Genomic DNA, 230,686 nt, shown 5'->3' with positions numbered 1-230,686 from the left:
CGTCGACCTACATCCCGCTCAAGGTCAACCAGGCCGGCATCATCCCGGTCATCTTCGCCTCCTCGCTGCTCTACCTTCCGCAGCTGATCACCACGCTCTTCTCGAACACCCAGGAAGAGCCGCACCCGATCATCCAGTGGATCTCGCAGGAGTTCGGCGGTGGCGGGACCACCCCGACGTACATGATCACCTTCTTCCTGCTTATCGTCTTCTTCACGTACTTCTACGTGTCGATTACCTTCAACCCCGTTGAAGTCGCCGACAACATGAAGAAGTACGGTGGGTTCATCCCGGGCATCCGCCCGGGTCGCCCGACGGCTGAGTACTTGAACTACGTGCTCACGCGACTCACCGCTCCAGGCGCGCTGTATCTGGGCCTGATCTCCATGGTGCCGATCGTCGCGCTGGCGCTCGTCGGTGCGAGTCAGAACTTCCCGTTCGGAGGAACGAGCATTCTGATCATGGTTGGTGTCGGCCTCGACACCGTGAAGCAGATCGAGAGCCAGTTGCAGCAGCGTAATTATGAAGGCTTCCTGAAGTAGTGCGCCTCGTCCTGGTCGGGCCCCCCGGAGCGGGTAAGGGGACACAGGCCCAGTTCGTCGCATCGAACCTGTCGATCCCGAAGATTTCGACAGGTGACATTTTCCGCGCCAACGTCTCGGGCGGCACGGAGCTCGGCAAGCTTGCCAAGGAATACATGGACCGCGGTGACCTCGTGCCCGACGAGGTCACCATCGCGATGGTCCGCGACCGCCTCGCCGAGAACGACGCGCAGGACGGTTTCCTGCTCGACGGCTTCCCCAGGAACGTGCCCCAGGCCGAGATCCTGAAGAAGATCCTCGCCGAGTTCCAGGCCGGTCTGGACATCGTCCTGGAGCTCGTGGTCGACGACGAGGAGGTCGTCCGCAGGCTCGCGGGCCGCCGGACCTGCAGCCAGTGCGGCCGCATCTGGCACGTCGACTTCGATGACAAGAAGGACGACATCTGCGACGCCTGTGAAGGCCGGCTGTACCAGCGGGACGACGACAAGGAGGAGACCGTCAGGCACCGCCTGGAGGTCTACCAGGAGCAGACGGCGCCCCTGGTCTCCTTCTACGCCGACGAGGGCATCCTGGTCGGAGTCGACGCCACGGGGCCGGTGGAAGAGATCACCCAGCGTGCGATGGAGGCCCTGAGGCCCTTCATCGGCTAGCGACCCCTTCGCTGGCCGGCCAGACGACGACACGGTGCACACCACCCATGGGTTTCCCATGGGTGGTGTGCTGTCATTTAGGGCAGAATCGGGGGAATTGGGGTCCCGGACCGCCCGTTGAACCGCCCCAGGGGGTGCGCAGGTGTTCAAGAAGAACAAGCACGGAATCCAGATGAAGACGCCCGAGCAGGTGGACAAGATGCGGGCGGCAGGCCTCGTGGTCGGCCGTACCCTGCAGTTGCTCAGGGAGAGCGTCCGACCGGGTATGACACCCCTGGACCTCGACGCGATCGCGGAGAAGGCGATCAGGGACGAGGGGGCGATCCCCTCCTTCAAGGGCTACCAGGGATTTCCCGCGACGATCTGCGCCTCGGTCAACCACGAGGTCGTCCACGGCATCCCGAGTGACCGCCGTCCGCTGCAGGAGGGCGACATCATCTCGATCGACTGCGGAGCCATCCTGGACGGCTGGCACGGCGACTCGGCCATCACGGTCCCGGTCGGCGAGGTCGATCCCAAGCTGACCGAGCTGATGAGGGTCACCGAGGAGGCCATGTGGCGGGGGATCGCCGCGCTCACCGTGGGCCGTCACCTGTCCGACATCGGGCACGAGGTGGAGAAGTACATCCGCTCCCAGGGGCGCTACGGCATCCCGCAGGAGTACGGCGGTCACGGCATCGGCACCGAGATGCACATGGACCCGTGGGTGGCCAACCACGGCAAGCCGGGCCGGGGCCCGAAGTTCGAGCCCGGCATGTGCTTCGCCGTCGAGCCGATGGTGAACCTCGGGACGGACCGGACCAAGGTGCTGGCCGACGACTGGACCGTGGTCACGATCGACGGGAAGGTCTCCGCGCACTTCGAACACAGCGTCGCCGTGACACATAATGGTCCTTGGGTATTGACCGCCCTTGACGGGGGGAAAGAGCGGCTTGCCGACCTGTTGGGAAATGCGGGCTAGTTTTGGCCCGTCGGCGAGCGGATGGGGTGGAGATGGCGGCTGGTCCGGAGATGCGAGCCTCCGACGGAGATCGTGACAAGGTCGCATCGGTCCTGAGGGAGCACTACGCGCAGGGCCGCCTGACCACGGAGGAGTTCGACGAGCGTCTTGAGCAGCTCTACACGAGCAAGACGTACGGCGAACTCGCCGTCCTCACCTCCGACCTTCCCGACGTCGATCTGCGTCGGCTCCCCGAGGTCCCCTCACGCGCCCCTGAGCGCACCAAGGCGACCGAGGGGAAGGACAAGCAGGGCAAGGGCATGGCGGAGGCCTGGGCCGTCTGGGCGACGGCGAGCGGTATCAACTGGGTGATCTGGCTCATCATCGGGACGACCGGAGACTTCCCCTACCCGTGGCCCCTGTGGGTGATGGGCCCGTGGGGTGTGGTGTTGCTGGTGGCGACGATCGCCGGTGGCCTGGGGCAGGACAGGAAGCGGTAATAGTGCACTCTGGGCGTTGAGTGTGCATTCCTCCACAGAAGGTGGCGTTGAATCTTCCTAACGTGAGCGGTGTCCGAACGACAGGACCCCGGTTCGCAGGAGGAAGATCCAATGAGCAAGATCCGTACAGCCCTGGTCGGAGCGGCGCTGGCAGGTTCGCTGGCCGCGGGTGTGGTCGCCGCCCCGTCTGCGACGGCCGCCACGCAGGCCTCCGCGGGGTCCGCCGTCGCGGCCCAGGAGACCCAGGCGTCGAGCAAGCACTTCTTCGGTCCGTACTACTCGGGTTTCGGCGGTGGCGAGAGCTTCGGCAGGCGCTCCTACTTCAAGGGCTACTGGACCAGCAGCGGCGGCCGCTACTGGTTCTACGGCGACCTGTTCGACCGTGACCGTGACCGTGAGCGCAGCTACGTGTGGTTCAAGTGGCACGACAGGTTCGGCTCGCACACCAAGGTGTTCAGCACCTTCGGCCGCTCCGGTTTCACCAAGTTCGGTGGGTTCAAGAAGAGCAGCGGCTTCGACGATTTCAAGATCAGGGTCTGCGAGGGCGGCAACAAGTTCGACGACTGCGGCCGCTGGGGTGACGCCTTCTGAGGCGTCTTGCGGCGCCTTTCGCGGAAGCGGTCCTCGGGGGCCTTCCGCGGAGGCGGTCCTCGGGGGCGCCCGGTGAGGGCGGGGGGCCTTTCAGCGGGACGTGACCGAGGAGCGTCGACCGAGAAGCCTCGATCAAGGAAGACCGGTCGAGGAACGTTGATCGACAAGGTTGGCCGAACGGGCCCCCGGCGCGGCGTCGCCGGGGGCCTTCCCGTGTCGCCCGCACGGTCCGGCCACCGGGATGCCGACCGGGTCTACACGGCTCGGCCGCCGGGATGTTGGGCCGCTCGGCTCGGTCCGGCCGCCGGGATGCTGGCCTGACCTGGTCGGACGTGCCACAATGAGGGCGCGAGTGTTCGCGTGTCGAGTCGTGCCGTCCAGCCCGCTCAGGATCTGCGGTATCCTTCGTAGCAGTTGTGTCAAGGCACCGGCCGTGTGTTTCGCATTTCCTCGCTCGGTGCCGTACACTCCTTTTTCGGTTCACTATGACCATTGCGCATCGGCGGTGTCGCAACCGCCGCTCTCATCGAAGCGCTGGGTCGCGGCTGCTTAGTGTTCCGAAGCCTCAGACGACCGATCAGTGAAACGCGAGGGACATGGCCAAGAAAGACGGCGCCATCGAGATCGAGGGCACTGTGGTTGAGTCGCTCCCGAACGCGATGTTCCGGGTGCAGCTCGATAACGGCCATAAGGTCCTGGCCCACATCAGCGGGCGGATGCGGATGCACTACATCCGAATCCTTCCTGACGACAGGGTTGTCGTCGAACTGAGCCCCTACGACCTCAGTCGTGGGCGGATCGTCTACCGATACAAGTAAGCGCGTCTGAGGGACGAATAGGACTATGAAGGTCAAGCCGAGCGTCAAGAAGATCTGTGACAAGTGCAAGGTGATTCGCCGGCACGGTCGCGTCATGGTGATCTGCGACAACCTGCGCCACAAGCAGCGTCAGGGATAGTCGCTCCAAACAAGGCCCCGTGAGAGTCCGCTCCAAGAGGCGGGCTCGATTCATGTGGGGTTTTCACGTAATCGCGTCTCACACCTGCGCAGGCGGCTCACGCCGTACCCCGCAGGAGACCCCCGGTCGGAGGCCGGGGCCCTCACCCCGGGCATGGGGAGGGGAAGTGAGGCGCAGGACCTCCGCCATAACGAAGGAGAATGCCCGACCATGGCTCGCCTGGTTGGTGTAGACCTCCCCCGCGACAAGCGGCTGGAGATCGCTCTCACCTACATTTTCGGAATCGGCCGCACTCGTGCGCTCGAAACCCTCAAGGCCACCGGCGTCAACGGCGACCTGCGGGTTCACCAGCTGACCGACGAAGAGCTGGTGCCGCTGCGCGACTACATCGAGGCCAACTTCAAGATCGAGGGTGACCTCCGTCGCGAAGTTCAGGCCGACATCCGTCGCAAGATCGAGATTCAGTGCTACCAGGGCATTCGGCACCGCCGTGGCCTTCCCGTGCACGGTCAGCGTACGCAGACCAACGCGCGCACCCGTAAGGGCAAGAAGAAGACCGTGGCCGGCAAGAAGAAGCCCGGTAAGAAGTAGTCCGCGTAGCCGCAGGACCGAAGACCTCAGGAGTGAAGGCAAAGAATGCCTCCTAAGAGCCGCCAGGGTGCACCCAAGAAGGTGCGCCGCAAGGAAAAGAAGAACGTCGCTCACGGGCACGCCCACATCAAGAGCACGTTCAACAACACGATCGTTTCGATCACCGACCCGAGTGGGAACGTGATCTCCTGGGCCAGTGCCGGCCACGTCGGGTTCAAGGGCTCCCGTAAGTCCACCCCGTTCGCGGCGCAGATGGCCGCGGAGAACGCCGCCCGCCGCGCCATGGAGCACGGCATGCGCAAGGTCGACGTCTTCGTCAAGGGCCCCGGCTCCGGCCGTGAGACCGCGATCCGCTCGCTTCAGGCGACCGGGCTCGAGGTCGGGTCCATCCAGGACGTCACCCCCGTGCCGCACAACGGCTGCCGTCCGCCCAAGCGCCGCCGCGTCTGACGCCCAGGAGAAGATAGAAAATGGCTCGTTACACGGGTGCGGACTGCAAGCTCTGCCGCAGGGAGAAGACCAAGCTCTTCCTCAAGGGCAAGAAGTGCGAGTCCGCGAAGTGCCCCATCGAGATCCGTCCTTACCCGCCGGGTGAGCACGGCCGCGGCCGTCCCAAGGAGTCTGAGTACCAGCTCCAGCTTCGTGAGAAGCAGAAGACCCGCCGCATTTACGGCGTCCTCGAGAAGCAGTTCCACAACTACTACGAGGAAGCCAACCGCAAGACCGGCAAGACCGGCGAGAACCTCCTCCAGATCCTGGAGAGCCGTCTCGACAACGTGGTCTACCGCGCCGGTTTCGCGGAGTCGCGCGACGCCGCCCGCCAGCAGGTCCGTCACGGACACATCCTGGTGAACGGCAAGAAGGTCGACATCCCGTCGTACCGGGTGCGCGAGCACGACATCGTCGAGGTCCGCGAGAAGTCGCGCAACCTCCTGCCCTACGAGGTGGCCCGCGCCACCGCCGGTGACAAGACGTACCCGGCGTGGCTCGGCGTCATCCCGGACGCGCTGCGCGTCCTGGTCCACCAGCTCCCGGTCCGTCAGCAGATCGACACCCAGGTCCAGGAGCAGTTGATCGTCGAGCTCTACTCCAAGTAGCGGCTCCTGCCGGTGCCGTGCGGCGAATCGCCGCACGGCACCTATGCTGTTGTTCGAGCGGCGTCAAATAGCGGGCGCCGCCATGCAAGGGAGATTTCACATGCTGATCGCTCAGCGTCCCTCCCTCCTTGAGGAATCCCTTGAGGAGACCCGGTCCAAGTTCATCATCGAGCCGCTGGAGCCGGGTTTCGGTTACACCATCGGCAACTCGCTGCGTCGCACGCTGCTGTCGTCCATCCCGGGCGCGGCCGTGACCAGCATCCGCATCGAGGGCGTGCTGCACGAGTTCACCACCGTGCCGGGCGTCAAGGAGGATGTCACCGACATCATCCTGAACCTCAAGGACCTGGTCGTCTCCTCCGAGCACGACGAGCCCGTGGTGATGTACCTGCGCAAGCAGGGCCCCGGTGACGTCACCGCCGCCGACATCGCGCCCCCGGCCGGTGTCGAGGTGCACAACCCCGAGCTGCGCATCGCCACCCTGAACGGCAAGGCGAAGCTGGAGATGGAGCTGACCGTCGAGCGCGGTCGCGGCTACGTCTCCGCCGCGCAGAACAAGCAGCCGGGCCAGGAGATCGGTCGCATCCCGATCGACTCCATCTACTCCCCGGTGCTCAAGGTCACCTACAAGGTCGAGGCGACCCGAGTCGAGCAGCGCACCGACTTCGACCGTCTGATCCTGGACGTCGAGACCAAGCCGTGCATGAAGCCCCGCGACGCGGTGGCCTCCGCCGGTAAGACCCTCGTCGAGCTGTTCGGTCTCGCCCGCGAGCTGAACGTCGAGGCCGAGGGCATCGACATCGGCCCGTCGCCGACGGACGCGGCCCTCGCCGCCGACCTCGCGCTGCCGATCGAGGAGCTGAACCTCACGGTTCGCTCCTACAACTGCCTCAAGCGCGAGGGCATCCACACCGTGGGTGAGCTCGTGGCCCGCAGCGAGCAGGACCTTCTCGATATAAGGAATTTCGGCGCCAAGTCCATCGAAGAGGTCAAGCAGAAGCTGCACGAGATGACGCTGGCGCTCAAGGACTCCCCGCCCGGGTTCGACCCGAGTGCGGTGGCCGGCGGCGGCTACGACGACGACGACAGCGCCTACGTCGAGACCGAGCAGTACTGAGTTCAGGGGCGCCTCACGGCGTTCCTCGACACCGGGTGGCCCCGCGTCACCCCGGGTGTCGCCGCGTTTCACGATGACGAGGGCCTTGCGGCCCTCGGCCCGACCCCGGTACCTCGTACGGCCGGGGCGGGTTTACTCCCAAGGAGAACGTTATGCCTAGGCCCACCAAGGGTGCCCGTCTCGGCGGCAGCCCGGCCCACGAGCGGCTGATCCTGGCGAACCTCGCCACCCAGCTGTTCCAGCACGGCCGGATCAAGACCACCGAGGCCAAGGCGAAGCGTCTGCGTCCGGTGGCGGAGAAGCTGATCACCAAGGCGAAGAAGGGCGACATGCACAACCGTCGCCAGGTGCTGACGATCGTCAGGGACAAGGGTGTCGTCCACCACCTCTTCACCGAGATCGCCCCGACCTTCGCCGAGCGTCCCGGTGGCTACACCCGGATCACCAAGATCGGCCTCCGCAAGGGCGACGCCGCCCCCATGGCCGTGATCGAGCTGGTGTCCGAGCCGCTGAACAAGGTCACGACCAGCCGGACCCCGGCCGCCGCCAAGGCCGCCGAGCCCAAGGCGGAAGAGGCCAAGGAGGCCGAGGTCGAGGAGACCAAGGCCGACGAGCCCAAGGCGGAGACCACCGAGGAGACGAAGGCCTCCGAGGAGACGACCGAGGCTCCCGCCGAGGAGACCGAGGCCAAGAAGGACAACGCCTGATCTCTCAGGCCCCGTGAAAGGGCCCGGCACTCCCTCCACAGGGAGCGCCGGGCCCTTTTCCGTCTGTCGCGAGCGCCGGCGCCGCGAAGGGTCGCGGCGCCGGTGAGCGCCGGGTCTTTCCCGTCCGTCGCGGCGGTGGCGAGGGCGGGGGCGGAACGCTCGGCATTCACGACTCCGCCCCCGTTTCGGCTTCGATTCCCGCGACCTGATGGTCCGATGCCGGATAACCGGCGACCCGCGGCGATCGGGTAACGAAGTCGTTCACGCCGAAGAGCACGTCAACACTCCCGAGCCCGCCGGATGGCGGCTCGCCAAGTCTCATGGGGAACCATCGTGGTACGGCTGAGGCTGGATCTCGCCTACGAGGGCACCGACTTCTCCGGCTGGGCCAAGCAGCCCGGGCGGCGTACGGTCCAGGGGGAGATCGAGGGGGCGCTCGGCAGGATCCTGCGGCTTCCCGAGCCTCCGGCGCTGACCGTGGCCGGGCGGACCGACGCCGGCGTGCACGCCCGCGGTCAGGTGGCCCATGTCGACCTGGATCCCGGCGTGCTCGGCGCGCTGGACGGCCGTGGGCGCCGAGGGGTAGCCGCGGGCGGGGGCCTCGAGCCGGGATCCGAGGGGGAGCTCGGCGAGAGGCTCTCTGCCATGCGCAGGAGACTCGCCGGAGTCCTGCCCTCCGATGTCCGTGTTCATCACGTCACGGTGGCTCCTGAGGGCTTCGACGCGCGGTTCTCGGCGCTGTCGAGGCGCTACGCCTACCGGGTCTCCGACGCCCCGGGAGGTGTCGACCCGCTCCGCCGCCGCGAGGTCGTCTGGTACAACAGGCCCCTCGACGTGGACAGGTTGAACGCGGCCGCCGCCGCTCTCCTGGGCGAGCACGACTTCGCCGCGTTCTGCAGGAGACGCGAGGGGGCGACCACGATCCGGGAGCTCAAGCGGCTCGACTGGGTTCGTGAGGACGGCCTCGTCGTGGCGACGGTGATGGCCGACGCGTTCTGCCACTCCATGGTCCGGGCACTCGTCGGATCGCTGCTGCCCGTCGGTGAGGGCCGGCTCCCGGTCGACTGGCCGGGGGAGGTGCTGTCGCGGGCCGTACGGGACTCGGGGGTGCACGTCGCACCCGCGCACGGGCTCTGCCTGGAGGAGGTACGCTACCCCGCCGCGGGCGAGCTCGCCCGGCGGGCCGCGGAGACCCGCCGGGTGCGGACGATCAGTTCGTGACGCGGCGCTCCACGACCTTCGCGGTCTGGTCGCGGAAGGCGCCGCTCACCTTGCCCAGGGACTTCTCCTTGGCGGTCGGCGTGTGGCCGTCGCTGAAGGTGGCGTAGCTGAACACGATGTAGCGGCCCCACACCATCCCTGCCGCGTAGCCGCCCGCGATGTGCACCCGCTCGCCTCCCGTGCCGGCGGCGGAGGGAAGGCCGCGGAACCAGAGGTTGCTGTCCAGATCCTTGGCCTTGTCGGCCGCCACCGCGGACTCGCGGGTGGGAAGCACGGCGATACCCGTGGTCACGGCGTACTTCCGTTTGCTGTCCACGTACGTCGCCCGTAGCACGCGGCGGCAGTCCTGGTTGCGCAGGGTGCCGGCGAACCTGCCGGACGCGGCCTTCTGGCACTGCTCGGTGACGTCGGTCTTGACCCGCTTGAACGTCGTCCCTGCCACGGACACCTTCTGGCCGAAGGCGTCGGCCACGGTCATCGTGCCGGGGTCGGTCTTCTCGGAGTTGAGCATCGTGGTGTTGATCGGTTCCGGCTCGCCGGTGATGTCCAGGTCGTCGGTGGGGTCGAGGGTCCCCGACCTGGGAATCGGATCCGTCGCGTTCGCCGACTGCTTGGCGCTGAACGACTGGTAGGCGAAGAAGGCCCCGGTGCCGATGCCGACCACCACGACCGCGACGACGGCGGCGAGCAGGGTCGTACTGGCCCTGCTGCGGGTCGGCTCGGGGGGAGAGGGCGGTGGTTCGGGGGTGAACTCCGAGAGAGGGGTGAACGCCCCACGCATCGTCGCCGGTCCGCCCTCGGGGAGCGTCGCGGTCTCGCCCGCCGGTGAGGAGGTCACCGGCGGGGGCGGGAGAACGGGGAACGAGGGGGCGATGCCGGTCACGACGGGGATGCCGCCCGGTGGGGTGTGGTCCGACAGGGGGAAGAGCTGCGCGGCCTCGGACGGTGTCCGGTCGCGGGTGTCCTGTCCGAAGGGAGGCGCGGGCACCTGTGAGATCGGCTCCGGTTCCTGGCGTGTGAAGGGCTGGGTCATGGACGCGGAGGTGGGCGCGGCCATGGGGGATGGAGCCCCCGGAGCGGGACCGGACGGAGCGGGACCGGACAGGGTGAGACCTGACGAAACAGAACCGGACGGGGCGGGAGGGTTCTCGTCTCGTGGACCGGCGGCCGGTGCGGGCGCGGAGGCCTGGTGGGAGGCCTGTCCGGGAGAGGGCTGCGCGAGGGCCTGCTGGGCAGGCTCCTGGTGGGGCGGACTCTGCTGAGGATTCTGCCGAGCCGGGGGGAGAGGGCCGGAGGCGAGGAGGTCTCCCTCCTCGGGGTGTCCAGGCACGCCGGCCACGGCGGCGCGGACGTCCGCCGTGGTGTCGTCGCTCTCGTCCGACTCCTGTGGGGGAGTGGCGTCCGGCGGCCAGACGGCGATGTCACCGGGCTCTCCCGGGCGAGCGGTGCTCTCCTCGGGGTCGGTCCACACCGGCTCGCCGGTCGCGGCGGGCCAGGGGGCCTCTTGACCTGAGGAGGGCCAGACCTGCATGCCCGCGGCCGCTGCCGTGAAGGCGGGCGGCGGCTGCCAGGGCGGTGCCCCCGGCACGATGGGCGGGGTGGACAGCGGCTGGTCGCCCCGTGGCGAGGACCCCCCGTGCTCGTGGCGCTCGCCCTCGTGCGTCCCACCGGGCCGCGGTGAGACGTTCGGGTTCTCCGGGGTGGGCCAGGCGGGAGGTGAGGGTTCCGGCGGGGTGGGGGAGTTGATCCACGCCGGAGGGGCCGGTTCCGGCCGGGAGAACTCGGACCAGGTTGGGCCCGAGGAGCCGGGGGGGAACTCCGGCCGGGGACCCGAGGAACCGGCGGGGAACTCGGGGCGCGGACCCGAAGGATCGTGGGAGAACTCGGGCCGGGGGGCCTGCGAGGGGCCGGAGGGCGATCCCAGCGGTCCGGAGGGATCGCGGGGAAGAGATTCCGATGCCTGTGGGTGCCCCGGGAGGAACCCGGGCTGCGGGCCCGAGGGGTCGCGGGAGAACTTCGGCCGGGGGTCCTGCGAGGGATCCCGGAGGAACCCGGGCGGCGGGCCGGAGGGGAAGCCGGGCGGCGGGCCAGGGAGATCCGGCCGGGGGTCCCGCGGGGGGCCGGCTGGGAACTCGGGCCTGGTGGGGCCCGCGGAGTCGGAGGAGAACTCGGGCCGCGGGGGGCCGGAAGGTTCCGGGTAGGAGAGCGGTCCCGGCTGGGGCGCGGGGTGCGAGGGGCCGGACCAGGGGGCGGGCGGATCGTCCTCCGGCTGGGCGTACCAGTCGTAGGGGGCGCCGTCGCCGGGGACCGTCCACGGCTGAGCCGCACCCGGGGCCGTCTCCGGCCACGCGGAAGGGCCGGGGGGTTGCTCGTCGTCTGTGAGATCGGTCCGCAGCACGTGGGGCGAGGGCTGGCCGAAACTCGGCGGCGGCGTCGCCGGTGTCGCCGAACCCTCGGCTTCACGTTGGTGCTCGGACCCGGATTCCTGCCCACGCATACGACGCAGCCTAGCGACAGCCGGAGATCGTCATGCGAGTATGGCCGTATCGTCTGTCGGACTCATACCTCGAAGTGGGGATATGACCCCATGGTCAGGGACGTTTTCCGGTCAGTGTCCGTGACTCCAGGGCGGGAGTGACGGTCGCGTCCGCCGCGCCGAAGGCCGCCTGGTTCAGCTTCTTGACCTCGGTTTTCTTTGGCATATGGCCGTCTTTGTACTGGAACCAGACCATTACCACGTAGTGCCCGTGGCGCCATTCGCCGACGAATGCCTCGCCGGTGCCGAGAAGTTTGGTGACCTTATCCTTACCTGGCAGCGGTTTGATGTATTCCTCCCGCTCCTTGCCGGTGCTCGCCGAGACGACCTTGGACGCTCCCGCCGACGTCTTGAGGTTGGCGACTCCCACGGTGCCGATGATCTTCCCCGAGGCGTCGCGGAAGCTGGCGCGCAGGAGCTGGTTGCACCGCGCCGAGGTGAGGGCCTTCTGGAGCTTCTCCCCGACCACAGCCTTGTCGCACTTCTTGTCGGTCCTGCGCGTGGTCATCAGGTAGGTCTGCCCGCCGATCCGTATCTTCTTGTTCTTGAACACCTCGTTCAGGGTGAGAGGGTGCGGGTCGCTGGCGCGGGAGGAGGCGAAGCCGAACTTGCCCTTCGCGGTGTTCGCGGGCGGGATGAGGGGGGCCGCGGCGGTGGGCTCCGTCGCGCCGGGCACCGGGTCGGGGTCGGAGTTGGCCAGCACGGCGAGGCCGATGCCCGCGGCGACCAGCGCCGCGAACGCCCCGGCCGCGATGTAGATCGGGCGGCGTGAGCGGGGCCCCTCGTCGTACGGGCTCCACATCTCCTTGCGAGGCCGCTCATTGGGCGCCTCGGTGGGCAGTCCCTGCGGTCGGGGGACCTGTGGGGCCGGGGAAGGAGGGTCGGGGGGGCGGTTGTTCGGCGAGGCGTCGAACCAGTGCTGGCCCTGTGCGGGCGGCGACGCGTCAGGCCGGTTGTAAGGCTGGCGGCGCGGCGGCTCCACGGGAAAACCCATGCGCCGAGCGTAGCCCGCCGTCGGGGCCGCTTGGCTCAGGAGTATCCGAAGTCCTGGGTCCACCAGGGGCCGTCGGACCCTCGCACGGCTCCGACCCCGGTGGCCCTGAGCTCGCAGTTGAGGATGTTGCGCCGATGGCCGCTCGTCCCCATCCAACTGCGCACCGCGTCGTCGGGGGAGGTGTAGCCGCGTCCGATGTTCTCCGCGCCGCCGTCGCGGTAGCCGGTCGCCTCCATCCGTTCCCAGGGGGAGGTGCCGTCGGCGGAGTTGTGGGAGAGGCTGCCCGCTGCCGCCATCCCGGCCGAGTGCCTCCTCGCCGACACGGTGAGCCTCCTGTCGATCCGCAGCGGTACGCACCCGGCCCGCCTGCGCTCGATGTTGATGAGCCGGACGACCTCGCGCTCCATCGCGCCGAGGGCGGAGGTGGCGCCGCCGTCGCCGTTGAGGAGGAGACGGGAGGGGCCGTCCTCGCCGGAGCCGCCGGAATCGCCGAGTGACGTGCCGGGGCTCGGGGTGGGGCGCGGGCGCCGGTCCTCGGGGGCGGGGGTGGAGCGGGCGACCCGGGAGAGCGGGGCTCGCTCGACCTGGCCGGCGAGTGCGCCGCTGGGTGTGGGGCGTACGGGTCCGGTGTCGTTCAGGTAGATCTGGTCGGCGGCCTTCTCGTCGCGGCTGCCCCGGCCGATGATGAAACCGACGAGCAGAACCGCGAGCAGGCACACGAACACCCCCATGCGGCGCAGGCGCGCTCGCTGGGTATGCCCGGGGTGAGGAAGCTGCCACATACCGCTATCAAAGATAGAGATGTTTGCGGTGAGGAAGAAGGGAATGCTGAGAACATGTTGGAACCGTTCTGTGAAGGTTCCGGCGTGATCGTCCCCGACTCGTCGTTCGGCGCCTCTCTCGGAGAACGCCGCGCCACCCGGTTCCAGGCCCGCTCCTGAAGGGTTTCCGACGCGGTGACCGCCCTCTTTCCGTGGCCGTCCGGGTCTACGTCCCGCTCGTAGCGGCCTCGGATATTCGGCATATAACGCTGTATGTCGGGATAAATCATCTCGGCGCCCGGCGTGTGACGGTTTCCCGGCACCGTCCGGTGGCGGGTACACTGCCAGGGGAACCGCCGGAGAGTCATGCCGTTTTGCATGCGCTCCTCCGCGCCGGTATCCTGCTAGTTCGTTGTGTGCGAATTGGTCTCCTCTCACAGACCGATACGCGGCGCGTCCGGCGTCATCTCCTCTTTATCTGGAGACGGAAGGTCCGGGCTGTCGTGTGCCCGCACCTACCGACCATGTTGCTGTCCTTTCCGACAGCGCCGAAGACGCGACCAAAGAAGGCATACGACCGTGCGCACGTACACACCCAAGCCTGCCGAAGTCGAGCGTCAGTGGCACATCATCGACGCCACCGACATCGTGCTTGGCCGGCTGGCCAGCCACGTCGCGATCCTGCTTCGCGGTAAGCACAAGCCGACCTTCGCCAACCACGTCGACACCGGTGACTTCGTCATCGTCATCAACGCCGACAAGGTCGCGCTGACCGGTAACAAGCTTGAGCAGAAGAAGGCCTACCGCCACTCGGGCTACCCGGGCGGTCTGCGCTCCATGACCTACGGCGAGCTCATGGACAAGCGTCCCGACCGCGCCGTCGAGAAGGCCGTGAAGGGCATGCTTCCCAAGAACGCCCTCGGCCGGAAGATGATCAAGAAGCTCAAGGTCTACGCCGGTTCCGAGCACCCGCACCAGGCGCAGCAGCCGGTGTCTTTCGAGCTCACCCAGATCGCCCAGTAGTCACTAGCTGCTTGTCGCCAGCAGCGTTGGCCGACGGCCGACGCCGAGTAGGAAAGTTAAGAGGAGAACCGTGGCTGAGCCCACCGGTGTCGAGACGCCCGTCGAGGGCGCTCAGGAAGCGTACTCCGCGGAGGAGTTCCCCTCCGAGTACACCTCCGAGTCCACTGCCAGCGGCGACGCCGCCGTCCGCAAGCCCATCACCACCGGCAACTCGTACGGCACCGGCCGTCGCAAGGAGTCCGTGGCCCGCGTGCGCATCGTTCCGGGCACCGGCAAGTGGACGATCAACGGCCGTACGCTTGAGAACTACTTCCCGAACAAGGTCCACCAGCAGATCGTGAACGAGCCCTTCGTGGTGCTCGGCGCCGAGGACCAGTTCGACGTCATCGCCCGCATCAACGGCGGTGGCGTCACCGGCCAGGCCGGTGCCCTGCGCATGGGTCTCTCCCGCGCGCTCACCGCCCTGGACGTCGAGGTCAACCGCCCGCCGCTGAAGAAGGCCGGCTTCCTGACCCGTGACGCCCGCGCCACCGAGCGCAAGAAGTACGGTCTCAAGAAGGCCCGCAAGGCTCCGCAGTACAGCAAGCGTTAAGCGTTGGGGCGCCTCTTTGGCACCGACGGGGTACGTGGGGTCGCCGGACGCGACCTCACGGCCGAGCTCGCCATGGACCTGTCCGTGGCCGCGGCTCATGTCCTCGGCGATGCCGGGGCGTTCAACGCCAGCGTCGGGCGGCGAGGCCGTCCCGTCGCCGTCGTGGGCCGGGACCCCCGGGCTTCAGGAGAATTCCTGGAGGCCGCGGTGGTCGCCGGCCTCGCGTCGTCTGGCGTGGACGTTCTCCGGCTCGGCGTGCTGCCCACCCCGGCGGTCGCTTATCTGACGACGGCTCTCAGAGCCGACATGGGCGTGATGATCTCCGCCTCCCATAATCCCGCGCCCGACAACGGGATCAAGTTCCTCACCCGGGGCGGCTACAAGCTGCCCGACACGGTGGAGAACGAGATCGAGCAGCGGCTCGGCGAGAAGTGGGAGCGTCCTGTCGGTGCCTCGGTCGGCCGCGTACGCGAGGCGTACGGCGAGGCCGACCGCTACGTGTCCCATGTGCTGTCCACCGTGGAGGGTCGTCTCGACGGCCTGAACGTGGTCCTCGACTGCGCCCACGGCGCCGCCCACATGGTGGCTCCCGAGGCGTTGCTGCGGGCCGGGGCCACCGTGGAGACGATCGGGGCGCGCCCCGACGGTCTCAACATCAACGCGGGGGTCGGCTCCACCCACCTGGATCGGCTCCAGCAGATCGTGGTCTCCCGCAACGCGGACGTGGGCATCGCCTACGACGGCGACGCGGACCGCTGCCTCGCCGTCTCGCATACCGGCGAGGTCGTCGACGGTGATCAGATCATGGCGGTGCTGGCCATGGCGATGCACGCCGAGGGCAAGCTGGTCGGTGACACCGTGGTGGCCACGGTCATGTCCAACCTGGGCTTCAAGCTCGCGCTCAAGAGCGCGGGGATCGACGTCGTGGAGACCGCCGTGGGCGACCGCTACGTCCTGGAGGCCATGCGGGCGGGCGGCTACAACCTCGGCGGCGAGCAGTCAGGCCACGTCCTGATGCTCGACCACGCCACCACCGGGGACGGCCTGCTCACCTCGCTGCACCTGCTCGCGGTGATGGCGCGGGAGAAGAAGTCGCTCGCCGAGCTGGCCTCGGTGATGACCCGCCTGCCGCAGGTCCTGGTCAACGTGAAGGACGTCGACCGGTCCAAGGCCTCGGCTCCGGAGCTGGCCGCCGCGGTCGGCGCCGCGGAGTCGGAGCTGGGCGAGACCGGCCGGGTGCTGATCCGGCCGAGTGGCACCGAGCCGATGATCCGGGTCATGGTCGAGGCCGCCTCGGCGGAACAGGCCGAGCAGCTGGCCGGCAGGCTGGCCGAGGTCGTCCGTACGGCCTGCGTCTGAACGATCGAAGCACGGCCCGCGCTCCGGTGCGGGCCGTGCTTTTTGGGTGCCTGCCGCCGTGTGTCCTTCGCCGTGTGCCCGGCCTTCCCGGGAGGTCCCGGATGAGCGCCGGTATCCGAACACCTTGCGCACCCTTTTTGGCACTCTTTATTAAACTTGCACCTTTTGTTGATATTCGACATTAATGTCCGGCAACGCGCCACACTTCGCGTTGATTGACACTCTGTGTTGTTGATCAGACACTTTCAGTGGTTGAGGGAAGGTTTTCTCCCGAAGACATCGCTCGCTGGGCAGATGCCGCGTGTGAGGTCATCGGGTACCTCGCTCCCAGAAGTGTCCGGACGGCGCCGCGTCGCCTGAATCATGATCAATCGGAGGGTGACATGCCGACCTTCGACGATGCCTCCGGGGTTATCCGCTGCCAGGTGAGTGAGACGGGCTCGTTCGCGCGCGGTGACGGCGATGACTGACGCCAGACGTACGCGCGCCACGCCGCGTCATGTCCGCCCGGCCACAGGCCGGCTGTCACGGGCCGGGCGGGCTCTCGCCGGGCTCCTCGTTCTGAGCATGACCGGCGCGTCGGTCGTGTCGGCCCCGGCGGACGCTCTGGCGGCGGGCACCCTCGTGTTCAACGAGCCCTTCCACGGCAACACGGCCGACGGCCTCGGCGCCGTGGTGCTGCCGGCGATGCCGGCCGGCTCGGCCACGACGAACTCGGCCTGCCTGAGCGCCTCGGGCAACACCACTACCGGGCCCCTGCTCAGCTGCACCGACAGCCCGGACAGCCCGGGGGCCGGCAAGCTGCGCCTGACGAACGCGACGACGAACAAGGCGGGTGGCGTCTTCGGCGCCGTCAGCGGGCCCACCTCGCAGGGGCTCGACGTGACGTTCAACACCTACCAGTACGGTGGGGGCAGCGCCGACGGCATAGCCTTCGTGCTGGCGGCGGTCAGCCCGACCAACCCCCAGTCACCGGCCAACCTCGGTCAGTTGGGCGGGGGCCTGGGCTACTCCGGCACCAACGCACTCCCCGGCCTGGCGTACGGCTACATGGGCATCGGGTTCGACGTCTTCGGCAATTACAGCACCACCACCTATCAGGGCACCGGCTGCTCGAACCCGTCCTACATCAGCAGCACCAAGATCGCCGGGCAGGTGGTCATCCGCGGGCCGGGCAACAACACCGTCGGATACTGCGCGATCAACAGCACGGCCACCTCGACGTCCTCCCCGGCCCTTCCCCTGCGGGCGAACACCCGCACGGCCGTTCCCGTCCAGGTGGGCATCAACCCCACCTCCGTCGTCCTGACCACCGCCGCCGGCATGTCCATCCCGGCCAACAGCTACAAGGTGCTGGTCACCCTGGTGGGGGGCGCGACCAGGACGCTGACGGGCACACTCCCCGCGGTCCCCGCGGGCCTCTACCCGACAGGGTGGCTGAACGCCAACAACGTCCCCCAGCAGCTCGCGTTCGGCTGGGTGGGTTCCACCGGAAGCGTGACCGACTTTCACGAGATCGACAACGCTACGGTGTACACGATCAGCCCCGTTCCCCAGCTGACCGTCGCCCAGACCAGCTACAGCGCCACGACGTCGCAGCCGGGCGACCCGGTGACCTACAGCGTCGTCGCGGGCGTCACCTCGAACCTGCAGGAGACCGGCGCGATCACCATCACCCAGACCCTGCCCGCCGGGACGGTGCCCGTGGGGGCGTACGGCACGGGGTGGGTCTGCTCGGCGCCGTCGTCGCGCTCCATCACCTGTACGAACTTCGCCACCCCGTTCGCGGCCGGGGCGACGTTACCGCCGCTCACCGTGGTGGGCATCGTCACCGGGACCGGCGTCACGTCGGCGCAGATCCAGAGCGGGACCGTGGTCACCGCGTCGTCGAACGACGGCAACCCCGCCTACCTGGCGACGGCGACCGCCGGCACGCTGCCGGCGACGCCCGGCGGCATAACCCTCAGCTCGAACGCGGGCACCATCGCCGGTGGCGGAGCGGTGACCGTGAGCGGGACGAACATCTCCAACGCCACCGCGATCGAGATCGGCACCACCGCCCAGCAGCAGGCGGGCACTCCGGTGGTCCTGCTGCCGTGTCCTTCGGGGGTCACCACCGGCTGCTTCGTCAACAACGGCAACGGCACCCTGACCATCCCCTCCATGCCCGCCAGGTCCTCGGCCGCCGCGGTGAACGTCACCGTCGTCACCCAGGGGCTCGCCGCGTCCGCCGCCTACACCTACACCTCCGCCCCCGCGGCACCCACCGCGCCCACCGCGACGGCCGGGACGACCAGCGCGACGGTGAGCTGGACGGCGCCGGCCAGTAACGGCAGAGCCATCACCGGCTACGTCGTGACCCCGACCCGCAACGGTGTGGCCCAGACCCCGGTGTCCTTCGACGCGTCGGCGACCACCAGGACGCTGACCGGGCTCACCGCCGGGGCGACCTACACCTTCACCGTCACCGCGGTGAACGCCGTCGGCACCGGCCCGGCCAGTCCGGCGTCGAACGCGGTCGTCCCCTACGACGTCCCCGGCCGGCCCACCATCACCGCGGCCACCGCGGGCACCTCCTCGGCGAACCTCACCTGGACCGCGCCGGCGGCCAACGGCAGCACCATCTCCAGCTACGTCGTCACGCCCTACGTCGCCGGTGTCGCGCAGCCCACCCAGACCTTCCCCGGCACCGCGACCACCCAGAGCGTCACCGGCCTGACGCCGGGGACCTCGTACACGTTCACCGTCACCGCCGTGAACGCGGCGGGTCCCGGTACGCCGTCCCTGCCCTCCTCGGCCGTCGTCCCCAACGTCGCGCCCGCCTTCACCTTCGCCGCACCACCGGCCGGAGAGGTGAACGTCGCCTACAGCGTCCCGCTGACCGTTACCGGCGGCACCACGCCGTACGTGTGGTCGGTGAGCGCGGGCACCCTGCCGCCGGGCCTGACCTTGAACGCCTCCACCGGCGTGCTGTCGGGCACCCCCACTCTCGGGGGCACCTACTCCTTCACCGCGATGGTGACGGACGCGAGCAACGTGAGCACCACCCGGGCGGTCACCCTAATCATCGCGGCGGCGCCCGTCCTGACGTTCCCGGCGCCGCCCAACGGCGAGGTGAGCATCCCCTACAGCATCCCGCTGACCGTCACCGGAGGCACCGCGCCGTACGTGTGGTCGATCACGGCGGGCAGCCTGCCGCCGGGCCTGACGCTGAACACCTCCACCGGCGTGCTGTCGGGCACCCCGACGCTGGGAGGCGTGTTCTCCTTCTCCGTCAAGGTGGTCGACGCCCTCAACCAGAGCAGCACCAGGACGGTGAGCGTGACGATCGCGGCGCTGCCGACGTTCACGTTCGCCGCTCCGCCACCCGGACAGGTCGGGGTCGCCTACAGCGTCCCGCTCACCGTCAGCGGAGGGGTCACGCCCTACACGTGGTCGGTGAGCGCGGGCAGCCTGCCGCCGGGGCTGACGCTGAACGCCTCCACCGGCGTGCTGTCGGGCACCCCGACAGCTACGGGCAGCTCCACGGTCACCTTCCGGGTGGTCGACGCGAACGGCCTGGCCGACACCAGATCCGCGACGCTGGTGATCGTGGCCGGACCCCTGGTCATCGTGAAGACGGCCAGCGCCTCCTCGGCGGTCCCGGGCGCCACGCTCAACTACACGATCACTGTGAACAACACCGGCACCACCGCCTTCACCGGCGCGACGCTGAACGACCCGCTGGCGGATGTCCTCGACGACGCGACCTACAACGGTGACGCGACCGCGAGCGGCGGCTCGGTCTCCGTGGCGGGCCAGACCCTGACCTGGACGGGCAACGTGGCGGCCGGTGCGACCGTGACCATCGGTTACTCGGTCACGGTGAAAAACCCCGACACCGGCAACAAGGTGATGGCCAACGCGGTGACCTCGTCGACGGTCGGCAGCACCTGCCCGGCGGGCGGCGTCGACACCCGATGCTCGGTCACCGTGACCGTGTCCGGGCTGTCCATCGTCAAGGTCGCCAACGTCTCGACGGCGACTCCCGGGGGGAGCATCGGCTACACGGTCACGGTGACGAACAACGGCCGGACCCCGTACACCGGCGCGACGTTCACCGACGCGATGGCCGGGATGCTCGACGACGCCGTCTACAACGCCGACGCGACCGCGACGACCGGCACCCTGTCCTACACCGCCCCCAACCTGGTCTGGACCGGAAACCTCGCGCCCGGCGCGAGCGCGAGCGTCACCTACTCGGCCACGGTGCGTAACCCCGACACCGGGGACCGGACCGCCTCCAACACGATCTCCTCGGCCACCCCGGGCAGCACCTGCCCACCGGGAAACCCCGCCCCGCAGTGCGTCGCCACCGTTACGGTCCTGATCCCGGGACTGACGATCAGCAGCAGCGCGGACGTGGCCAGCACCACACCCGGCTCGGTCGTGCACTACACGTTCACCGCTTCCAACACGGGCCAGACCCCTTATGCCGGGACGAGTATCACCGTCTCACTGGTGGACCTCCTGGACGACGCGACGCCCAACGGCGACATCTCAGCGACGACGGGAACCGTCGTCACCAACCCGGACGGCACCGCCACCTGGACCGGCGACCTGGCAGTCGGCGCCACCGTCACCGTCACCGGCTCGGTCACCGTGAACGACCCCGACACCGGCGACAGGGTCCTGAGGACCTCCGCCGTCTCCACCGCGCCGGGCAGCAACTGCCAGGTGGGCAACCAGGGCCCCGGGTGCTTCAGCGTCATCACGGTCCTGATCCCCGGCCTGACGATCGCCAAGACGGCTGACACGGCGACCACGACCCCCGGCTCGGTCGTGAACTACACGGTGCTGGTCACCAACTCGGGGCAGACCGCCTACACCGGTGCGACGTTCGCCGACGCGCTGGGCGGGGTGCTGGACGACGCGACCTATAACGCGGACGCCGCCGCGACCAGCGGCTCGGTCGGCTTCGCGGGCTCCACGCTGACCTGGACCGGCAACCTCGCGGTCGAGGCGAGCGCCACGATCACCTACTCGGTCACCGTCAACGACCCCGACACCGGGAACAAGACGCTGACCAATACCCTCACCTCGACCACCGTCGGTAACAACTGCCCCACGGGCGGCGGCGACGCCCGGTGCGCCGGCAGCGTGACGGTTCTCGTCCCGCAGCTGACGTTGGCCAGCACGACCCCGTCGAGCACCACGGTCCCGGGCGGCGTCGTGTCGTACACGTTCACGCTGGCCAACACCGGGCAGACCCCCTACGTGGGCATCAGCGCCACGCTGGGCGTCGAGGGCCTGTTCGGCGACGTGACCTACAACGGCAACCTGATCGCCAGTTCGGGCAGCCTCGACGTGCTCCCGGACGGCTCACTCCTGTGGACGGGGGACATCGCGGTCGGCGCGACGGCCACCATCACCGGTTCGGTCACCGTGAACGACCCCGACACCGGCGACAAGGTCCTCCAAACCTCCTTCACCTCCGCCGCGCCCGGCAGCACCTGCCCGAGTATCGGGGCGACAGCGCCCAGCTGCTTCACCCTGGTCACCGTCCTGGTCCCGGCGCTGACGATCACGAACACCGCCGACACCCAGACGGTCGCGCCGGGGGGCACGGTCACCTACACGACGACGGTGACCAACACCGGACAGACCCCCTACAGCGGCGCCCAGGTCACCAACCAGCTGGCCCAGGTGCTCAACGACTCTGTCTACAACGATGACGCGGCCGCGACGACCGGAACGGTCGCCTTCGCCGGATCCAACCTGACCTGGACAGGTGATCTGGCGACCGGGGGGAGTGCCACGATCACCTACTCGGTCACTGTCGACAACCCCGACCTCGGCGACCGGCAGATGACCAATGTCGCGGTGTCGTCCACTCCGGGCAGCACCTGCCCGGCGGGAGGCACCAACACGGCGTGCACCTCGACGGTGGCTGTCCTGGTTCCGGCGCTGACCGTGGTCAAGACCGCGAACGCCGCGACGACGACCCCCGGGGCCACCGTCGGCTACACGGTCACCGTCACCAACTCCGGGCAGACGCCCTACACGGGGGCCACCGTCACCGACGCGCTGGGCGGGGTGCTGGACGACGCGGTCTACAACGCCGACGCGACGGCGTCGAGCGGCAGCGTGTCGTACACCAGCCCCACCCTGACCTGGACAGGGGATCTGGCGGTCGGTGTAACCGCCACGATCACCTACTCGGTCACCGTGAACAGCCCCGACACGGGGGACGCCCTGCTCGTGAACACCACCGTCTCCGCCGCGCCGGGTAGCAACTGCCCGACGGGGAGCGCCGACACCCGATGCGCCGTCTCGGTACCGGTGGCGCGGCTGGTCATCTCTCAGAGTTTCGTCGGGAGCAGCACGACCCCCGGTTCGACGATCCGCCTCAACGCCACGTTCACCAACACCGGGAATGTCCCCTACACGGGGATCAGCATCGCCAGTCTCACCGCGGACGTCGTCGACGACGCCACTCCCAACGGCGACCAGACCGCGAGTTCGGGAACGCTGATTCTCAGCTCCACCGCGATCACCTGGACCGGCAACATCCCCGTCGGGGGCGTCGTCACGGTCACCGGCACCCTGACCGTGAAGAATCCCGACACGGGCAACAAGATCATAACTGGCACTCTGGTCTCGGCCGCTCCCGGCAACAACTGCCCGTCCGGCGGCTCCGATCCCCGCTGCACCTCTTTGATGGACGTGCTCGTCCCCGGCCTGACGATCACCAATGTCGCCGACACCAGCGCCACGGTCCAGGGGGGCGCCGTCGGCTACACGGTCACCGTCACCAACTCCGGGCAGACGGCCTACACCGGTGCGACGTTCACCGAGTCGCTGGCAGGAATACTGGACGACGCGGTCTACAACGGCGACGCGAGCGCGACGAGCGGCACCGCCGCCGTCGCCGGATCCACCCTGAGCTGGACCGGTGACCTGGCGGCCGGGGCGAGTGCGACGGTCACCTACTCGGTCACCGTGCGAAACCCCGACCCCGGTGACAGGAACCTGGCCGGCACGATCTCCTCGCCCACCACCGGCAGCAACTGCGCCCCGGCGAGCGGTAACGCGCAGTGCACCAGCAACGTGATCGTGCTCATCCCGGCGCTGACCATCGTCCAGACCGCCACTCCGACGACGGCGGTTCCGGGAAGCACGGTCACCTACACGGTCGTTGCCACCAACACCGGGCAGCTCCCCTACACGGGGGCGACGTTCACCGACTCACTGGCGGGTGTGCTGGACGACGCGGCCTACAACACCGACGCGAGCGCGACGAGCGGCACCGTGGGGTTCGCGGACCAGGCCGTGACCTGGACCGGGGATCTCGCGCCCGGTGCGAGCGCGACGATCACCTATACGGTCACCGTCGACAACCCGGATACCGGTGACGCGAGCCTCGTGAACACGATCACCTCCACCACCTCAGGGAACAACTGCCCGTCCGGCGGGACCGACCCCCGCTGTGGCACCACCGTCGCGGTCACCGCGATCACCACGCTGACCTTCGACAAGGCCGCGAACACCCTCTCGGCCGCGCAGGGCGAGACGGTCACCTACACCGTCACGATCAGCAACAGCGGGCTGACCCCCTACGTCGGCGCGACGTTCACCGACGACCTGACCGACGTCCTGGACGACGGGACCTACAACAACGACGCCGTGGCAGGCGCGGGCACCGTCGGCTACACCGCGCCTAACCTGACGTGGACCGGCACCGTCCCGGCCGGCGGGTCGACCACCGTCGTCTACTCGGTGACGGTGCGGGCCTCGTCCGACGGGACCCTCGTCAACACACTGGTCTCGACCTCACCGGGCGGCAACTGCGCCTCGGGGAGCACCGACCCGCGCTGCACGGCCACGGTGACCGTGGCCAAGCTGACCATCGTGACCACGTCCAACGCGGCGACCTATCTGCCGGGCGAGGTGGTGCACTACACGTCGGTGATGACCAATGCCGGGCAGACGCCGTACAACGGGATCAGTGTCCTGTTCAACGGGATAGAGGGCGTCGACGACAGCGTGCCCAACGGGGACCAGAGCGCTACCTCCGGGTCGCTGACCCTGGGGCTCGACGGGCTGACCTGGACCGGGAGCATTCCGGTGGGCGGCAGCGTCACGGTGACCGGCAGTATCACGATCAACAATCCTGACACCGGCAACAAGCTGATCACCCTCACCTCGGTCTCCTCGGCGCAGGGCAGCAGCTGCCCCGTGACGACCGCACCCGGCTGTACCAACTCGGTCACCGTGCTCACCCCCGGGCTGACGATCACCAAGGTCGCGGACCGGAGCGCGGTGCTCCCGGGCGGCTCGGTGGCCTACACGATCACGATCGCCAACAGCGGGAACAGCGCGTACACCGGTGCCGTCGTCACCGACACGCTGACCGGGGTGCTGGACGCGGCGACGTACAACGACGACGCGGCGGCGACGACCGGCACGGTCGGCCTCACGGGCGGGGTGTTGACCTGGACCGGTGATCTGGCGGTCGGCACGACCGCGACCGTCACCTACTCCGTCACCGCCAACAGCCCTCCCATCGGTGACAAGCTTCTGAGCAACAACGTCGCCTCCACCGAGATGGGCAGCACCTGCCCGCCCGGCAGCGGAAGCCCGGCCTGCAACGTGGGGGTCGTCGTCCTCACACCGATCCTGACGATCGTGAAGACGCCCGGCGTCACCTCGACCACCCCCGGGGGGACGGTCACCTACACGGTCACCGCCACCAACACCGGGCAGGTCCCCTTCGCCTCGGCGACGTTCACCGACGCGCTGGCCGGGGTGCTGGACGACGCGACCTACAACGCCGACGCGAGCGCCACGAGGGGAGCCGTCGCCTTCACCAGTCCCAACCTGACCTGGACCGGAGCCCTCGCCCCCGGGCAGGGGGTCACCCTCACCTACAGCGTCACGGTCGACACCCCGGGCACCGGTGACCAGATACTGGCCAATGCCGTCACCTCTGCCACCTCGGGCAGCACCTGCCCGACCGGAGGCACCGATTCGCGGTGCTTCAGCGAGGTGCCGGTCTCCAGGATCGCGATCACGAACGTGGCGAACGTCACCACGGCGATCCCGACCCAGGTGGTCAGCTACACGATCACGGTCACGAACACCGGGCAGACGCCTTACAGCAGCGTCGTGCTGAACGACCTGCTGGCCGGGGTGCTGGACGACGCGACCTACAACGGCGACGGGGCGGTCTCGGCGGGCGGCTTCAGCTTCCCCGGCGGCGACGAGGGAACCTGGACGTTCCCCCTGGCGGTCGGTGCCAGTGCCGTCGGGACCTTCTCGGTGACGGTGCTGAACCCGGATCCCGGGAACAAGATCCTCACCGCCGTGATCACCTCGGCGACCTCTGGCACCAACTGCCCGGTAGGGAGCGCCGACCCGGCCTGCACCTCGACGGTCAACGTGCTGACTCCCGTCCTGACCGTCTCCAAGAGCGCGGACCGGACGACGGTCACCCCCGGTGGGACCGTCACCTACATGATGACGGTCGCCAACACCGGCCAGACGCCGTACACCGGGGCGACGGCGACCGACGACCTCACCAAGGTGCTCCCCGACTCCGTCTACAACGCGGACGCGAGCGCCACGAGTGGCGCCGTCACCTTCACCAGCCCCAACCTGACCTGGACCGGTGACCTCGCGGTCGGCGCGACCGCGACGATCACCTACTCGGTCACCGTGCTGAACCCCGATCCCGGTGACAAGCTGATGGTCAACCGTGCCTTCTCCGACACGCTGGGCAGCACCTGCCCGTCCACCGGATCCAACCCGGCCTGCACGACCCTCGTCATCGTGCTCGTACCGGCGCTGACCCTCGTCAAGACGGCCAACACGGTGACCACGACCCCTGGGAGCACGGTCGGCTACACGATCACCGCCACCAACAGCGGGCAGACGGACTACACCGGCGTGACCGTCACCGATCCGCTGGCGGAGGTGCTGGACGACGCCGCCTACAACAACGACGCGAGTGCCACGACCGGCACGGTGGGCTTCGCCGGGCAGACCCTGACCTGGACCGGCGACCTGGCGGTCGGGATGACGGTGACCATCGGCTACTCGGTCACCGTCGGAGACCCGGACACCGGTGACCTGCTGCTCGCCAACGCCGTCACCTCGTCCGCACCGGGCAGCACCTGCCCGGTGGGTGGCACCGCCCCGGACTGCGCCTCGTCGGTGGCCGTCCTCATCCCCGGACTGGCCATATCCATCGTCGCCGACCGGGCGACCACGATTCCCGGCGGCGTCACCCGGTTCACCGTCACGATCGCCAACACCGGTCAGACCCCGTACGTCGGCACGAGCGTCGCCAACTCCCTCGCCGAGGTGCTGGACGAAGCGACCTACGACGACGACGCGGTCGCCACCGTCGGCACGGTCGGCCTCACCGGGCAGACCCTGACCTGGACCGGCGATCTGCCGGTCGGGGCGACCTCGACCGTCACCTATACGGTGAAGGCGAACGACCCCAACACCGGTGACACGAGCATGACCAGCGTCGTCTTCTCGTCCGCGACCGGCAGCACCTGCCCGGTGGGCGGCACGGACCCGGCCTGCAGCGTGACCGTCACCATCCTGATCCCCGCGCTGAGCATCGCGATGACCGCCGACACGGCGACCACGACCCCCGGGAGCACGGTCGGCTACACGATCACGCTCACCAACACCGGGCAGACGGACTACGCCGCCGCCTCCGTGGTCGCCGCGCTCAACGGGGTTTTCCCCGACTCGGTCTACAACAACGACGCGAGCGCCTCCACCGGCGTCTTCGACTACACCGCGCCGAACCTGACCTGGGTCGGATCCCTCGCGACCGGCGCGAGCACCACGATCACCTATTCCATCACGGTGAAGGATCCCGACCCCGGCGACAAGGCCTTGACCAGCGGCGTGAGCTCCACCACGCAGGGCAGCACCTGCCCGGTGGGCGGCAGCGCCCCGGCGTGCACGACGCTCGTGCGCGTCCTGGTACCGCAGCTCACGATCACACAGACCGCCGACACCGCTACCGTCGTCGCCGGGGACGTCGTCAACTACACGGTGACCCTGGTCAACACCGGCGAGACCGACTACTCCGGCGCCGCGTTCACCGAGCCGCTGGCCGGGGTGCTCGACGACGCCGTCTACGCGGGCGACGCGACCGCGACCGTCGGCACCGTCACCTACGCCGACGGCACCCTCAGCTGGGGAGGCGCCCTCGACATCGGCGACACCGCGACGGTCACCTACTCGGTCACCACCATCTATCCTCCGCCGGGCGACAAGACCCTGACCGGCACCGTCAGCTCCGTCACGGCCGGGTCGACCTGCCCCGAGGGGGGAGACGACCCACGCTGCACCACGACCGTCGCCGTCCTGACTCCCGGCCTCACCATCGTCAAGACCGCGAACGACAGCGGTGCCGTGGTGGCGGACGCCACGGTCCAGTACACGATCACGGCCACGAACACCGGTGAGGCTCCGTACGCCGAGGCCGCGTTCACCGACACGCTGGCCGGGGTTCTCGACGACGCCACCTACAACAACGACGCGACGGCCACCGTCGGCACCGTCACCTACACCGACGGTGTCCTCGGCTGGACCGGCGGCCTGCCGGTGGCGGCGAGCGCGGTCGTCACCTTCAGCGTGCTCGTCACCCAGGAGGGCACCGGCAACGCGATCCTCGACAACCGGGTCACCTCGGCGACGGTCGGCAGCACCTGCCCCGTCGGAGGCACAGACCCCGGCTGTTCCGTCCAGACCACCGTGACCCCCACCAGCATCACTCTCGTCGACCTGACCAGCGACTTCACCCTGGCCGGCAAACCGGATTCGACGGTTCGCCGCAACGAGGCCGTGACCATGACGGTCATCACGAACAGCTTCGACGGCTACACCGTCACCGTTCAGGCGGCGTCCACCGAGCTCACCTCCGACCAGCCGGGCAACGACGCCACCATCCCGATCGGGAACCTGCGCGTGCGCGAGAGCGGTACGTCGTCGGCCTTCCAGCCCCTTTCGACCACCAACCCGGTACTCGTCCACAGCCAGCCGGGTCCGTCCGCTCCCAACGGAGACGCCATCGGCAATGATTTCGAGGGGGACATCCCCTTCGTGCCGATCGGTAGCTATTCGGGGACGCTCACCTACGTCGCGACGGCCCAATGACACCGTGCCGTCACCGAGGCATCGCACACCACTCACCTCGTACACGAGCAATGTGAAGGAGAAAGCCATGGCATCGATCGTGATGACCCGTCCTTCCAGCGGCCCACGGCGCGCCGCGGCCATCTGCGGGCTCGGCGTGGCCATGGTCGTCGCCCTCGCCGCACCGTCATCGGCCGCGTCCGTACTCAAACCGCACCCCGAGGGTCCCGAGAGCAGGGGCGGGAAGGCGGCCGGAGGCGTACCCAGCCTGAGCATCAGCATCGACAACGGCCGGACCACCGCCGAGGAGGGGGACCGGCTCACCTATACCGTCAAGGTCCGTAACACCGGCGCGGCCCGGGTACGCGAGCTCGACCTCACCCAGACCCTGCCGACCGGCCTCAGGTTCGTCTCGGCGGACGGCCAGGGCTCGGCCTCGAAGGGGCAGGTCCGCTGGAGCGTCGACGTGCCGCCCGGCAAGGAGGCCACCTTCCACACCGTCGCGGAGGTGGGGGCCACGCCGGAGGACCTCCTGCGCCTGGCCAGCATCGCCTGTGCGAGCACCGAGGGAAGCGACAAGCCGATCGTCTGCGCCACCCACTCCGACCGGTTGCCGGCCGGCGCGGCGGCGGCCGAGGCCGCACACGTGGCGGCTCACCCCGTGTCGAGTCGCCTGGGGTACGTGGGCATGGGCGCCGCTGCCGCGCTGTCGGTCCTGGTACTGGCCGGGCTACTGCTCCTCCGCCGCTCCAGGCGCGGCCGCCACCTGCGGGAGCCGTCCTCGTAACGATCAGAGCAACGGAGTACGGGGGGCCGTGCTCCGTTGCTCAGGAGTGTGACCGAAGCTGCGCGTCCAGGCTCCAGATGCCGACCTCCACATTGACGACCCTCGTGCGGTAGAGCTCCCGCTCGGTCAGGATGCAGAGGTCTCCCAGTCCGAGTTTGGACATTACATGATCGGAGAATGGTGTCCCGGTTCCCGCTCCCGCGAGAAGCGATCGCAGGAAGTCCTCTCCCCACTCGACGGTGTGTAGCACCCATGGTGCCCGGCCGCTGATGACGAGTTTGAGAAGATCGCTCAGCTTGTCGGCATGCTGCCTGCGGAGCCGGCCGTCGGCGAGTTGCGCGATGTGGTTGCCGGTCTCGATGACCGCTGTGATGGGCAGGATGAGATCGCACTCCTGCCTTTTCTTCTTCAACTGGTCAATGACCGGCTGGTGATCCTGGTTTTTTCCGGGGATGTCGAGAAGGTTGCAGAGTACAGAGGTATCGACGAACTCCACTCTCCGTGCCATCGTTAGCCGATTCCCATCAGCCGGTCGAACTCGGTGAAGTCGCGATCCGGGACGGGGGCATGCTCCAGCAGGCCGGAGGTGACGACCGTACCGAGGTCGCCCTGGGCCATCAGGCCGGGATATCCCTCCATCTCCGGGAGTTTTCTGAGGTGGGAGAGTCCCGTGGCAGGGTCACGAGAGCAGACGACGACATGTTGGTGCTCTTCCGCCCGCAGTGCCGAGAGCAGGGCGGGGCTGTGGGTCGTGAAGATCACCTGGGACGCTTGGTCTTCGGTGGCCTGCCTGACGAGATCGAGGATCTGAGTGGCCTGGGAGGGATGTAGGCCGTTCTCCAACTCCTCGATGACCAGGGTGGGAGACCTGTTGTCGTCCGCCGCCCCGCGTCCGTCGAGGTCAAGGTCTTGCCCCTGTCGGAGCAGGCTGGTGGCGATGGCCGCGAATCTCAGCAGGCCGTCGCTCATCTCTCTGGCCGGTGTGATGGCCTCCTCCTCCCTGAGGGCCAGCATCACGTCATTGAGCTGCGAACGAATGATCTCAATCCCGGTTATCTCGTACTCGACGAGGCTTTGCACACGGGTGACAAGCTGTCGGAAACGCTGGGGGTCGTATTCCCTCATATGGTTGATCACCGCAGGGAGATTCTCCGCGGTTCGGCGCAGCCGGATGTCACGACTGGGAACGTACTGCCGCATGAGGTGGGGAACGGGATCAAGATGGAAGACCCCGCGAAGCGTCTCCAGTATGTCCTCAGCAGCGGTGATGACACGCTGCTCGGCCTCCGTCTCGCCCGCGAGCCGGAAGGGAAGCTGGCTCGTGAGGAGTCGGGTGGAGCGGAACGGCGCCTTGGGGTCTCGCCCCCGGCGGCCGTTGTACCAGGTGGCCTCGATGCTGCCGGTTCCCGGATTCGGGTCCGTTGTTCTGAGGAGGTCGTGCTCTACTCGGCCCAATGGGTTCCGCGTCGAACGGTTTTTACCTGAGAAGCCGGTGAGAGTCTCACCGATGATCTCCGGTTCCGGATGGAGTTGGATTCCAACATCAAGGTTGACGTAGAAATACCCTTTGCCGAGCCGGTCAGGAGCCAGGATGCTGCACCCCAGCTGAAATCGGTCCGCCCCATGGGGAGGGCACCCTTCTATGCCCCCGCGAAGGGGGCCCTCGTCGCCTCGCCTGCTGTCCAGCGCGTCGACGAGATCCGCTCCCGAGGCCAGCCGGGAGAGGACTTCAAGCCCGTCCAGGGCATTGGACTTCCCGCTGCTGTTGCGGCCGATGAGCGTGGTCGTCTCGCCAAGAGGAAGTAACGCGTCACGGAAGGTCTTGAACTCGGTGAGGCGTAGTGCCACCAGGCGGGACTTCATAGGGAAACCGTACACGCGCCCTCCACGACAGAGGGCGCGCACGCGGTCACTCGTCGCCGGTGAGGGAGAAGCTCCGCAGGCGGATGCCCGCCCAGACGACCGCGCCGATGGTGACGACGATCAGGGCCGGTACGGCGAAGCCGAGGGTGATCTCGGTGGAGAAGAACGCGGAGGAGGAGATCTGGTCGGCGATCGTCTGGGCCCACTGCTGGATGGAGAACCTGCGGGCGCCGGGGACGAAGTTGCCGACCACGCCCTCCCAGACGAGCGCGTAGACGATGCCGATCGTGACCGCGTGCCTGGTCAGCACGCCCAGCAGCATGAACACCGCCGCGTACGCGATCCCGCCGACGAGAGAGCCGAGCGCGAAGCCGTACGCGATGCCGGATTCGAGGTTGACGAGGATGTAGGCCGCGACGAAGGTCGGTACGGCGGCGAACAGCGCGAGCATCGAGGCGGCGACCACGAACTTGGTCTGGGCGATCACCGAGCGGGAGATCGGCTTGGACAGCAGGTGGATGATCGTGCCGTCGTCGATCTCGGGAGCGATCACCCCGGTTCCCGCGATGAGGCCGAGCAGCGGCAGCATGGTGCCGATGGCGAAGGTCTGCATGAGCGCGACGGCGGTCCGCTCGTCGGCGGCGCCGATGAACCTCATCAGCGCGGCCATGGAGATCAGCACGACGGGCAGCATGATCAGCAGCCAGATCCGGCGGCGGCCGAGGAGCGCCCGGTAGGAGATTCCGGCGATGACACCGTTCATGGTCAGCTGCTCCTGTTGATCAGGTAGGAGAAGACGCTCTCCAGGTCTTCGTCGGCGGGGGAGACCTGCATGATCCGGACGTTCGCGTCCCTGGCGACCCTGGGCAGCAGCCAGGTGAAGCGCCGGAAGTCGACGGCGTGCACCTCCAGGCCCGTCTCGGTCAGCGAGACGGAGCCCGAGGAGGCGTCGGCGATCAGTGCGGACGCGAGGCGGCGGTCGTCGCTGGAGCGGACCTTGAACAGGTGGGGGCGGTCGGTCATCCGGCGGCGGATCTCGCGGAAGTCCCCTGAGGCGGCGTGGCGTCCGGCGACGAGGACCTCGATGTGCTGGGCGACCCGCTCCACCTCCTCCAGGATGTGCGAGCTGAACAGGATGGTCTTGCCCGCGGTGCCCATGGAGCGGACCAGGTCCATCAGGTGCAGGCGCTGGCGCGGGTCCATGCCGTTGAACGGCTCGTCGAGCAGCAGGACCTGCGGGTCGTGGACGAGGGCCGCGGCCACCTTGACGCGCTGGCGCATGCCCTTGGAGTACGTCTCGATCCTGCGGTCCTTGGCGCTCTCCATCTCCACCAGGGCGAGGGCCTTGCGCGCCGCGTCGTCCGGATTGGGCAGACGGTGCAGCCTGGCGCTGGACAGCACGAACTGCCAGCCGGTGAGGAAGCCGTAGACGGCCTCGCGCTCGGGGACCAGGCCGATGGAGCGGTAGATCTGGTGGTTGCGCCAGATGCGGTCGCCGTCGAGGGTGACGGTGCCGCCCGAGGGGGGCAGGAAACCGGCCATCATGTGGAGCAGCGTGGACTTGCCCGCGCCGTTCGGGCCGAGCAGTCCGGTGACGCCGGGGCCGACGGTCATGGTGATGTCGTTGACGGCGACCACGTTGCCGTACCACCGGGACACCTGGGCCAGTTCGATCTTCATCGGGAGGCCGCCTTACGGTAGCGCGCGATCAGGGCCGTGAGGGACAGGGCGATGAGTGCGATCATGATCGCTCCCGCGACCAGGGTTCCACCGCTCTCGGGGTAGATGACGCCCGCGCTGGGCTCCGCCCCGAAGATTCCGACGTGGATGGCGGCGTCCACCAGGAAGAAGGGGTTGATCAGCCAGGCCCACGCGGCGGCCCCGTCGTTGCCCATCGACTCCAGCGTCGCGAACAGCACGGTCGACACGGCGGAGGCGAGCAGGTAGAAGGCGATGACGGAGGCCACGCCCAGGCCGCGCCTGGGGGTGAACGAGGCGATGGCCACGCCGAGGCAGGCGAGCAGCAGCGCGTAGCCGAGCGCGCCGACCATGGCGGTGAGGTATTCGAAGGTGTGCGTGTCGCCGGGCAGGTCGATGACCACCTCGCCGATGTAGAGCACGGTGAGCGGCACCGCGAGCAGCAGGAACATCGCGGCCGTCATCGCCGCGAGCTTCGCGCCGACGTAGTCCCAGATCGTCACCGGGCGCGACAGATAGAGCGGCAGCACCCGGAAGCGCAGGTCGGGCGCGACGGTGTACGGCGACTGCGAGGCGAGGAAGATCGCGAGCACGGCCTGCATGACGATGGCGTACTCGCTGTAGCGCATCCCCTCCTGCTTGATCAGCGCCATGGCCGCGATGGAGACGACCGCGGGCAGGAGCATCACGCCCAGGAGCACGAATGGGATGATCTTCGAGCGGGCGGTGCGCCCGAGCCCGAAGATCCCGCGCAGGCTGTGCACGGTGAGCGCGACGGCGGCCTGGCCGCGGCCGAGCCGAGCCCCCTCGTAGTGGCGGTATCCGATGTCGTGGATGACACCCGTGGGTTCGGAGACGGACTCAGACATTGACGGGCTCCCTGAAGACGTCCTCGATGCGCTGGCGGCCCTGCTCCACGCGTACGAGGCAGAGGTCGAGGTCGCAGACGGCGTCGCGGAGCGCGTCGAAGGTCTCCGGCGCGCGGACGTGGACGAGCAGCATCCTGCCGTGCGGGGTGACGGTCTCGCCCAGTTCGGTGAGGCGGGCCGCCAGCGCGTCCTGGCCCTCCTCGACCTCGACGGTCACCGTCTGGGTGATCTGGGTGAAGTCCCCGATGGAGGAGGAGCGCAGCAGCTTGCCGCCGTCGATCACGATGACGTGGTCGCAGACCCGCTCCAGTTCGCCCAGCAGGTGGGAGGTGACGAGCACGCTGATGCCGAACTCCGAGCCGATCCTGCGGATGAGCGCGAGCATCTCGTCGCGGCCCCGGGGGTCGAGGCCGTTGGTGGGCTCGTCGAGCAGGACCAGGCGCGGGTCGTGCACCAGGGCCTGGGCGAGCTTGACGCGCTGCTTCATGCCGGTGGAGTAGCCGCCCATCGCCCGGTAGCGCTCCTCGTACAGCCCGACGTGGCGCAGGACGTCGGCGGCGCGCTCGCGGGCCGCGGTGCGCGGCAGGCCGGACATCTGGGCCATGTGCACGGTGAACTCGGTGGCGGACAGGTCGGGTGGCAGGCAGTCGTGCTCGGGCATGTAGCCCACGATCCGGCGGATCTCCGCGCCCTTGGTCGTCACGTCCATGCCCAGCACCTGGGCACTGCCCGCGCTGGGTTCGAGGAGGCCGAGGAGGATCTTGATCAGCGTGGACTTGCCCGCGCCGTTGGCGCCGACCAGGCCGGTCACACCGGAGCCGACGGTGACGGTGAGCTGGTCGAGCGCCGTCACCCGGGGGAAACGTCTGGTTAGTCCCTCGGTGGCGAGGATAGTCATGCTCGGACACTATCCGTCGCCGCAGGTGCGCACCTCCGTCATGCGAAGGAGTCTCCCCTCGTCCGAAAGGCCAATTCTCAGCTGTTATCTCCCACCCGGGCGCGCCGGCAGCCGCATGCCGAACCGGGACCAGTAGGCCCTCTGGACGAGCAGCGTCACCACACCGGAGATGACCATACCCGCGACGTTCACCCCGAGCTGGACGGCGGAGGCGGCCATGTCGCCCCAGCGGGCGAGCGCGGCGGCGACCGCGAAGTATCCGGCGGCGGGGACCGTGGTGACCGAGATGAAGACGCCGACCAGGGCCGAGGACTTGCCCGCGGTGACCGAGAGCACCCCGGCGGCCCCCGCGAGCAGCGCGACGATGAACGACCACCTGTCGGGCTTCACGATGAACTCGATCTCCTCGTGCCCGGTCGCGAGGGTGCCCACGCCGATCCAGCCGAGCCCTCGCGCGGCCAGCGCACAGACGAAGGTGATCGTGATGGCGACGGCGAACCCCAGGACGAGGGTCCTGGCCGCGCGGCCGATGAGGTTCCCGTCGGTACGGAGCAGGCCGAAGCAGATGGCCGCGATCGCGCCGAACTCGGGTCCCAGCACCATCGCGCCGATGATGAGGATCGGTGAGTTGACGATCACGCCGATCGCCGCGAGCAGCGTGGCGATCGTGAGGAACGCGAGGAAGGCCCAGGTGAGCCGGGTGTCCTCGTCGACCCGCTGGGCGAACTCCGCCCAGACCACGGCGTCGTCGCTGTCGCCGGGTGCCTCCTCCTGGGCGCGCTCGGCCGCCTGTGAGATCGACAGGTCGATCTGCTCGGCCGCGATCGAACCCTTCGTGTGGAGGCCGAGCTCCTGGAGCCGCTCGATCACCTGGTTGGCGGCCTCACGGGCGATGTCGAACTGGACGAGGTCCCCGGCGGGGGAGCGCGCGACACCGGGGAACAGGACGATGTTGAGGACGCCGACGCACTCGTCGAGCACCTTCAGCACCTTGTCCGTCAGCTCCGCGGGAGTGATCACACGTAGATGCAGCACGGGCCAACCCTAGGACCTGGATCCCGGCACGCTGAAGCCAGAAGCCGTACGGTCGTTGTCCGCCTCTTTCCAGGTTTCCGACTGCCCGGGCCGGTGTGGGCGCGGAGCCCGTCAGGGAACCTTGAGGGCGGGGTCGGCGCTCAGGCGCCGGAGCAGGTCGGCAGTGCGGGAGGCCCGCTCGGCGTCCTGGCCGGTCCGGTGGTCCGACTCGATGGCGTCCGCGAGGGCCTTCAGTTGGTACGGCGGCAGGAGGGCGTGCGCCGCGCGCAGCCGCAGCAGGATTTTGCGGCCGCCCTGCTCCTGGGCGTACAGGTACAGGTAGGGGAGCCGGTGGCCGGTCAGGTCACGGGCCCTTGAGCACTCGGGGAAGGAGTCCAGCCAGACGCGGGCCCGCGCGAGATCCACCCTGCGCGTCGTGAACGCGCCGTGGACCTCCACGACGCCTCCTTCCATCTCCGCACGAAAGCGGAGGATGCCGAGGAGGACGATGAGGAAAACCACCATGACCACGGCGAAGGGCAGCATCAGGATCAGAGAGGGGTCGTCGAGGGAGAATCCGACGGCCCGCTCGATATTCGAGATCGCGAACAGTGGGAAGCCGACGAAGGGGACGGTGAGAAGTATGGCACCGATCTTCATGCCGGTGCTCGCGCCGACGCTCAGCTTCAGCGGACCATGAGATGAGATACTCACATATTAGATACTAATCTACTCTTCTGGCCGGGGCTTGGTGCTGTTACGGCATGCATAACCGCAGGCGGGGAAGTTTTTTGCCTTCGATGGGTGAGTGGCCGAAATGAGGGCCGGAAAGGTAACGGGGTGTCACGCCGAAGGTCCGCTGTGTCATGATCATGGCTCTGACGTGCGAATCTGTATTCGGGCGGTTACTGATCGCATCTCGTCTTCCGGTTTCGGGGAAGGGGTGGACGTGCGTTCTCGCCGTGCCTGAGCGGGAACGGACGACCTATTCGGAGGATACCTCCGCGACGTTTATTCAACCAATTCTGTCAATAAAACACTGATATTTCCCATCGTTCACTCAATGACCATTGAGAATGACTCGCAGGTATAGGCTTCCGCTGTTCCTGGTGTGGTGTCGCCCTTTTCGTCGTCGCCGCCTACCGGCGGGCCCCAAGGCCCGGTCGCCCGCCCGGCGAAGGTGACGGGCGGCGCCTGTCCCGGCGGGGCGCGTGGACGGCACCACCCGCGCGTGCACCCGAGGTCACGGACGGCATGGGGGTGGGATGGCGACGGCCGGCGAATCGGATCGGACCGCTTCCGGCGGCGCGGCGCGCCGGTACCGCCGCGACCCGCTGGGGTTCGTCGAGTGGGCGGCCCGCGAGCACGGCCCGGTGTTCCGACTGCCCGACGACGGGTCACTGTGCGTGGCCGACCCGGTCGAGGCCCTGCGGGTGCTGCACAACGAGGAAGGCCACTACGACGAGGTGTCCGACTTCTTCCATGTCCGCGGCGGACGGCTGGGGCCGCGGGAGACGCAGGTCGCCATCGGGCGCGCGGCGCGGGCGACGGTGCGCGCCCACCTGGCCGCCCACCGCGAGCGGCTGCCCGCCGTCGTGGCGGGGCTGGGGGAGGTCAGCGAGTGGCCGTCGGCCGGGCGCACCGCCGCGCACCGGTTCCTGGCCGAGGCGCTGCTGCGCCCGGACAGCCCGCCGGCGCTGCGGGAGCTGATGACGCGAGTGGTGGAGCGCGACGTCCTGATCCGTCCCGGCGGCCGGCTGGCACGCGCGGCGCGGACGGCGCTGTGGGCGCGCGTGGTGCGGGCGGTCGCCGGCGAGGTACGCGCCCGCCGGGCCGGTCGGGCCGGTCTGGGTCCCGGTCGCCCCGGCGACCTGCTGGACGCCGTGCTCGGATCCACCCCGCCTGACACGCCCGCCGCGCAGGTCGCCCAGGTGTACCTCCTGCTGTTCCGGACCTCGGTGGCGCCGGTGGGCCACGTGGTCGGCTGGGCGCTGCTGGCGGCCGCCACCCACGGCGTCGACCTGGCGGACGTGCCCGCGGAGGCGGCCGTACGGGAGTCGCTGCGGCTGTGGCCGGTGGCATGGCTGCTGGGCCGCCCGGTACACCGAGCCCACCGGATCGGCGGCGTGCGGCTGGAGCCGGGGGAGAGCGTGTCGGTCTGCGTCTACCTGCTGCACCGCGACGAGCGGCACTGGCCGCAGGCCACCCGGTTCCGGCCCGGCCGGTGGGACGGCCCCGGCCCCCGCGGGGCCTACCTGCCCTTCGGCGGCGGCCCGTTCACCTGCGCAGGGGCCGCTGTCGCGCAGACCCTGGCCACCGGCCTGCTCACCGCCGTGAGCGACGGCGCCCGCCTGGAGGTGCGCGGCGGCCACGGGCGCCCCCACGTCGCGGGCATCATCACCCCGCCCCCGTTCCAGCTGCGCCGGACCCCCATCAGGCCCTGACCGCCAGCGACCACCAGGAAAGGAGGTGAACTCCATGAGGAAGTTGCTGCGCCGTGTTACCGGCCGCCGGGTCAACCGGCAGGCATGGTTCATCTGGTAAGACTCTCTCCCCCGGCCGCGCCCGGCCCCCGACGGCCCGGCGCGGCCCCCGACGGGACGTCCGCGCTCAGGGAGGCGCTCATGACGCATGTGGACGAGACGCTGGCGGCGTACGAGAGCGTCGCGGCACGGTACGACGAGCTGAACGCGCGGATGGACACCGCCACCCTGGTGGACCGCTACGTGGAGATGGCGGACCTGTACGGTACGGGCGGGCGGCGGCTGCTGGACGCCGGGTGCGGGACCGGCCGCAGCAGCGTGGCCTTCCGCGAGCGGGGGTTCGAGGTGACCGGCTACGACCTGTCCCCGGCGATGGTGGCGATGGCCGGGAGCAGACCCGGAGCCGAGGAGATCCGGTTCCTGGTGGGACGGCTGCAGGAGCCCCCGCCGGGGCTGACCGGCTTCGACGTGGTCGCCTGCGTGGACCTGCCGATGGCGTACCTGACCGGCACGGACGAGCTGCGGCGGGCGCTGGCGTCGGCGCGCGACCAGCTCGCGGGGGACGGGGTGCTGATCTTCGACCTGAGCACCATCGGCTACTACCGGCGTACGTTCGGCGTCCCGACGGTCGCCGACCGCGGGGACCGGTACGTGGCGTGGTTCGCGGCGTCACCGCGGATCGAGGCCGACGCGGTCGTGGTCACCCAGTTCGACCTGTTCGAGCGGGCCGGCGCGGGCTGGGAGCGGGTGTCGATGCGGCACGTGCAGCGGCACCGCTCCGACCGGACGGTGCGCCGGGTGGCCGAGCGGGCCGGGCTGCGCGTCGTGGCCACCCGCGGGCTGGTGGGGACGTCGGCGCGGGAGCCGGCCGACGAGGACGGCCATGACCGGATCCTGTACGTCGCCCGCCGGGCCGGCTGAGTCTCCTCCGGACACCGAACCGGTGCTACGTCCGAGCCGCGCGGCCGTCGTTTCCGATCAGATGCGGCGGAGGCGGACGCGCTGGATGGAGTGGTTGGCGTCCTTGTGGAGGACGAGGTCGGCCCGGCCTCTGGTGGGGGCGATGTTCTCGACGAGGTTGCGCTCGTTGATGTCGCGCCAGATGTTCCTGGCGAAGTCGGTCGCCTCCTCCTCCGACAGGTCCGCGAGATGTTTGAAGTAGGACTTCGGGTCCTCGAAGGCCGTACGGCGGAGCTTGTGGAAGCGGTCCACGTACCAGTCGCGGATGTGCTCGACCTTGGCGTCCACATAGATGGAGAAGTCGAAGTAGTCGTTGATCGCGAGGGCGGTGGGCGGGGCGGGCTGCAGGACGTTGAGGCCCTCGACGATGAGGATGTCGGGGCGGCGCACGGTCTGGGTCGCGCCGGGCACGATGTCGTACTCCAGGTGGCTGTAGACCGGGGCCGTCACCTCCGGAAGGCCCGCCTTGACGTCGGCGACGAACCTGACCAGGGCCCGCCGGTCGTAGCTCTCGGGAAAGCCCTTCCTGTGCATGATGTCCCTCGCGGTGAGGACCTCGTTGGGGAAGAGGAAGCTGTCGGTGGTGATCAGGTCCACCCGGGGGTGCTCGGGCCAGCGGGCCAGCAGGGTGTGCAGCAGCCGGGCCGTGGTCGACTTGCCGACCGCGACGCTCCCCGCGATGCCCAGGACGTACGGGGCCGCCCTGCGCCCTCCGCCGAGGAAGGTGTTGAGCGCCGCGCTGCGCTGCCTGGCCCCGGTGAAGTGGAGGTTGAGCAGCCGGGTGAGCGGCAGGTAGATGTCGGTGACCTCGGCCAGGTCGATCGGGTCGTCGACGCCGCGCAGTTCCTCCAGCTCGTCCTCGGTGAGCGTGAGGGGCGTGTTCTTGCGGAGTTCGCTCCACTGAGCCCGGCTGAGCTGCACGTACGGTGTCGCGGTGTCCAAACCGTTGGCCATGTTCAGAGAGCCTACTGATCCGTCGGGAGCGGGTTCTTGGCGGGTGTTGGTCCGTCGGGAATCGGATCCCGGTGGGGCACCGGACGGGATTCTTGGCCTGTCCAGGGGGTTCTCCATAGACGCGCCGGACGATCTCTCAGGGAGGGGGTATGACAATGTGCGGAATAGTGGGATATACGGGACAGCGCCAGGCGATCGAGGTCGCGGTCGAGGGGCTGGGCCGGCTGGAGTACCGGGGATACGACTCGGCGGGGATCGCTCTGGTCGGAGCGGACGGCCTGGTCGTGGAGAAGCGGGCGGGGAAACTGGCCAACCTGCGCTCGGCGCTGATCTCACGTCCCACACCGCCGGCCGCGGCGACGACGGGGATCGGGCACACCCGATGGGCCACCCACGGGGCCCCCACCGACCGCAACGCCCATCCGCACACCGACTGCGAAGGGCGGATCGCGGTCATCCACAACGGGATCATCGAGAACTTCGCCGCGCTCAGGGCCGAACTGGAGAACGCGGGGCACCGGATCGTCTCCGAGACCGACACCGAGGTGGTGGCGCACCTGCTGGAGCGGTTCGCCGCCGGAGGGCTCATGGAGGCGATGCGCCGGGTCTGCCTGCGGCTGGAGGGGGCGTTCACCCTGCTCGCGGTCTCGGCCGACGAGCCCGACGTGGTGGTGGGGGCGCGGCGCAACTCGCCGCTGGTCATCGGCAGGGGCGACGGGGAGAACTTCCTCGGCTCGGACGTGGCGGCGTTCATCGCGTACACGCGCGAGGCGGTGGAGCTGGGCCAGGACCAGGTGGTCGAGCTGCGCCCCTCGAAGATCACGGTCGCCGACTTCCAGGGCCTCCCGGCCGTGACGTGTGACTACCACGTCGACTGGGACGCCTCGGCCGCCGAGAAGGACGGCCACGACCACTTCATGCTCAAGGAGATCGCCGAGCAGCCCCGGGCCATCGCCGACACGCTGCTCGGCAGGGTCGGCGAGGACGGTCGGCTGGTGCTGGACGAGATGCGACTGTCCGACCAGGAGCTACGTGACATCAACAAGATCATTCTGGTCGCCTGCGGGACCTCCTACCACGCCGGGCTCATCGCGAAGTACGCCATCGAGCACTGGGCTCGGCTGCCCTGCGAGGTCGAGGTGGCGAGCGAGTTCCGCTACCGCGACCCGATCCTCACCCGGGACACGCTGGTGATCGTGATCAGCCAGTCGGGCGAGACCATGGACACCCTCATGGCGGTACGGCACGCGCGCGGGCAGCGGTCGCGGGTGCTGGCGGTCTGCAACGTGAACGGTTCCACGATCTCCCGCGAGTCCGACGCCGTCCTCTACACGCACGCGGGCCCGGAGGTCGCGGTGGCCTCCACCAAGGCGTTCCTCACCCAGCTGGTGGCGTGCTATCTGGTGGCGCTCTATCTCGCCCAGGTCAGGGGGACGAAGTACGGCGACGAGATCACCCAGATCGTCGACCGGCTGGCGGAGGCGCCGTCGAAGGTGAGCGAGGTCCTCTCGACCGTCGAGCCGGTCCGCGCGCTGGCCAGGTCGCTCGCCGACGAGCGGTGCGTGCTCTTCCTGGGGCGGCACGTGGGCTTTCCCGTCGCGCTGGAGGGGGCGTTGAAGCTCAAGGAACTGGCGTACATGCACGCGGAGGGCTTCGCGGCGGGTGAGCTGAAGCACGGGCCGATCGCGCTGATCGACAAAGGGCTCCCCGTCGTGGTGGTCGTCCCCTCGCCGTCCGGCCAGCGGGTGATCCATGACAAGATCGTGTCCAACATCCAGGAGATCCGGGCGAGGGGGGCGAGGACCCTCGTCGTCGCCGAGGAGGGGGATGTCGCGGTCGGGCGCTACGCCGACACGCTGATCCACATCCCGGTCGTGCCGACCCTGCTCCAGCCGCTGGTCGCCGCGGTGCCACTCCAGGTCTTCGCCTGCGAGCTGGCCACGGCCAAGGGGCACGACGTCGACCAGCCCCGCAACCTCGCCAAGTCGGTCACGGTGGAGTAAGCCCTCCCCGTGCGTTGTCCACAGCCTGTGGATAAGTCTATGGATTACCCACAGCCGTAAGTGGGTATAGGGTCTGCCCTTCTTCTTGTCCCATTAAGTGTCGATATATGCCATATAACGGTTTACTGAGGCGCATCAACGTGGCGTGAATCCACCGGATCCAAGGGAGCCGCAAGATGGACCGTCGTCGTTTCCTCGCCCGAGGTGGCGCGCTGGCCGCGCTGGGGGTGGCCGGGCCGTTCGCGGGGGTCGCGCGGGCGGGGGCGAACGGGGAGATTCTCCCGGGGGCCGGGTACGGCCCGCTGAAGCCGGTCAAGGACGAGCGGGACGGCGTGGTGCGCCTCCACCTGCCCGACGGCTTCCACTACCGGTCCTTCAGCTCGGCCGGTGACAAGTACAGCGACGGGTCCGCCGTCCCCTCCAGGCACGACGGCATGGCCGCGTTCCGCGGGCCGGGCGGCAGCGCGATCCTCATCCGCAACCACGAGGTCAACGGCCCGGTCGGCGCGTTCGGAAACCCGGCCAAGGCCTACGATCCGGCGGCCGGCGGCGGCACCTCGACGCTCAGGGTCACCCGCTACGGCAAGGTGCTCACCTCCGCCCCCAGCCTGACCGGCACCCAGATGAACTGCTCGGGCGGCCCGATGCCCTGGGGCGCCTGGGTGAGTTGCGAGGAGACCGTGAACGGGCCGGACGTGGGCGACGACTTCACCGGCCAGGACAACGGCAGGCTCACGCGCAAACACGGCTACATCTTCGAGGTCCCGCTCGACGACGAGGCCGGAGGGCCGATCAGGAACGCCGGGCGGTTCGCCCACGAGTCGGTCGCGTTCGACGGGTTCACCGGCGCGCTCTACCTCACCGAGGACAACTTCGGTTTCGCCTCCGGCTTCTACCGTTACCTGCCCCCGAAGAACCCGCTGACGGCCCGCCGCATCCTTGACGGCGGCCGGCTCCAGATGCTGGCCGTGCGGGGCGCCCCCGGCAAGAACCTCTCCCTCGGCCAGCCCAGGGGAGCCTCGTACGCGACCACCTGGGTGGACATCGACGACCCCGATCCCACCTTCATCGGCACCCCCGCCAACAGCCTCGCCCTCCAGGCCGTCGGCAACCAGGGCAGGGCGAAGGGCGCGGCGCTCTTCTCCCGGCTGGAGGGGGCGATCAACCACCACGGCACGATCTACTTCGTCTCCACCCAGGGCGGCGCGACCGCGCCCGGCGACACCCCGCCGGGCGGCTTCGGCAAGGGGCGCGGCCAGGTGTGGGCGTACGAGACGTGGAGCGGGCGACTCAAACTCGTCTACGAGTCGCCGGGCGCGGTCACCCTCGACCTGCCGGACAACGTCACCGCCAGCCCCAGGGGCACCCTGGTCCTCTGCGAGGACGGCGCGGGCGGCAACTACCTGCGCGGCCTCACCCGTCAGGGCGAGATCTTCGACTTCTCCCGCCTCGCCCCCGTCCGCGGCGACTCCGGCGCCGAGTTCGCCGGCTCGACCTTCGGCCCCGGCGGTCACACCCTCTACGTCAACGTTCAGTCCGCCAAGGGGACGAGCTTCGCCATCTGGGGCCCCTGGCAGCGCGGCGGCTTCTGACCTCCAGGTCGTGGAGGGTTCTGAGGCGGAGAAACCCGGCAATCAGGAGGGCTCGGTCACCAGGGGAGAGGGCCGTCCTCCGAGCTGAACGTGCCGGTCGGGCCGTCGCCGTCGAGGGTCGCCATCCGCACGGCCACCGCCGCGCCCTGGGCCGCCGTGCGGGCTCCGGTGTGACCGGTCAGGTCGGTGGCGCAATGGCCGGGGTCGACGCCGTTGACCAGGATCCCGGATCCGTCCAGCTCGTTGGCGTAGAGCACGGTGATCGCGTTGAGCGCGCTCTTGGCGGAGTTGTAGGCCAGCATCGCCCAGTCGGGGTTGATGCCGTCCCTGGCCGAGGTGAGGGTCAGCGAGCCCAGCCGGGTCGTCATGTTCACGATCCTGGCCTCACCGGAGGCCCGTAGCAGCGGGATCATCGCGTGGGTCACCGTGACGACCCCGAACACGCCGACCTCGTAGGTGGTCCGCATGTGCCCGGCCGTCACGTCCACCGGGGCCACGCCGTAGTCACCGCAGAGTGCGGCGTTGTTGACCAGGACATCGAGCTTCCCGAACTCCTCACCGATGGTCTTGGCGGCGTTCAGGGCCGCGGCCTCGTCGGTGACGTCGAGCGGCAGCGGACGGGTGCCCTCGGGCGCCTGGCTCTCGTCGCGGACCCCGGCGAACACGGTCATCCCGCGCTCGGCGAGTTGCCGGGCGATCTCCCGGCCGATGCCCCGTCCCGCGCCGGTGACCAGTGCGATCTTCATGGGTTGTTCCCCCTGTGGTGGAGTCTCCGTTGAGGTCGCACAGTCTGGGCAGGGCTTCTTGGAAGTGACCTGCGGATCACTGGTGAAGCCCGGGGTATGGCGATTCGTGCTCCATCGGGGACCGGGTCCGATCGGGACAGGGCGGTGTCACGGCACCGGTCCTCTCTTCTAGCCTGGGAGGGTGATCGTTGGTATCGGTGTCGACGTCGTGGACGTGGCGAGGTTCGAGGCGACGCTGGTGCGGACGCCCGCGCTGCGGGGACGCCTGTTCACCGAGGGGGAGAGCGGGCTGGCCACGGAGTCCTTGGCAGCCAGGTTCGCGGCGAAGGAGGCCGTCGCGAAGGCCCTGGGTGCACCTCCCGGACTGCGTCACCTGGACGCCGAGGTGCTCAGCGGGGAGCACGGGCGGCCCGAGCTGCGGGTGACCGGCCGGGTGGCCGACGTCGCCGAGGCCCTGGGCGTGGCCCGGTGGCACGTCTCCCTCACCCACGACGGGGGCGTCGCGATCGCCTACGTGATCGCCGAGGGATAGATTCGGTGGAATGCGGACCGCGTACACCTCCGACCAGATCAGGGCGGCCGAGGCGGCACTGATGGCGACGCTGCCCGAGGGCGCCCTGATGGAGAGGGCGGCCACCGGGCTCGCGGTGATCTGCGCCAGGATGCTCGGCGGCGTATACGGCTCCCGCGTTGTGCTGCTCGTCGGCGGTGGCGACAACGGCGGTGACGCCCTCCACGCCGGGGCCCGTCTCGCGGCCAGGGGGGCGAGGGTCGACGCGCTCCTCGCCGGTACGCGCGTCCACGCGGCGGGCCTGGAGGCCCTGCGCCGCGCGGGCGGTCGCGTGACCCGCCTGAACCCCGATCCCGGCCACAACCACGATCCCGGTTCCGGTTCCGGCCCCGGTCCCGGCCACGGCGCGGGAAACGGGCCCGGTCTCGCGGTGGCCACGGCGGATCCCGCGGGTGCGCGCGTTCGCGGCCTGTTCGACGCGGCGGACCTGATCGTGGACGGCATGCTCGGGATCGGCGGGGCAGGGGCGCTCAGGGAGCCGTACGCGACCCTCGCCCGGCTCGCGAACGACGCGCCCGGCGAGGTCGTCGCAGTGGACGTGCCCAGCGGCGTGGACGCGAGCAGCGGCCGGGTGGAGGGGCCTGCGGTCGTCGCGGACGCCACCGTCACGTTCGGGGCGTGGAAGATCGGGTTGCTCGTCGATCCCGGCTCCCGGCACGCGGGCCGGACGGAACTCGTGGACATCGGCCTCGGCCCCTACCTGCCCGCCCCCGAGGCGGTCGCGCCGACGGACACCGACGTTGCCGCGATGCTGCCCAGGCCCGACGCCTCCTCCGACAAGTACCGCCGGGGCGTCGTCGGGATCGCGGCGGGCAGCGAGCTCTACACCGGCGCCGCGGTGCTGGCCGTGGGCGGGGCGCTGCGGGCCGGGGTGGGGATGGTCCGCTACGCGGGGGGCGCGGAACCGGTGGCCCAGGTGCGGGCCCGCTGGCCGGAGGCCGTGATCACCACGCTCGCCCCCGGAGAGGGGGTCGAGAGGGTGGGCCGCGTGCAGGCGTGGGTGCTCGGCCCCGGCCTCGGCACCGGCGACGAGGCCCGTGCCGTCGCCCGTTCCGTGCTGTCGAGCGAGGTCCCCGTGCTCGTCGACGCCGACGCGCTCACCCTGGTGGCCCAGGACAGGGCGCTGCTCCGCAGGGACGCGCCGGTCCTGATCACCCCGCACGCGGGCGAGCTCTCCCGCCTGATCGGCGTGCCGAGGGAGCGGATCGAGGCGCGGCGCCTGGAGAGCGTACGGCGGGCGGCGGCGGAACTGGGCGTGACCGTGCTGCTCAAGGGCTCGACCACGCTGGTCGCCGAGGAGGACCGGCCGGTCGGGATCAACCTCACCGGCAGCCCCTGGCTCGCGACCGGCGGCACCGGCGACGTGCTGGCGGGTCTGGCGGGCGCGCTGCTGGCCGCGGGACTGAGCGGGTACGACGCGGCCTCCTGCGCCGCGCACCTGCACGGAATCGCCGGTCGAGGCGGCCCTCTCACCGCCTGGGACGTCGCCGAGGCCCTGCCGGAGGTGGCGCGCTCCCTGCTCGGCGGGCCTCGGCATCGCCTCTCACCTGCCAAACTGGGGTCATGAGTTTCCCGATGACTCCCGCCGAGGCACGGGTGGATCTCTCGGCGATTCGTGAGAACGTGAGGCAGCTCGCGAGCCACGCTCCCGGCGCCGAGATGATGGTCGCGGTCAAGGCCGACGCCTACGGGCACGGGCTGGTTCCCGTGGCCCGCGCCTGTCTGGAGGCCGGCGCGGGCCGGCTGGGCACCGCCTACATCCGCGAGGCCCTGGAACTGAGGGCCGCCGGGATCACCGCGCCGATCCTGGCGTGGATCATCCCGCCGGGAGAGCCGCTTGAGCAGGCCGTCGGGCACGACATCGAGCTGTCGGCGAGCTCCGTCTCGATGATCGACGCGATCGCCGACGCCGCCGCGGAGGCCGGTGGGACGGCGAGGGTGCACCTGAAGGTCGACACCGGCATGTCACGCGGCGGCGCGACGGCGGCGGAATGGGCAGCCCTGGTCCAGCGGGCGTTGCGGCATCAGGCCGAGGGCGTGATCGAGATCGTCGGGCTCTGGTCCCACTTCGCCTGCGCCGACATACCGGGAGACCCGTCCATCGCGGCCCAGCTGGCGGCCTTCGACGAGGCGCTGCACATCGCGGAGAAGGCCGGGGCCGGAGGCTCCCACGTCATCAGGCACATCGCCAACTCGGCGGCGATCCTGACGCTGCCGCAGGCACGCTACGACCTGGTCCGTCCGGGCATCGCGACCTTCGGCCTGAGCCCCGTGCCCCGGCTCGGAGGTTTCGGGCTGCGTCCGGCGATGACGCTCGTCGCGCGGATCGCGCTGGTCAAACGGGTGCCTGCCAGGTCGGGCGTCTCCTACGGGCACCTGTACGTCACGGATCGGGAAACGACGCTTGGCCTCGTCCCCCTCGGGTATGCGGACGGGGTCCTACGGCACGCCACCAACGTGGCGGAGGTGCTGGCCGGTGGCCGCAGGCGGCGGATCGCGGGCAGGGTCTGCATGGACCAGTTCATGATCGACGTAGGGGACGACCCGTTGACGGAGGGTGACGAGGTGATCCTGTTCGGCGACGGTTCTCGTGGCGAACCCACCGCTCAGGAGTGGGCGGATTCCCTCGACACGATCACGCATGAGATCGTGACCAGGATCGGTTCGCGGGTCCCGCGCGTTTACCGATGAAAGGAAGCTTAGGGGGGCGCATGAGTAGTACCAGACGGCGCAAGGTCGGCATCGCGGGCGCGGTCGTCGGCGTCGCGTCGGCCGGAGTGGCCGCCGGGGCCCTCGCCAAGCGGTACGCCGTCGGACGCATCAGGCTCCGCCCCGACCTGGAGGCGAGCGAGCCGCTCGGAGAGCTGCGCGGCCATCCCACCACGGTCACCACCTCCGACGGCGTTCCCCTGCACGTCGAGGTCGACGGGAAGGAGGAGGCTCCGCTGACCGTGGTGTTCTGCCACGGCTACACGCTCAACCTCGACTCCTGGCACTATCAGCGGCGCGACCTGGGCGGCGAGCACCGTCTGGTCCTGTGGGACCAGCGCTCCCACGGTCGCTCGCCGCGCATCCCGATGAAGGACTGCTCGATCGACCGGCTCGGCGACGACCTGGCCGAGGTGATCGAGGCGCTGGTGCCCGGCCCGTGCGTGCTCGTCGGCCACTCCATGGGCGGTATGACGATCATGGCGCTCGCCGACCGGCACCCGGAGCTGTTCGGCGACAGGATCAGGGGTGTGGCGCTGATCTCCACCTCCACCGGCAAACTCGGCGAGATCTCCCTGGGCCTGCCCGCGCTGCTGTCGAAGGCGGTGCACAAGGTCACGCCGGGCACGGTGTCGATCCTGAGGCGCGGCGGCTCGCTGGTCGACAAGAGCCGCCAGGTCGGCAACGACGTGGCCTTCCTCGCCCTGCGTTACCTGGGTTTCGGCGATTCCAAGAACGTCAGCCCCACGGTCGTCGACTTCGTCGAGTCGATGATCCGCTCCACCCCGTTCGAGGTGATCGCCGAGTTCTACCCGGCGCTGATGTCGCACGACAAGCTGAGCGCGCTGCGCGTGCTGGACGGGGTCCCGACCTGCATCATGGTCGGCGACAAGGACTGGCTCACGCCCGTCGAGCACAGCAGGGCGATGGCGGCGGCGCTGCCGAGCGCCCGGTTCACCGAGGTTCCGGAAAGTTCGCACCTGGTCCAGCTGGAGCGGCCTACCGTGGTCAACGACGCTCTGCACGATCTGCTCAAGCGGGTGGACACGGGCGACACCGATGACGGGGACCGGTGAGCCGGAGGCGCACGTACGGCGCACGGTGAGCCCCCGGACGGGGCGCCCGGGCCGTGAGACGGCGCGGAGTCCTGGAAGACCGCGTGAGGCCCAGGAAGGTATGGAACAGGAGTGACGAAGCGGTGAGAATCGTGGCGACCGCCGAGGAGATGCGGGAGCTGGGCGAGGAGTTGGCGGCGCTGTTGCGCCCGGGGGACCTCGCGGTGCTCTCGGGCCCGCTCGGCGCGGGCAAGACGACCCTGGTGCAGGGGATCGCCGAGGGGCTCAAGGTGCGCGGCCCGATCACCTCGCCGACCTTCGTCATCGCCCGGGTGCACCCCTCGCTCTCCAGCGGACCGGCCCTGGTCCACGTCGACGCCTACCGCCTCGGGGGGGATCTGGAGGTCGACGACCTGGACCTGGACGCCTCGATCGAGGAGTCGGTGACGGTCGTGGAGTGGGGCGAGGGCCTGGTGGAGGGGCTCGCCGACGATCGGCTGGAGATCCTCATCGGCAGGGGCGCGTCCGGCGAGCCGGGGGAGGAGCGGACCGTCACCCTCAGGGGAATCGGGCCGCGCTGGAACGGCGTCATCTGATCTGCCTACAAAGACAGAGAAATCCTGGCACGCTCGGACTACGCACCATTGGTCTAGATCGTCAGGCGTGATGATCGACTCTTGCGGGTTTGCCCATGTTTAATGGGGAACAGGTGGGAAATCGTGCCGGGCGAGGGTCGTCGGCCGGAGGGCGAAATGGAGTTCGACGGTGCCAAGCGTCAAGCGTGTCGCGGTTGTGGGAGCCATCCTCCTTTTCGGACTGGTCGGGTGCTCTGCGGGCGCCGAATCGGCAGACCCGTCGGGCACACCCACCCCGGCCCCACCTGATTCCGGCATCAGTCGGCAGGACATCGAGGTCCAGCTCCAGCCGGCCCGCGCCAAGGCCGGGCAGAAGGTATGGATCCTGGCCAACTGCCCGATCCCGCAGGGCGGTCCCGAGCATCGCGGTACCGCGTCCTCCAAGATCTTCCGCACCCCGGTGACCCTCGACCCGATCCTCGCCACGCCCACGCCCGACCCCGCCTCGACCGCGACCCCGACGCCGCGTCCGTGGGTCCGTGGCCAGGCCACCGTCGCCGAGGGCACCGCCCCCGGGATTCACGAGGTCAACGCGAGGTGCGAGGGGACCAACGACACCGGCAAGGCCAACCTCAGGATCGTGGCCGACACCGAGCCGAGCTCCACCCCCACCTCCGACCCCACCTCCAAGCCGACCAGGACGATCATCAGCACCGAGGCGCCGGGGACGGGTGGCGGCGGCACCGCCGCCGGAGGCCCCAACGACTCGGGCGCCCCGATCGGTACGACCGGCGTCCTGCTCGCTCTCGCCCTGGCCGGCGGCATCGGCATCGCGGTCGTGCGTCGCCGCCGTTCGTAGTCCCCGATGGCCGATTCAACCCGCTGGTCCAGGATCGTCCTGGCCGGGGTCATCACCGGCGTCGTCATGGTCGCGTTCGGCAACAGGGGTGGTGAGGTCGAGAAGGAGAAGGCGCCCGCCCGCGCGTCGGTCTCGCCCAGCCGCATCGACATCCCCTCACTGGGGATCAAGGCGCCGCTGATGAAGCTCGGTGTGACGGACGGCCGGGTCGACCTGCCGCCGTACGAGAAGCCGAACGTCGCGGGCTGGGTGAAGGACAGCGCGGTCCCCGGCGACCAGGGGTCCGCGGTGATCCTCGGGCACGTGGACACCAAGACCGCGCCCGCGGTCTTCTACAAGCTCAAGGAGATGCGGGAGGGGCAGGTCATCAAGGTCGTACGCAGCGACGGCAAGGTCGCCCAGTACCGGGTGGACGCGGTCGAGCAGATCAGCAAGAACCGGTTCCCCGCCGACAAGGTCTATCTTGAGGACGGCCTGCGACTGATCACCTGCGGCGGGACCTTCGACTGGGACAGCCACGAGTATCGCGACAACCTCATCGTCTACGCCACCCTGGTCAAGACCTGAGCCCTCGCGGGACGGGCTAGGCTAAGTGTTCGTGCTGGTCCTGGCCTTTGACACCGCGACCCCCGCCGTCACCGCAGCTCTGCACGACGGTGAGAGGGTCCTCGCCGAGTCGACGACGATCGACGCGCGCCGTCACGGCGAGCTGCTCGTCCCCACGATCGAGACGGTCCTGAGCGAGGCCGGGGCCTCGCTCCGCGACGTCACCGCCATCGTCGCGGGCTCGGGACCCGGCCCCTACACCGGCCTGCGGGTCGGCCTGGTGACCGCCCAGGCCCTCGCGACGTCGCTGGGCGTCCCGGCGTACGGCGTGTGCACCCTCGACGCGCTCGCGTACGGCAGCGGACCGGACGAGCCGTTCCTGGTGGCCACCGACGCCCGGCGCAAGGAGGTGTTCTGGGGCCACTACCGGGACCCGTGCACCCGGCTGTCGGGCCCCGCGGTGGACCGGCCCCAGGATCTGCCGGGAGAGCTCCCGCTGGTCGGCGCGGGCGCGCGGATGTACGCCGAGATCGTCGGCGCCTCCCGGATCCTGGACGTGCCGGAGTATCCCGGCGCGGGCGCGATGGCGGCGCTCGCCGCCGGGCGACTCGGCGAGCCGGGTGTCCGCGAGGCCGCGGAGAGCGGCACCCACCCCGTGCTCGGCCCGCCCCGGCCGATCTACCTGCGCCGGCCCGACGCCAAGGTGCCCTCGGCGCCCAAGAAGGTCTCCACGTGACGGCCGTCCTGCGCCAGATGATCGCGGACGACCTGCCCGCGGTGATGGAGGTCGAGCGGAAGACCTTTCCCGCCGACGCCTGGAGCGAGGGCATGCTCCGGGGGGAGCTCGACGACCAGCCGAGGACGAGGCACTACGTGGTGGCCCTGGTCGACGGCGTGATCGTCGGCTACGCGGGCCTCGCCGCGGCGGGAGACCAGGCCGACGTGCAGACCATCGCCGTCCTGGCCGAGTGGCGCGGGACCGGCGTCGGCGGCGCGATGCTGACCGAGCTTCTGGCCGAGGCCGCACGCAGGGGCGCCGTGTCGGTCTTCCTGGAGGTGCGCGCCGACAACCTGGGCGCGCAGGCCGTCTACGACAGGTTCGGGTTCGAGCGGATCGGCCTGCGCCGCCGCTACTACGAGGACGGCACTGACGCGATCATGATGAGGAAGGATCTCCATGCGTGACGAACCGGTGGTCCTGGGCATCGAGACCTCCTGCGACGAGACGGGAATCGGCCTCGTCAGAGGGCACACGATGCTGGCCAACGCCATCGCCTCCAGTGTCGAGCAGCACGCCCGCTTCGGCGGGGTGGTGCCCGAGGTCGCCTCCAGGGCGCACCTGGAGGCGATGACCCCGACCGTGGAGCGGGCACTGGAGCGGGCGGGCCTGCGGTTCGCCGACGTCGACGCGATCGCGGTCACCGCCGGGCCCGGCCTGTCCGGCGCGCTGCTCGTCGGCGTCGCCGCGGCCAAGGCGTACTCGCTGGGCCTGGGCGTGCCGCTGTACGGCGTCAACCACCTCGCCGCCCACGTCGCGGTGGACCAGCTGGAGCACGGAGCCCTGCCCAAGCCCTGCATCGCGATGCTGGTCTCCGGCGGGCACTCGTCACTGCTGCTGGTGCCCGACGTCGCCAGGGACGTCATCTCGCTGGGTTCCACGGTGGACGACGCCGCGGGCGAGGCGTTCGACAAGGTGGCGAGGGTGCTCGGGCTGCCGTTCCCCGGCGGGCCGCACATCGACAGGGTGGCCCGTGACGGTTCCGGCGCGGCGATCGCGTTCCCTCGCGGCAAGTACGACGACGGGACGCTCGACTTCTCCTTCTCCGGCCTGAAGACCGCCGTGGCCCGGTGGGTGGAGGCGAGGGAGAAGGCGGGTGAGCCGGTTCACGTGCCCGACGTGGCGGCGTCGTTCCAGGAGGCCGTCGTCGACGTGCTGACCCGCAAGGCGCTGCAGGCGTGCGCCAAGTACGACGTTCACGACCTGCTGATCGGCGGCGGGGTGGCGGCCAACTCCCGGCTGAGGGCGATGGCCCAGGAGCGTTGTGACGCGGCCGGTGTCCGGTTGCGGGTCCCCAGCCCCGGGTTGTGCACGGACAACGGAGCCATGGTGGCGGCCCTGGGCTCGGACCTGGTCGCGGCCGGCATCACGCCGTCGCGGCTGGACATCCCGGCCGACTCCTCGATGCCCGTCACCACCGTCCACGTCTGACGGGCCCCGCCCTCGTACGGGGATGACGTCCGGCTGAGGGCGTCCGCGCGCCCGTCGGATCCCCGCCGGGGTGTCCGCGCGCGCCCGTCGGCCGTCGCGCCCCCGCTGGGGTGTCCGCTGGGGGTGTTCGTGCGTGCGTCGGATCCCCGCCGGGGTGTCCGTGTGCGCCCGTCGGCCGTCGCGCCCCCGCTGGGCGGCGGCCGCACGGGCTCTTCCTTTTTGCGGGTTCTTCCTCCCGGAGCTCGCCCTGAGGGTTTCTCCTTCGAGGGCTCCTGCCTCCCGGAGGTTCTTCACTACGGGTGCCTCTAGACGGAGTGCAGGGTGAGCACCGGGTAGTCGGTGTAACCGCGGTGGTCGCCGCCGAAGGCCGAGCCGAAGTCGGCCTGGTTGAGCTCGGCGCCGAGGCGGAGGCGGAGCGGCAGGTCGGGGTTGGCCAGGAACGACTGGCCCAGCGAGACCAGGTCGGCGCCGCGCTCCAGCCACCGCGTGGCCCTGTCGGCCGGGTCGCCGATCGAGGGGTCGTTGACGATGAGGGTGTTCGGCCACAGCGTCTGGATCTCCTGGTTGAGCTCCTCGGAGGAACTCGCCACCAGGTGGAGATAGGCGAGGTCGAGCGCGGCGAGCTCGGAGACGAGCGCCGGGTAGACCTCGTGCATGTCGTCTTCGACCAGGTCTCCCGCGCCGTTGCCCGGCGAGAGGCGGATGCCGACCTTGGAGGCGCCGATCCGGTCCACGACCGCCCGCGCGGTCTCCACGGCGAAGCGGATCCTGTTCTCCTGCGAGCCGCCGAAGTGGTCGTCGCGCAGGTTGGCGTTCTGCGACAGGAACTGCTGGATGAGGTAGCCGTTGGCGCCGTGCAACTCGACCCCGTCGAAGCCCGCCTCCACGGCGCGCGCGGCGGCGTCGGCGAAGTCCTGGACGGTGGACTCGACCTGGGCGGTTGTCAGTTCGAGCGGGGTTTGGTAGTCCTGCAGGCCGGTGGGCGTGAAGATCTGCCCCGCCGGTCGTACGGCGGACGGCCCGAGGGGGAGCGCGCCGGTGTTGTCGGGGTGGCCGATCCGGCCGGCGTGCATGATCTGGGCGAAGATCCTGCCGCCCGCCGCGTGGACGGCGTCGGTGACCTCACGCCACCCGGCCACCTGTTCGTCGGTGTGCAACCCCGGGGTGTCCATATAGCCCTTGCCGGCCTGGCTGGGTTGGACCCCCTCTGTGATGATCAGGCCCGCCGAGGCTCGCTGGGCGTAGTAGAGGGCGGTGAGCGACGAGGGGATTCCGTCGACGTAGGCCCGGGAGCGTGTCATGGGCGCCATCACCAGGCGGTTGGGCAGCTGGAGGCCGGCGAGCGTGAACGGTGAGAACGGCATGGTGAACTCCTTTTGTTGGTTGGCCAACTTGGCTAGCCAATAAGTAGTTCTACAACTTGGTCGGCCAACATGCAAGCGGGTAGTCTCGGGGGGAGCGGAAGGACCCGACCATGGCGGAGTTGTCGATCGACGAAGAGCGCGACGTGACCGAAGAGCGAGGCACGGCACCCGAGGCCCTCTCCGGAGGAGGTGACGAGGTCGAGGCGTGCTCCTCGTCCGCCGGTGACTGCGGCGACTACGACAACGACCTCAACTGCCTGATGGCCTACGCCACTCGCGGCCACCGCGTGCTGCTCGCCGACCTCCTCGGGGAGATCGACCTCTACCCGGGCCAGGAGCGTGTGATGGGCGCGCTGTGGGACAACGGCCCACAGTCGCAGAACGCCCTGGCGAGAATCGTCGGCATCGACGTGTCCACCATGACCAAGACCCTGCAGCGCCTGGAGCGCAGCGGTTTCGTCAGTCGCAGGCCCGACCCCGCCAACCGGCGGATCAGCATCGTCGACATCACGCCCAAGGGACACGCGCTCCGCCCGGAGGTGGACCGGGTCCTCGCCGAGGTGCACCGGCGGATGACCGACGGGCTGACGGCCGAGCAGATCGACGAGCTGTCGTCCCTGCTCTCCGTGGTCAGGAACAACCTGTGCCGCGAGGCGAAGGTCGTCGAAGGCGAGGGGAGGCGCCCGGCGGCCGATGCCACGCGCTCCGGCTGACGGCGTCCGTACTTTCCGCGAGGTTCGCCCTCTCCCCGCGAGGCTCGGGTCTCCCTACGGTTTGGGCGGCGAGGGCCGGGTGGGATTTCCGGCGAGGGCCGGGCGGGATTTTTCGCGAAGGTCGAGTGGGACCGGTGAGGGCTGAGCGGGGCCGGTGAGGGCCCGGAGCGGCCCTCGGCGGAGAACCGAGATCAGTCCTTGTCGCCCCTGGTGGGGCGGAGCAACGCCTCGGCCAGGGCGAGCATGGTCTCCTCCAGGGTGCCCAGGCGGCGGGTGAGGTCGGCGTGCGCGGGCTCCACGGTCTCGCTCAGGGCCTCGGAGAGCTCGTCGCGGTCGGGCAGGGCGCGGAGCGTCTCGGCGAGAGGAGAGAGCGCCGCCTCCGCCCTGATGACGCGCTCGTCCAGGGAGTCGAAGCGCTCGCGCTGCTCGGCGGTCTGAACGCCGATGAGCGCGCCGACGCCGAGCACGGCCGGCAGGTCCTCCAGGCGCTCGTCCAGGCTCTCCAGGCGCTCTGCGGACTTCTCCGCACGCCCGTCCAGCGTGGACAGCCGGGAGTCGATGACGTCCATCCGGCAGGTGAGGCGCCCTTCGATGTCGTCGAGGCGCTCGTCGAGGGTGTCGAAGCGGCCACCGGCCGTCATGCGATGGCCGTCCAGCCTGTCGATGCGGCTCTCGACGGCGGCGGCGCGCTCGTCGATCCTCGGCGCGACCAGGTCGACCCTGGCGCCCACCTGCTCGACCCTTCCGCTCACCAGGTCGACCTTGCCGTTCACCTGCTCGACGGCGGCGAGCATCCGGTCGGTGGCCGTGCCGACGGCCTGCTGGACGCTCGCCACCAGGTCGAGCATCCCCGCCTCGACGCGCCCGGTGCGCTGGGAGAGGTCGGCCACGGCCCTGTCGAGGCGGCTGAACCGGTGCGCCGCGATGCCCATGTCGGCCTGGAGCCTGCCCAGGTGCTCGGCCAGTTGCCCCACCTGCTCGTCGAGGCCCTGGGTGCCGTCCGAGATCGCCCGCAGGCGGGTGAGCGCCTCGTCCATGCCCTCGCCCACGGAACCGAGGTCGGTCCACAGGCTCGGCAGCTCGCCCAGGGGGCTGACCCGGTCGCGGACGGTGTCGACGCGGCGGCCGAGGGAGTCGACCCGCTCGCCGACGGCGTCGACGTGGTCGCGTATCGCCTCGACGTGCTGGGCCAGGCCCTCGGCCCAGGAGGGCGGGCGGGCGGCGATGTCGTCCAGCCGGCCGTGGACGGACTCCAGCGTGCCGTTCAGCCCGCCGATCTCGCGCTCCCTGACCTCGCGCAGCACCCACTCCATGCCCTCCAGGCGCCGCCGGATCTCGTCGAGCACGGCCCCCTGGGTGCGCTGCTCGTAGACGTGGTCCTGTGCCGCGCGGGCGAGAAGCTCGCGCATCCGGTCGGAGATGGCGGTCTGGCCGCCTGCCTGGAGCAGGGTGTGGTCGGAGTGATCCACCGAGAGCTCCTTCGCTCGCCGACGCTCAGCCGCGCGGTTGGATTTGATGGGATTTGCTGATGAACGAGAGGGAAACGCAGGCGAGAGAGAACTCCCGCCCGGCAACCTTAGCCCCTGGATCAGGGTTTTCTGGCAGCGAGAATAAAAGAAAGGAATTGCCGGTTGGCTGGAAGAATTGACTATTTTGGCTGGTCAGATGGTGATGATCCGTCGGTCAGTCGGGGGTGCACAGGAAGGCGAACGGCCGGTCACCGATTCGGGTGAGAATGACCACCGCGGATTCCCCGCCGGAAAGTCGGAGGTCTTTCCTGAGGCGGTCGACGTCCACCGCGGAGCCACGCTTCTTGATCGTCACATTGCCGGCGCCGCGCTCGCGGAGAGCCGCCCGCAGCCGCTTGAGCGAGAACGGCAGCGTCTCGTGGACCTCGTACCGCGACGCCCACGGCGTCGGCGTCGCGGTGTCACCGGTGATGTAGGCGATCTGCGGGTCGAGCAGATGCCCGCCGACCGACGCGGCGATCTCCGCGACCAGGTGGGCGCGGATCGCCGCGCCGTCGGGCTCGTAGATGTAGCGCCCGGCGGGGCCGGTGGCGGGATCACCGAGGGCGGGGTCGGGTGTCATCGTGGCCCCCGACGGCAGGATCGTGGCCCTGCGCGCCGTCTCGCCCGCCAGCGCACCGCACCAGATCACGGCCTCCTTGACGTCGCCCCTGTACGAGACCCACTCGGCCTCCGCGCCCTCGGGGACGAACTCGTACGGGATCCCGGGGGCGACCTTCAGGCAGGCCGCCTCGGCTCCGGCCACCATCTCCAGCACGGCGGGCCAGGGCGGTGAGTACCCCATCGGGTCGAAGGTCCGACCCCGCGCGCCGCGGCGCGCGGGGTCGGCGAACAGGACGTCGAAGGCGGCCGGGTCCAGGGTGGAGGCGTCGGCGGCGCGGACCGAGACCCGGTCGCCGAAGCCCAGGGCATCGGCGTTGGCCTGGGCGATCGCGGCGGTGAGCGGGTCGGCGTCGACGGCCTCGACGGAGCACCCGGCCCTGGCCAGGGCGAGGAGGTCGCCGCCGATGCCGCAGCAGACGTCGGCGACCCGCGAGCCGGCGGGGAGGCGCCGCGCCCTGTGGTCGGCGACCTCGCGGCGGGTGGCCTGCTCCAGGCCGGTCCGGGTGAAGTACATGAGATCGGCGTCGGCGCCGAACTTCTCCCGCGCGCGCAGCCTGAGCGTCGCCTGGGTGAGCGCCGCGGAGGTCAGGTCCGCGTCGTAGATCTTCCTTAACCTCGTCACCGCCGTCATCGGGTCGTCGGCGGCGGTCTCGGCCGCGGCGCCCAGGGCCTCCTGGCCGCGCTGGGTGAGGAGTTCCCGGAATGCGTCGAGATTCACATCAGCCGACGCTACCGCCTTGACCGTAGGGCTTCGCCGAAGGGCTTCCACCTGGTTTGACGTTCGCGTGAAGCGGAGAAGGGGTGCTTCGTGTTGACTGTCAAGGCCACCTTGCATACTGTTCCGTATTGGCACTCTCCCGGTGAGAGTGCCAAATACATGCGACGAGGCAGGTCTGACACCCGCGACGGCAGACCGCTGGTCGCCTCTTCTAGATCATTCATATCTGAAGGGGAGGTCCGACGTGACGACCGCCACCAAGGTTCCCGTTAAGCCGCTCGGCGACCGCATTGTGGTCCAGCCGCTTGAGGCCGAGCAGACCACCGCTTCCGGTCTGGTCATCCCGGACACCGCCAAGGAGAAGCCGCAGGAGGGCAAGGTCCTCGCGGTGGGTCCCGGCAACTGGGACGACGAGGGCGAGAAGCGGATTCCGCTCGACGTCAAGGAGGGCGACGTGGTCCTCTACAGCAAGTACGGCGGCACCGAGGTGAAGTACAACGGCGAGGAGTATCTCGTGCTCTCCGCCCGTGACGTGCTCGCCATCATCGAGAAGTAGTTCTCGCTTCACAAAGATGACGTATCGAGCCCCGGGTCGCATGAGCGCCCGGGGCTTTGATGCGCCGACGTACTTATAGAGAGGATTGTCATGCCGAAGACCCTGTCGTTCGAGGAGGACGCGCGCCGAGCTCTCGAGCGCGGCGTGAACGCTCTCGCGGACGCGGTCAAGGTGACGCTGGGCCCGCGCGGCCGCAACGTCGTCATCGACAAGAAGTTCGGTGCGCCCACCATCACCAACGACGGTGTCACCATCGCCCGCGAGGTCGAGCTGGAGACGCCGTACGAGAACCTGGGCGCCCAGCTGGCCAAGGAAGTGGCGACCAAGACCAACGACGTCGCCGGTGACGGCACCACCACCGCGACGGTCCTGGCCCAGGCCATGGTCCGCGAGGGTCTGCGCAACGTGGCCGCCGGAGCGCAGCCGCTCTCCCTCAAGCGCGGCATCGACATCGCGGCCAGGACCGTGAGCGACCGGCTGATCGAGTCGGCCCGCCCGGTCGAGGACAAGAAGGAGATCGCGAATGTGGCGACGATCTCCGCGCAGGACGCCAAGATCGGTGAGCTGATCGCCGAGGCGTTCGACAAGGTGGGCAAGGACGGTGTCATCACCGTCGAAGAGTCCAACAGCATGGGCCTGGAGCTCGAGTTCACCGAGGGTCTCCAGTTCGACAAGGGTTACCTGTCGCCCTACATGGTGACCGACCAGGAGCGCATGGAGGCGATCCTGGAGGACCCCTACATCCTGATCACCCAGGGCAAGATCGCCTCTGTCGCGGACTTCCTGCCGCTGCTCGAGAAGATCGCGCAGACGAAGAAGGCCCTGCTGGTCATCGCCGAGGACGTCGAGGGCGAGGCCCTCGCGGTTCTCGTCACGAACAAGATCCGTGGCACCTTCACCTCCGTCGCCGTCAAGGCGCCGGGCTTCGGCGACCGCCGCAAGGCCATGCTGCAGGACATCGCCATCCTCACCGGTGGTCAGGTCGTCAGCGAGGAGATCGGCCTCAAGCTGGAGCACGTCGGCCTGGAGGTGCTGGGCACCGCCCGGCGCGTCGTCATCACCAAGGACTCCACCACCGTCGTCGACGGTGCCGGTGAGGCCGCGGCGATCGCCGACCGCGTCAAGGAGATCAAGCTCGCCATCGAGCAGTCTGACTCCGACTGGGACCGCGAGAAGCTCCAGGAGCGCCTCGCCAAGCTCTCCGGCGGCGTCTGCGTGCTCAAGGTCGGCGCGGCCACCGAGGTGGAGCTGAAGGAGAAGAAGCACCGCCTGGAGGACGCCATCTCGGCGACGCGTGCGGCGATCGAGGAGGGCATCGTCTCCGGCGGTGGCTCCGCGCTCATCCACGTCTCCAAGGTCCTCGACGACCTGGGCCTGACCGGTGACGAGGCGACCGGTGTCTCCATCGTCCGCAAGGCTCTCGTCGAGCCGGCCCGCTGGATCGCGGAGAACGCCGGCCTTGAGGGCTACGTCGTGACGGCGAAGGTCACCGAGCTGTCCGTCGGCCAGGGCTTCAACGCCGCCACCGGCGAGTACGGCGACCTGATCGCCCAGGGCGTCATCGACCCGGTCAAGGTCACCCGCTCGGCCGTCCAGAACGCCGCCTCCATCGCCGGCATGCTGCTGACGACCGAGGCCCTCGTGGTGGACAAGCCCGAGGAGGAGGCTCCGGCCGCCGGCCAGGGGCACGGCCACGGTCACGGTCACTGATTCCTCAGCGGTTCCGCACGGCTCGCGTCTCGAAGGAGGCGCGAGCCGTTCGCGTTTCGCGGTAAACCGAAAACGATCTCAAGCGTCATGTCGGGCGGAAGACCAAACGCGGTTCTAGCGAATAGACGACATATTTGGCAATCGAATGAAATATTTGCACATTCTGTAGTCGTTGCCGTCACCGTTTGATTACGCCCCGTTACTCCGCCTCAATGTGACCAATCCGTAGCCGTTTGCGATGACGATAGTCACTATCAGGGCGGGCATCATGCCTAACGTGACCGAGGGATGCGTCGCCGACGCCAAAAATGGGGTGAGGCTTGCGACGAGGTCTGATGGGGTCGCCCACAGGGATGATCTCAAGGATCTGACAAGCCTCGCCGTTCAGGGGGATCGCACCGCGATCGAATCTCTGATCGCGCAACTGCGGCCGATGGTCGTCCGATATTGCCGTGGTCGTCTGGGCCGGGTTTCCGGCCAGTATCACATCGCGGACGACGTGGCCCAGGAAGTATGCATAGCGGTGCTGTCCGCGCTGCCCCGATACCGTGACATGGGACGCCCGTTCGCGTCCTTCGTCTTCGGTATCGCGTCTCACAAGGTGGCCGACGCGCTGCGCAGCTCCGTGCGATCCGCCGTGCCCACCCAGGACCTTCCGGACGGGCCCGACGAGGGGCCGGGGCCCGAGGAGACGGTGGTGCGTTACATCGAGGCCGAACACGCCCGCCGTCTGCTGTCCAGGCTGCCCGACAACCAACGCGAGCTGCTCATGCTTCGAGTGGTGTCGGGTCTTTCCGCCGAGGAGACCGGTAATGTACTCGGCATGTCACCAGGTGCGGTTCGTGTGGCCCAGCACAGGGCGCTCGCCCGGTTGCGAGCGATGGCGGAGCTGGAGTCGATAGCTTGACCGCGGAGCCGTCGAAGAGGGGGCGCGAGCGGAAGCCCGAGCCGCGGGACGGGGATCGCGACGACCCGGAGCGAGAACGATCATGACAACGGTTCACCCGCGCCGTCCGGTTCGTAGATACGGGCCGGACGAGGACCCGGCGGTAGCCGAGACCGACGAGCTCGTGGAAGCGCTCTCGGGCAGGACGTCCGTCTCCACCTCGGACGTCGCGGTCGCGCTGCTGGCGGCCCTGATCGACGACGTGGATCAGCGGTGTTCTTCGGTGTCGATCACGCCGTCCACGTAACCACGGGCGTATTCCCAGCTCACGTAGTCGGTGGGGTTGGGCTGGTAGGCGGGCTCGTGCACCTGGGGCTGGCCGTTCTCGATCATCTGGCGCAGGTTGCCGCGCAGCAGCTCCCAGTCGAAGTAGTGCTGCTCTCCGCATTCGGGACAATCGAGCACCAGGCCGAGCACGCCCTGAGGCTCCAGCAGCGAACGGAAGACCTCCACGTCGGCGAGGTCGGTCATGGCCTCGTCGCGCTCGTCCGTCGTCAGGGGCTCGGGATCGTCGACATCGCCCAGCGCCGCCGCCGGGTCGTCGGGGTCATCCGCGAATGGGTCGCGAGGGACATCGTCGAGCACGATCCCACCTTATGGCCTGGATGTGACAGACGGGTTCCGAACTGTATGAGTAGGACGCTTCAGGACAGTGCGGGCAACTTGGAGACGCCGAAGGCCCCGGCGGTAGGGGCGAAGGTCCAGGCGGCAGGGGGGACCCCGGGGGAGCCCGAGTGCGGCAGCCGTGCCGGAAGGCCCAGGTGAGCTCGGGTGAGCCTAGGTGAGCCAGCCGCGCCGGGAGGCCTCCACCCCCGCCTGGAACCGCGACTGCGCCCCCAGTTCGGCCATGGCGTCGGCGAACCTGGCACGCACCGTGCGGACCGAGACGCCCAGCTGCCGGGCGATCATCTCGTCGGTGACGCCCTGGCCGGCCAGTCGCAGCACCCGGACCACCCCGTCGTCGCGGTGGGTCCAGGGCAGGCGGGCGGCACGGGCCCACAGCTCCTCGAAGAGCGAGCGCAGCGCGGCCACCACGACGGGAGCCCTCACCAGGTGGAAGTTGTAGGCGTTCTCGGGCAGCGTGCCACCCCACTGGGCGGGCATGCCCGCGGCGTCGTCCCCCGCGATGAGAAACCAGCTCGGCACCGTGTCGAGGGTGCGCACCTCGGCTCCCGCCTGCTCGAACTGGTCCAGCTTGTCGCGCAGGCCGGGGATCTCCAGGGTGTGGACCGGGATGGTGACCCGGCAGGAGAGCAGGCCGTCGCGCTGGGCCGCGATCCACTGGTCGGCGTAGCGGTGTGCGAAGTCGCTCATCGTCCGCCTGTCGGGGATGCCCGACATCAGCTTCAGCGGCGGAGCCTGGACCGCCATGCCGATCACGCTCTCGTAGAGCTCGTCCGCCCCTCCGACCAGGTCCACGGAGAACTGGCCGGTCTGGTAGTCGCGCCCGGCGTCGTACTGGTGGATGAAGCCGCGGATCGAGCCGAGCACGGTGTCGATCCTGCGGCTCTCGGCGGCGAGCCGGTCCAGCCTCTCCGCGACCAGGTGGCCGAGGGCCGCGGCCGGGTGGCGGGCGAGGTACTCACCCCCCTGCTCGTCGACGACTCCCAGCCGTACCAGGGTGGCCAGCTCACGGCCGATCGGCTCGGGCGAGCCGTTGGTGGCCTGGGCGAGTTCGGCGCAGGTGGCGCGGTGCAGGCGCAGGACCGCGTTGTAGAGGGTCGTCTGGGCCGGGGTGAGCCCCAGGGTTTCCAGCGGATCGGGCAGTGCGGGGGTGTCTGTGCGCATCGGTGAGGGACTCCTGCAGGTACACGAGGTCTGGCGAGGATAACCCGGCGAATCATCCCTGTCCGGGCGTTGCTTCTACTCGCATGCCCTCGTGTGCAGCTTCGTGCAATTGCACGTTTGGACATTGCGAGACGAACGCATCGTGACTCACCCTTGACGCAGCGTCGACAAAGGCGCGGATCACATCACCATCCGGATATGGAGGGGGGCCGGTGGTGTCAAGGCGTCCCCGCGCCGACGCCGGTGATCCGAGGGACCGAGCGGATCACCGACCGCTCGGTCCCTCGCTTTCCCTTTCCTTCCCGTTTTGCCCGGGGGGCCCGTCTTTCCCCCGGGCCCCCCGGCCCCCTCTTCTCTCCGCGGTTCACCTGTCTCGCCTTTTTCCCCCGGGTCCACCGGGTTTGGCGCCAGACTCTAAACTGTGACCCGGGGGTCGGCGCCTTTCCCCGTCATGAGAGCGCCGCGGCAGGAGGATTGCAGATGGCCAAGTTCACCGAGCCGGGGTTCACGTTCGACGACGTGCTCCTCGTTCCCGCGTATTCGGACCTGCAGCCGGGGCAGGCCGATACCACCACGCGGCTGTCTCGGGGCATCACCCTGCGGATCCCACTGGTCTCGGCGGCGATGGACACGGTGACCGAGGCCCGCATGGCGGTGGCGATGGCACGCCAGGGCGGCATCGGCGTCCTGCACCGCAACCTGTCGATCGAGGACCAGGCCCAGCAGGCCGACCTCGTCAAGCGCTCGGAGGCCGGGATGGTCACCAACCCGGTCACCTGCTCCCCGGACGAGACGCTGGCCGACGTCGAACGCCTGTGCGCGACGTACCGGATCTCCGGCGTCCCGGTGACCGACGAGAGCGGTGTGCTCGTCGGCATCGTCACCAACCGTGACATGCGCTTCGAGACCGACGAGAACCGTCCGGTGCGCGAGGTCATGACCCCGATGCCGCTGGTCACCGCGCCGGTCGGGGTCTCCACCGACGACGCGTTCGACCTGCTCAGGCAGAACAAGATCGAGAAGCTCCCGCTGGTCGACGCCGGAGGGCGGCTGCGCGGGCTCATCACCGTCAAGGACTTCACCAAGAGCGAGCAGTATCCCCTCGCCACCAAGGACGCCGACGGCCGGCTCGTCGTGGGGGCGGCCGTCGGCGTCGGGGGCGACGCCGAGAAGCGGGCGATGGCGCTGATCGAGGCCGGGGTCGACGTGATCGTGGTGGACGTCGCGCACGGTCACTCCAAGGGCCTCGCCGACATGATCGCCAAGATCAAGTCCAACAGCCGGGTCGACGTGATCGGTGGCAACATCGCCACCCGCGCGGGCGCCCAGATGCTCGTCGACGCCGGGGTCGACGCGGTCAAGGTCGGCGTCGGGCCGGGCTCCATCTGCACCACCCGAGTGGTCGCCGGTGTCGGCGCCCCACAGGTGACGGCGATCCACGAGGCCTCGCTGGCCGCGGGCCCCGCCGGGGTCCCGGTGATCGGCGACGGCGGCCTGCAGTACTCGGGCGACATCGTCAAGGCCATCGCGGCCGGGGCCGACACGGTCATGCTCGGCTCCCTCCTGGCGGGCTGTGAGGAGTCCCCGGGTGAGCTGATCTTCATCAACGGCAAGCAGTTCAAGTCGTACCGGGGGATGGGGTCGCTCGGCGCGGTCCGCAACCGCGAGCGCGGCGGCGCCTCCTTCAGCAAGGACCGCTACGCCCAGGGCGACGTCGGCCACGAGGACAAGTTCATCCCCGAGGGGATCGAGGGGCAGGTCCCCTATCGCGGCCCGGTCGCCGCGGTGGCCCACCAGCTCATCGGGGGCCTGCGCCAGGGCATGTGGTACTCCGGGTGCCGTACGGTCGCCGAGATGCACGAGCGGTGCGAGCTGATGCCGATCACGGCGGCGGGCCTCAAGGAGAGCCACCCGCACGACATCCAGATGACGGTCGAGGCTCCCAACTACCACGGTCGCTAGGGCGGCGCGCGCCGCTCACGCGGGAGAACGTGGCGTGCGCCCCGCACGCACGAGACGCCGCGCGTACGGCCGTACCGCAGGGAACCGGCGTGCGGGGCGCACGCATGGAACACGGCGTGCGCTGTGCGCGCACGAAACGGGAAAGATAGGCATATGACTCAGGTAGAGATCGGCCGCGGCAAGAACGGCCGTCGTGCCTACGCGCTCGACGAGATCGGCATCGTTCCCTCCCGTCGCACCCGCGACCCGGAGGAGGTCTCGATCGCCTGGCAGATCGACGCCTACCGCTTCGAGCTGCCCGTCGTGGTGAGCCCGATGGACAGCGTGGTCTCACCGAAGACCGCCATCGAGGTCGGCAGGCTCGGCGGTCTCGCCGTGCTCGACCTCGAAGGGCTGTGGACCAGGTACGACGACCCGATGCCCCTGCTGGAAGAGGTGGCAGAGCTCAAGGGTGCGCCCGCCACGAAGCGGCTGCAGGAGATCTACGACGCGCCGATCAAGGAGGAGCTGATCGGCCGCCGCATCGAGGAGATCCGCGCCGCCGGGGTGGCGACGGCCGTCCGGCTGTCCCCGCAGCGCACGGTCCAGTACCACAAGGCCGTCATCGACGCGGGCGTGGACATCTTCGTGATCCGCGGCACCACGGTCTCGGCCGAGCACGTCTCCGGCAGGGCCGAGCCGCTCAACCTCAAGCAGTTCATCTACGAACTCGACGTGCCCGTCGTCGTCGGAGGGTGCGCCACCTACACCGCGGCGCTGCACCTGATGCGGACCGGCGCGGCCGGGGTGCTCGTCGGCTTCGGCGGCGGCGCCTCGCACACCACCCGCACGGTGCTGGGCGTGGTGGTGCCGATGGCCACCGCGATCTCCGACGTCGCCGCCGCCCGCCGCGACTACATGGACGAGTCCGGTGGCCGTTACGTCCACGTCATCGCAGACGGCGGCATGGGCACCTCCGGCGACATCGCCAAGGCGATCGCCGTGGGCGCGGACGCGGTCATGGTCGGCTCGCCGCTGGCGAGGGCCGTCGAGGCTCCCGGCCGGGGCTTCCACTGGGGGTCCGAGGCGCAGCACCCCGAGCTGCCCAGGGGCAAGCGGGTCGAGTTCGGCACGGTCGGCACGCTGGAGCAGATCCTGCACGGCCCCTCCTCGGTCGCCGACGGCTCGATGAACCTGATGGGCGCGCTCAGGCGCACGATGGCCACCGCCGGATACTCCGACCTCAAGGAGTTCCAGCGGGTCGAGGTCGTCGTCGCTCCGCAGGGCTGACCTTCTCGCGAGGGCGGGGCCGGACCGCACGCCGGCTCCCGTGAGGTCGATCCTCGTGGCGGCACCGCAGGTCGGATGGCTCTCGTGGCCGCACCGCGGGCCGGTCGAGGTCTCGTGCGCCGACACCCGGTCCGGTGGGCCGGGTGTCCGCCGCCCTCGCGCCGGTGATGACCGAAGTGACGTGCGGACAGAAGTCTGTGAGCATCCATACGTGCCAAATGATCAAGAACTCCGGGTCGCCCTCAAGGAGGGGCCTTTCCACGTCGCTCTGCGCGCCGCGGTGGAGGCTCGGGGGATGCCCCTGAGCGGGCTCCGCCGGCATCTCGTGGAACGCGGTCTCCGGGTCGGGATGACGAGCCTGAGTTACTGGCAGCAGGGCCTGCGCCGTCCCGAGCGTCCCGAGTCGCTGCGCGCGGTGCGCGCCCTGGAGGAGATCCTCGTCCTGCCGCCGCGTTCTCTCATGGCCCTTCTCGGCCCGCCCCGGCCGCGCGGGCGGGACGCGGGGAAGCTGCCGGTGGGAGCTCTGTCCTACTCCGCGATCATGGAATCCTCCCGCACGCTGTCGGCGATGATCCACGACCTGGACGGGGTGGCCGACGACCGGCGCCTGCACATCGCCGGAATGTACGAGACGCTGTGGATCGGCGCCGACCGCAGCATCGTGCGGCGCGAGACGCTCCAGGTGGTGCGGGCACAGGAGGAGGCCGACCGCTACATCATGGTCTACCGGGGCGACCTGGGATGCGACGTGGAGCGTGTGCGCGTACGGGCGCTGGAGGACTGCCGGGTCGGCCGGGTACGCCGTGACGGGCCGAGCGCCCTGGTCGTGGCGGAACTGCTGTTCGACCAGGTGTTGCGGACCGGCGAGACACAGGTCATCCGCTACGAGCTGGCCGACCCGAGCGGGGTGGAGACCGTCGAGTACGAGCGGGGCTTCCGGTATCCGGCCGGGCATTACGTGCTCCGGGTGGGTTTCGCGCGGCAAGCCCTCCCGGTGCGGGTCCGGCGGTTCGCCCGGCACGGCGCCGGCGCCGTGGAGCGTGATCTCGGTGAGCTCTCCCTCAACGCCCACAACGCCGTGCACCTGGTGGCCGGGTCGCTGGAACCCGGCCTGCTCGGCATTCGCTGGGACTGGTCCTGATCGGGTCGCGGGTGCCGGACGCCTGCCCGCGGACGGTGATCCGGTGGGTCAGCGGGGCTCGGTGATCCAGGTGCCCCCGCGCATGACGCCGGAGACCTCCAGGTCGTCGGTGAGCACCACCAGGTCGGCCCGCTTGCCGACCGAGATGGATCCCAGATGGTCGGCGAGTCCCAGAACCCTCGCGGGGGTGAGGGAGGCGATCTCGGACGCCTCGGCCGGCGACAGGCCAACCTCGCGCACGGCGCGGCGGAACGCGACGTCCATGGTGAGGGTGCTGCCCGCGATGGTGCCGCTCTCGGCGAGCCTGGCCTCACCGTTCACCACGTTCACCGTCATCGGGCCGAGCTCGTAGACGCCGTCGCCCATGCCCGCCGCCGCCATGGCATCGGTGATCAGCGCGGTCCTGCCGGGCCCCGCGACCTCGAAGGCGAGGCGCGTCATGGCCGGGTGCAGGTGCACGCCGTCGTTGATCAGCTCCACCGTGACGCGCTCGTCCTGGAGCAGCGCGGCGATCGGCCCGGGATCGCGGTGGTGCAGCGGCGGCATCGCGTTGTAGAGGTGGGTCGCGACGCTGCCGCCCGCCTCGATGCCCGAGATCGTCTGCTCGTAGGTGGCGTCGCTGTGGCCGAGGGCCGCGATCACCCCGTTGGCCACCGCCTCCCGTACGGTCTCCAGCGCGCCGGGCAGTTCGGCGGCGATGGTGATCATCCGCACGTGGCCGCGTCCGGCCTTGAGCAATCCGGTGAGCTCCCCCGGTGAGGGGTCGCGCAGCAGGGCCGGGTTGTGCGCACCGCAGCGGGCGGTGGAGATGTAGGGGCCCTCGAAGTGGATACCGGCGAGCAGGCCGTCCTCGCACAGGTCGGCGAGGGAGGCGGCGGCCCTGGCCAGATCGTCCGTGGAGGCGGTGACCAGGCTGGCCATGAGCGTGGTGGTGCCGTGACGGGCGTGCAGGTCGACGGCGAGGCTCGCCTGGTCAGGGTCCCCGGTGGGGAAGGAGCCGCCCGCCCCGCCGTGGTTGTGGATGTCGACGAAACCGGGCACGACGTACCGGCCGCCGAGACCGAGCCCGGCGCCGGGGGCCGAGCCCTGGCCCACGTGGGTGATGCGGCCGTCTTCGATGGTGAGCCAGCCTTCGTGGACACCTTCGGGGGTCACGACGCGGGCGTCGGCGAGTGTGATGCTCATGCTGCCCATCCTTGCGGGTCCCCGGGAGAACCGGCTCCCGGCGCGACCGTCGGGACCACAGGGACAGGGATCTTCTCTCTTCGAAGCGACTTCGTGCTCGCGCTCGACTTCGGATGGCCGGCGTGCCGTCTCCCACGTGACCGCCGGCACATTGGGCGCGTCGGCTTTCCGGTGAGAGGTTGGTGAAATATTGCCGAGAACTTGGTTTCTCGATGCTCATGGGGTACGGGCTGAATGCTGCTCGCCTTCCCTACCGGTCAGTAGTAATGCCTAGGGTAGATGGGTAGATACCTCACGTAAGGCGACAAGACGCACCCCAGGGGGTCGCACAATGACGGCGCGAATGGGCACCGGACGACTTGGTCCTGCCGAGCGGTCCGCCGCACTGGCGCAGATGGGCGCTGAAGAACTCGACGTGGTGGTGATCGGAGGCGGGGTCGTCGGAGCGGGGGTCGCCCTGGACGCGGTGACCCGGGGGTTGTCCGTCGGGCTGCTGGAGGCGCGCGACTTCGCCTCCGGCACCTCCTCCAGGTCGTCCAAGCTGATCCACGGGGGTCTGCGCTATCTGGAACAGCTCAATTTCGAGTTGGTGAGGGAGGCGCTCCAGGAACGGGCCCTGCTGTTGCAGCGGATCGCCCCTCACCTGGTCAGGCCGGTGCCGTTCTTGTTCCCGCTGACGCATTACGGCTGGGAGCGGCCCTATGTCGGCGCGGGTCTGGTGCTGTACGACACGATGGGCTTCTCCACCGGGCTCGCGAGGGGCGTACCGGGCCACAGGCACCTGTCGCGCACGAGGGCGTTGCGGCTCGCGCCCGCGCTGCGCAAGACGGCGTTCTCCGGCGCGGTGCAGTACTGGGACGCCCAGGTCGACGACGCCCGCCATGTGATGACCACGCTGCGGACGGCGGCGATGTACGGGGCGAACGTCGCCTCGCGGGCGCAGGTGGTGGGTTTCCTGCGCGAGGGGGAGCGGGTCACCGGGGTACGGGGGCGTGACCTGGAGGGCGGCAGGGACTTCGAGGTGCGGGCCCGCCAGGTGGTGAACGCCACCGGAGTGTGGACCGACGACATCCAGGAGATGGTCGGCGGGCGCGGGCAGATCCACGTGAGGGCCTCCAAGGGCATCCACCTGGTGGTGCCGCGCGACCGGATCCACTCCCTCACCGGGATCATCCTGCGCACCGAGAAGTCGGTGCTGTTCGTCATTCCCTGGGGCCGGCACTGGATCATCGGCACCACCGACACCCGGTGGGAGCTGGACCGGGCCCACCCGGCGGCGTCGCGCTCCGACATCGACTACGTTCTCGACCACGTGAACGAGATGCTCTCGGTCCCGCTCACCCGCGAGGACGTCGAGGGTGTCTACGCGGGGCTGCGCCCGCTGCTGTCGGGGGAGTCGGAGGAGACGTCCCAGCTCTCCCGCGAGCACGTGGTGGCCCACCCCGTGCCGGGGCTGGTGATGGTGGCCGGCGGAAAATACACGACATATCGTGTTATGGCGAAGGATGCGGTCGACGCCGTGGCGCACGGCCTGGACCAGCGGGTCCCGCCCTCCTGCACCGATCGCGTCCCGCTGGCCGGGGCCGAGGGCTACCAGGCGCTGTGGAACTCCCGGCAGCGGCTCGCCCAGTCCTCCGGGCTGCACGTGGCCAGGATCGAGCACCTGCTCCAGCGGTACGGGTCGATGATCGACGAGGTTCTGGCGCTGGTCGAGCAGGACCCGTCGCTGGGCAAGCCGCTCACGGGGGCCGACGACTACCTGCGGGCGGAGGTGGTCTACGCGGCGACCCACGAGGGTGCCCGGCACGTGAACGACGTGCTGACCCGGCGTACGCACATCTCGATCGAGACCTTCCACCGAGGAGTGGGCGTGGTCCAGGAGACGGCCCAGTTGCTCGCCGGGCCACTGGGCTGGGACGCCGAGCAGATCAAGCGCGAGGTGGAGTACTACACCAAGCGCGTCGAGTCGGAACGCCTGTCCCAGGAGCAGGACACCGACCATGAGGCCGACGCCATCCGCCTCGGCGCCCCGGAGATCGTGCCGGTCGCCGTTCCCGAGACGGACCCCGTCTAGCCTCGGGAAACCGGGAACCGCCCCCGCGACGGAGGTCCTCGAACCGGGAGGTCCAGGAACCGGCCTCCGTGACGGAGAACTCCGGGCCGGGAGGTCCAGGAACCGACCCCGCGACGAAGGACCTCGAACCGGGGAATCCCGGAACCGGCATCGCCCGAGCCGGGAGGTCGCGGAACCGGCACCCGGGAACCGGGAGGTCCCCGGTGCCCGAGAAGCTCGGGCCCCGGGGACTCCGGGAGAGGGACTAGCGGGTGAAGGCCTGGAACTCGGCCGCGCGCAGGTGGTCCCTGGCGGGGCTCGCCGTGGCGCAGTCGGTGGCGGAGTTGGGGTCGGCGTCCTGTTCACCGGCGTAGACGGGGTTGCCGGTGCACTGGGTGGAGACGGTCCGCAGGGTGAGGTGGGTCGCGGTGGTCGTGGGGATCTTGAAGGACTCGATGAGCAGGTCGGCGCCGCGAGGACGCGGCCTGCGCGTCTCGAAGGCGTTGGACGGGCTGGTGTAGACGACCGAGAAGGACGCGGGTGACGAGCAGTCCTTCTTGGTGGCGTCGCAGGCCAGGACCTCGAAGGCGCGCAGGGCGCTGAAGCGGTTCTGGCTGCCGGGGTCGGCCGGGTCGCTCGGAGCGGGCGGCCTGAGCATGGCGCTGACCTGCACGCGGCGGATCTTCTCCGGCTTGGTGCCGGCCAGGTCCACGGTGACGGACCTGCCCTTGACCGGAGCGGTGAGCGAGGCCCAGTTCGTCGCCTCCGTCTCGTCGATCAGCTTGGCCTGGTTGACGCCGTCACCGGTCGCGGTCGCACCCAGCGCCGCCGAGGCGAGGTTCTTCGGCAGCGCGAGCGGCAGCGGCAGCTTCACGCCGGGCAGCACCGCGAACTTCACCCGGGTGTGCCCGAACCCGTTGCCCACGACCACGAAGTCGTAGATCCCCGGGGTCATCTCGACGGTGTCGCCGAGTTCGGTCGCCGGGTCGGTGTCGGCCACCGGCACGACGCGGCCCTCGTAGTCGCCGACGTACAGCCGGAGCGCCGCGTCCTTCGCCTCAAGCAGCGGCTTGAGCTGGATCCTGCCGTTCTTGCCGACCGGGTCGACGAAGCTCGGCGTCGGGTCGGGGTCGTTGCTCCCCGCGCTCGCCGCGCCCTGGCCGAGGCCGTGCTCGGCGAACGCGCGCCACATGATGGCCTGGTTCGCGCCGCCGAAACGGATCGCGTCGGCCGCGAGCATCGCGTCGCGGTGATCGACGTAGCTGACCGCGCCGGAGGCCATCAGCAGCAGCGCGTCGAAGGAGACCTGCGCCCAGCGACGGTTGCCCGGGCACTCCCCGAGCGGGGTCTTGCCCTCGGCGCACGCCTTCTGCTTGGCGGGGGTGCCCTGGCCGTACTTCTGGACGAAGGCCTTGCGCACGCCGTACTGGGTCGCCGACCAGATCTCACCGTCGGCGTGCACCTGCTGGCCGACGATGTCGTACGCGATGTCGCTGTAGTTCAGCGGGGACTTGGACATGTCGTAGTTGCGGATGCCCGCCTTCTTGTCGCCGGTGACGTAGCCGCCGGTGACGTAGGGGGTGTCGCCCGCGGGACGGTAACCGTACTCGGAGAGGTACTCCATCGCGAACAGGTCGGAGGTGCTCTCGTTCATCGCCCCGGCCTGGGCGCCGCTCCACCCGGCGTTCGGGCCGGCGATCATACGGCCGGAGATCGCGTGGGTGTACTCGTGCCCGATCACCGACATGTCGTAGTCGCCGTCCACGCAGGGCGAGTAGAACGAGCCCGCGATCGGCTGCCACATGTACATGTTGGTGATGGGGGCGACACCGTCGGGGCCGGTGATCTGGTTGGCGTTGTCGCGCACGCTGAGCACCCGGGCGCCCGCCTGGGCGTTGCCCTGCTCGGGGTCGCCGCCGAGGCCGCCGCGCTCGCCGTTGTCGTTCTGCATGTTCCAGGCGGTCTCGGTGAAGCCGAGCCGGTAGGACCAGTCGTGCATGCGGTTGTGCATGACGTGCAGGTTGGACATCGCGGCTTCGAGGTCGGCCTCGCCCGGCTGGTCCAGGACGGCCGGGTCGCACTTGGCGGTGTACCACCTGTTGGTCCACGGGTAGACGTAGTCGCGGCTCGGGGTGGCCACGTTGCCGCGGGTGCCCACGGAGAACGCGTCGCCGCTGGCCCGGTTCTCCACGGTCTTGGCGGCGTTGCCGACGCTCGTGTTCGTCGGGGTGTTCGTGGCGTGGTCGACGTCCCACGCCTTGCCGGTGGCCGGGTCGGCACCGATCACGTCGCAGCCGGGGCCCGCCTTGGCGCACCACGTCGCGCGGGTGTCGGTGGAGGAGTAGTCGGCGGGGGGATTGGCGGGGAACGCCTTCCACCTGGGGTCGTCCGGCGCGCTGTGGTGGTCCACCAGGTTCTCGCGGGTGAGGATCTCGCCGCTGACCGCGTCCACGTGCGTCGTGTACGCGGCGGGCTCGCCCTCGCCGCCGCCGATCAGGACGACCTGGAACGCGTTGTGCGTACCGTCGGGCGCGGGCACCGCCGTGGCGGTGACCTTCTTCACGGTGGCCGTGGCCAGGTCGATCCCGCCGTCCCTGGCCGCGATCTCCAGCGCCTGCTGCTCGGTGAGCCTGGCGGCGGGAGGCGCCTCGGAGGAACGCGAGAGCGTCGAGGTGACGTGGAGGACCTTGCCGCCCTTCACCCCGATCACGACCTGCCCGTCCACACCCGCGGGCAGGTCGCCGAACCTCTGCCGCAGCAGTACGGCGTACCCGCCGCCGATGGGGTTGGCGGCGATCTTCTCCAGTGCGTCCACGGCCTCGCCGGAGAGCCCGAAGAGGTTCTCGTTCGCCTTGAGGTAGGCCCGCGCCGCCCGCTCTGGGTCGGCGTCCAGGCCCTCGGCGAGGGGGGCGGAGTCGGTGATGACGGCCGGGGTGCCGAGGGCGTTCCACCGGATCGTCGCGGTGCTCGCGGTCGCGGATCTGGAGAGCGAGGCCGGGGGTGCGACGCTGCCGCGCCGGTTGTCCAGGTCGGGCTTGGCACTGTGTTCCGACTGGAAGTCGTGGGCCTTGGGAGGCCCACCGGGTTCGCTCTGGGCGATCCCCGGCAGGGGAATGAAGAGCGCCGCTGTGGCGGCGGCGATGACGGTAACGCGTGACCAGGGTTTGGTCGACACCGATCCTCCTGCGAAAGCTGGCCGTTGTCGGCCATGGCACACGCGGATCACGTGTGGTGGGCAAGAGGTAACACCGATTCAAGTGTCCTGACAAGATCTTGTAAAGGTGTGTATATCGGTGTTATAGGGACTTGTAAGGCAGATAAAAGGACGCGCCCCCGGCGGTGGGCCGGGGGCGCGATTCCGAGGCTTCGGGAGCCGGGCTCAGGAGAAGGGGATCCAGGCCTGGTCGGCGAGGTCCTTCATGTCGCTGACCTTGAGGCCCATGTCGGAGACCGTCCACAGGCTCTCGCCGATCACGACCGAGCGGCGGATGCCGGGATCATACGCGGCGAAGCGGGTGTTCTCCACCGGCTTGGGCCTGGGGTGGCTGATCGTGCCGGTCCTGGTGACCGCGGAGTCGTCGATCCTGAGGACCAGTGCGGTCCCGTTGGTCGGCTCGGGGCCTCCCCACGAGCTCAGCGGGAGGACCGCCATGCCCGTCCTGGCCCAGTACAGGAAGGCGTGCGGGTCCCACTCGGCTTCGGAGCCCGAGTCCTTCTGGAACATCTGCGACAGGCGGCGCGGGTTGGCCGGGTCGCTCACGTCGAACAGGGAGACCTGGGTACCGAGCGTACGGCCCTGCTCGCTCGCCTCCTGGCCCACGCCGATCAGCCGCCCGTCACCCGCCGGGTGCAGGTACGCCGAGTAGCCGGTGATCTTCAGTTCGCCCGTCTTCCTCGGTGCCGCGGGATCGCGCAGGTCGAGCGTGTAGAGCGGATCCACCTGCTTGAACGTCACCACGTAGCCCACCGGGCCGATGAAGCGGACCGAGTAGATCCGCTCGCCCCGCCCGAGCCCGCCGACCTCGCCGGTCTTGGCCAGGGTGCCGGCGTCGAGCACGTAGACGGCGCTTGAACTGTCCTGCCCGCTCGTCGAGGTGGTGGCGACCCGCAGGTGTCCCTCGTGCTCCGACAGGGAGTACTGGTTGAGCAGCCTGCCGGAGACCTTGCCCGAGGCGACGTAGCGGGGTGCCCCGGCCGCGGTGATGTCGAACCGGTGGACCTCGGTCTCCTCGGGAGGCTGCCGCGGGGTCGGCTCCGCCGTCGTGGTCGTCGTGGTCGTGGTCGTCGCGGGCACCGGGGTGGGCGAGGCGACGGTCGGTGCGGCGGGGTCACTCGGTGGGACCGTGCCGGTCACCGAGGGGTCGGGGACCGGTGAGGCGGGCGGCTCGGGGAGCAGGCTCGGGGCCGGCTCGGCGTTCGAGACGGACGCCGGGGTGACGGCGGGGGCAGGCGACGAGTTCGGGGTCAGGGTCGGCGTGGTGGTCGGTGCCGAGTTCGGGGTCAGGGTCGGCGCGGTGGTCGACGTCTCCGGGGCGGCGGTGACGGTCGCGGAGTCGGACGGCTCGGACGGTGCGGAGGTCGCGGGAGCGTCGTCGACGATCGGCAGGTCGACCGGTCGTGGCCACCACCAGCGCGGATTGCTCGCCACGTACAGGCTGGAGCCCGTCCCGTAGACGGTGTCGCCGTCGGCCGCGACGCTGATCGGGGACGTCTCGGCGAGCGCCCGCGACAGGTCGAGGCTGTGCACGGTCAGCATCGACGTCCCCGTGTACTCCGCGGGGTGGCTGACCTGGCCGCAGTCGACCGTACGGTCCGAGGTCACACCGTCGGCGGTCGTCAGCTCGTACTTCGGCAGCCACGCCTCGATCGGCGCCTTCGCGACGATCTCCGTGTTGCGCCGGGTGCGCTCGTTCTCCGACAGGTCGGGGCCGGGATCGGGGAACTCGATCCGCGGCTGGCTGCGGACCACGACGCGCACGGTCGAGCCGACCATCCTCGCGTCCACATGGGCGCCGTCGGGGGTGAGCGAACCGATCACCTTCGGCTTCTCCGACAGGTCGACGAGGACGTAGCGCGGTCCGGGGCTCGCCGCGCGCTTGGCCGTCGCGCCGTACGGGATGATCCCGCCGCCGGAGAACAGCACCAGCGCCCGGTCGCCGCTGACCAGCAGGTCGGCCGGGACCCACGCCTGCTCGGCGTCGACGAGCCTGAGCGTGCCGGTGACCTTCCTGGTCGCGGCGTCCACCACCCGCAGCACGCCGCGGTTCACGACGACGACCCGCTCGCCGTCGGTCTTCACCAGGTCGGGTTCGTCGACCCCGGCCTCGTGCGTGTTCGTGGTGGAGTGCTCGGGCGCGCCGGACGCGCTCTTGGCCGCGGCGTCGGAGGCGAGCGACCGCGCCTCCGCGTACATGATCGCGGGACCGCCGAGCCCCCAGGGGCCGACGTTCTCGGCCGTCGCCGCGCGCAGACCGGCCAGCATGTCGTCGCAGCCGCTGTAGGAGACCAGCTTGACGTTCCCCAGCTCGACCGGCGTCGTCGTACGACCCGCGGCGGTCTTCGGCTCCGTCGAGCTGCACGCCGTGGCGAGCAGGGCCGCGGCGAGGGTGACCGCGCCGGCCGTACGAATCGATGTCCTCATGCCCCTACGACGGATCGGGAGAGCACGCGGTTCAACACCGTGCTACTCGCCGGTAGTCACGACACGCCTCCCACGATTACGCTGCGAACATGGCCGTTCCCCCTGAAATGACACGGGCAGAGATGACACGGGTCCTCGACCCCCGCATGATCGAGCGCGTCCTACGGCACGTGACCTCCGGCGGCAGGACGCGGGAGATCACGGCGCCGTTCACCGGCGAGGTCCTCGCCGAGATGCCCGTCTCCACCGCCGACGACGTCCACGCCGCCCACGCCTCGGCGCGACAGGCACAGCGGGAGTGGGCGGCCAGGTCCGCGCGGGAGCGTGCCGAGCCGTTCCTGCGCCTGCACGACGCCATCCTCGACCGGCGCGAGGAGATCCTCGACGTGGTCCAGTGGGAGACCGGCAAGGCCCGCAGGCACGCCTTCGAGGAGGTCCTCGACGTCGCGGGCTGCACCCTGTACTACGCGCGGCGGGCCCCCGGCCTGCTGGAGCCGAAGAGACGGGCGGGAATCCTGCCCGTCGCCACCAGGACGGTCGAGACGCACCGGCCCCGGGGAACGGTGGCCCTGGTCTCGCCGTGGAACTACCCGCTCTCGCTCGGCGTCACCGACGCCGTCCCCGCGCTGCTCGCGGGCAACGCCGTGGTCCACAAGCCCGACACCCAGACCGCGCTGTCCACGCTGTGGACGATCGACCTGCTCGTCTCCCTCGGCATGCCCCGCGACATCTGGCAGGTCGTCCTCGGCGACCCCGCGGAGGTGGGCGAGGCACTGCTCGACGACGCCGACTACCTGGCGTTCACCGGCTCGACCCGGGCCGGCAGGAAGATCGCCGAGGAGGCGGCGAAGCGGCTGATCGGCTGCTCGCTGGAACTCGGCGGCAAGAACCCGATGCTCGTGCTCGACGACGCCGACCTGGACGCGGCCACCCAGGGCGCGCTGCGCGCCTGCTTCACCAACGCCGGGCAGCTGTGCCTCTCGGTCGAGCGGCTCTACGTCCACGACTCCGCGTACGACGCGTTCGTGGAGCGGTTCGTCCGGCAGGTCGGCAACATGCGGCTCGGCGCGGGACTCGACTGGAACGTGCAGATGGGCTCGCTCTCCTCCGCGAGGCAGCTGGAGGCGGTCGGCGCCCACGTGGACGACGCCGTCGCCAAGGGCGCCACGCTCCTCGCGGGAGGCAAGGCCCGCCCCGACCTCGGCCCGCTGTTCTACGAGCCCACCGTCCTGTCCGGCGTCGACGAGAGCATGGAGATGTGCCGCGCCGAGACCTTCGGCCCCGTCGTCGCGATCTACCGCTTCGGTGACGACGACGAGGCGGTCGAGCGGGCCAACGACACCGCGTACGGGCTCAACGCCTCCGTCTGGACCCGCGACGTGCCGCGCGGGCGGGCGCTCGCCTCCCGGATCAGGGCGGGCACGGTCAACATCAACGAGGGGTACGCCTCGGCCTACGCCTCCTACGACGCGCCCATGGGCGGCATGAAGTCCTCGGGCCTCGGCCGCCGTCACGGAACCGAGGGGCTGCTGAGATACACCGAGGGACAGACCGTCTCCAGCCAGGCGCCCTGGCTGGGCTTCGAACCGGTCCTCGGCATGGCGTACGAGAAGTACGCCGACACCCTCGCGACCGCCTTCAAGCTGATGAAGACGCTCCGCCTGAAGTGAGCGTCACCGGGCCGGTCGGGGCCGACGGAGGTCGTCGTTCGAAGGGAGCCGCCGTGTTCGACCACGACGTGCTGGTGATCGGATCGGGGTTCGGCGGGAGCGTCTCGGCGCTGCGCCTGACGGAGAAGGGCTACCGGGTCGCCGTGCTTGAGGCGGGCCGGCGCTTCGACGAGACCACGCTCCCCAGGACCTCCTGGCGGATCCGCGACTTCCTGTGGGCTCCGGCGCTGGGCCTGAAGGGCATCCAGCGCATCCACGTGCTGCGGGGCCAGAAGGGCACCGGCGTCATGGTCCTGGCGGGCGCCGGGGTCGGCGGAGGCTCCCTGGTCTACGCCAACACCCTCTACGAGCCGCCGGACGCGTTCTTCCAGGACGCCCAGTGGTCGTCCATCACCGACTGGAAGGCCGAGCTCGCCCCGTACTACGACCAGGCCTCGCGCATGCTGGGCGTGACGCTCAACCCGACCGTCACCCCGGCCGACGAGGTGGTGCGCGCGGTCGCCGAACGGATGGGCGTGGGCGACACCTTCCACCTGGCGCCGGTCGGGGTCTTCTTCGGCACCCCCGGCGTCGAGGTGGACGACCCCTACTTCGGCGGTGCGGGGCCGCGTCGCAAGGGGTGCACCGAGTGCGGCGAGTGCATGACGGGCTGCCGCCACGGCGCCAAGAACACGCTGGTCAAGAACTACCTCCACCTCGCGGAGCGGGCCGGGGCGAGGGTCTTCGCCGAGACCACGGTCACCTCGGTCGCCCCGATCGAGGGCGGCTACCGGGTCGAGGTGCGCAGGACGGGAGCGCCCTGGCGCCGCCGCGTCCTCACCGCCGAGCACGTGATCTTCGCCGCGGGGACGTACGGCACCCAGAGCCTGCTGCACCGGCTCAAGTCCTCGGGCGCGCTGCCCGGCCTCTCCGACCGCCTGGGCGCCCTCACCAGGACCAACTCCGAGGCGCTGCTCGGGTTCGAGCGCCTCTCGGTCACGGGGGAGAAGCTCAACCGGGGGGTGGCGATCACCTCCTCGATCCATCCCGACGCCCACACGCACATCGAGCCGGTCCGCTACGGCGACGGTTCCAACGCGATGGGCATGCTCCGCACCCTGCTCGTCGACGGAGGCGGCGCCCCGCGCTGGCTCAAGTTCCTCGGCGAGGCCCTGCGCGCGCCGCGTCGGGCCGCGAGGATGCTCAACCACCGCCGGTGGTCGGAGCGCGGCATCATCGCGCTGGTCATGCAGGCCAAGGACAACTCGATCACCCTGTCCTCGCGCAGGGGGGTGTTCGGCCGCGGGCTGCGCTCGGAGCGGGGCCACGGCGACCCCAACCCCACCTGGCTGCCGGCCGGTCACGAGTTCGTCCGGCACGCGGCCGAGGAGGTCGGCGGCGTGCCCGCGGGCTCCTGGCTCGACCTGTTCGACATCCCGGCCACCGCCCACTTCCTGGGCGGCTGCGCCATCGGCGCCGGACCCGACACCGGGGTGATCGACCCCTACCACCGCGTCCACGGCTACGAAGGGCTGCACGTCGTCGACGGCTCCGCGGTCTCCGCCAACCCTGGCGTCAACCCCTCCCTCACCATCACCGCACAGGCCGAGCGCGCGATGGCGCTGTGGCCCAACCGGGGAGAGCCCGACACCCGCCCCGCCCAGGGCTCCCCGTACGCCCGCCTCACGCCCGTCGCCCCGGCGAACCCCGCCGTCCCCGCCGCCGCCCCCGGCGCCCTCCGCCTTCCCATCGTCGACATCACCTGACGGGAGGCGCGGGGTCCCGCCCTGAGCACGGGAGCCGGACACGCATCAGTCGGCGGGTCGCTGGATGGGCTGGGTCTCGGTCCGGTAGATGAGGGTCGTCTCGACGTGCACGATCTCGGGCCGGATCAGGAACTTCTCCAGGAGCAGGCGGTGCAGGCGGTCGGCGTCGGCGACCGCCACGTGGACCAGGAAGTCCTGGGGGCCGGCCACATGGAACAGGGCGACGGTTTCCGGCAGGCCCAGGACGAAGGCCCGCAGCGGGTCGACGAGCTGGCTGGTGTGCGGCCGGACCCGCAGGGCGAGCAGCGCCTGCAGGGGGCGGCCGAGCGTCGCCGGATCGACCTCGGCACGGAAGGCGCCGATCACCCCGCGCCTCCGCAGGGAGCGCACCCGCTCCAGCGCCGTGGAGGGGGCGACGCCCACGCGTTCGGCCAGATCCTTGTTCGGGAGTCGCGCATCCTTCTGCAGCTCTGCCAGGATTCGCCGGTCCACCGAATCCAGTTCGACGTTCACCGGATTGACCTCCGTTGAATTTGGCTTGCGTGGCGAGTCATTGTGAATTCCACCAGTATCCCCGTGTGACCTGGAATGTTGAAAAATTCGTGAACGCGGCGACCGTGACCGTCGACGAGCTGGCCGCCTACGTCGACGAGAGCCAGCGGGGCGTGCCACCCGTGGTCGGCCGCAGACCCCCCGGTGAGCTGGCCGAGCGGCTCGGGCTCACCCGGTGGATCCGCGAGGGCGGGATGACCGTCGACGACCACGCGGAGTTCCTGCGCACCTACCTCGCCGAGGGCACGCGGCTGCACCATCCCGCCTACCTCGGGCACCAGGTCGCCGCTCCCGACTTCCCGGCGGCCCTCGCCGACCTCGTCCACGGCGTGAGCAACAACCCGATGGCGATCTACGAGATGGGTGCTTCGGCGGCGACGGTCGAGTTGGAGGTGCTTCGCTGGATGCTCGGCAAGATCGGTTTCGGCGAGGCGGGCGGCGGGGTGCTGACCCACGGGGGATCGCTGGCCAACCTCACGGCGCTGCTGGCCGCGCGGGCCTCGGTGGTCCCGGAGGCGTGGACCGAGGGCGTCCCCGGCGACCTCGCGCTGCTCGCTCCGGCGTCGTCGCACTACTCGCTCACCCGCGCCGCCGCGATCCTCGGCCTGGGGGAACGGGCCGTGGCGCCGTTGGACGTGGACGAGCTCGGCAGGATCGACGTCGCCCGCCTGCCCGACGCCCTGGAGCGGGTACGCAGGGCGGGGCGGCGGCCGATGGCCCTGGTGGCGAACGCCTGCGCGACCGGGACCGGCCTCTACGACGACCTGCGCGGGATCGGAGAGTTCTGTGCCGCCAACGGCGTCTGGTTCCACGTGGACGGCGCCCACGGCGCCTCCGCACTGCTCTCCGACGCATATCGCCACCTGCTCGACGGGATCGAGCTGGCCGACTCGCTGATCTGGGACGCGCACAAGATGCTGCGTACCTCCAGCCTGGCCGCGGCGGTGCTGACCCGGCGAGAGAGCGACCTGGACGCGGCCTTTCGGCAGCGGGCCAGCTACCTGTTCTACGGGGAGCAGGGCTTCGACCTCATCGGCAGGACCGTGGAGTGCAGCAAGGCCGAGCTGGGCCTGAAGGTCTTCCTCAACCTGGCCTGGCGGGGCGAGCGCGGCCTGGGCGAGTACGTCGCGCGTCAATACGCCGCCGCGCACCGCTTCTGGGAACTGGCCCGCGAGCGGCCGGGCTTCGAGTGCCCGTACGAGCCGGAGAGCAACATCGTCTGCTTCAGGTACGGCATCGGCGACCAGGCGGACATTCGTGAGCGCCTGATGGACGACGGCGCCTTCCACCTCACTTCGGCGGAGGTCGGCGGGGTCCGTCATCTGAGGGTCACCGTGATGGCCCCCGCCACGGACGACAAGACGTTTGACGCGCTGCTCGACCGGATTGCCGAATCGGAGGAGGCGACGGCCGGTCCCTGGTGAACTCCCGCGCGGAGAGCCGGGCAGGGCCTCACACGTTGACACGTGCACATGGTCCAACGGGCCGTTGGCGGGGTGAACCCGTCTCTGGAGAGCCGGGGCTCGCTGTGGCCGACTCCTCGGATCGGTTGTGACCGGTGCGTGAGGCCGCTCTCCGGGGAGTCCGAGGCGGGTCCGGCGGGTCTCAGCGGATGCCGGAGTCGGGGTGGGCGGCGTCCCAGCGGCGGCGCGACTCGGCGATGCCGTCGCGGTGCTCGGCCGACCAGTCGGCGAGGGCCCGCACCAGGTGGGTGAGGCTGTGCCCGGTCGGGGTCAGCTCGTAGTCGACCTGTGGCGGGACGACGGCGTGGACGGTCCTGGAGATCAGGCCGTCGCGCTCCAGGCGGCGTACGGTCAGGGTGAGCATCCGCTGCGAGATGCCGGGGATGGCCCGCTGGAGTTCGCGGAACCTGCGCACCCCCTGGGCCAGCTCCACGATCACCAGCACCGACCACTTGTCGCCGATCCGGTCGAGGACCTCACGGATGCCGCAGTCCTCGTCTCCGCAGGAGACGACCGGCTCCGTGGTTACCGCGGTGTGCCCCACTGACATCGAAGTGCCTCCTTATGCCACGCGTCCTGGTTATCGATGATGGACCCAGTTACCGAAGAGAACCACTCACACGGGGGAGATTCCATGATTCTCATGACAGGGGCGACGGGCGCACTGGGGCGGCTCGTCGCCGCGCGGCTGGCGGGGCGGGACGACGTGGTGATCGGCAGCCGCGCCCCCGAGGCGGTCCCCGCGGGGGCACCGAGCCGCCTGATCGACTTCGAGGATCCAGCCTCGCTGGAGGAGGGTTTCGCCGGAGTGGACACGCTGCTGCTGATCTCCGCGGGCTACGGTGAGGACGACGTGGTGATCGCCAGGCACGGCGCGGCGATCGAGGCGGCGGAGAAGGCCGGGGTCTCGCACATCGTCTACACCAGTCTCAGTGCCGCCGGTGACCACCTGGCCTACGCGCTCGCCCACCGCTGGACCGAACGCAGGCTCCGTGAGGGTGCCGCGAACTGGACGATCCTGCGCAACGGGCTCTACGCCGAGTTGCTGGCGACGCTCGCACCCGTCGTGGACGGCAGGATCACCGCGCCGCTGGGCTCCGGACGACTCGCCGCGGTGGCCCGCGAGGACCTGGCGGACGTGGCCGCCCTGGTCGCGACCGACGCCTCCGCGCACGCGGGCCGGACCCACGAGCTGGTCGGGGAGGAGGCGGTCGGCGGCGCGGAGCTGGCCGCCACCCTCACCGAGGCCACCGGAAGCACCGTCTCGTACGAGCCGAGCACCCTCGCCGAGGCCCGCGAGGCGTTCACCGGCCTTGGCCTGGCGTCCTTCCAGGTCCCGATGCTGGTGGGCACCTACTCCTCGATCGCGAACGGTTTCATGGACGGCACGGACAGCGACCTGCGAAGCCTGCTCGGTACGGCACCCCGCTCCGCCCTGGAGATCATCGCCGGAAAGTCGTCCTGATAGTGCCCACTCCCGGACTCGTCCGACCAGCTGGACACACCACCCTGAGTCCGAGGGGTGAGCGGTAGACGGGCACGGCGGCCGCATCAGGCTGGTCGTATGCCGTGAACTCGCCCAATGCCTTCCCACCTTCGGCGTCACCTGGAAGCACTGTGTCTGACGCGGCACGCGAAGGTGGGTGGCGGGGCGACGATCACTGGGCGGCGTCAGGCCATCGCGTGGCGGAGACGCTCGCGGTCCTTTTCCGGGAGCCGCTGCTGGAGGCGGGGGAATGCGCGGTCAAGTCGTTGGACGTGGACGGGCTCGGCAGGATCGATGTCGCCTGTCTGCCCAAGGCGCTGAAGCGCTGGGAGAGGCGTCCGGATAGTGCTTACTCTCGGGTTCGGGAGGGTTCGCTGAGATAGCGTCGCGTTCATGAGCGAACTCGACGGCCGCCTGCGCGCGGTGTGCGACCTGACCGTCTCCGGCGTCAGGGAAATGGCCGGGCGGCACGAGTACGACGGACTCATTCAGGACCTCTCGCCCGAGGGGGTGCGCACCGGGCTGGCCGCGCTGGGCAGGGGGCCGCTGCCCGCCGATCCGTACGACGCGGCGCATCTGCAGATCTTCGAGGAGGCCGTGCGGGTGCAGTTCGGCGAGCTGGAACTGCACCGCCGCAACCCTCTGGAGCATCTGGGCAACCTCGACCTGGCCACCTACGACCGCGAGTACGCCCCCGAGGCCGAGCGGAACGCCGCCAAGCTCGCGCACCTGGCCCGCTGGCCGGAGGCGGTGGACGGCGCGATCGCCTCGCTCGACCTGCTCAGCGCCCCCGTCGCGACCGCCCTGCTCGGAGTGGTGCGCGGTCTGGCCTCCGGGGTGCCGGGGGACGCCGAGGAGAGTGTGCGTGAGGCGGCGTTCAGGGCGCATGCCAGGTTGGTGCAGCACGTCGAGAAGGCCGCGCACGACGGCGACCCGGACGCCTCCCTCGGTGCCGAGGGGCTCGCCAGGCTCATGGGCGGCGGTGAGGGCCTTCCGGTCGACCTGGGACGGCTCGCCGAGCGCGCCGACGCCGAGCGCGACCGCCTGATGGCCCGGTTGGCGGAGTCGTGCGCCGCGCTGGGATTCGCGGGACGGTCGCCGCTTGAGGTCGCGCGCGAGCTCGTCAGGCAACACCCCGACCCCGACGGTGTGATCGAGGCGGCCAGGATCGGCACCGAGAGGGCGATCGCCTTCACCAGGGAGAAGGACCTGGTGCCCTATCACGACGGGGAGTGCCTGGTCGGCATCGCGCCCGAGTCACGCCGGTGGGGCATGGCGATGATGAGCTGGGCGGCGCCGGGCGAGCCTGACGGTCCCTCGTGGTATCACGTCACCCCGCCCGACCCCTCGTGGCCCGAGCGCGACATCGAGGAGTGGCTGGAGGTCTTCAGCGACACCACGCTTCCCGCGATCAACGTGCACGAGGTCGCCCCCGGCCACTTCTCCCACGGTCGCGCCCTGCGCCACGCCCGTTCCGACGTGCGGCGGACGCTGATGTCGCTCTCCTTCGCGGAGGGCTGGGCGCACTACGCGGAGGAGCTCTGCGTCGAGGAGGACTTCGCTCCCGGCGACCCGCGCTTCGAGATCGGGGTGTGGCTGGAGGCGCTCATCAGGGTGACCCGGCTGGCCTGCGCGATCGGCGTGCACTCCGGTGCGATGACCGTCGAGGAGGGGGCCCGCCGGTTCGCCGCCGACACCCACCTCGCCGGTCCCGCGGCCCTGTCGGAGGCGGCGCGGGCCACCTTCGACCCCACCTACGGCCGCTACACCTGGGGCAAGCTGGAGATCCTCGACCTGCGTGACCGCGCCAGGGCCGAGTGGGGTCCTGGCTTCGGCCTCAACCGCTTCCACACCGCGATGCTCGACCTCGGCTCCCCGCCCCTCGGCCTCCTCGGCCACGCCCTTCAAGCCCGCCCTAACGCCCGATAGCTCCATCCGGCGTCACCCCACAGGTCAGGGTCGAGGGCCGCTCGACCATCAACGACGATCGGAACGGCGGCCGATTCCACCAGTTTGGTGGGGTCGGCATCAATGAACTCCGGCCAGGCCGTCAGGTGTAGAAGCACCTCCGAGTCCTCTACGGCCTCAGCGGAGGTGGGTGCGTAGTGCAGTTGCGGGTGCAGGTCCCGGGCGAAAGCCATCGCTGCGGGGTCGTAGGCGGTGACGATGCCGCCTTCATGGTGGATCGCCAGGGCCACGGCCAGTGCCGGTGAGTCGCGCAGGTCGTCGACACCGGGTTTGAAAGACAGCCCCCATACTCCGACGCGGCGATTGTTCAGGTCACCGCCACAGGCATGTCGGGCCAAGTCCACGGCACGGTGCTGTCGGCGCTGGTTGACTCTGTCGACCTGAATCAGCAGTTCCAGATCCGCGCCGACACCATGTTCGTGTCCTTGGGCGATGAGGCTTCGCACGTCCTTGGGCAGGCAACTGCCACCGTAGCCGACGCCGGGGTCGAGGTATGCGTCGCCGATGCGGGGGTCCAGCGCCAACGTGTGGGCAAGGGAGGAAGCATCGGTTCCCGTCGCTTCGCACAGTGAGGCGATGGCGTTGATGAAGGAGATCTTCGTGGCGAGGAAGGCATTCGCCGCGGTCTTGCACATTTCCGCTGTTGTCAGATCGGTCACGACCATCAGTGCACCGGCATCGAGTTGAGCTTTCCAAGCTTGCCGTAGCAACTGTTCGGCATGTTCGTCGCCGGCGGCGAGGCCGAGCACAATTCGTGAGGGGCGAGCCACATCGGCCAGGGAGGTGGACTCCCGAAGGAAGTCCGGAGAGCAGACGACCGTCACCCGCACATATGCCGGGGCCACGGAGCGCGCGAGTTCGGCCAGGTGCTTCGTGGTGCCAACGGGCACCGAGGACTTCACCACGATCACTGCGTCACGGCGCAGTCGTGACGACAGCTCGATCACGGCCCTCTCAAGATCGCCCAGGTCGGCGGCGAGTGCTCCGATTTGCTGTGGCGTACCGACGCACAAGATGTGTAGGTCCGTGAACGCCGTGGCGGTGTCGTAGGAGTCGGTGAAGCGAAGGTTTCCTGGGCTGCCGTGCGAGGCTATAGCCTCGGCCAGACCTGGTTCGTCGAAGGGCGTACGGCCTGCACTGAGTAGGCGCACGGTCTTCGGGTCGGTGTCCAGACCGAGAACATGGTGACCCATGCGGGCCAGCCCGGCCGCGTATGGGGCGCCGAGACGTCCACAGCCGATGATGTTGATCTTCATGCTGCACTTCCTTAAAGAAAGGGACGATGAACACGTGCGAATGACCGTGATCGGGTGTGGCCATCTGGGTGTGACCCACGCGGCCTCGATGGCTGAGATCGGCCATGAAGTGGTCGGCGTCGACATTGACGCGGCCAAAATCGAAACGCTGAGTTCAGGCAGGGCCTGGTTCTATGAGCCGGATTTGGATGTGATGCTCACCCGCCACATCGCCTCCGGACGGCTACGGTTCACCACCGACTTCGCCGAGGCAGGTGAGTTCGGTGAGATGCACTTCCTCGGAGTCGCGACTCCCGGCATGGCCGATCGCGACGATTACGATCTGTCGCAGGTTTTCGCGGCCGTGCGCTCGCTCGCACCGCACCTGCGCCAGGCCTGCGTCATCGTGGGTAAGTCCACGGTGTCCGTCGGCACGACGGCGGCGACCCAGGAACTGATACGAGGACTTGCTCCAGCAGGGGAAGACGTGGCCGTTGCCTGGAACCCCGAATTTTTGCGGGAAGGTCATGCTGTGCAGGACACGCTGCGACCGGACCGCATCGTTATCGGCGTGACCTCTGCAAAGGCTGAGGAGAAGATCCGGGAGGCGTACAAACCGATCACCGATGCCGGGGTGCCGCTTGTCGTTACCGACCCAGCCACCTGTGAGCTGGTGAAAGGCGCAGCGAACGCCTTCCTGTCGACGAAGATCTCCTTTATCAACGCGATGGCTGACATCTGTGAGGCATCCGGCGCCGATGTCAACCAGCTCGCCGATGCCATCGGCTTGGACCCGCGCATCGGTAGGGCGTTTCTGGACGCAGGGGTCGGCTATGGCGGTGGTTGCCTGCCCAAGGACACCCGTGCGTTCGCCGCCCGAGCCCGCGAACTCGGCGTGGAAAGCGCTGCGGAGTTGCTGAACTCGGTGGATCGGATCAATACCGGTCGTCGCGAGCGCGTGGTTGAGATGACAAGGAAAGCCTGCGGCGGTGACATGGTCGGCCGACGTGTCGGCGTGTGGGGGGCGGCGTTCAAGTTCGGTACCGACGATGTGAGAGATTCCCCCGCTTTGGATGTTGCGGCACGTCTCCACTCGCTCGGAGCGGTGGTCACGATCTACGATCCGATGGCTGTGGAAAATGCTCGCCTTGTTCACCCAGAACTTGACTACGCCGAAGATGCCCTGGCAGCCGCTACGGGAGCTGACGTCCTGGTCACCATGACCGCGTGGCCGGAGTTTCGTGACCTCGATCCGGAAAGCGTTGCCAAGGTCGTGGATCGGCAGGTCATGATTGACGCTCGAAGCGTCCTCGACATATCCCGGTGGCAGGATGCCGAATGGACACTGCACCGGCTTGGTCGGAGCTGATGCCAGGCCTTTCACGGACGCTCGCCGATGATCACGGCGGTCTGCAGGGTCGCCGCGAATCCTCCAGATGGTTCCACGGCGGTTAGCGCATTCCGTAGTGCCTGTTCGTACTCCTCTTGGAGCTCGCCGAGCACCGCCCTTGAGGAGAAGGCATAGGTGTACTGCAAACCGATCAATTCCTCAGTGGTGAGGTCCAGGCGGTAATCGGTGCGCAGGGCTCGTACGCGAGGGAAATCTGACCGGCGCAGTACCGTCTCGTGGTCTTCGGTGAGGTATTGGAAAGGGGCATCTGGTCCTGCGGCGCGGTGGGTGCCGAGGAATCGGTCGCGGATGCGGTCCAGGATCGGTTCCCACCACGCCTTCGGTGTGCCGAGCGCGTGGCTGACGACTATGGCGACGAACCCGCCGGACACGGTGATCCCGTGCAGGTCTGCCAGGACCTGATCTCGGGGCATGTAGTGAAAGGCGTCGCCGATCACCGTGCCTCGGATGAGTGGAAGGTCCGACACTGTGGACGAATCCCCCTGTCGCCAATCGATGTTTTCGATACCGCGGTCGGCGGTCCGTTGGCGGCCGGCTGCCAGCATTTCTTCGTTGGGTTCAACTGCGATCACTGGAATGCCCAGTTCGGCAAGGCGCACGGCGATCACGCCGGGCCCGCTCCCCAGGTCGAGGACGGGGGCGTCGTTGGCGGCGGCATGGGCGGTTTCGGCGATGTAGTCGATGAGCACGCCGGGGTGCTCCGGTCGATAACGGACGTAGGCGTCAGCGGTGGTTGTGAAGATCGCTCCAGGGTTGGAGTAGTGAGCACGAGTTGATGGTGTGGCCACGTCTACCTCCGAGGTGTTCATCCGGCCAAAGCGGCGTTCAGTGGGGCCGCCTCTTCTTGAAATGAGGCGGGGTATGAACTGTCGGCTGTAACCGCCCACCACTGCCAGTGGCAATTGACGCCCTGTAGTTGGACGCATACGGTCCGGAGTGAGGGCGTGGTGTGCCCTCTTGCCGGATGTGGTTAATCGGGGGAGGGTGAGGCGTGACTGTCCTGCCACCTGTTTCTGCGTCTTTCGCGGAGAGATCAGTGCCGACATCTCACGACATGCGATGTACTAGCGCGATCCGCGCCCGTGCGCTGGCCGCATACGGTGACGGGCTTTCGCCGCAGGTCCTTCATGACCTTGCGCAGGAGATCCATGTTTGTTGTGGTCACAGTCGCCTGAAAAGTGCTCGGCTTGCCCGAGGCTGGACCGTCTCTGAGGCGGTTGCTCGACTCATCACGGTCGCTCAAGCCGCTGAGCTGCCCCTGCGCGGAGTGGACGAGCGGGCTTGGCGCCGTTGGGAGAACGGGAATCGTCCGGACGATGACTACCAGGACCGGCTTGGCAGGCTTTTCGAGACGGGGCCGGTCCAGCTTGGATTCGGCACTGACTACACACCACACCCGTCAGGAGGTGATCGTACGAATCGTCGTGACGCACTGCGTCTGGGGGCGGCAGCTTTCGTTGTGCCTGGCTTGCTGATCACGAGTGCCGAGAGCGAAGCTCGGGAGTTGACCCGTCGCAGTGAACAGACCGATCTCGGACCGAGCAGCCTGGAGCATCTCTATCGGGTCATCGGTGACTACGGCACTGATTACTCTCGGTACGACGCGGCCGAGCTGTGGCAGGCCGCGCTCACGGATCGCCGCCACGTCGCGGAGTTGCTTCAGCTGCGTATGACGCTCAAGCAGCGCCGCGAGCTGTACATCGCCGCGGCCTGGCTGTCGCTGATCCTCGCGTGGACGGCCCATGATCGAGGGGATGTACGGGCAGCGCTCGCGTACGCGGCCGATGCCCGTCATCACGCGGACGAGGCCGATCACGATGAGACGGCGGCGTGGGCGTGGGACGTGGAGGCGACGACCTGGCTCTATGACGACCGGCCGTATGAAGCGCTTCGCGCCGCCCAACGGGGAGTGGGCCAGGCTCCAGCGGGAAGCGCTGCTCAGACGCGCCTGACCGGACAACTCGCTCGGACCCACGCACGGCTCGGTCACGCAGTCCCGGCATCTGAAGCGCTGGAGGCGCTCCGCGACCAGGCAGAGCGGCATTCGCCTCATGCGAACGGACTGTTCAGCGCCGATGCCGTACGGGCCTGGTCGATCGCCGCGACCTCCAGTTTGTGGCTCGGTCACGATGGGCAGGCCCGTGACTTCGCCGAGCAGGCGATGGAGGTGTACGAGCAGGCTCCACAGGTGTCTCCGACGAGACGAGCGATCACCGCCTTGGACCTCGGGGTCGCCTGTGCCCGGCTGGGCGACCCCGAGCAGGCGGTCGTTCATGGTCTGTCCGCGATCTCCGCGCCGCGTTATGCCGCGGCGATCGTCACCCGAAGCCATGACCTCGGTACCACGCTGGAGCGCTTTTATCCCAATGCCGTGGTTGTGGCGCGGTTTCGTCAGGGAGTGGCGGAGCTCGAAGAACAGAGATGACTCAAGATCAATGACAGTACGGCGATCAGGTCTGGGGCAGGTTCAGCGGTCGACGGCGGTGGTGCCGCCGTCGAAGACCAGGTAGGTGCCGGTGATGAAGGACATCTCGTCGCCGGTTGGTGGTGGGCTCTTCACGTTGGCTTTGGACACCATCGGTCGCCAGGTACGGCACGAACCGGAGGAGCGTCAGGTGTGAACCACCGGCCTGGAGGTACGACGATCCGTGAACCATCGGGCTGGGAGGAAGTGCCATGCGGGAGTTGTCGGGCAAGGTCGCGGTCGTCACGGGGGCGGGTGGCGGGATCGGGAGGGCGCTCGCGCTGGGCCTGGCCGCGGAGGGGATGTCCCTCATGCTCGCCGACGTCGAGCCGGGAGATCTCGCGGACACCGCCTCGCTGGTGGAGGCGAGCGCCGACGGGGGCAAGGTCCTCACCGAGATCGCCGACGTCTCCGATCAGGTGGCCGTGGAGCACCTCGCCGACCGTACGTTCGGTGAGCTGGGCGCGGTCCACGTGCTGTGCAACAACGCGGGGGTCTTCCAGGGCGGCCGGATGTGGACGAGGGAGCCGGAGGACTTCGCCTGGCCGCTCGGGGTGAACCTGTGGGGCATACTCAACGGCGTCCGGGCCTTCGTGCCCCGCATGATCGACCAGGACACCGAGGGGCACATCCTCAACACCGTCTCCGCTGCGGGCCTGTTCGCCATCCCGTACTTCGGCCCCTATTCGGTCTCGAAGTACGCCGCGCTCGCCGCCTCGCAGTCCCTCGCCCAGGATCTCGCGGCGGCCGGCTCCAGGCTCCGGGTGACCGCGCTGTGCCCCGGCGGGGTGCGTACCGGCCTGAACCGCTCCGGCCGCCACCGGCCGGAGAACCTCGTGGCCGCCGGTCGCGCCGAGGACGAGGACGAGGAGGTCTCCGCCGCGATCATCGACGGCCTCGTGGAGGAGGGCATCGACCCGGCCGAGGTGGCCCGGGCGGCGGTGGACGCCATCCGCGAGGAGCGTTTCCTGGTCCTCACCCACCCGGGTTACGCGGAGATCCTGCGCGAGCAGACAGAGGCGTTGATCGCCGGGGCGCTGCCCTCGTTCTCCGGCAGGGGGGACCGTGCGGGTGGGGGAGTGCTTCCCGATCGCGGGTAGACGGGGCCGCGGGAGATCTTTTCGGCTGCGAGCGGGCGGGCTGACGGGCGCCGATAGACTGGGGACACCGCTCTGTTCCTTTTGGGGGTCTTGGTGTCTGAGTTCGACACGGTCCTGGTCGTCGACTTCGGCGCGCAGTACGCGCAGCTGATCGCGCGAAGGGTGCGTGAATGCCACGTCTACTCCGAGATCGTCCCCTCGACGATGCCGGTCGAGGAGATGATGGCCAAGAAGCCCAAGGCGATCATCCTGTCCGGGGGCCCCTCCTCGGTGTACGCCGAGGGTGCTCCCGCGGCCCCCGCGGGCCTGTTCGAGACCGGCGTGCCGACCTTCGGCATCTGCTACGGCTTCCAGGTCATGGCCCAGGAGCTGGGTGGAAAGGTCGCCAGGACCGGCACCGCCGAGTACGGCGGGACCCACCTCGACGTCGAGGAGGAGGGCGTGCTCTTCGCGGGGCTGCCCGCCGCGCAGTCGGTCTGGATGTCCCACGGTGACAGCGTCTCCGCCGCCCCCGAGGGGTTCACGGTCACCGCCGCGACGGCCCAGACGCCCGTCGCCGCCTTCGAGCACCCCGAGCTCGGCCTGTACGGCGTCCAGTTCCACCCCGAGGTTCTCCACTCCGAGCACGGCCAGACCGTGTTGAAGCACTTCCTCGACGCGGCGGGCTGCCGCCCCTCCTGGACGATGGTCAACATCGTCGAGGACGCGGTCGAGGCGATCCGCGCCCAGATCGGCCCCGAGGGCCGCGCCATCTGCGGCCTGTCCGGCGGCGTCGACTCCGCGGTGGCCGCAGCCATGGTCCAGCGGGCGATCGGTGACCGGCTGACCTGCGTCTTCGTCGATCACGGGCTGCTGCGCAAGGGCGAGGCCGAGCAGGTCGAGCGCGACTTCGTGGCCGCCACCGGCGTCAAGCTGCGCGTGGCCGACGCCCAGGAGCGCTTCCTGAAGGCGCTCGACGGGGTCACCGACCCCGAGGAGAAGCGCAAGATCATCGGTCGCGAGTTCATCAGGGTCTTCGAGGACGAGCAGCGCGCCATCCTCGCCGACGGTCCCGTCGACTTCCTCGTCCAGGGCACCCTGTACCCCGACGTGGTCGAGTCCGGCGGCGGCACCGGCACCGCCAACATCAAGTCCCACCACAATGTCGGCGGCCTCCCCGACGATCTCCGGTTCTCGCTGGTGGAGCCGCTGCGAGCACTGTTCAAGGACGAGGTGCGCCGGGCGGGGGAGCAGCTGGGCCTGCCCGCCGAGATGGTCTGGCGCCAGCCGTTCCCCGGCCCCGGGCTGGGCATCCGCATCATCGGCGCGGTGAACCGCGAGCGCCTGGAGATCCTCCGCGAGGCGGACGCCATCGCCCGCGAGGAGCTCTCGCGCGCCGGTCTCGACCGGGACATCTGGCAGTGCCCGGTCGTCCTGCTCGCCGACGTCCGCTCGGTGGGTGTCCAGGGCGACGGCCGCACCTACGGTCACCCGGTCGTGCTGCGCCCGGTCTCCAGCGAGGACGCGATGACCGCCGACTGGTCGCGTGTCCCGTACGACGTGCTCGCCCGCGTCTCCACCCGCATCACGAACGAGGTTCGCGAGGTCAACAGGGTGGTGCTCGACGTGACCAGCAAGCCCCCGGGCACCATCGAGTGGGAGTAGCCGCCTCGGCGGGCGACAGGGGAGGGATCTCCTCGGCGGTTGGCGCCGTTTGGCGGGAGGACGGCGGGTAAGTTGGGGTGGGTGTCTTCCACCACCCCCATCGGCGCAGACTCCCCCAAGACCGCCGTCGCCCGCCTGGCGTGGCTCGACGCGTTGCGTGGCATCGGTGCGGTCGCCGTGTTGCTGGAGCACATGCTGCCCTGGTTCATGCCCGCCCTGAGACCGTACTGGTTCAACCTCGGGATGTACGGCGTCCTGGTGTTCTTCCTGGTCAGCGGCTACATCATCCCGGTCTCGCTGGAGAGGCACGGCGATGTCAGGGTGTTCTGGATCAGCCGCGTGTTCCGGCTGTACCCGATCTACCTGCTGGTCTCGGCGCTCGTCCTGGTGATGGCGTTCTGGATGCCCGTCCGCGAGCAGGTGCCCAGGGATCTGTCGTCGGTGGCCGCGCACGCCACGATGCTGCTGGACGTGGTGGGCAGGGGCGGCCTCGCAGACACCATGTGGACGCTCTCCTACGAGATGGTCTTCTACCTGGTCGTCACCGCGCTGTTCGTCGGCGGGCTGCACCGCGCGAGCGGGACCTTCGCGGTGGGCTTCGGTGTCGCCGCGGTCGCGGTGGGGCTGGTGCTGACGGCACCGCTGCTACGGGGCCCCTGGCCCGCGTACGTGTCCGGCGTGCTGTTCTTCGTGGGCCTGGTGGGCCTGATCGGCGGCCGGTTCAGGAGGACCGCCGCGTACGTTCTCGGCGCGACGGCGCTGGTGCTTCTGATCTTTTCGAGTTTCGTGCCGTGGTTCGGGGCCGCGATCCTGTCGGTGATGTTCGCGGGGACCGCGATCCGCCGCTGGGAGCAGGGCTCGGGCGGGCTCTGGCCCGTGGCGGCGGCGACCGTGCTCGTGGCGCTGGCGCCCGTCTGGGCGGAGCAGGCGGGCTGGTGGTGGGTGCAGCCGGGGCCGTGGTTCACGACCATCGCGCTGGCCGGGGCGTCGTTCGCGGGTGCGATGGCCCTGCGCGAGCGCCGGCTGCCCAGGTTCCTCGTCTGGCTGGGCCTGGTCAGCTACTCGGTCTACCTGCTGCACCACCCGCTGCTGCGGATCGCGCACGTCGTCGTCGGTGACGTGCGGAACGCGGGGCAGGTGGTGCAGCTCTCACTGTCGGTGGCGTTCGTGCTGGTGGTGCTCGGCCTGAGCCTGCTCACCTACCGCTACGTGGAGCTTCCCATGCAGCGGCTGGGCAGGCGGCTGGCCCGGAGGCCGTCCTCCAGCGAGGTCGCCCCCACACGGTGAGGGTTCAAGGCTCAGAGACCGTCGTCGGGGGACTGGCCGTAGTCCTCGGGGTCGCCGGTGGGCGACTCGGAGGGCAGCTCCTTGTCCTTCTCGGAGCCGACGGGGTAGACCTCCCCGGGCTGGGTGGCCTTGGCGCCGCGCAGCGAGGAGACGGCCACCACGTGGTAGCCCTGCTTCTGGAGCGCGGTCAGCAGCTTCGGCATCACCTTGACGGTCTGCTCCACCCAGTCGTGCATGAGGATGACCCCGTCACGCTTGGCGTTCTTGAGCACCTCGTCGTAGATGGCCTTCTCGTTCTTGGTCGCCCAGTCTCGTGAGCCGCCGTTCCACAGGATGATCGGCATGTTCATCTGGGTGGCGATCGCCGAGACCCGCTCGTCGAACTCGCCGTAGGGCGGGCGAATCGTCGTCGGGTACTTGCCGGTGACCTTCTTGACGATGTCCTGGGTCTTGGTGAGTTCCTCGCGGATCTTGTCTTCCGAGATCTCCCGCAGGTGCGGGTGGGTGTAGCTGTGGTTACCGATGTCATGGCCTTCGGTGACCATCCGCTTGGCGAACGCGGGGCGGGACTTCACGTACTGGCCCTCAAGGAAGAACGTCGCCTTGGACTTGTGCTTCTTGAAGGTGTCGAGCAACTTGTCGGCGTACTTGCCGGGGCCGTCGTCGAAGGTGAGCGCGATGCACTTCACCTTCGCGCAGTCCACGGGCTTCGGCTTCGGCGCGGGCTTGGCCTTGGGGGCGGGCTTGGCCTTGCTCGCCGTCGTGGCCGTCGGTTCGGGCTTCTCCGCGCTCCACGCGGTGGTCGGGACGGAAATCATGGCCAGCGCACAGGATGTGGCCAGCAACATTCGGACAGGAGACTTCATGAGGGGAGCTCCGGGTCAAATCGACGTCGGTCGAATGGGCATCCTATCGAGGTGCCTGATGCCTCCTGAGGCTGAAGCGTCACGATGTCCTGTGAAAGGCGTGCTCTCCCGCGGCCGGGGCGCACTGTCTTCGCCCAACGCAAACTTGACGTTTCCCCAGGTCATGGGTGCGTATAGCGGGCTGTGGGCGCCCAGGGCGCGCCTCGGGCGTACTCGATGATGGGCATCGGTCCCCTGGAGGAACGCGCTGGGAAAAAATGACGATCAGTACGGCGAGCTTGAAACCGGTCGATAAGGGGCGCGGGGCGGCCGATGGGGCACCGGCCCGCGACCGGCGGTTCACGCTCGCCTGTTACGCCACCGCCCAGCTAGCGCTGCTCGGCTGGTGGCTCGGCTTCCACCCCGGGTTGATGAGTCCCGACTCCGTCACCTACGTCGCGCACGTCACGACGGGCCCCTGGGTGGCCGGGCAGTCGGTCGCCTACGACGCCCTGCTCGGGCTCTCCCTGAAGGTGACCGGCGACCTGTCCGCCGTCACCCTCCTGCAGACGGCGGCGATGGCCGCCGCCCTGGCCCACCTCGCGGGCGCGATCCGGTCGCTGGGGGTACGGGGACGCCCGCTGCTCGTGGCGGTGGGGTGCGCGGCGCTGTCACCGCCGCTCGGCGCCTTCACGGTGTCGATGTGGAAGGACGTGCCGTTCACCGTGTGCGCCGTACTGGCCGCAGGCACCGCGGTACGGCTCATGACCCGGCCGGGGCTGCGGTCTGGAACTGTCGTGCGAGGTGAGGGCCGGGTGCGGGATGTGGCCGGGCTCGTCACACGGGAGCAGGGCCGGGTGCGGGATGCGGCCGGGGCCGGCGGGCGGGGGGTGGCCGGTCGCGGGGGCGGCCGGTGGGTGTGGGACCCGCGCTTCGCCGCTCTCGGGGCCGAACTGCTCGGCCTGGGGCTCTTCCGCAACAACGGCTTCCTCGTGGCGTTGTTCGCCGCCGTCCCGCTCGTCGCGCTCCTGTCCGGCCGCCCGGGGGCCCGCCGACGGGTCGCGGCGCTCGCGGCCGGAGCGGTGGCGGCGCCCCTGCTCCTGCTGGGCGTCGGCTACCCGGCGATGGGCATCGCGTCGCCGTCCCGCTCGTTCGCCTACCAGACGGTGTTCGGCGACCTCGCCGTGGCGTACGGGGAGAGGCCCCACCTCTTCGACCGCGAGCAGCGGGAACTCCTGGCGGAGGTCGCTCCGCTCGACGTCTGGCGGCGGGGGGCGACCTGCCAGACCATGGCGCGGGTCTTCTTCGATCCCGGGTTCGGCCACGCGCGGGCCGAACAGCGGATGTCCGAGATCCTGGAGCTGTGGCGAGGGCTGCTGGTCCGCGCGCCGGGCACGATCCTGAGCACCAGGATCTGCCGCGCCGCGCTCGCCTGGCAGCTCGGCCCGACCTCGGGCGAGCCCGGCGGTGAGCTCTACCGCTTCTCCCCAAGGGATCCCCGGCTCCCCGACGGCTGGGAGGGCACTCCGGCGGCCTCGGCGATGCGGCGGCGGCCGATCTCCGAAGGGCTGCTCGCCGCCGGGCTGTTCGCGCTGGACGCGAGCACGGTGAGGCAGTTCGAATGGCTGCTCTGGCGGGCGCCCTTCTGGTGCTACCTCACCTACGCCACGGCCGCGCTCGCCTGGTGGCGGACGGGCAGCCGGGCGGCACTCGCGGGGGCGGCCGTGGTCGCGGGGCAGCAGGTCGGGGTGATCCTCACCAACACCGCGCCGGACTTCCGGTTCATGGTGTCGCCGATCCTCGTCGGCGTCCTGTTCGTTCCGCTGCTCCTGCGGGAGGCGGGGATCCTGCTCTCCCGTCGATAGCGGTGCCCCCCGAGCCGTTCCGCAGGAGAGCCGAAGGTCCCCGTGGGCCGCCGGGATCGGGTCCGGCGCCGGGTGTGACGTGCCGGAGGTTCCCTTCGCGTCTCCTGGGCACCACGCCCGTTCCGATCCGCAGGGTGCGGGCAGCCGTCAGCGGTCGGACCCGCCGGGTGCGGGCCCAACCGTCAGCGGTCGAGCTCGTCGAAGAGCGCCTCCCAGCGTTCCAGGACGCGAGGCAGCCGGTACCTCCTCATCCGCTCCCTGCCCCTCGCCCCCATCCTGCGGCGCAGCCCGGCGTCGGACATGAGGCGCTCCAGGGCGGCGGCGAAGCTCCCGGTGTCGCCCGGCTCGGCGAGTATGCCGTTGTCGCCGTCCTCGACCAGGGTTCTCACCCCCGCCGAGGCGTCGCAGGCCACGGCGGGCAGCCCGCAGGCCGCGCCCTCGGCGAGAACCAGCCCCCATCCCTCGAAGTCGCTGCTCAGGGTGACGATGGAGGCGTCCAGGTACTCGGCTTCGACGTTCTCGACCTGTCCGCGAAAGACGATCCGGTCGCCGAGCCCGGTCTGGGCGGCCTGCGCCTCCAGGGCCGCCCGAAGCGGCCCGTCACCGATGATGTGCAGCTCCCACGGCTCGGCGACGGCCGGGGCCGCGGCGGCGAAGGCGTCGATCAGCAGGTCGATCCGCTTCACCCTGACCAGCCGTCCGGCCGAGACGATCCGCGGGTTGCGCAGCGGGGCCGCCTCCTCGGGGAAGACGCTGACCGGGTTCAGCATGGTGCCGCAGTTGGCGAGCCGGTGCGCGGTGAAGGACGCGGCGTAGTCGTCGCACAGGAACAGCGCCTTGTCGAGGTGGGCGTAGTGCTTCTTGATGAGCTTGAGGTTCGGTGAGTCCACCGCCTCGGTGTACGACTGGTGGTACTGGCCGATCTTGGCGATGTGCGGCATGGGCAGGTCGGCGATCCAGTGGGCGGCCCAGGGCGAGGCGATGACCAGGTATCCGCCGCGCCCGCCGTCGATCCGGTCCGTCAGCCGCAGCAGCTTCCGCCTCGCGGTGGCGACCTCCTCCGGGCTCCTTCTCTGCCTGCCCCTGCGCCACGGCAGCGAGCGGGCGGCGGGCTCGGGGGCGGGCGTGTCGTACAGCGTGGCGTGCCGGTAGACGGGGTCGGCGACGTAGGTCTGCGGCTGCCGGGAGGGATTGATGCTGATCAGGGTCACCCTGTGCCCCCGCGAGCCGAGGCCCTGGGCCAGGGTGTGGATGACCCGCTGGGACCCGCCCATCGAGTCGCCGTCGGTGCTGAGGAAGAAGACGTCTCGCGATCTCAACGCATGACCTCCGGGAAGAACGCGTCCACGACCCTGCCGCTCGCCTGCCCGTCGTCGAGGCCGCACCAACGGTCGCGGAACTCCGCGTAGCGCTGCCGGTACCTCTCGGTGATCTCGGTGAGCCGCTCCAGCGCCTCGGCCAGCTCGCCCGGTTCGCGCAGCAGCGGCCCCGGGGCGACCTCGGCCAGGTCGAAGCAGACCCCTCGCTGGGCGGAGGCGTAGCGCTCGTAGTCGTCGACGTAGTAGAGGATCGGCCTGCCGAGACAGGCGTAGTCGAACATGATCGAGGAGTAGTCCGTCACCAGGACGTCCGAGGCGAGCATCAGGTCGTTGACCTCGGGGAACGCCGAAGCGTCCCGGACGAGCCAGCCGAGCGGGTCGGGCACCGTGAAGCGGTCGTACTGGTGGGCGCGCACCAGGATCACCCAGTCCGGGGGCAGCGCGCCGGCGAGGGCGGGCAGGTCGAGCCGGATCGAGTCGCCGCTGAAGCGCCTGTTGTCGCGATAGGTGGGCGCGTAGAGGATCACCCGCTTTCCCGCGGGGATCTCGAAGAACTCCCTCACCTGCCGCGCCCGCTCGCGTTGCGCCGGTTCCATGTGCCGCACCAGCACGTCGGTGCGCGGGTATCCGGCGTGGAGCAGCTCGCCCCTGAACCCGCTCGCCTCGGCGAAGTCGCGCAGGAAGTCGGGGCCCGGGGTGAGCAGCGCGTCCCAGCGTGCCACCGCCTCGGCGTACTTTCTGGCGAGGGCCGGCTGTGTCCGGTGCCTGGGCTCGTCCAGGCCCATCTTCTTGAGCACCTGACCGTGCCAGGTCTGCAGGTAGCGGGTGCCCCCGCGCTTGCGGTAGCAGTAGGGCAGGTTGTGGCTGTCCACCCAGTGCCCGGCGCGCGCCAGGGTCCAGGCGTAGCGGAAGGTGTCGCGCCGGACGAGACCGACGTCCTCGGGGAAACGTTCGGGAACGTCCGCGTGGGACCAGACCGCCCGCAGGCCGGTGGCGCGCCGCTGCAGTTCCTCGTGGACGTAGCGCGGGTTGCCGGTGTAGCCGGTGCCCTCGGCCGACTCGAACAGCACCAGGTTCCGGTTCACCGGCACCGTCATGCTGACCAGCCGGTAGAAGCGGCCCAGGTTGCGGGGGGTGGCGAGGTCGGCGAGCAGGCCCCGCCAGAGTTCCGGCACGCTCGGGAAACGCCGCTTGGCCGCGTGTCCTGGCCTGCGCGCCATGAGGCGGAACGGGAGGTCGGCGGACGCCTCGAGGACGAGGCGGCCGGAGCCCACCGTGCCCACGGAGGTGAACGAGAACCCCGGGACCGCGAGGAGGGGCCTGAGGTTCCCGCGCTCGCCCTCCTGGAGCGAGATCATGACCGCCTGCGGCCTGACGGCGTTGTCCGGCCACTCCAGGTCGGGCAGGGAGATCGTCACCGTCCCCTCCAGGATTCCCGTCCCCTCGGGAGGACCTCCCGTCATCCGCGGGATTCTCGTCCTCTCCGGCTCCTCCGGCTCCCACTGCCCTTCGAGCCCTCTCAGGGTCTTCTTCTCCCGTTCCTCCAGTGACTCGATCACGACGGGGGCCATCTGGACGGGGATCGAGGCGATCGTCCTCTTCCTGCCGCCGACGCGGAGCCACGCGGTCAGCGTGCGGCCGTCGAGCACTCGGCCGGGGTCGTAGGTTCGCAGGCGCAACCGGATCTGGTCCCTCGACGCCTGCAGGTCGATGAGCTCGTGCCGCAGCAGTGCTCCGGACAGTGGCTGCTCGGCCAGGCGCAGCTCGGTGACGTCCAGTTCGCTCCTGGCCTGCTCGTCCCCAGGGGGCAGCGTCCCCCAGAACACCCGATCGCCGTCCGTCGTGACCGCCCGGGGCGGAATGGAGTGCCTGCCCCCCAGCTCGACGGCGGCGAGCGCCGCCTCGGCTCCGCGCCGCTCGCGGACGAGCTGGAGGCACACCCGCTCCGCCCTGGTCAGTCGCTCGATCGCGGCGGGTTCGAGCGTGTCCACGTACGGGATGACGATGTCGGCGAAGTCGGAGATCCACGCCGGGTCACGCTGGGGCAGGTCGCCCAGGTACAGGCGCAGGTCGTGGGAGAGGAAGCGGAAGTCCTTGTCCTCCTTGAGGTCGAGGGAGTGGGTGTTCGCGAGGGCGCGGTCGCTCAGGACGGCGGCGGCGACGCGCTGGCGCACGTTCTCCAGCTCGTGCCGCCGCGACGAGATCGACCTGGTGGCGGGGGTGGCGGCGAGCAGCCAGCGGTAGACGGGCCACGGCACGACGGCGAACAGTTTGCTGCGGCAGAACAGCTCCGTCGACCAGACGATGTCCTCGTGGTGGATGTCCTCGGGAAAACGGATGCCGGTGACGTCGAGGAAGGTCCGCCGGTACAGCTTGTTGGTGGCGAGGCAGTTGAAGAGGAGTTCGGGTTCGGCGCGGATGCCGTCCACGACCCGTCGCTCCGCGAACAGCTGGGGGTACCAGAGGGTGACGGCGCCGGTCGCCTCGTCGACGCGCTCCACGGTGCCCATGACGAAGTCGGCGCCGGTCGCCTCCGCTTCGAGCAGGAGGCTCTTGCAGGCGTGTCTGGGCAGCTCGTCGTCGCTGTCGAGGAACATCAGGAAGGGCGAGCGGGAGGCGTCCATGCCCGCGTTGCGCGGCGCGCCGCAGCCACCGCTGTTGGCGGGCAGCCGCAGGTAGCGGACCCGGCCGTCCTCCTCGGTGAGCATCTTGGCCACCGCGGGGGTCTCGTCACCGGAACAGTCGTCCACGATGATCACTTCGAGGTTCTTGAGCGTCTGGCCGAGAACGGAGCGTACGGCCCGGGGTAACCGGGCCGCGTCGTTGTAGGTGATGACGATCACGCTGACGTCCGGGACCGTGTACGGCTGTGCTGTCATGGCGCGCAACTCCAAGGCGGCTGGGAGGAGAGCCTCGACCCGCGGTGGTCCGCGCTCGACGGAGCGGAGGCGGCGGAGGCAGGGCAAGGCGTCATGGGATCGCTGGTGTTGGATGTGGGCACTCAGCCCGAGGCGGACGTGTCGGCGAGGAGGACGGGGGCGTCACGGCCGGTGCCCCTCGCGGCCCTCGGCCGGTCCGCGTGCTCCTCGTGGTACTCCGCGTCGACGTTGACCTGCCAGACGTCGTGCCCGGCTCCCTCGACGACGTTCTCCACGGTCAGCATCGCGGTGAGCATGGAGTGGTCCTGGTTGTTGTACCGGTGCATGCCGTTGCGGCCGACCGGGTGGATCTCCGGCCACTCCACGTCGAGATACTTCCTGAGCACCTCGACGTTGCCGCCGTAACCGGCGTCGTAGACGGGGTAGGCCTTCGGCATCCGCACCACGTAGCCCTGCCGGACCGAGCCGGGGGTCACCAGGCCCAGCTGCTCCAGCTCCCGGGTGCCGAACGCGATGAGGTCGTCGTCCGGAGTGCGCCACAGGTCGTCGCCCTCGTCGACGAAGTACTCCAGGCCGAGACAGGTCCGTCCTGCCTGCACCAGGTACGGCGACCAGGAACCGTAGTTCTGCACCCGGCCGAGCCGGACCTCGGGGGAGTGGATGTAGATCCAGTTGTCGGGGAAGGAGAACCGCTCGGGGACGACCAGCGCGACGGTGAGGAAGTCGCGGTACCTCAGCCCCGCGGCGGCCTCCGCGACGACATCGGGCACGTCCGGCCCGAACGCGCGGATCAGGGCGTTGAGCGGCATCGAGGAGATGAGGTTGTCACAGTGCACCTCGCGGGTGGCGCCCCCGACACCGTCCTGGCGGGCACCGTCGTTCAGAAAGGCGCCGTCGTGGCGTAGGGCACCGCCGTACGGGCGAACGCCGTCGTCGTGGACGCCGCCACTCGAACGAAGGACACCGGCCCCCTCGCTCTCGCCGTCGTCGTGGCGGACGGTGACGGCGAGGCGGCCGTGGTGGCGGCGGATCCGTTCGACCCGGGCGCCGAGGTGGATGGTGGAACCCTGTTCGCGGACCCGGTCGGCGCAGGCCTCCCACATCATGCCCGGTCCCAGTTTGGGGTAGCGGAACTCCTCGATGAGACTCGTGATCTCCTTGCGGTTCCTCCCCGGCCTCAGCGCGGCGGCGATGGCCTTCCCCAGGGAGAGGTCCCTGATCCGCTGCGCGGCCCAGTCGGCCTGGATACTCGCGGCGGGAACGCCCCACACCTTCTCGGTGTAGGTCTTGAAGAAGATCCCGTAGAGCCGCCGGCCGAACCTGGCCGCGACCCAGCCCTCGAAGGTGGACTGGTCGGCGGGCGGCCTGATCCTGGCCCAGGCGTACGAGCCGACACACCGCAGGGATTCCAGGACACCGAGGTTGAGCAGGGCGTTGGACGCCCTGAGCGGGTAGTCGTAGAAACGGCCTCCGTAGTGGATGCGGCTCATTCTCGGGCGGAGCAGGAAGTCCTCCTCGCTGAGGATCTCGTTCCAGAAGTCCTCCACCCGAGGCACCTTCGTGAAGAAGCGGTGCCCGCCGATGTCGAAGCGCCAGCCGTCGCGTTCCTCCGTCCGGCTGATGCCGCCGACCACGCGGTCGGCTTCGAAGACCTGGCACGGGTGTCCTCGCCGGGCCAGTTCGTAGGCCGCGGTGAGCCCGGCGGGCCCCGCTCCCACGACCACTGTTGAGTCCATGCGTTTCCCCCCGCGAATGCCGTTTGCCGCGATCTCACCCGTCTCGGTCACCCGATCGTGTCGGACGGCCAGGGGGGACCGAAGGGTCATCACGTCTTACTAGGACGTGTGCATTCCCAGCCTTGACCTGGGCTTGGGGGAGGCGTTGCCGCGTCACGGGCCCGAGGATGGATCGGCCGGCCGCGGGAGATGTGCCGGAGATGGTCAAGTCTCGGTCAGCTCACTCCATCGCGGTCATATTTTGGGCTCGCCCGGCCTGGCACGGAGCCATGCTGCTGACGTGACGTCTACGTCGCGTTCATGGCCGCCAGGTTGTGTCGACGGGCACACGGGCTCCTTCCGCCGCTTTCCGGCGACCACTGGGCTTCCCGCCGCGCGCCCGTGACATCTTCCACGCTGAGTGGATCTTCGCCCGCGTGCCATGTCCGGCGTTCACGCCGATGGACCGGACTGTGAGCTTTCGACTACCGGAGGACCGATCGTGGCCCCAGTGAGCATCATCGTGCCCATATACAACGTGGAGCCGTACCTTGAGGCGTGTCTGGAGTCGTTGGTCGCGCAGACCTGGAGTGACATCGAGGTCGTCATGGTGGACGACGGCTCTCCCGACTCCAGTGCGGAGATCGCCGCGACCTTCGCCCAGCGTGACGCCCGGTTCCGGCTGATCCGACAGGAGAACGGGGGCCTTGGTACCGCGCGCAACACCGGCATAAGGCACGCCACCGGCGATTTCCTCGCCTTTTTGGACAGCGACGACATGCTCCCGTTGACGGCCGTCGAGACGATGGTGTGCTCTCTGACGGAGAGCGGATCCGACCTCGTCACGGGCAACGTCCTGCGCTTCAGCGGGCAGGGGGTACGCCAGTCGGCGATGCACAAGGCGATCTTCGCCAACTCCGCCAGACGGACCCACGTGACCGCCGACGAGATCCTGCTCAAGGACCGGCTGGTCACGAACAAACTCTGGCGGCGCTCCTTCTGGGACGAGCGGGAACTGAGCTTTCCCGAGGGGGTCCTGTGGGAGGACATCGCCGTCGCCCTGCCCGCCCACTTCCTCGCCGGAGCGGTGGACGTGCTGTCCACCCCGGTCTACCTGTGGCGGGAGCGGGAGGGGGAGAGCGTCTCGATCACGCAGAACCGGGGGCACCTCAAGGGGATCGAGGACCGGTTCGCCGCCGTCGACTCCGTACGGAACTTCCTCGTCGACACGGGGCGGACCCAGCACCTGAGGGCGTGGGACCGGATGGTCCTCGACAGCGACCTGCCGAACTTCCTGCAGGTGCTCGACCAGGCGGGGGAGGAGTTCCGCAGCCGCTTCCTCGACCTGGCGTGCGCCTACCTCGACAGGGCGGGGCCGAAGATTCTCCCGCTCCTGCCCGCGCAGCGCAGGGTGAAGTGGATCCTCGTCAAGGAACGCAGGATGAGCGACCTGCTCCAGCTGCTGGAGTGGGACAGGACGGTGAAGCCGACCGCCCGCGTCGTCGGGAGTGGCCTGCGCGGCTACCACCTCAACGTTCCCGTGCAGGTCGAGCGGTCCGCCACGCGGATGCGCGAGGAGCTGGACCTGCGCCAGCGGGTGGACAGCCTGGAATGGAAGGACGACAAGCTGGTCGTCGAGGGCCGTATCTCGCTGCGCTACCTGCGTCCCCGCAGGCGGATGCAGCAGCACCTCCTCGCCTGGCTCGTCCCAGAGGGCACCGGGGGCACCGAAGGCACCGAGGGCACCGAAGGTCGCAGGCGCAGGATCCGGCTCCCCGTCACGATCAGGCGGGGCCTGTCGCTGGTCGACACCGGCCCGCGCAGGCGCAAGGACTGGTGCGGGTTCCGGCTCACCGTCGACCCGGCCAGGCTCCCCGCCGGCTCGTCCTGGCGGATCGACCTGTGCGTGCTGTCCCGGGGGCTCCTGCGCAGGGGAAGGCTGGGGCAGCCGAGCCCGGCCGCGCGGCGGCTGGAGTTCACCGAGCGCGAGCCGGGGACCGTGGCGTGGACGGAGTGGACGCCCGCCGAGGAGTTCAGGCTCCGGGTGGAGCGGCCGGGTGGCCGGGTCACCGGCCACCGGGTGGCCGAGGGCAAGCTGAGGATCGGCGGCCGGTGCGACGACGACCTCGGCGCCGCGCCGGCGCTGCGGCTGATCCGGCCGCAGGGGGGCCGTGACCGGCGCTATCCGATGACCGTGTCGGACGGCGCCTTCGAGGCGGTGGTCGGCCTCGACGAGGTGCTGTCCGAGCGCTGGCCGGGGCTCGACCCGGCCGGCCTGGAGATGAGCGCGCTCAACCCCGGAGCCGAGTGGCACTTCGAGGTCGTCCCCGACGGCGGAAAGGCCCGGCCGCTGCTCGTCGCCCGCGACGTGGAGCGTGGCCTCTACCGGCTCCGCGGGCGCGACGTGGTGCTGAACCGGTCGCAGGCCGGTGGGCTCGTGCTACGCGAGCAGCGGCCGACGTTCTACGTGGAACGGGTGGAGTGGACCGACCTGGGCCACCTCAGGGTGACCGGGGCCCCGATGCGCCCGATCGACGGCCCGGCCTGGCTGGTCGTCACCTCGCGCAACCGGCTCACCGAGCGGCTCTTCCCACTCGTCGACGGCAGCGCCACGGTGACGCCCGAGGGGAGCGAGACGCTCGGTGGGTGGCTGCCGCTGCCGGCGGGCACGCACGGCTTCGCGATCCGTACCGGCACCGGCACCGGTGACATGCGCATGGAGTTCCGGCTGTCCGCGCCGCTGGAGCACATCTCCGCCACCCGTACGTTCGTCTTCGACACCGACCTGATGGACGAGGCCGTCTTCACCGTGAGCGACGACCTGCGCGCCTCGGGCAGGCCGAAGCAGCAGCGGTTGCTGCGCGAGGACTTCTACCCCGCGAGGTGCCAGGAACCGCTGCGGCCCGCCGTCCTCTTCGACAGCTACGGGGGCAGGCAGTTCTCCGACAGCCCGAAGGCGATCTACGAGGAGCTCGTGCGGCGGGGTTCCGACCTGGAGTTCATGTGGGTCGTGCGGGACGGGCAGGTGGAACTGCCCGAGGGGGTGACGCCGATCCGCCGGTACGGGCGGGAGTTCTTCGAGGCCCTCGCCCGCTGCAGGTACATCGTGACCAACAGCCACCTGCCCTCCTGGTTCGAGCGCAGAGGGGGGCAGACGGTGCTGCAGACCTGGCGGGGCACGCCGTTGAAGCGCGTCGGGTTCGACGTCGAGAAGGTGCCGTTCGCCAGGCCCGACCAGCACGAGCGGCTCGCCAGGGCCGTCGCCCGGTGGAGCCACCTCATCTCGCCGAGTCCCTGGTGCACCTCGATCCTGGACGGTGCCCTGCGGTTCGAGGGGGAGATCCTGGAGATCGGCTCCCCTCGTGACGACCTGCTGCGTCGCGCCGGAGCCGAGCGGATCGGGGAGATCCGGGAGCGTCTCGGCCTGCCCGAGGACAAAAAGGTCATCCTGTACGCCCCGACGTGGCGCGACGACAAGCTCTACAGCAGGGGACGCTACCGGCTCGACCTGCGCCTCGACCTTCGGCACATGGCGGAGAAGCTCGGCGAGGACCATGTGCTCATGATCCGCAAGCACCCGAACGTCACGGACAGGCTGCCCAGGGTCGGCACGGACTTCCTCTTCGATGTCTCGATATATCCGGACATCCAGGAGCTTTACCTGGTCGCGGACCTGCTGATCACGGACTACTCGTCGGCGATGTTCGACTTCGCGGTGACCGGCAAGCCGATGTTCTTCTTCACCTACGACCTGGAGCGCTACCGCGACGAGGTGCGCGGCTTCTACCTCGACTTCGAGGCCGAGGCCCCCGGGCCGCTGCTGCGGACGACCGAGGAGGTCGTGGCGGCCGTGCGGGACGCCGACGAGGTGCCCGGTGAGTACCGGAAGTCGTACGACGCCTTCACCGCCAGGTTCTGTCCGCTGGAGGACGGCGGCGCGGCGGCCAGGGCCGTGGACCGGATCTTCCGGTAGCCGCCCTTCGTCCTCACGAAAGGCCGGGGAAGCCCTCCTCGGCCTTTCGTGTCCTTCAAGCGCCGGAGCCCCATGGCGCGGGTCGGTCAAGAAGTGGCATGGAGATCTTCCAGTAGTTACAGAGCGTAGATGACAGGAGACACCGCGTGGCCATGCTGGAACGCATGAGGGCCTATTCGTTGGACGACGTTCTCGCGACCCGGAAACGAAAAGACTCCTGGTGGACCGTTTTCCTGGTCGACCCGGTGGCGTGCAGGCTCACCCTGCTCGTCGCCAACCACACGTCCATCACCCCCAACGGGCTCACCCGTTTCTCCCTGATCCTCGGAATGTGCTCGGCGATCTGTTTCGCGTCAGGACGGCTCGCCGCGGGGGCACTGCTGTTCTACGTGAGCTTCATGGTCGACTGCATGGACGGGAAGATCGCCCGGCTCAAGGGGACGGGGACGGCGTTCGGGCTCTGGCTCGACTACGTGGGCGACCGGATCAGGGTGCTCTGCTGCGCCGCGGGGCTGGCGTCCGGGCAGTACGTGGTGACGGGGGACGTCTCCTACATCCTGCTGGGTGCCGGGGTGGCCGTCCTCGACCTGTTCCGCTATGTGAACGCGCCGCAGATGAAGCGCGTGCGCGAGGTGGTCAGGGAGAACCGGCTCGGACGGCCGGTACCCGTCGAGTCCGTGGTGACCGTGGGATCCCCCAGGGCGGGGGAGGCGCCGGTGGCCGCCGGGCACACCGTCCACGCGGGACGCCTCAGGCCCGTCGAGGTCATCACGCCCCGCGAGCCGCTGCGAGTCGCCGGATTCGAGGACCGGGAAGAAGACCGTGAAGAGGTTCGCGGCGAGAACCGGGGAGAGGACGGGGCCGTACGGCGGGGGCCCAGGAAAGGCAGGCGCCCGAGGCTGCCCCGCAGGTTCACCCGCCTCCTGGCCCGCCACCGGGTGCGGACCCACCTGATCAGCGGTATCGAGTTCCACGCCGCCGTGTTCGTGGTCGCCCCGCTGGTCGGGACGGTCGCCCTGGTACCCCTCGCGGTCGCGGCGGGGGTCCTGCTTCTGCTGAACGAGGTCGTTCTGATCTACCGAATGTGGCTCTTCGCCCGGGTGGTGCCCGTCGTACCGCTCGTCGGAAAGGCGCCACGCATATCTGTTTGACCAAGCTTTACGGGGGTTCGTTGTCATGCAGTCCGACCGCCCGATCTTCGTGATCGGTTGTCCGCGTTCCGGCACCACGATGTTGCAGCTCATGCTGCACTCGCACCCGCGCATCGCGGTGCCTCCGGAGACACGGTTCGTGGTGCCCGGCTACTACCGCAGGTTCTCCTTCGGGGACCTGCGCGAGGAACGCAACCGGCGCAGGGTCGGCCGGTGGATCGTGAGCGACAAGGACACCAAGTTCAAGGAGCTCAAGCTCGACGGGGACAGGCTGATCGACGACATCGTCGCCGGTCCGCCCACGCTGGGGTCGGCGATGGGAATCACCTTCCGCTCCTACGCCGAGCAGTACGGCAAGAGCCGCTGGGGTGACAAGCGGCCCAGCTACTACCACCACGTGGACCTCCTGCTGCGGCTGTTCCCCGACGCCCAGTTCGTGCACCTGATCAGGGACGGCCGCGACTGCGTGGCGTCGCTGAAGGAGATGCCCTGGTACACCAAGGACGTCTTCCACGCGGCGGTCAACTGGAGCGAGGCGATCGACTACGGCCGCCGCCACGCCAAAAGGCTCCCCGCCGACAGCTACTACGAGCTGCGCTACGAGGACCTGACGGCCTACCCGGAGACCGAGCTGAGCAAGCTCTGCGACTTCCTCGGCGAGGACTACGACCCGGCGATGACCGAGCCGTACCACGTCGCCAGGGTGGCGATCCCGCAGCACAAGGTCTGGCACAGCCACACCCACGGCGACGTCACGACGGCGAGGGCGGGGTCGTGGAAGGCCAGGCTGGAGCCCTGGGAGATCTCGGTGTGCGAGACGGTGCTCGGCGACCGGCTCACCGCGAACGGCTACGAGCTGAGCGGCGCCCCCAAGGCGAGCAAGACCCACGTCGAGGCGTGTGAGAAGGCGGCGTCCAAGCGGCGCTGGGCACGCAGGCGCAAGGAGATGCGCGACCGCGTCAACCGGTTCCGCGAGCCGAGCCCGGTGGCCGCGAGGCTCACCAGCCGGCAACTCGGCGAGCTTGCGAAGGTCTGAGATGAAGCCCGATCGCCCGATCTTCATCCTGGGCTGTCCCCGCTCGGGGACCACGATGCTGCAGCTGATGCTGCACGCCCACCCGCGCGTCGCCATCCCGCCGGAGACCCGGTTCATGGTCTCCGCCTACCAGCGGCGGCTCCAGTTCGGCGACCTCAACGACGCCGCGCACCGGCGCGAGCTGGGCGAATGGGTGGTCGACCGGCGCCAGTCGCGCTTCCACGAGCTGGAACTGGACCGCGACGAGGTGCTCGAGCAGATCGTCGGCGGGCCGCCGACGCTCGGCTCCGCGCTGGGCATCGTGCTGCGCGCCTACGCGGCCAGGCACGGCAAGCCGCGCTGGGGTGACAAGCGACCCTCGTACTTCCAGTACACCGACGTGCTGCTGCGGCTGTTTCCCGACGCCCAGTTCGTGCACCTGATCAGGGACGGCCGCGACTGCGTGGCGTCGCTGAAGGAGATGCCCTGGTACAACGGGACCGTCTACAGCGCGGTCTCCGCCTGGGCCGAGGCGATCGACTTCGCCAGGCACGGCGCGCCGAAACTGCCGGGCGGCAGCTACCACGAGCTGCGCTACGAGGACCTGACCGCGGAGCCGGAGGCTCACCTGCGCAGGTTGTGCGAGTTCCTCGGTGAGGAGTTCGACCCCGCCATGTGCGATCCGGGCTCGGTGGCCGGCATCGCCGTACCCGCCCGCAAGACCTGGCACGCGCGCACCTTCGGCGAGGTGACAACCGTGCGGGCCGGTTCGTGGCGTGACCGGCTCGACCCCGGCGAGATCTCGCTGTGCGAGAGCGTGCTCGGGGACCGGCTGCAGACGTACGGGTACGAGCTCACCGGGGCGCCGAAGGCCGAGACCTCGCGGTTGATGTCCTACGAGCGGACGGCGGCCAGGCGGAAGCTGACCCGAGTGAAAAGGGTGACGTTCGACCGGTTGATCCGGCTCCGCGAGCCGAACCCGCTGGGGGCACGGCTCACCTCCGCCCAGATCGTGCTGGCGGGGGTGCCGATGCCGCGCACCGAGCCCGTCGCGGCCGGCAGGTGAGGGGCTTCTCGCCGGTCCGGCACGCGGCCGGCATCCCGCCGAACAGGACTTTCCGCCGGTGGTACGCGGTCAGGGTGTGATCCGGACAGGGCTTCCCGCCGGTGGTACGCGGTCAGGGTGTGATCCGGGCAGGGCTTCCCGCCGGTCCGGGGGACGGTCAGCGGGTGATCTGGTCGAACAGGGCCTCCCAGCGGTCCAGGACGTGGTCGGGGCGGAACGCCTCGACGTGCGCGCGGGCGGCGGCTCCCAGCCGCCGCCGCTCCGCGGCCGAGGCGATCAGCCCGGCCAGCGCGGCGGCGAGCCCGGCCACGTCGGCCGGGGGCACCAGCACCCCGGTCTGCCCGTCCAGTACGAGTGACCTGAGCCCGCTCGACACGTCGAACGCCACCGAGGGAACCCCGTAGGAGGCAGCCTCGCCGACCACCAGCGGCAGCCCCTCGTGCTCGCTGGACAGCGCGAGCAGCGACCCGTCCATGTACTCGTCCGCCATCCGGGCCGCGGGCACCGCGCCACGGAACACCACCCGGTCGCTCACCTCGCACTCCGCGGCGTGCGACAGGAGCCGTTCCAGCTCGGCCCCCTCGCCGATCAGGTGCAGCTCCCAGCCCTCACTCACCTCGCGACGGGCCCTCACGAGATTCGGGTGATCGCCGTCGCCCTCTGTGCCCCCGTGTCTTGGACGGCCGCACGCCCGCGCGAAGGCCGAGATCAGCCGGTCGAACCGTTTCACGCCCTCCAGCCTGCCGACCCCGAGCACCCGGCGGGCGGTGAGGCTCGCGGTCCGCGAAGGCCAGACGGGCAGCGGGTTCGGGATGGACCAGGTGTTGGGCAGCAACGCGTGCTCGGAGAACAGCCACGCGTCCTCCTCGCTGAGGAACACCGCCTTCTCCAGGGCGCCGTAGTGGCCGCGGACCGAGCCGAGGTGCCACGATCCCCGCGCGTGCTCGTAGGACCCGTGGTACTGCCCGATCGGCAGCAGTCGTTCGGGCAGCAGTTCTCCGATCCGGGTGACCACGCTGGGCGAGGAGAGCACCGCGAACCCCGGCCCCACCTCCCGCAGCAGCCTGTCGAGCGCCTGCCGCTCGCGACGCCTGCCGAGCCGCGAGAGCCTTCCCACCGGAGCCCGGTGGATCACGTGACTGGTGTAGCGAGGCAGTTCCACATAGCGGAACGGCTTCTCCGACCGGTGCAGCCCGATCACGTGCACCTCGCGGCCCCGTTCCGCCAGGCCCTGCGCCACGGTATGGGTGACGCGCTGGACGCCGCCCAGGGTGTCGGCGTCCAGGCACGCGAACACCACCGCCCCCCTGCGCCCGCCGTTCACCGCGACCGTCCGAGCAGCGGCAGACGGGCCAGGTGCCGTGGCACGGCCGGGGGGCGTTCCCGCACGTCGGAGGGGAGATGGGCCTGGGCGTGCCGAGGTTCGAAGAAGGCGTCCACCACCTTCGCCGAGGCATGCCCCTTCTCGTCGGCGCACCACGTCCTGCGGAACGCGATGTACCTGGAGGCGAACGCCGCCGTCGTCCCGTCGAGATCGCGCAGCACCTCGATCAGCTCCTCGGTCGTGGTGAGGCAGGGACCGGGGGCGATCGCGGGCAGGTCGTGATAGACGCCGCGTTCCACCCTGCGGTACTCGTCCCAGTCGTCGATCAAGAACAGCATCGGCCGCCCGGTGACCGCGTAGTCGCACATCAGCGACGAGTAGTCGGTGAGCAGCGCGTCCGAGAGCAGGATCAGGTCGTTCACCTCCGGATAGGAGCCCGCGTGCCGGACGAAGTGACGCAGGTGCTCGGGCACCTCGAACCGCTCGACCGGGTGGGTCCGCAGGATCACCGTCCAGTCGCCGGAGAGAGCCTCGGCCATCGCGTCCAGGTCGGCCCTGACCGACTGCCCGGACCCCTTGGCCCGGTCGCGGTAGGTGGGGGCGTACAGCAGCACCCTGGACCAGTGCGGGATCTCCAGTCGCCTCCTCGCCCGCCCTGCCGCCTCCCGGTCGCCGTGCACGAGCACGTCACAGCGAGGAGAACCGTGCCGCAGCAACCGCCCCCGGTAGCCGTTGGAGGGCACGAAGACCCGCTCGAACTCGGCGCTGGGCGAGACCAGCGCGTCCCAGCGATCCACCGCGGCCCGCCAGGTCGCCCTCGGCCCGTCGAAGTCGGCGCGCAGGTCGGGCGCGTCGAAGCCGACCGACTTGATGCCCTGGCCGTGCCAGGTCTGCAGGTAGCGGGTGCCCGGCGGTTTCGGATAGGCGAGCGGCATGCCGTGGCTGTCGACCCAGTAGCCCGCCCTCGCCATGGTCCAGATGTGGCGCCAGCTCATCCGCCGTACCAGCCTGACGCCGGAGGGAAAGTGCCCCCGCGCCGTGGCGGCCGACCACACCATCCTCATCGGCGCGCCGCGTCGCCTGAGCTCCTCGTAGATGTAGCGCGGGTTCCCCGTGTATCCGGTGCCGACATCGGCCTCGAACAGGGCGAGGTCCCTGCGCGCGGGCAGCACGGAGATCAGGCTTTTGTAGACGCGGAGCTTCACCTCCGGCCCGCTCACCTTCCTCAGCAGGCGGGTGGCGGCCCGCTTGAGCCTGGGCAGCTGCCGCAGCAGCCCCTGGCGGCGCCAGAGCACCCGCAGGAACGCGGCGTTCCCCTCCGCCTTGACGACGACCTCGTGGCACAGGACGGTCGTGGCGAACGGCGCGGTGGACGGGTCGACGAGCAACCGGTCGGCGGTGACCCGCCCGTCGGGGTTGAGGATCTCGATCACCGGGTCGTAGCGGCCCTCGAAGCCCAGGCGGCCGTGGTGGATCGTGGTGAGGTCGATCGTCGCCTCGCTCAGATAACCGCCGTCCGGCTGCTCGCGCGGTTCCAGCCGCAGCCGATCGTTCCTGAATCGCAGGTACGCGGTCCAGCCGGGCGTGGCGGCGAGCACGCCGAACGGGTCGTACGTCGTGATCGCGAGCCTGATCAGCGAGCCCTTGCCGGTGACGACCGCCTCGTGGCGCAGCCGGGAGGCGCTGTAGGGAAGCTCGGCCATCCGGAGCGAGGTGATCTCCCGCCTCTCGTCGGGGACCGCGCCCCAGTAGGTGCGCCCCCCTTCCCGTACGGCGACGCGCGGCGGGGCCTTCGGGCCGTTCAGCGACCGGGCGGCCACCAGCAGCTCGTCGGGCCTGCCGTCGAGGATGAAGCTGCAGCAGACCCGCATCAGCGGGTCGATCGTCTCGAACACCACCGGGTCGAGCTCCGCCAGGTAGGGGCGGACCACCGAGACGAACTCCTCGATCCACGCCGGGTCGCGCGAGGGCAGCGGGTTGAGATAGACCCGCAGGTCCTGGCGGATGAAGCGGCGCTGCCGCTCGTGTACCAGGTGGCCGAGGTCGTTGTCCCGCAGGATGTCGTCGCTGAGGCGGGCCGCCCTGATCCTGGAGCGGACGTTCGCCATCTCCGTCAGGCACAGCGAGATCGACAACCGGGCCTCGCTCTCCGCCGAGGCCCGGTGCCAGATGTAGACCACCCAGGGGACCACGGCGAACCGCCGCGCCGTGCAGTACAGGGCGGTGCTGAAGACATGGTCCTCGTAGTGCATGTCCTCGCGGAACGGCACCTGCCGCAGCAGCTCGGCCCGATACAGCTTGTTGGTGCTGAAGGAGTCGAGGAACATCTCCGGCTCCTGGTCGATCCCCTCGACCGTCCTGCGCCTGGTGAACAGCGCGGGGTAGTAGCGCGCGGTCTTCCCGCTCCGCTCGTACAGCCGGGTGATCTGTCCGGTGACGAAGTCCGCGCCGGTCCTCTCGATCTCCAGCAGCATGCTCTTGCAGGCGTGCCTCGTCAGCTCGTCGTCGCTGTCCAGGAACATCACGTACGGCGCCCGCGCCGCCGCCACGCCCCTGTTGCGCGGGACCCCGCACCCCCCGCTGTTGACCTCCCCGCGCAGGTAGCGGACCCTCGGGTCCTTGCGCTGCAACTGCCGGGCCACCCTCTCGGTGTCGTCGGTGCTCGCGTCGTCCGCGATGATCACCTCGATGTCGCGCAGGGACTGCCGGAGTACGGACCGCACGGCCCTGGCCAGCCGTGGGGCATCGTTGTAGGTGATGACCACAACGCTGCATTCCGGGATATTGATCACGACCCGAGATATTCCCGGGAAAAAGTAGGCGGTTGTCCTACTTGTCCACTGATGACACTGTTTTTGGCGTTGTGTGGAACGGGCAGTTCCGAACCGTTCCGGTCTCCTGCTCGGGTCGGCGAACGAAGACGTGGAGCCTGGAGCGGGCCTCGCGCCGGGTGGCTCGCCGGCGCTCAGCGATTCCTGTCGCGCCGTCGGGCGGCCAGCCACAGTACGGCCATCACGGCGAGCACACTCACCGTCATGCCGGTGAGCAGACCCAGGATGGTGTCGAGGCTGCCGTCGAGCTTCGTCTCGGCGGCCCGGAACACCGGCACCAGGGTCACCGCCATGAGCACCAGCAGGCCGACGATCAAAGCGTAGAACCACGGACTGAAGAAGACGCTGCGTCCCGGCGTTCGCGGCGGCGCGGCCAGCTCCGCGGCGGGCCCCAGGCTCGCGGCTTTGGGCCGTTTGAAGTATTCGAAGCACACCCACCTGCCGCACGGCTCCCAGCCGTCGGGGGCGAGCAGGTCGAGCACACCTTGGCGCCGGCCGGGCGAGACCAGCTCTCTTCGGTACTCCCATTGCTGAGGGTGCTCGGGGTCTCGGATGCTGACGAACAAACCCTTCGCATCGACCCTGTCGACCTCCCAGCCCTGGGCCCCGTACTCGTTGAGCAGCCTGACGTCGTGGAACACGTCGGCGGTCCAGCTCCAGCTACGGGCGGCGGCGGGCGGGGCCGGGGGGACGGCCAGCTCGCGGGCCAGTTCGGCCACCGGCCCGAACTCCTCCTCGGGGGCGCCGCTACTGCTCTCGGCGAGATAGCCGGCGAGGTCCTCCACCATGGCCCGGATCCGGTCGTCGGGCATCCCCGCCTCGGCCAGAACCGCGGCGAGCTCGTCGAAGTAGTCACCGGTGGTCTTGTCGACAGGGCCGTTCATCGAAGCCTTCCTTCCGGGACGCTCGTCTCGGTGTGGCCCTTGGCCAGTACGGCGCGTACCGACTCGTCGAAGTTCAACCAGAGCCCGCTCTGCTCGGAGAGTGTCTGCCTGCCCTGGTCGGTGAGCCGGTAGTAGCGGCGGCCGGGCCCGCGCTCGGTCACCCGGAACTCGGCGGTGACCAGTCCCGCCTCCTCCAGCCGGTTGAGCACCGGGTAGAGCGTGCCACCCTTGATCTGACCAAGGCCGGATTCGGCGAGGTCTTTGGCGATCTCGTAGCCGTAGTTCTCGCCGGCCGTCAGGCTGGCGAGAACCAGCAGGTCGAGCACACCCTTGAGCCAGCTCGCGCGTCGGTCGCTCGTCATGGTAGCGATCCTACCTAGCCTGTGTGCCCGACTACCTCACGTCGCGGCTGCGGGGTGAACACCAGGCCGCGAAGGTCGATCAGCACGTGCAGCAGGATCGGCATGAGGAGGCTGCCGGTCCTCAGGTAGACCCAGGTCAGGCCGAAGCCGACCAGGGCGACCGCGAGCATGCCGCGCCGGCCCTGGTAGAGGTGACCGGCGACGAACACCGCCAACGCGCAGCAGGCCGCGACCTCCTTGCTCAGGCCGAGCGCGCCCGTGCCGATCGCGATGAGCAGACCCCGATAGATGATCTCCTCGGTGACGCCGGCGGTCACCGACAGGCCCGCGGCGTACCAGCGCTCGACCGGGGTGCGCGGCAGCAGGTGGTTGAAGGACCGCTGGTCGGGGACGGGCTTGCTCCGGGCGGCCAGCCACCTGAGGACGAGCAGGGCGACCGCGGCGCCGACCAGGACGCTGGCGATCGTGCCGAGGGTCTCGTCCAGTGGCTCCGTGAGCACCAGGCCGATGTCCGCGGCGTCGAGGTTCGGCTCCACGGCGACGATGAGCAGCGCCACGGCGGCCAGTGCCCACAGCTCGGCGCTCCAGAGCGTGAACATCCGGCGGTAGGCCGTGGGGTCCTGGTCGCGGGTGCGGGCCAGCCTGTCGTAGGAGTGCTTGCCGAGCAGGGGGGTGGCGACGGCGAGGTAGCCGACGAGGACGACCGTCAGGACAAGCGTCAGAGGGGATGACAAGGGGGATCTCCTTAAGTGCTCTGCTACTTAAACCGTAGAGCAACCTAGTTAGGAATACAACCTAGATTGCGGCGAGGAGTCCGCAAGGGCTGGAAGCGGAGCCGGACGGTGAGGTCATCGACCGATTCGCAGGGAACCCGCCGCACCTCGGCGAGCGGGGTGGATGCGCCTTCGGGGGATCTTTCTCGCCTCCGCGAGTCGCGACCCGCTCGCGACCGGCCAGGGAAAGCGCGAAGCGGTATACGCGCTGATGTACGCGACAGGACGAGGAGGAGGGCGAAGTGGCATAGGCGTTGATGTCCACGGGGCGCCCGGGACGGTCCCGATCAACCGCGCGCTACTTGAGAAGTATGTGGAGATCTTCAGGCGCCGGGCGCCAATGAGCTCGCTCTTTTCGACCATGCGCGATAGACAGGTCTAGCGTGTTTGTCCTGAAGATGTCCGCCCAGATCCATCAGGGGACCGGGGTAGGCGCTTTTCTTGGCGGCCGGTCAGCCTGGCAGGCTCAGCGTGGAGAACATGTCGAACCGGACCGTGCGCGTGGTCTCTTCGATCCAGAACTGGCAGAACACCATCTGCTCCTCATGCCACGTATCTGGTATGCGGCTGCGCCACAGGTTGGGAAAACCCTCCACCCGAGCAGCCCCCTGATATGGATCCGTGTGGCGATCCAACGCCCAGTCCACGACCGCTCTGAGGACCTCCTTGCGAGCTGCGGACGCGGGCTCGTTCAGCTCCCAGATATCCAGAGCATTACGCAAATTGACCAGTTTGTAGGGGGCGGAGTCAGGCACGGGCCGCCAGCCACGCGCGGATGTCCTCCGGGCTGTCCGGGGCGGCCGGTTCGGCTCGCCGCTGTTCGATGCCATCCAGCATGCGGGCGAACTCGGCGTGATCAGGCTGCGGCTCGTCTTCGTCGTCGTCAACCTGGTTGGCGAAGAACTCTTGCAACCACTCCAGCTCTATTCGGGCTTTTCCTCCTGGGGGCCGACCGCGGTCGGCACGCTGCCAGGGGGCTTCGGAATGGGTGAGATTTTCCAGGTCCGTCGCGGTTAAGCCGCCGTACCTGCTGAGGACGTAGCCGATGGTGTTCAACTCGGCTTCCGTCAGCTCGGGAGGCTCTTCGATGAGGGCGCCGTACTTCTCGTCTCCCCAGACCTGTCCGACGACTGGCCCCATGTCCCATGCGGAGATCGACTCTCGGAACAGAGGCTGGCCGAAGGCGGCGAGGTGGTGCCCTTGGGCGTAATAGAGCAGCTTGTGGAGCTTTTTGACGCCCATGCCGGGTTGCCGCTGACGGAAGGCGGCGGCGATGGCGTGGGCCGAGAGGGGCATGGGGTCAGGATATGGTTCATGCCCGGTGGGGTGAGGGTTTTTGGTCATTCTTCGATCCCGAACATGTGTTCCATCATGGCTGGTGGGTGTGACAATTCCCCGCCCGAGGTCCGGTCAACCCCCGTCGCCCGTAAACATCGCAGTACCCCATAAGCCCGGATCCTCGACGGGTTCGAGGACTTCAATCGCTGGGCCTGGCTTCCGGACTCACTGGCCTACCCGCGAACTGGTCCTCTGGTGGATCAATGCGACCTCAGGGGATGGTTCTCCAGCCGACCAGTCACTCGGCCGCCGCTCCCCGACGATGTCGTGTCAACAGGCTGCGAAGGTCAGCCGAAAGCGGTGTCGATATCGTCGGCCAAGGCCTGGGCCGAGACGGCGACGAGCATCAGTGCGGGGGCGGCGGCGTCCTTCGGCACCCCGTACCAGAATCCGCTCCATGGTCCGAACCAGATCAGCCAGTCGGTGTAACGAGCGTTCATCTCGGCCTGGGTGGCGGCAACGGATGTCTGGGGAACCAGGGGAGAGCCGTCCATGAACTGTTGAGAGGCGGGGGTGCGCCAGTCCAGTTCGGCCCAGACCACCCTGCCCGTTTGGTCGCCGTCGACGCCCTGCCGAACCGCCAGTGCGGCCACCAGTGCCAGCCCGCGGCCGCCGGAGGCGTTCTCGTCCCGGCAGCGCACTACGGGGTTGGTGAGAGCGCCGCCGTCCAGGACCGAGATTCTCGCTCTGAACCTGTCTTTGCCGAGGGGAAGCTGCGTCACCTCGACGACGAAGGCTCCACCACGTCCGCTGGCCGTATGGCAGATCGCGTTCGACGTCAGTTCCGAGGTGATCAGGATCAGGTCGTCCAGTAGAGGGCTGGACGCCAGCAGCGTCTTAACGAAGTGTCGGGCTTCACCGATCTGCTCCTGAGCACCCGGGAAGGCCCTACGCCAACGCATTGCCGTACTCCTTCGCGCGACACCCGGAAGGGTGCGACGGACAATGCTTTTGTGGAACCGAGCGCCTGTTCTGGCCTTTGATCATTTTTGCTCCAGATTACGTACTAGTTGTACGAATTCTCGAAGCCAACCCCTCGCTTGTAACTCTCTGAGGTCAAGCGGACTCGCAGGGTGGCATTCCCTTACGATGGCCTCTCGCCTCAGAGCAGGCAAGTCGTTTCCGAGAAAATTTTCTCGTAAAAACCAACCTGATGGAGGGGGGGGATGCGGCACACTGTGTCGCGTGAGATTGACGGAGGGTTGTCGTGGCCGGTGAGCCTCTACCGCCGACGCCGACGGTGCGACTACGCCGCCTGGGTGCGGCTTTGCGCCGCTTGCGGGAAGCGGCGAATCTAACGTTGGAGGAGGCCGGCGCTCAGCTGGAACGCAGTCTGTCCTCGCTTAGCAAGATCGAGAATGGTCGCGTACGCATCCCACCCCGTGATCTGCGGGCCATCCTTGACTTCTATGGAGTCAATGAGGAGCGGGCCAGAGAGGCGTTGCTTCTCCTGTCACGGGATGCCCGTAAACGCGGCTGGTGGCAGCGCTATGGCGATGTGCTGTCGCCCTCCTACCTCGACTTCATCAGTCTGGAAGCGGACGCCGCCGAGATCTGCACCTTCGAGACCGGCCTGGTCCCCGGGCTGCTGCAAACCCAGGACTACGCCAGGGCGGTCATCGCGGCGGTCCCCGACAGCGGTGGCGTCGCTCGCGACGTCGATCAGCTCCTGGCGGTGCGTATGGCCCGTCAGGAAGTTCTCCGTCGTGAACATCCCCTCACCCTCTGGGCGATCGTGGATGAGGCATTACTGCACCGTCATATCGGCGGACGAGAGGTGATGCGCTCTCAGTTGCGGCATCTGCTCCAGGTTGGCGAAAGCAACCATGTCACTTTGCAGGTCCTGCCCTACACCGTGGGTGCCCATGCCGGTATCAATGGCCCGTTCACCATCCTGGAGTTCCCGGAGATCGCGGACTTGGACGTCGTGCTCCTGGAGAGTCAGACCAGCGGGTTGTATTTGGAACAAGCGGAAGAAGTCCGCCGCTATAGGACTATTTTCAACCATTTACGTGCTTCGGCGAAGTCCGCAGCGGCTTCCCGGGGGATGATTGAGGACATAGCCAAGCAGCTATGACGACAGGAGATGGCAGCGGCGTGTCCCGATCAGATCTGTCCAATGTCAACTGGCGCAAGAGCAGTCTCAGCGGTAGCGACCACAACTGTGTGGAGGTCGCCTTCCTGAGCGGTGGTGCTGTGGCCGTCCGTAACTCCAACCATCCCGATGCCGGAACAGCGGTGTTCACCCCCGCCGTGTGGACGGCCTTCATCGATCGCGTCAAGAGTCACGAGTTCGACTCTTAACCAAGAGGTACGGGCCTGTTCGATCGAAGACCAGGACCTTCGGCTCCGGCAACCTCCTTCACCACTCTCACCCCATCGTTGTCTGATGCACTGGCCTGAACGTCCACTGGGGCCGTATCGACTACCCAGAGGTTCCGGCTGCTTCCGCTGAAAGGGGCGGCGAGAAATGAGGGAAGGGTGGGGTGCCCGTCGGGCAAGAAGGGGTGTCTTGTCCTTCTGGCAAGGGAGCCCCTTGCATGATCGCTGTTTCTGATCCGGCCTCGCTGGTCGACCGGGAGCGGTTCGCCGCCGTCTTCGACGCCCACTACGAGGAGATTCGCCGCTACATCGGGCGGCGGCTCGGCCTCGATGTCGCCGAGGATCTGGCCGCCGAGACGTTCCTGATCGCCTTCCGTCGGCGCGACCGGTTCGATGCCGCCAGGGGCGAAGTCCGGCTCTGGCTGTACGGCATCGCCACCAACCTGATCGGCCGTCACCGCCGGGCCGAGATCCGCCGCTATCGGGCGCTGGCCAGGACCGGACCGCCTCCCGACGACGACGGCCACGATCAACGGGTTGCCGAGCGGGTGACGGCGGGGGTCACGGTCGGTCGGTTGTCAGGGGCGTTGGCACGGCTGTCCAAGGGCGAGCGCGACGTGGTGCTGCTGATCGCGTACGGAGGGCTGACCTACGAGGAGATCGCCGAGGCGCTCGGGGTCGCCTACGGCACGGTGGCCTCCCGGCTCAGCCGGGCGAGGACCAAACTGCGCGACGCGCTGGGAGTGGAGGTCTGTTGAACGAGTTCCGGTTCATTGACGATGTGATGCCCGACGTCCCGCTCGCCGATCCGGCGAGAGTCGCCGAGACCAGGGCCAGAGCGCTGAACGACGCGAGGCTCTCACAACAACGGTTCGCAGGACGGCCCCGTAGCCGTTTCGGATGGGCGGTCGCGGCCGTTGCCACGGCAACGGTGGTCGCGTTCGTGGTAACCGTGCCCCGCCTGGGGCCGGACGCCGCACCTCAGGCGGGAGGGCCGGGAGAGGTGCTGGAGGCGGTGGCCGACCGGGCGGCGGCGAGACCGAAGTCTGTCGAGAGCCTGTACTGGCGGGCGACCACCCAGTTGTTCCTGCGGGTGCGGGTCAACGGCTACGTCGTCGACGACTGGGGCCGGCAGACGCTCTGGTACAGCCCTACTCTGCCCACGGTGCGCGAATGGACCAGGCTCGGTACGGTGCCGTCCACGGCGAAGGATCGTGCCGCGTGGGAGCGGGCCGGTTCGCCGGAGCTTTGCGCGTCGCACCGCGACTGTGACGTCAACCTTCCACCGATCGACCGGACCCTTGTCATGCCGGATTCCTCGAATCGGCCGGCACGTCCCCTGCGGGTCTTCAACGTGCCCATGGACGTGAAGGAGGTCATGGAACTGCCGGAGAAGCCGGAAGATCTCAGAGCCAGGCTTCTCATGTACTGGCCCGCGTACAGCAAGGCGAAGCCGAAAGGGCCTGATGAGACAGTGGACGACTGGCTCTGGTCACTGGGCTCCTCCCTCCTGTGGGACGCGCCCATCTCGCCGGGTACGGGCGCGGCCGTCTACCGGATGCTGGCGGCTCTCCCCGGTGCCCGGATCATCGACACGGCCCAGGGACCCTACGGGCGTGTGGCGATCGCACTGGCACGCAAATCCTCGTTCGAGGGTACAGAGAGCCGAATTTTGATCGACCCCTCCACCGGCGACCCGCTCGGCCTCCGCAAATTATTGGTGACGGCCAGGGACGGCATGTCATCCGGCACTGTGATCACAACAATTACCGTTGGAAAGTCCGGTTGGACCGACACGTCGCCTCACGTACCCGAAGGCTGCACGTCGGACGACGTCGAGAAGTGCGTTCGCTGACGATCGCGGGAGGCGCTCTGACAGCTGGTCAGTGCCGTAGGGCGCGGCGGATCAGCCAGGTGAGCAGGATGAGGGCGGCCAGGGCGGCGACCAGGGGGCCGATGCGCTTGAGCAGGGGCATGCCCGCCACCTCCAGGAGGTTCAGGGCCTCCTCCTCCGGGCTGAGCGAGGTGCGCGAGGTGCCCGCGGGGTGGCTCTGGCGGGACTCGGCCTCCTCGTTGACGGAGAGGCCGGGCGGTGTGGGCACCGCGCTGAGGTGACGTCCCGGGGTGGCCGGGCCGCCGGGGGCGTTCAGCCCTTCCGGGCCGCCGGGACCGCCCAGTCCGGACGCCGCCGCGCTCGCTTCCGGGCCGCCGGGGCCTTCCGCGCCGTGGCCCGTGGAGCCCGCGGGGCCGGGGAACGCCGAGCCGGTGGTGCCGGGGCTCTCGGCGTCGGGGGCCGTCGAGCCTGCGGGGCCGGTGAACTCGTCCGAGCCGGTTGGGTTTTCCGAGTCGGCAGGGCGTGCGGGGCCGGGGCCCCAGGTCTCCGAGATCGCTGGGACGTCGTCGACCGGCCCCGGCTTCCGGGGCGCGCTCCAACCGCCCACGCCGGCCGTCCCCGAGGGCGTCTCCGAGGCCGTTTCCACACCGGGACCCTCGCCCAGCAGGCGGGAGAGGTTGGCCTCGAACTTGTCGATCAGCTTCCCGCCCACCTCGGTCAGCACGCCCCGGCCCGCCTGGGCCGGGCGGCCGGTCACGTCGAAGGAGGTGTCGACGGTGACCCGGGTGTCGCGACCCTGGGGGTGCAGGCGCGCGACGACCGTGGCACCGGCCGTGCCCGGACCTTTGGCCTCCTTGCCGGAGGCCCTGATGGTCATGGTGTGGGTGTCCTCGTCCACCTTCTCGAAGGCGACGTCACCCTGGTACGTCACCGTGATCGGCCCGATCTTCATCTTCATCCGGCCGGTGTAGGAGTCGCCCTCGGCCCTGTCCACGGCGGCACCCGGCAGGCAGGGCGCGATCCGCTCGACGTCGAGCAGTACCGGCCACGCCTGCTCGACAGGCAGGGGAACCGTGAACTCGTGCTCGAACCGCATCGCCATCGCTCCGCTCCTTGCCGGTCGGCCGCTGTCGCGACATTACGACTACACGGGGGCGTATCGCCAGTATGCCGCCCTGGAATCCCTTTTGGCCCTCACGGCGGCCCGTGTCCACGCTCCAGATTCGTCTCCTCTCCTTCCTACTGCCCTCGTTGGCGAGGGCGATGCGTCCAGCCGCGCGGTCAGACCGGCGGGTTGTGGCGGGAGTACTCGGTGAACCTCCAGCGGAGCGGGCTGGCTTCCCGCACGCGAACGACCCGGTCCACCTCGAACCTGACCAGTCGCTCCGCGCCCGGGACGCCCCCCGCATCCCAGTCGATGTGGGCACGCCCGGTCAGGTGCAGGGCGTCGCCGCCCTCCCAGTCGAGAAAGAGCAGGCCGCAGTCATCGTTCAACTCCAGGTTCCCCAACGTCATGTACATGGAGTTGCCGACGTACTCCGGCCAGACCAGCCGCCGGTCGTCCACCACCCGGACGAACCCGGGGTTGCCGCCCCGATGTGACAGGTCGGTGCCGAGGCCGGGGGCGGTGGTGGCGACGAAGAACGTGTCGGCGCCCTCGATCCAGGCCCGGTCGTCGTCGCCGAACGCCGTCGCGGAGGAGAAACCGGAGGGGGCGGCGTCGGGAGAAGCGGAGGCCCCTTCATGGAGATCGGGTGAGCCGGGAGTTTCCGGGGAGTCTCCGTGGGGATCGGTGGAGCCGGGAGGTTGGGAGGTGGGTCCCGCCGGCTCCGTGACGATCTCTCGCGCCTGGATGTACTTGGGACAGTTGGCGTACGTCTGCTCGGTACGGACGATCAGCCGATCGCCCTCCCGCGAGACCGTGCCGTTGATCCGCATCCTGCGTCTGCTCCGCGGCTCGATCGCGAGCATCCCGATCTGGCCCCCGTCCAGCCCGGTCAGCGGGTCGTGCTCGCCGGGCACCGCGTCGATCACGACCGTCCGCTCGTCCACCGCCTCCGCGAACCCCTCGGGCCCGGTCAGGACGGACGCCCACAGGAGCCCGTCCCGTCCCGTCGCCCCGATCAGCAGCATCCGCTGTCGCCCCAGGAACTCGGCCGCCACCGTCGGGATCTCCGGCCGGGTCCTGGCCGAGCCCAGCGCCACCGCGCGGACCCCGGCCCTTCGCTGGACCGCGAGCTCCCCGGCGTGTTCCACGGGCATTTAGAAGAAGCCGCAGGTAGGAGCGGCGGCCACCGGTACGGGAGAGCCTTCGACGCCCGTGGGCGTGTAGATCTCCAGCCGGATCCCGTCGGGGTCCTCGAAGAACACGCCGCCCGAGGACGCGCCCTCGCCGTGCGCCACCACGCCGTCGTGGTGGAGCGTGGCGCCGGCCTCCCTGATCGCGTCCTCGGCCCGGCGGACCGCCTCGATGTCCGGAACCTGGAAGGACAGGTGGTGCAGGCCGGGCAGGCCGGTGGCGAAGCGGCCCTCGCTCTGCTGCCAGAGGGTGAGCATCAGCGTGCCGTCGAGACCGAGGAAGGCGTACCTGCGGTCGGCCTCACCGGACTCGGCGAGGACCTCGAAGCCGAAGATCTTCAGGTAGAAGTCCCTGGACCTGTCGAGGTCGGAGACGTTGAGGCCGACATGGCCGGTCTGGAAGGTCATCTGATCTCTCCCGTCAGGTTTTCTAACGGATCAGTCCGTTAGTTTGGCTGCAGGACGAATCTAATGCATAGCTGCCGTTTTTCCCATTATAAATTTGTGGCGTAAGTCACAACAAGGGGGACCTCGATGTGAGATCGCGTCGGCGGGTGTGGGGCCGGCGTGGGCGTCGCGGATGCGGCCCGCCCCGGGCACGGACACGATGTGGGCCCACGTCGTTCCGTGGCCGAGGTTCCGGTGCCAGCCGCGCCACCTCGCACCCGTGCACGGGGAGAGAGGAGCAGTCGTGATGACGGCTCACGTGTCACTCGTGAGGGAATCCGTGGAGAGGTCAGCCGTCGCGGTGCTGGTGGTAGTGGCGGGCCGCGCGGGCACGGTTGCCGCAGCCGACCGAGCACCACTCCTGCCTGGCGTGGTCCTTGAGAAAGTAGAGCACGCAGCGCGGCGCGGGGCAGGTGCGGAGCCGCTCCCGCTGAGGCCCGGCGAGCAGCTCGATCGCCGACGTCGCGAGGGCCGCCCGGATCCGCTCCGACTCCGTGACCCCGTCGCCGTGGACGCTGCGTGCCCGGGGAACGCCCTCGGTGGGCCACTCCAGCCGTGCGGCGAGCGGCACGGCGAGAGCCGCGGCGTTGACCAGGTCGAGCGACTCGGCGAAACCGGGAAGCCGGTGCGCGTCCGCGCCGCTCGCGGCGCCCGGTTTCACCGCCCTGGCGAAGAGCGCCCGTACGGCCTGCCGCAGCTCCACCACCTCGATCCGCAGCTGCTCCGAGGCGACGAAGTCCGAGTCGATCCCCAGCTCGGCGGCGTGCGCCCGGCCCCACGCGGTCATGCCCTCCACATCGGCGAGCGCGTCCGTGAGGCCGGCCCGTGTCGCGCGGACGGTGCTGACGAACTCCAGGGCGGACATGCTCCGACTCTAATGCCTGATCTGGCCTTTCACCGTTAGGTCCTGTTCGGGGTTCGGATCTTCGGCCAGGTCGGCCGCGGCCCCGCGCGCCGGTCAGGGTGGGTACGCCTGCTGCGGCGGCTCTGGAGCGCCCGCCGCCGGGTGAAACGCCGGCCTTCTAGCGCCGGACGGACTTGACCAGGATGGTGACCAGGCCCGCGAAGCCCAGGCCGCTCACCAGGATCGTGAGCATGACCAGTGGTGAGACGGACGGCTCGCTGATGAAGACGATCCCGGCCGCGATGAAGACCACGCCGCTGAGCAGGGCCATCCAGTCGGTGCGGTGTACGCGACGCTGCTTGGCCCTGTCGATGTCAGGCCGCACGGCGCACCTCCACGTCCCCGATGCCGGCCTTCACGTTCAGCACGATGGTCGCCACGTCGCCCTTGGGAGGCACCTCGGGCTCCAGGATCTTGTTGTGCTCGATGTCGGCCCCTCCCTCCACCGCATGGTCGATCTTGATGTCACCGAACCTGGTGGAGCTGTTCACCTCGACTCTGGCCGTCGCAGGCAGGATCACGCTTATCTCGCCGACCGAGATCGAGACGTCCACGATGGTCCGTGAGCCCTGGGGCAGGACCAGGTCGCTCAGGTCGAGTCTGCCCGATCCCACGCCCACCGAGTAGTCGCGGGCCACCTCGGACAGGGTGGCGGGCCGCCAGTCGAAGTCGCCGAACTTCTTCGGCATACCGCCCAGCGTGGGCCCCGCGACCAGGGCGATCGACAGGACCGTGCCGGTCGCGACCAGTCCCGCTCCCCGGCCGAACCAGGTGGCGACCAGCAGGCCGGCGCCGATGACGACGAGTACCGCGCCGCCGACGACCGTCATGTTGACCGATCCCGAGGCGGACTGGATCGCCACGATGACCCCTCCAACGATCATGGCCAGACAGATGGTGATGCTCTCGACGACCGATCTGGGCCGTCGCGGGCCGGGTGGTGCCACCACAGGCCCGCCGTACGCGGCCGGGTCGTAGGGGGAGTAGGGCTGCCGCCTCCGGGGATCCAGAGGCTGGTAGGGGCCGTACGGCGAGAAGGGCGCGCCGGAGGAGTCGAAGGACGGCCTCGTATGGGCGTGGTACGGGTCCTGCGGGGTCTCGCCGGGCGCCTCCTGCGGTGGCATGGCGGGACCGGGGGGCATGCCCGGCGCACGTCCGGTGGGGCTTTCCGGGGTGGAGAGCGGATGGGACGTCGTGGAGCCCGGTCCGGTCTCGGGCGCGTACGGCTCCGTGACCGTCTCGCCACCCGGCCGCGCCGCGGCGTGAGCGGCGTCTCCCACGGTGGTGTCGGCGTGAGCGGTGTTTCCCGCGGTGCTGCCGGTAGGGCCTGCCATCGGAGATCCGGCGTACGCGGTGGGGCCGGTGGCCCAGGGCGTGGCGGCGTGGGCGGCCGGGTCCCGTTCACCGACTCCGGGCGGTCCTGCGGGGGTGGACGGGCCCGGCCACTGGCCGGGCGGGTGCGGGGTGCGGCGCCTGCGCAGCCGATCGGGCAGCGACCTGGCCACGGCCAGCAGGTCGACCCCGCGGGAGTGGGCGGCGAGCAGGGCGATGGCGAACACCGTGCCGACCACGACCGTGCCGGTGCCGATGCCGTCCGAGGAGACGTTGACGATCAGTCCGAGGGCGAACAGGCCAGTGAGCAGGGTCAGGACCGTCTCGCTGTCGAAGTCGCGCCGGGTCCACTGCTCAAGGTAGCCGGGGCCGCCGTCGGTCTCGCGCATCAGCAGGAACGCCGCGAGGTAGAGCATGATGCCGATACCGGAGCCGAGCACCAGGACCGCGAAGCCGACCCGAAGCACCACGGGATCGATCTGGGCGTATCTCCCCAGCCCTGCACAGACGCCCGTGAGCATCCGTCCCTCGTTGCTGCGCTTCAGGCCGTGCTCCTCGAAACGCTCCTCGGAGCGCTTTCCTGAGAGGGAGGAGGCGGACGGCGAGCTCGCCGGACCATGGGCCCGCCCGGTGTCGTTCATATCGTTAATCGTGGCCTTTCCCGGTCTGTGACGCATCCGGGAGACCCCTGAGTCGTCCCGGAGGGGGGATGTCTCTCTCAGGGTCGCTTCAGGGGAACGCCTGATGCAGTGGCAGGCTGGTTCGTGTGACGATGCTGACGATATGGCTGACCGACAGACAGTTCGCGATTCGGCGCCCGTGACACCCGAAGAAGCCCCTTTCCCCCGCCTTGTGCGGCCGGTGGAAGGACGGCTGATCGCAGGGGTGGCTCAGGGCGCCGCCGCCCAGCTCCGGCTCGACCCGGTCGTGCTGCGGCTGACCTTCGTGCTGCTCACCGTCCTGGGCGGGTTCGGCACCCTGGCGTACGCCGCGCTGTGGATGTTCACCCCGCGCGAGCCGCACGAGGGCAGGGAGCCTTCGAGGGACTGGAGCCAGCTCGCCGCGTACGGCGCGATCGGGCTGGCGCTGACGGCCCTGGGCTGGCTCACCGGCGCCTCGGAGACCGGGATCGGGGCCTGGCCGCTCGCCGTGGGCGGCATCGGTTCGCTGATCCTGTGGCAGCAGGCCGACCCCGACCGGCGGCAGCGCTGGATGAACCACACCGTCGGGCAGGTCCGCCAGAACCGGGTCCGCACGTTCCTCGGGCTCGTGCTCGTTGTGGTCGGCGCGATCGGTTTCCTGGTGGCCAACGACGAGCTGGGCGAGGCCCGTCCCGGCATCGTGTTCACCATGGTGGTCGTGGGCGGCGTCGCGCTGATCGCGGCGCCCTGGCTCGCCGCCCTGTGGAAGGAGCTTCAGCGCGAGCGTCGCGAGCGCATCCGGCAGGAGGAACGCGCCGAGGTGGCCGCCCACGTGCACGACTCGGTACTGCACACGCTGACGCTCATCCAGCGCAACGCCCAGGACCCGCGCGAGGTGATGCGGCTCGCCCGCTCCCAGGAGCGGGAGCTGCGCAACTGGCTCTACCAGCCCCAGCAGGACGCCGACGCGTCGGTGGCCGCGGCCGTGCGGCGGGTCGCGGCCGAGGAGGAGGACGCGCACGGGGTGCCGATCGAGGTCGTCTGTGTCGGCGACGGCCCGCTCACCCCCGAACTGTCCGCGATGATGCAGGCCGCGAGGCAGGCCATGGTCAACGCCGCGAAATACTCCGGTGCCGAGGTCGTCTCCGTGTACGCCGAGACGGAGCCGGACGAGGTCACCGTCTTCGTCAGGGACCGGGGGGCCGGGTTCGACATGAGCGAGGTGCCCGAGGATCGTATGGGTATCCGCCAGTCGATCATCGGCAGGATGGAACGCCACGGGGGCAGCGCCCGGGTGCGGACCGAGCCCGGCGAGGGCACGGAAGTGATGCTGACCATGAAGCTGGAGAAGACGTGAGTATCGAGCAAGCCGAAGTCGTGCGGCCGGCCGGAAGGCGGCCCTCGGGACCGCGAGGGGAAGTCCGATGAGCGTGGTGAAGGTCCTGATCGTCGACGACCACCGCCTGTTCCGTTCCGGGGTGCGGGCCGAGCTCGGCGAGTCCATCGAGGTGATCGGGGAGGCCGAGGACGTGGAGTCCGCGGTCAAGGCGATCGCCGCGCTCGGGCCCGACGTGGTCCTTCTCGACGTGCACATGCCCGGTGGCGGAGGCCAGGAGGTGCTGCGCCGGGTCCTCGGCTCCGGTTCCACGGTGCGCTTCCTCGCCCTGTCGGTCTCCGACGCGGCCGAGGACGTGATCGGCGTGATCCGGGGCGGCGCGCGGGGATACGTGACCAAGAACATCAGCGGGCGGGAGCTCACCGACGCCATCCGCAGGGTGGCCGAGGGCGACGCGGTCTTCTCGCCGAGGCTGGCGGGGTTCGTGCTGGACGCGTTCGCCTCCAGCGAGGCCCCGCCGATCGACCCCGAACTCGACTCGCTCACCCAGCGCGAGCGCGAGGTCCTGCGGCTGATCGCCCGGGGGTACGCGTACAAGGAGATCGCCAAGGAGCTGTTCATCTCGGTGAAGACCGTGGAGACCCACGTCTCGTCCGTGCTGCGCAAGCTGCAGCTCTCCAACCGCCACGAGCTGTCCCGCTGGGCCACGGCGCGCCGCCTGGTCTGAACCTTCACCGCCTTCTGTACGAGCAGTTACTTATGTGCGACTCTGCGAAGTATGGGACGCGATGTACCCGCGATGGTGTTCAGCCGCGAGGACCGGCGGCGCTACCGGGACAAGGTTCGCCGATGCCTTGACGTCTTCGCGCAGATGCTGCGCGAGTCCAGGTTCGAGTTCGACAGACCCCGGGCCGGGCTGGAGATCGAACTCAACCTCGTGGACGAGCGCGGCGAGGCCACGATGAAGAACATCGAGGTGCTGGAGGCGATCGCCGAGCCCGACTGGGGGACCGAGCTGGGCCAGTTCAACGTGGAGATCAACGTCCTGCCGGAATCGCTGGAGGGAGACGGCGCGGCCCGGCTGGAGAAGGTGATCAGGGACCGTCTCAACCACGCGGAGGAACGGGCCCGCACCGTCGGCGGGCACATGGTGATGGTCGGCATCCTGCCCACGCTGCGGGAGAGCGACGTACACGAGGGCACCCTGTCGGCCAACCCCCGCTACAAACTCCTCAACGAGCAGATCTTCGCGGCGAGGGGCGAGGACCTGCACCTGTCGATCGAGGGCGACGAGTCCCTGGAGACCTACGCCGACAGCATCACCCCCGAGGCCGCCTGCACGAGCCTGCAACTCCACCTCCAGGTCAGCCCCGAGGCGTTCGCCGCCAACTGGAACGCCGCCCAGGCCATCGCGGGCCCCCAGGTGGCGCTGGCGGCCAACTCGCCGTTCCTGTTCGGCCGCAGACTCTGGCAGGAGACCAGGATCCCGCTGTTCGAGCAGGCCACCGACACCCGCCCGGTTGAGCTGAAGACCCAGGGCGTACGGCCCCGGGTGTGGTTCGGCGAGCGATGGATCACCTCGGTCTTCGATCTCTTCGAGGAGAACGCCCGCTACTTCCCCGCGCTGCTGCCCCTGTGCGACGAGGAGGACCCGCGCGAGGAACTGGCACGCGGGATCACCCCCCAGCTCGGCGAGCTGACCCTGCACAACGGCACCGTCTACCGGTGGAACCGGCCGATCTACGCGGTCGTGGACGGCACCCCGCACCTGCGGGTGGAGAACCGGGTGCTGCCGGCCGGGCCCTCGGTGGCGGACGTCGCCGCCAACGCCGCCTTCTACTACGGGCTCATGCGCGTCCTCCCGTACGCCGAGCGCCCGGTGTGGACGCGCATGTCGTTCGCCGCGGCCGAGGACAACCTGCACGCCGCGGCGCGGCACGGCCTGGACGCCAGGCTTTTCTGGCCGGGGCTCGGCGAGGTGGCCGCGTCCGAGCTGATCCTGCGCCGCCTGCTGCCGCTCGCCCACGAAGGACTCGACCTGTGGGGCGTGGCTCCCGAGTCCAGGGACCGGCTGCTGGGGATCGTCGAGCAGCGCTGCCTGACGGGCACGACCGGGGCGAGCTGGCAGATCGACGCGGTGAACGCGTTCGGCGACCTCGAAAGGCACGAGGCACTGCGCCGGATGACGTTGCGGTACATCGAGAACATGCACACCAACGAGCCCGTCCACGCCTGGCCGTCCCCCTGAACCCCGGTCGTGGCGATTCCGCGCGCGGGGAGCGACACTCCGTCACGATGGATTCATGAAAACGTTCTCTTTTCTCCTGGTGCTCGTGCTCGCGGCCGTCACCGCCTGCGGGAGCGTCGGGGAGGGCACGGAACCGGGGGCCGGTCCCGCCGGTGAGCGGGCCACGCCCAGCGCGCGCGGGGAGACGTTCGAGTCGGACGTCGAGCTGGCCAGGGAGCTCACCGAGGCCTACTGGAAGCAGACCTTCTCCGCGGCGGGGCTGACCTACCGCCCGGTCGCCTCGTTCACCGCCTACCAGGGAGAGAACGGGCCCGACTGCGGCGGGCAGCCCTCGGTGCCGAACAACGCCTTCTACTGCCCGGTGGGGCACTTCATCGCCTACGACGAGAACTGGATGAACGATCTCTACGAGCGGATGGGCGACGGCTCGGTCTACGTGATCATCCCGCACGAGTTCGGCCACGCGGTGCAGGCACAGCTGAACACCGCCTTCCGGTTGAGCATCGAGCAGGAACTCCAGGCCGACTGCTACGCCGGAGGAACCCTGGGAGCGCTGGTCAAGGGCGGCGCGCTGCAGACCGAGCCGGGCGACGAGGACGAACTCCTGCTCAACCTCGCCGCGGCCGGCGATCCCACCGACGACTGGCTGCGTCCGGACGCCCACGGCACGGCGGGGCAGCGCCAGGAGCTGTTCGTCAAGGGCTACAACCAGGGGACGAGCGCCTGCTGAGACGCGCCGGGAGCCGTCGCGCGGGAGCCGAGGGGACCGGAGCCGGGGACCACGTCCACGGTCGCCTCGCGCGGTTTCACGCCTGGACGGCCGGAGTCGCCGCGCGGGAGCCGGAGGAGCCACCGGAGCGGGAGCCGGAGGAGCCACCGGAGTGGAACACCCGCCTGACCACGCCGCGAGGAAAGTACGCCGCGATGAGTACGCATGAATCCGCCGGGAGGTTGATGCCGGGCCGTCCCGGTCCACCTACTCTGAGGGCGGGGAGCGACCAGGGGGTGATGTCATGCGGATGACGGTGCGAGAGATCGGCTGGGCCGCGCGAGGTGCCTGCGGTACGAGCGATCCCGAGCTGTTCTTCCCGCTGACGCAGTCGGCCGAGCACGAGGCGCGGGCGAAGGCGGTCTGCGAGCGGTGTCCGGTGCTGAAGGAGTGCCGGGCCTACGCGCTCCGTGCGGCCGAGCCGGAGGGGATCTGGGGTGGCCTGACGGTGAAGGAACGCCGCAGCCTGCGCTTCCCCGACGGCTGGCGCCAGGCCGCCGCGGGCCGCGCCCCCGTCGCGTAGCCTCGAACCGGATTCGTGCCGGATCGGCGGGGATCATCAAAGCGCGGGGCGGGCCCGAGGTCGCGATCCCCGGCGCGGCCCGGCAGGCGGGGCGCGAGACGACGTCCGAGGGAGTCGTGGGCATGGAACGCGAGCAGGGGCGAGCCGCCTGTGCCGGATCCGAGGCGGTGCCCGGCGCTCTGGCGGGCACGCTGGCGGTGCTGGTGGCGGCGAACGTGCTCAACAACCGCCTGGCGCCGAGGCTGGCACCGCTGACCTCGGCCGTGGCCACCGGCGCGCTGGTCGTCATGGCCCGTCGTTCCGGGCTCTCCTGGGCCGAGCTGGGGTTCCACCGGCGTTCGCGGGGCCTGCGGATCGGTGGCGCGCTCGCCTCCGCCGTGGCCGGGGCCTACGCCGTCGGCATCGCCGTCCCGGCCACCCGCAGGTTCTTCCGCGACGAGCGCGCCCTGTCCCTGTCGCGCGCCCGCGCGCTGGAGGAGGCCCTGATCCAGGTGCCGTTCGGCACGGTCCTGCTGGAGGAGGTCGGTTTTCGCGGGGTGACGCACGCCCTCGTCGCCCGCTCCCACGGTCACGGTACGGCGACCGCCGTCTCCTCGGTTCTCTTCGGTCTCTGGCACATCCTGCCCGCCGTCGACATGATGGCCGCCAACCCCGCCCTGAGCAGCCTGGCCACGGGGGAGGCCCTCGATGCCCTCGCCGCCCCCGGCGTCCCTGACGTTCCCGGTGTCCCCGACGTCGCGGCCTCCCACGGCTCTCGTACGGCGGGGACGGGAAGCGAAGGCCCCGGCGTACCGGCCGTCCTCGCCTCTCGCGCGCGAGGAACGGAAGGCGAGGAGGGCTCCGGCGTACCGGCTGTGGCCGCCGGAGCGGACGCGCCGGGCGTGCCACGAGGCCCGGAGGGGGCGCCCGCGTGGCACGTGGCGCGCGTCGTGGCCGGGTCGGTGGTCACGACGGGCCTCGCCGGGGTGCTCTTCACCGAGCTGCGCAGGAGGGGCGGTCTCGCCGCTCCCGCGCTGTTCCACCTCGCGACCAACTCCCTGGGCTACCTGTTCGCCCGCCTCGCCCCGCCGGAGGAGCCGGCCTCGGGCCGCGGACCGCTGCCGAGGTGACCCCGCGCCGGCGGGTCCGGCCGTGCTCTCCCGGCCCTCCATAGGCCGTGCTCTCCCGGTCTCGGCTCCCGGCCGTGCTCTCCCGGCCTGCGCGCGGGGAGATCAGACGGTGATGACCCGCTGGAAGGCCTCGACGTAGCGACCCTCGCCGAAGCCCGCCTCGGTGGCGATCTGCGAGAAGCGGCCCCGCAGGAAGTCCTCGAAGTCGTCCAGGTGGTCGATCTGACTGGCGTGGGCGCGCAGGGCGGCGAGCTTGCGGTCGAAGGTGTCGGTGACGTCCACGTAGTGGTCGGGCGTCGGGCCGCCGTTGAGCCAGACCTCGCGGACGGTCCACGCCTCAAGTCCCTCGTCGAGCAGCAGCGAGGGGAAGGTGTACGGGTTGCGCGCGTCGGGATAGACGGCGTCGAGGGCACAGCCGCCGACCGCCCGGTGGTCGGGGTGGCTGGGGGCGATGAACCGGTGGTTGCGCTCGGGGCTGTGGGTGATCACCAGGTCGGGTCTGACCTGGCGGATGACCCGGGTGATCTCGCACCGCAGCTCCAGGCTCTGCACCACGGTCCCGTCGTGGTGGCCGAGGTAGCGCACGTCGGTCACTCCGACGGCCTTGGCGGCGTTGGACTGCTCGGTCCGGCGCAGCTCGGCCATCCCGGTGTTGTCCAGCTCGCGGTCGAAGCCGCCGGCGTCACCGTCGGTGACCACGCAGTACGTCACCTCGACGCCTCGCTCGGTGAACAGCGCCATGGTTCCCGCGGCGGCGAAGTCCACGTCGTCGGGATGCGCGGTGACCGCGAGCACGCGGTTGATCTCGTTTTCCGAAAGCATGGGAGGGACCCTTTCGTTTTCCGCGTACCGCTCGGTCATCACAACCGTGGGCGGGTCCACCCGCATTCCTTGACGACGGCTGGACCCGGTTGTCGGTCGGTCGTTCTAACCTAGGGGACGTGTCGATCCCAGCCTCTTCCCTGACCCATCCGTTGCTCGACGGGCTCAATCCCCAGCAGCGCGAGGCCGTCGTGCACCACGGCAGCCCTCTGCTCATCGTCGCGGGTGCGGGTTCCGGCAAGACCCGGGTGCTCACCCACCGCATCGCCTACCTGCTGGGCGAGCGGGGCGTGCAGCCGCAGGAGATCCTGGCGATCACCTTCACCAACAAGGCCGCGAGGGAGATGAAGGACCGGGTCGACCGGCTCATCGGCCCGCGCTCGGCGGCGATGTGGGTGATGACCTTCCACAGCGCGTGCGTGCGGATCCTGCGCCGCGAGGCCAAGCGCCTCGGCTTCCCTTCGAGCTTCTCCATCTACGACCAGGCCGACTCCCAGCGACTGATGGCGATGGTCTGCCGTGAGATGGACCTCGACCCCAAGCGTTACCCGCCGAGGTCGTTCTCCGCCCAGGTGAGCAACTTCAAGAACGAGCTGATCGACTACGAGACGGCGGGGGCCCAGGCGTCCACCCATCTGGAGCGCAAGCTCGCCGAGGCGTACCGCAACTACCAGCAGAAGCTCACCGAGGCCGGAGCGATGGACTTCGACGACCTCATCATGCTGACGGTGACGCTGTTCCAGATCTTCCCGGACGTGGCCGAGCACTACCGGCTCCGCTGGCGCCACATCATGGTCGACGAGTACCAGGACACCAACCACGCCCAATACACCCTGATCCGCGAGATCGCGGGCCGTCCCGGGCTGCGCACCGCCGACGGTGACGTGGTCAGGGAGGGCAGCGAGGGCAGCGAGGGCAGCGAGGGCAGGGTCGCCCCGGCCGAGCTGTGCGTGGTGGGTGACGCCGACCAGTCGATCTACGCCTTCCGCGGCGCGACGATCCGCAACATCCTGGAGTTCGAGCGCGACTACCCGGAGGCGAGGACGATCCTGCTGGAGCAGAACTACCGCTCCACCCAGACGATCCTGTCCGCCGCCAACGCGGTGATCTCGCGCAACGCGAGCCGCAAGCCCAAGAACCTCTGGTCCGACCAGGGCGCCGGGGCGAAGATCACCGGCTATGTCGCCGACAACGAGCACGACGAGGCCATGTTCGTCGCCCAGGAGGTCGACAGGCTCACCGACCACGAGGACGTCGTTCCCGGCCAGGTCGCCGTGTTCTACCGGACCAACGCCGCCTCCCGGGTGTTCGAGGAGATCTTCATCCGGACCGGCCTGCCCTACAAGGTGGTGGGCGGGGTGCGCTTCTACGAGCGCAAGGAGGTCCGTGACCTGCTCGCCTACCTGCGCTTCCTGTCCAACCCGAACGACGTGGTCTCGCTGCGCCGCATCCTCAACGTGCCCAAGCGCGGCATCGGCGAGCGGGCCGAGGCGATGGTCGAGGCGTTCGCGACCAGGGAGCGGATCCCCTACTGGGAAGGGTTGCGCCGGGCGGACGAGGCGCCGGGCATGGCCACCCGCTCGCTCAAGGCCATCGGCGAGTTCGTCGCGCTGATGGACGAGCTCATGGTGAAGGCCGACGACATGACGCCCTCGGAGCTGGCCCAGGAGGTGCTGGTGAGCACCGGTTACCGCCTGGAGCTCACCGCCTCCAACGACCCGCAGGACGAGAGCCGCCTGGAGAACCTGGACGAGATGATCTCGGTCGCCTCCGAGTTCGAGGAGGCCAATCCCGAGGGCACGCTGGTCGAGTTCCTGGAGCAGGTCTCCCTGGTCGCCGACGCCGACCAGATCCCGGCGGCCGACGGCGGCCAGGGCGTGGTGACGTTGATGACGCTGCACACCGCCAAGGGGCTGGAGTTTCCCGTGGTGTTCCTCACCGGCATGGAAGACGGGGTCTTCCCGCACATGCGCTCTCTCGGCGAGCCCAAGGAGCTGGAGGAGGAGCGCCGCCTGGCCTATGTCGGCATCACCAGGGCCGAGCAGCGCCTCTACATCTCCAGGGCGGCCGTCCGCAGTTCCTGGGGCTCACCCGCGTTCAACCCGGCGTCCCGGTTCGTCGCCGAGATCCCGTCCGAGCTGGTCGACTGGCGCAGCGACCCGGAGAAGAGCGCCTGGAGCGCCGCCACCCGCCGCGACTCCCGTCCCGCCCCGGCGAGGAAGCCCGGCGGCAGGCAGATCCCCAACCTCACCCCCGGTGACCGGATCACCCACGACCAGTTCGGTCTGGGCACGGTGGTGTCGGTGGACGGCGTCGCGGAGAAGACCAAGGTCAAGATCGACTTCGGTGGCGGGGGAGAGAAGACCCTGCTGCTGGCGTACGCGCCGCTGGAGAAGCTCTGACGCGCGGCCGGCTCGGTCTCAGGGTCTCCCATCACCTCGGGCGGCGTGCGGTTCAGCCCTTGAAGATCTCTCCGATGGGGTCCTCCGGCGGGGAGGTGTCACCGATGAGCTCGTCGAACTCGACCACCTGGCCGGCGGGCGGCGCCTTGATCGTGACCTTGGTGCCCCAGCCGGTGTAGCGGGTGTCGTTGACGTAGGACAGCTCGGTGCTGTTGAGGCCCCGGGTCGATTCCGTGTACGACGACACGACCCGGCGGACCAGCTGGTCGGAGCCGACGTAGATCTTCCAGGTCACCGGGAGCGTCGCGGACCTGCCGGTGGGCTTCTTGACCAGCATCGCGCGCACCGCGGGAGAGACCTTGAAGAGCTCGGCCAGCGTGATCGTGCCCGAGTGGACCGTGGTCCGGGTCCCGTCCCACGTCCCGCCGGGACGCTTGGCGGTGGTGCGGGCCAGGGTCGCCCGCAGCGTGGCGGGCTCGACGGTGCTGATGATCTGCTGGACGGCGCTGACCAGGTAGGCCGTGTCGCCGCGAGTGCGCAGCCACTTCTTGCCCTCGGGCATGGACTCGGCGAAGATGCCGCCCGAGGTGTAGGAGACGCCCTTCAGCGAGATCGTCCGCGACGGGGTGAACAGGCCCTTGAACTCGCCCTCCTCAGAGGGCAGGTTGAACGTGGTGGTGAGGTCCGAGGCGACCAGGCCGGTCCTGCCGAACTCCAGCACACCGCTCCGCCGGGTGAAGATCGCCCGGTGCTTCTTGCCCTCACCGACGACTTTCGTGTTCTCGGTGAGCTTCACGCCCCTGTGGGTCCTGAAGTGGCGCTTCAATGCCGAGACCGGGTCGGCCGCCGAGGCCGTCGCGGCCGGGGTGGTCTTCGCGCTCGCCGGGGCGACGGCCACCAGCGTGGGAGCGATCAGAGCTGCCACGGTGGCGCCGGTCAGGGCGGCGATCATTCGCCTCATCGAGGGGGTCCTCCCGTATGTGTCCTCGCGTCGTCGCGGAGGGCGGAAGAAGATTCTTACCTATATCCCGAAATATCGGATCAAGAATCGCCGAAGGCGGCGAGTCCCGCGCACATGAAGAACGCCGCGAGCCGCGCCCGGCGGGTGAGGCCCACCGGGCGCGGCTCGTGTGGTTCGGGGAGTGGTCAGCGCGGGACGGTCAACGCGGTGCGGTCGTCGTGTGGCGACCGGCGAAGGGTGATCGGCACGAAGTGATCAGCGTGGTGTGACCAACGCGGTGACCGAAGAAAGACGATCAGCTGCCGCCACTCAGCAGCTGGATGGGGCCGTCGGCCTCCACACCCTCATCCAGGTCGCCGGGCAGGGCGATCTGGTCGGCGGGCGGCGCCTTGACCGTGACCTTGGAGCCCCAGCCGGTGTATCGGGTCTCGACCGAGAGCGTCATCCCGCCCTGGGCGCCCAGGGCGCCCGCGGAATAGCTGGTGGTCAGTTTCCTCGCGAGCAGGTCGGAGCCGAGAACCAGCTTCCACTCCACCACGGTCTTCGACTGCTTGGCCGTCGGGGGAATGAAGACGCCCGCCCGGAACCACGGTGAGACCTTGTAGAGCTCACCGAAAGTGATCTTTCCCGAGTAGGTGGTCGGACGCTTGACCGTGGCGCGTGCGAGCAGGGCCTTGAGCGTCGCGGGCTCGGCCGGGTTGACGAGCTGGCTCAACCGGCCGGTGTTTCCCAGAGCGCCGCCGGGAATTTTCAGCCACGGTTTGTCACCGGGCAGGAATTGACCGAAGATGCCGCCGGAGATGTAAGAGGTGTTCTTGACACGGATCACCCGCTCGGGCGAGGTCAGCCCGGCCAGCACTTTGGCGTCCTCCTCACTCGCGTTCTCGGAAATCGCCGCGATGTCGCTCGCCTTGAAGCGCAGTTTGGTGGTCTGGTCGGACGCGTTGATTCCAGAGGCGCCGAACTGGAACACCCCCTTCCGCTGAGCCGTGACCGCGCTGCCATATGAGGCCCGCACCTTCGTGGTGTCGACGTAGGTGACGCCAAGGCCGCTCTTGAACTGCTTCTTCAGCGCGCTGATCGGGTCGGCGGCCTGCGCGTGCGCGGTCGATGCCAGCGCCGGAACGCCCAGCATGGCCGTCGCGGCGCACGCCAGACCGGCGATGTATCGCTTCAAAGGAAAATCCTCCTGATTGATCCCTCCGCCCCGCTGGGGGAGGGGACAACACATTCTTGCGGGACAAGATCACGAAATGGTAGCGCATTTGGAGGATTGCCTTGAATTAAACGTGCATATTCGGTGCAGAGGCGCCATCTCGATCTTTGGGAGCCCTATGGGAACACGGATCCGTTTGCGGTCGATCACGGACGGTCAGTTTCCTTTTTTCCGTGAGTTTTTCGCGAGACCCAGGCCGTCTCGCGCATTCCTGCCGGTTTAACCGGGGCGCGATCGTTCGGAGAGGCGGCCGTGGCGCCGTACGAGAAAAGCGATGAAATCGGAGCCGCTGTAATGTGGTTCGCGGTGGCCCGCCGACCCCGGTGAGACGTGGCCGGTTACGCTTCCGACAGTTCCCACGTCGCGAGGGGAGCGCAGACAAGGAGGTCTGGATGGATGCCGTGTCAAGGATCCGCGTCGTCATCGCCAAGCCGGGGCTGGACGGCCACGACAGGGGTGTGAAGATCGTGGCGCGGGCGCTGCGGGACGCCGGGATGGAGGTCGTCTACACCGGCCTGCACCAGACGCCCGAGCAGATCGTGCGCACCGCGATCCAGGAGGACGTCGCGGCGATCGGGCTGTCCATCCTGTCCGGCGCGCACATGACGCTCTTCGCGAAGGTGCTGGAGCTGCTGAAGGAGAACGACGCGAGCGACATCGTCGTGTTCGGCGGCGGGATCATCCCCGAAGACGACATGCCCGCGCTCCAGGAGATGGGCGTCGCACGCGTCTTCACCCCGGGCGCCACCACCCAGGAGATCGTCGACTGGGTGCGCAGCGCGATCCCCTCGCCCGTCTGATCCCCTTCGGGCCGGTCTCTCGCCGCTCTGACGGACCTCCGACGGGTCGCTCGCCGCTCCGGTGAACGATCTCACGAGGGTGGCGGCAAGGCCTGTCGGTTCGGCGCTCACAGCGTTCGAGGCGTACGATCTGGAACCCGGTTACCTGGTCATGTCATCAGGCGGGCTAGGCTTCATTGGCGCAAAACCGTCGGGCTCCCCTTGGATCATGGAGTCGGCCCGCTCTCATCTGTACACCAGCCGGACAAGCAAGGACGGACCCTCGTGGACCTGTTCGAACATCAGGCGAAGGAGCTCTTCGCGGAGTACGGCATCCCGGTGCCGCGCGGCGTGGTCGCGCACACCGTGGAGGAGGCACGGGCGGCAGCCGAGCAGCTGACCGGCCGTGTCGTCGTCAAGGCCCAGGTCAAGACCGGTGGTCGAGGCAAGGCCGGTGGCGTGAAGGTCGCCGACGACGCCGCCGACGCCGAGCGGAAGGCCACCGACATCCTCGGTATGGACATCAAGGGCCACACGGTCCACAAGGTCCTGATCGAGGAGGCGAGCGCGATCGCGGAGGAGTATTACTTCTCCTTCCTGCTCGACCGCGCCAACCGTACGTTCCTCGCCATCTGCTCCGCCGCGGGCGGCATGGACATCGAAGAGGTCGCGCACAGCACCCCGGAGAAGGTCGCGAAGATCCCGATCTCCCCCCTGGACGGCGTCGACCGGGCCAAGGCACGTGAGATCGCCCAGGCCGGAGGGCTGCCGGAGGCCGCGCTCGACGGCTCCGCCGAGCTCATCGAGAAGCTCTGGTGCGCCTTCGTCGACGAGGACGCCTCTCTCGTCGAGGTCAACCCGATGATCCTGTCCGCCGACGGCCAGGTGAAGGCCCTCGACGGCAAGGTCACCCTCGACGACAACGCGGCCTTCCGCCAGACGGACCACGAGGCCTTCGAGGACAAGGCCGCCGAGGACCCACTGGAGGCCGCGGCCAAGGCCAAGGACCTCAACTACGTCAAGCTCGACGGCTCCGTCGGCATCATCGGCAACGGCGCCGGCCTGGTCATGTCGACCCTGGACGTCGTCGCCTACGCCGGCGAGGCGTTCCCCGGCGCGCCCAAGCCCGCCAACTTCCTCGACATCGGCGGCGGTGCCTCGGCCGAGGTGATGGCGGCCGGTCTGGAGATCATCATCTCCGACCCCGCGGTGAAGTCGATCTTCGTCAACGTCTTCGGCGGCATCACCGCCTGTGACGCGGTCGCCAACGGCATCGTCTCGGCCTTCCAGTTGCTGGAGACCCGGGGCGAGAGCGTGAGCCGCCCGCTCGTCGTCCGTCTGGACGGCAACAACGCCGAACTCGGGCGTCAGATTCTCTCCGACGCGAAGCTCCCCGGCGTCGAACTGGTGGACACCATGGACGATGCGGCCAAGCGCGCCGCCGAACTCGCCGCGGTAGGTGCGTAATGGCCATCTGGCTGAACGAGAACAGCAAGATCATCGTCCAGGGTATGACCGGCGGTGAGGGCACCAAGCACACCCGCCGGATGCTCGCCTCGGGCGCCCGCGTCGTCGGCGGCGTCAACGCCCGCAAGGCCGGCACCGTCCACGAGGGCCTGCCGGTCTTCGGCACCGTCGCGGAGGCGATCAAGGAGACCGGTGCCGACGTGTCGGTCGTCTTCGTGCCCCCGGCGTTCACCAAGGACGCCGTCAAGGAGGCGATCGACGCCGAGATCCCGCTCTGCGTGGTCATCACCGAGGGTGTCCCGATCCACGACACCACCGAGTTCTGGGCGTACGCGGTCGCCAAGGGCGGCAAGACCCGGATCATCGGGCCCAACTGCCCCGGCATCGCCTCGCCCGGCGCCTCGAACGCGGGGATCATCCCGGCCGACATCACCAGCGCGGGCCGCATCGGCCTGGTCTCGAAGTCGGGCACGCTGACGTACCAGCTCATGTACGAGCTGCGCGACATCGGGTTCTCCACCGCGGTCGGCATCGGCGGTGACCCGGTCATCGGCACTACGCACATCGACGCCCTGCAGGCGTTCCAGGACGACCCGGGCACCGAGGCGATCGTGATGATCGGCGAAATCGGCGGCGACGCCGAGGAGCGCGCGGCCGCCTACATCGAGCAGCACGTCACCAAGCCGGTCGTCGCCTACGTGGCGGGCTTCACCGCCCCCGAGGGCAAGACCATGGGGCACGCGGGCGCGATCGTGTCCGGCTCGGCCGGCACCGCCCAGGCCAAGAAGGACGCGCTGGAGAAGGTCGGCGTCCGCGTCGGCAGGACCCCGAGCGAGACCGCCCGCCTGATGCGCGAGGTCGTCAAGTCGCTCTAGCGCACGGCTCCGGGGCCACGGCCCCGCCCACTTTCAAAGGGCGTCCGGCATCCCGCCGGGCGCCCTTCGCCATGCGGTTCCCGTGCCGGCGTCACCCGGATACCACAGGGGGATCCCGTGACGCGGTGCGCGACACGCGGGCGAGGGAGTCCCTTCCGCACCGAAGATCCTGAGAGCATCGACTACTGTGACGGCCCTTTTCGATCAGCTACGGACGGCTCCCCGTAACGTCCTCAGCCGTATCCCCCTGCCCGGCCTCACGGGTGACGACGATGACGCCCGCCGGCCGCTTCCCGTCTCCGGGATGCTCGCCGCCGCGTGGACCCTCGGCGTGGGACTGGCGGTGCTCACCACGCTCACCCTGGTCGGCTGGATCGCCGCTCCCCGCGGTGCGCTCGGCGCGGGACTGCCCGCGGTGTTCCGCACCGCGTCGCAGCTCTGGCTCGCCGCGCACCACGCGGGCTTCGCGATACCCGGCGGCTCGGTGGGCCTGCTACCGCTCGGGCTGACGCTCCTGCCCGCCTTCCTGCTGTACCGCGCCGGGATGTGGATGGCCCGCGACGCGGATCTGCGGCTCCGGCTGCCCGCCAGGCTGCCCAAGAACACCCCGAAGGAGGTGTCCAACGCCCGCCGCAGGGCGCAGCTGGTCCTGATCGCGCAGGCGGGCATCTCGCTGGCGGCGCCGTACGCGCTGCTGGCAGGGCTGATCGCGCTGGTCACCAGGAACGAGATCACCCAGCCCTTCCTCGGCGACGTGCTGGCCAGCCATCTGGTGCTGGCCTTCCTCGCGGGCTCCGTGGCCGTCGCCAGGACGATCGGCCCCTGGCGTTCGATGCTGCGCCTGCTGCCCGAGCGGCTGCGCTCGGTCGTGGCCGGGACGTCCGCCGCGCTGGCGATCATGCTCTTGGCGGGTGCCGTCATGGTGGTCGGGGCCGTCGTGGTCAACTTCGGGCAGGTGCAGGAGCTTTCCGGGATCCTGGCGCCGGGGTTCGTCGGCGGTGTGCTGCTCCTGCTGGTGCAGGGGCTCTACCTGCTCAACGCCGTCATCTGGGGCCTCGCCTACATCGCGGGTCCGGGGTTCGCGGTCGGCACCGGCACGCTGGTCGCGCCGACGGGCGTGCAGCTGGGCACGGTCCCGAGCCTGCCGATCCTTGGCGCGCTGCCCGAGGCGGGCCCGACGCCGGCCTGGGTGATGATCGTGATCGCGGTGCCTTTCCTGGCCGGGGCCGTGGCGGGCGTCCTGGTCGTCCGGATCTCGCCCTCCCCCTCGTACGAGGGGGCACCGCTGTGGGGGTTCGCCTGCGGACTCGCGACCGGGACGGTGGCGGGTCTGCTCGCCGCGCTCTCCGGCGGCTCGCTCGGCGGCGCGCGGCTGTCCGCGCTGGGGCCCTCGGGCTGGGAGGTGATGGTCTCGGTGACCCTGGAGGTGGGCGTCGCGGCCGGTATCGCCGCGGGGCTGGCCAACTGGTGGCTGATCTTCCGCGGGCACAACACGGCCGTCACCAAGGCGGCGGCCAAGGTCGGCACCGCCACCGCACCGGTGCGCAAGGCGGGTGTCAAGATCGCCAAGGCGGCGGCCTCGGCGGCGGGAAAGGTCGGCTTCGCCGAGCCGGAGGAGCTTCAGAAGCTCCCCGGCTACTGGCTGGACGCCACGGAGTGCGACACCCAGCCGATCCCGGTCATCAGGGACGACTGGGAGGACGAGCACGCCTCGGCCGCCGCGGAGAGCTCCCAGAAGGCCCGCCGCCCCGACCCGCCGCGCCCGCCCCGGCGCGACATCGTCGACGAGAGCGACGACAAGGGCGGCCACGTCATCTACGTCGACCCCTACGCCTGGGACCGCGACTGAGGCTCCGTGCCGGCCTGGGCCCGGCGATGGATCCAGACCGGTCAGGGCCGCGCCGGGTGAAGCTCTGTGCGGGTCAGGGCCGGGCGGCGGGAGCCGTGCCGGTCGGGGAGGCTCCGGGGGAAGCCTCGTGCCGGACAGGGGCCGATGAATCCAAGCCGGTCAGAGCCGCGCCGGGTGAAGCCCCGTGCCGGTCAGGGCCGGGCGACGAGAGCCGATCAGGGCGGGAAGGGGAAGCGCACCTGGCCGGGCTCCAGGAAGGGCAGCTTCTTCTCCATCGCCCGTTCGAGCTGCTCCACGCACTCGTTCTGCGCCGTCACGGTGCCCGCGCCCCTGCCGCACTCGGTGTAGGCGGCCAGCTCGTCACCGAAGTAGAACTGCAGCGACGTCACCGCGATCGAGATCAGCAGCGCCGTGGCCGACAGCACGACGCCCACCACGGCGGTGCCCGCCGGCTTGGGGATGGCACGGAGCGTCCTGATCGCGCGGATCGAGGTGGCGAGGGCGAAGATCGCCATGACGATTCCCGCGAGGGGGAGTAGCAGCGTCATCACCGCCGCGGCGACCGCGAGCCACAGCGCCCTGCGACCGGCGCTCTCAGTGGGCCGGACCTCGACCGGTGGTGTCACCTGACCTCCTTGCATCGTTCGTACGGACAGGCCGATACCCTTGCAGCGGCGTGAGTCCCCGTCCGAATGGAGTGCGTCGGTGTCATCCCAGGCCGTTCGGCTTGTGGTTCTCGTGTCCGGTTCTGGAACCAACCTACAGGCCCTGCTGGACGCTGTGGCAGACGAGACCTACGGTGCCCAGATCGTGGCCGTGGGCGCCGATCGCGGCGATATCGAGGGGTTGGCCCGCGCGGAGCGCGCGGGGGTGCCGACCTTCGTGGAGAGGCTGGCCGATCATCCCACCCGCGAGGAGTGGGACGGCAGGCTCGCCGCCCGGATCGCCGAGTACCGGCCGGACCTCGTGGTCTGCGCGGGGTTCATGAAGATCCTCGGCGCGCCGACGCTGGAGGCCTTCCCGGTCCTCAACACCCATCCCGCCCTGCTGCCCTCCTTCCCCGGCGCGCACGGTGTCCGTGACGCGCTCTCGTACGGCGTGCGCGTCACCGGCTGCACCGTGATGCTCGCCGACGCGGGCGTCGACACCGGGCCGATCATCGCCCAGGAGGCCGTGCCCGTGCTGGACGGCGACGACGAGCCGACCCTGCACGAGCGCATCAAGACCGTCGAGCGTCACCTGCTCGTCGACACCGTCGGCCGGATGGCCCGCGAGGGCTGGACCGTCACCGGCAGGATTGTTCGATTCGGACGACCCGGCGGATGAGCCGGGTGCCCGGGGGAAACCCGGAACCAACCACGAGGAGCACGAAGTGACCCGCATCGCCATCCGGCGCGCGTTGATCGCGGTGTATGACAAGAGCGGGCTGGAGGAGCTGGCCCGTGGGCTCGACGCCGCGGGTGTGGAGATCGTCTCCACCGGGGGCACCGCCGCGAAGATCGCCTCCTTCGGCGTCCCCGTCACTCCTGTCGAGTCGCTGACCGGCTTCCCCGAGTGCCTCGACGGCCGGGTCAAGACGCTGCACCCGCGCGTGCACGCCGGGCTGCTCGCCGACAGCGGAAACCCGTCCCACACCAAGCAGCTCGAAGAGCTGGAGATCGAGCCGTTCGAGCTGGTGGTGGTGAACCTCTACCCGTTCCAGGAGACCGTGGCCTCCGGCGCCTCCGACGCCGAGTGCGTGGAGCAGATCGACATCGGCGGCCCCGCGATGATCCGGGCCGGGGCCAAGAACCACGGCACCGCCGCGGTGGTCGTCGACCCCGCCTCCTACGGCGACGTGCTCGCCGCGATCGCCGACGGCGGCTTCACTCTCGCCGAGCGCCGCCGCCTGGCCGCCGCCGCGTACGCCCACACCGCCGCCTACGACACCGCGGTGGCCTCCTGGTTCGCGAGCGTCTACGCCGCCGAGGAGGGCGCGTGGCCGCGCTACATGGGTGCGGCCTGGGAGCTGCGGTCGTCGCTGCGCTACGGCGAGAACCCGCACCAGGGCGCCGCCCTGTACTCGGGGCAGAAGGACGGCCTGGCCAACGCCGAGCAGCTGCACGGCAAGGAGATGTCCTACAACAACTACCTCGACGCCGACGCCGCGTGGCGGGCCGCGTGGGACTTCGGCGCGCCCGCCGTGGCGATCATCAAGCACCAGAACCCGTGCGGCATCGCGGTCGGCGCGGACGTCGCCGAGGCGCACCGCAAGGCCCACGCCTGCGACCCCGTCTCGGCGTACGGCGGGGTGATCGCGGTCAACGCGGAGGTGACCGGGGAGCTGGCCCGGCAGATCGCCGAGGTGTTCACCGAGGTCGTGGTGGCGCCCTCCTTCACCGGGGAGGCGCTGGAGGTGCTCACCGCCAAGAAGAACATCCGGTTGCTGTCCTGCCCCGCGGGGCCGTCCAACCCGGCGGAGTTCCGCCGGATCGACGGCGGCCTGCTGGTGCAGACCGCCGACCGGGTCGACGCCCCTGGCGACGATCCGTCCAACTGGGAGCTGAAGGCCGGACCCGCCGCCTCCGCGGAGGTGCTCGCCGACCTCGCCTTCGCCTGGAGGGCGTGCCGCTCGGTGAAGTCCAACGCGATCCTGCTCGCCTCGGACGGCGCGTCCGTGGGTGTCGGCATGGGTCAGGTCAACCGGGTCGACTCGGCGCGGCTCGCGGTCTCCCGGGCGGGCGGGCGCGCTTCAGGGGCCGCCGCGGCCTCCGACGCGTTCTTTCCCTTCCCCGACGGTCTGCAGATCCTCATCGACGCGGGTGTGAGGGCGGTCGTGGAACCGGGCGGTTCGATCAGGGACGAGGAGGTCGTCGCGGCGGCCGAGGCGGCCGGGGTGACCCTCTACTTCACCGGTACCCGCCACTTCTTCCACTGACCCGCTCCCGCTGCGCGGCCGTCGCGACGACTGTGGCGGCTGCGCACAGGGGATAAGAAAGTGGCGGATTAGACAGGACCACCTGGATGAAAAAGCTCTGACCTGCGGTTAGTCTGAAGCATCCCTTTCGTCACAGTCGTGGAGCCTCCTCATGCCATTGCTCGACCACGCCCTGTACGCCTTTGTGATCATGCATGGTGTCTGGATCAGCCCCTGGATGATGATCATCCTCGCGCTCGGCGCCGCCTACCTCAGCGGGCGGGCGATGGAGTGGATCCCCTTCACCCGCAGGATCATCGAGCGCAGGGAGGCGAGGGAGGCGGAGCGCGGCTGATCCGATCCCGCGATCTCGGACGCTCCTCCCTCAGGGGCGCGGAGCAGGCCCCGGCGACGCCTGACAGCCATGGCGGCGCCTGACGGTACGGGCGGCACCGAATGTCTCGGGCAGGACCGGATCATCCGGACCCGCCCGAACCATTCGGCTCGCTCGTTCGCGAGACCTTGCTCACCGGACCTGCCCGACGCTCGCCGGACCCGCCCGAACCATTCGGCGCACTCGTCTATGAGACCTTGCTCACCAGAACCGCGGTCATCGGGCCTCGCTCACGAGGCCCTGCGGTTCGCGGTGGTGGACGACGCGGTCTGAGGCTCGGGAGCACCGGCCGCGCGCTGCGGTGGCACCACGGGGGTGGGCCTGACCAGCCCCAGGGCGACGACCTCGTTCGCCAGCCTGGTGCGCCGGTTGGTGCCCTCCGGGATCCGGAACTTCTGGTAGAGGCGCAGGAGGTGCTGTTTGACAGCCGCCTCCGTCACCACCAGATCGTCGGCTATCTCCCTGGCCGTGGCCGGTGCGACGAACGCCTCGTCCGACAGCGCCGGACGGCACAGTGACGTCAGGACATCAACCTCCCGCCTGGTCAGCTCCGGCGCCGCGGCGCGGCGGAGCTCGATCTCCGGGGCGAAGTCCTCGCGTGGCACTCCGCCGATCCTGCCTCGTGCCGCACCGAAGGACACCACGTCACCGTCGTCAAGCACCCTCCGGGCGATCGGCCGACCGTTGACCCGAGTGCCGTTGCGGGACAGGCCCAGGTCAACGACGTACAGGTAGGGTCCGCGCCGGACGAATTCCGCGTGCAGCCGGGAAACACTCGGATCGGTGAGCCGGATGTCCACTCCCCGGCCACGTCCGATCGTCGTGATCTCGGGGCGCAACGGGACCACCTCGCCTGTGTCCTCGATGCGTATGAACGGCCCCTCCACGGCAGTTCCTCCCCAGGTAGCCCGCCGTAACTATTCCTACAGCTCCGGCTTACCCAGACGAGGTGATGGGGAATCGCCTTTGCCAGAAGGAGAATCCCGCGTGAAATTGGCCTGCACCTCCCGGGAGAGTTTCCGCTGCTCACAGGTAGACTTCGGGCACAGATAAGCGGAGGAAACACTTATGGCGGACAAACCCACCAAAGGTCTCGCCGATGTCGTAGCCGCATCCACAGCGCTCAGTGACATCGACGGTCAGGCCGGTCGCCTCTTCTATCGTGGCTACGACATCCACGATCTGGCGGGCCGTACCACCTTCGAAGAGACCGCCCACCTACTCCAGTACGGCACCCTCCCCACCCAGGAGCAACTGTCGGCGTACGGTGAGGAGCTGGTTCGAGGGCGCACGCTCGGCGCGCTCGTCGAGGCCAACATCCCGGAGATCGCGGAGAAGCAGGCCCCCATGGAGGCGCTGCGCACGCTGGTCTCACTGGCCGGAGGCGACGATCCCGACAAGGACACCAACGACCCCGAGGCGAACCTGCGCAAGGCCGCCAGGCTGACCGCGCAGCAGCCGATCCTCGTCGCCCGCTACCACGCGGCCAGGACGGGCACCACGGTTCCCGACGCGGACCCCGAGCTGAGCGTGGCCGCGAACTTCCTCCTCCAGATCACCGGCCGTACCCCCGGTGAACGCGAGGTCGAGATCTTCGACGCCTGCCTGGTCCTGCACGCCGACCACACGATGAACGCCTCCACGTTCGCCGCCCGCGTCTGCGCCGCGACCCTGTCCGACATGCACTCGGCCGTGGTGGCGGCGATCGGCACCCTCAAGGGCCCCCTGCACGGCGGTGCCAACGAGCAGGTAATGCGCACCCTGGAGTCGCTCGACGCGGGTTCCGTCGCCCAGGCCGTACGGGACAGGCTCTCCGCGGGAGAGAAGATCATGGGCTTCGGGCACCGCGTCTACAAGACCGAGGACCCGCGGGCCACGCACCTGCGCAGGATGTCGCGGGAGCTCGGCGAGGCGTCCGGCGACGACACGTACTACCGGATGTCCAAGGAGATGGAGGAGGTCGTCTTCGAGACGAAGGGCCTCTACCCGAACGTCGACTTCTACGCGGCGACCGTCTACCACTATCTCGGCATCCCGACGGACCTGTTCACTCCCGTCTTCTCGGTGAGCCGCATGTCAGGATGGACCGCGCACGTCATCGAGCAGCACGCCGACAACCGGCTGATTCGTCCGGACAGTGAGTACATCGGCGAGCGTGACCAGAAGTGGAAGCCGATCACCGAGCGATGAGCCGGGATCAGGTGATCAAGGATCGTATGACCTGGGATCAGAGGAAATGGGATCATGCGAACCGGGATCATGTGACCCCGAATCAGAAGAACCGGGATCGAACAGGTCGGAATCGATGAGTCGGAGGCGAGAGCGAGTGATGGGCCGGTGAACGCGCGAGCGGTGAACGCGAACGAGGAGCGCTGGGGCGCGTACCCGCTGGTGGCGGTCGGCGCGGTCGCCGCCATGGTCTTCGCGGTGCTGCTCGATATGCCCGAGTGGGGTGGCTTCGCCCTCGGTGCCGTCATGACGCTGGGGGCGCTGGCCAGGCTCACCGGAGGCGGGCGGCTCGCCGTGCGCAGGAAGACGACCGACGTCCTCACCCTCGCGGGTCTCGGAATCGCGCTCATGGTGGGCGGGCTGATCCTCGAATATCCGGCGCTCATGCCGATGCGATAGGTCGGAGGAACGGGTGCGTCGCCAGACGACAGGCCCGGTCCGATAGCCTCAACGGCCAGTGAGCCTCAAAAAGGACTGTCTGGCCAAATTAGTTCAGAAGGGGAACCACACGCATGCCCAAGATCAAGGTAGAGGGCCCCGTCGTCGAGCTTGACGGCGACGAGATGACCCGGATCATCTGGCAGTTCATCAAGGACCAGCTGATCCTTCCCTACCTCGACGTCGACCTGAAGTACTACGACCTCGGGATCGAGCACCGCGACGCCACCGACGACCAGGTGACGATCGACGCCGCGAACGCGATCAAGCAGTACGGCGTCGGCGTCAAGTGCGCCACGATCACCCCTGACGAGGCTCGGGTGGAGGAGTTCGGCCTCAAGAAGATGTGGAAGTCCCCGAACGGGACCATCCGCAACATCCTCGGCGGCGTCATCTTCCGCGAGCCGATCATCATGTCCAACGTGCCGAGGCTCGTCCCCGGCTGGACCAAGCCGATCATCATCGGTCGTCACGCGTTCGGCGACCAGTACCGCGCCACCGACCTGAAGATCCCCGGCGAGGGCAGCCTCACCCTGACTTACACCCCCAAGGACGGCTCGGAGCCGATCGAGCTCGACGTCTACGACTTCCCCGGCCCCGGCGTCGCGATGGCGATGTACAACCTGGACGAATCGATCCGCGACTTCGCCCGCTCCTCCATGCGGTACGGCCTGTCGCGCGGTTATCCGGTCTACCTCTCCACGAAGAACACGATCATGAAGGTCTACGACGGCCGTTTCAAGGACATCTTCGCCGAGGTCTTCGAGACCGAGTTCAAGGCAGACTTCGACGCCGCCGGGATCACCTACGAGCACCGCCTCATCGACGACATGGTCGCCGCGGCGCTCAAGTGGGAGGGCGGATACGTCTGGGCCGCCAAGAACTACGACGGCGACGTCCAGTCCGACACCGTCGCGCAGGGCTTCGGCTCGCTCGGCCTGATGACCTCGGTCCTGCTCACCCCCGACGGCCGCACCGTCGAGGCCGAGGCCGCCCACGGCACGGTGACCCGCCACTACCGCGAGCACCAGAAGGGCAACCCCACCTCCACGAACCCGATCGCCTCGATCTTCGCGTGGACCCGGGGCCTGCAGCACCGCGGCAAGCTCGACAACAACCCCGCGCTGATCGACTTCGCGGAGAAGCTCGAGCAGGTCTGTGTCGAGACCGTCGAGGGCGGCCAGATGACCAAGGACCTCGCCCTGCTGGTCGGCGGCGACGCCAAGTGGCTGACCACCCAGGACTTCCTGGCGGCCCTGGACGAGAACCTGAAGAAGAAGGTGGGCTGACCGGCACCCGACCGGTCTCCGGCGGCACCGGCCCTCACCCGGCCGGCACCGCAGCCCGCAGGACCTGTTGAACCCACAGGAGCAGAACCCGCAGGACCTGTAGAACTCACAGGATCTGTAGAAAAGGGCCGCCCCACGGCGGCCCTTTTCCCGTTTTTCACGTCGGAGAGGGGCTTTTCCGGTCTCTCCGCGCCGAGGACGGACTCTTTCCGGCTTCCCAGGCCGAAGGCGGGCTCTCCGTCTTCCCAACCCGGAGACGGGCTTTCCGGCCTCCCCATGCCGGAAGACTTGAAGACCGGACGTTCCCGCCTTCCCGGGCTGCGGGCGGGCCTCCCGAAGGCCGCCCGGTGCCCTCTCGTACGGGACCCATGCGGCCCGGGGGCCGGTCACGGCGCCGTCGCGGCCCCCAGCACGAGCGAGGCGTCGGCCGGGAGGCCGGGCACGCGGTGCGCCCGTCCGTTGACGGCGTCCACGCGGAAGAAGCCGAGGAGGTCGCCTCCGGCCTTCGCGCTCATCCTCACGACCACCTCGCGGTTGTTCGGCCAGCTCACGACCTCGGCCTCGGCGGGCCGCTTCACCTCGGGGAGCGGGAGCCGTTTGAAGACATTTCGTGATGTGGCGTCGACGATATGAAGCCTGTGAGGTTCCTCACCCTTTCCCGCGACGATCGCGGCGGAGTATCTCCCGCTGGGGGAGTCCGACCAGGTCCCGTACCGCTCCCGGAGCCAGGGGGAGATCTTCTCCGCAGGAGACATCTGTTCCGCGGGCAGGGATGTCAGGGCGCCGGTCGCGAAGTCGGTGCGCAGACGTCGCTCGCCGAGGGTGACGGTGAAGTGGCGACCGCTGGGGGAGACGCTCACCGTGGTGCCGTTCTCGGTGTCGGCGGGGACGAGGACCGGCGACAGATGGCGCTTCACGCCGCTGCCGAGGTCATGGGCGACGTAGCGGCGCTCCGCCGCGCTGAGGTAGGCGATGCGGCGCCCGTCGCGGCTGATGGCGGGGACGAGCCGGGGGCGCTCCCCCTCGTCCCCGTGTGCGAGGCGCTGGGCGGCATCGGGGACGCTCAGCGTCGACTCGCAGGGTTTCCGGCCCTCGCAGGCATCGGGGCCCGGAGCGGGGCTCTCGGGGCCGCCGGGAGTCAGTGTCAGCGTCCAGCCCGCGCAGGTGACGTCTCCGGCCCGCGCCGGGGGCGCGGCGTTCCCGTCGGGACACGGTACGGGGACCGCGTAGCGGATCACCGAGGAGGTCCGCGGGGCCTGCCACGGCGCCGGGGTGCCGCCAGGTTCTCCGCCGGCCTGTTCCCGGCCGTCGGGCTCGGGGCTGGAGACCGCCCGTACGGGCTCTCGCGCCTGTACGGCGCGGGCCTGGTTGCGCTCGCCCAGCGCCGAGTTCCACACCTCGCCCTGCTGGAGCACGATGAAGGCGGCGACCAGTCCGATCGGGACGAGCGCGGCGGCCACGGTGAGCAGGATCCCCCTGGCGCGACGCCGCCTGAGCGTGCGCATGGACCGGGCGGAGAGGTCGGGGACGGAGGCCTCACCCGCGGCGTTGGCCATCCTGGTGATCAGACGGCTCTCACTGCCCTTGGTGAGGGTGTCGACCGCCTCGGCGATCTCCGCCTCCACGGTCTTCTCCGGCAGCCCGAGAAGGGAGGCCATCTCCGCGCGGGACCTGCCGTCGTGCAGGCAGGCGACCACGAGAAGCCGCTGCCGGGGCGGGATCCGTACCAGCGCCGTCGGCCCCGCTGCGCTCGGCCGCTGGAGGAAGCGGCGGTAGAGCGCGATCTGGGCGTGCGTGGTGGGGTTCTCCCACAGCGGCGGCGGCCAGGAGAGGGCGACGGTGTGGAAGGAGCGCAGGGTGAGGCGGATGGCCTGCTCGTGGCTGCCGGTGAGGAGAAGGGCGGTGCCGACGAGGGAACGCTGATCGCGCTGTACGAACTCGCGATAACCGATGTATCGGCGCATGGAAGTTTTTGCTCCGGCTTGCCTGAGGGACGTACAACGGTAGCGATCTAAGCGGCTGGAGCGCCAGATTGGGGTTAATGTCGGAAATTGGGTGGGTGGGGATCCCGTTGTTTCTCGGCGTGACACGGCCGGAAGGCTGGTCGTTCTCGGAAGGAATGTGAGGTCACGTCGGGATAACAGCGGGAGAGGGCGGGTCATGGCGCCGTAAAGTTTGCCACGTCGAAGATTACGAGATCGTGGGGACGATGATGCCGGATATCGCGCCACTGGAAGCGGGAGAGCCGCGCCAGCTCGGGCCGTTCCGCGTTGTCGGGCGGGTCGGCGAGGGCGGGCAGGGCGTCGTCTACCTCGGGATCAACGCCGCGGGGGAGCGGGCGGCGATCAAGTTGCTGCACGTGAAGTTCTCCGGCGACGCCATCGCCAGATCCCGGTTCGCCAGGGAGGCGAGGGCGGCCCAGCGGGTCGCCTCGTTCTGCACGGCGGGCGTGATGGACGCCGACCTCGAAGGCGACACCCCCTACATCGCGAGCGAGTACATCGAGGGCAGGTCGCTGCGCGAGGTCGTGGAGACCGACGGCCCCCTCAGGGGCTCCCCGCTGCAGCGGCTGGCGATCGGCACGGCCACCGCGCTCACCGCGATCCACCACGCCGCGATCGTGCACCGCGACTTCAAGCCCGACAACGTGCTCATCGCCGCCGACGGCCCGAGGGTCGTCGACTTCGGGATCGCCCGCATCATCGACTCCACCGGCACGATCACCAGCCGGGCCATCGGCACCCCCGCCTACATGGCGCCCGAGCAGATCTCCGGCGCCGACGTCGGGCCGCACACCGACGTCTTCGCCTGGGGGGCGACCATCGCGTTCGCCGCGACCGGCGAGACCATCTTCGCGGGCGGATCGATCGCCGTGGTGCTCAACCGCATCCTCAACCACGAGGTCGACCTCGGCATGCTGCCGGAGCCGCTGCGCGGCGTGGTCGGTTCGGCGCTGGCCAAGTCACCCGCCAGGCGCCCCTCGGCCGACCAGCTCCTGCTCCGGCTGCTCGGCCATCCCGATACGGCGAACGCCTCGCCCGCGATCCTCACTCAGGGCGCCCAGGTCGCCGTCCCCAAGTCCTCCCGCGACGAACCTCGGTCTCGTACCCAGGACCGTGACCAGAGCGACGACCAGGGCCGTCCCCCCGACCAGGGCCTTTCCGGTGATCGGGGCCGTTCCGATGGACAGGGCCGTTCCGGTGACCGGGGCCGTGAGCGGGGGCATGCCCGCGACGCCGGTCAGGGCCGTGACGACGACGCCACCAGTCCCATGCGGACTCCGAACCCCAGAACGGGCGGTCTCCCGAGTGACCCGCCTCTCCCGTCCACGGGGTTCCAGGTCCGGCATCCCGCCCACGACCGGCGCACCCACCCCGGCCACGGTGATCAGAGCGGAGGGACCCATCCGGGGCAGGGGAGCCGGACCGGACCCGGCCAGGGCGAGCGCCGCGCACCCACCGACCGCGGCGGGCACTCACACGTCCCCACGCCCTCGGAGTTCCCGGACCACCGCGCTCCCGAGTCGTACCCCCCGGAGTATCCGTCCTTCCCCGACCAGCGCGCTCCCGAGTCGTATCCCCCGGAGCGGCGCCTCCCGGACCACCGCCCGCAGGAGCACGGCTCCTCGGGCCGTCACGACCATCCGACCTCTCCCGACCACCGGGACCACCCGCCGTCTCCCGACCACCGGGGCCAGTCCTCGTCTCCCGGGTACGTGGGGTACGCCGGGGAGGTGCCGCCGCCCAGCTGGCAGGTGGCCACGACCCCCGACGGGACACCGAAGACGCAGAAGACGCTGCGCCGCCCGCGCGGAAGGCGCTGGATCGCCGCCGCGGTGGCGGTGCTGCTGCTCGCCGCCGGGGCGGTCGCCGCCTTCCAGTGGTGGCCGAGGCCCGTCGACAAGGGTGGGCCGAAGGAACCGGTCCCGACGGCGTTCACCTCCGTGGCGGACAAGGCCGCCAAGACCGGCAAACTCGTCATCGGCCTGCGCGACTCCCTGCCCGGCATCGCGCTGAAGAACCAGGGCAGGTGGAGCGGCTTCGAGGTCGACCTCGCCCTTGAGATCGCCAAGGCGCTGGGGGTGCCGGCGAGCGGCGTCACCTTCCGGGCCACCGCCCGTGCCGACCGGCCGAAACTCCTGACGAACGGTGGCGTCGACCTCGTCCTGGCCACGTACTCGATCAACGACACCGACGACGTCACCTTCGCGGGGCCGTACTACCTCGCCCACGTCGACGCCCTCGTCAAGGACGGCTCGCCGATCGTGACCGTGAAGGGTCTGGAAGGCAGCCGGATGTGCCAGCCGGCCTTCAGCGCGGCCGTGGCGGTCCTGCAGGGCGCGGTGGAGCGGCTCACGCTGGTTCCCGCGGAGACCTACTCCGACTGCGTCAACAAGCTGGCCGCCGGCGAGGTCGACGCGATCCCCGGCGACGACCTGCTGCTGGCCGGTTTCGGCAACCGGGAGAGCATCCTCTACAAGCTGCTCGGCCTGAAGCTCACCGACGAGCGCTACGCGGTGGCGCTCAAGAGGGGCGACGTGCGCACCTGCGAGGCCGTCAGGGGGGCGATCGCCGACCTCTACCGGAGCGGCACGGTCCGTAAGCTGCTCGACAAGCACTTCTCCAGGGTCGAGTTCCCGGAGCGGGAGAACAACCTCCCGACCATGGCCCCCTGCTCCTAGCCCTCTCGGAGTGGACGTGTTCACCCACGTCGGCGGGGCGCTCGCCTTCTCACAGCCGCCCGGAGGGCCGATCAGGGCACTCGCCGGACGGTCGTCCACGGTGGACGGGTAGCATCCGAGCGTCACAATTCATCCTTCGAGTGGGGGAAGGTCATGGCCCAGACTCCCGTAAAGGTCACCGTCACCGGCGCCGCCGGTCAGATCGGCTACGCGCTGCTTTTCCGCATCGCCTCGGGCCAGTTGCTGGGCGCGGACGTCCCGGTCACGCTGAGCCTCCTGGAGATCCCGCAGGCCGTGAAGGCCGCGGAGGGCACCGCGATGGAGCTCGACGACTGCGCGTTCCCGCTGCTGAGCGGCATCGAGGTCACCGACGACCCGAACGTGGCGTTCAGCGGCGCCAACATCGCGCTGCTGGTCGGGGCCCGTCCCCGCAGCAAGGGCATGGAGCGCGGTGACCTCCTCCAGGCCAACGGCGGCATCTTCGGTCCGCAGGGCAAGGCGATCAACGACAACGCGGCGGACGACATCCGCGTGCTGGTGGTCGGCAACCCGGCCAACACCAACGCGCTCATCGCCCAGCAGCACGCCCCGGACGTCCCGGCCGAGCGCTTCAGCGCGATGATGCGTCTCGACCACAACCGTGCGATCTCCCAGCTCGCCGCCAAGCTCCAGGTCCCGGTCTCCGAGATCAAGAAGATGACCGTCTGGGGCAACCACTCCGCCACTCAGTACCCCGACCTCTTCCACACCGAGGTCGGCGGCAAGATCGCCGCTGAGCTGGTCGACGAGACCTGGCTGCGTGACACCTTCATCCCCACCGTCGCCAAGCGCGGCGCCGCGATCATCGAGGCCCGGGGCGCGTCCTCGGCCGCCTCCGCCGCCAACGCGGCGATCGACCACGTCTTCGACTGGGTCAACGGCACCGCCTGGACCTCGGCGGCGATTCCCTCCGACGGCTCGTACGGCGTTCCCGAGGGGCTCATCTCGTCCTTCCCCGTCACCTCGCGCGACGGAAAGTGGGAGATCGTCCAGGGGCTGGAGATCGACGCCTTCTCGCGCGAGCGCATCGACGCCACGGTGCGCGAGCTGGAGGAGGAGCGTTCCGCGGTGCGCGAGCTCGGTCTGGTCTGAGCGGCCACGCGGCCACGCGGTCTTCTGATCCGAGCACCCGTACGTTCTCCGATCCGAGCCCGTCACGCGGTCTTCGATCTGAGCTCGTCACGCGGTCTTCGACCTGAGCCGCCCCGCGAACGGGGCCCCGGCATGCCGGGGCCCCGTTCGCGTTCCCGGCCTTTTCTCCGCGCGGCGGCGGGAGGTTCCCTCGCGCGGCGGTGGGAGGCTCCTCCGCACCTTCGCGGCGCGGGCGGTGAGGGGAGAAAGCGGCGTGTCGATCGTCGCGGAGCGGCGTCACCCGGCGTTCAATGATCACTTGTGGCCGGGGGATCGGTGTTCAGGGAGTACGCCGCGGTGAGGGTCGTCGCCGGGGTGATCTGTCTCGCGCTCGTCGCGACATCTCGGGGAGCGTTCGCCTCGCCCGGGGACGACACCTGGGGGGCCGCCGACCTGTCGGTTCGGCTCATGGCCTCCCCGAAGCGCGCGCAGCCGGGGCAGCCGATCACCTACCGGGCCGAGGTGCGCAACGACGGGCCGGGAGACGCGGTGCTTCCGCTGCTCACCGTCCGGCTGCCGGAAGAGGTGGCGGTGATCGGCGTGAACGTCGCCGAGTGCCGCCCCGGCGCGGTGGCAGGGGAGGTGGTCTGCCCTTCGGTGAAGGATGTCATGGCGGGTCAGGCCGGTGGGGTGACGATCACGGGGCTGGTGAGGTCCGGCGCGAGGGGGCCGCTGAGGGCGAGCGCGACGATCTCCTCCGAGGTCGTGGACGACGACGAGACGGACAATGTCTCCGAGACGCTGACCGAGGTGGACGAGGGTACGGATCTGGCGGTCCGGTTGTCGCGGGTGGCCCGTACGACGCGTACGGGCCGCCTGGTGACCGTGGCCGCGGTGGTGCGCAACCGGGGACCGCGGCGCGTCCACGACGCCGGGGTCCTCTTCGACACCGGCGGGGCGCGCCTCATATCGGCGAGGGGGGCGCGCTGCGACCCCCACCCCGCCTATGTCGGGTGCAGGCTTCGTACGGTCGGCGCGGGCAGGCGGGTGAGCTTCACGCTCGCCTTCGTGGCCCGCGCGCACGCGCCCAGGGCCGAGGCGACCGTCTACTCTCTTCGGCTGGGCGACCGCCGTCCCGCCAACAACACGGCTCGCTTCCGCCTGAGGTAGGCGTGGCCGTCCGGCCGCACGTTTCCATGGACGACGGCGGACGGCGGCAGACGACGGCGCGCTGTCAGTCGCGCAGGGCGGCCCAGGCGTCGGCGACGACGTCGCGGATCGACGGGTGCTCGGGCTTCCAGCCGAGTTCGCGCTGGATCTTGTCGGACGAGGCGACCAGCACGGCCGGGTCACCGGCGCGGCGCTCGCGCACGACCGCGGGGATCTCGTGGCCGGTGACCTCGCGGCAGACCGACAGCACTTCCTGCACGGAGAAGCCCGTCCCGCTGCCCAGGTTGTAGATCTTGTGTTCGCCCGCCGAGCAGGCGTCCAGTGCCAGCAGGTGGGCCCCCGCGAGGTCGGCCACGTGGATGTAGTCGCGCACGCATGTGCCGTCGGGAGTGGGGTAATCCGTGCCGAACACGCTGACCGACTCGCGACCGCCGAGTGCGACGGCGAGGACGTTAGGGATCAGGTGGGTCTCCACGGTGTGACGTTCGCGGTAGACGTTGCCGTCCGCGGCGGTGTAGGCGCCGCCCACGTTGAAGTAGCGCAGGCTCACCGCGGCCAGGCCGTACAGTCCGGCGAACGCGCTCAGCGCGGTGTCGACCGCGAGCTTGGACGCGCCGTAGGGGTTGGTCGGCCGGGTCGGGTCGGTCTCCTCGATCGGGGAGCGCTCCGGCTCGCCGTACGTCGCGGCGGTGGAGGAGAAGACGATCCGTCCCACTCCCGCCCTCCGCATGGCGTCGAGCAGAGCGAGGGTGCCGCCGAGGTTGTGTGCCCAGTAGAGGTCCGGCCGTTCCACCGACTCGCCGACGAGGGACTTCGCCGCGAAGTGGAGCACGCCGTCCATGCCGGTCAGCAGGCCGGCGGCCTCGGTGATCGACCCTTCGACGAAACGGGCGCCCGGTGGCACCGCGTCGGCGTGGCCGGTGGAGAGGTCGTCCAGCACGGTGACCTCGTGGCCCGCCTCGACGAGTCGCGCCGCCACGACGCCGCCGATGTATCCGGCGCCTCCGGTGACGAGCAGCTTCACGGAGCCTCCTGTTTGATGATGTTTGTACTTGTTTACTTTTGTAAGTCTATTGCCAGCATATGCTGGCACATCAAATATCGACCACCGCCGGAACGGGCGACCGCCATGACGGAGACGATCTCGTGAACAGCGTCCTGGCGAACATCGCCTTGGTCATGCTCTTCGTACTGATCGGGGGATTCTTCGCCGCGGCGGAGATGGCCATGGTCTCCCTCAGGGAGAGCCAGGTCAGGCGGCTCGACGCCCACGGTCGCAGGGGGGCGAGGGCGGCGAAGCTCGCTCGCGACCCCAACCGCTTCCTGTCCGCCGTGCAGATCGGCGTCACCGTGGCGACCATGCTCTCGGCCGCCTTCGGCGCCGACACCCTCGCCCAGGACCTCATCCCGGTGGTGACCGGCTGGGGAGTGCCCGAGGCCGTGGCGGCCCCGCTCTCCCTGGTGCTGGTGACGCTGGCGATCTCGTACGCCTCGCTCGTCCTCGGCGAGCTGGTCCCCAAGCGGATCGCCCGGCAGCGCGCCGAGGGGATCTCCCTGCTGGTCGCGCCGTTCCTCGACCGGATGGCCCTGCTGTCGCGGCCGATCATCTGGACGCTGTCCAAGTCCACCGACGGGGTCGTCAAGCTGCTCGGCGGCGACCCCCGTGCAGACCGCGAGGAGATCTCCACCGAGGAGTTGCGCGACATGGTGGTGGGGCACCACGAACTCACCGCCGACGAGCGTCACCTGATCGGGGAGGTCTTCGCGGCGGGTAAGCGGCAGCTGCGCGAGGTGATGCTGCCACGCACCGAGGTGGAGTTCATGTCCGTCGACACTCGGCTGGCCGAGGCGGCGGTCCTGGCCGCGGCCATGCCGCACTCCCGCTTTCCCGTCTATCGCGACTCCTACGATGACATCGTGGGCTTCGTCCACATCCGAGACCTGCTCGATCCGGTGCTGACCGGGTCCATCGAGCCGATCAGCGAGCTGGTGCCGATCCGCCCGGTCAAGCTGGTCCCCACCAGCAAGCGGCTGATGGCGACGCTGTCGGAGATGCGCAAGGAGGGGCACCACCTGGCGATCGTGGTCGACGAGTACGGCGGAACGGCGGGCATCGTCACCCTGGAGGACCTCGTCGAGGAGCTGATCGGCGACATCCGCGACGAGCACGACGTGGCGGACGAGCACGTCGCGCTGCCCGCGGGAGAGGTCGAGCTCGACGGTCTGGCCAACCTCGACGAGGTGGCGGCCGAGACCGGGATCCGCCTGCCCGACGGCCCGTACGAGACCCTCGGCGGGTTCGTCATGGGAGCGCTCGGACACCTTCCCGCGCTGGGGGATCGGGTGGAGATCCCGGGGTTCGACCTCACGGTCACCGACATGGACGGCCGCAGGGTCTCCCGGGTCAGGCTCAAGCGGAGAGCGCCGCGCCAGGAGGCGCCACCCGCCTCCGAGAGCTGAACCTCGCGAACCAAGCACTCCCGACAGCTGACAGAATTGGCTGCTATGGCCAGTCCTCGTGTCCTGTCGGGAATCCAGCCCACCGCAGACTCCTTTCACCTGGGAAACTACCTCGGTGCCATCAGGCAGTACGTCGCCATGCAGGAGGGGTACGACGCGTTCTACTGCGTCGTCGACCTGCACGCGATCACCGTGGACTACCAGCCGGAGGTGCTGCGCAGGCGCTCCAGGGTCGCCGCGGCCCAGCTCTTCGCCGCAGGGCTCGACCCCGAGCGCTCCACGGTCTTCGTGCAGAGCCACGTCCGTGAGCACACCGAGCTGGCCTGGGTGCTGATCTGCCTCACCGGGATGGGCGAGGCCGGGCGGATGACCCAGTTCAAGGACAAGGCGGCGAAGGCCGGTGAGAGCTCGGCCAGTGTCGGGCTGTTCACCTACCCGATCCTGCAGGCGGCCGACATCCTGCTCTACCAGGCGAACCAGGTGCCGGTCGGCGCCGACCAGAAGCAGCACCTGGAGCTCACCCGCGACCTCGCGCAGCGCTTCAACCACCGCTTCGGCGAGACCTTCACGCTGCCGGACCCGCACATCGTCAAGGGGGTCGAGAAGATCACCGACCTCCAGGAGCCCACGGCGAAGATGTCGAAGTCCTCCTCCTCGCCCACCGGGATCCTGGACCTGCTGGAGCAGCCGGGACCGCTCCGTAAGAAGATCATGCGTGCGGTCACCGACACCGGCTCCGAGGTCCTCGCCGACGACGAGAACAAGCCCGGCGTCACCAACCTGCTGCGCATCCAGTCCGCGCTGAGCGGCGTCCCGATCCCCGAGCTGGAGGCGCGCTACGCCGGGCAGGGGTACGGCACGTTCAAGAAGGACGTGGCCGAGGTGGTGATCGACACCTTCACCCCGATCCGCGAGCGCACCGAGAAGCTGCTCGCCAACGAGGCGGAGCTCGACCGGATGCTCGCCGTCGGGGCGACCAGGGCCCGCGCGGTGGCCGCCGAGACCATGGCCAAGGTGCGTGACCGGGTGGGCTTCCTGCCCACTTCATGATCTTCCGTCCCGGTCCGGGAGGTGTTCCCAGCCGGACCGCGACGACTCCACACGGCCCTGACGACCTTCCTTCGTACGGGTTCGGGCGGCCTCCCGCCCGCTGCGTGATCTCTCGTGTACGCACGGCTGTTTTTTCGCCGTCGTTCACGATCGGGACGGCGGTGATTGGGTAGGGGGCGCACGTGACAAGCGTGCTGGAACGTATCCAATCTGCCCGTGAGCGGTTCGGGAGGGCGTTTGGTGCGGCCCGGATCAGGTGGCGCTGGCTGGATCATCTGGTCAGGACCTTCCAGCGCTACCAGATCCAGTCCGGTGACCGGCTCGCGGGAGCGATCAGCTACTTCGCCTTCCTGTCGTTCTTCCCGATCATCGCGCTCGCCTTCGCGGTCTTCGGCTATTTCCTCTCCGTCAGGCCCGACGCCATCGTGACCCTGCAGACGGCGATCAACCAGTATCTGCCGGGCCTCGCCGACAAGCTGCCGATCCAGCAGATCGCCGAGTCCCGGACCAGTGCCGGGATCATCGGCCTGCTCGGGCTTCTTTACGCGGGACTCGGCGCGATCGACGCCCTGCGCGGCGCGCTGCGTGAGATCTTCATGACGACCGAGGCGCCGCTCAACTTCGTCCTGGCCAAGTTGAGGGATCTGGCCGCGCTCCTGCTCATCGGTACCACGCTGGTGTTGTCGGTGCTGATCGGGGGGTTCGCCACCCAGGCGAGCGGGGTCGTGGCCGGGTGGCTCGGTCTGGCGGGTTCGCCGGTGGCGACCGTCACGATCTGGCTGGCCGGGCTCGCGGTGAGCGTGCTCACCGACGTCGTCGTCTTTCTGGTCATCCTGCGCTGGCTTGGCCGCTCCAGGCAGCCGTTGCGGGTGCTGCTGCGCGGTGCGCTGCTCGGCGCGGTCGGTTTCGCCCTGCTCAAGCAACTCGCCGTGCTGATCCTTTCCGGCACCCTGAACAATCCCGTCTACGGGGTGTTCGCCGTGGTCGTCGGCCTGCTGGTCTGGCTCAACCTCTCGGCCCGGGTGATCATGTACGCCGCCGCCTGGACCGCCACCGCGTCCCTCGGCCCCCCGCCCGATCCCACCCCGGTCCCGACGACCGCCCTCCGCGCCTGATCTTCCGCAATCCGGTGAGCTCCGCCGCTCGATATATCTTGTTCCCCGATATATGTTGTCAGGCATGACTCCGAGAGTGATGACGGAGCCGGCGTTTCTCATCCTCACCGCGCTGGTCGGCGAGCCGTGTCACGGCTACGGCATCGTGCGGGAGGTCGAGGAACTGTCCGGCGGGCGGGTCCGGCTCAAGGTCGGCACGCTTTACGGTGTGCTCGACCGGCTCGCGGGCGACGGGCTGGTGGCTCTCGACCGCGAGGAGGTCCAGCAGGGACGGCTGCGCCGTTACTACCGGCTCACCGACTCCGGCTCACGGACGCTGGAGGCCGAGGCCGTCCGGCTCGCGGAGAACGCGAGGACCGCCGTCGACCGTCTCCGCGCCCGGCAGGGCCGCCCCTCCGTCGCGGGAGGCCCCGCGTGAGGGAGAGCGAGGACGCCCACGCGAAAGAGGGCGAGGACGCCCACGTGAGGGAGAGCGGTGACGACGGTGCGCCGACGAACCTGCTGGAAAGGCGTTACCGCCACTGGCTGCGCCTGCTGCCCGCCTCCTACCGCGCCGAGCGCGAGGAGGAGATGGTCTCCGTCTTCCTGGAGGGCTCGCCCGGCGTCTCCGACGCCGACGGGCCCCGGCCGCGCTGGTCGGAGATCGCCAGTATCGCCGTGCTCGCGGTCCGGGTCCGCCTCGGCGGAGCGGGGGGCGCGGAGCCCAGATTCCTCGCGTGGGGCGAGACGGTCCGCCTGACGGCCCTGCTGGGACTGGGCCTCCAGGCGTTCCTCGGCGCCCTGACCGCCGCGATCGCGCTGCGCGCGTACGGGGTGATCGGTGCGGTCGACCCCCTGCTCGCCCAGGCGGCGGGTCCGGCGGGGTCGCCTGAGCGGCTCGCGAACATCCTGGAGGGCCTCGCCGGCCCCCTGTGGTTCGCCCCGTTCGCGGCGCTCCTCCTCGGACATCCGCGCGCCGCCAGGGCGCTGGCGCTCGTCGCGCTCGCGGTGGGACTGCCGGTCCTGGTCCAGACGTCCCTGGACGGCTTCTCCGGGCTCGCGCTCGCCGGCCTTCTGGCCCCCCTGGTCACCGTGTCGGCCCTGTGGGCCGGTTTCCAGCGGGACTCGCGCCCCGCGCGGCGGTCGCCGTGGCTTCTGCTCCCTCCTCTCGCCGCCGGTGTCGCCGTCGCCGCGCTGTACGAGGCGATCGCGTCTCCCGCCGCGACCGTCGCCTGGATATGGCCGTGGCTGGACGAGCCCGGCCTCAGGAGCGCGTTCGTCCTGGGGGCCGGCGTCGCGTACGTCTGTGTGCACGCGTACGCACCCGCGCGGCGCACCCCGTCGTGGCCGCTGGCTCTCGCGATCCTGGCGCTGCCGACGCTGTGTGCTCGCCTGATCGGGCTGAGCCACCACTTCGGCTTCGCCGACGGGATAAGCCGGACCATCACCCTCGGCATGGTCGGCCAGGTGGTGCTGCTCCTCGCCCTCGTCGTCGGGGGTGTCGTCCTGGGGATCAGGATCCTTCCGGCCGCACCGGCCAGGGGCGGCCGGGGGGCGGTCGAGGGGTGAAGGGCGAGGAGGGCTCTGGTCAGCGCGCCCGGCGGGAGCGTCCGCGCAGGCCGTACATCAGCCAGGTCAGGCCGCCGAGCAGGACGGCGCCGAGGGCGTAGTAGACGACGGGGACGCCCTCGTCGGCGGGTCTCGTGGCCGCGGCCGGGTCCTGCGCGGAGACCGGAGCGGGGAGTGCGGGGGCCGGGGCGGCGGGGGGCGCCGAGGCGGCGGGTCCGGTGGGCAGCGGGGCGGGCTCGGGGACCGGGTCGACCAGTTGGCCGACCGGGACGACCTTGCCGCGATTGGCGAACCCCCAGTCGAGCAGGTCGGCGACCTCCTCCCAGAAGTAGCCGTCATGACGCATGATCGACACGATGACGGTGTGGCCGTCGCGCTTCGCCGCGCCGACGAAGCTGCCCAGGGCCTTGGAGGTCCAGCCGTTCTTGACGCCGATCATGCCCTTGTAGCGCCAGAGCAGCTTGTTGTGGTTGCCGATCTCGTAGTAGCCCTTGGGCGCCGGGAACTTGTCAGTCTTTGTGCTGATATATCGCCGAAAATCGGCGTTGGCCAGGCCGGCGCGGGCGATCAGCGCCAGGTCATAGGCCGAACTGCTCTGGCCGGGCTTGTCCAGCCCGCTCGGGGTCTTGGCCACCGTGTCGAACGCCTGCAGGCGCCTGGCCTCGGCGTTCATGTCCGCCAGGGTCGTGGCGAGGCCGCCGTTGGCCTCGGCCAGGGCCATCGCGCAGTCGTTGCCCGAGACCAGCATCAGCGCCTTGAACAGGTCCTCGACGGTGTAGAGCGGCTTGGGGACCAGGCCGACCGCGCTGCCCTCCTCGTTCACCGCGCGCCTGCTCGGCGTGATCTTCAGCTTCTTGTCCAGCTTGGGGATGAGGGTGAGGGCGGTGAGCGCCTTCAGCGTGCTCGCGGGAAGGTAGCGCCCGTGGGCGTCCTTGGCGGCCAGCACCTCACCGGTCTCGGCGTCGGCGATCACGTACGACTTCGCGGCCGTCTTGGGAGGGGCCTTCACACCCGCCGGGAGGATGAGGCCTCGCCCCCCGAGCCGGGAGCCGCCGACCGGCTCCTTCTCGTGGCGCGCGGCCGCTGGAACGGCCCCCGTGCGCAGGTCCGGCGAACCGGCCACCGCGGGCGCGTCCGCGACCCGGGCCTGTGCGGGCGCGCCGAGGAGGGCGGTCGCCGCGAGCAGCACCCCGACGGGTGCGACATGTTTGATCCCCATGATGAGCTCAGGGTAGCTTCGTACCGGTTCGCATGGAGTTACAGGTGCCCTGACCAGCTGCGAACCACTCGGCGGAATACTGACACCATGCGAATAACGCGAAAGACAGCCGCTTTCCTGATCGGCCTTGCCGCTTTCATGATCTTCGAATGGATCACCCTTGGCTTCAACCTCACGGATGGTCATCCGACGGCCTTCTACGTGGTCCACGGAATCCTGATCGCCGTCAACATCGTGCTGGCGATCGTGCTCGGTGCGATCGGCCTACGCGCTCTGGCGAAGCGTGACGAGCGTCCTTCCGTGTAGCTCGGCGGCCTCCTCGGCGGAGTCGCCGATGCTGGTGAACCCGAGCTTGCCGTACTTCGTGACCCCGCCCAGCATGTGCAGCACGTTCCCGGTGCGGCGCTCGCGGTCGAAGCCGAGGCCCTCGTCGTGGATCAGCTTGACCACCTCGCCGGGCAGACGGCCACGAAGGGAGGGCGAGGCGCAGTTGTCCGTCGCCACGTAGTGCTTCGGCCGGCCCGCGTGCACGAGCGTGTGGCTTTCCGGATCGTACGACGCGCCGGTGGTCAGGAGGGCGGCGCCGAACGGGTGGGTGGTGCCGCCGATGCGCAGGTTGATCTCGCACATCAGTGTCCGGTAGCCGCCGTCGGTCTTGACGGCGAAGAAGTCGATGCCGAACAGCCCCACCACCCCGCGGCCCGCGAGGATCCTGGCGATCCGCTCGGCGTACTCGCCCAGCTCGGCCCGGTACTCCTGGCGGGCGGGGAAGCTGCAGCCCTGGTAGACGTCGCAGTTGGGACCGCCGAGGACCTGCTCGTGGGTGGCGACCACGTCGTACGAGCCACCGGGGGTGATCCGGGCCAGCGCGCTGGGGGAGCGCAGGGGCCGGTCCTCGATGAACTCCTCGATCACCGCTCCCCGCTCGGCGACCTTCTCGGCGAACGTCGTCCAGTTCTCGTCGGAGGCGGAGAAGCTCGTGGGGCAGGAGGCGAGCGGCCGGTCGTCCTTGGTCACGATGGCGTTGCCGAGCCCCGAGTAGCTGTTGTTGAGCTTGACCATGAGCCTGCCCGCGGGCTTCATCGCGTGGGCGGCGCGTTCCACCTCGGTCAGCGAGCGCAGGTCGCCGAAGCCTCTGACCAGCGGCACCCCGGCCTCGTCGCCGACCACACGCCCGCCGCTCTTGGAACCCAGGTGGGCGAGGGAGGTGGCGGGGCCGTAGATCGGCAGGGAGAGGATCCCCGCGAGGCGCTCCTCGTACTCGCTCACCACGAACGGCACCATCCAGGCGGGTCTGTCGTTCCTGTTCGCGTGCCAGGGGGCGTCGCCCTGTGGGGGGTCGCCGAGGGCGGCACGGATGCGCGCGATCACGTCCGGGCGGCGCAGCAGCGCCTCGGTGAGCGGATGCGTGTCAGGATCATCCAAACTGATCATTCGCAGGCGCGTGCGGGCCTCGTCGGGATCGTCGAGGAAGCCCAGGTAGTAGTCCACGACCGCGCTGTCCACCGCCGTCGAGGTCAGGTAGACGACCTCGACCTTCGGCTTCCTCAGGGTGAGGAGGAGAAACAGCAGCCGCTCCTCGTAGGAGAGGGCTCCGGTGATCCTGCGCAGCTCATCCTGGGGAAGCGACAACGAGGGGAGGACCACCAGGGTGCCCTCGTCCGGTTCGAATATGCTCAAACGCGACTGCCTCTCCCCGAATGGGATGTTAGCGATCATGTGAGGAGTGAAACACGCATTCCTCCCGTTTGCATCACTCCGCCGGGTTCGATGACCGGCACCTGAGGTCACGTAAATTGCCAGGTCGGCGATGTTTGGGAATGGCCCGGTGGTGACGTCCCCTCGGGACCCGCCCTCCCCCGGTACGACCATCGTCTCATAGTCAATTTGGGCCATCTTTCCTGGTCATCCCGGGTCGGAAGGTGTACGAGTGGGGCATGGGGCGCCAAAACATTTGGCCTGGATGTCGGCGAGCTGCTCGGGAGGAGGGATAAAGTCGTTGTCATCGCCAACGTGACGGCTTCCCCGGGGCACCGGCCTGCCGTTCCCACGTCGGTGACCGACCAGCCCGTGCTGATGCGGCCCGTGAGACCCCACTCCGGTCCGGCGGTGCGGCGATCGCTTTTTTCGAGACTGCCTCATGGGTTTCGAGATCCTGGGCAGTTGCACGGTGCGTCGAGGATCCAGAGCCCGCCGGCGCGGATGGGACGGTGAGCAATGCGGGGGCGTAATTTGCGAGGAGAACTCGACACGTTCCTCGCCGGTCGCGAGCAGGAGCTCATCGCTTTCCGCCGGGACCTGCACATGCATCCCGAGCTCGCGTTCGCCGAATACCGCACGACGCAGCGCGTCGCCGAGCGCCTGACCGCCGCCGGGCTGGTCCCCTCGGTGCTGCCGCGCGGCACCGGCCTGCTCTGTGACGTCGGCAGCGGCGACGGCCCGACCGTGGCGCTGCGGGCCGACCTCGACGCGCTTCCCGTGCCCGACGAGAAGGACGTCCCGTACAGCTCGACGGTCCCCGGCGTGTGTCACGCCTGCGGGCACGACGTGCACACCACGATCCTGCTCGGCACCTCGCTCTTCCTCGCCCAGCAGGCCGAGGCCGGTCTGCTGCCCGGCAGGGTCCGGCTGATCTTCCAGCCCGCCGAGGAGCTTCCCGGCGGCGCGCTGGAGGTGATGGCCTCGGGCGGCATCAGCGGCGTGGACCGCATCTTCGGCCTGCACTGCGACCCCCGGCTGGACGTCGGCAAGGTCGGCCTCAAGGCCGGTCCGATCACCTCGGCCTGCGACAGGGTCACGATCCGGGTGAGCGGTCCCGGCGGGCACACCGCCAGGCCGCACCTCACCGCGGACCTCGTCTTCGCGCTCGCCAAGATCCTCACCGAGCTCCCCGCCGCGCTCTCGCGCCGGATCGACCCCCGTTCCTCGCTCAGCCTGGTCTGGGGCCGGGTCGAGGCGGGCTCGGTGGCCAACGCCATCCCGGACGACGGCGTCGCCGAGGGCACCGTGCGCTGCCTGGACGAGGCGGCCTGGCACGCGGCTCCCGACATGATCAAGTCGCTGCTCGAGTCGGTCGCCGGCGCGTACGGCGTCGAGGCCGAGATGGAGTACGTGCGCGGCGTGCCGCCGGTGGTCAACGACAAGGTGAGCGTGCATATGCTCGCCGAGGCCGCCGAAGGCGTGCTCGGCGAGGGTGCCCCCGTGCCGACGGAGCAGAGTCTGGGCGGCGAGGACTTCGGCTGGTATCTGGAGTCCATCCCCGGCGCGTTCGCCAGGCTCGGCACCCGCGAGCCGGGGTCGGCGCACCTGGCGGACATCCACCAGGGCACCTTCGACGTGGACGAGAGCGCGATCGGCACCGGGGTACGTTTCCTCGCGGCGACCGCGCTCACCGCCCTGTGGGAGGGGCAGCGCCCCGTCGCGGGCGACACGCTCATGGCCGTGAACGCCGACAAGTAGCGCGTTCCTGACATCTAGTCAGACGAAAAGTCCGGACATATCCTGAGGAACCAGCCGATGGTCCCCGAAGAAGATCATCGGCTCCCGGGCGGACGGGCCGATACCGGGCCGTGGCGGACGTTCGGAGCTACCGACAGGTAACCCTGTCCGGTTTTTGGGTCACAAGGTGGCCTGAGCTGGATAACGGACCTGTTGCGGACTCATGCGTTGGTTTGGTCAACCCTGATGGACCAACTATCTTCCGTGCAGGGTTGCCGTGCGTCTCTTCGCGCGTGCACTGAAACGCGAAGGGAGTCCATCTTGCTTCAGAACCGATTCGGCAAGCTGGCCGCGACCGCACTGGCGGGCAGCATGCTCATGGGAGCTGCCGCGTGTGGTGGAAGCGAGGAACCGGCTACGTCGGCGCAGCCGAGCGGGGCCGCCAGCAGTGAGGCGTCGGCCGCGGCGGGACCGAAGGTCGGTCTCGCGTACGACATCGGCGGGCGTGGCGACCAGTCGTTCAACGACTCCGCGGCGGCGGGCATCGACAAGGCCAAGGCCGAGCTGAACCTGGCCGAGGTCAGCGAGCTGGAGGCCGGTAACGGCGAGACCGAGGCGGCCAAGGAGGAGCGGCTCCGCCTGCTCGCCGACGGCGGCTTCAACCCGATCATCGCGGTGGGGTTCGCGTACTCCAACCCGGTGAAGAAGGTCGCGACCGAGTTCCCCGACGTCAAGTTCGCGATCGTCGACGACGCGGCGGCCGAGGCTCCCAACATCTCGAACCTGCTGTTCGCCGAGCACGAGGGCTCCTTCCTGGTCGGTGCCGCGGCGGCGCTGAAGAGCAAGAAGAACCACGTGGGCTTCGTCGGCGGCGTGCAGGTGCCGCTGATCAACAAGTTCGAGGCCGGGTTCGCCGCGGGCGCCAAGGCCGTCAAGTCGGACGTGAAGATCGAGGTCAAGTACCTCACCCAGCCGCCGGACTTCACCGGCTTCAGTGACCCGGCCAAGGGCAAGACCGCGGCCGAGGGCATGTTCGACGCGGGTGCCGACGTGGTCTACCAGGCCGCGGGCGGCTCCGGTGGCGGCGTGTTCGAGGCGGCGAAGGCCGCCAAGGGTCTCGCCATCGGCGTCGACTCCGACCAGGCGAAGACCGCCGCCGCCGACCTGCAGAGCGTCATCATGACCTCCATGGTGAAGAAGGTCGACGTCGCCGTCTTCGACTTCCTGAAGAGCTTCACCACCAACCAGGTGAAGGCCGGCAGCACGATCTACGACCTCAAGGCCGACGGCGTCGACTACTCCACCACCGGTGGCCAGGTCGACGACATCAAGGCTCAGCTCGACGAGTACAAGCAGAAGATCATCTCCGGCGAGATCACCGTTCCGGACAAGACCTCCTGACCTGGTACTAATGAGGGGCCCGGCGGACATTTCCCCCGGGCCCTTTGTCCTACATTGATCGAAATTTGTTCCACCCTTACCACCACGTTCCGTATCGGGGCATCCGTACGGAGGAGGCCGTCATCAGCACCTCGGCACCGGCCGTCGAACTCTCGGGCATCACCAAACGATTCCCCGGCGTCGTCGCCAACCGCGACATCTCCCTTTCCGTGCGACAGGGCCACGTGCACGCCGTCGTCGGCGAGAACGGCGCGGGCAAGTCCACCCTCATGAAGATCCTGTACGGCATGCAGCGCCCGGACGAGGGGAAGATCCGCGTCAACGGCGAGGACGTGAGCTTCCGCTCCCCGGGCGAGGCGATCGCCGTGGGCATCGGCATGGTCCACCAGCACTTCATGCTGGCCGACAACCTCACCGTCCTGGAGAACGTGGTCCTCGGCAGCGAGCCCAGAAAGGGCGGGATCGCCCTCGACTTCGGCACCGCGCGAAGAAGGATCAAGGAGATCTCCGACTCGTACGGCCTCGGCGTCGACCCCGACGTCACCGTCGAGGACCTGGGCGTCGGGGCCCGCCAGCGGGTGGAGATCCTGAAGGTCCTCTACCGGGGCGCCCGGATCCTCATCCTGGACGAGCCGACCGCCGTGCTCGTGCCGCAGGAGGTGAAGGAGCTCTTCGCCAACCTGCGCGAGCTGGTCCGCGAGGGGCTGACGATCATCTTCATCTCCCACAAGCTGGACGAGGTGCTCTCGGTCGCCGACGCCATCACCGTCATCCGGCGCGGCACGACCGTGGCCAGCGTGGACCCCAAGGACGTGACCGCGAGGCAGCTCGCCGAGCTGATGGTCGGCAGCGAGCTGCCCAGCCCGGAGACCCGCGAGTCCACCGTCACCGACGTGGTGGCGCTGTCGGTGCGCGACCTCACCGTCCTGTCCGCCGATGGCCGCCGCGTCGTGGACGACGTGGGCTTCGAGATCCGCAGGGGCGAGGTGCTCGGCATCGCCGGGGTCGAGGGCAACGGCCAGGCCGAGCTGGTCGAGGCGATCATGGGTATGCGCCCGGCCGACGGCGAGATCCGCCTCGGCGAGCACGACATCTCGGGCTGGGCGACGCTGCGCCGCCGCGAGGCCGGCATCGGCTACATCCCCGAGGACCGCCACCGGCACGGCCTGCTGCTGGAGGCCCCGCTCTGGGAGAACCGGATCCTCGGACACCAGACCAGGCGGCCCAACGTGAAGGGCCCCTGGATCGATCGCGCGGGAGCGCGCGAGGACACCCGGCGCATCGTCGAGGCGTACGACGTCCGCACCCCGGGCATCGACGTGGACGCCTCGGCCCTGTCCGGCGGCAACCAGCAGAAACTGATCGTCGGCCGGGAGATGAGCGGGGAGCCCGTCTTCCTGATCGCCTCCCACCCGACGCGCGGCGTCGACGTGGGCGCGCAGGCCGCGATCTGGGACCACCTGCGCGCGGCGCGCGCCGCGGGCCTCGCGGTCCTGCTGATCTCGGCCGACCTCGACGAGCTCATCGGCCTGTCGGACACCCTGAAGGTGATCCTGCGCGGCCGGATCGTCGCCGAGGTGGATCCCAAGGACGTGACACCCGAGCGGCTCGGTTCGGCCATGACGGGTGCTGGAGAGGCGGCATGAACACCCACGTAGCGCACACGCCCCCGGAAACGCGCGGCATGAACCCCCAGACGCACACGCCCCCCAGGATGCGCGGCATGAACACCCAGACGGCGCACACGCACCCCGGGACGCGCGGATGAGCCGGGAAAAGTCCACCTTCGCCGACCGGTTGCTCGGCAGAGTCTCCCCGGCGGGGCTGCTCTCGCTCGCCGCTCCGCTCGTCGCCATCGCGTTCGCCGCGGCGATCACCATGGTCATCCTCTCGATCACCGGTGCCCCGCCGCTCGACACGCTGGTCATCATGGGCGAGTACGGCATCCGGCCGCGCTCGATCGTGCTGACCCTGAACTATGCGACGACCTACTACCTGTCCGCGCTCGCGGTGGCGATCGGGTTCAGGATGAACCTCTTCAACATCGGCGTCGACGGCCAGTACCGTCTGGCGGCGCTCACCGCCGCGGCCGTCGGCGGCGCGGTCGTCCTGCCCGCCCCGCTGCACGTCGCGCTGATCATCTTCGTCGCCATGCTGGTCGGCGCCGGATGGGCCGCGATCGCCGGGCTGCTCAAGGTGCGGCGCGGGGTGAGCGAGGTCATCTCCACGATCATGCTGAACGCGATCGCCACCGCGCTCGGCTCCTGGCTGCTCAACAAGGAGCGCCTCGCGGTCGAGGTCGCGGGCAGCAACAACATCGGGACCAGCCCGATCGGCCCCTCTGGCCAGGTGCCCGGAATGGAGATCATCCCCGGCACCCAGACGAAGGTGTTCGGACTGATCCTCCTCGCGGTCGTGATGGGCGTCCTCTACCACGTGGTGATCAACCGGACCCGCTTCGGCTTCGACCTGCGCGCCACCGGCCGCTCGGAGTCGGCGGCGGTGGCGAGCGGCGTGAACGTCAAGCGGATGATCCTCATCTCGATGATCCTGTCCGGCGCGATGGCGGGCCTGGTCGGCATGCCGCAGCTGCTCGGGGCCTCCTACAGCTACAGCCTGGACTTCCCGACCGGGCTCGGCTTCACCGGCATCGCGATCGCGCTGCTCGGCCGCAACCACCCGGTCGGCATCGCGTTCGGCGCCCTGCTGTGGGCCTTCCTCGACACCTCGGCGAGCATCCTGCAGATCCAGAAGATCTCCCCGGACATCGTCACCATCATGCAGGGCACGATCGTGCTCTCGGTGATCATCGCCTACGAGCTGGTCCACCGCTACCAGATCTCCGCCGAGCAGCGCCGGGTGAGCCGCCAGCTGGCGGACACCACCCCGACCAGGGAAGGAACACCGGCATGAGCCAGGGCGCCCTCACCACGCCGGAGGCTCCCTTCCTGGAGCCGAAGGCCCCCGCTCGCCGCTTCAGGGTCACCTGGCGGGTCCTGCTGCTCGCCCTGGGCGCGCTCATCCTGCTGCTCTCGTTCGCGCGGGCCGTCACCGGCGCCGTCGACCTCACCTCCGCAGGCGCGATCAACGCCTCCGTCGCGCTCGCCATCCCCATCGGCCTGGCCGGTCTGGGCGGCCTGTGGGCCGAGCGGGCCGGAGTGGTCAACATCGGCCTCGAAGGCATGATGATCATGGGCACCTGGTGCGGCGCCTGGGGCGCGCTCCAGTTCGGCAACCCGTGGGCGGGGGTCGTCGCGGGCGCGATCGGCGGGGCCCTGGGCGGCCTGCTGCACGCGATCGCCACCGTGACGTTCGGCGTCGACCACATCATCTCCGGTGTCGCGATCAACATCCTGGGCCTGGGCGTCACCCAGTTCCTGTCCAAGGTCACCTTCGCCGAGATGCCGGGCGGCGGCGACTCCCAGTCGCCTCCCGTCCCCAAGCCGGGCGTGGTGAGCGTGCCGGGTATCGGGGACCCGCTCAGGGCGCTGGAGGCCAAACAGTGGTTCCTGCTGTCGGACGTGGCGGGCATCCTGCGCGGCCTGACCACGAACGTCTCGCTGCTCACGATCCTGGCGATCCTGCTCGTTCCGCTCTCGTACTACCTGCTCTGGCGCACCGCGTTCGGCCTGCGCCTGCGCTCCTGCGGGGAGAGCCCGGTGGCCGCCGAGTCGCTGGGCGTGAACGTCTACACCTACAAGTACATCGCGGTGCTCGTCTCCGGCGCCCTGGCGGGCCTGGGCGGCGCGTTCCTGTCGCAGGTGGCCGCGAGCGCCTACCGCGAGGGGCAGACCGGCGGGCGCGGCTTCATCGGCCTCGCCGCCATGATCTTCGGTAACTGGCGGCCGGGAGGGCTCGCCGGCGGCGCCGTGCTGTTCGGCTACACCGACGCGCTCCAGCTGCGCAGGGGCGGCGAGTCGGTGCACGCGCTGCTGCTCGTGGTGACGATCCTGCTCGTCGGGGTCGCCGTCTACCAGCTCGTACGGCAGAACCGGACGCGGGCCGCGCTGATCACCGGGGTCGCGGCGGTCGCCGTGTTCGTCGTGTTCGCGCTGACCGACACCGTTCCCTCGGAGTTCACCTCCGTCACCCCGCACATCACCACGCTGCTGGTGCTCTCGCTGGCGGCGCAGCGGCTCCGCGCGCCCGCCGCGATCGGGCTGGCGTACCGCAGGGGACAGGGTAAGTGACCGTGACACGCGCACCTCACGAGCGGATCTGATTCGATGGGCACCGAGATGAGCAGCGAACCGAGCACCGGCCCGACCGGCGAGCAGGGCACCGAACCGAGTACCGAACCGGGCAGCGGGCAGGGCATCGACTGGGCGGCGCTGAAGGCCGAGGCCGTACGGGCGATGGGGCACGCCTACGCCCCCTACTCCAAGTTCCCCGTCGGCGCCGCCGCGCTGGTGGACGACGGGCGGACCGTGTCCGGCTGCAACGTCGAGAACGCCTCCTACGGCATCGGGCTGTGCGCCGAGTGCGGGCTGGTGTCCGCGCTCCAGGCCACCGGCGGCGGCCGTCTCGTCGCGTTCACCTGCGTCGACGGGCACGAGGAGCTCCTCATGCCGTGCGGCAGGTGCCGCCAGCTCCTGTACGAGTTCGGCGGCCCCGAACTGCTGCTGGAGACCATTGACGGCCCGAAGCCGATGGCGGAGATCCTGCCCTACGCCTTCGGGCCCCACGACCTGAGCCGGGGAGCCTGAGCATGGACGCCATCGACGTCATCGTCACCAAGCGGGACGGCAGGGAGCTGTCGGCCGAGCAGATCGACTGGGTGATCGACGCCTACACCAAGGGCGTCGTCGCCGACGAGCAGATGTCCGCGCTCGCGATGGCGATCCTGCTCAACGGCATGAACCGGCGGGAGATCGCCGAGTGGACCCAGGCCATGATCCGCTCCGGGGCGAGGATGGACTGGTCGTCGCTGCCGGGACCCACCACCGACAAGCACTCCACCGGCGGCGTCGGTGACAAGATCACGTTGCCGCTGGCGCCGCTCGTCGCCGCGTGCGGGGGATACGTGCCCCAGCTGTCCGGCAGGGGACTCGGTCACACCGGCGGCACCCTGGACAAACTGGAGTCGATCCCCGGCTGGCGGGCGTCGCTGTCCAACGACGGGATGCTCGACGTACTCGGCAAGGCCGGAGCGGTCATCTGCGCGGCGGGCGACGGTCTCGCCCCCGCAGACAAGAAGCTCTACGCCCTCCGCGACGTCACGGGCACCGTCGAGGCGATCCCGCTGATCGCCTCCTCGATCATGTCGAAGAAGATCGCGGAGGGCACCGGCGCGCTCGTACTGGACGTGAAGGTCGGCTCAGGGGCCTTCATGAAGAACGTGGAGCAGGCCCGCGAGCTGGCCACGACCATGGTCGAGCTCGGCACCGACGCCGGGGTCGAGACGGTCGCGCTGCTGACCGCGATGGACCGGCCGCTGGGCCGGGCGGTGGGCAACGCCCTTGAGGTCGTCGAGTCGGTGGAGGTGCTCGCCGGAGGCGGGCCCGCCGACGTGGTCGAGCTGACCGTACGGCTGGCGCGGGAGATGCTCCAGGCGGCGGGCATCTCCGGCGGCAAGGACCCCGAGCGCGCCCTCGCGGACGGTTCGGCGATGGACGTCTGGCGCCGGATGATCACCGCCCAGGGCGGCGACCCCGACGCCCCGCTGCCCAGGGCCGCCGAGACCATGGAGATCACCGTTCCCTCCTCGGGCGTGCTGTCCCGGCTCGACGCGTACGGCGTGGGCCTGGCGGCCTGGCGGCTCGGCGCGGGCAGGGAGCGCAAGGAGGACCCGGTGTCGTTCGGCGCGGGCATCGTGCTGCACGCCAAGCCCGGGGACACGGTCCGCGAGGGGCAGCCGCTGATGACGCTGCACGCCGACGAGACCTCGCGCTTCGAGCGGGCGCTCGCCGCCCTCGAAGGCGCCTACACCGTCGGCGAGACCGCCGACCCCGACCTGCTGCCGCTGGTGATCGACCGCGTCACCGCCTGACGCCCGGTGCGTCCTCGCGTCCGGAGCGCCTCCGCCGTCAGGGGGACGTCGGGGTGCTTGACTCCCCCCTCGACAAGGTGTCACGATCCGGCCAGGGCGCATGTGGTCGGCCGGAGGGTGAACCTCTCCGGGGATCTGAGCATCTAACGGGGCAGGAGGCTCATCATGAACCGCACCCTCGTTCCTCTCGCGCTCGTCCCCGTGCTCCTGTTCGCGGCCGGCTGCGGCTCGGCCACGCAGACCGCGACCCCCTCCCCGGCGGACACGCCGACCACGGCGACCACGGCTCCGGCGGATCCGTCCTCCACGTCGACCACGTCCCCCACGCCCTCCGCCGCCACGGCGGCCCTCCTTCCTCCGACGAGCACCAAGGAGGTCGAGGTCGACCGCACCGTCTCCACCCAGCCGATCGTCACCGGGGCCCGGTTCGCCGAGCACCAGGGGTTCGACCGGGTGGTGATCGACCTCAAGGGCGAGCTGCCGGGCTACCGGGCACGGTGGGTCTCCGAACTCGTCCAGGACGGCTCGGGAGACAAGGTCGACGTCAAGGGCGGTGCCTACCTGCAACTGACGATCACCCCGGCCGTCGCGCACACCGAGGCGGGCCAGTCCACCTGGAAGGGCGGCCCGATCTTCCAGGCCCAGCTGGGCAACGTCCAGAACGTGGTCAAGGTCGGCGATTTCGAGGGCGTGGTGAGCGTGGGCGTCGTCCTCGACCGCAAGGCGCCGTTCCGGGTTCTGGAGCAGAAGAGCCCGAACCGGCTGGTCGTCGACATCTCGCACTGAGAGCCCCGGGGGCACTGAGGGTCCTGAGGGCGCCGAGGGTGGCTGGAGGTGCGGCGCCGAGGGCGCTGAGGGCGCTCGAAGACGCCAAGGTGTTCAGAGGCCGGAGACACCGGCGTACCGAAGCGTCGGGGTGCCGAGAGGGCGGGAGCATCGGGAGGGGAGAGTGCCGGGGAACCGGATGGCGCCGGGCCCCGAGACCGGGTGACAGACTGGCCTGATGGTACGCAAAATCGACAGCGCGACACGGATTCCCGTCCCCGGTGGCAAGACGATCGACGAATACGTCGGTCTGGCCAACAGCGGCGACCCTCGAATCTCGATCGCGTACATGAAGGCCCCGGCCGGGTGGGACGAACCCGCCCAGACGCCGGAGTTCGCCGAATACACGCTGGTGCTCAAGGGCGTCGTCGTCGTGGAGCACGACGAGGGCACGACCGAGGTCGGCGTGGGGCAGGCGTTCCTGTGCGAGCCGGGGGAGCGGATCCGCTACAGCGCAGGTCCCGACGGCGCCGAGTACGTCGCCGTCTGCCTGCCGGCCTTCTCCCCGGAGACCGTCAACCGCGAGGGTGAGTGAAGGGGCGGCACCCGGTGACGGTTCGTCGCGCGTCGATCCCGGTGTCTCCGTACCGGGATCGGCGCCGCGTCCCCTCGTGGTCCCTCGCGCGGGACACCCGTATGAACATTCCCAGGCCGGGCCGTGACGGCGTCTTCGCGCAGGCCGACCGGTCAGGCCCCTGACGGTAAGGTTGCCGAATGAGTCAGCTACCCACTTTCGAGCAGATCCGCCTGGCTCCGAAGGTGTTGCTCCACGATCACCTCGACGGTGGCCTGCGGCCGGAGACCATCATCGAGCTGGCCCGCGAGTCGGGCTACGACAGGTTGCCCGCGACCGAGACGGAGAGCCTGCGCGCCTGGTTCAGGGAGTCCGCCGACTCCGGCTCGCTGGAGCGCTACCTGGAGACCTTCGACCACACGGTCGGCGTCATGCAGACGCGCGAGGCGCTGGTGAGGGTCGCCGCCGAATGCGCCGAGGACCTGGCGAACGACGGCGTCGTCTACGCCGAGGTGCGTTACGCGCCCGAGCAGCACACCTCCGCGGGCCTGAGCCTCGAAGAGGTCATCGAGGCCGTGCAGGAGGGCTTCGAGACCGGTTCGGCGGGCCGTGGCATCCGGGTGGGTACGCTGCTCACCGCGATGCGCCACCAGGCCAGGTCCATGGAGATCGCCGAACTCGCGGTCCGCTACCGCGACGCCGGGGTGGCGGGGTTCGACATCGCCGGAGCGGAGGCGGGCTACCCCCCCACCCGTCACCTCGACGCCTTCGAATACCTCCAGAGGGAGAACGCCCACTTCACCATCCACGCGGGCGAGGCGTTCGGCCTGCCGTCGATCTGGCAGGCGATCCAGTGGTGCGGCGCCGACCGGCTCGGTCACGGTGTCCGGATCATCGACGACATCTCCGTCCAGGACGACGCCGAGCCCAAGCTGGGCCGCCTGGCGGCCTACGTCCGTGACAAGCGCATCCCCCTGGAGATGTGCCCGACGTCCAATCTGCAGACCGGTGCGGCGGCCTCAATCGCCGAGCACCCGATCGGCCTGCTGCGCCGCCTGAACTTCCGGGTCACGGTCAACACCGACAACCGGCTGATGAGCGGTACGTCCGTCTCCGAGGAGTTCGCCAAGCTGTCGGAGGCGTTCGGCTACGGCTGGGACGACATGCAGTGGTTCACCGTCAACGCCATGAAGTCGGCGTTCCTGCCGTTCGACGAGCGCCTGTCGCTCATCAACGGCGTCATCAAGCCCGGGTTCGCCCGCCTCAAGTGGCAGGTGTGAACGGGCTCGCCCGAGTGAAGTGAGCTTTTTTCCGATGAAGCAGGTGTTCCGCTCCAACCTCGCGATGATCGTCGGCTGGGTCTGGATGGCCTTCGCCGCGGTCAACGCGGTCGATCTGGTCGTCCGTTACAGCGGGCGGATGTCGATGATCGCCGCGGCGGTGCTGGCGGTGCTGACCGCGCTGGTCTTCGTCGGCTGCCTGCGCCCGGCGATCCTCCTCACCGAGGAGGGCGTCCGCGTCCGCAACCCGCTGAGAAACGCCTTCGTGCCCTGGCTGGGCGTGGACGAGGTCACGGTCTCCCACTCGATCACGATCACCTCCGGCGGTGAGAGCATCCGCTGCTGGGTGCCGCAGACCTCCGCCCGCGAGCGGGCGGCGGCCGCGCGCAGGGGGAGGGCCGCCTCCGCGCCCGCCCGGGGTCGCTTCAGGACCGAGCCGGTCCGCTCGAAGGCCGAGCAGGCCGCCGCCGAGGCGCTGGCGGGCAGGACCCACGCCGACTGGGTGGCCGAGCAGATCACCGAACGCGCGGAATCCGCCAGGCGCGCGGCCTCGCTCGCCGAGACCACGAAGGACGACGCGACCGGGCCGGGGGCGGCGACCGAGGGGAGCGGCGGAACCGGAGCCGAGCCCGGAGCGGGCGTCGTGTCCGAGGCCGGAGCCGTGTCCGAGGCCGGAGCCGCGTCTGAGGAGGGCGTCATACCTGAAGCCGGTGCCGCGTCCGAAGCGGGTGCCGCGCCCGGAACCGGCGGGCTCACGATCACCTGGTCGCCGGGCGCACTGGCCGCGCTGGCCGCCGCCGCCCTGCTGGTGATCGCCGCCTTCCTCGCCTGACGGGGTCGGAGGCCGGGAGCCGTGAGGGGGGCAGCGGCAGGGAGTCCTGACGCGGTCAGAGGCCGAGGGCCTCGGTGAGGTCGGCCTTCAGCGTGTCGAGATCCCGTACGGCCAGCGCGCGGGCCTCGGAGACCTCGCCGGTCACCGGGACCACGACCTCCAGGTAGCACTTGAGCTTGGGCTCGGTCCCCGAGGGACGGACGACGACCCGGGCTCCTCCCGCCAGGTGGTAGCGCAGACCGTCGGTGGGCGGCAGCCCGCCCGTGCCGAGGCTCAGGTCGTCGGCCGTCTCGACCTCGCGACCGCCGAGCCGCGCGGGCGGCGCGTCTCGCAGGCGGGACATGGCCCCGGTGATCAGCGACAGGTCGGCCACCCGGAAGGACAGCTGGGAGGTGGCGTGCAGACCGTGACGGCGGGCCAGGTCGTCCAGGAGACCGAGCAGGCCGCGACCCTCCAGCTTCGCCTGCGCGGCGATCCCGGCCACGGTCAGCGCCGCGCCGATGCCGTCCTTGTCGTGCACGGGCAGTCCGAGGCCGGAGCCGACGCTGTATCCCAGCGCCTCCTCGTACCCGAACAGCAGGCCCTCACCGGCCTTCATGATCCACTTGAAGCCGGTGAGGGTCTCGGCGCAGCGCACCCCGTACTCGGCGGCGATCTTGCCGAGCAGGGACGACGACACGATGGTGGTCGCCACCAGGCGGCCGTCACCCGAGGTCCGCCGGATCACGTGTTCGCCCAGCAGGGCGCCCACCTCGTCACCGGTCAGCATCCGGTAGCCGCCGCCGGGGAGCGGCACGCCCACCGCGCAGCGGTCCGCGTCGGGATCGTTGGCCAGCACCAGATCCGCGCCCACGCGTTCGGCGAGCTCCAGGGCGAGGTCCATCGCGCCCGGCTCCTCCGGGTTGGGGAAGGCGACGGTGGGGAAGTCGGGATCGGGCGCGGCCTGCGCCTCGACGGTCGCGGGCGCGTCGAACCCCGCGGCGGCGAAGGCCCTGGCCAGGGTGTCGCCGCCCACGCCGTGCAGCGGGGTGTACGCCACCCGCAGCTCGCGGGCGTCGCCGATCGGGAGTGCGGTCACCGCCTCCAGGTAGGCGTCCACGACGCCGTCGTCCAGCTCGTTCCACGCCGGGTCGCCGGGGGAGCCGAGGGGCAGTTCGGAGACGGGCCCCGTGGCGTCGATGGCGGCGGAGATCTCGGCGTCGACCGGCGGCACGATCTGGGAGCCGTCGCCCCAGTAGACCTTGTAGCCGTTGTCGCGGGGCGGATTGTGGCTGGCGGTGACGGTCACGCCCGCGTCGGCGCCGAGGTGGCGGACGGCGAAGGCGAGCACGGGGGTGGGCAGCGGCCGGGGGAGAACCGAGGCGCGCAGCCCGGCCCCGGTGAGTACGGCCGCGGTGTCGTGGGCGAAGGCGTCCGACTTGTGCCGGGCGTCGTAGCCGATCACGACGTGTTTGCCGGGGCCGAGTACGCGGGCGAGCCCGGCCGCGGCGCGCATGACCGTCACCCGGTTCATCCGGTTGGGACCGGCGCCCAGCTCGCCCCGGAGCCCGGCGGTGCCGAACTCCAGCCGGGAGCCGAACCGCTCGCGCAGCGCGTCGCCGTCACCGCTCTCCAGCAGTTCCTTCAGCTCCGCGCGCGTGTCGGGGTCGGGGTCCTGGGCGAGCCAGGAACGGGCGAGCCCCGCGAGATCGCTGCTCATCGTCACCTCTCCGGCTACAGCTTGCCGACGATGCCGGCCAGCAGGCCGCCCATGCGCGTGGCGGTGGCGCGACCGACCTGCAGCACCTCCTCGTGGTTGAGCGGCTCGCCCACCAGTCCGGCGCCCGGGTTCGTGACCAGGGAGATGCCCAGCACCTCGGCGCCGCCCTCGCGGGCCGCGATCGCCTCAAGCACGGTGGACATGCCCACCATGTCGCCGCCGAGGATGCGGCACATGCGCACCTCGGCCGGAGTCTCGTACGTCGGGCCGCGGAAGGCCACGTAGACGCCCTCGGTCAGCGACGGGTCGGCCTCGCGGGCCAGCTCGCGCAGGCGTGGGGTGTAGACGTCGGTGAGGTCGACGAAGGTGGCGCCGGTGATCGGGCTGGCGCCGGTCAGGTTGATGTGGTCACTGATCAGCACCGCCTCGCCGACCTCCTGGGTCTCGGGGCGCAGGCCTCCGGCGGCGTTGGTCAGCACGACCGTGCCCACCCCGGCCTTGATCGCGGTCCGTACGCCGTGCACGACCGGGTCCACGCCGCGGCCCTCGTAGAGGTGGGTGCGGCCCAGGAAGATCAGTGCGTTCTTTCCCGACTCGGTTCGTACGGCGCGGATCCGGCCCGCGTGGCCCTCCACGGCGGGCGGCGCGAAGCCGGGCAGATCGGTCACCGGGATCTCGGCGACCGTCTCGCCGATCACGTCGGCGGCCGGGACCCAGCCGGAGCCCATCACCAGCGCGACATCGAAGGAGTCCACGCCGACGGCGCTTCTCAGCGTGTTCGCGGCGTCGGTGGCGAGTGCATACGGGTCATTGGTCACGTCAGTGAGCGTACCGGTCGTTCGCCTTCACACAGCGTTGTGTCCGCTGCTCAGGGGGAGTGCGCGGTCCCTCCCCTGCTCAGGTCCGTTTCCCGCTCGGGCCCGTCCCCGCCCGGCGGAGGGGATGACGCGTCCGGGACGCTCAGCGAAGGACGCGACGTGTCCGGGACGTTCAGCCGAGCCCTGTGACGGCCACCGAGACCAGGCCGACCGCGGCTCCGGCCGCGATCAGCCACGCCGAGTTCAGCCTCGTCCTCCACAGTACGAGCAGCGTTCCGGCCGTGAGCGCCCAGGTGAGCGGATCGACCAGGGAGATACGGCCGAGCTGGAACGCGACTCCGGCCATCAGCGCCAACGCGGCGGCGTTCACCCCGTCGAGCAGCGCGCTCGACCAGGCCCTCGACCTGATCCGGTCGGTGATCTTCGTGAGCAGCCCGACCAGCAGGAAGCTCGGCAGGAAGATCGCGACCGTGGCGACGATCGCGCCCGGAACCCCGGCGACCAGGTAGCCGACGAAGGTGGCCGTGGTGAACACCGGACCGGGGGTGAACTGGCCGATCGAGACGGCGTCGGTGAGCTGGGTGCCGGTGAGCCAGCCGAGCCGATGGACGAAGTCGCCCTCCAGGAAGGCGAGCAGGACGTAGCCGCTCCCGTACAGGACGGCCCCGATCTTGAGCATGGTGAGGAAGAGCCGGAGCAACTGGTCGGGGTCCTGGCCACCGGTGAGGACCAGGGGGGCGGCCAGCAGCGCCCGCGCGCTCCGCGAGCCGTCCTGCGGCGGTTCCGCTCCCGGCCCGCGCGGGCGGGAGCGCCGGGCGGAGGCCGTCCGCACCGCCACGGTCAACAGGGCCCCGGCGGCGAGCAGGAGCAGCTCGTTCACACCGAGCAGGTAGGCCGTCAGGACACCCACGGCCAGGATCCACAGATACACGGTCCCCAGGGCGGTACGGACCAGGGAGAGCAGGGCCCAGATGATGATCGCGATGACGACGGGCCTGATGCCGTACAGGATCCCGCTCACCGCCGGGGTGTGGCCGTAGTGGACGTACAGGGCCGCGAGCGTGCCGACCATGAGCGCGGCGGGCAGGATGAAACAGACCCCGGCGGACACCAGGCCGCGCCACCCGGCGCGGTCGTGGCCGATGTGGATGGCCAGTTCCGTGGAGTTGGGGCCGGGGATGAGGTTGGTCGCGCCGACCAGATCGAGGAAACGCTGCTCGGTCAACCAGCCGCGCCGCCGCACCACCTCGTCGTGCATCATCGCGATGTGCGCCGCGGGTCCTCCGAAGGCGATGATGCCCAGCCGCAGGAACAGCCAGGTCACCTCGCGCAGAGATGATCCGCGCCCGGGTTCGCCATCTTCGGGAGGTACGTCATTCACCAGGGAATCATGACATTTTTCCGGGTGAAGGCGGGGTGGCCTCCAGGTTAACTCCACCTCCCGTGCGTGTCCGCGTGCGGTCCGCTCGCGCCGGCCTTCCGCGTGACGGCGATCCGCGTGTCCGCGTGCGGGAGGTGACGAGCGCCCTCAGGCTCCCGGGGGAGTTCCCTCGGGAGAATCCGCCGTATGCGGCGCCGGGAGTGCTCTCGGGAGAGCCTCAGGCTCGCAGAGAACCCGGGGTCTCTACAGGGAGGTCAGCTTCCCAGCGAGGTGCAGGGACGCCCGCGCAGCTCCCTGACGTAGTCGTCGGGGGCACCCGCACGCTCGGCGGCCTCGGCCAGGATGCCGAGGTAGCGGGCCGAGGGCAGCCCGCCCTCGTACCCGTCGAGCACGTAGAACCACGCCACGACCTCACCCTCCATGGTCTGCACCCGGAGCTTGACCTTGTGATAGAGGCCGCGCGCCGCGCCCTCCCACTGGTCGAGGGAGCTCTCGTCCCACTCGGGCACGTCGTAGAGGACGACGAAGACCTGGTCGTCAGGGTCCTCGACGATGGAGGCGAGCGCGCCCTCCCAGCCGAGATCGTTCCCGCCGAAGGTCAGACGCCAGCCCTGGAGCCAGCCCGTCCCCCTGATCGGGGAGTGAGGGGCCCGCTGGGCCATCTGCTTCGGGTCCATGTTGCTGCCGTAAGCGGCGTAGACAGGCACGGAGACAAACACTAATCCAAGATCCGCGAGACGCTCACCAGGCTTCGAGGCCACGCCGATGACTGGTGGAATCTCGATGGTTTTGTGGTGGTTCCGTGGTTTGGGAGGGGTGTCCAGCGATGCCCGGTCCCGTCATGCGGGAGAATGGGCCATGTGACGAGGATAGTGATCATCGGTGGCGGTCCCGGCGGATACGAGGCGGCGCTGGTCGCCGCCCAGCTGGGAGCGCAGGTCACCGTGGTCGAACAGGACGGCCCCGGCGGGGCCTGCGTCCTCACCGACTGCGTACCGTCCAAGACGCTGATCGCCACCTCGGTGCGCAAGCAGGCGCTCCTCGACGCCAGCATGCTGGGAGTCCACTACACCGGTGGCCCCGACGGCGACGTCGGCGGTGTCATCGCCGACATGCCGCTGGTGAACAGGCGCGTCAAGGAGCTCGCCCGCGCCCAGTCCGCGGACATCGCCGCCCGGCTGGCGGCGGAGGGCGTCGAGGTGATCAAGGCCCCCGGGCGGCTCGTCGACCCGCAGGTGGTCAGGGCCGGAGACCGGACGATCCGCGCGGACGTCGTCATCGTGGCGACCGGCGCGACCCCGCGCATCCTCACCGGCGCCGAGCCCGACGGCGAGCGCATCCTCACCTGGCGCCAGCTGTACGACCTGGAGGAGCTGCCCGAGCACCTCATCGTGGTCGGCTCCGGCGTCACCGGCGCGGAGTTCGCGGGCGCCTACCGCTCGCTGGGCTCGGAGGTCACGCTCGTCTCCTCCCGCGACCGCATGATGCCCAACGAGGACGCCGACGCCGCCGAGGTCCTCGAAGAGGTATACCGGCGCCGTGGCATGAACGTCATGGGCCGCTCCCGCGCCGAGTCCGTCAAGCGCACTCCGGACGGCGTGGTCGTCACCCTGGAGGACGGCCGGACCGCCGAGGGCAGCCACTGCCTGATGACGGTCGGCATGGTCCCCAACACCGCGGGGATCGGCCTTGAGGAGGCCGGGGTCACCCTTGACCGGGGCGGCTTCATCCAGGTCGACAAGGTCTCCCGCACCTCCGCGCCCGGCGTCTACGCGGCCGGAGACTGCACCGGTGTCCTGATGCTCGCCTCGGTCGCCGCCATGCAGGGCCGAATCGCCGTCTGGCACGCCCTTGGCGAGGCCGTGCACCCGCTCCGTCTCGCGACCGTGGCCTCCGCCATCTTCACCGACCCCGAGATCGCCGCCGTGGGCATCGCCGAGCGGGCGATCGAGAACGGTGAGATCGAGGCCAACATCGTCAAGCTGCCCCTCGCCACCAACGCCCGCGCCAAGATGCAGGGTTTCAACGACGGCTTCGTGAAGCTCTTCTGCCGTCCCAACACCGGCATCATCCTCGGCGGCGTCGTGGTCGCCCCCCGCGCGTCTGAGCTGATCCTGGGTGTCTCGGTCGCCGTGCAGCAGAGGCTGACCGTCGACCAGATCGCCCATACCTTCGCGGTCTACCCCTCCCTGTCCGGCTCCGTCACCGAGGCCGCCCGCCGCCTCATGCAGCCCATGACCCCCAGCGGCATCTGACCGTCCGGCTGGAGAGGGGACCGGGACCCGGTCAACAAGGTCCGCTCGACTTTCAGGCAGACCTCGGACCGAAGTCGAACTCTCCGGCACGGACACCGGAGATGAAGGCGTCCCATTCCGCGCGGGTGTAGTGGATCATCGGTCCATCGGGATCTTTGCTGTGCCGTACGGCGATACGTCCAGTGCCGTCGTTCACCGCCCCCGCCTCGACGCAGTTGCCGCCGCCGTCGGCACTGAAGCTGCTGATATGCCAGGAAATCGGAGTGTGCTCGGGAGCGGACATGAGCGGTGCGGCTCCATTCATGTGGGCTGATGGAACTTTTCCGCGATCGCTGTGATCAACTCGATGGACTTCTTGGGGTCGAGCGAATCATGGCAAATGCGGTCGAACTTAGACGCAAGCCTGTCGGCGGCTTCGGTTTCTACGTATATCGCACCAGCAGGGCTCGGGACATAGGCGACCGCGGGGTAGGGGCCGGGGAGTTCGAAGATTCGAAAGGCGCCGTCGGGGCTGGCGTGGGCGCCTGCGCTCAGGGGCAACACTCGGAGCTCGATGTTCGTCTGGTTCGCGGAGGCGATGAGTCGATCGAGCTGATCATGCATGATTTCGAATCCGCCTACCCTGCGGCGCAGTGTGGCCTCGTCGAGAACCGCGATGAGGTTTGGCGCGTTGTCCGTCTCCAAGACCTGCTGGCGGGTCTGCCGGAACCTGATCCAACGGTCAACCTGTTCTGGATCTGCGGTGGGTTCCTCGGCTCGGATCATGGCGTCCATGTATTCCCTGGTCTGGAGCAGTCCCGGGATGACGAACGCGTCGAACGACCTGATCCTGTGAGCACGTGACTCCAGCCAGGCGTAGTCGACGATGTTCAGGGACAGGTCCTCGGAGTAGTTGTCCCACCAGCCGCTCTGCCAGACGTCGCGGCTCAACCGGATGAGCCCGTCTCGCCGCTGCTCCCCTGCGACGCCGTACAGATCGAGCAGCGCGATGACATCCGGTGTCCGGGCAGGGTACAGGCCGGCTTCGAAGCGGCTGACCGTGGAACCGTCGCGTTGCAGGAAATCGCCGGTTTCTTTGAGGGTGAGGTTGGCTGCCTCCCGTAGTTCACGGAGCTGCTTGCCCAGCCACTGGGACCGCAGAGTCACTCCGCGCTTGGCGTTCACGGACGCTCCCCTTTCATGTACGGACAGTGGTCGAAGGTTACACCTCTGTCACGCATATGGGAGGAGTTCACGATTCCGCTGTGCAGATTTGCAAGGCGCATGCCATGGTTCATCGTGTTCAACCCATTACTCTCTGTGTTCGAGAGGTTGTGAACGACATGAGAACGTTGGCGTGCGTTAGCCGCGCTCCTCGTAGCGAGGGGGCCACATCATGATCGGCGTAACGTGGCGTAGGTCTTTCTCCGGCGATCCGAGCCAGCTCCATGATGTCCGCCGACTCGTTGGAGCACTCCTGACCGGATGCCCCGTCCTGGATGACGCGATCGCCTGCCTTGCCGAGCTGGCTTCGAACGCGGTAGTCCACACCAAGTCCCGCGGCGACGTGTTCACGGTCGAGATCCGGCTGATGGATGGTTCCGTCCGGATCGCCGTAACCGACACCGGCGGGCCTACGACGCCGACCCTTCCTCCTCACGTTCGGGGAGAGGTGCTCGAAAGCGGGCGAGGGCTGGCCATCGTCGCCGCGTTAAGCACGTACATGGGCGCCGAGGGCGACGAGGAAGGCCGCACTGTGTGGGCGGAACTCAGGTGGGCTGTTCAAGACGGGCGCTGAGGGGCGGGGGAGAGGCCCCTGTCGCTTCCGCCTACCGGGGTGCTTCCGCCTACCGGGGTGCTTCCGCACCGCCGACCCCGAGACGAACGAGGGCCGAGGTGGCTGGTGGCGCCTCGCAGAGCGTCGTCCACCGCTTCCTCGTCCCCTTCGCAGAGCATCGGTTCGAGCACCTTACGCACACCTGCCTGATTGCCACCGTCCCGTCGAACGGTGTCAGTGGACGCGGGGGCGGAGGCGGGCGAGGGCGGCTCTGCCGTCCTGGACGGCGCGGGCCACGAAGTGCAGTTCCTCCTCGCGGCGGGCGACGAGAAGGGCCTGCTTGGCCGCCTCGTAGGCGTCGAGGGCGAGGCGCCAGTCGCGGTCGGCGGTCATGCCGCCGCGTCCGCTCACCTGGAACTCGTAGTCGAGCTGGTCGATCTCCTCGCCCAGCCGGGTGATGTCCTCCTCCGCGCCGTTCCGCATCAGGGCGAACCGGGCGTTGCGCCGGCTCCGCCGCTGGGCGCTGACACCCCAGGCCACCACGGTCAGCGCCAGGCCCACCGCGCTGAGCACGACCATGACGAGTCCCACGGACGGGCCGTCACCCTGGGCGGGTTCGTCCTGCGGGGCGTTCGTCTCCCTGGTCCCGAAGATGTCGAGGTCGGGCAGCGAGGTCGGCACCGCGACGCTGATGCCCGTGGGGGTGCCCTTGGCGCCGGTGAGGTCGACGTCGTCGGCCTGGATGAAGGACGCGGCCTCGACCAGCGCGCCGGTGAAGTCGGCGCCGTCAAGCTCGGCCTGGGTGAACTCGACCTCACTCACGTCGGCGTCCTTGAACGTCGCGTTGCGCAGGTTCGCCTGGCTCATCTTGGCCTCGCGGAGCCTGGCCCTGGTGAAATCGGCCTTGCGGGCCTTGAGCTGGCCGGGGGTGCTCTCCTCCAGGTCGGCGTCGACCAGCTTGGCGTTGGTGAAGTTGACCTGGGTCAGCTCGGCCCTGGTCAGCTTCGCCCCGGTCAGGTCCGCGTGCGGGAACTCCGCCTGCCCGGCCTCGGCGTCGACCAGGATCGCCTTGCGCAGGTCGGCGTGGTCGGCGTGCATCTGCCCCAGGTCGGCCTCGGTGAGGTTGGCGCCCCGCAGGTCGGCGTACTTCAGCGTGGCCTGGGTGAGGTTGGCCTGCCTGAGTGAGGCGCCGCGCAGGATCGCTCCGGTGAGGTCCTTCTGGATGAGCTCCACGCCGTTCAGTTTCGCCCCGGTGAGGTCGGCGCAGCGCAGGGTGGCGGGAAGCTGGGCGCCCCTGGTGAAGTCCTTGCCGCGCAGGTTGACGCCCTGACCGGGCTTGCACGGCCCGGCCGCGGCCTGGGCGGGAGAGATGACTGTCCCCGAGAGCGCGAAGATCGCGACGATGAGAGCCAGGGGGATGGGACGACGCACGGGAGCCTCCTTCAAAGCAGCCCCGATCGTGTCAGCGGACCATTGCATCACGCTAGACACCCACTTGCACCTTTCGCACCGGGGTTCGTGGACAACCCCCGGTGGATCCACTTCCGTCGCGTGACGGCGGGGCCCGCGCTTCCGGGGCCCTTCGCCTCCCGTTTTTCAAATGTTAAAGACATTTGGATTTTACCAGTATCCTGATTTCCGTTGTCTGGGAAAGGGGGCCGCGATGGTCCGGCTGATTCGAGATGCGGTGTGCTCGGACCTCTCCGAGCAGGTCCGCACCGGGCTGCGAGGACGAGCGTCGGCTCTCGCCGTGCGGCGTGTTGGAGCCGTACGAGGATCCGGTCACCACACCCCGAGACCTGGGAGCTGACGATGGCGACTCGGCACCTGTACGTGATGCGGCACGGCGCGGCGGACGCGTTCGGCACGTTGACCGACGTCGGGCAGCGGCAGTCCGAGCTGGTCGGGAAGCGCCTGGCCGCCCTGCCCGTCGACGTCGTGTGGCATTCGCCCCTTCCCCGGGCGGTGCGCTCCGCCCAGATCGTCGGCGAGCAGCTGCCGGGCGTCGCCGTGCGCGAAGCGGCCGAGCTGATCGACCACGTGCCGTACGTGCCGGACGAGATGCCCCCCGCATGGGCGGGGTTCTTCGACGGGTACGACGCCGAGGAGGCCGCCGCGGGCGCGGCCCTCGCGCACGCGCTGACCGACAGGTTCGCGCGCCCCGCGGAGACCGAGACCCACGAGGTCCTGGTCACCCACGCCTATCCGGTGGCCTGGCTGCTGCGGCACGCCCTCGACGCGCCACCGGTGCGCTGGCTTGGGCTGAACTGCGGAAACACGGCACTGACGGCGATCGAGTATCGCGACGCCGTGGCGCCGACGGTGCTGCTGTACAACGACATGGGTCACCTCCCGCCCGACCTGCGCTGGACGGGGTTCGGGCCGGGCACGCGGCCCTGAGCGCACGATCGACCAGGACCGTCCCCGGTGTTGCCGGGCGCCCACCGGCGCGGGATGAGCGAGGAGCGTTCGTGATCCCCCTGACGTGCCGGTCGCCCGGCGCGCCGGAGCGGTCTGGTGCCGCGTCGGGCGGCCTTTGCCGGCAGAGATCCGTGTGATACGTTCGGCGGCGCCGTGCGGCACTACGACCGAAGGAGGTGAGACCGATCAACGCTGTGACGACAGATCGGGGCTCCCTCCCCTGCATGGTCTAGGGAGCGCCCGACAAGGCATCCCGAAAGGCTTCGAAACGCCATGCGCTTCAGCTTGACCTCTCAGACGTCGACCGACGGCGTCACCGAACAGTCCTTCACCCTCGGCGAGATCCCCGGCGTGTTGTTCACGCCGGAAGGCGCCACCGGATCCCGCCCGCTGATCCTGATGGGGCACGGCGGCGGCCAGCACAAGAGAGCTCCCGGCGTCCTGGCCGGCGCGCACCGGTTCGCCGCCGAGGGAGGTTTCGCCGTCGCCGCGATCGATGCTCCCAACCACGGCGAGCGGCAGAAAAGCGAACGGTTCATCCGGTTCGCGGGCGACATGCGGGCCCGCATGGCCGCCGGCGAGAATCCGGCCGGGCTGGTCGCGGCCATGCACGACCTGCTGGCAGAGGAGGCCGTCGCCGACTGGCAGGCGGTTCTGACCGCGGTCCAGGAACTCGACCACGTGGGCGCAGGTCCGGTCGGCTACTGGGGGGTGTCGATGGGCTGCGGGCTAGGCGTGCCGCTCCTCGCCGTCGACCCCCGGATCCGCGCCGCGGTGCTGGGCCTGCTCGGCGTGCACGGGCTGGCCGAGAGCGCCGCCCGGGTCACCGTGCCGGTGCAGTTCCTGCTCCAGTGGGACGATACGCGGGTTCCCAGAGACCAGGCGTTGGCGCTGTTCGACGCCCTGGGCTCGACCGAGAAGACGCTGCACGCCAACCCCGGCGACCACGGGGGAGTCCCCGCGTTCGAAACCGACACCGCACTGAGGTTCCTCGCCCGGCACCTTGGATAGGACCGCCGCCGTTTGACGGGCTCCCCGGTGCTCCTCACATGGGCTCTCGCCCACCCGAAGACCCGAAGTCCTAGCCGTGACGGAGTACGGCGTGGGCGGCGCCGAGGCGCAGGGCCTCGTCGCGTTCCGAGTGGTCGCCCGACACCTCGTCGGCCCATTCGAGGAGCCGGCGCAGGTGGGCGTCGGCTCCGGTCGTGACGACACCGGGACTGCCGAGGGCGACCTCGCCGCCGGTCCCGTCGATGGTGACGAGGGTGCCCTCACCGACGGTGCGTCCACCGGCTCGCACCGAGGAGCCGGCGACGTCGACGACGAGGTCGCCGATCCCCACGACAGCGGGTTTTCCCATCGACCGCGCGACGACCGCGGCGTGGCTGGCCGGCCCGCCGCGGGCGGTGACGATCCCGGCGGCGGCCGCCAGACCGCGCATGTCGTGCGGGGAGGTCTCCGGCCGTACCAGGATGACCGGGCCGTCGGCGGCCATGCGCACCGCTCCGTCCGAGGTGGTCGCCACCCTGCCGGCCGCGACACCGGGGCAGGCGCCGATTCCCCTGGCCAGGATGTCGGCGGTTCCCGCCATCCGGGGTGTGCGGACGTGCGGGAGATGCCGCGGTGAGATCCTGAGCAGCGCTTCGTGCCGCCCGATCACCCGCTCGTCGGCGAGGTCGGTCGCGACGCGGACGGCGGCACCCCCGACGAACCTTCCCGGCCGGACCTGCAGAATCCACAGCTCCCCGGCCTGGAAGGTGAACTCGACATAGCACGCGTCGCGGTAGTGCCCCTCGACCCGGCGCAGGGCGTCGAGGAGGCCGGCCCACACCGCAGGTTCCCGGCCGGCGAGTTCGCGCAGGGGCCGGGTGAGTGAGCCGCCGGAGACGACGTCCTCACCCTGGTGCCCGAACAGCACCTCACCGAACGGGACGTTCTCCCCGGTGTTGGGGTCGCGGCTGAACGCGACTCCGGTACCGCTGTGCTCATCGCGGTTCCCGAACACCATCGTCTGCACGATCACGGCCGTACCGAGGTCGTGCGGGATGTCGTGCAGCTCGCGGTAGGTTCTGGCGCGCGGCGTGTCCCACGACGAGAACACGGCCTCGACCGCCGACTCCAGCTGCCGCGCCGCGTCGTCCGGGATCGGCCGGCCCCATCGTCGCCGGATGAGGTCCTCGACCGCCTCGATCCGTGCCTCCTCGTCGCCGGTCCCTCGCCCGAGGGTTCCGTCGTCCACGTTGGTGATCGCGGCGGCGAAGCCGGCCAGGAACCGCAGCCGTGAGTTCAGCGCGAACCGCGAGTCGCCCGTCTCGGCCGCCAAAGCGGCCGTGGCTGCGGTCGTGAGGCCGAGGTTGAGGATCGTGTTCATCATGCCGGGCATCGACACCCCGGCCCCGGAACGAACGGAGACCGCCAACGGCGCCCGTGATCCCCCGAAGCGGCGCCCGGTGGAGGCTTCGAGGTCGGCGACGGCCGCCGCGAGTTCGTCGTCGAGCCCGTCGGGAAGACGCCCGTCGCGCAGGAACGCGCGACATGCCCGGGTGGTGACGACGAACCCGGGAGGCACCGGCAACCCGAGACGCCTCAGGACCAGGAGGCCGTGTGCCTTGCCGCCCAGCGTCTCCGCCGTCTCCTCGACGCTCGGGGAGAGCGGGCGAACCCATCTCATACCCATCGGGGGATCCCGAGCGTGGCGTGCAGGTCCTCGTGAAGCTCCGCCCACACGACGTGGTACGACGAGAAGTCGTCGGCCACGTACTCCAACTCGCCGGCGGCGGCGCGATCGAGTGCCTCGGTGAGACGGGTCCGGTAGCGGCCGAATCGGGGCAACGCCGCGGACAGCCGGGCGCCGACGACGGCGGCACGCCGGTCGAAGTCGACGAACCGGGCGAGGACGCGGGCGTCGTAGGAGGGATCGCGATGGTCGTTGGCGGTCATGACACCGTCGACGGACCGGATCTGCCACGCCGTGCACAGTTCGAGCAGTTCCGGGTTGAGCACGAGAAAGCCGTCGAACGCCGCCTGCACGGCGGCACGGGCACCGGCCGACTCCAGCTCGGCGGTGAGACGTTCGGCGTTCACGACCCGGCCGACGTCGGTGAGACTCCACCCGCCGAAGTCACCGCCCGTATACGTGACGAGACCCGCGACCGCGAGATCGATCAGCTCGGACTCGACGTCGGATTCACCGAGTCCCGTGGCGTTGGCGAGGCGGGTGAGACCGGCGGCGCCGCTGCAACGCAGGGCGTGGAGCACCGACAGGCCGGTGCCGGTCGCGGGAGACTCGGATCGGGTCATGACGTTGACCCCTTCGGCCGTGTGTCGTTCGAGGCGTCGGCGGTGGAGGCGTCGGCGGGCGAGGCGTCGGAGATCGAGGCCGCGTACGCGGCGCCTCGTCCGTGGGCTCGGGCGACGATCGAGCCACCCTGGACGCGGACGGCGGACTCCGTCTCGTCGTCGAGGTCCGTCAGGCCGATCGCCGACGCCGCCAGTGCGACGTCGTCGAGGACCAGCCGGACGCGCTGCCAGGCATCGGGGGCGAAGACCCGCCGCAGGCAGCCGACGAGATCGGTGATCCTGAGCCGTACGAGGCGGCCCGTCTCGGCGGCGTCGTCCGTGACGACGACCACCGTCACCTGCTCGCCGGGCCGGGCGGAACGGACGGCCTCCTCGGTGGCGGCGAGACGACCGGCCCCCAGCACCGTGATCAGGCCGTCGGCGCCGAGGTCGACCCGATTCCCGCTGATCCGATCCGTGAGTTCGGTGGGCGGATCCCACGCGTCCTCGCACGGTCGCGCCGGAGTGACATAGGGCAGGTACGGCGGGGTCCAGGTATCGGCGAGATCGATGCCGGCCAGATGCTCACACGCGCGTGCCAGGTCGAAGGGGTCGCCGAATCCCGGTGCGCTCTCGGCCAGGTGACCCGAACCGTCCAGCAGCGTCAGTGCCAGCTCGGCGAGCCGTACGTGCCGCACCGGCATCGCGCGAGCCGGTTCGCGCGCCTCCAGTGCGAGGGCGAGCAGCAACGCCTCCACCCTGACGACCTGCGCCAGCACCGTGCGTCCGCGCTCGTCGTCGAGGACACCGGCGAGCGAACGCAGGTGCAGGCGCCCTCCGGAGGCCGTGTCGCCGACCAGGGGCAGCCGTTCGAGCCAGGTCCTGGCGAACACGCCCAGCGCATCGGCCGTCGTCGGTGGTGGCGGCGTCGGCGACTCGTCCGCGGTGGCGTTCTCGACCATGTCGATCAGCACCGCGAGATACAGCGCGCGCTTGCTCGGGAAGTTCGAGTACACCGCCCCGCGGGTCAGGTCGGCCCGCTCGGCGATCCGGTCGACCTTGGCCGAGGCGTAGCCGTGCTCGATGAACTCCTCCCTCGCCGCCGTCAGCACGAACCTCCGGGTGCGCTCCTGCTGCTGCACGCGAGTCAGTCGAACCATCACCGTTCCTTTCCATGGACCATCAGCATTAGGATACTCTCAAAATTCAGATGTTAAAAACATCTGAGTTGCGAGACGACCGGGATGAGGGATGGTGACGGTGAGCGATCATGGGTTCGAGACCGAAGGACTGACCAAGGCATTTGGCAAGGTCAGCGCGCTGGACGGTGTCGATCTGACCGCCCCGCGCGGGCAGGTGCTCGGCCTGCTGGGCCCCAACGGCGCGGGAAAGACCACCGTGATCCGCGTCCTCGCGACCCTGCTGCGCCCCGACGGCGGACGCGCGTCCGTGGCCGGGTTCGACGTGGTACGCCGACCGGCAGAGGTGCGTCGGCGGATCGCGCTGTCGGGCCAGCACACCAGCGTGGACGAGGAGCTGACCGGCCTGGCGAACCTGGTCATGATCGGCCGGCTCCTCGACCTGTCCCGACCGCAGGCTCTCCTGCGCGCCACCGACCTGCTCGCCCGCTTCGGCCTGGAGGACGCGGCGAAAAGACCGGTCGCCGGTTACTCCGGTGGCATGCGCCGCCGCCTCGACCTCGCCGCGAGCATGGTCGGACACCCCGAGGTGGTCTTCCTCGACGAGCCCTCGGTGGGACTGGACCCCGGCAAACGCGACGAACTGTGGCAGATGATCCGAGGCCTGAGCGCGGAGGGCGTCACCGTCCTGCTCACCACCCAGTACCTCGAAGAGGCCGACGCCCTCGCCGACGCCATCGCCGTCATCGACCAGGGACAGGTCATCGCCTCCGGCACTCCCGCCGAGCTGAAACGAGAGGTCGGCGGGCACACCATCGCCGTGCGGCCGAACGACCCCGCCGACACCGACGCGGCCGCCCGCATCCTGGCCGAAGTCGCCGGCCGGACCCCGGAGCGCTCCATCCGCCACGAGCTGGTCGTCCCCGTCACCGGTGACGGGGACTTCTTCGAGATCGCCGCCCGGCTGCGCGAACGCCGCATCGGCGTCTCCGAGCTGTCGCTGCGCCTGCCCAGCCTCGACGAGGTATTCCTCGCCCTGACCGGAACCCCCACCGCCGCCTCCGCCACCACCGCCGACCACACCGACGAACCGAAGAAAGCCGCACGATGATCGCCACCGAACGATCGCGCACCGAAGCACCCACCACCGCCGACCACACCGACGAACCGACGAGGGCCGCCTGATGACCGCCACCGTGTCCAGCATCGAACCACCGCGCACCCGGCCCTTCGCCTGGCTACGGCACAGCTTCGTGCTCGCCGGCCGCAGCCTCGCCAAGACCACCCGCAACCCCGGCCCGATCATCAACGGGGTCGTCACACCCGCCCTGTTCATGGTGCTTTTCCTCTATCTCTTCGGCGGCTCCGTGGCCGGCTCCACCGCCGACTACCTCCAGTACCTCTTCCCCGGCATCCTCGTCATGGGCGCCGGCCTCGCCGGGATGGTCTCGACCGGCACCAACATCAACCTCGACCTCAAGAACGGCGTCACCGACCGGTTCCGCAGCCTGCCCATCAGCCGCCTCGCGCCCCTGCTCGGCTCCGTACTGGCAGACATCGTCCGTTATCTGCTCGCCGTCGCCATCCTCTTCGCCATCGGCACGCTCCTCGGCTTCCGCGCCCACGGCGGTCTCCCCGCGGCCCTCGCCGCCGCCGGCCTCGCCATCACCTTCGGCTTCTGCCTCAGCTGGGTCACCGTGTTCTTCGGCGTCCTCGCCAGGAGCGCCGACACCGTCCTCGCGATCAGCTTCATCGGCTTCCTGCCGTTGCAGCTCGGCACCAGCCTCGCCGCTCCCATCGAGACCCTGCCCGGCTGGCTGCGAGCCTGGGCCGAGATCAACCCCGTCACCCACGCCATGAACGCCTGCCGCGCCCTCCTCAACGGCACCCCGGTCGGCGGCACCGTCACCACCACGCTCATCTGGTGCGCGGTCCTCTTAGCGGTGTTCTGTCCCCTCGCTATCCGCGCCTACAGCCGCCAACAGTGACCCGGCCGGCCTTCGGGGCGACTCCTGGCCTGCCTCCCCGGGGAAATGACCTCCGTTCAAGGGCCTGAACCACCTGCTCACGGTGGTCCCGGTCACCCGGCCCCGGTGAAGCGACACGAAGATTCCGACATCTCTGAGTGGGCGTCGATGACGGTGGCTCGCCGTTCACAGAGGCACTCAGGCAGGCTGGACCTGGGTCGGCTCCACCGGCTTGACGACGGTGTTCCAGTCGCGGCCGGTGGCGATGGCACCTTTGGTACGCGCGGGTTTCGCCAGGGCTGCTGCGAGCATTGATCGCCACGCGGAGACGCCGATGACGCGTATTGGTGTTACCGGCCACCTGAAGAGCCGGTCGGCGCGGTGATCGACCGTGCCGCCCCGACCACGGCCGCGGCGATGAACACGCACACCGCGGCGACAGCCGGGTCGTAGACGGGACTCAGGGACCACGAAACGTTGTAGGCGGCGTGGGCGAGCGTCGGGCCCGTCACCCCGGTTCCGGCCGCGTAGAGGTGGACCAAGAGGATGCGGAATCCGACCGTGAACATGCACTGGCCGACGATCCAGTCAAGCCCGTGCCCTTGCTGGGCGTATGGGACGACATGCCAAAGCGCCCAGATCACACCGATCACCGCACCGGCCCGTAGCGCGCCCAGCCGACGCAGCAGCGGGCCGGTGGCGTAGGCGCTCCAGCCCAGTTCCTCGGCCACGGCGCTGATCAGATAGAGCACGGCCAAACCGAAAACGGCGTCCCAGGCGATCACCGCACCCGGCGGCCAGGCCCCTGCCCCTGCCGCGACCGCGGCAGCGGCGACGACGAGCGGCATGAGCACGACCGACGCCGCGTACCACGGCACATCGGAAAAGCGCGGACAAGGCCACACTCCCCGCAGCCACGCGCGAACGCCTTCGCGACGGTGCACCAGAACGACCGCGGCGATCATCGGGCAGACGAACATCAGCGCCGAGGCCGGGAGCTTGGCCAGCACCGTGCGCGACGGATCGTCCACCAGTGGGCCCAGGACGTAGAACACCGCACCGAAGACGACGACGAGGGCAACGAACGGTCCGAGCGGCCTGCGCGTCTCATCGACCGACGGTTGAGCAGTCATGGTGAACTGCCTTTCTGCGCGAAATCACCTTAATGGCGCGGTCCTTCGGCGTGATCAAAGGATGCCTGGCCGGGGCCCGGTCGGTGGCCGGCACCCACCTCACCGCCGCGCCCAGGCCCCGACGCCGGGGCCTGGGCGCGGGGCCGGGCGGTCCGGCGCTGAACGTCCCTGGCGCGGCGACCCCCGTTCGCGGTCGCGAACGTGGCTGCGATTGCGAACGCGACCAGGGCTGCGATGACGACCGCGAACGCGGCTCCGATTGTGACCGCGAAATGTGTATTTGATCGCTATGGTGCGGATCATGTCGCCGTTGGTTCGCACCTTGCAGATTCTCCTGATGCTCTCCGGCTTCGCGGTACTCGGCTATGCCGTCCTGTGGGACATGGACGACTCCACCGGATGGGAATGTCAGGTATCGGTGGTCGGGGATCAGACGCGGCAGCCGACGCAGAGATGCAGCACCGAGGACGGCGTGCAGACTCCGGTCCTCCTCGGCATGGTCGGGGTCGCTCTTGAGATCGCGAGCGTCTCCGTCGCGGTGGGTGCCCGTGGCCGGGACTCGGCCGGGTCCTCGTCGCCTGCCGGTCCGGCGTTCTTCGGTGCGGCGCCTTTCGGTGCGGGGCAGCCTCCCCAGGCGCCCTTCGGCTCGGGGCAGCCTCCCCAGGCGTTCCCGCCGCCGCAGCCCTTCGGCTCGGCGCAGCCGTCTCACGCGCCCGGTGCCCCGCACAACCCGTGGCCGCCCCAGACGCCTCCGCAGGGTCAACCCGGGCAGCGCTGAGAACTCCTGCGGAGAACGACGGCGAAAGGGGCAAACGCGGTGCGCCGATCTACTGGGCAGCCGAGACGGGCGACTGTACGGCCGTCTACGACCGGCGTCCGCGTGTCCGCACGGTGAAACCGCCGGGAGGCAGGCGCAGGCCGTCCACCTCGTGTTCCCTGTCGTCGTGGTTGACGGCGAAGAGCCAGTCGCCACGTCGGACGACTTCCATGGGGACGGGTGCCAGGCCCAGCAGGCGGGCGTAGGCGGCATCGGACAGGTGGGTGGAGACGTAGAGGGCGGTGCCGGAGCCGTAGAGGTGGCGGGTGACGGCGGGCCGGCCGTCGAGGGGGGTGCCCACGGTGTGCGGTCCGGTGTAGACGGCCAGCGCCTCGGCGCCCTCCAGGTGCACCTGCTCGGTCCAGACCGCACCGGTCTCCGCCTGGCCGAGGACACCGGTTCCTGAGCGCTGCGGCGCGAGGGCCTCGGCCCGGTCCGGGGGGCGCGCCGCGGCTTCGGTCTCGGCGGGTACGGGGGCGGCCGGGCGCGGGCCGGATCCGTTCGTGGGCGGGGCGGACAGGGTGAGGGTGACGTCCGGGGGAAGGGGGTGAAACTCCTCGACCCTGATGCCGAGGAGGTCGCGGAGGGCGCCGGGGTAGCCGCCGAGGCGGACGCGGGCGTGTTCGTCGGCGATGCCGCTGAGGTAGGAGACCACCAGGGTGCCGCCGCCGGAGACGTAGCGGCGCAGGTTGTCGGCGTCGGCATCGGAGATCAGATAGAGGCTGGGGACGAGGACGAGCGGGTAGGCCGACAGGTCGGCGGAGGGGTGGACGAGGTCGGCGGTGACGCCGTGCCGGTAGAGGACCCGGTGGGCCTGGCGGACGGCCTCGGTGTAGTTCAGTTCGGTGGAGGGCAGGCCGGGGGCCTGGAGCGCCCAGTTCGCCTCGTCGTCCCAGAGGATCGCGGCCCCGGCCTCGACGGGGGCCGCGCAGGCGTCCTCCAGCGTGGGCAGCAGGGCGCCCAGGTCGCAGATCTCGCGGAAGATCCGCGAGTCGGGTCCGGCGTGCGGGACCATGCCGCCGTGCCAGAGTTCGGCGCCGCCACGGGAGGCCCGCCACTGGAAGAACATCACCCCCCGCGAGCCCCGCGCGATGTGCGACAGGCTCAGCCTGGTGATCTCACCGGGGCGCTTGGCGCGCATCCGGGGGCCGGTGTAGGTGACCACCGCCTGTTCCATCAGCAGCCAGGGCTTTGCGGTGGTCGGGCCGTGCGCCCGGCCGCCGGATGTGCCATGCGTCGGACCGGGTGAGTCGTGCGCCGGGTCGTACGCCGCCTCGATTGAGCCTCGCGCCGAGGCGTACGTGGGAGAGGAGGCCCAGCCGCGGGCCAGGTCGGCGGCGAAGGCGGTCTCGGCGGGCGGGTCGGTGGACGGGTAGTGGTCGATCGCCACCAGGTCGACCTCGGCCGCCCAGTGGCGGTGGTTCACCGGCACCCAGTCGCCGAGGACGAAGTTCGTGGTGATCGGAACGTCCGGGGTGAGTTCGCGCAGTATCGCCTTCTGCTCGCGGAAGTGGTCGAGCATCGCGTCGGAGACGAACCGCCGGAAGTCCAGGGCGTGGGAGGGGTTGGGCAGGTACTGGGTGGCGCGGGGTGTGGTGATCTGCTCCCAGGCGGAGTAGTGCTGGCTCCAGAACGAGGTGGTCCAGGCGTCGTTCAGCGCCTCCAGGATGTCGTACCGCGCCCGCAGCCAGGTCCTGAAGGCGTCGGCGGCGTGGTCGCAGTGGCAGGTGGTGCCGTACTCGTTGTGCACGTGCCACATGGCGAGCGCCGGGTGGTCGCGGTAGCGTTCGGCGAGCGTGCGGGCGATCCCGGCACAGGCGGCGCGGTAGGCGGGGGAGTGCACGCAGTAGGTGTCGCGGCTGCCGTGGGTGAGGCGGGTGCCGTCGTGGGTGACGGTGAGGGCGTCGGGGTGGGCGAGGCCGAACCAGGGGGGCGGCGAGGCGGTCGGGGTGGCGAGGTTGACCCGGATCCCGCCGTCGTGCAGCAGGTCGAGGGCGCGGTCGAGCCAGCCGAAGTCGTGGACGCCGGGTGCGGGCTCCAGCCGTGCCCAGGAGAACACGCCGACGCTGACCAGGTTCACCCCGGCCCGCCGCATCAGCTCGACGTCCTCCTTCCAGACCTCCTCCGGCCACTGCTCGGGGTTGTAGTCCCCGCCGTACCACAGCCCGCCAAGCCGTTCCGACCAGTCCACGGCTCCCCTTTGTTTGGATGGAAACTAAACTAATTATCCACGCGCGGCGGGATCCGCTCAAGAGGACGGCCCCGGCTCCCTTCGCCCGCGAACGACCCGTGCGAGGGGGTGGGCGGGCGGAGTCCGGCAGGTGGGGGCATTGACGTTTGTTGGTTTGGACGTAAAACTAACTCGGCAGAAGCAGACCCGAGCGCTGGAGTTCCCATGCCTTACCGTCCCCCGTTGGTCGCGCACGAGTACTTCGTCGCCGACCCGCCTGAGCTGCCCGTACGCTCGCACGGTGAGGGGGGCCTGTCGGCGTTGATCTCGGCTGAGCCGGTCGCCTCCGATGCGGCAGGGGTGATCCTGAAGGCCGTGACATCCGCCGAGGAGACGCTTCTGGTCCAGTTGAGTGTGGCGGGAGAGGGGGTGATCCGGGTCCGGCTCGGGCAGGACGCGGACGCGCGGACCCGGTCGGCCGAGGCGATCCCGATGGTCACGCCGGGCGAGTTCGCCGGGGCGCGGGTGGAGAGCCGCGAAGAGACGATCCTGCTGGACGCGGGCTCGCTGCGGGCGGAGATCACTTTGGCTCCCTGGCACCTGAGGTTCACCGACGCGAGCGGGGCGCCGCTGCTTGAGCAGGACCGGGGGCACACCGACATCAGCGGCAGGTTGCGCACGCTGCCGTTCGGCCGTTCCAGCTCGGGTGGCGCGGTGGTCGGCTACCACGAGAGCTTCGTGGCCCCCGCCGACGAGGCGTTCAGCGGGTTCGGCGAGTCGTTCACCCGGCTGGACAAGCGCGGCCAGCGGCCGGTGATGTGGAACTTCGACGCGTTCGGCGCCGAATCGCAGCGGGCGTACAAGAACATCCCGTTCTACCTGTCCAGCAGGGGTTACGGCGTGCTGGTGGACAGCGGGACGCCGGTGGAGTTCGACGTGTGCCAGTCCACGCACAGCTGCGTGCAGATCGTGGTCCCGGACGACCTGATCGACTACTACGTGATCGCCGGGCCGACGCCGTCGGAGGTGCTGGACCGGTTCGACCTGCTGACCTGCCGGCCGATGCTCCCGCCGAAGTGGGCGTTCGGCACCTGGATCTCCTCGGGGTTCTTCGTCGACACCCAGGAGCGGGTGATGGCGAGGGCGCGGAGGATCCGCGAGCGCGGCATCCCGTGCGACGTGCTGCACCTGGACACGTACTGGCAGACCGACGGCCACTGGTCCGACCTGCGCTGGGACGCCGAAGGCTTCCCCGACCCCACCGGCATGCTGGCCGAGCTGAAGGAGATGGGGTTCAAGGTCTGCCTGTGGATGAACCCGTACATCTCCCACCTCAGCCCGATCTTCGCGGAAGCGGCCGAGAGTGGATATTTCCTGAAAAAGCCTGACGGTGAGGTCTACGTCGCAGACTGCTGGCACGGCTCCTACCCGGCCTGCGGCATCGTCGACTTCACCGACCCGGCCGCCACCGAGTGGTTCAAGGGGCTGCTGCGCCCGCTGCTCGAACAGGGAGTCCAGGTCTTCAAGACCGACTTCGCCGAGGGCGTGCCGCACGACGCGGTCGCGGCCAACGGCATGTCGGGCACCGACCTGCACAACGTCTACACGCTGCTGTTCAACGACGCCGTCTCCGAGGTGACCAAGGAGATCGCGGGGCACGGCATGGTCTGGGCACGCTCGTCGTTCCTCGGCGGGCAGCGGCACTCGGCGCAGTGGAGCGGCGACACCTACACCAGCTACGCCGCGATGGGCAGCACGCTGCGCGGCGGGCTGGCGCACGGCCTGTCCGGCGTCCCGTTCTGGAGCCACGACGCGGGCGGGTTCACCGGCCGCCCCACCGACGACCTGTACGTCAGGTGGACCCAGTTCGGCGCGCTCTCCCCGCTGCTGCGCCTGCACGGCACCACCAGCAGGGAGCCGTGGGAGTTTCCCGAGGTCGAGGCGGAGGCGGTCGAGGCGCTGAGGCTGCGCTACCGGCTCATGCCGTACATCTACACGGCGGCCGTCGAGGCGGCCAGGACCGGGGCCCCGATGATGCGGGCGCTGTGTGTGGACTACCCGGACGACCCGGTGGCCTGGCAGGCGGACCTGGAGTATCTCCTCGGCCGCGACCTGCTGGTGGCGCCGATGACCTCACCCGAGCAGGTGAGGAAGGTCTACCTGCCCGAGGGGGAGTGGGTGGACCACTGGACGGGCGAGGTCCTGTCCGGCGGCCGGTACGTCACGGCCGCCACGCCACTGGACCGCGTCCCGCTGTACGTCCGGCGCGGGGCCGTCGTCCCCGTTCTCACCGAGCAGGGCGGGACCGTCGGGGACGGGCCGTTCGGGGAGATCACCCTGGTCGCGTACGGAGTCGGAGCCGACACCGGCGAGACCCGTACCACCGTCTCCGACCTCGACGGGGACACCACGATCACCGCGGCTCCCGAGGGGGAGGGCCTGCGGGTGACCGTCTCGGGGAGCGCGCGGATCGCGGGCGTCGAGTTGGTGGGGGCCGACATCCCGATCGTCATCACCACCATCTAGGAGACAGACCATGTTCAACCTGAAAGTCGGTGTCGCCGCGGTGGCGGCGCTCATGGCGCTCGCCGCCTGCGGCGGCACCGAACCCGCGGCGGACACCCCCGCCGCGGAGGGGCCCCGCGTCCTGAAGCTCTGGCACTACGAGGGCGCCGACAGCGCGATGGGCAAGGCGTGGGCCGAGGCCGTCAAGCAGTTCGAGGCCTCGCACCCCGGCGTGACGGTCAAGTTCGAGGAGAAGGCGTTCGAGCAGATCCGCCAGTCGGCGGGGATGATCCTCAACTCGGACGAGGCCCCCGACGTGATGGAGTACAACAAGGGCAACGCCACGGCCGGTCTGCTGTCGAAGCAGGGTCTGCTCACCGACCTCACCCCCGAGGTGACCAAGCGCGGCTGGGACAAGCTGCTCAGCCCCTCGATCCAGACGACCGCGAGGTACGACGAGCGCGGCGTGATGGGCGGGGGCAAGTGGTACGGCGTCCCCAACTACGCCGAGTACGTGATGGTCTACTACAACAAGGACGCCTTCAAGAAGGCGGGCGTCGAGGTGCCCACCACCTTCGAGGAGTTCACCGCCGCGCTCGACACGTTCGTCAAGGCGGGGACCACTCCCATCGCGGTCGGTGGCGCCGAGTATCCCGCGCAGCAGATCTTCTACCAGCTCGCGCTGAGCAAGGCGCAGCGACCGTGGGTGGACGCCTTCCAGCTCTACAAGGGCAAGGTCGACTTCAAGGGGCCCGAGTTCAAGTACGCGGCCGACACCTTCGCCGACTGGGTCAAGAAGGGCTACGTCGACAAGGACTCCGCCGCGATCAAGGCCGAGGACATGGGTACCTCCTTCATCGGCGGCAAGTATCCGATCCTGGTCTCCGGCAGCTGGTGGTACGGCCGCTTCGCCGGCGACGTCAAGGACTTCGAGTGGGGCTCGTTCCTGTGGCCGGGCAACACGATGAGCGCCGGATCCAGCGGCAACATCTGGGTCGTCCCCGAGAACGCCAAGAACAAGGATCTCGCCTACGACTTCATCGACATCACGATGAAGAAGGACATCCAGAACCTGCTCGGCAACTCCGGCGGCATCCCGGTCGCCGCCGACACGGACGCGATCACCGACGAGAAGAGCAAGGAGCTGATCGAGAACTTCAACAGGCTTTCGACCTCCGACGGGCTGGCCTTCTACCCCGACTGGCCGGCGCCGGGCTACTACGACGTGCTCGTCTCGGGTGTGCAGAACCTCATCAACGGCACCAAGACCCCCGACGCGGTCCTGGACGAGATCGCCGCTCCGTACGAGGAGAACCTCGCCGACATCGGCAACTGACCCCTCCCACGGCCCGCGCCGTGACGATCACGGTGTCACGGCGCGGGCCGCGCGTACCGAACACGCGGCACGCGCGCAGAGCAGCGCACGAAGCAGAGCAGCGCACGAAGCAGAGCGGCGCACGGAACAGAGCGTGCGCGCAGAACACAGAACACGTGCGCGGGACACGTGCACGGAGCAGAGCGTGCGCACGGAACAGAGAAAGTCGTACGCACAGAACAGAGAAAGGAGACCTCCGATGCCGAGGTCTCGCGACCGTGGGTACTGGGTGTTCCTGCTGCCGAGCGCCGTGCTCTTCACCGCGGTCATCGTCGTGCCGTTCCTGATGAACGTCGGCATCGGCTTCACCCGCTGGCAGGGGATCGGCGACCCGAGGTGGATCGGGCTGGAGAACTACACCCGCCTCCTCGCCGACGAGCGGTTCTGGTCCTCCTTCCGCAACAACGTCGCGCTCATCGTGGCGATGGCGATCGTCCCGACGCTCATCGGCCTCGTCCTGGCCGCCACGCTCTTCGACTACGTGGGCAAGAAGGTCGGTCCCCGCGCGGCCGGCGTGCTGCGGGCCGCGTACTACCTGCCGCAGGTGCTGCCGGTCGCGGTGGCCGGGATCGTCTGGGGCTGGATCATGCACCCGCGCTTCGGGGCGCTCAACGAGCTGCTCGGGCTGCTGGGGATGGAGCCGAGGAACTGGCTCGGCGACCCGGCCTGGGCGCTGCCGAGCGTGATGGCGATCATGGTGTGGTTCCAGATCGGCTACCCGGTCGTCATCTTCATGGCGGGGCTGCAGCGGGTCGATCCCGCGCTGTACGAGGCCGCCGAGATGGACGGCGCCTCGTGGTGGCGGCGGTTCTGGCACATCACGATCCCGCAGATCCGGCCGGAGATCTACGTGGTCCTGCTCACCTGCACGATCGCCGCGCTCAAGGTCTTCGGGCCGATCTTCGTGCTGACCAGGGGCGGTCCCGGCGGTGCCACGCTCGTGCCGTCCTACTTCAGCTACCAGAACTTCTTCGAGAAGGCCAACGTCGGGTACGGGGCGGCGATCGCCACCGTGCTCACCCTCGTGATCATCGCGGTGACGGTGTTCTTCCTGCGGGTTCAGGACAGGGAATCATGATCCGGAAATACTCGGTCCTGGTCTCGCTGGTCGTTCTGGCCGTCGCGATGCTGGTGCCGTTCGCCATCGTCACGCTCAACGCGGTGAAATCCCCGGCCGACTACTCCTCGGGAGGGCCGCTGGGCCTGCCGAGCGAGCTGTATCTCGACGGGATCGTCGACTTCTGGAACCGGGTCGACTTCGGCGGCAAGCTGTGGAACAGCCTGTTGATCAGCGGCTCGGTCGCGGTGCTCGCCACGGTCCTGTCGGTGCTCAACGCCTACGCGCTCGGCATCGGCAGGGTGCGCGGACGGGTGTGGATCCTGGTCCTCTTCCTGGTGGCGAACACGCTGCCGCAGGAGGCGCTGGTCTACCCGCTGTACTACCTGGCCAAGCAGGTCGGCCTGTACGACACCAGGCTCGGTGTGATCATCATCTTCACGGTGATCCAGAGCGCCTTCGGGACGTACCTGCTCGCCTCGGTGCTCGGCCGCTTCCCGCGCGAGATCCTGGAGGCGGCGGCCCTGGACGGCGCGGGCAAATGGCGGGCCCTGTGGCAGGTCGTCGTGCCGATCAGCAGGCCGACGCTGAGCGTGCTGCTCGTCTTCTTCTTCATCTGGACCTGGAACGAGTTCTTCCTGCCTCTCGTCTTCCTCATCTCCAACGAGAACCAGACCGTCCCGGTCGCGCTCGGGGTGCTGCAGGGGGACAAGATGATGGACGCCACGATGTCCAGCGCCTCGGCGCTGCTCGGCATCCTGCCTGCGGTCGCCTTCTTCCTCATCTTCCAGCGGACCCTCACCCGCGGCGTGACCGTGGGCGCCGTCAAATGACCGCACCCCGTCTCCCGTTCGACCTCGACGCCGTGCGCTGGCGTGGTGACTCCCCGCCGCGCAGGCAGGAGAATCTCTCGGACTCCTTTTTCTGGTCGGCTCGTTGATCGAGCGGCCTGTTTTCCGATCCGTGCCCGATGGTTTTCCCGGTGCTCGTCGGGCGGGCACATCGCCCCTCTCTCAGGTATCGCAGAATTGTCGGCCGGTCCGGTTAGCATCTGCTCGTCCAAAGGAACGGGGTTGACCCGTTATTCCTTGTCGCGGATCGACGGATAGGAGTTCTGTGAAGTTTTCCAGTAGAGCCGGGCGTCGAATCGGATGGTTGGTGGCCGTTATCGCCATGGCATCCGGCGTCTTTGTTCCGGCGGCGCATGCCGCACCGAAACAGGCCGTTTCCGGTACGGCTTCCGCGGCGTCCGCGCAGGACGATCCGGTTCAGAACCCCGTGGGGAAGGTCGCCGTCCACTTCGAGCGGACCACCGCGTCGAAGTGCCCGGTGACCTTCAGGATCCACGGTTCCTTCGAGGGACTCCCCGCCGGCGTGCAGATCATCCGCTACCGCGTCGTCGGCACCGAGAAGTGGCGGAGCGTCAAGGTTCCGCCCAACCACGGTGGCGCGTTCACCACCGTCCTGCAGACGTTCGAATGGGACTGGGAGACGGAGGAGACGTCGGTCCAGATCGAGATCAAGCAGCCGGACGGTCTCGTGTCCAATGTCCTCCACTACTTCAAGTGCGGATTGCCGGGCGAGGACGAGACGTTCGGCGAGACCACGGGGAATGTCGGGCTGACGGCCTCGGGCGGCCCGCTGGCCGAACTGGTCGCCGACGCCTACGTGGACGCCGTCCGGGCTCTCTCCGGTGCGGAGGTCGCCCTGGTCAGCAGGTACGGCTTCTACGCGGGCCTGGACGCGGGCCCGGTCACCCGCGAGGAACTGTGGGGCACCCAGTCGGCCGGGCTCGCCGTGGACGTGCACGCGATGACCGGCGCGCAGCTCAAAAGCCTCCTGGCGTACCCGAACCCGCAGGGCTGGGTGCTCACCCCCTCGTCCGCGCTCCGCTACACGCTTGAGGGCGGAGCCGTCACCGAGATAACGCTGAACGGTGTCCCGGTGACCGACACCCAGGTGATCAAGATCGCGGCCAACTACATCCTGATGGGCGGCTGGCAGGGTTTCCCGCAGTGGACGGGGACCACCAGCGTCTATCACGGCGGTCCGGACGACACGGCGGCACTGGCGTCCTACCTCGTGAAGAACTCGCCGGTGAACCCGCCTGCGGGGGACCGCGTCACCATTCGATGAGTGCCGATAAATCGTCCCGGCGAACATAGCGCCGGGTGACCGAGCCGGTCGCCGGACGGAATTCGTTCCGTCCGGCGACCGGACGTCGGCCGTAATATCGCCACGTATGCAGGAAAAGGACTTCACGCTGTCGGGATTCCTCTCGAAGCTCGCCGTATTGAAGGCAAAAATGTTGCCGGCACGCCGAAGGCGACGAAAACAGAGCTTCGGAGCCCGACTTTCCGAAGAGTTTGCGGCCGGACGTGGGGGCGAAATAGACGCCGTGGATCGACCTTCGTTCGCCTCACCCGGGGACCTCCCGAGGGCCGACTTCGCTTCCCCGCGCCGGTGAGTGGCGGTTCTGGACATGGCGAGGACGGGAACCTCCGCGCCGGACGGCGTGATCGCGTTCGACGTGCTCGGCCCTGGCGAAGCGGAGGGATGGCCGCTCGGTCGTCACGCCTCCCGGGCGCACGGACCGGCCCCCGCCCGGTCTGCTTTGCGAGTGCGTGCCGGAAGGTTTACGGGCGACGCGGGGTGCGGGGGGGAATCGGTCACTTCGACATCCTGTTGCGAGTCATGAACGCCAGACCGAATTCCAGGAGGACATCATGACGACCACGACGCGTCCCGCCGAGGCCTCCGGGCAGTTCACCATCGGGGGCGACCTCACCGTCAACCGCCTGGGCTACGGGTCGATGCAGCTCACCGGCGAGGGCGTGTGGGGAGACCCGCGCGACCCCGACGAGGCCGTCCGGGTCCTGCGCAGGGCGGTCGAGCTCGGCGTGAACCTCATCGACACCGCCGACTCCTACGGCCCGTTCGTCGCCGAGCTGCTCATCAGGAAGGCGCTGCACCCCTACGCCGACGACCTGGTGATCGCGACCAAGGCGGGGTTCACCCGGCAGGGTCCCGGGCTCTGGACGCCGGTCGGCCGTCCCGAGTACCTGCGCCAGCAGGTCGAGCTGAGCCTGCGCCACCTCGGCGTCGAGCGGATCGACCTGCTGCAGCTGCACCGCATCGACCCGGCCGTCCCCGTCGCCGACCAGGTCGGGGAGCTCGCGCTGATGCAGCGGGAGGGCAAGATCCGCCACATCGGACTCAGCGAGGTGAGCGTCGAGGACGTCGAGGAGGCGGGGAAGTCCGCGACGATCGTCTCGGTGCAGAACCTCTACAACCTCGCACACCGCGACGCCGAGCCCCTGCTGGAGTACTCGGAGGCGAACGGCATCGGCTTCATCCCCTGGTTCCCGCTCGCGACCGGCAGGCTGGCGGCGGAGGGCGGCCCGCTCGCCGCGGCGGCGAGGGAGCACGGCGCCACCCCTTCGCAGCTCGCCCTGGCGTGGCTGCTGCGCCGTTCCCCGGTGATGCTGCCCATCCCCGGCACCTCGACGGTCGCTCACTTGGAGGACAACGTCGCCGCCGCGGCCGTCCGGTTGACCGACGAGGAGTTCAACGCTCTGACCAGGGGCGTCTGAGGAGGGCCGAGAATTTTTCCGAGGATACTTGCAAACCGAAGAGCCGCTAACCTATAACTGAATTAAGAGGTTTCCGAGAAGGCAGGCTTGAGGATACCTGCCAGTTCATACGGAGGTGGTTACCGATGCTGCTGACGTCGATCGACCCGTTCATCCAGGAGTTCGACCGCCAGTTCGACCGGCTCGCGCGTCAGGCCCTGGGGTCGGGTGATGGGGCCGCGCGGGTGGCCATGCCGCTCGACGGGGTCCGCCGCAAGGACGACGTCCTCCTGAAGTTCGACCTCCCGGGCATCGACCCCGACACCATCGAGGTGACCGTCGACCGCGGGGTGCTCTCGGTGAGCGCCGGCCGCGAGGAGGAGTACGGGGAGGATGACCGCCTGTTCGTCCGCGAGCGCCCGATGGGCACCTTCACCCGCCGCGTCTACCTGTCCGAGCACCTCGACAGCGACAAGGTCGACGCCGCCTACTCCAACGGCGTCCTGGCGGTGCGCATCCCGGTCATCGAGCGGGCCAAGCCCCGCAAGGTCGCGATCCAGAAGGCCGAGAGCGCGGCCGACCAGAAGTCGATCAAGGCGTGAGGTCCAGGATCTGACCGCAGAACCTCCTCGGGGTGGGTGCCGGTTCCGGCACCCACCCCGCGCGTTTCCCGTCCCGTCCCCTCCCGGGGAACCATCCACGAACCCCACGACCCCGTAAGGGAACCCCACGACCCCGCAAGGGAAAGGAGCGGTGATGGCCCGGTTACCCTTCGACGACGAGCACGCCCCGCTGTACTCCGTCGGCCAGGTCGCCGACATGCTCGAGGTCGAGCAGGCGTTCCTGCGCAGGCTCGACGAGCACGACGTGGTCAGTCCCGCACGCTCCACCGGCGGCCAGCGGCGCTACACCCGCCACGAGATCGGCGACCTGCAGGACGCCATCCGGCTCGTCGGCGAGGGGATGAGCCTCGCCGCCGTGCGCCGGATCTTCACCCTGCAGCAGCAGGTCCGCGACCTGCAGGAGGAGCTGGCCAGGGAGCGTGCCGCCCGGCAGGAGGAGCGCTCCACCGAGCGGTAGGACGGGAGGAGCCGGCCAGAGGGCGTGCCGCCCGAGGAGAGGAGCGCTTCGCCGAGCGGCAGGGGCGGCAGGTTCCGCTCAGCCCTTGATGGCGCCGATGATGACCCCCTTGGTGAAGTGCCGCTGGACGAACGGGTAGAGGAACAGCACCGGCAGCAGCGCGAGGACGACGATGGCCATCTGGATGGCCAGGCTCGGCGGTGGTGACTGCCCGGCGATGGTGCCGACGCCGGTCTGTCCGACGATCAGCGACTGGCCCTGGAGGACGTACTGCCGCAGCACCACCTGCAGCGGCCACTTGGCGTTGTCGTTGAGATAGAGGACGGCGTTGAAGAACGAGTTCCAGTAGCCGACCGCGTAGAACATGCCGATGACGGCGGTGACGCCCTTCGACATGGGCAGCACGATCGTCCGCAGGATGCGGAACTCGCTCGCGCCGTCGATGCGGGCGCTGTCGGTCACCTCGTCGGGGATGTTCATGAAGAACGCCCGCATCACCACCAGGTTGAACGCGGTGACCGCGCCCGGCAGGATGAGCGACCAGTAGGTGTCGATCAGTCCCAGCGAGCTCACCAGCAGATAGTTGGGGATCAGCCCCGGTCCGAACAGGAAGGTGAGCAGGACCAGGAACAGCATGGGCCGGTGCAGCAGCGAGCCGGGCCGCGACAGGCCGTAGGCGGCGAGCACGGTGACGGTGAGGCTGATCGCGGTGCCGACGAGGGTGACGCCGAGGCTCACCATCACCGACCTGGTCACCACGCCGCCCGCGAAGAGCTCCTCGTACGCGGCGAAGGAAAGCCCGTTCGGCACGGTGACCAGGCCTCCGGCCTCCGTCACCGCATCCTGGGTGGACAGGCTGGTCAGCACGACCATGTAGATCGGGAAGAGCACGCACGCGACGATGAGCGTGAGGACGAACCCCTTGAGGAGCCCGCCGGCGCGGCTGGGCCGCTCGGCCCAGGGGGGAAGAGTCGTCATGATCGTTTGTAGATTCCCTGCTCGCCGAATCGGTGGGCGACCTTGTTGGCCACCAGGATCAGCACCAGCCCCACCAGGCCCTTCACCAGGCCGGCCGCCGCGCCGTAGCTCCACTCGCCGGTGAGCAGCGTGCGCCAGTACACGAACGTGTCCAGCACCTCGGCGGCCTCCCTGCCGACCGCGTCGCGCTGCAGGAAGAACTGCTCGAAGCCGACGTTCAGTGCCTCGCCGAGGCGCAGGATGAGCAACAGCACGATGACCGGGCGCAGGCCGGGCAGGGTGATGTGCCACAGCCGTCGCCAGCGGCTCGCGCCGTCGACGGCGGCGGCCTCGTAGAGGTTCTGGTTGATGGCGGCGAGCGCGGCGAGGAAGATGATCGTTCCCCAGCCGGCGTCCTTCCAGACCGTCTCCGCCGTCACCAGCACGATGAACGTATCCGGATTTGTCATGAGATCGATGCCGTCGTACCCATGGTCCCGCAGCGTCTGCGCGAGCAGGCCCGCGCCTCCGAACATCTGCTGGAACAGCGTGACCACCAGCACCCACGAGAAGAAGTGCGGCATGTAGACGATGCTCTGGATGAACAGCCGCAGCCGGGGCCGCACCACGCTGTCCAGGAGCACGGCGAGCAGGATCGGTATGGGGAAGTAGAAGACCAGCTGGAACGTGGTGATCGTGAGGGTGTTGATCGTCGCGTCCCAGAAGCTCGCGTCGAACATCAGCCAGTGGAAGTTGGCGAACCCCACCCACGGACTGTCCCCGATGCCCACGTACGGCGAGTAGTCCTGGAACGCGATCACGTTGCCGAGCAGCGGGACATAGTGGAACAGGATGAGCAGCCCGATGGCGGGAAGGGCCATCAGCAGTAGCTGCCAGTCACGTTTCAGACGCGAGATGAAGGGTTGTGGGCGCGCCCGGCTTGTCCTCGGACCCCTTTTGCGGACATCCTTGGAGGTGCCGGCGCCGGCGGGTGAGGTCAGGTCACCCGCCGGCCCGGTTCCTCCGCCGTCCTCGGGGGTGGTCCTAAGCACGGCCGTTGTCCCGCAGGACCTTCATGTAGAACTCGCGGGCCTCGTCCCCGCCGTCCCGCCGCCACTCCGTGACGATCTGCTTGGCGTCGCTCACCGGCCGCCGGCCGCGCATGATGTCGGTGAACTTGTCCTCGGTGGGAACCCGCAGCCCGGAGAACTTCGACGGCATCTGGATCCTGATCCCGTCGAACGGCCCCTTCTCCAGATACTGGAAGCTCGCGTTCTGCCACTCCATGTTGAGCTTGACGGCGTCGGGGAAGGCCCAGTCCACGTACAGCGGGCGCCCAGCGAGGAAGCCGTAGGTGTAGGCGACCTCCTTGCGGCCGAGGTCGGTCGCCTCGGGGATGCCCTTCGCGTCCCGCTTGAAGTGCTTGCCCTCCACCCCGAAGTTGGAGAGCTCGTACTCCTTGGTCCCGTACGGCGCCGCGCACCAGTTGAGGATGGAAATGATCTCCTCCACCCGCTCCTTCGGCAGGCCCTTCTTGACGAAGGTGAAGAGGTTCGCCGCGTTGTTGTGGTACATCAGCGGGGTGCCGCCGTCGTGGGCGAAGAGCGGGAAGACGCCCAGGCTGAAGTCGGGGTTCCTGCCGCGGTGCTGCTGCAGGAGTTCCTTCCAGCCGCCCAGCCCGTCGCGGTAGATCAGGATCTGCCCGCTCCCCATCAGCTCCTTCTCGTTGGCGCCCTTGCTGCCGACGACGCTCGGGTGGACCAGCCCCTCCTTGAAGACCTTCCGCATGAACTCCAGCATCGGCTCGAACTCGGGGGTCTCGTACTTGTGGACGAGCTTGCCGCCCTCGTACCGCCACTCCTGCGGGATGCGGAAGGTCGGCCACATCATCTCGTGGATGCTGCCGAACGCCCAGCGCTTGGCCTTGGCGTCGGTGATCTCCTTGCCGAGCTCGAACAGCTCGTCGGCGGTCTTGGGGTTGGCGTTCCAGCCGTTCTTGTCGAACAGGTCCTTGCGGTAGAGCAGTGCGAGGGGATACGGCTCGGTCGGGAACGGCACCGCCATGAGCTTGTCGTTCCAGACCGACCACTGCCACGCGGCGGTCGGCAGGTTGGCCAGCAGTTGGTAGGGCTTGACCTTGTCGCCCTGCAGGTAGGGGGTGAGGTCCTCGAAGGCCTTGTCGACGGCGGTGTTGAAGTCCGCCATCTTGTCGATCTCCCAGCTGGGGATGCACATGATCTCCGGGATGTCCCCGGCGGCGAGCCTGGCGATGACCTTGTCGACGTAGACGGTGCCGTCGGCGATCTGGAACTCCACGGTTGCGCCGATGTCGGCGTTGACGGCCTGGAAGTAGGAGTTGCTCGCCAGACCGGGGGGCGGCGGGCCCCACAGCGGGGTCATCGCCTTGTAGGTGCCGCCCTTGCCCGCCTTCTGGGTGAGTGCGGGGGTGGGGGTGGCCGGGTAGGAGGTGAAGCCGCCGCTGACGTCGGGTACGCCGGGAAGGGTGGAGATCGTGCCGGGGATGTCGGGCTTGAGGCCGGGGAAGGCGGTGTAGGTGGGGGTGAGGGACGTGAGCTTGTCCGCTGCGGCGGCCGTGGCGCCTCCGCTGCCGGGCCGGGGGCCGCTCGGCGCGGAGCACGCGCTCAGCAGGCCACCTCCCGCGGTCATCGCGGCGGTGAGCCCTACCAGTCCGAGGAATCCGCGGCGGCTGGTCAACGCGCCCTGGGGGAGATCGTTCACGGGGCGCTCCCTTCGTTGGTTCGTGGTGGATCGGGGGGTGTCGTGGAGGATGGCTCCGGGGTAGAATTAGTTCGTCTTTCGACCAAACAAATTAGTCGAGGGTGGCCGCCGCCACAAGGGACCGCCGATCGCGGGGCACCGGGGAGCGGTCACGGATTGGTGAACGATGGGGCATGATGGGGCCAGCCTGGCCGAGCGGGAGCGGGACTCACCTTGATCACATCTACGACTGACCCGCGGCCGGCGGACTTCGCCGACGTGCGGGCCACCAACCTCGCCGTCGTGCTGAGGTTCGTACGCGGGAACGCGCCGTGCTCGCGGGCCGACATCGCGGCGTCCACCGGTCTCAACAAGGCGACCGTGTCGAGCCTGGTCGCCGATCTGATCGACCGCCGGCTCGTCAGGGAGACCGGCCTGACGGAGAACCGCGTCGGCCGCCCCGCCACGATGCTCGTGCTCGACGGCTCGCCGTACGCGGCGATCGGCATCGAGGTGAACGTCGACTACGTCACCGCGGTCGCGGTGGACCTGTCGGGGGAGAAGCTGCTGTCCTGGCGCAGGTCATTTCCCGGCGCGGCCGGTACGGCGGGCCAGGCGATGGCCACCGTCGCCGGAATCGTCCGCCGGGTGGTGAGCCGGATGGCGAAGGAGGAGCGCCAGGTTCTGGGGCTCACCGTGGGCGTGCCCGGACTGATCGGCACCGACGGCGCCGTGCGCGTCGCGCCCAACCTCGGCTGGCGTGACGCCGACCTCTGCGGCGACCTCACCAAGGCCCTGCGCGACCCGGGCTTCCCCGTACAGGTCGACAACGACGCCAACCTCGCGGCCCTGGCCGAGCACCGCTTCGGCCCGCACGCGGGGACGGCGAACCTGGTCTACCTCACCGGCGAGATCGGGGTCGGGGCCGGGATCATCCTCGACGGGCGGCTGCGCCGCGGGGGCCGGGGATACGGCGGCGAGATCGGCCACATCCAGATCGACCCCCTCGGCGCCGAGTGCCGCTGCGGGCGCCTGGGCTGCCTGGAGGCCGTCGCCGGGATCGGTGCCGTGCTGGAACACGCCGCGATCTCGCCCGCCGAGGTCGAGACCGAACTCGAAGAGGTGGCGCGACTGGCCCGCGTGGGCGACGAGCGCACGCTCGCCGTCCTGAGCACCGTGGGTCACAACCTCGGCAAGGGCGTGGCCCTGCTGGCCAACCTGCTCAACCCCGAGGTGGTCATCCTGGGCGGCTACTACGTGCCGCTCGCGCCGTGGCTGCTGCCCGCGGTGGAGGCGGAGATCGCGGGACGCACGATCGCGCCGGACGCCGGGGGCTGCCGGGTCGTGGCCTCCACGCTCGGGTACGGGGCGGCCGCGCTGGGGGGCGCCGCCCGGGTGCTCGACTCCGTGGACTCCGGCCACCTGCCGCGGGTCTCGTGACCCGCGTGGGGCCGGGGGAGCGCCCCGGCCGGACCGGAGGACCCGCGGGTCTCGTGATCCGCGTCAGGGTGGAGGTCCCGTTGGATTCATGCTGTTTTCAGGGGATCCCCTGACCCGGATCCGGGGATTTCCGGTCGTCGGCAGGCGTTCTTTCGATCCGGATGCGGGTGGATTCAGGTCGTTTGCCGGGTAACTCTTGACCTCTGCCGCACAGGAGTGCACCCTTCAGGGAAGCTCCGTTCGAAACACGCGCGCAACGAACACCGGGGCGCGCGGGTGGCGGCGGAGTTTTCCCGGACCGATTATCGAAGCGCTTCGACTGAGGCGCTCTTCCACGCCGGAAAGTCGAAGCGCTTCGACGCTCTCAAAGGGATGGTCCCCGATGAACGAACCGTTCCGTGACCCGGAACTCCCCCTCGCGCGGCGGATCGCGGACCTGCGGGGCAGGCTCACCCTGGAGGAGAAGGTCGGGCTGCTGCACCAGTACCAGCAGCCGGTGACGCGCCTGGGGGTCGGCCCGTTCCGCACCGGCACCGAGGCGCTGCACGGCCTCGCCTGGCTCGGTCCGGCGACGGTGTTCCCGCAGGCGATCGGGCTGGCGAGCACCTGGGACCCCGAGCTTGTCCGGCGGGTCGGGGAGGCCACGAGCGACGAGGTCCTCGCCTTCCACCACAAGGATCCGGCCGGGGCGGGACTCAACGTCTGGGCTCCGGTCGTCAACCCGCTGCGCGACCCCCGCTGGGGCCGCAACGAGGAGGGCTACTCCGAGGACCCGTGGCTGACCGGCCTCATGGCGACGGCGTACGCCTCCGGCCTTCGTGGGAGCGATCCCACGGTGCTGAAGACCGCGCCCACCCTGAAGCACTTCCTCGGCTACAACAACGAGACCGACCGCTGCGTCACCTCCAGCGAACTGCCGCCCCGGGTGCTGCGCGAGTACGAGCTCCCGGCCTACCGGCCCGCGCTGGAGAGCGGCGCCGCGGTCGCCGTGATGCCCTCCTACAACCTGGTCAACGGCCGCCCCGCCCACCTCAGCCCGCTGATCGAGGAGGTGCTGCGGGCATGGGCGCCCGACGACATCCTCGTCGTCAGCGACGCGTACGCGCCGGGCAACCTCACCGGCGCGCAGGGGTACCACGACGACCTGCCTGAGGCGTACGCCCACGCGATCAGGGCCGGGCTTGACAGCTTCACCCAGGACGACGACCGTTCCGAGGCCACCCTCGGCCACATCCGCGCCGCGCTGGAGCGCGGCCTGCTCACCGAGGAGGACGTCGACGCCGCCGTACGGCACGCGCTGTCCATCCGCTTCCGGCTGGGCGAGTTCGACCCCTCCACCCCGTACGACGACATCGACGAGGCGGTCGTCAACTGCCCCGAGCACCAGAGCCTCGCCCGCGAGGCCGCCAGGCGCTCGATCGTGCTGCTGCGCAACGACGGTCTCCTGCCGTTCGACGCCTCGGTGCGCAGGATCGCGGTCATCGGCCAGCTCGGCGACACGCTCATGGAGGACTGGTACTCGGGGACCCTCCCGTACGCCGTCACCGCCCGCGCCGGGCTCGCCGAGCGGTGCGAGACCGTCTTCTGCGAGGCCGTGGACCGGATCACCATCTCGGTGGACGGCGGCGCGGAAGGGACGAACGGCCGCCCCGTCGTCGCTGTCGTCGCCGACCCCGACGGCGGGCCGCTCGGAACGGGTGGCGAGCCCGACCTGTTCGACCTGTTCGACTGGGGCGGCGGCTGCTACGCCCTGCGGGCCGTGACGACCGGCCGCCACCTGTCCGTCGACGAGGAGGGAGTGCTGGTCAACGACCAGCCGGGTCCCAACGGCTGGGAGGTGCGCCAGACCTTCCGCACCGAGGACCGCCCCCGAGGCGCGCTCGCGCTCCGGCACATCTCCACCGGCCGCTACCTCGCCTTCGACGGCGAGGTCTTCCGTCTCGCCGACGACGCCGACGCCGCGGCCTGGCTCACCGTGGAGCGGGTCGTGAGCGGTGCCGAGGCCGCCGCCGCGCTCGCCGCGACCGCGGACGTGGCCGTGGTGGTCGTCGGCGACCACCCCCTGGTCAACGGCAGGGAGACCGAGGACCGCCTCGACCTCGCGCTGCCCGCCGCGCAGCAGGCCGTGGTGAGGGCGGTGCGCGAGGCGAATCCGAGAACCGTGATGGTGATCAGCAGCGGCTACCCGGTGAGCTGGGACGGCGACGACCCGCCCGCGGTGCTGTGGTCCTCGCACGGGGGCCAGGAGTACGGCCACGCGCTGGCCGAGGTGCTGTTCGGCGACGTCGACCCCGAGGGGAGGCTCACCCAGACCTGGTACCGCTCGGCGAGCGAGCTGCCCGACCTGCTCGACTACGACATCATCGCCACCGACGCGACCTACCAGTACTTCAGGGGGACCCCGCTCTACCCCTTCGGGCACGGCCTCGGCTACACCACCTTCGAGTACGCCGACCTGGCCGTCTCGGTGGAGGGCGGCAGGCTCACCGCCTCGGTCACCGTCACCAACACCGGCTCCCGCGAGGGGGTGGAGGTCGTCCAGATCTACACCCGCCAGCGGCGCTCCCGGGTCAAGCAGGCGCTGCGCCGCCTGCGCGGCTTCGTCAAGGTACGTCTCGCCCCCGGTGAGAGCACCCGGGTCGACTGGGAGTTCGACATCGCGGAACTGGCCTTCTGGGACGTCACCAGGGGCCGGTTCGTCGTCGAGGACGCACCCCACAAGGTCATGGTCGGTGGCTCCGCGCGGGACATCCGGCTGTGCGCCCCCTTCCACGTGGACGGCGAGCGGATCCCGCCGCGCGACGCCTTCGCGGGCCCGATCGCCGCCGTGGACCACGACGAGTACGACTCGGTGGCGTTCGTGGACGCGGCCAGGGTCTCGGGTGACGCCGTACGGTCCGCCACCGAGGGCGCGTGGATCGTGTTCCGCTCGGTCGACCTGGGGGAGGGGGCCGCGTCCTGCTCGGCCACCGCGACCAGCGCCGAGGGCGGCGTGCTCACCCTGCGCCTGGACGACCCCCTCTACGGGCCCGTCGTCGGCGACCTCCCCGTTCCCCGCGCGGGCCGCTACGACCTCGCCGAGATACGCGCCGGGCTTGCGGAGGCCGGAGGAGTCCACGATCTTTATGTGGTGTTCGAGAACGCGGGGATCACCCTCGCCTCCCTGAGCTTCGGCGCGGTCACGTGAGCGGGCGGGCGGTGACGATCAGCGAGGTCGCCAGGCACGCCGGGGTGGCCGTGAGCACGGTGTCGTACGTGCTCAGCGGGAAGCGCGCGATCTCGGCCGACACCCGGCGCCGGGTGCTCGACAGCGTGCGGGTCCTCGGATACCACCCCAACGCCGGTGCGAGGGCCCTGGCCAGCAAGCGGGCCAACGTCATCGCGCTGGTGCTGCCCCTTCGGGCGGGCGTGCACGTCCCGGTGCTGATGCAGTTCGCCACCTCGGTGGTCACCGCCGCGCGCAGGTACGACCACGACGTGCTGCTGCTCACCGCCGACGAGGGCTCCGACGGGCTGCGCAGGGCGGCGGCGAGCGCGCTGGTCGACGGGCTGGTCGTGATGGACGTGGAGCTTCACGACAGCCGGGTACCGCTGCTCAGGGAGCTCGCGGAACCCAGCGTGCTGATCGGCTTCCCCGCCGACTCGGCCGGCCTCACCTGCGTCGACCTCGACTTCGCGCGGGCGGGTGCGCTCTGCGTGGAGCACCTGGCCGAGCGCGGGCACCGGGAGGTCGCGCTGCTCGGCGCCCCCTCGGTCGTCTACGACCGGGGCACCGGCTTCGCCCGCCGCACCAGGGAGGGTTTCGTCGCGGCCGTGGGCGAGACCGGCCTGACCGGGGTGGCCCTGCCGTGCGAGGAGAACTTCGACCAGGTCTCCACCACGATCGCCGAGCTCCTCGACAGCAGGCCGGGCCTGTCCGGGCTGGTCGTGCACAACGAGGCCGCGGTCGGTCACGTGCTGGGGGCGCTGCGTCAGTACGGCAGGCGGGTGCCCGACGACGTCGCCGTGGTGGCGATCTGCCCCGACGACATCGCGGAACGCTCCAGTCCGCCGCTCACCTCGGTGCTGATCCCGGCCGAGGAGGTGGGCCGTCAGGCGGTCCGGCTGCTCATGGAGAAACTCGAAGGCCGTGCCGTCCCCGACGGTACCCTGCTCCAGCCGAGGCTCACCGTCCGCGACAGCACCTGAGGCGCTTTGCGTCGAGGTTCTCGCCGTCCACAACGGCTCTTGAGGCGCCCAACCCGGTGGGCCTCCCGCCAGGTTTTCCCGGCGGACCCCCTGCTTCCTCTCAACGGCGACGGGCGCGTTCCCTCCAAGGGAAACGCGCCCGTCGGTGCTGCGTTCGTACTGTCCTACCTGTTCTGCTTCTGCCGGGTGTTCCGCGCGGAACGACTACCAGTCGCCGCCACCGAAGTCGCCGCCACCGAAGTCGCCTCCGCCGCCGAAGTCACCCCAGCCCCCACCGCCGAAGTCACCGCCGCCGCCGAAGTCGGTGGCACCCCCGCTCTCGCCGCCGCCGTAGCCGCCGTAGCCGTAGCCGCCGAAGCCGCCGCTCATCATGCTGCCGATCATCGTGCCGACCAGCATGCCGGTCATGACGTCGCCGAAGCCGCCGTAGTAGCCCTGGGCGTAGGGCTGGTAGGCCGGTCCCGCGTCGTAGTACGGGCGGCGCTGACCGTTGACCATGACCTCGCGCGCCTGCGGCTCGAAGCCGCGATCGACGGCCTCGGCGTCGGCCGCGCAGGCGGGCACGTCGCGCAGCGCGCCGCCGGGCGGGGCCCAGCGCACGTCGCGGACGGAGGGACCGTGCTGCGGGTTGAAGAAGCACGGGGAGCGTCGCTCGGGCAGCGGCTGGTTGTTGACGCGCGCCTTCACGCAGGCGAGGGCGTAGCGGCCCTCCTCCAGCGCGGTGGTCACGCCACGGAGCTCGTCGGGGCGGTTGACCGCCGCGAGCTCCAGCTTGGCCCGCTCGTAGGAGTCGAGGGCGCGCTGCCAGTCCTGCTGGTGGTCGGCGCCGTCGTTGAGCAGCTTGACGTCGGTGTCGAGGTCGGTGATCTCCTCACCGAACTTGGTGACGTCCTCGTCCACGGTCTGCTTGACCGCGGCCAGCTCGGCGGCCTCGCGCTCCTCGCGCTGCTTCTTCTTCTTGCGGGAGTAGAAGAAGATGCCCGCGCCACCGGCGAGGGCGAGCACCAGGATGCCGACCAGCACGCCCGTGCTGGAGCCGCCGGAAGAGCTGGAGGAACCGGAGGAGCCGGACGGGGCACCGGCGCCGACGGCCGCCTCGTCGGCCAGCTTGATGAAGTTGATCACGTTGTCGGTCGGGCTGGAGGCGGTCTTGGCCCGCCCGAGCAGCTCGTCGACGTCGACACCCTTGATGTTGGTGACGCCGAACGGCGTGGTGCCGCTCATCACCAGGACGGTGGACTTGGAACCGACGCCCTTGAGGATCGAGCTCAGCAAAGTCCTCGCCTGGGACTGGCTGCTGATCGAGCCCTTCGGCAGCAGCGCCACGTAGACGGAGGAAGTCTGGTCGGCCGCGCCGCGCATGGCGTCCACGGCATCGGCGGGCAGGCCCGCCGCGGGGTCGGCGTAGAAGTTGTCCCCGTCCTTCAGCTCAGAGACGATCGCACTGGGGTCTGGCGCCGCGGCGTGGGCCGCCGGGGCGATCATGGACATGGCCAGTAGCCCGACGAACAATGCCATGATCATGGCACCGAAACGACCTGGCGCGGCTTTTATGATGGTCACGGCAGAAAGCCTCCTTCGTCCTGAAGACGAATGAGTGGACGACAGAGTTCCCTACCCCTCGACCGTATCCCCTCCAGGCCAGGGTCAGGCGTCTCCCGTCCACCTCGGTAGGGGATCGTCACACTGCCCCTATCGGCCCGGCCCCCGTCCTCGCCCGGTTGGGCCCGGTAAGCGCACGCCCCCGGCCCGGCGCGCATTCGCGGGGGCCTTTTGCCCGCTTGCCCGCCCTCGCCTTCCCCGCTCCGCCGGAGACCGTGGCCTCACTGAACCGGGACTCGCCGAACCGTGGCCCGCGGGCGCGCTCAGGTGTCCTTGATCTCGCAGATCGTGGCGCCGGAGGAGATGGTCTGGCCGACCGACGCCGCCAGACCCGTGACGGTGCCCGCCTTGTGGGCGGCGAGCGGCTGCTCCATCTTCATCGCCTCAAGCACGACGATCGTGTCACCGGCCGCGACGGTGTCGCCGTCGGCGACGACGATCTTGACGATCGTGCCCTGCATCGGGCTGATCAGGGAGTCGCCGCTCGCGGCCTTTCCCGCCACCCCGCCGCCGCTCCGGCGCGGCGCCTTCGAGGCCGCGCGGCCCGCCCCCGCGGCGTTGCCGACGGCGAATCCCGAGGGCAGCACCACCTCGAGCCGCTTGCCGCCCACCTCGACGGTGATCCGCTCCCGCTCGCCCGGCTCCCCGGCCGTGCCCCGCTCTCCCTCGTACGGCGGGATCACGGTGTCGAACTCGGTCTCGATCCACCGGGTGTGCACCGAGAACGGCTCGCCCGTGAACGCGGGGTCGTCCACCACGGCCCGGTGAAAGGGCAGCACGGTCGGCATGCCGTCGATCTCGAACTCCGCCAGGGCCCTGCGCGAGCGCTCCAGGGCCTGCCTCCGGGTCGCCCCGGTCACGATCAGCTTGGCGACCAGCGAGTCGAAGGACTGCGGGACGGTCATGCCCGCCTCGTAACCGGCGTCCAGGCGCACCCCGGGACCCGAGGGGGCGCTCATGCTCGTGATCGTGCCGGGGGCGGGCAGGAAGCCGCGCCCGGCGTCCTCTGCGTTGACGCGGAACTCGATCGAGTGGCCGCGCGACACGGGGTCGCCGTAGCCGAGCTCCTCACCGTCGGCGATGCGGAACATCTCCCGCACGAGATCGATGCCCGCGACCTCCTCGGTCACCGGGTGCTCGACCTGCAGACGGGTGTTGACCTCCAGGAAGGAGATCGTGCCGTCCTGACCCACCAGGAACTCGCACGTGCCGGCGCCGACGTAACCCGCTTCGCGCAGGATCGCCTTGGAGCTGGTGTAGAGCAGGTCGAGTTGCTCGGGCGACAGGAAAGGGGCCGGTGCCTCCTCGACCAGCTTCTGGTGGCGGCGCTGCAGCGAGCAGTCGCGGGTGGACACCACGACCACGGTGCCGTGGGCGTCGGCGAGGCACTGGGTCTCCACGTGCCGGGGCCGGTCCAGGTAGCGCTCGACGAAGCACTCGCCCCTGCCGAAGGCGGTGACGGCCTCGCGGACCGCGCTGTCGTACAGGTCGGGGATCTCCTCCAGGGTGCGCGCGACCTTCAGCCCGCGCCCGCCGCCGCCGTACGCGGCCTTGATCGCGATCGGCAGGCCGTGTTCGGTCGCGAAGGCGACGACCTCCTCGCTCCCCGAGACCGGATCCCTGGTGCCCGCCACGAGCGGTGCGCCGACCTTCTGGGCGATGTGACGGGCCTGCACCTTGTCGCCGAGCGCGGTGATCGCGGCCGGCGGCGGGCCGATCCAGGTCAGCCCAGCGTCGATCACGGCCTGGGCGAAGGCGGCGTTCTCGGCGAGGAAGCCGTAGCCGGGGTGCACGGCGTCGGCTCCGGCCTCGGCGGCGACGCCCAGTAGCTTGCCGACGTCGAGGTAGGTCTCCGCGGGAGTCTCGCCGCCGAGCGCGCGGGCCTCGTCCGCGACCCGGACATGGAGCGCGTCCAGATCCTGGTCGGAGTAGACGGCGACGCTGGCCAGCCCGGCGTCCCTACAGGCACGGGCGATCCGTACGGCGATCTCACCACGGTTGGCGATCAGGACCTTGTGCACCGACGTCGTTCCCTTCAGTACGTGCCAGTACGTGCGGAGGAGAGGACTGGCGGGCCTTCAACGGAGTGTAGGCGTCGCCTGACGGCGAGGGTCGGGTGGGTCCCGCAGTCCTGGTCCTGCCCCCGGGGCCCGTTTCCGATATCGCCCCTGAACCTGCTCTCAGCCCCGGCCCCGGTCTCGACCCTGGTCGCGGCCCTGGTCCCGGCCGTGGTCGCGGTCCTCGTCCCGGTCTCGGCCCCGGCCGGGTCGCGGAGGAGCCCCGTCCGGCCGCTCCGGAGGTCCCACCCTTCACCGCGATCTCGGATAACCGTCCTATAGCCCTCTGAATTACGAAAAATCACGGCAATGGAGAACGTTTAGCCTCTCGGTCACCGAGGGAACGTCCATAGCCGCTTGGCATAACCCGGCCACCTCTGTGATCCTTACGCCTATCGTGATTTCGTTTGGCGACTGACTCTCCCCGACACCGATCCTAAGGAGACTGGCATGAGCCAGAACTTGCTCGGCGGCAATCCCGCGGAAATGCAGCAGATGGCCACCCAGTTCACCCAGCAGGCCGACCAGGTGAGGGCCACCGTGGCCGCCCTCGACCGGGAGGCCGCGAAGGTCGGCACCGCCTGGACGGGGCCCGGTGCCCAGCGTTTCAGCGAGGCCTGGCAGAACTACCGCGCCGCTTTCCAGCGCATGTCCGAGGAGCTGTCCGAGGCTTCCCGGGTCATCAACACCTACCGTGGCAATATCGAGTCCGCCACGCGCTAGAAAACGGCCCGCCGAAATGCCCCGTCCCTCAAGGGAAGGGGCATTTCCGCATTGACGCACTGACAGCGGAGAGGGCGCCGACACGGTGGCCTCCCGTGCGACGACGAACCGTCGGATGACGGCGGCCTCTCATGTGACGGCGGCCTGGATGGGGGTGACCGAGCCCAGGGTCACGAGCAGGCCGCGGCCGGGAGGGCCGCCGACCGCGCCGCGGGGCAGGCGGACGGTGAACAGGTCGCCGTCGGCGGGACTCTGGACCGCGAGCAGCAGGCCCGTCCTGCCCTTGCGGGCCTCGGCCGCGAACCCCCGGTAGGCGGTGGTCAGGTCGCCGGTGGTGCCGCCGATGAGCAGGCCGTGCTCGCCGTCCCTGCCGCTGCGCAGCACCTGTTCCAGCGCGGCCCCCAGGGGGGAGTCGGGGGAGATCAGCTCGGCGTCGTCGACGATCACGACGTAGCGGTCCTGCCCCGCGACGGCCTCGTGCAGGTCGCCGCCCGAGTCCAGCACGGCCAGCACGCCGGGGGTGTCCACCAGCGTGCACAGAGGGCTGCGCCGAGGGGTGACGAGGACCGCGGGGGTGCCGTGGGAGAGCAGCGAGTGGGTGGCGGTCAGCAAGGCCGTCGACCTACCCGACCTGGGCGGACCCGCGACGACCGCCGCCGGGCCGTGGGCGAGCAGGTCGACGCCGAGCGGTGCCAGCGAGTCGCCTCCCGCGCCGAGCAGCGCCCACAGCGGTGAGGGAGGCCGGAAGGAGGGCGCGAGGTCCAGGACCTGCGCGGCGGTGACGCGCATCGGCAGCGCGTCCACCCGCATCGGCGGCTCCGCGGTGATCTTCGGCGCCGAGCGGGCCAGAGCCTGGAGCGTGGCGACCTGCGCCGGTCCCGAGGGGTCGTCGCACAGCAGCGCGATCTGGCTCTCGATCGTGCCGTGCTCGCCGGTGGACAGCGCACGGCCCGGCGCGAGGGTCGCCGGCAGGTCCTTGACGGACAGCCCGGCCAGGCCGTAGTCGGTGGGATCGGCGAGCCGCAGGATCAGCCGGTCTTCGAAGACCGTGGAGATCTGCCCGATCAGCGCCGACCTGTCGCCGGTCACCACGGCCCGCAGTCCCACCGCGGGGCCTTCGCGCAGCAGCTGCATCAGCGACTCGATCAGCCGCCCGTAGTCGTACGCCTCGAACGCGGCGACGAACCCCTCCCACCGGTCGAGCATCAGGACCAGCCAAGGAAGCCGCGGCCCGTCCTCGGCGGCGCGCAACTCGGCCAGCGAGGCGTACCCGGCCTCGGCGAGGAGCTGCTGGCGCCGCCCCACCTCCGCGCGGAGCCTGGCCAGCAGCCGCTCCACCCGGTCGAGCTGGTCGCGGGTCACCACCGCCCCGCAGTGCGGCATCGCCACCAGGGGCAGCAGCGACCCCGAGCCGCAGTCGATCGCGTGCAGGTGGACGTCGTCGGGGGAGGCTCCGGCGGCGATCGCCCCGGCCAGCGTGCGCAGCGCGGTGGAGCGACCGCTGCGCGCGGCGCCCGCGACGAGCAGGTGCCCCCCGTGGGCGAGGTCGAGCGCGAGCGCGCGCCGGTCCTGTGCCCAGGGCAGGTCGGTGATCCCGAAGGCGAGCGGCGGCACCTCCTCGGCCCCCGCCCGGTACGGCAGAGCGCGGGGCGCGTCATCGGGAAGCACGGGCGTCGCGGGAAGGACGGGGACGGTCACGAGGTCGGGGAGCGGTTCGAGCCAGGGACTCGGCTGCTCGGCGACCCCGTCCAGGCGGGCCGCCTCGACCAGGGCGTCGACGAGCAGGGAGAGGTCGGTGACGTGGCCGCTCTCGGCCCCGGCGTGGACCGGCCTGGGCTGTCCCAGGGCCTGCCAGCCGACCTCCGTCACCCGTACCCTCACCTCGCCGCCGGAGGCGCCGGGACTCCGGCCGCCGATCCGCGCGGTCTGCACGGACGTCGCCGCTCCCGCGCCCGACTTCACGTAGCAGCGGCCGGGCGCGGACTTGGGGATGTACGAGGCGTCGGGGCGGCCGATGACGTCGGCCGACTCCGACGTCTCGGTGACCCGCAGGGCGATCCGCAGGGAGGTGTTGGCCTGGATGTCGGCGGTCACCACACCGCCGGGCCGCTGGGTGGCGAGGATGAGATGGATGCCCAGCGAGCGTCCCCGCCTGGCGATGTCGACCAGCCCGGTCATGAAGTCGGGCAGCTCGCTCACCATGGCCGCGAACTCGTCGATGACCAGCACCAGCCGGGGCAGCGGCGGCGGGGGCTCCAAAGACGCAGAGGTCGCCGAGGCGGCTGTGCGCCCGCGCAGTGGCCTGACCTGCGGGCCGCCTCCGGCGACGAGCAGGTCGCGGGAGGCGCGGGCGGTGCGGGTGTCGCGCAGCTCGTGGTAGTCCTCGATGTCCTTCGCCCCTGCGGCCAGCAGCAGGCGCTCGCGGCGGCGGATCTCCGCGGCGAGCGAGGCGAGGGCTCGCTGGGTGAGGTGGCCGTCGAGGTCGCTCACCATGCCGACGGTGTGCGGCAACCGCACGCACTCCTTGAACGCGGCGCCGCCCTTGTAGTCGATGAGCACGAACGTCATCTCGTCCGGCCGGTTCGCCACCGCGAGCGAGGAGATCAGGGTCTGCAGCAGCTCCGACTTGCCCGCGCCCGTGGTGCCCGCGATGAGCGCGTGCGGCCCGTCCCTGCGCAGGTCGACGGAGAACGGCCCCTCGGGGCCCACGCCCACCACGGCCTCGGTGGCCCGTCCCCAGCGCCCGGTCAGGGCCGCGCCGGAGAGCGAGGGCAGCTCCAGCAGGTCCAGCAGCCGCGCGGAGTCCGGCAGGGCGAGTCCGGCGTCGTCGCGGCTGACGTCGCGGATCGGCGCCATCGAGCGGGCCAGCCTGTCGCACCAGGCGGACGTCACCTGGTCGGCGAGGATCTCACCGAGGTCGTCCAGGCCGCCGCCGCGCAGCCGCACCGTGCCGTCGGCCTCCACGGCGGCGACGGTGGCGCACTCCTCGGGCAGCAGCCGCTGGTCGCCGTCGACGGCCAGGGTGTGGACGCCCGCCCTGGGACCCTGGCGCAGCACCTGGGGCATGCCGGGCAGGGCGCGCAGCGCCTGCGCGCCGTCGAGCACGACCAGCACGTCGTAGGGACGCTCGTCGTAGACGGGGGCGGCGTACGGCTGATCGGCACCGGTGCCCGCGGCTCCGCCCAGATCGCCCCAGCCGCTCGGGATACGGCCCAGTTTGGCCGCGGGACCCGCGGCGGCGTCGTCACCGAGGCGCTCGTCGATCAGCGCGGCGAGCTCGCTCACCCGGCGGGCCGCGCTTTCCGGGTCGGCGCCGACCAGGGCCACGCAGTCCTCGCCTCCGCGCGGGGCGCAGTGCGGCAGCCAGCGGACCCAGTTCCAGCGTTCCTCGCCGTCGCCGTGCGCGGACAGGACGACGATCGCCAGGTCGCGGGGGCTGTGCAGGGTGGCTGCCTGGCCGACCAGCCAGCGCGCCACCCCCGCCGTCGTGTTCCTCGGCCCGGTGAGGCCGGCGACGCCCAGGCGGCGCATGGCCAGCGCCACCGGTACCGCCTGGCAGGTGGGCGGCGCGGGCAGTGGGGCGTCGGCCGGTGCGGAGCGCTCGGGGGTGAACTCCAGATCGGCGGGGAGGTCGGCGAGGCCGATCCGCAGCCGCAGCGCGTCGGGGTCGTGGTCGCGCCGCTCCCAGAGCCGCCGCCGGGGGCCGGTCACGGTGAGCAGCACCTCGGCGGGGTCGGGCGCGGCGGCGCGGCGGGCGGTCTCGTCGTCGGCGCGCGCCCGCTCCACGGCCGCCTCGAAGACCTCAAGCCGCTGCTTGTACTCCTTGAGCTGCTGGCGGTACTGCTTGCGACCGTGCCGCCTGTCGCTCCACCACTGGCCGATCATGATCAGTGGCGTCATGAACGCGAACAGCAGGAAGTACGGCGATTTGAGGGCGATGGCGAGGCCCACTCCCAGCGCGGCGGGCAGGAACGCGGTGAGCAGCTGCAGCCGCATCGTCTCCGCCCGCCTGGGCTCGGCCGGGACCTCGAAGCGCCGCGCGCCGCCCGGCGGCCGGAACCTGGGCGGCCGGTTGTAGGCGAGCCCGCCGTCGGGTTGCGCGTCCAGGTGGGCGTCGGGCGGCTCCACCGCCTTGAGGGTGAGCACGGTGCCGCCGCAGCTCAGCAGGGCGTGTTCCGGCCAGGGCAGCGGGCCTTCCAGGGGGTCGTGGCCCAGCAGGGGTGCCGTGCCCTCCCCGGGTTCCACGGTGATGGCGTCCGGGGTGAGCCGTACCACCGCGGCCCGCGCGGGCAGCCTGGGGTCGGCCACGGCGACCGAGCAGGCGGGGTCGGAGCCGATGGTGTGCACGCCCAGGCTGAGGCGGTGCACGGAGCCCGCGGCGGGCCCGCCGACCACCCGGATCTCCACGATCCCGCCGGGCTCCTCGGCGAGGGTGGCCACCGCGAGGGAGCGGTCGAGGGTGACGAGGTCGCCGTCGCGGAGCAGGCCGAGCGCGGGGGCGGCGGGGTCGAGGGGGCGGCCGTCCATCCACAGCGTCGGGGGCTCGGCCCCGGCGGAGTCGCGATCCAGCCCGTACGGGGCCTTGCTGCGCGTCAGCCGCACCACGTTGCTCGGTCGCTCGCCGCCCTGGCCCGCCAGGGACTCCGCGAGCCGTGCCACCGTGGTCGTCTCGTCGCCCTCGACCACGACATCGCGGTCGGCGTGCTCGCTGAGCACGGTGAGCATGATCCGCATCGCCGCTCTCCTCGGGTCAGGCCGCGGGTCCACCGTACAGAGTGAAAACCATCCCGGTGGGAGTGTTCGCGGCAATGTCGTGACTCACCACCGGTATGTGGAAAACGGGAAAACCTGTGGATAACCATCTGGGGATGATGACCGGTTATACCGTCTCAAGTGGGCATTTGTCGCCGTGGAGGCTTCGTGGCGGTGACCTGCTCGTGATGCGGGGCTGTGGAAAACCTGTTCGGAGAACCGGGGGGAAGTCGCGCGCTCCGCTCCGGATCCGGAAACCGGCGGCATCCCCTTCCGGGGCGGGCATGCCGGGCACGGGAATGAGGGGTGAAAAAGCTGGGGTGATTGGTACGAGAGTTAATTACCGTCCATATCACCCGGATAAGCCTCCCGTCAGCTAGCCAAACGGACATCTTCTTCTGAAGTGGCGTTGACAGAGGTGTTCCTATCAAACGAGCATGGGTCCTGGCTTTTGTCCGACAGCCCGTCCGCATGGTGCGCATAATGGCGTAAATTCGACCAGTAGTTCCCCATATTTTTGAGCACTCTGGGAGTCCCCCTACCCATGAGGACCAGTGAGAAGCCAACGGGCCGCGTCCCGGTGAACGCCGAGCGTCAGACCTCGGCGGGCGCCCTGTCCGGTCCGGCGTCGCGCAAGCTTCCCGTGCCCCCACGCGAGCGCAAACCCGCCCTCGCAGCCCTCGCCGTCCTCCTCATCCTGGGCGGCGCCCTCGCCACCACGCTGCTCGTCCTGCGCAGCGGCGACCGCGTCTCGGCGATCGCCGTCTCCCAGCAGATCGGCGCCGGACAGCCCTTCACCGAGGCGATGCTCAAGGAGGTCCAGATCGCCGACACCGGCATCGGCTACGTGGCCTGGTCCCAGCGCGCCCGCGTCACCGAGAACTTCGCCCGCGTCACCCTCCTGCCCGGCACGCTCCTCACCCGCGACATGGTGGTCTCCTCCAGCAGGGAGCTCGGCCCGGGCAAGGCCCAGGTCGGCCTCGCGCTCAAACCCGGCCAGACGCCGGGCACGTTGGAGCGCGGAGACCGGGTCCAGGTCGTCCACGTGCCGAGCAAGGGCGGCGGCGCCGACAGGGAGAGCCGGGTGCTGGCGCAGAGCGCCCTCGTCCACCAGATCGGCACGCCGGGCAGGACAGGGGCGAACGGCCTGGTCACCATCATCGTGGACAGCTCCGTCTCACCACAGATCGTCGCGTACGCCTCCGCGGGTGAGATCGCCCTCGCCGAGCTGCCGGGAGCGCGCTGACGTGGCGCTCATCGTGCTGGCCGCCGACAAGGGCGCGCCCGGCGTGACCACGGCGGCCACCGCGCTCGGCGCGATCTGGCCGCGTCCGGTGCTGCTCGCCGAGTGCGACCCGGCGGGCGGCGACCTCGCCTACCGCCTGCCCGCCGCCGACGGCGGCGTGCTCAACCCCGCGCGCGGCCTGCTCACCCTGGGGGCCACGGCCCGCAGGGGCCTGCACCCCGGCCAGATCCACGAGCACACCCAGAAGATCGTCGGTGGTCTGGACGTGCTGGCCGGGCTCACCCACGGTGAGCAGGCGTCCGGGCTGACCTGGCTCTGGGGTCCGCTCGGCCGGGCGCTGGCCACGCTGCCCGACGCCGACGTGCTCGCCGACTGCGGGCGTCTCGGCGGACACCCGCAGCTCGCCGAGCTGACCGGTGAGGCCGCGCTGGTGGTGCTGTTCACGAGGGCGAGCCTCGACCACGTCGCCCACCTGCGCGAACGCCTGCAGATCATGCCGCGCGAGCCCCAGGTGGGCGTGGTGGTGATCGCCGACCCCCGCCAGTACCGCACGACCATCGACGAGGTGCGCCGGATCGTCGCGGGCACCGGCAGGCACGTCGCCTTCGTGAGCGGGCTCGCGCACGACCCCAAGGGCGCCGAGCTGCTGCGCGGCCAGTGGGGCGGACGTCTGGACCGCTCCCTGCTGATCCGCACCGCCAGGGAGCTGGGCGGACGTCTCGACGCCCAGCTCCGCGCCCAGGAGTCGGCGGAGTCGGCCTTCCGCGCACGGGAGCAGGCCGCACGCTCGCCGGTCGAGCCGTCGAGCGGAGCGAGGCCGTGACCATCGACCACACGCTGGTGAAGCGTTTCCGGCAGGACGTCGGCGACAGGCTCGCCCACCAGCGCCGCCTCGACCAGGCGAGCGGCCTGCCACCGATGAGCGGCGAGGACGAGCGCCAGTTCGCCCGCGCACTGATCGCCCAGATCCTCGAGGAGTTCGCCCGCGGCGAGATCGGCGTCGGCAGGACGCCGCCCACCGCCGAGGAGGAGGAGGCGCTGGCCGCGGGGATCCACGCGGCCCTGTTCGGCGTCGGCCGCCTCCAGCCGCTGCTCGACGACCCCGAGGTCGAGAACATCGATATCAACGGCTGCGACCGGGTGTTCGTCGGCTACGCCGACGGCCAGGAGCTCATGCGCGAGCCGGTGGCCGAGTCCGACGAGGAGCTGGTCGAGCTGATCCAGATCCTCGCCGCCTACAGCGGCCTGTCCAGCAGGCCGTTCGACACCGCCAACCCCCAGCTCGACCTGCGCCTGCCCGACGGCTCCCGA

Annotated in this window: 189 protein-coding genes (2 of these 189 cut by a window edge); 119 read left to right on the top strand and 70 right to left on the bottom strand. The window is 69.8% G+C overall.

Going from position 1 to position 230,686, the window contains the following annotated elements; translation table 11 throughout:
- From secY to truA, 13 genes are all read left to right on the top strand, one after another.
- Positions 1 to 542: the 3' end of a preprotein translocase subunit SecY gene (gene secY / locus ABZ664_RS04790; protein WP_350943279.1), read on the top strand. It extends 778 nt beyond the left edge of the window; the window shows 542 of its 1,320 coding nt (coding positions 779-1,320); its start codon lies off the left edge, out of view; it ends in the stop codon at positions 540 to 542.
- Complete coding sequence (locus tag ABZ664_RS04785; RefSeq protein WP_362503026.1) at positions 542 to 1,192, top strand: adenylate kinase; 651 nt, start codon at positions 542 to 544, stop codon at positions 1,190 to 1,192. Before secY ends, ABZ664_RS04785 begins: the two co-directional genes overlap by 1 nt.
- Before the next feature lie 142 nt (positions 1,193 to 1,334).
- Positions 1,335 to 2,153, top strand: coding sequence for a type I methionyl aminopeptidase (gene map / locus ABZ664_RS04780; protein WP_362503023.1), 819 nt, complete (start codon positions 1,335 to 1,337; stop codon positions 2,151 to 2,153).
- Between the two features lie 32 nt (positions 2,154 to 2,185).
- The gene (locus tag ABZ664_RS04775; protein WP_362503020.1) at positions 2,186 to 2,632 is read left to right on the top strand and encodes a DUF1707 domain-containing protein; all 447 of its coding nucleotides are present in this window, start codon (positions 2,186 to 2,188) and stop codon (positions 2,630 to 2,632) included.
- Positions 2,633 to 2,743: 111 nt separating this feature from the next.
- Positions 2,744 to 3,223, top strand: a complete 480-nt coding sequence (locus ABZ664_RS04770; RefSeq protein WP_362503017.1) for a hypothetical protein — start codon at positions 2,744 to 2,746, stop codon at positions 3,221 to 3,223.
- Between the two features lie 596 nt (positions 3,224 to 3,819).
- Positions 3,820 to 4,041 (top strand): translation initiation factor IF-1, encoded by a 222-nt coding sequence (gene infA / locus ABZ664_RS04765; RefSeq protein WP_012887858.1) that lies wholly within the window; start codon positions 3,820 to 3,822, stop codon positions 4,039 to 4,041.
- Positions 4,042 to 4,066: 25 nt separating this feature from the next.
- The gene (rpmJ, locus tag ABZ664_RS04760) at positions 4,067 to 4,180 is read left to right on the top strand and encodes a 50S ribosomal protein L36 (RefSeq protein ID WP_003956441.1); all 114 of its coding nucleotides are present in this window, start codon (positions 4,067 to 4,069) and stop codon (positions 4,178 to 4,180) included.
- A 210-nt stretch (positions 4,181 to 4,390) separates the two neighbouring features.
- Entirely contained in the window at positions 4,391 to 4,771 is a 381-nt protein-coding gene (gene rpsM / locus ABZ664_RS04755) for a 30S ribosomal protein S13 (RefSeq protein WP_306859572.1), read from the top strand.
- 45 nt (positions 4,772 to 4,816) lie between these two features.
- Positions 4,817 to 5,221, top strand: a complete 405-nt coding sequence (gene rpsK, locus ABZ664_RS04750) for a 30S ribosomal protein S11 (protein WP_012887860.1) — start codon at positions 4,817 to 4,819, stop codon at positions 5,219 to 5,221.
- A 20-nt stretch (positions 5,222 to 5,241) separates the two neighbouring features.
- Positions 5,242 to 5,868 carry a 30S ribosomal protein S4 gene (gene rpsD, locus ABZ664_RS04745; RefSeq protein ID WP_350943285.1) on the top strand — a complete coding sequence of 209 codons (627 nt, stop codon included), beginning with the start codon at positions 5,242 to 5,244 and terminating at the stop codon, positions 5,866 to 5,868.
- Between the two features lie 100 nt (positions 5,869 to 5,968).
- Positions 5,969 to 6,985, top strand: coding sequence for a DNA-directed RNA polymerase subunit alpha (locus ABZ664_RS04740; protein ID WP_089210160.1), 1,017 nt, complete (start codon positions 5,969 to 5,971; stop codon positions 6,983 to 6,985).
- A 152-nt stretch (positions 6,986 to 7,137) separates the two neighbouring features.
- A complete protein-coding gene (gene rplQ / locus ABZ664_RS04735; protein ID WP_362503009.1) occupies positions 7,138 to 7,692 on the top strand; it encodes a 50S ribosomal protein L17 in 555 nt (184 codons plus the stop codon).
- Positions 7,693 to 8,025: 333 nt separating this feature from the next.
- Positions 8,026 to 8,913, top strand: coding sequence for a tRNA pseudouridine(38-40) synthase TruA (gene truA / locus ABZ664_RS04730; protein ID WP_362503006.1), 888 nt, complete (start codon positions 8,026 to 8,028; stop codon positions 8,911 to 8,913).
- Here the strand turns inward: truA and ABZ664_RS04725 are convergent.
- From ABZ664_RS04725 to ABZ664_RS04715, 3 genes are all read right to left on the bottom strand, one after another.
- The gene (locus tag ABZ664_RS04725; protein WP_362503003.1) at positions 8,903 to 11,410 is read right to left on the bottom strand and encodes a hypothetical protein; all 2,508 of its coding nucleotides are present in this window, start codon (positions 11,408 to 11,410) and stop codon (positions 8,903 to 8,905) included. The genes truA and ABZ664_RS04725 overlap by 11 nt on opposite strands.
- Before the next feature lie 94 nt (positions 11,411 to 11,504).
- Positions 11,505 to 12,443, bottom strand: coding sequence for a hypothetical protein (locus ABZ664_RS04720; protein WP_362503000.1), 939 nt, complete (start codon positions 12,441 to 12,443; stop codon positions 11,505 to 11,507).
- A gap of 35 nt (positions 12,444 to 12,478) precedes the next feature.
- Positions 12,479 to 13,225, bottom strand: coding sequence for a CAP domain-containing protein (locus tag ABZ664_RS04715; protein ID WP_362502998.1), 747 nt, complete (start codon positions 13,223 to 13,225; stop codon positions 12,479 to 12,481).
- 558 nt (positions 13,226 to 13,783) lie between these two features.
- On the opposite strand from ABZ664_RS04715, the gene rplM reads away from it, so the two are divergent.
- The 5 genes from rplM (at position 13,784) to ABZ664_RS04690 (ending at position 29,109) form a co-directional block, all read left to right on the top strand.
- On the top strand, positions 13,784 to 14,227 hold the full coding sequence (gene rplM / locus ABZ664_RS04710) for a 50S ribosomal protein L13 (protein ID WP_344746717.1): 444 nt from the start codon (positions 13,784 to 13,786) through the stop codon (positions 14,225 to 14,227).
- 70 nt (positions 14,228 to 14,297) lie between these two features.
- Positions 14,298 to 14,819, top strand: a complete 522-nt coding sequence (rpsI, locus tag ABZ664_RS04705; protein WP_350943295.1) for a 30S ribosomal protein S9 — start codon at positions 14,298 to 14,300, stop codon at positions 14,817 to 14,819.
- Positions 14,820 to 14,822: 3 nt separating this feature from the next.
- Positions 14,823 to 16,178: a phosphoglucosamine mutase gene (glmM, locus tag ABZ664_RS04700; protein WP_362502993.1), complete on the top strand. Its 1,356-nt coding sequence runs from the start codon at positions 14,823 to 14,825 to the stop codon at positions 16,176 to 16,178.
- Positions 16,179 to 16,640: 462 nt separating this feature from the next.
- Positions 16,641 to 28,343, top strand: a complete 11,703-nt coding sequence (locus ABZ664_RS04695; RefSeq protein WP_362502990.1) for a fibronectin type III domain-containing protein — start codon at positions 16,641 to 16,643, stop codon at positions 28,341 to 28,343.
- 67 nt (positions 28,344 to 28,410) lie between these two features.
- Positions 28,411 to 29,109, top strand: coding sequence for a hypothetical protein (locus ABZ664_RS04690; protein ID WP_362502987.1), 699 nt, complete (start codon positions 28,411 to 28,413; stop codon positions 29,107 to 29,109).
- A gap of 40 nt (positions 29,110 to 29,149) precedes the next feature.
- Here ABZ664_RS04690 and ABZ664_RS04685 read toward each other — a convergent pair whose 3' ends face one another.
- From ABZ664_RS04685 to ABZ664_RS04650, 8 genes are all read right to left on the bottom strand, one after another.
- Positions 29,150 to 29,605 carry a hypothetical protein gene (locus ABZ664_RS04685; protein WP_362502984.1) on the bottom strand — a complete coding sequence of 152 codons (456 nt, stop codon included), beginning with the start codon at positions 29,603 to 29,605 and terminating at the stop codon, positions 29,150 to 29,152.
- Between the two features lie 14 nt (positions 29,606 to 29,619).
- Positions 29,620 to 30,972 carry an ATP-binding protein gene (locus ABZ664_RS04680; RefSeq protein ID WP_362502981.1) on the bottom strand — a complete coding sequence of 451 codons (1,353 nt, stop codon included), beginning with the start codon at positions 30,970 to 30,972 and terminating at the stop codon, positions 29,620 to 29,622.
- A gap of 46 nt (positions 30,973 to 31,018) precedes the next feature.
- Complete coding sequence (locus ABZ664_RS04675; protein WP_362502978.1) at positions 31,019 to 31,735, bottom strand: ABC transporter permease subunit; 717 nt, start codon at positions 31,733 to 31,735, stop codon at positions 31,019 to 31,021.
- 2 nt (positions 31,736 to 31,737) lie between these two features.
- The gene (locus ABZ664_RS04670) at positions 31,738 to 32,652 is read right to left on the bottom strand and encodes an ABC transporter ATP-binding protein (RefSeq protein ID WP_362502975.1); all 915 of its coding nucleotides are present in this window, start codon (positions 32,650 to 32,652) and stop codon (positions 31,738 to 31,740) included.
- Positions 32,649 to 33,539: an ABC transporter permease gene (locus ABZ664_RS04665; RefSeq protein ID WP_362502972.1), complete on the bottom strand. Its 891-nt coding sequence runs from the start codon at positions 33,537 to 33,539 to the stop codon at positions 32,649 to 32,651. Before ABZ664_RS04665 ends, ABZ664_RS04670 begins: the two co-directional genes overlap by 4 nt.
- On the bottom strand, positions 33,532 to 34,437 hold the full coding sequence (locus tag ABZ664_RS04660; protein WP_362502969.1) for an ABC transporter ATP-binding protein: 906 nt from the start codon (positions 34,435 to 34,437) through the stop codon (positions 33,532 to 33,534). Before ABZ664_RS04660 ends, ABZ664_RS04665 begins: the two co-directional genes overlap by 8 nt.
- Before the next feature lie 84 nt (positions 34,438 to 34,521).
- Positions 34,522 to 35,472, bottom strand: coding sequence for a DUF389 domain-containing protein (locus ABZ664_RS04655; RefSeq protein ID WP_362502966.1), 951 nt, complete (start codon positions 35,470 to 35,472; stop codon positions 34,522 to 34,524).
- Positions 35,473 to 35,583: 111 nt separating this feature from the next.
- Positions 35,584 to 36,165, bottom strand: a complete 582-nt coding sequence (locus ABZ664_RS04650) for a hypothetical protein (protein WP_362502963.1) — start codon at positions 36,163 to 36,165, stop codon at positions 35,584 to 35,586.
- A gap of 551 nt (positions 36,166 to 36,716) precedes the next feature.
- On the opposite strand from ABZ664_RS04650, the gene ABZ664_RS04645 reads away from it, so the two are divergent.
- Positions 36,717 to 37,895 carry a cytochrome P450 gene (locus ABZ664_RS04645; protein ID WP_362502960.1) on the top strand — a complete coding sequence of 393 codons (1,179 nt, stop codon included), beginning with the start codon at positions 36,717 to 36,719 and terminating at the stop codon, positions 37,893 to 37,895.
- 180 nt (positions 37,896 to 38,075) lie between these two features.
- A complete protein-coding gene (locus tag ABZ664_RS04640; protein WP_362502957.1) occupies positions 38,076 to 38,855 on the top strand; it encodes a class I SAM-dependent methyltransferase in 780 nt (259 codons plus the stop codon).
- A gap of 57 nt (positions 38,856 to 38,912) precedes the next feature.
- Here the strand turns inward: ABZ664_RS04640 and coaA are convergent, their stop codons facing one another.
- Positions 38,913 to 39,848, bottom strand: a complete 936-nt coding sequence (coaA, locus tag ABZ664_RS04635) for a type I pantothenate kinase (protein WP_362502954.1) — start codon at positions 39,846 to 39,848, stop codon at positions 38,913 to 38,915.
- A gap of 155 nt (positions 39,849 to 40,003) precedes the next feature.
- Here coaA and glmS point away from each other — a divergent pair, with 155 nt between their 5' ends.
- Complete coding sequence (glmS, locus tag ABZ664_RS04630) at positions 40,004 to 41,851, top strand: glutamine--fructose-6-phosphate transaminase (isomerizing) (protein ID WP_362503923.1); 1,848 nt, start codon at positions 40,004 to 40,006, stop codon at positions 41,849 to 41,851.
- A 176-nt stretch (positions 41,852 to 42,027) separates the two neighbouring features.
- Positions 42,028 to 43,443: an alkaline phosphatase PhoX gene (locus ABZ664_RS04625; protein WP_362502951.1), complete on the top strand. Its 1,416-nt coding sequence runs from the start codon at positions 42,028 to 42,030 to the stop codon at positions 43,441 to 43,443.
- 56 nt (positions 43,444 to 43,499) lie between these two features.
- Here ABZ664_RS04625 and ABZ664_RS04620 read toward each other — a convergent pair whose 3' ends face one another.
- The gene (locus ABZ664_RS04620; protein ID WP_362502949.1) at positions 43,500 to 44,189 is read right to left on the bottom strand and encodes an SDR family NAD(P)-dependent oxidoreductase; all 690 of its coding nucleotides are present in this window, start codon (positions 44,187 to 44,189) and stop codon (positions 43,500 to 43,502) included.
- A gap of 181 nt (positions 44,190 to 44,370) precedes the next feature.
- Between ABZ664_RS04620 and ABZ664_RS04615 the strand changes: the two genes are divergently transcribed.
- From ABZ664_RS04615 to tsaD, 10 genes are all read left to right on the top strand, one after another.
- A complete protein-coding gene (locus tag ABZ664_RS04615; RefSeq protein ID WP_362502946.1) occupies positions 44,371 to 44,721 on the top strand; it encodes a holo-ACP synthase in 351 nt (116 codons plus the stop codon).
- Between the two features lie 10 nt (positions 44,722 to 44,731).
- Complete coding sequence (locus ABZ664_RS04610; RefSeq protein ID WP_362502943.1) at positions 44,732 to 46,327, top strand: NAD(P)H-hydrate dehydratase; 1,596 nt, start codon at positions 44,732 to 44,734, stop codon at positions 46,325 to 46,327.
- The gene (alr, locus tag ABZ664_RS04605; RefSeq protein ID WP_362502940.1) at positions 46,324 to 47,451 is read left to right on the top strand and encodes an alanine racemase; all 1,128 of its coding nucleotides are present in this window, start codon (positions 46,324 to 46,326) and stop codon (positions 47,449 to 47,451) included. The genes ABZ664_RS04610 and alr overlap by 4 nt, the downstream gene beginning before the upstream one ends.
- Before the next feature lie 20 nt (positions 47,452 to 47,471).
- Positions 47,472 to 48,545: an alpha/beta hydrolase gene (locus ABZ664_RS04600; RefSeq protein WP_362502937.1), complete on the top strand. Its 1,074-nt coding sequence runs from the start codon at positions 47,472 to 47,474 to the stop codon at positions 48,543 to 48,545.
- A gap of 122 nt (positions 48,546 to 48,667) precedes the next feature.
- Positions 48,668 to 49,120 (top strand): tRNA (adenosine(37)-N6)-threonylcarbamoyltransferase complex ATPase subunit type 1 TsaE, encoded by a 453-nt coding sequence (gene tsaE / locus ABZ664_RS04595; protein WP_362502934.1) that lies wholly within the window; start codon positions 48,668 to 48,670, stop codon positions 49,118 to 49,120.
- 169 nt (positions 49,121 to 49,289) lie between these two features.
- Complete coding sequence (locus tag ABZ664_RS04590) at positions 49,290 to 49,958, top strand: hypothetical protein (RefSeq protein WP_362502931.1); 669 nt, start codon at positions 49,290 to 49,292, stop codon at positions 49,956 to 49,958.
- Positions 49,959 to 49,964: 6 nt separating this feature from the next.
- Positions 49,965 to 50,525 (top strand): class F sortase, encoded by a 561-nt coding sequence (locus tag ABZ664_RS04585; RefSeq protein WP_362502928.1) that lies wholly within the window; start codon positions 49,965 to 49,967, stop codon positions 50,523 to 50,525.
- Between the two features lie 31 nt (positions 50,526 to 50,556).
- Positions 50,557 to 51,240: a tRNA (adenosine(37)-N6)-threonylcarbamoyltransferase complex dimerization subunit type 1 TsaB gene (gene tsaB / locus ABZ664_RS04580; protein WP_362502925.1), complete on the top strand. Its 684-nt coding sequence runs from the start codon at positions 50,557 to 50,559 to the stop codon at positions 51,238 to 51,240.
- Between the two features lie 17 nt (positions 51,241 to 51,257).
- The gene (rimI, locus tag ABZ664_RS04575; protein WP_362503920.1) at positions 51,258 to 51,689 is read left to right on the top strand and encodes a ribosomal protein S18-alanine N-acetyltransferase; all 432 of its coding nucleotides are present in this window, start codon (positions 51,258 to 51,260) and stop codon (positions 51,687 to 51,689) included.
- Positions 51,682 to 52,713 carry a tRNA (adenosine(37)-N6)-threonylcarbamoyltransferase complex transferase subunit TsaD gene (gene tsaD / locus ABZ664_RS04570; protein WP_362502922.1) on the top strand — a complete coding sequence of 344 codons (1,032 nt, stop codon included), beginning with the start codon at positions 51,682 to 51,684 and terminating at the stop codon, positions 52,711 to 52,713. The genes rimI and tsaD overlap by 8 nt, the downstream gene beginning before the upstream one ends.
- A gap of 305 nt (positions 52,714 to 53,018) precedes the next feature.
- Here the strand turns inward: tsaD and ABZ664_RS04565 are convergent, their stop codons facing one another.
- Positions 53,019 to 54,077, bottom strand: coding sequence for an alkene reductase (locus ABZ664_RS04565; RefSeq protein WP_362502919.1), 1,059 nt, complete (start codon positions 54,075 to 54,077; stop codon positions 53,019 to 53,021).
- Between the two features lie 110 nt (positions 54,078 to 54,187).
- Between ABZ664_RS04565 and ABZ664_RS04560 the strand changes: the two genes are divergently transcribed.
- Positions 54,188 to 54,790 (top strand): MarR family transcriptional regulator, encoded by a 603-nt coding sequence (locus ABZ664_RS04560; protein WP_362502916.1) that lies wholly within the window; start codon positions 54,188 to 54,190, stop codon positions 54,788 to 54,790.
- A gap of 191 nt (positions 54,791 to 54,981) precedes the next feature.
- On the opposite strand, the gene ABZ664_RS04555 is transcribed toward ABZ664_RS04560, so the two are convergent.
- Complete coding sequence (locus tag ABZ664_RS04555) at positions 54,982 to 56,259, bottom strand: hypothetical protein (RefSeq protein WP_362502913.1); 1,278 nt, start codon at positions 56,257 to 56,259, stop codon at positions 54,982 to 54,984.
- Between the two features lie 214 nt (positions 56,260 to 56,473).
- On the bottom strand, positions 56,474 to 57,640 hold the full coding sequence (locus ABZ664_RS04550; RefSeq protein WP_362502911.1) for a class I SAM-dependent methyltransferase: 1,167 nt from the start codon (positions 57,638 to 57,640) through the stop codon (positions 56,474 to 56,476).
- Positions 57,641 to 57,884: 244 nt separating this feature from the next.
- On the opposite strand from ABZ664_RS04550, the gene groES reads away from it, so the two are divergent.
- The 4 genes from groES to ABZ664_RS04530 all read left to right on the top strand — a co-directional run bounded on the left by groES (position 57,885) and on the right by ABZ664_RS04530 (position 61,099).
- Positions 57,885 to 58,196 carry a co-chaperone GroES gene (gene groES / locus ABZ664_RS04545; protein WP_030912806.1) on the top strand — a complete coding sequence of 104 codons (312 nt, stop codon included), beginning with the start codon at positions 57,885 to 57,887 and terminating at the stop codon, positions 58,194 to 58,196.
- Positions 58,197 to 58,286: 90 nt separating this feature from the next.
- A complete protein-coding gene (gene groL / locus ABZ664_RS04540) occupies positions 58,287 to 59,906 on the top strand; it encodes a chaperonin GroEL (RefSeq protein WP_350943337.1) in 1,620 nt (539 codons plus the stop codon).
- 238 nt (positions 59,907 to 60,144) lie between these two features.
- Entirely contained in the window at positions 60,145 to 60,813 is a 669-nt protein-coding gene (locus ABZ664_RS04535; protein ID WP_362502907.1) for a sigma-70 family RNA polymerase sigma factor, read from the top strand.
- Positions 60,814 to 60,895: 82 nt separating this feature from the next.
- Positions 60,896 to 61,099, top strand: a complete 204-nt coding sequence (locus tag ABZ664_RS04530; RefSeq protein WP_362502904.1) for a hypothetical protein — start codon at positions 60,896 to 60,898, stop codon at positions 61,097 to 61,099.
- Here ABZ664_RS04530 and ABZ664_RS04525 read toward each other — a convergent pair.
- Both ABZ664_RS04525 and ABZ664_RS04520 read right to left on the bottom strand, forming a co-directional pair.
- On the bottom strand, positions 61,060 to 61,437 hold the full coding sequence (locus ABZ664_RS04525; protein WP_362502901.1) for a DUF5319 family protein: 378 nt from the start codon (positions 61,435 to 61,437) through the stop codon (positions 61,060 to 61,062). The two genes, ABZ664_RS04530 and ABZ664_RS04525, sit on opposite strands and share 40 nt — an antisense overlap.
- 192 nt (positions 61,438 to 61,629) lie before the next feature.
- Positions 61,630 to 62,640 (bottom strand): helix-turn-helix transcriptional regulator, encoded by a 1,011-nt coding sequence (locus tag ABZ664_RS04520; protein WP_362502898.1) that lies wholly within the window; start codon positions 62,638 to 62,640, stop codon positions 61,630 to 61,632.
- Positions 62,641 to 63,120: 480 nt separating this feature from the next.
- On the opposite strand from ABZ664_RS04520, the gene guaB reads away from it, so the two are divergent.
- The 3 genes from guaB to ABZ664_RS04505 all read left to right on the top strand — a co-directional run bounded on the left by guaB (position 63,121) and on the right by ABZ664_RS04505 (position 67,012).
- Complete coding sequence (gene guaB, locus ABZ664_RS04515) at positions 63,121 to 64,602, top strand: IMP dehydrogenase (protein ID WP_362502895.1); 1,482 nt, start codon at positions 63,121 to 63,123, stop codon at positions 64,600 to 64,602.
- Between the two features lie 153 nt (positions 64,603 to 64,755).
- Positions 64,756 to 65,871 carry a GuaB3 family IMP dehydrogenase-related protein gene (locus ABZ664_RS04510; protein WP_362502892.1) on the top strand — a complete coding sequence of 372 codons (1,116 nt, stop codon included), beginning with the start codon at positions 64,756 to 64,758 and terminating at the stop codon, positions 65,869 to 65,871.
- Between the two features lie 211 nt (positions 65,872 to 66,082).
- On the top strand, positions 66,083 to 67,012 hold the full coding sequence (locus ABZ664_RS04505) for a hypothetical protein (RefSeq protein ID WP_362502889.1): 930 nt from the start codon (positions 66,083 to 66,085) through the stop codon (positions 67,010 to 67,012).
- 48 nt (positions 67,013 to 67,060) lie between these two features.
- Here ABZ664_RS04505 and nagA read toward each other — a convergent pair whose 3' ends face one another.
- Complete coding sequence (gene nagA / locus ABZ664_RS04500; RefSeq protein WP_362502886.1) at positions 67,061 to 68,197, bottom strand: N-acetylglucosamine-6-phosphate deacetylase; 1,137 nt, start codon at positions 68,195 to 68,197, stop codon at positions 67,061 to 67,063.
- Positions 68,198 to 68,540: 343 nt separating this feature from the next.
- Here nagA and ABZ664_RS04495 point away from each other — a divergent pair, with 343 nt between their 5' ends.
- Entirely contained in the window at positions 68,541 to 70,271 is a 1,731-nt protein-coding gene (locus ABZ664_RS04495; RefSeq protein ID WP_362502883.1) for a glycerol-3-phosphate dehydrogenase/oxidase, read from the top strand.
- 244 nt (positions 70,272 to 70,515) lie between these two features.
- Here the strand turns inward: ABZ664_RS04495 and ABZ664_RS04490 are convergent, their stop codons facing one another.
- Together ABZ664_RS04490 and ABZ664_RS04485 are read right to left on the bottom strand one after the other, a co-directional pair.
- A complete protein-coding gene (locus ABZ664_RS04490; RefSeq protein ID WP_362502880.1) occupies positions 70,516 to 73,425 on the bottom strand; it encodes a M36 family metallopeptidase in 2,910 nt (969 codons plus the stop codon).
- Positions 73,426 to 73,629: 204 nt separating this feature from the next.
- The gene (locus tag ABZ664_RS04485; protein ID WP_362502877.1) at positions 73,630 to 75,891 is read right to left on the bottom strand and encodes a beta-propeller domain-containing protein; all 2,262 of its coding nucleotides are present in this window, start codon (positions 75,889 to 75,891) and stop codon (positions 73,630 to 73,632) included.
- A gap of 122 nt (positions 75,892 to 76,013) precedes the next feature.
- On the opposite strand from ABZ664_RS04485, the gene ABZ664_RS04480 reads away from it, so the two are divergent.
- Positions 76,014 to 77,561 (top strand): succinic semialdehyde dehydrogenase, encoded by a 1,548-nt coding sequence (locus tag ABZ664_RS04480; protein ID WP_362502875.1) that lies wholly within the window; start codon positions 76,014 to 76,016, stop codon positions 77,559 to 77,561.
- A 53-nt stretch (positions 77,562 to 77,614) separates the two neighbouring features.
- Positions 77,615 to 79,306 (top strand): GMC family oxidoreductase, encoded by a 1,692-nt coding sequence (locus tag ABZ664_RS04475; RefSeq protein ID WP_362502873.1) that lies wholly within the window; start codon positions 77,615 to 77,617, stop codon positions 79,304 to 79,306.
- Positions 79,307 to 79,351: 45 nt separating this feature from the next.
- Here ABZ664_RS04475 and ABZ664_RS04470 read toward each other — a convergent pair whose 3' ends face one another.
- Positions 79,352 to 79,819, bottom strand: a complete 468-nt coding sequence (locus ABZ664_RS04470; RefSeq protein WP_362502871.1) for an Lrp/AsnC family transcriptional regulator — start codon at positions 79,817 to 79,819, stop codon at positions 79,352 to 79,354.
- A gap of 65 nt (positions 79,820 to 79,884) precedes the next feature.
- Between ABZ664_RS04470 and ABZ664_RS04465 the strand changes: the two genes are divergently transcribed.
- A complete protein-coding gene (locus ABZ664_RS04465; protein ID WP_362502868.1) occupies positions 79,885 to 81,282 on the top strand; it encodes a pyridoxal-dependent decarboxylase in 1,398 nt (465 codons plus the stop codon).
- A 181-nt stretch (positions 81,283 to 81,463) separates the two neighbouring features.
- Here ABZ664_RS04465 and ABZ664_RS04460 read toward each other — a convergent pair whose 3' ends face one another.
- A complete protein-coding gene (locus tag ABZ664_RS04460; RefSeq protein ID WP_362502865.1) occupies positions 81,464 to 81,871 on the bottom strand; it encodes a helix-turn-helix domain-containing protein in 408 nt (135 codons plus the stop codon).
- 84 nt (positions 81,872 to 81,955) lie between these two features.
- Here ABZ664_RS04460 and ABZ664_RS04455 point away from each other — a divergent pair, with 84 nt between their 5' ends.
- Both ABZ664_RS04455 and ABZ664_RS04450 read left to right on the top strand, forming a co-directional pair.
- Positions 81,956 to 82,786: an NAD(P)H-binding protein gene (locus ABZ664_RS04455; protein WP_362502862.1), complete on the top strand. Its 831-nt coding sequence runs from the start codon at positions 81,956 to 81,958 to the stop codon at positions 82,784 to 82,786.
- A gap of 414 nt (positions 82,787 to 83,200) precedes the next feature.
- Entirely contained in the window at positions 83,201 to 84,736 is a 1,536-nt protein-coding gene (locus ABZ664_RS04450; protein WP_362502859.1) for a DUF885 family protein, read from the top strand.
- Here ABZ664_RS04450 and ABZ664_RS04445 read toward each other — a convergent pair.
- Positions 84,712 to 86,031 carry a UDP-glucose/GDP-mannose dehydrogenase family protein gene (locus ABZ664_RS04445; protein WP_362502856.1) on the bottom strand — a complete coding sequence of 440 codons (1,320 nt, stop codon included), beginning with the start codon at positions 86,029 to 86,031 and terminating at the stop codon, positions 84,712 to 84,714. The two genes, ABZ664_RS04450 and ABZ664_RS04445, sit on opposite strands and share 25 nt — an antisense overlap.
- Here ABZ664_RS04445 and ABZ664_RS04440 point away from each other — a divergent pair.
- Positions 86,030 to 87,379 (top strand): UDP-glucose/GDP-mannose dehydrogenase family protein, encoded by a 1,350-nt coding sequence (locus ABZ664_RS04440; RefSeq protein WP_362502853.1) that lies wholly within the window; start codon positions 86,030 to 86,032, stop codon positions 87,377 to 87,379. The genes ABZ664_RS04445 and ABZ664_RS04440 overlap by 2 nt on opposite strands.
- Positions 87,380 to 87,390: 11 nt before the next feature.
- On the opposite strand, the gene ABZ664_RS04435 is transcribed toward ABZ664_RS04440, so the two are convergent.
- Positions 87,391 to 88,110 carry a class I SAM-dependent methyltransferase gene (locus ABZ664_RS04435; protein ID WP_362502850.1) on the bottom strand — a complete coding sequence of 240 codons (720 nt, stop codon included), beginning with the start codon at positions 88,108 to 88,110 and terminating at the stop codon, positions 87,391 to 87,393.
- A 779-nt stretch (positions 88,111 to 88,889) separates the two neighbouring features.
- Here ABZ664_RS04435 and ABZ664_RS04430 point away from each other — a divergent pair.
- The 4 genes from ABZ664_RS04430 to ABZ664_RS04415 all read left to right on the top strand — a co-directional run bounded on the left by ABZ664_RS04430 (position 88,890) and on the right by ABZ664_RS04415 (position 93,916).
- Complete coding sequence (locus ABZ664_RS04430; RefSeq protein WP_362502847.1) at positions 88,890 to 89,846, top strand: hypothetical protein; 957 nt, start codon at positions 88,890 to 88,892, stop codon at positions 89,844 to 89,846.
- A gap of 251 nt (positions 89,847 to 90,097) precedes the next feature.
- Positions 90,098 to 90,985, top strand: a complete 888-nt coding sequence (locus tag ABZ664_RS04425) for an SDR family NAD(P)-dependent oxidoreductase (protein ID WP_362502844.1) — start codon at positions 90,098 to 90,100, stop codon at positions 90,983 to 90,985.
- Between the two features lie 93 nt (positions 90,986 to 91,078).
- Positions 91,079 to 92,629: a glutamine-hydrolyzing GMP synthase gene (gene guaA, locus ABZ664_RS04420; RefSeq protein WP_362502841.1), complete on the top strand. Its 1,551-nt coding sequence runs from the start codon at positions 91,079 to 91,081 to the stop codon at positions 92,627 to 92,629.
- 81 nt (positions 92,630 to 92,710) lie between these two features.
- Positions 92,711 to 93,916, top strand: coding sequence for an acyltransferase (locus ABZ664_RS04415; RefSeq protein ID WP_362502838.1), 1,206 nt, complete (start codon positions 92,711 to 92,713; stop codon positions 93,914 to 93,916).
- 11 nt (positions 93,917 to 93,927) lie between these two features.
- Here the strand turns inward: ABZ664_RS04415 and ABZ664_RS04410 are convergent, their stop codons facing one another.
- Entirely contained in the window at positions 93,928 to 94,764 is an 837-nt protein-coding gene (locus tag ABZ664_RS04410; protein ID WP_362502835.1) for a polysaccharide deacetylase family protein, read from the bottom strand.
- A 275-nt stretch (positions 94,765 to 95,039) separates the two neighbouring features.
- On the opposite strand from ABZ664_RS04410, the gene ABZ664_RS04405 reads away from it, so the two are divergent.
- Positions 95,040 to 96,626: a hypothetical protein gene (locus tag ABZ664_RS04405; protein ID WP_362502832.1), complete on the top strand. Its 1,587-nt coding sequence runs from the start codon at positions 95,040 to 95,042 to the stop codon at positions 96,624 to 96,626.
- Between the two features lie 182 nt (positions 96,627 to 96,808).
- Here the strand turns inward: ABZ664_RS04405 and ABZ664_RS04400 are convergent, their stop codons facing one another.
- The 3 genes from ABZ664_RS04400 to ABZ664_RS04390 all read right to left on the bottom strand — a co-directional run bounded on the left by ABZ664_RS04400 (position 96,809) and on the right by ABZ664_RS04390 (position 102,560).
- Complete coding sequence (locus ABZ664_RS04400) at positions 96,809 to 97,945, bottom strand: glycosyltransferase (protein ID WP_362502829.1); 1,137 nt, start codon at positions 97,943 to 97,945, stop codon at positions 96,809 to 96,811.
- Positions 97,942 to 100,824 (bottom strand): bifunctional glycosyltransferase family 2 protein/CDP-glycerol:glycerophosphate glycerophosphotransferase, encoded by a 2,883-nt coding sequence (locus ABZ664_RS04395; RefSeq protein ID WP_362502826.1) that lies wholly within the window; start codon positions 100,822 to 100,824, stop codon positions 97,942 to 97,944. Before ABZ664_RS04395 ends, ABZ664_RS04400 begins: the two co-directional genes overlap by 4 nt.
- Positions 100,825 to 100,946: 122 nt before the next feature.
- Positions 100,947 to 102,560: an NAD(P)/FAD-dependent oxidoreductase gene (locus tag ABZ664_RS04390; protein WP_362502823.1), complete on the bottom strand. Its 1,614-nt coding sequence runs from the start codon at positions 102,558 to 102,560 to the stop codon at positions 100,947 to 100,949.
- Between the two features lie 490 nt (positions 102,561 to 103,050).
- Here ABZ664_RS04390 and ABZ664_RS04385 point away from each other — a divergent pair, with 490 nt between their 5' ends.
- The 4 genes from ABZ664_RS04385 (at position 103,051) to ABZ664_RS04370 (ending at position 109,744) form a co-directional block, all read left to right on the top strand.
- Positions 103,051 to 106,512, top strand: a complete 3,462-nt coding sequence (locus tag ABZ664_RS04385; protein WP_362502820.1) for a bifunctional glycosyltransferase family 2 protein/CDP-glycerol:glycerophosphate glycerophosphotransferase — start codon at positions 103,051 to 103,053, stop codon at positions 106,510 to 106,512.
- Positions 106,513 to 106,676: 164 nt separating this feature from the next.
- Positions 106,677 to 107,663: a CDP-alcohol phosphatidyltransferase family protein gene (locus ABZ664_RS04380; RefSeq protein ID WP_362502817.1), complete on the top strand. Its 987-nt coding sequence runs from the start codon at positions 106,677 to 106,679 to the stop codon at positions 107,661 to 107,663.
- Between the two features lie 25 nt (positions 107,664 to 107,688).
- A complete protein-coding gene (locus ABZ664_RS04375) occupies positions 107,689 to 108,699 on the top strand; it encodes a sulfotransferase (protein ID WP_350943382.1) in 1,011 nt (336 codons plus the stop codon).
- 1 nt (position 108,700) lies between these two features.
- Positions 108,701 to 109,744, top strand: a complete 1,044-nt coding sequence (locus ABZ664_RS04370; protein ID WP_362502814.1) for a sulfotransferase — start codon at positions 108,701 to 108,703, stop codon at positions 109,742 to 109,744.
- A 157-nt stretch (positions 109,745 to 109,901) separates the two neighbouring features.
- Here ABZ664_RS04370 and ABZ664_RS04365 read toward each other — a convergent pair whose 3' ends face one another.
- From ABZ664_RS04365 to ABZ664_RS04330, 8 genes are all read right to left on the bottom strand, one after another.
- Entirely contained in the window at positions 109,902 to 111,068 is a 1,167-nt protein-coding gene (locus ABZ664_RS04365) for a glycosyltransferase (RefSeq protein ID WP_362502811.1), read from the bottom strand.
- A complete protein-coding gene (locus ABZ664_RS04360; RefSeq protein ID WP_362502807.1) occupies positions 111,065 to 113,860 on the bottom strand; it encodes a CDP-glycerol glycerophosphotransferase family protein in 2,796 nt (931 codons plus the stop codon). The genes ABZ664_RS04365 and ABZ664_RS04360 overlap by 4 nt, the downstream gene beginning before the upstream one ends.
- A 173-nt stretch (positions 113,861 to 114,033) precedes the next feature.
- Positions 114,034 to 114,783 carry a hypothetical protein gene (locus ABZ664_RS04355; RefSeq protein ID WP_362502804.1) on the bottom strand — a complete coding sequence of 250 codons (750 nt, stop codon included), beginning with the start codon at positions 114,781 to 114,783 and terminating at the stop codon, positions 114,034 to 114,036.
- Positions 114,780 to 115,145 carry a PadR family transcriptional regulator gene (locus ABZ664_RS04350; protein ID WP_362502801.1) on the bottom strand — a complete coding sequence of 122 codons (366 nt, stop codon included), beginning with the start codon at positions 115,143 to 115,145 and terminating at the stop codon, positions 114,780 to 114,782. The genes ABZ664_RS04355 and ABZ664_RS04350 overlap by 4 nt, the downstream gene beginning before the upstream one ends.
- Positions 115,146 to 115,159: 14 nt before the next feature.
- Positions 115,160 to 115,879, bottom strand: a complete 720-nt coding sequence (locus ABZ664_RS04345; protein ID WP_362502798.1) for a CPBP family intramembrane glutamic endopeptidase — start codon at positions 115,877 to 115,879, stop codon at positions 115,160 to 115,162.
- A gap of 491 nt (positions 115,880 to 116,370) precedes the next feature.
- Positions 116,371 to 116,673 (bottom strand): hypothetical protein, encoded by a 303-nt coding sequence (locus ABZ664_RS04340; RefSeq protein WP_362502795.1) that lies wholly within the window; start codon positions 116,671 to 116,673, stop codon positions 116,371 to 116,373.
- Complete coding sequence (locus tag ABZ664_RS04335) at positions 116,666 to 117,214, bottom strand: Panacea domain-containing protein (RefSeq protein ID WP_362502792.1); 549 nt, start codon at positions 117,212 to 117,214, stop codon at positions 116,666 to 116,668. Before ABZ664_RS04335 ends, ABZ664_RS04340 begins: the two co-directional genes overlap by 8 nt.
- Positions 117,215 to 117,543: 329 nt before the next feature.
- On the bottom strand, positions 117,544 to 118,158 hold the full coding sequence (locus ABZ664_RS04330; RefSeq protein ID WP_362502788.1) for an ATP-binding protein: 615 nt from the start codon (positions 118,156 to 118,158) through the stop codon (positions 117,544 to 117,546).
- 305 nt (positions 118,159 to 118,463) lie between these two features.
- Here ABZ664_RS04330 and ABZ664_RS04325 point away from each other — a divergent pair, with 305 nt between their 5' ends.
- From ABZ664_RS04325 to ABZ664_RS04310, 4 genes are all read left to right on the top strand, one after another.
- Complete coding sequence (locus ABZ664_RS04325) at positions 118,464 to 119,333, top strand: helix-turn-helix transcriptional regulator (RefSeq protein WP_362502785.1); 870 nt, start codon at positions 118,464 to 118,466, stop codon at positions 119,331 to 119,333.
- A 20-nt stretch (positions 119,334 to 119,353) separates the two neighbouring features.
- Positions 119,354 to 119,560 (top strand): DUF397 domain-containing protein, encoded by a 207-nt coding sequence (locus ABZ664_RS04320; protein ID WP_362502782.1) that lies wholly within the window; start codon positions 119,354 to 119,356, stop codon positions 119,558 to 119,560.
- Between the two features lie 236 nt (positions 119,561 to 119,796).
- Positions 119,797 to 120,336, top strand: coding sequence for an RNA polymerase sigma factor (locus tag ABZ664_RS04315; protein ID WP_362502779.1), 540 nt, complete (start codon positions 119,797 to 119,799; stop codon positions 120,334 to 120,336).
- Positions 120,333 to 121,433: a CU044_5270 family protein gene (locus tag ABZ664_RS04310; protein WP_362502776.1), complete on the top strand. Its 1,101-nt coding sequence runs from the start codon at positions 120,333 to 120,335 to the stop codon at positions 121,431 to 121,433. The genes ABZ664_RS04315 and ABZ664_RS04310 overlap by 4 nt, the downstream gene beginning before the upstream one ends.
- A 28-nt stretch (positions 121,434 to 121,461) precedes the next feature.
- Here the strand turns inward: ABZ664_RS04310 and ABZ664_RS04305 are convergent, their stop codons facing one another.
- From ABZ664_RS04305 to ABZ664_RS04280, 6 genes are all read right to left on the bottom strand, one after another.
- The gene (locus ABZ664_RS04305; RefSeq protein WP_362502773.1) at positions 121,462 to 122,514 is read right to left on the bottom strand and encodes an SRPBCC domain-containing protein; all 1,053 of its coding nucleotides are present in this window, start codon (positions 122,512 to 122,514) and stop codon (positions 121,462 to 121,464) included.
- 179 nt (positions 122,515 to 122,693) lie between these two features.
- Positions 122,694 to 123,674, bottom strand: coding sequence for a pyridoxamine 5'-phosphate oxidase family protein (locus ABZ664_RS04300; RefSeq protein ID WP_362502770.1), 981 nt, complete (start codon positions 123,672 to 123,674; stop codon positions 122,694 to 122,696).
- Positions 123,675 to 124,118 carry a VOC family protein gene (locus ABZ664_RS04295; RefSeq protein WP_362502767.1) on the bottom strand — a complete coding sequence of 148 codons (444 nt, stop codon included), beginning with the start codon at positions 124,116 to 124,118 and terminating at the stop codon, positions 123,675 to 123,677.
- Positions 124,119 to 124,446: 328 nt separating this feature from the next.
- The gene (locus ABZ664_RS04290; RefSeq protein ID WP_362502764.1) at positions 124,447 to 125,022 is read right to left on the bottom strand and encodes an ABATE domain-containing protein; all 576 of its coding nucleotides are present in this window, start codon (positions 125,020 to 125,022) and stop codon (positions 124,447 to 124,449) included.
- A 157-nt stretch (positions 125,023 to 125,179) separates the two neighbouring features.
- Positions 125,180 to 125,386 (bottom strand): hypothetical protein, encoded by a 207-nt coding sequence (locus ABZ664_RS04285; protein WP_362502762.1) that lies wholly within the window; start codon positions 125,384 to 125,386, stop codon positions 125,180 to 125,182.
- Positions 125,376 to 127,034, bottom strand: a complete 1,659-nt coding sequence (locus ABZ664_RS04280; protein ID WP_362502759.1) for a PspC domain-containing protein — start codon at positions 127,032 to 127,034, stop codon at positions 125,376 to 125,378. Before ABZ664_RS04280 ends, ABZ664_RS04285 begins: the two co-directional genes overlap by 11 nt.
- A gap of 142 nt (positions 127,035 to 127,176) precedes the next feature.
- Between ABZ664_RS04280 and ABZ664_RS04275 the strand changes: the two genes are divergently transcribed.
- From ABZ664_RS04275 to ABZ664_RS04250, 6 genes are all read left to right on the top strand, one after another.
- Positions 127,177 to 128,391, top strand: coding sequence for a PspC domain-containing protein (locus ABZ664_RS04275; RefSeq protein WP_362502756.1), 1,215 nt, complete (start codon positions 127,177 to 127,179; stop codon positions 128,389 to 128,391).
- Positions 128,392 to 128,458: 67 nt separating this feature from the next.
- A complete protein-coding gene (locus tag ABZ664_RS04270; protein ID WP_362502753.1) occupies positions 128,459 to 129,097 on the top strand; it encodes a response regulator transcription factor in 639 nt (212 codons plus the stop codon).
- Positions 129,098 to 129,148: 51 nt separating this feature from the next.
- Positions 129,149 to 130,618 (top strand): glutamate-cysteine ligase family protein, encoded by a 1,470-nt coding sequence (locus ABZ664_RS04265; protein WP_362502750.1) that lies wholly within the window; start codon positions 129,149 to 129,151, stop codon positions 130,616 to 130,618.
- Between the two features lie 55 nt (positions 130,619 to 130,673).
- Positions 130,674 to 131,348: a neutral zinc metallopeptidase gene (locus ABZ664_RS04260; protein WP_362502747.1), complete on the top strand. Its 675-nt coding sequence runs from the start codon at positions 130,674 to 130,676 to the stop codon at positions 131,346 to 131,348.
- A gap of 283 nt (positions 131,349 to 131,631) precedes the next feature.
- Complete coding sequence (locus ABZ664_RS04255) at positions 131,632 to 131,910, top strand: WhiB family transcriptional regulator (protein ID WP_362502744.1); 279 nt, start codon at positions 131,632 to 131,634, stop codon at positions 131,908 to 131,910.
- Between the two features lie 122 nt (positions 131,911 to 132,032).
- Positions 132,033 to 133,019, top strand: a complete 987-nt coding sequence (locus ABZ664_RS04250; RefSeq protein WP_362502741.1) for a type II CAAX endopeptidase family protein — start codon at positions 132,033 to 132,035, stop codon at positions 133,017 to 133,019.
- 102 nt (positions 133,020 to 133,121) lie between these two features.
- On the opposite strand, the gene ABZ664_RS04245 is transcribed toward ABZ664_RS04250, so the two are convergent.
- Positions 133,122 to 133,841, bottom strand: a complete 720-nt coding sequence (locus ABZ664_RS04245; RefSeq protein WP_362502738.1) for a PIG-L deacetylase family protein — start codon at positions 133,839 to 133,841, stop codon at positions 133,122 to 133,124.
- A gap of 125 nt (positions 133,842 to 133,966) precedes the next feature.
- On the opposite strand from ABZ664_RS04245, the gene pcrA reads away from it, so the two are divergent.
- Positions 133,967 to 136,243 carry a DNA helicase PcrA gene (pcrA, locus tag ABZ664_RS04240; RefSeq protein WP_362503917.1) on the top strand — a complete coding sequence of 759 codons (2,277 nt, stop codon included), beginning with the start codon at positions 133,967 to 133,969 and terminating at the stop codon, positions 136,241 to 136,243.
- A 52-nt stretch (positions 136,244 to 136,295) separates the two neighbouring features.
- Here pcrA and ABZ664_RS04235 read toward each other — a convergent pair whose 3' ends face one another.
- Positions 136,296 to 137,204, bottom strand: coding sequence for a hypothetical protein (locus ABZ664_RS04235; RefSeq protein WP_362502735.1), 909 nt, complete (start codon positions 137,202 to 137,204; stop codon positions 136,296 to 136,298).
- A gap of 295 nt (positions 137,205 to 137,499) precedes the next feature.
- Positions 137,500 to 138,381, bottom strand: a complete 882-nt coding sequence (locus ABZ664_RS04230) for a hypothetical protein (RefSeq protein WP_362502732.1) — start codon at positions 138,379 to 138,381, stop codon at positions 137,500 to 137,502.
- A gap of 431 nt (positions 138,382 to 138,812) precedes the next feature.
- Here ABZ664_RS04230 and ABZ664_RS04225 point away from each other — a divergent pair, with 431 nt between their 5' ends.
- The 4 genes from ABZ664_RS04225 (at position 138,813) to ABZ664_RS04210 (ending at position 143,390) form a co-directional block, all read left to right on the top strand.
- Positions 138,813 to 139,220 (top strand): cobalamin B12-binding domain-containing protein, encoded by a 408-nt coding sequence (locus ABZ664_RS04225; RefSeq protein WP_362502729.1) that lies wholly within the window; start codon positions 138,813 to 138,815, stop codon positions 139,218 to 139,220.
- Between the two features lie 264 nt (positions 139,221 to 139,484).
- Positions 139,485 to 140,666, top strand: a complete 1,182-nt coding sequence (gene sucC, locus ABZ664_RS04220) for an ADP-forming succinate--CoA ligase subunit beta (RefSeq protein ID WP_362502726.1) — start codon at positions 139,485 to 139,487, stop codon at positions 140,664 to 140,666.
- Entirely contained in the window at positions 140,666 to 141,541 is an 876-nt protein-coding gene (gene sucD, locus ABZ664_RS04215; RefSeq protein ID WP_350943426.1) for a succinate--CoA ligase subunit alpha, read from the top strand. The genes sucC and sucD overlap by 1 nt, the downstream gene beginning before the upstream one ends.
- Positions 141,542 to 141,728: 187 nt before the next feature.
- On the top strand, positions 141,729 to 143,390 hold the full coding sequence (locus ABZ664_RS04210; RefSeq protein ID WP_362502722.1) for a DUF6350 family protein: 1,662 nt from the start codon (positions 141,729 to 141,731) through the stop codon (positions 143,388 to 143,390).
- Positions 143,391 to 143,605: 215 nt separating this feature from the next.
- On the opposite strand, the gene ABZ664_RS04205 is transcribed toward ABZ664_RS04210, so the two are convergent.
- Entirely contained in the window at positions 143,606 to 144,016 is a 411-nt protein-coding gene (locus tag ABZ664_RS04205) for a hypothetical protein (RefSeq protein WP_362502719.1), read from the bottom strand.
- Positions 144,017 to 144,095: 79 nt separating this feature from the next.
- Here ABZ664_RS04205 and purN point away from each other — a divergent pair, with 79 nt between their 5' ends.
- From purN to ABZ664_RS04190, 3 genes are all read left to right on the top strand, one after another.
- Complete coding sequence (gene purN, locus ABZ664_RS04200; protein WP_362502716.1) at positions 144,096 to 144,716, top strand: phosphoribosylglycinamide formyltransferase; 621 nt, start codon at positions 144,096 to 144,098, stop codon at positions 144,714 to 144,716.
- Between the two features lie 46 nt (positions 144,717 to 144,762).
- Entirely contained in the window at positions 144,763 to 146,307 is a 1,545-nt protein-coding gene (gene purH, locus ABZ664_RS04195; protein WP_362502713.1) for a bifunctional phosphoribosylaminoimidazolecarboxamide formyltransferase/IMP cyclohydrolase, read from the top strand.
- A 151-nt stretch (positions 146,308 to 146,458) separates the two neighbouring features.
- Positions 146,459 to 146,641: a hypothetical protein gene (locus ABZ664_RS04190; RefSeq protein ID WP_362502711.1), complete on the top strand. Its 183-nt coding sequence runs from the start codon at positions 146,459 to 146,461 to the stop codon at positions 146,639 to 146,641.
- A gap of 269 nt (positions 146,642 to 146,910) precedes the next feature.
- Here the strand turns inward: ABZ664_RS04190 and ABZ664_RS04185 are convergent, their stop codons facing one another.
- Positions 146,911 to 147,567, bottom strand: coding sequence for an FHA domain-containing protein (locus tag ABZ664_RS04185; RefSeq protein WP_350943436.1), 657 nt, complete (start codon positions 147,565 to 147,567; stop codon positions 146,911 to 146,913).
- A gap of 181 nt (positions 147,568 to 147,748) precedes the next feature.
- Between ABZ664_RS04185 and ABZ664_RS04180 the strand changes: the two genes are divergently transcribed.
- The 3 genes from ABZ664_RS04180 to ABZ664_RS04170 all read left to right on the top strand — a co-directional run bounded on the left by ABZ664_RS04180 (position 147,749) and on the right by ABZ664_RS04170 (position 150,636).
- Positions 147,749 to 148,870 (top strand): citrate/2-methylcitrate synthase, encoded by a 1,122-nt coding sequence (locus tag ABZ664_RS04180; RefSeq protein WP_362502706.1) that lies wholly within the window; start codon positions 147,749 to 147,751, stop codon positions 148,868 to 148,870.
- Between the two features lie 147 nt (positions 148,871 to 149,017).
- The gene (locus tag ABZ664_RS04175; protein WP_362502703.1) at positions 149,018 to 149,308 is read left to right on the top strand and encodes a DUF3017 domain-containing protein; all 291 of its coding nucleotides are present in this window, start codon (positions 149,018 to 149,020) and stop codon (positions 149,306 to 149,308) included.
- Between the two features lie 113 nt (positions 149,309 to 149,421).
- Entirely contained in the window at positions 149,422 to 150,636 is a 1,215-nt protein-coding gene (locus tag ABZ664_RS04170) for an NADP-dependent isocitrate dehydrogenase (RefSeq protein ID WP_362502700.1), read from the top strand.
- A gap of 386 nt (positions 150,637 to 151,022) precedes the next feature.
- On the opposite strand, the gene ABZ664_RS04165 is transcribed toward ABZ664_RS04170, so the two are convergent.
- A complete protein-coding gene (locus ABZ664_RS04165) occupies positions 151,023 to 152,600 on the bottom strand; it encodes a hypothetical protein (protein ID WP_362502697.1) in 1,578 nt (525 codons plus the stop codon).
- A 245-nt stretch (positions 152,601 to 152,845) separates the two neighbouring features.
- Between ABZ664_RS04165 and ABZ664_RS04160 the strand changes: the two genes are divergently transcribed.
- The 3 genes from ABZ664_RS04160 to ABZ664_RS04150 all read left to right on the top strand — a co-directional run bounded on the left by ABZ664_RS04160 (position 152,846) and on the right by ABZ664_RS04150 (position 157,597).
- Positions 152,846 to 155,317, top strand: a complete 2,472-nt coding sequence (locus tag ABZ664_RS04160; RefSeq protein ID WP_362502694.1) for a transporter substrate-binding domain-containing protein — start codon at positions 152,846 to 152,848, stop codon at positions 155,315 to 155,317.
- Between the two features lie 153 nt (positions 155,318 to 155,470).
- A complete protein-coding gene (locus tag ABZ664_RS04155) occupies positions 155,471 to 156,448 on the top strand; it encodes a malate dehydrogenase (RefSeq protein WP_362502691.1) in 978 nt (325 codons plus the stop codon).
- A 300-nt stretch (positions 156,449 to 156,748) separates the two neighbouring features.
- Positions 156,749 to 157,597, top strand: a complete 849-nt coding sequence (locus ABZ664_RS04150) for a hypothetical protein (protein WP_362502688.1) — start codon at positions 156,749 to 156,751, stop codon at positions 157,595 to 157,597.
- 64 nt (positions 157,598 to 157,661) lie between these two features.
- Here ABZ664_RS04150 and galE read toward each other — a convergent pair whose 3' ends face one another.
- Positions 157,662 to 158,621 (bottom strand): UDP-glucose 4-epimerase GalE, encoded by a 960-nt coding sequence (gene galE / locus ABZ664_RS04145; RefSeq protein WP_362502681.1) that lies wholly within the window; start codon positions 158,619 to 158,621, stop codon positions 157,662 to 157,664.
- Positions 158,622 to 158,743: 122 nt separating this feature from the next.
- On the opposite strand from galE, the gene ABZ664_RS04140 reads away from it, so the two are divergent.
- From ABZ664_RS04140 to ABZ664_RS04120, 5 genes are all read left to right on the top strand, one after another.
- A complete protein-coding gene (locus tag ABZ664_RS04140; RefSeq protein ID WP_362502678.1) occupies positions 158,744 to 160,057 on the top strand; it encodes a hemolysin family protein in 1,314 nt (437 codons plus the stop codon).
- Positions 160,058 to 160,102: 45 nt separating this feature from the next.
- A complete protein-coding gene (gene trpS, locus ABZ664_RS04135; RefSeq protein ID WP_362502675.1) occupies positions 160,103 to 161,107 on the top strand; it encodes a tryptophan--tRNA ligase in 1,005 nt (334 codons plus the stop codon).
- Between the two features lie 182 nt (positions 161,108 to 161,289).
- Positions 161,290 to 162,222: a YihY/virulence factor BrkB family protein gene (locus ABZ664_RS04130; protein ID WP_362502672.1), complete on the top strand. Its 933-nt coding sequence runs from the start codon at positions 161,290 to 161,292 to the stop codon at positions 162,220 to 162,222.
- 64 nt (positions 162,223 to 162,286) lie between these two features.
- On the top strand, positions 162,287 to 162,640 hold the full coding sequence (locus ABZ664_RS04125) for a PadR family transcriptional regulator (protein ID WP_362502669.1): 354 nt from the start codon (positions 162,287 to 162,289) through the stop codon (positions 162,638 to 162,640).
- Positions 162,637 to 163,770, top strand: coding sequence for a hypothetical protein (locus ABZ664_RS04120; RefSeq protein WP_362502666.1), 1,134 nt, complete (start codon positions 162,637 to 162,639; stop codon positions 163,768 to 163,770). Before ABZ664_RS04125 ends, ABZ664_RS04120 begins: the two co-directional genes overlap by 4 nt.
- A gap of 19 nt (positions 163,771 to 163,789) precedes the next feature.
- Here ABZ664_RS04120 and ABZ664_RS04115 read toward each other — a convergent pair whose 3' ends face one another.
- Positions 163,790 to 164,989, bottom strand: coding sequence for a D-alanyl-D-alanine carboxypeptidase (locus tag ABZ664_RS04115; protein WP_362502663.1), 1,200 nt, complete (start codon positions 164,987 to 164,989; stop codon positions 163,790 to 163,792).
- An 87-nt stretch (positions 164,990 to 165,076) separates the two neighbouring features.
- Between ABZ664_RS04115 and ABZ664_RS04110 the strand changes: the two genes are divergently transcribed.
- Positions 165,077 to 165,295, top strand: a complete 219-nt coding sequence (locus ABZ664_RS04110) for a hypothetical protein (RefSeq protein ID WP_362502660.1) — start codon at positions 165,077 to 165,079, stop codon at positions 165,293 to 165,295.
- Here ABZ664_RS04110 and ABZ664_RS04105 read toward each other — a convergent pair.
- On the bottom strand, positions 165,254 to 166,669 hold the full coding sequence (locus ABZ664_RS04105) for a peptide ligase PGM1-related protein (protein WP_362502657.1): 1,416 nt from the start codon (positions 166,667 to 166,669) through the stop codon (positions 165,254 to 165,256). The genes ABZ664_RS04110 and ABZ664_RS04105 overlap by 42 nt on opposite strands.
- A 537-nt stretch (positions 166,670 to 167,206) precedes the next feature.
- Here ABZ664_RS04105 and ABZ664_RS04100 point away from each other — a divergent pair.
- The 11 genes from ABZ664_RS04100 to ABZ664_RS04050 all read left to right on the top strand — a co-directional run bounded on the left by ABZ664_RS04100 (position 167,207) and on the right by ABZ664_RS04050 (position 179,268).
- On the top strand, positions 167,207 to 168,448 hold the full coding sequence (locus tag ABZ664_RS04100; RefSeq protein ID WP_362502654.1) for a M20 family metallopeptidase: 1,242 nt from the start codon (positions 167,207 to 167,209) through the stop codon (positions 168,446 to 168,448).
- Between the two features lie 300 nt (positions 168,449 to 168,748).
- Positions 168,749 to 169,828: a BMP family ABC transporter substrate-binding protein gene (locus ABZ664_RS04095; RefSeq protein ID WP_362502651.1), complete on the top strand. Its 1,080-nt coding sequence runs from the start codon at positions 168,749 to 168,751 to the stop codon at positions 169,826 to 169,828.
- A gap of 122 nt (positions 169,829 to 169,950) precedes the next feature.
- Positions 169,951 to 171,474, top strand: coding sequence for an ABC transporter ATP-binding protein (locus ABZ664_RS04090; protein ID WP_362503914.1), 1,524 nt, complete (start codon positions 169,951 to 169,953; stop codon positions 171,472 to 171,474).
- A 118-nt stretch (positions 171,475 to 171,592) separates the two neighbouring features.
- Entirely contained in the window at positions 171,593 to 172,741 is a 1,149-nt protein-coding gene (locus tag ABZ664_RS04085) for an ABC transporter permease (protein WP_362502648.1), read from the top strand.
- Complete coding sequence (locus ABZ664_RS04080) at positions 172,738 to 174,018, top strand: ABC transporter permease (RefSeq protein WP_362502645.1); 1,281 nt, start codon at positions 172,738 to 172,740, stop codon at positions 174,016 to 174,018. The genes ABZ664_RS04085 and ABZ664_RS04080 overlap by 4 nt, the downstream gene beginning before the upstream one ends.
- Before the next feature lie 48 nt (positions 174,019 to 174,066).
- Positions 174,067 to 174,534: a cytidine deaminase gene (locus ABZ664_RS04075; RefSeq protein ID WP_362502642.1), complete on the top strand. Its 468-nt coding sequence runs from the start codon at positions 174,067 to 174,069 to the stop codon at positions 174,532 to 174,534.
- Positions 174,535 to 174,536: 2 nt separating this feature from the next.
- Positions 174,537 to 175,817, top strand: coding sequence for a thymidine phosphorylase (locus ABZ664_RS04070; protein WP_362502639.1), 1,281 nt, complete (start codon positions 174,537 to 174,539; stop codon positions 175,815 to 175,817).
- 165 nt (positions 175,818 to 175,982) lie between these two features.
- The gene (locus tag ABZ664_RS04065) at positions 175,983 to 176,603 is read left to right on the top strand and encodes a hypothetical protein (RefSeq protein ID WP_362502636.1); all 621 of its coding nucleotides are present in this window, start codon (positions 175,983 to 175,985) and stop codon (positions 176,601 to 176,603) included.
- A 217-nt stretch (positions 176,604 to 176,820) separates the two neighbouring features.
- The gene (locus ABZ664_RS04060; RefSeq protein ID WP_362502633.1) at positions 176,821 to 177,177 is read left to right on the top strand and encodes an AraC family ligand binding domain-containing protein; all 357 of its coding nucleotides are present in this window, start codon (positions 176,821 to 176,823) and stop codon (positions 177,175 to 177,177) included.
- A 179-nt stretch (positions 177,178 to 177,356) separates the two neighbouring features.
- Positions 177,357 to 178,436, top strand: a complete 1,080-nt coding sequence (locus ABZ664_RS04055) for an adenosine deaminase (protein ID WP_362502630.1) — start codon at positions 177,357 to 177,359, stop codon at positions 178,434 to 178,436.
- A 34-nt stretch (positions 178,437 to 178,470) separates the two neighbouring features.
- The gene (locus tag ABZ664_RS04050; RefSeq protein WP_362502627.1) at positions 178,471 to 179,268 is read left to right on the top strand and encodes a hypothetical protein; all 798 of its coding nucleotides are present in this window, start codon (positions 178,471 to 178,473) and stop codon (positions 179,266 to 179,268) included.
- 55 nt (positions 179,269 to 179,323) lie between these two features.
- Here ABZ664_RS04050 and ABZ664_RS04045 read toward each other — a convergent pair whose 3' ends face one another.
- From ABZ664_RS04045 to ABZ664_RS04030, 4 genes are all read right to left on the bottom strand, one after another.
- Positions 179,324 to 180,967, bottom strand: a complete 1,644-nt coding sequence (locus tag ABZ664_RS04045) for a phospho-sugar mutase (RefSeq protein WP_362502625.1) — start codon at positions 180,965 to 180,967, stop codon at positions 179,324 to 179,326.
- A 14-nt stretch (positions 180,968 to 180,981) separates the two neighbouring features.
- A complete protein-coding gene (locus ABZ664_RS04040; RefSeq protein WP_362502622.1) occupies positions 180,982 to 181,785 on the bottom strand; it encodes a purine-nucleoside phosphorylase in 804 nt (267 codons plus the stop codon).
- Positions 181,786 to 181,957: 172 nt separating this feature from the next.
- Positions 181,958 to 183,166, bottom strand: a complete 1,209-nt coding sequence (gene chrA / locus ABZ664_RS04035; RefSeq protein WP_362502619.1) for a chromate efflux transporter — start codon at positions 183,164 to 183,166, stop codon at positions 181,958 to 181,960.
- A gap of 254 nt (positions 183,167 to 183,420) precedes the next feature.
- Positions 183,421 to 183,873: a gamma-glutamylcyclotransferase gene (locus ABZ664_RS04030; RefSeq protein WP_350943474.1), complete on the bottom strand. Its 453-nt coding sequence runs from the start codon at positions 183,871 to 183,873 to the stop codon at positions 183,421 to 183,423.
- A gap of 153 nt (positions 183,874 to 184,026) precedes the next feature.
- Here ABZ664_RS04030 and ABZ664_RS04025 point away from each other — a divergent pair, with 153 nt between their 5' ends.
- The gene (locus ABZ664_RS04025) at positions 184,027 to 185,421 is read left to right on the top strand and encodes an NAD(P)H-quinone dehydrogenase (RefSeq protein ID WP_350943476.1); all 1,395 of its coding nucleotides are present in this window, start codon (positions 184,027 to 184,029) and stop codon (positions 185,419 to 185,421) included.
- Between the two features lie 52 nt (positions 185,422 to 185,473).
- Here ABZ664_RS04025 and ABZ664_RS04020 read toward each other — a convergent pair whose 3' ends face one another.
- Together ABZ664_RS04020 and ABZ664_RS04015 are read right to left on the bottom strand one after the other, a co-directional pair.
- A complete protein-coding gene (locus ABZ664_RS04020; protein ID WP_362502615.1) occupies positions 185,474 to 185,704 on the bottom strand; it encodes a DUF397 domain-containing protein in 231 nt (76 codons plus the stop codon).
- Positions 185,705 to 185,721: 17 nt separating this feature from the next.
- The gene (locus ABZ664_RS04015; protein ID WP_362502612.1) at positions 185,722 to 186,585 is read right to left on the bottom strand and encodes a helix-turn-helix transcriptional regulator; all 864 of its coding nucleotides are present in this window, start codon (positions 186,583 to 186,585) and stop codon (positions 185,722 to 185,724) included.
- Between the two features lie 211 nt (positions 186,586 to 186,796).
- Here ABZ664_RS04015 and ABZ664_RS04010 point away from each other — a divergent pair, with 211 nt between their 5' ends.
- The gene (locus tag ABZ664_RS04010) at positions 186,797 to 187,198 is read left to right on the top strand and encodes an ATP-binding protein (protein ID WP_362502609.1); all 402 of its coding nucleotides are present in this window, start codon (positions 186,797 to 186,799) and stop codon (positions 187,196 to 187,198) included.
- 213 nt (positions 187,199 to 187,411) lie between these two features.
- Here ABZ664_RS04010 and ABZ664_RS04005 read toward each other — a convergent pair whose 3' ends face one another.
- The gene (locus ABZ664_RS04005; RefSeq protein WP_362502607.1) at positions 187,412 to 188,608 is read right to left on the bottom strand and encodes a pentapeptide repeat-containing protein; all 1,197 of its coding nucleotides are present in this window, start codon (positions 188,606 to 188,608) and stop codon (positions 187,412 to 187,414) included.
- Positions 188,609 to 188,989: 381 nt separating this feature from the next.
- Here ABZ664_RS04005 and ABZ664_RS04000 point away from each other — a divergent pair, with 381 nt between their 5' ends.
- Positions 188,990 to 189,577, top strand: a complete 588-nt coding sequence (locus tag ABZ664_RS04000) for a histidine phosphatase family protein (RefSeq protein WP_362502604.1) — start codon at positions 188,990 to 188,992, stop codon at positions 189,575 to 189,577.
- Between the two features lie 306 nt (positions 189,578 to 189,883).
- A complete protein-coding gene (locus ABZ664_RS03995; RefSeq protein WP_362502601.1) occupies positions 189,884 to 190,609 on the top strand; it encodes an alpha/beta hydrolase in 726 nt (241 codons plus the stop codon).
- A gap of 70 nt (positions 190,610 to 190,679) precedes the next feature.
- Here the strand turns inward: ABZ664_RS03995 and ABZ664_RS03990 are convergent, their stop codons facing one another.
- From ABZ664_RS03990 to ABZ664_RS03980, 3 genes are read right to left on the bottom strand one after another with little or no spacing between them, the layout of a single operon-like run.
- Positions 190,680 to 192,269 (bottom strand): pyruvate, phosphate dikinase, encoded by a 1,590-nt coding sequence (locus tag ABZ664_RS03990; protein WP_362502598.1) that lies wholly within the window; start codon positions 192,267 to 192,269, stop codon positions 190,680 to 190,682.
- Complete coding sequence (locus ABZ664_RS03985; protein WP_362502595.1) at positions 192,266 to 192,898, bottom strand: transcriptional regulator; 633 nt, start codon at positions 192,896 to 192,898, stop codon at positions 192,266 to 192,268. Before ABZ664_RS03985 ends, ABZ664_RS03990 begins: the two co-directional genes overlap by 4 nt.
- Positions 192,895 to 194,037 (bottom strand): helix-turn-helix domain-containing protein, encoded by a 1,143-nt coding sequence (locus ABZ664_RS03980; RefSeq protein WP_362502592.1) that lies wholly within the window; start codon positions 194,035 to 194,037, stop codon positions 192,895 to 192,897. The genes ABZ664_RS03985 and ABZ664_RS03980 overlap by 4 nt, the downstream gene beginning before the upstream one ends.
- Positions 194,038 to 194,137: 100 nt before the next feature.
- On the opposite strand from ABZ664_RS03980, the gene ABZ664_RS03975 reads away from it, so the two are divergent.
- Positions 194,138 to 195,127, top strand: a complete 990-nt coding sequence (locus tag ABZ664_RS03975) for an ATP-binding cassette domain-containing protein (protein ID WP_362502589.1) — start codon at positions 194,138 to 194,140, stop codon at positions 195,125 to 195,127.
- Between the two features lie 73 nt (positions 195,128 to 195,200).
- Complete coding sequence (locus ABZ664_RS03970) at positions 195,201 to 196,004, top strand: ABC transporter permease (protein WP_362502586.1); 804 nt, start codon at positions 195,201 to 195,203, stop codon at positions 196,002 to 196,004.
- A gap of 329 nt (positions 196,005 to 196,333) precedes the next feature.
- On the opposite strand, the gene ABZ664_RS03965 is transcribed toward ABZ664_RS03970, so the two are convergent.
- Complete coding sequence (locus ABZ664_RS03965; RefSeq protein WP_362502583.1) at positions 196,334 to 197,116, bottom strand: CPBP family intramembrane glutamic endopeptidase; 783 nt, start codon at positions 197,114 to 197,116, stop codon at positions 196,334 to 196,336.
- 301 nt (positions 197,117 to 197,417) lie between these two features.
- Here ABZ664_RS03965 and ABZ664_RS03960 point away from each other — a divergent pair, with 301 nt between their 5' ends.
- Positions 197,418 to 197,894: a hypothetical protein gene (locus tag ABZ664_RS03960; protein WP_362502581.1), complete on the top strand. Its 477-nt coding sequence runs from the start codon at positions 197,418 to 197,420 to the stop codon at positions 197,892 to 197,894.
- Positions 197,895 to 197,979: 85 nt separating this feature from the next.
- Here the strand turns inward: ABZ664_RS03960 and ABZ664_RS03955 are convergent, their stop codons facing one another.
- Positions 197,980 to 200,124, bottom strand: coding sequence for a beta-galactosidase (locus tag ABZ664_RS03955; protein WP_362502578.1), 2,145 nt, complete (start codon positions 200,122 to 200,124; stop codon positions 197,980 to 197,982).
- Positions 200,125 to 200,328: 204 nt separating this feature from the next.
- Between ABZ664_RS03955 and ABZ664_RS03950 the strand changes: the two genes are divergently transcribed.
- The 8 genes from ABZ664_RS03950 to ABZ664_RS03915 all read left to right on the top strand — a co-directional run bounded on the left by ABZ664_RS03950 (position 200,329) and on the right by ABZ664_RS03915 (position 209,692).
- The gene (locus tag ABZ664_RS03950) at positions 200,329 to 202,629 is read left to right on the top strand and encodes a TIM-barrel domain-containing protein (protein WP_362502575.1); all 2,301 of its coding nucleotides are present in this window, start codon (positions 200,329 to 200,331) and stop codon (positions 202,627 to 202,629) included.
- A 10-nt stretch (positions 202,630 to 202,639) separates the two neighbouring features.
- Entirely contained in the window at positions 202,640 to 203,944 is a 1,305-nt protein-coding gene (locus tag ABZ664_RS03945) for an extracellular solute-binding protein (protein ID WP_362502572.1), read from the top strand.
- A 238-nt stretch (positions 203,945 to 204,182) separates the two neighbouring features.
- Positions 204,183 to 205,061, top strand: coding sequence for a sugar ABC transporter permease (locus ABZ664_RS03940; RefSeq protein WP_362502569.1), 879 nt, complete (start codon positions 204,183 to 204,185; stop codon positions 205,059 to 205,061).
- On the top strand, positions 205,058 to 205,873 hold the full coding sequence (locus tag ABZ664_RS03935) for a carbohydrate ABC transporter permease (protein ID WP_362502566.1): 816 nt from the start codon (positions 205,058 to 205,060) through the stop codon (positions 205,871 to 205,873). Before ABZ664_RS03940 ends, ABZ664_RS03935 begins: the two co-directional genes overlap by 4 nt.
- A gap of 445 nt (positions 205,874 to 206,318) precedes the next feature.
- Positions 206,319 to 207,176, top strand: coding sequence for a 5'-nucleotidase C-terminal domain-containing protein (locus tag ABZ664_RS03930; protein WP_362502564.1), 858 nt, complete (start codon positions 206,319 to 206,321; stop codon positions 207,174 to 207,176).
- Between the two features lie 590 nt (positions 207,177 to 207,766).
- Entirely contained in the window at positions 207,767 to 208,633 is an 867-nt protein-coding gene (locus ABZ664_RS03925; RefSeq protein WP_362502562.1) for an aldo/keto reductase, read from the top strand.
- Between the two features lie 125 nt (positions 208,634 to 208,758).
- Positions 208,759 to 209,214 (top strand): Hsp20/alpha crystallin family protein, encoded by a 456-nt coding sequence (locus ABZ664_RS03920; protein WP_362502559.1) that lies wholly within the window; start codon positions 208,759 to 208,761, stop codon positions 209,212 to 209,214.
- A gap of 154 nt (positions 209,215 to 209,368) precedes the next feature.
- Complete coding sequence (locus ABZ664_RS03915; protein WP_362502556.1) at positions 209,369 to 209,692, top strand: MerR family transcriptional regulator; 324 nt, start codon at positions 209,369 to 209,371, stop codon at positions 209,690 to 209,692.
- Between the two features lie 78 nt (positions 209,693 to 209,770).
- Here ABZ664_RS03915 and ABZ664_RS03910 read toward each other — a convergent pair whose 3' ends face one another.
- Genes ABZ664_RS03910 through ABZ664_RS03900 form a run of 3 tightly spaced genes read right to left on the bottom strand, consistent with a single transcriptional unit; the run spans position 209,771 to position 213,388 of the window.
- The gene (locus ABZ664_RS03910; protein ID WP_362502553.1) at positions 209,771 to 210,670 is read right to left on the bottom strand and encodes a carbohydrate ABC transporter permease; all 900 of its coding nucleotides are present in this window, start codon (positions 210,668 to 210,670) and stop codon (positions 209,771 to 209,773) included.
- Positions 210,667 to 211,650: an ABC transporter permease subunit gene (locus ABZ664_RS03905; RefSeq protein ID WP_362503911.1), complete on the bottom strand. Its 984-nt coding sequence runs from the start codon at positions 211,648 to 211,650 to the stop codon at positions 210,667 to 210,669. The genes ABZ664_RS03910 and ABZ664_RS03905 overlap by 4 nt, the downstream gene beginning before the upstream one ends.
- A gap of 43 nt (positions 211,651 to 211,693) precedes the next feature.
- Positions 211,694 to 213,388: an extracellular solute-binding protein gene (locus ABZ664_RS03900; RefSeq protein WP_362502550.1), complete on the bottom strand. Its 1,695-nt coding sequence runs from the start codon at positions 213,386 to 213,388 to the stop codon at positions 211,694 to 211,696.
- A gap of 213 nt (positions 213,389 to 213,601) precedes the next feature.
- Between ABZ664_RS03900 and ABZ664_RS03895 the strand changes: the two genes are divergently transcribed.
- The 3 genes from ABZ664_RS03895 to ABZ664_RS03885 all read left to right on the top strand — a co-directional run bounded on the left by ABZ664_RS03895 (position 213,602) and on the right by ABZ664_RS03885 (position 218,995).
- Entirely contained in the window at positions 213,602 to 214,807 is a 1,206-nt protein-coding gene (locus ABZ664_RS03895; RefSeq protein WP_362502547.1) for an ROK family transcriptional regulator, read from the top strand.
- A gap of 382 nt (positions 214,808 to 215,189) precedes the next feature.
- Positions 215,190 to 217,994, top strand: a complete 2,805-nt coding sequence (locus tag ABZ664_RS03890) for a glycoside hydrolase family 3 C-terminal domain-containing protein (RefSeq protein WP_362502544.1) — start codon at positions 215,190 to 215,192, stop codon at positions 217,992 to 217,994.
- A gap of 11 nt (positions 217,995 to 218,005) precedes the next feature.
- Positions 218,006 to 218,995, top strand: a complete 990-nt coding sequence (locus ABZ664_RS03885; protein ID WP_362502541.1) for a LacI family DNA-binding transcriptional regulator — start codon at positions 218,006 to 218,008, stop codon at positions 218,993 to 218,995.
- A gap of 204 nt (positions 218,996 to 219,199) precedes the next feature.
- Here the strand turns inward: ABZ664_RS03885 and ABZ664_RS03880 are convergent, their stop codons facing one another.
- A complete protein-coding gene (locus ABZ664_RS03880) occupies positions 219,200 to 220,558 on the bottom strand; it encodes a hypothetical protein (protein ID WP_362502538.1) in 1,359 nt (452 codons plus the stop codon).
- A gap of 302 nt (positions 220,559 to 220,860) precedes the next feature.
- Positions 220,861 to 222,618, bottom strand: coding sequence for a biotin carboxylase N-terminal domain-containing protein (locus ABZ664_RS03875; protein WP_362502535.1), 1,758 nt, complete (start codon positions 222,616 to 222,618; stop codon positions 220,861 to 220,863).
- Between the two features lie 486 nt (positions 222,619 to 223,104).
- Here ABZ664_RS03875 and ABZ664_RS03870 point away from each other — a divergent pair, with 486 nt between their 5' ends.
- Positions 223,105 to 223,377: a WXG100 family type VII secretion target gene (locus ABZ664_RS03870; protein WP_350946392.1), complete on the top strand. Its 273-nt coding sequence runs from the start codon at positions 223,105 to 223,107 to the stop codon at positions 223,375 to 223,377.
- 129 nt (positions 223,378 to 223,506) lie between these two features.
- Here ABZ664_RS03870 and ABZ664_RS03865 read toward each other — a convergent pair whose 3' ends face one another.
- Positions 223,507 to 228,111 (bottom strand): FtsK/SpoIIIE domain-containing protein, encoded by a 4,605-nt coding sequence (locus ABZ664_RS03865; protein ID WP_362502532.1) that lies wholly within the window; start codon positions 228,109 to 228,111, stop codon positions 223,507 to 223,509.
- Between the two features lie 562 nt (positions 228,112 to 228,673).
- Between ABZ664_RS03865 and ABZ664_RS03860 the strand changes: the two genes are divergently transcribed.
- The 3 genes in view from ABZ664_RS03860 to ABZ664_RS03850 are tightly spaced (at most 1 nt apart) and all read left to right on the top strand, a layout consistent with a single transcriptional unit that may run on beyond the window.
- Positions 228,674 to 229,375, top strand: a complete 702-nt coding sequence (locus ABZ664_RS03860) for a hypothetical protein (RefSeq protein ID WP_362502529.1) — start codon at positions 228,674 to 228,676, stop codon at positions 229,373 to 229,375.
- Position 229,376: 1 nt separating this feature from the next.
- Complete coding sequence (locus ABZ664_RS03855; protein ID WP_362502526.1) at positions 229,377 to 230,198, top strand: hypothetical protein; 822 nt, start codon at positions 229,377 to 229,379, stop codon at positions 230,196 to 230,198.
- Positions 230,195 to 230,686, top strand: the 5' end (the start) of a protein-coding gene (locus ABZ664_RS03850) for an ATPase, T2SS/T4P/T4SS family (protein ID WP_362502523.1). It continues 810 nt past the right edge of the window; only the first 492 of its 1,302 coding nucleotides appear in the window; its start codon is at positions 230,195 to 230,197; its stop codon lies off the right edge, out of view. The genes ABZ664_RS03855 and ABZ664_RS03850 overlap by 4 nt, the downstream gene beginning before the upstream one ends.

Source organism: Streptosporangium sp. NPDC006930, from assembly GCF_040635605.1.
GTDB lineage: Bacteria > Actinomycetota > Actinomycetes > Streptosporangiales > Streptosporangiaceae > Streptosporangium.
This window is presented reverse-complemented; position numbering and strand designations above follow the sequence as displayed.

What these genes read in the sequence shown, in the direction of transcription:
- ABZ664_RS04775 (WP_362503020.1), top strand. Translation starts at nt 2,186, where the DNA reads ATGGCGGCTGGTCCGGAGATGCGAGCCTCCGACGGAGATCGTGACAAG.
- ABZ664_RS04770 (WP_362503017.1), top strand. Translation starts at nt 2,744, where the DNA reads ATGAGCAAGATCCGTACAGCCCTGGTCGGAGCGGCGCTGGCAGGTTCG.
- infA (WP_012887858.1), top strand. Translation starts at nt 3,820, where the DNA reads ATGGCCAAGAAAGACGGCGCCATCGAGATCGAGGGCACTGTGGTTGAG.
- rpmJ (WP_003956441.1), top strand. Translation starts at nt 4,067, where the DNA reads ATGAAGGTCAAGCCGAGCGTCAAGAAGATCTGTGACAAGTGCAAGGTG.
- rpsM (WP_306859572.1), top strand. Translation starts at nt 4,391, where the DNA reads ATGGCTCGCCTGGTTGGTGTAGACCTCCCCCGCGACAAGCGGCTGGAG.
- rpsK (WP_012887860.1), top strand. Translation starts at nt 4,817, where the DNA reads ATGCCTCCTAAGAGCCGCCAGGGTGCACCCAAGAAGGTGCGCCGCAAG.
- rpsD (WP_350943285.1), top strand. Translation starts at nt 5,242, where the DNA reads ATGGCTCGTTACACGGGTGCGGACTGCAAGCTCTGCCGCAGGGAGAAG.
- ABZ664_RS04740 (WP_089210160.1), top strand. Translation starts at nt 5,969, where the DNA reads ATGCTGATCGCTCAGCGTCCCTCCCTCCTTGAGGAATCCCTTGAGGAG.
- rplQ (WP_362503009.1), top strand. Translation starts at nt 7,138, where the DNA reads ATGCCTAGGCCCACCAAGGGTGCCCGTCTCGGCGGCAGCCCGGCCCAC.
- ABZ664_RS04725 (WP_362503003.1), bottom strand. Translation starts at nt 11,410, where the DNA reads ATGCGTGGGCAGGAATCCGGGTCCGAGCACCAACGTGAAGCCGAGGGT.
- ABZ664_RS04720 (WP_362503000.1), bottom strand. Translation starts at nt 12,443, where the DNA reads ATGGGTTTTCCCGTGGAGCCGCCGCGCCGCCAGCCTTACAACCGGCCT.
- ABZ664_RS04715 (WP_362502998.1), bottom strand. Translation starts at nt 13,225, where the DNA reads ATGTGGCAGCTTCCTCACCCCGGGCATACCCAGCGAGCGCGCCTGCGC.
- ABZ664_RS04695 (WP_362502990.1), top strand. Translation starts at nt 16,641, where the DNA reads ATGACTGACGCCAGACGTACGCGCGCCACGCCGCGTCATGTCCGCCCG.
- ABZ664_RS04690 (WP_362502987.1), top strand. Translation starts at nt 28,411, where the DNA reads ATGGCATCGATCGTGATGACCCGTCCTTCCAGCGGCCCACGGCGCGCC.
- ABZ664_RS04680 (WP_362502981.1), bottom strand. Translation starts at nt 30,972, where the DNA reads ATGAAGTCCCGCCTGGTGGCACTACGCCTCACCGAGTTCAAGACCTTC.
- ABZ664_RS04675 (WP_362502978.1), bottom strand. Translation starts at nt 31,735, where the DNA reads ATGAACGGTGTCATCGCCGGAATCTCCTACCGGGCGCTCCTCGGCCGC.
- ABZ664_RS04670 (WP_362502975.1), bottom strand. Translation starts at nt 32,652, where the DNA reads ATGAAGATCGAACTGGCCCAGGTGTCCCGGTGGTACGGCAACGTGGTC.
- ABZ664_RS04665 (WP_362502972.1), bottom strand. Translation starts at nt 33,539, where the DNA reads ATGTCTGAGTCCGTCTCCGAACCCACGGGTGTCATCCACGACATCGGA.
- ABZ664_RS04660 (WP_362502969.1), bottom strand. Translation starts at nt 34,437, where the DNA reads ATGACTATCCTCGCCACCGAGGGACTAACCAGACGTTTCCCCCGGGTG.
- ABZ664_RS04645 (WP_362502960.1), top strand. Translation starts at nt 36,717, where the DNA reads ATGGCGACGGCCGGCGAATCGGATCGGACCGCTTCCGGCGGCGCGGCG.
- ABZ664_RS04640 (WP_362502957.1), top strand. Translation starts at nt 38,076, where the DNA reads ATGACGCATGTGGACGAGACGCTGGCGGCGTACGAGAGCGTCGCGGCA.
- coaA (WP_362502954.1), bottom strand. Translation starts at nt 39,848, where the DNA reads ATGGCCAACGGTTTGGACACCGCGACACCGTACGTGCAGCTCAGCCGG.
- glmS (WP_362503923.1), top strand. Translation starts at nt 40,004, where the DNA reads ATGTGCGGAATAGTGGGATATACGGGACAGCGCCAGGCGATCGAGGTC.
- ABZ664_RS04625 (WP_362502951.1), top strand. Translation starts at nt 42,028, where the DNA reads ATGGACCGTCGTCGTTTCCTCGCCCGAGGTGGCGCGCTGGCCGCGCTG.
- ABZ664_RS04620 (WP_362502949.1), bottom strand. Translation starts at nt 44,189, where the DNA reads ATGAAGATCGCACTGGTCACCGGCGCGGGACGGGGCATCGGCCGGGAG.
- ABZ664_RS04610 (WP_362502943.1), top strand. Translation starts at nt 44,732, where the DNA reads ATGCGGACCGCGTACACCTCCGACCAGATCAGGGCGGCCGAGGCGGCA.
- alr (WP_362502940.1), top strand. Translation starts at nt 46,324, where the DNA reads ATGAGTTTCCCGATGACTCCCGCCGAGGCACGGGTGGATCTCTCGGCG.
- ABZ664_RS04600 (WP_362502937.1), top strand. Translation starts at nt 47,472, where the DNA reads ATGAGTAGTACCAGACGGCGCAAGGTCGGCATCGCGGGCGCGGTCGTC.
- ABZ664_RS04585 (WP_362502928.1), top strand. Translation starts at nt 49,965, where the DNA reads ATGGCCGATTCAACCCGCTGGTCCAGGATCGTCCTGGCCGGGGTCATC.
- rimI (WP_362503920.1), top strand. Translation starts at nt 51,258, where the DNA reads ATGATCGCGGACGACCTGCCCGCGGTGATGGAGGTCGAGCGGAAGACC.
- tsaD (WP_362502922.1), top strand. Translation starts at nt 51,682, where the DNA reads ATGCGTGACGAACCGGTGGTCCTGGGCATCGAGACCTCCTGCGACGAG.
- ABZ664_RS04565 (WP_362502919.1), bottom strand. Translation starts at nt 54,077, where the DNA reads ATGCCGTTCTCACCGTTCACGCTCGCCGGCCTCCAGCTGCCCAACCGC.
- ABZ664_RS04560 (WP_362502916.1), top strand. Translation starts at nt 54,188, where the DNA reads ATGGCGGAGTTGTCGATCGACGAAGAGCGCGACGTGACCGAAGAGCGA.
- groL (WP_350943337.1), top strand. Translation starts at nt 58,287, where the DNA reads ATGCCGAAGACCCTGTCGTTCGAGGAGGACGCGCGCCGAGCTCTCGAG.
- ABZ664_RS04535 (WP_362502907.1), top strand. Translation starts at nt 60,145, where the DNA reads ATGACGATAGTCACTATCAGGGCGGGCATCATGCCTAACGTGACCGAG.
- ABZ664_RS04530 (WP_362502904.1), top strand. Translation starts at nt 60,896, where the DNA reads ATGACAACGGTTCACCCGCGCCGTCCGGTTCGTAGATACGGGCCGGAC.
- ABZ664_RS04520 (WP_362502898.1), bottom strand. Translation starts at nt 62,640, where the DNA reads ATGCGCACAGACACCCCCGCACTGCCCGATCCGCTGGAAACCCTGGGG.
- guaB (WP_362502895.1), top strand. Translation starts at nt 63,121, where the DNA reads ATGGCCAAGTTCACCGAGCCGGGGTTCACGTTCGACGACGTGCTCCTC.
- ABZ664_RS04510 (WP_362502892.1), top strand. Translation starts at nt 64,756, where the DNA reads ATGACTCAGGTAGAGATCGGCCGCGGCAAGAACGGCCGTCGTGCCTAC.
- nagA (WP_362502886.1), bottom strand. Translation starts at nt 68,197, where the DNA reads ATGAGCATCACACTCGCCGACGCCCGCGTCGTGACCCCCGAAGGTGTC.
- ABZ664_RS04495 (WP_362502883.1), top strand. Translation starts at nt 68,541, where the DNA reads ATGGGCACCGGACGACTTGGTCCTGCCGAGCGGTCCGCCGCACTGGCG.
- ABZ664_RS04485 (WP_362502877.1), bottom strand. Translation starts at nt 75,891, where the DNA reads ATGAGGACATCGATTCGTACGGCCGGCGCGGTCACCCTCGCCGCGGCC.
- ABZ664_RS04480 (WP_362502875.1), top strand. Translation starts at nt 76,014, where the DNA reads ATGACACGGGTCCTCGACCCCCGCATGATCGAGCGCGTCCTACGGCAC.
- ABZ664_RS04460 (WP_362502865.1), bottom strand. Translation starts at nt 81,871, where the DNA reads ATGTCAGTGGGGCACACCGCGGTAACCACGGAGCCGGTCGTCTCCTGC.
- ABZ664_RS04455 (WP_362502862.1), top strand. Translation starts at nt 81,956, where the DNA reads ATGATTCTCATGACAGGGGCGACGGGCGCACTGGGGCGGCTCGTCGCC.
- ABZ664_RS04450 (WP_362502859.1), top strand. Translation starts at nt 83,201, where the DNA reads ATGAGCGAACTCGACGGCCGCCTGCGCGCGGTGTGCGACCTGACCGTC.
- ABZ664_RS04440 (WP_362502853.1), top strand. Translation starts at nt 86,030, where the DNA reads ATGCTGCACTTCCTTAAAGAAAGGGACGATGAACACGTGCGAATGACC.
- ABZ664_RS04445 (WP_362502856.1), bottom strand. Translation starts at nt 86,031, where the DNA reads ATGAAGATCAACATCATCGGCTGTGGACGTCTCGGCGCCCCATACGCG.
- ABZ664_RS04425 (WP_362502844.1), top strand. Translation starts at nt 90,098, where the DNA reads ATGCGGGAGTTGTCGGGCAAGGTCGCGGTCGTCACGGGGGCGGGTGGC.
- ABZ664_RS04410 (WP_362502835.1), bottom strand. Translation starts at nt 94,764, where the DNA reads ATGTTGCTGGCCACATCCTGTGCGCTGGCCATGATTTCCGTCCCGACC.
- ABZ664_RS04405 (WP_362502832.1), top strand. Translation starts at nt 95,040, where the DNA reads ATGACGATCAGTACGGCGAGCTTGAAACCGGTCGATAAGGGGCGCGGG.
- ABZ664_RS04395 (WP_362502826.1), bottom strand. Translation starts at nt 100,824, where the DNA reads ATGACAGCACAGCCGTACACGGTCCCGGACGTCAGCGTGATCGTCATC.
- ABZ664_RS04390 (WP_362502823.1), bottom strand. Translation starts at nt 102,560, where the DNA reads ATGGACTCAACAGTGGTCGTGGGAGCGGGGCCCGCCGGGCTCACCGCG.
- ABZ664_RS04380 (WP_362502817.1), top strand. Translation starts at nt 106,677, where the DNA reads ATGAGGGCCTATTCGTTGGACGACGTTCTCGCGACCCGGAAACGAAAA.
- ABZ664_RS04375 (WP_350943382.1), top strand. Translation starts at nt 107,689, where the DNA reads ATGCAGTCCGACCGCCCGATCTTCGTGATCGGTTGTCCGCGTTCCGGC.
- ABZ664_RS04370 (WP_362502814.1), top strand. Translation starts at nt 108,701, where the DNA reads ATGAAGCCCGATCGCCCGATCTTCATCCTGGGCTGTCCCCGCTCGGGG.
- ABZ664_RS04355 (WP_362502804.1), bottom strand. Translation starts at nt 114,783, where the DNA reads ATGAACGGCCCTGTCGACAAGACCACCGGTGACTACTTCGACGAGCTC.
- ABZ664_RS04350 (WP_362502801.1), bottom strand. Translation starts at nt 115,145, where the DNA reads ATGACGAGCGACCGACGCGCGAGCTGGCTCAAGGGTGTGCTCGACCTG.
- ABZ664_RS04335 (WP_362502792.1), bottom strand. Translation starts at nt 117,214, where the DNA reads ATGCCCCTCTCGGCCCACGCCATCGCCGCCGCCTTCCGTCAGCGGCAA.
- ABZ664_RS04330 (WP_362502788.1), bottom strand. Translation starts at nt 118,158, where the DNA reads ATGCGTTGGCGTAGGGCCTTCCCGGGTGCTCAGGAGCAGATCGGTGAA.
- ABZ664_RS04315 (WP_362502779.1), top strand. Translation starts at nt 119,797, where the DNA reads ATGATCGCTGTTTCTGATCCGGCCTCGCTGGTCGACCGGGAGCGGTTC.
- ABZ664_RS04305 (WP_362502773.1), bottom strand. Translation starts at nt 122,514, where the DNA reads ATGGCGATGCGGTTCGAGCACGAGTTCACGGTTCCCCTGCCTGTCGAG.
- ABZ664_RS04300 (WP_362502770.1), bottom strand. Translation starts at nt 123,674, where the DNA reads ATGCCCGTGGAACACGCCGGGGAGCTCGCGGTCCAGCGAAGGGCCGGG.
- ABZ664_RS04295 (WP_362502767.1), bottom strand. Translation starts at nt 124,118, where the DNA reads ATGACCTTCCAGACCGGCCATGTCGGCCTCAACGTCTCCGACCTCGAC.
- ABZ664_RS04290 (WP_362502764.1), bottom strand. Translation starts at nt 125,022, where the DNA reads ATGTCCGCCCTGGAGTTCGTCAGCACCGTCCGCGCGACACGGGCCGGC.
- ABZ664_RS04280 (WP_362502759.1), bottom strand. Translation starts at nt 127,034, where the DNA reads ATGAACGACACCGGGCGGGCCCATGGTCCGGCGAGCTCGCCGTCCGCC.
- ABZ664_RS04275 (WP_362502756.1), top strand. Translation starts at nt 127,177, where the DNA reads ATGGCTGACCGACAGACAGTTCGCGATTCGGCGCCCGTGACACCCGAA.
- ABZ664_RS04270 (WP_362502753.1), top strand. Translation starts at nt 128,459, where the DNA reads ATGAGCGTGGTGAAGGTCCTGATCGTCGACGACCACCGCCTGTTCCGT.
- ABZ664_RS04265 (WP_362502750.1), top strand. Translation starts at nt 129,149, where the DNA reads ATGGGACGCGATGTACCCGCGATGGTGTTCAGCCGCGAGGACCGGCGG.
- ABZ664_RS04260 (WP_362502747.1), top strand. Translation starts at nt 130,674, where the DNA reads ATGAAAACGTTCTCTTTTCTCCTGGTGCTCGTGCTCGCGGCCGTCACC.
- ABZ664_RS04255 (WP_362502744.1), top strand. Translation starts at nt 131,632, where the DNA reads ATGCGGATGACGGTGCGAGAGATCGGCTGGGCCGCGCGAGGTGCCTGC.
- ABZ664_RS04250 (WP_362502741.1), top strand. Translation starts at nt 132,033, where the DNA reads ATGGAACGCGAGCAGGGGCGAGCCGCCTGTGCCGGATCCGAGGCGGTG.
- ABZ664_RS04245 (WP_362502738.1), bottom strand. Translation starts at nt 133,841, where the DNA reads ATGCTTTCGGAAAACGAGATCAACCGCGTGCTCGCGGTCACCGCGCAT.
- ABZ664_RS04235 (WP_362502735.1), bottom strand. Translation starts at nt 137,204, where the DNA reads ATGAGGCGAATGATCGCCGCCCTGACCGGCGCCACCGTGGCAGCTCTG.
- ABZ664_RS04225 (WP_362502729.1), top strand. Translation starts at nt 138,813, where the DNA reads ATGGATGCCGTGTCAAGGATCCGCGTCGTCATCGCCAAGCCGGGGCTG.
- sucD (WP_350943426.1), top strand. Translation starts at nt 140,666, where the DNA reads ATGGCCATCTGGCTGAACGAGAACAGCAAGATCATCGTCCAGGGTATG.
- ABZ664_RS04190 (WP_362502711.1), top strand. Translation starts at nt 146,459, where the DNA reads ATGCCATTGCTCGACCACGCCCTGTACGCCTTTGTGATCATGCATGGT.
- ABZ664_RS04180 (WP_362502706.1), top strand. Translation starts at nt 147,749, where the DNA reads ATGGCGGACAAACCCACCAAAGGTCTCGCCGATGTCGTAGCCGCATCC.
- ABZ664_RS04170 (WP_362502700.1), top strand. Translation starts at nt 149,422, where the DNA reads ATGCCCAAGATCAAGGTAGAGGGCCCCGTCGTCGAGCTTGACGGCGAC.
- ABZ664_RS04165 (WP_362502697.1), bottom strand. Translation starts at nt 152,600, where the DNA reads ATGCGCCGATACATCGGTTATCGCGAGTTCGTACAGCGCGATCAGCGT.
- ABZ664_RS04160 (WP_362502694.1), top strand. Translation starts at nt 152,846, where the DNA reads ATGATGCCGGATATCGCGCCACTGGAAGCGGGAGAGCCGCGCCAGCTC.
- ABZ664_RS04155 (WP_362502691.1), top strand. Translation starts at nt 155,471, where the DNA reads ATGGCCCAGACTCCCGTAAAGGTCACCGTCACCGGCGCCGCCGGTCAG.
- trpS (WP_362502675.1), top strand. Translation starts at nt 160,103, where the DNA reads ATGGCCAGTCCTCGTGTCCTGTCGGGAATCCAGCCCACCGCAGACTCC.
- ABZ664_RS04125 (WP_362502669.1), top strand. Translation starts at nt 162,287, where the DNA reads ATGACTCCGAGAGTGATGACGGAGCCGGCGTTTCTCATCCTCACCGCG.
- ABZ664_RS04115 (WP_362502663.1), bottom strand. Translation starts at nt 164,989, where the DNA reads ATGGGGATCAAACATGTCGCACCCGTCGGGGTGCTGCTCGCGGCGACC.
- ABZ664_RS04110 (WP_362502660.1), top strand. Translation starts at nt 165,077, where the DNA reads ATGCGAATAACGCGAAAGACAGCCGCTTTCCTGATCGGCCTTGCCGCT.
- ABZ664_RS04100 (WP_362502654.1), top strand. Translation starts at nt 167,207, where the DNA reads ATGCGGGGGCGTAATTTGCGAGGAGAACTCGACACGTTCCTCGCCGGT.
- ABZ664_RS04085 (WP_362502648.1), top strand. Translation starts at nt 171,593, where the DNA reads ATGAGCCGGGAAAAGTCCACCTTCGCCGACCGGTTGCTCGGCAGAGTC.
- ABZ664_RS04080 (WP_362502645.1), top strand. Translation starts at nt 172,738, where the DNA reads ATGAGCCAGGGCGCCCTCACCACGCCGGAGGCTCCCTTCCTGGAGCCG.
- ABZ664_RS04075 (WP_362502642.1), top strand. Translation starts at nt 174,067, where the DNA reads ATGAGCAGCGAACCGAGCACCGGCCCGACCGGCGAGCAGGGCACCGAA.
- ABZ664_RS04070 (WP_362502639.1), top strand. Translation starts at nt 174,537, where the DNA reads ATGGACGCCATCGACGTCATCGTCACCAAGCGGGACGGCAGGGAGCTG.
- ABZ664_RS04065 (WP_362502636.1), top strand. Translation starts at nt 175,983, where the DNA reads ATGAACCGCACCCTCGTTCCTCTCGCGCTCGTCCCCGTGCTCCTGTTC.
- ABZ664_RS04060 (WP_362502633.1), top strand. Translation starts at nt 176,821, where the DNA reads ATGGTACGCAAAATCGACAGCGCGACACGGATTCCCGTCCCCGGTGGC.
- ABZ664_RS04055 (WP_362502630.1), top strand. Translation starts at nt 177,357, where the DNA reads ATGAGTCAGCTACCCACTTTCGAGCAGATCCGCCTGGCTCCGAAGGTG.
- ABZ664_RS04050 (WP_362502627.1), top strand. Translation starts at nt 178,471, where the DNA reads ATGAAGCAGGTGTTCCGCTCCAACCTCGCGATGATCGTCGGCTGGGTC.
- ABZ664_RS04045 (WP_362502625.1), bottom strand. Translation starts at nt 180,967, where the DNA reads ATGAGCAGCGATCTCGCGGGGCTCGCCCGTTCCTGGCTCGCCCAGGAC.
- ABZ664_RS04020 (WP_362502615.1), bottom strand. Translation starts at nt 185,704, where the DNA reads ATGTCCGCTCCCGAGCACACTCCGATTTCCTGGCATATCAGCAGCTTC.
- ABZ664_RS04010 (WP_362502609.1), top strand. Translation starts at nt 186,797, where the DNA reads ATGATCGGCGTAACGTGGCGTAGGTCTTTCTCCGGCGATCCGAGCCAG.
- ABZ664_RS04000 (WP_362502604.1), top strand. Translation starts at nt 188,990, where the DNA reads ATGGCGACTCGGCACCTGTACGTGATGCGGCACGGCGCGGCGGACGCG.
- ABZ664_RS03990 (WP_362502598.1), bottom strand. Translation starts at nt 192,269, where the DNA reads ATGAGATGGGTTCGCCCGCTCTCCCCGAGCGTCGAGGAGACGGCGGAG.
- ABZ664_RS03985 (WP_362502595.1), bottom strand. Translation starts at nt 192,898, where the DNA reads ATGACCCGATCCGAGTCTCCCGCGACCGGCACCGGCCTGTCGGTGCTC.
- ABZ664_RS03980 (WP_362502592.1), bottom strand. Translation starts at nt 194,037, where the DNA reads ATGGTTCGACTGACTCGCGTGCAGCAGCAGGAGCGCACCCGGAGGTTC.
- ABZ664_RS03970 (WP_362502586.1), top strand. Translation starts at nt 195,201, where the DNA reads ATGACCGCCACCGTGTCCAGCATCGAACCACCGCGCACCCGGCCCTTC.
- ABZ664_RS03965 (WP_362502583.1), bottom strand. Translation starts at nt 197,116, where the DNA reads ATGACTGCTCAACCGTCGGTCGATGAGACGCGCAGGCCGCTCGGACCG.
- ABZ664_RS03960 (WP_362502581.1), top strand. Translation starts at nt 197,418, where the DNA reads ATGTCGCCGTTGGTTCGCACCTTGCAGATTCTCCTGATGCTCTCCGGC.
- ABZ664_RS03950 (WP_362502575.1), top strand. Translation starts at nt 200,329, where the DNA reads ATGCCTTACCGTCCCCCGTTGGTCGCGCACGAGTACTTCGTCGCCGAC.
- ABZ664_RS03945 (WP_362502572.1), top strand. Translation starts at nt 202,640, where the DNA reads ATGTTCAACCTGAAAGTCGGTGTCGCCGCGGTGGCGGCGCTCATGGCG.
- ABZ664_RS03940 (WP_362502569.1), top strand. Translation starts at nt 204,183, where the DNA reads ATGCCGAGGTCTCGCGACCGTGGGTACTGGGTGTTCCTGCTGCCGAGC.
- ABZ664_RS03935 (WP_362502566.1), top strand. Translation starts at nt 205,058, where the DNA reads ATGATCCGGAAATACTCGGTCCTGGTCTCGCTGGTCGTTCTGGCCGTC.
- ABZ664_RS03925 (WP_362502562.1), top strand. Translation starts at nt 207,767, where the DNA reads ATGACGACCACGACGCGTCCCGCCGAGGCCTCCGGGCAGTTCACCATC.
- ABZ664_RS03920 (WP_362502559.1), top strand. Translation starts at nt 208,759, where the DNA reads ATGCTGCTGACGTCGATCGACCCGTTCATCCAGGAGTTCGACCGCCAG.
- ABZ664_RS03915 (WP_362502556.1), top strand. Translation starts at nt 209,369, where the DNA reads ATGGCCCGGTTACCCTTCGACGACGAGCACGCCCCGCTGTACTCCGTC.
- ABZ664_RS03910 (WP_362502553.1), bottom strand. Translation starts at nt 210,670, where the DNA reads ATGACGACTCTTCCCCCCTGGGCCGAGCGGCCCAGCCGCGCCGGCGGG.
- ABZ664_RS03890 (WP_362502544.1), top strand. Translation starts at nt 215,190, where the DNA reads ATGAACGAACCGTTCCGTGACCCGGAACTCCCCCTCGCGCGGCGGATC.
- ABZ664_RS03870 (WP_350946392.1), top strand. Translation starts at nt 223,105, where the DNA reads ATGAGCCAGAACTTGCTCGGCGGCAATCCCGCGGAAATGCAGCAGATG.
- ABZ664_RS03865 (WP_362502532.1), bottom strand. Translation starts at nt 228,111, where the DNA reads ATGCGGATCATGCTCACCGTGCTCAGCGAGCACGCCGACCGCGATGTC.
- ABZ664_RS03860 (WP_362502529.1), top strand. Translation starts at nt 228,674, where the DNA reads ATGAGGACCAGTGAGAAGCCAACGGGCCGCGTCCCGGTGAACGCCGAG.